Source organism: Rhizobium acidisoli (assembly GCF_002531755.2).
Classification (GTDB): domain Bacteria; phylum Pseudomonadota; class Alphaproteobacteria; order Rhizobiales; family Rhizobiaceae; genus Rhizobium; species Rhizobium acidisoli.
Map to the genome: position 1 here is coordinate 287608 of NZ_CP035000.1, position 228396 is coordinate 516003.

The 228396-nt window shown below is 61.5% G+C and carries 210 protein-coding genes and 13 pseudogenes (2 of these 223 cut by a window edge); 102 read left to right on the plus strand and 121 right to left on the minus strand.

Annotated elements, in window-relative coordinates; genetic code table 11:
• The 3 genes from CO657_RS26950 to CO657_RS26960 form a co-directional block, all read left to right on the plus strand.
• A protein-coding gene (locus CO657_RS26950; RefSeq protein ID WP_054183969.1) for an ABC transporter substrate-binding protein crosses the window boundary here: on the plus strand, positions 1-565 show its 3' portion. Its footprint begins 449 nt before the window's first position; the window shows 565 of its 1014 coding nt (coding positions 450-1014); the start codon falls outside the window, past its left edge; the stop codon is at positions 563-565.
• A gap of 95 nt (positions 566-660) precedes the next feature.
• Positions 661-1479 carry an ABC transporter ATP-binding protein gene (locus tag CO657_RS26955; RefSeq protein WP_054183894.1) on the plus strand — a complete coding sequence of 273 codons (819 nt, stop codon included), beginning with the start codon at positions 661-663 and terminating at the stop codon, positions 1477-1479.
• A gap of 12 nt (positions 1480-1491) precedes the next feature.
• On the plus strand, positions 1492-2373 hold the full coding sequence (locus CO657_RS26960) for an ABC transporter permease (protein WP_054183893.1): 882 nt from the start codon (positions 1492-1494) through the stop codon (positions 2371-2373).
• An 81-nt stretch (positions 2374-2454) separates the two neighbouring features.
• Here the strand turns inward: CO657_RS26960 and CO657_RS26965 are convergent, their stop codons facing one another.
• From CO657_RS26965 to CO657_RS26980, 4 genes are read right to left on the minus strand one after another with little or no spacing between them, the layout of a single operon-like run.
• A complete protein-coding gene (locus CO657_RS26965) occupies positions 2455-3855 on the minus strand; it encodes a sensor histidine kinase (protein ID WP_054183892.1) in 1401 nt (466 codons plus the stop codon).
• On the minus strand, positions 3845-4513 hold the full coding sequence (locus CO657_RS26970) for a response regulator (protein WP_054183891.1): 669 nt from the start codon (positions 4511-4513) through the stop codon (positions 3845-3847). Before CO657_RS26970 ends, CO657_RS26965 begins: the two co-directional genes overlap by 11 nt.
• 53 nt (positions 4514-4566) lie before the next feature.
• On the minus strand, positions 4567-5412 hold the full coding sequence (locus tag CO657_RS26975; RefSeq protein ID WP_054183890.1) for a carbohydrate-binding protein: 846 nt from the start codon (positions 5410-5412) through the stop codon (positions 4567-4569).
• Positions 5413-5429: 17 nt separating this feature from the next.
• Positions 5430-7223, minus strand: coding sequence for a heparinase II/III domain-containing protein (locus CO657_RS26980; protein WP_054183889.1), 1794 nt, complete (start codon positions 7221-7223; stop codon positions 5430-5432).
• Between the two features lie 245 nt (positions 7224-7468).
• On the opposite strand from CO657_RS26980, the gene CO657_RS26985 reads away from it, so the two are divergent.
• From CO657_RS26985 to CO657_RS27015, 7 genes are all read left to right on the plus strand, one after another.
• Positions 7469-8425: a carbohydrate ABC transporter permease gene (locus tag CO657_RS26985; protein ID WP_054183888.1), complete on the plus strand. Its 957-nt coding sequence runs from the start codon at positions 7469-7471 to the stop codon at positions 8423-8425.
• On the plus strand, positions 8422-9258 hold the full coding sequence (locus tag CO657_RS26990; RefSeq protein ID WP_054183887.1) for a carbohydrate ABC transporter permease: 837 nt from the start codon (positions 8422-8424) through the stop codon (positions 9256-9258). Before CO657_RS26985 ends, CO657_RS26990 begins: the two co-directional genes overlap by 4 nt.
• Before the next feature lie 3 nt (positions 9259-9261).
• On the plus strand, positions 9262-10434 hold the full coding sequence (locus CO657_RS26995; protein WP_054183886.1) for a glycoside hydrolase family 88 protein: 1173 nt from the start codon (positions 9262-9264) through the stop codon (positions 10432-10434).
• 15 nt (positions 10435-10449) lie between these two features.
• Positions 10450-11559, plus strand: coding sequence for an ABC transporter ATP-binding protein (locus tag CO657_RS27000; RefSeq protein ID WP_054183885.1), 1110 nt, complete (start codon positions 10450-10452; stop codon positions 11557-11559).
• An 18-nt stretch (positions 11560-11577) separates the two neighbouring features.
• Positions 11578-12303 carry a DUF624 domain-containing protein gene (locus tag CO657_RS27005; RefSeq protein ID WP_054183884.1) on the plus strand — a complete coding sequence of 242 codons (726 nt, stop codon included), beginning with the start codon at positions 11578-11580 and terminating at the stop codon, positions 12301-12303.
• A 39-nt stretch (positions 12304-12342) separates the two neighbouring features.
• A complete protein-coding gene (locus CO657_RS27010; protein ID WP_054183883.1) occupies positions 12343-13617 on the plus strand; it encodes an ABC transporter substrate-binding protein in 1275 nt (424 codons plus the stop codon).
• Positions 13618-13692: 75 nt separating this feature from the next.
• The gene (locus CO657_RS27015; protein WP_054183882.1) at positions 13693-15543 is read left to right on the plus strand and encodes a DUF2264 domain-containing protein; all 1851 of its coding nucleotides are present in this window, start codon (positions 13693-13695) and stop codon (positions 15541-15543) included.
• Positions 15544-15673: 130 nt separating this feature from the next.
• Here CO657_RS27015 and CO657_RS27020 read toward each other — a convergent pair whose 3' ends face one another.
• The 3 genes from CO657_RS27020 to CO657_RS27030 form a co-directional block, all read right to left on the minus strand.
• A complete protein-coding gene (locus CO657_RS27020) occupies positions 15674-16006 on the minus strand; it encodes a plasmid maintenance toxin (PemK-like) (RefSeq protein ID WP_245292987.1) in 333 nt (110 codons plus the stop codon).
• Positions 16007-16091: 85 nt separating this feature from the next.
• The gene (locus CO657_RS27025; protein WP_054183881.1) at positions 16092-16367 is read right to left on the minus strand and encodes a type II toxin-antitoxin system Phd/YefM family antitoxin; all 276 of its coding nucleotides are present in this window, start codon (positions 16365-16367) and stop codon (positions 16092-16094) included.
• A gap of 160 nt (positions 16368-16527) precedes the next feature.
• On the minus strand, positions 16528-17034 hold the full coding sequence (locus CO657_RS27030; RefSeq protein ID WP_054183880.1) for an HIT family protein: 507 nt from the start codon (positions 17032-17034) through the stop codon (positions 16528-16530).
• 275 nt (positions 17035-17309) lie between these two features.
• On the opposite strand from CO657_RS27030, the pseudogene CO657_RS27035 reads away from it, so the two are divergent.
• Positions 17310-17571 (plus strand): annotated as a pseudogene (locus CO657_RS27035) (hypothetical protein).
• Positions 17572-17626: 55 nt separating this feature from the next.
• Positions 17627-17896, plus strand: a complete 270-nt coding sequence (locus CO657_RS27040) for a hypothetical protein (protein ID WP_054183879.1) — start codon at positions 17627-17629, stop codon at positions 17894-17896.
• 73 nt (positions 17897-17969) lie between these two features.
• Here the strand turns inward: CO657_RS27040 and CO657_RS27045 are convergent, their stop codons facing one another.
• From CO657_RS27045 to CO657_RS27060, 4 genes are all read right to left on the minus strand, one after another.
• Positions 17970-18389 carry an HD domain-containing protein gene (locus tag CO657_RS27045; RefSeq protein WP_054183878.1) on the minus strand — a complete coding sequence of 140 codons (420 nt, stop codon included), beginning with the start codon at positions 18387-18389 and terminating at the stop codon, positions 17970-17972.
• A 4-nt stretch (positions 18390-18393) separates the two neighbouring features.
• Positions 18394-18720, minus strand: a complete 327-nt coding sequence (locus CO657_RS27050) for a DUF2934 domain-containing protein (protein ID WP_054183877.1) — start codon at positions 18718-18720, stop codon at positions 18394-18396.
• 30 nt (positions 18721-18750) lie between these two features.
• Complete coding sequence (locus CO657_RS27055; RefSeq protein ID WP_054183876.1) at positions 18751-19104, minus strand: hypothetical protein; 354 nt, start codon at positions 19102-19104, stop codon at positions 18751-18753.
• A gap of 121 nt (positions 19105-19225) precedes the next feature.
• Positions 19226-19516, minus strand: a complete 291-nt coding sequence (locus CO657_RS27060; protein WP_003591154.1) for a hypothetical protein — start codon at positions 19514-19516, stop codon at positions 19226-19228.
• A 441-nt stretch (positions 19517-19957) separates the two neighbouring features.
• On the opposite strand from CO657_RS27060, the gene ydiJ reads away from it, so the two are divergent.
• On the plus strand, positions 19958-22996 hold the full coding sequence (gene ydiJ / locus CO657_RS27065) for a D-2-hydroxyglutarate dehydrogenase YdiJ (RefSeq protein WP_054183875.1): 3039 nt from the start codon (positions 19958-19960) through the stop codon (positions 22994-22996).
• Positions 22997-23091: 95 nt separating this feature from the next.
• Here the strand turns inward: ydiJ and CO657_RS27070 are convergent, their stop codons facing one another.
• The 4 genes from CO657_RS27070 to CO657_RS27085 form a co-directional block, all read right to left on the minus strand.
• Positions 23092-23355: a DUF6522 family protein gene (locus CO657_RS27070; protein ID WP_054183874.1), complete on the minus strand. Its 264-nt coding sequence runs from the start codon at positions 23353-23355 to the stop codon at positions 23092-23094.
• 41 nt (positions 23356-23396) lie between these two features.
• Positions 23397-24527, minus strand: a complete 1131-nt coding sequence (locus CO657_RS27075) for an HPP family protein (protein ID WP_054183873.1) — start codon at positions 24525-24527, stop codon at positions 23397-23399.
• A gap of 55 nt (positions 24528-24582) precedes the next feature.
• Positions 24583-25488, minus strand: coding sequence for a LysR family transcriptional regulator (locus CO657_RS27080; RefSeq protein WP_054183872.1), 906 nt, complete (start codon positions 25486-25488; stop codon positions 24583-24585).
• Positions 25489-25584: 96 nt separating this feature from the next.
• Positions 25585-26040 carry a MarR family transcriptional regulator gene (locus CO657_RS27085; protein WP_063856442.1) on the minus strand — a complete coding sequence of 152 codons (456 nt, stop codon included), beginning with the start codon at positions 26038-26040 and terminating at the stop codon, positions 25585-25587.
• A gap of 213 nt (positions 26041-26253) precedes the next feature.
• On the opposite strand from CO657_RS27085, the gene CO657_RS27090 reads away from it, so the two are divergent.
• The gene (locus tag CO657_RS27090) at positions 26254-26565 is read left to right on the plus strand and encodes a hypothetical protein (protein WP_054183871.1); all 312 of its coding nucleotides are present in this window, start codon (positions 26254-26256) and stop codon (positions 26563-26565) included.
• Between the two features lie 18 nt (positions 26566-26583).
• Here the strand turns inward: CO657_RS27090 and CO657_RS27095 are convergent, their stop codons facing one another.
• Positions 26584-26805: a hypothetical protein gene (locus CO657_RS27095; protein ID WP_054183870.1), complete on the minus strand. Its 222-nt coding sequence runs from the start codon at positions 26803-26805 to the stop codon at positions 26584-26586.
• Positions 26806-27057: 252 nt separating this feature from the next.
• On the opposite strand from CO657_RS27095, the gene CO657_RS27100 reads away from it, so the two are divergent.
• Positions 27058-27264: a hypothetical protein gene (locus CO657_RS27100; protein ID WP_054183869.1), complete on the plus strand. Its 207-nt coding sequence runs from the start codon at positions 27058-27060 to the stop codon at positions 27262-27264.
• Between the two features lie 279 nt (positions 27265-27543).
• Entirely contained in the window at positions 27544-28587 is a 1044-nt protein-coding gene (locus tag CO657_RS27105; protein ID WP_054183868.1) for a tartrate dehydrogenase, read from the plus strand.
• Between the two features lie 67 nt (positions 28588-28654).
• Here CO657_RS27105 and otnC read toward each other — a convergent pair whose 3' ends face one another.
• Both otnC and CO657_RS27115 read right to left on the minus strand, forming a co-directional pair.
• Positions 28655-29323, minus strand: coding sequence for a 3-oxo-tetronate 4-phosphate decarboxylase (gene otnC / locus CO657_RS27110; protein WP_054183867.1), 669 nt, complete (start codon positions 29321-29323; stop codon positions 28655-28657).
• A 16-nt stretch (positions 29324-29339) separates the two neighbouring features.
• Entirely contained in the window at positions 29340-30338 is a 999-nt protein-coding gene (locus CO657_RS27115; RefSeq protein ID WP_054183866.1) for a LacI family DNA-binding transcriptional regulator, read from the minus strand.
• A gap of 244 nt (positions 30339-30582) precedes the next feature.
• On the opposite strand from CO657_RS27115, the gene ltnD reads away from it, so the two are divergent.
• The 9 genes from ltnD (at position 30583) to CO657_RS27160 (ending at position 41451) form a co-directional block, all read left to right on the plus strand.
• Positions 30583-31527, plus strand: a complete 945-nt coding sequence (gene ltnD / locus CO657_RS27120; RefSeq protein ID WP_054183865.1) for an L-threonate dehydrogenase — start codon at positions 30583-30585, stop codon at positions 31525-31527.
• A 15-nt stretch (positions 31528-31542) separates the two neighbouring features.
• Entirely contained in the window at positions 31543-32319 is a 777-nt protein-coding gene (gene otnI, locus CO657_RS27125) for a 2-oxo-tetronate isomerase (RefSeq protein WP_054183864.1), read from the plus strand.
• Positions 32320-32322: 3 nt separating this feature from the next.
• Positions 32323-33603, plus strand: a complete 1281-nt coding sequence (gene otnK / locus CO657_RS27130) for a 3-oxo-tetronate kinase (protein WP_054183863.1) — start codon at positions 32323-32325, stop codon at positions 33601-33603.
• A gap of 454 nt (positions 33604-34057) precedes the next feature.
• Entirely contained in the window at positions 34058-34771 is a 714-nt protein-coding gene (locus CO657_RS27135; RefSeq protein ID WP_054183862.1) for an HAD-IA family hydrolase, read from the plus strand.
• Positions 34772-34834: 63 nt separating this feature from the next.
• Complete coding sequence (locus CO657_RS27140; RefSeq protein WP_054183861.1) at positions 34835-36445, plus strand: ABC transporter substrate-binding protein; 1611 nt, start codon at positions 34835-34837, stop codon at positions 36443-36445.
• An 87-nt stretch (positions 36446-36532) separates the two neighbouring features.
• Positions 36533-37483 (plus strand): ABC transporter permease, encoded by a 951-nt coding sequence (locus CO657_RS27145; protein ID WP_054183860.1) that lies wholly within the window; start codon positions 36533-36535, stop codon positions 37481-37483.
• Positions 37480-38346, plus strand: a complete 867-nt coding sequence (locus CO657_RS27150; protein ID WP_054183859.1) for an ABC transporter permease — start codon at positions 37480-37482, stop codon at positions 38344-38346. Before CO657_RS27145 ends, CO657_RS27150 begins: the two co-directional genes overlap by 4 nt.
• Positions 38343-39998: an ABC transporter ATP-binding protein gene (locus CO657_RS27155; protein ID WP_054183858.1), complete on the plus strand. Its 1656-nt coding sequence runs from the start codon at positions 38343-38345 to the stop codon at positions 39996-39998. The genes CO657_RS27150 and CO657_RS27155 overlap by 4 nt, the downstream gene beginning before the upstream one ends.
• Before the next feature lie 127 nt (positions 39999-40125).
• Entirely contained in the window at positions 40126-41451 is a 1326-nt protein-coding gene (locus CO657_RS27160; protein ID WP_054183857.1) for an NAD(P)/FAD-dependent oxidoreductase, read from the plus strand.
• A 112-nt stretch (positions 41452-41563) separates the two neighbouring features.
• On the opposite strand, the gene CO657_RS27165 is transcribed toward CO657_RS27160, so the two are convergent.
• The 3 genes from CO657_RS27165 to CO657_RS27175 all read right to left on the minus strand — a co-directional run bounded on the left by CO657_RS27165 (position 41564) and on the right by CO657_RS27175 (position 48265).
• The gene (locus CO657_RS27165) at positions 41564-44104 is read right to left on the minus strand and encodes a methyl-accepting chemotaxis protein (protein WP_054183856.1); all 2541 of its coding nucleotides are present in this window, start codon (positions 44102-44104) and stop codon (positions 41564-41566) included.
• Positions 44105-44322: 218 nt separating this feature from the next.
• A complete protein-coding gene (gene putA, locus CO657_RS27170) occupies positions 44323-48030 on the minus strand; it encodes a trifunctional transcriptional regulator/proline dehydrogenase/L-glutamate gamma-semialdehyde dehydrogenase (RefSeq protein WP_054183855.1) in 3708 nt (1235 codons plus the stop codon).
• A gap of 28 nt (positions 48031-48058) precedes the next feature.
• Positions 48059-48265 (minus strand): hypothetical protein, encoded by a 207-nt coding sequence (locus CO657_RS27175; RefSeq protein ID WP_054183854.1) that lies wholly within the window; start codon positions 48263-48265, stop codon positions 48059-48061.
• Between the two features lie 173 nt (positions 48266-48438).
• On the opposite strand from CO657_RS27175, the gene CO657_RS27180 reads away from it, so the two are divergent.
• Together CO657_RS27180 and CO657_RS27185 are read left to right on the plus strand one after the other, a co-directional pair.
• Positions 48439-48933: an Lrp/AsnC family transcriptional regulator gene (locus CO657_RS27180; protein ID WP_054183853.1), complete on the plus strand. Its 495-nt coding sequence runs from the start codon at positions 48439-48441 to the stop codon at positions 48931-48933.
• 66 nt (positions 48934-48999) lie between these two features.
• Positions 49000-50652, plus strand: coding sequence for an acyltransferase (locus CO657_RS27185; RefSeq protein WP_054183967.1), 1653 nt, complete (start codon positions 49000-49002; stop codon positions 50650-50652).
• Here the strand turns inward: CO657_RS27185 and CO657_RS27190 are convergent, their stop codons facing one another.
• On the minus strand, positions 50653-51540 hold the full coding sequence (locus tag CO657_RS27190; protein ID WP_054183852.1) for a LysR substrate-binding domain-containing protein: 888 nt from the start codon (positions 51538-51540) through the stop codon (positions 50653-50655).
• Positions 51541-51650: 110 nt separating this feature from the next.
• Here CO657_RS27190 and CO657_RS27195 point away from each other — a divergent pair, with 110 nt between their 5' ends.
• The 3 genes from CO657_RS27195 to CO657_RS27205 are packed head-to-tail and all read left to right on the plus strand — an operon-like array spanning position 51651 to position 55306.
• Positions 51651-52904: an aromatic ring-hydroxylating oxygenase subunit alpha gene (locus CO657_RS27195; protein WP_054183851.1), complete on the plus strand. Its 1254-nt coding sequence runs from the start codon at positions 51651-51653 to the stop codon at positions 52902-52904.
• Positions 52894-53985, plus strand: coding sequence for an FAD-binding oxidoreductase (locus tag CO657_RS27200; RefSeq protein WP_054183850.1), 1092 nt, complete (start codon positions 52894-52896; stop codon positions 53983-53985). The genes CO657_RS27195 and CO657_RS27200 overlap by 11 nt, the downstream gene beginning before the upstream one ends.
• A 40-nt stretch (positions 53986-54025) precedes the next feature.
• Positions 54026-55306, plus strand: coding sequence for a M24 family metallopeptidase (locus tag CO657_RS27205; protein ID WP_054183849.1), 1281 nt, complete (start codon positions 54026-54028; stop codon positions 55304-55306).
• Between the two features lie 25 nt (positions 55307-55331).
• Here the strand turns inward: CO657_RS27205 and CO657_RS27210 are convergent, their stop codons facing one another.
• The 11 genes and pseudogenes from CO657_RS27210 to CO657_RS27260 form a co-directional block, all read right to left on the minus strand.
• A complete protein-coding gene (locus CO657_RS27210) occupies positions 55332-56345 on the minus strand; it encodes a GlxA family transcriptional regulator (RefSeq protein ID WP_054183848.1) in 1014 nt (337 codons plus the stop codon).
• 40 nt (positions 56346-56385) lie between these two features.
• Positions 56386-57384 carry a 4-hydroxyproline epimerase gene (locus CO657_RS27215; RefSeq protein ID WP_054183847.1) on the minus strand — a complete coding sequence of 333 codons (999 nt, stop codon included), beginning with the start codon at positions 57382-57384 and terminating at the stop codon, positions 56386-56388.
• A 13-nt stretch (positions 57385-57397) separates the two neighbouring features.
• The gene (locus CO657_RS27220) at positions 57398-58249 is read right to left on the minus strand and encodes an ABC transporter permease (protein WP_054183846.1); all 852 of its coding nucleotides are present in this window, start codon (positions 58247-58249) and stop codon (positions 57398-57400) included.
• The gene (locus CO657_RS27225) at positions 58246-59094 is read right to left on the minus strand and encodes an ABC transporter permease (protein WP_054183845.1); all 849 of its coding nucleotides are present in this window, start codon (positions 59092-59094) and stop codon (positions 58246-58248) included. The genes CO657_RS27220 and CO657_RS27225 overlap by 4 nt, the downstream gene beginning before the upstream one ends.
• A gap of 21 nt (positions 59095-59115) precedes the next feature.
• Entirely contained in the window at positions 59116-60207 is a 1092-nt protein-coding gene (locus tag CO657_RS27230) for a quaternary amine ABC transporter ATP-binding protein (RefSeq protein ID WP_054183844.1), read from the minus strand.
• Positions 60208-60291: 84 nt separating this feature from the next.
• The gene (locus tag CO657_RS27235) at positions 60292-61143 is read right to left on the minus strand and encodes a glycine betaine ABC transporter substrate-binding protein (RefSeq protein WP_054183843.1); all 852 of its coding nucleotides are present in this window, start codon (positions 61141-61143) and stop codon (positions 60292-60294) included.
• Between the two features lie 77 nt (positions 61144-61220).
• Positions 61221-62567, minus strand: a complete 1347-nt coding sequence (locus tag CO657_RS27240; RefSeq protein ID WP_054183842.1) for an NAD(P)/FAD-dependent oxidoreductase — start codon at positions 62565-62567, stop codon at positions 61221-61223.
• A complete protein-coding gene (locus CO657_RS27245; protein WP_054183841.1) occupies positions 62564-64081 on the minus strand; it encodes an aldehyde dehydrogenase in 1518 nt (505 codons plus the stop codon). Before CO657_RS27245 ends, CO657_RS27240 begins: the two co-directional genes overlap by 4 nt.
• Positions 64074-64985, minus strand: a complete 912-nt coding sequence (locus CO657_RS27250) for a dihydrodipicolinate synthase family protein (protein WP_054183840.1) — start codon at positions 64983-64985, stop codon at positions 64074-64076. The genes CO657_RS27245 and CO657_RS27250 overlap by 8 nt, the downstream gene beginning before the upstream one ends.
• Positions 64982-65698: a GntR family transcriptional regulator gene (locus CO657_RS27255; RefSeq protein ID WP_054183839.1), complete on the minus strand. Its 717-nt coding sequence runs from the start codon at positions 65696-65698 to the stop codon at positions 64982-64984. The genes CO657_RS27250 and CO657_RS27255 overlap by 4 nt, the downstream gene beginning before the upstream one ends.
• Positions 65699-66149: 451 nt before the next feature.
• Positions 66150-66329 (minus strand): annotated as a pseudogene (locus tag CO657_RS27260) (S-(hydroxymethyl)glutathione synthase); the annotation flags it as partial.
• A 483-nt stretch (positions 66330-66812) separates the two neighbouring features.
• Here CO657_RS27260 and CO657_RS27265 point away from each other — a divergent pair.
• From CO657_RS27265 to CO657_RS27275, 3 genes and pseudogenes are all read left to right on the plus strand, one after another.
• Positions 66813-67193, plus strand: coding sequence for a hypothetical protein (locus CO657_RS27265; protein ID WP_054183966.1), 381 nt, complete (start codon positions 66813-66815; stop codon positions 67191-67193).
• 196 nt (positions 67194-67389) lie between these two features.
• Positions 67390-67551 (plus strand): annotated as a pseudogene (locus tag CO657_RS37610) (aldehyde dehydrogenase (NADP(+))); the annotation flags it as partial.
• A gap of 33 nt (positions 67552-67584) precedes the next feature.
• Positions 67585-67875, plus strand: a pseudogene (locus tag CO657_RS27275) (DDE-type integrase/transposase/recombinase); the annotation flags it as partial.
• Positions 67876-68107: 232 nt separating this feature from the next.
• Here the strand turns inward: CO657_RS27275 and CO657_RS37615 are convergent.
• Complete coding sequence (locus CO657_RS37615; protein ID WP_003591085.1) at positions 68108-68302, minus strand: hypothetical protein; 195 nt, start codon at positions 68300-68302, stop codon at positions 68108-68110.
• A gap of 1543 nt (positions 68303-69845) precedes the next feature.
• Between CO657_RS37615 and CO657_RS27295 the strand changes: the two genes are divergently transcribed.
• From CO657_RS27295 to CO657_RS27340, 8 genes and pseudogenes are all read left to right on the plus strand, one after another.
• Complete coding sequence (locus tag CO657_RS27295; RefSeq protein ID WP_425349941.1) at positions 69846-70172, plus strand: hypothetical protein; 327 nt, start codon at positions 69846-69848, stop codon at positions 70170-70172.
• Positions 70173-71411: 1239 nt separating this feature from the next.
• A complete protein-coding gene (locus tag CO657_RS27310; RefSeq protein WP_245292986.1) occupies positions 71412-71792 on the plus strand; it encodes a response regulator in 381 nt (126 codons plus the stop codon).
• A 114-nt stretch (positions 71793-71906) separates the two neighbouring features.
• Positions 71907-72023: pseudogene (locus tag CO657_RS37620) on the plus strand (cupin domain-containing protein); the annotation flags it as partial.
• Positions 72024-72254: 231 nt separating this feature from the next.
• The gene (locus CO657_RS27320) at positions 72255-72731 is read left to right on the plus strand and encodes an Hsp20 family protein (protein ID WP_054183837.1); all 477 of its coding nucleotides are present in this window, start codon (positions 72255-72257) and stop codon (positions 72729-72731) included.
• 83 nt (positions 72732-72814) lie between these two features.
• Positions 72815-73114 (plus strand): DUF982 domain-containing protein, encoded by a 300-nt coding sequence (locus tag CO657_RS27325; RefSeq protein ID WP_082366299.1) that lies wholly within the window; start codon positions 72815-72817, stop codon positions 73112-73114.
• Positions 73115-73324: 210 nt separating this feature from the next.
• Positions 73325-73486, plus strand: a pseudogene (locus tag CO657_RS27330) (COG4315 family predicted lipoprotein); the annotation flags it as partial.
• A 389-nt stretch (positions 73487-73875) separates the two neighbouring features.
• Complete coding sequence (gene serA / locus CO657_RS27335) at positions 73876-75114, plus strand: phosphoglycerate dehydrogenase (RefSeq protein ID WP_054183835.1); 1239 nt, start codon at positions 73876-73878, stop codon at positions 75112-75114.
• Positions 75115-75431: 317 nt separating this feature from the next.
• Entirely contained in the window at positions 75432-76040 is a 609-nt protein-coding gene (locus tag CO657_RS27340) for a J domain-containing protein (protein WP_054183834.1), read from the plus strand.
• A 412-nt stretch (positions 76041-76452) separates the two neighbouring features.
• Here CO657_RS27340 and CO657_RS37970 read toward each other — a convergent pair whose 3' ends face one another.
• The 12 genes and pseudogenes from CO657_RS37970 to CO657_RS27400 form a co-directional block, all read right to left on the minus strand.
• Entirely contained in the window at positions 76453-76581 is a 129-nt protein-coding gene (locus tag CO657_RS37970) for a hypothetical protein (RefSeq protein WP_280950485.1), read from the minus strand.
• Positions 76582-76675: 94 nt separating this feature from the next.
• Positions 76676-77497 (minus strand): annotated as a pseudogene (locus tag CO657_RS27350) (ParB/RepB/Spo0J family partition protein); the annotation flags it as partial.
• A gap of 251 nt (positions 77498-77748) precedes the next feature.
• Positions 77749-78599 (minus strand): annotated as a pseudogene (locus tag CO657_RS27355) (DDE-type integrase/transposase/recombinase); the annotation flags it as partial.
• A 63-nt stretch (positions 78600-78662) separates the two neighbouring features.
• Entirely contained in the window at positions 78663-78899 is a 237-nt protein-coding gene (locus tag CO657_RS27360) for a BrnA antitoxin family protein (RefSeq protein WP_054183833.1), read from the minus strand.
• A gap of 465 nt (positions 78900-79364) precedes the next feature.
• Positions 79365-79934, minus strand: coding sequence for an S-(hydroxymethyl)glutathione synthase (gfa, locus tag CO657_RS27365; protein ID WP_054183832.1), 570 nt, complete (start codon positions 79932-79934; stop codon positions 79365-79367).
• A gap of 55 nt (positions 79935-79989) precedes the next feature.
• Positions 79990-80826, minus strand: a complete 837-nt coding sequence (gene fghA, locus CO657_RS27370) for an S-formylglutathione hydrolase (RefSeq protein WP_054183831.1) — start codon at positions 80824-80826, stop codon at positions 79990-79992.
• Positions 80827-80829: 3 nt separating this feature from the next.
• On the minus strand, positions 80830-81957 hold the full coding sequence (locus CO657_RS27375; protein ID WP_012555864.1) for an S-(hydroxymethyl)glutathione dehydrogenase/class III alcohol dehydrogenase: 1128 nt from the start codon (positions 81955-81957) through the stop codon (positions 80830-80832).
• A 99-nt stretch (positions 81958-82056) separates the two neighbouring features.
• The gene (locus CO657_RS27380; RefSeq protein ID WP_054183964.1) at positions 82057-82755 is read right to left on the minus strand and encodes a dimethylsulfonioproprionate lyase family protein; all 699 of its coding nucleotides are present in this window, start codon (positions 82753-82755) and stop codon (positions 82057-82059) included.
• Between the two features lie 15 nt (positions 82756-82770).
• On the minus strand, positions 82771-83700 hold the full coding sequence (locus CO657_RS27385) for an electron transfer flavoprotein subunit alpha/FixB family protein (RefSeq protein WP_054183830.1): 930 nt from the start codon (positions 83698-83700) through the stop codon (positions 82771-82773).
• A gap of 25 nt (positions 83701-83725) precedes the next feature.
• Positions 83726-84475 carry an electron transfer flavoprotein subunit beta/FixA family protein gene (locus tag CO657_RS27390; protein WP_054183829.1) on the minus strand — a complete coding sequence of 250 codons (750 nt, stop codon included), beginning with the start codon at positions 84473-84475 and terminating at the stop codon, positions 83726-83728.
• Between the two features lie 34 nt (positions 84476-84509).
• Complete coding sequence (locus tag CO657_RS27395) at positions 84510-85115, minus strand: dimethylsulfoniopropionate lyase (protein WP_054183828.1); 606 nt, start codon at positions 85113-85115, stop codon at positions 84510-84512.
• A 44-nt stretch (positions 85116-85159) separates the two neighbouring features.
• Complete coding sequence (locus tag CO657_RS27400; protein ID WP_054183827.1) at positions 85160-87196, minus strand: NADH:flavin oxidoreductase; 2037 nt, start codon at positions 87194-87196, stop codon at positions 85160-85162.
• Between the two features lie 146 nt (positions 87197-87342).
• On the opposite strand from CO657_RS27400, the gene CO657_RS27405 reads away from it, so the two are divergent.
• The 6 genes from CO657_RS27405 (at position 87343) to CO657_RS27430 (ending at position 94096) form a co-directional block, all read left to right on the plus strand.
• The gene (locus CO657_RS27405) at positions 87343-87972 is read left to right on the plus strand and encodes a TetR/AcrR family transcriptional regulator (protein ID WP_054183826.1); all 630 of its coding nucleotides are present in this window, start codon (positions 87343-87345) and stop codon (positions 87970-87972) included.
• 11 nt (positions 87973-87983) lie between these two features.
• Positions 87984-88778, plus strand: a complete 795-nt coding sequence (locus tag CO657_RS27410) for a pyrroline-5-carboxylate reductase family protein (RefSeq protein ID WP_054183825.1) — start codon at positions 87984-87986, stop codon at positions 88776-88778.
• Between the two features lie 68 nt (positions 88779-88846).
• The gene (locus tag CO657_RS27415; RefSeq protein ID WP_054183824.1) at positions 88847-89848 is read left to right on the plus strand and encodes an ABC transporter substrate-binding protein; all 1002 of its coding nucleotides are present in this window, start codon (positions 88847-88849) and stop codon (positions 89846-89848) included.
• A 95-nt stretch (positions 89849-89943) separates the two neighbouring features.
• Positions 89944-90831 carry an ABC transporter permease gene (locus tag CO657_RS27420; protein WP_054183823.1) on the plus strand — a complete coding sequence of 296 codons (888 nt, stop codon included), beginning with the start codon at positions 89944-89946 and terminating at the stop codon, positions 90829-90831.
• A complete protein-coding gene (locus tag CO657_RS27425) occupies positions 90824-91903 on the plus strand; it encodes a quaternary amine ABC transporter ATP-binding protein (protein ID WP_054183822.1) in 1080 nt (359 codons plus the stop codon). The genes CO657_RS27420 and CO657_RS27425 overlap by 8 nt, the downstream gene beginning before the upstream one ends.
• Positions 91904-93097: 1194 nt before the next feature.
• The gene (locus CO657_RS27430) at positions 93098-94096 is read left to right on the plus strand and encodes a helix-turn-helix transcriptional regulator (protein WP_054183821.1); all 999 of its coding nucleotides are present in this window, start codon (positions 93098-93100) and stop codon (positions 94094-94096) included.
• 140 nt (positions 94097-94236) lie between these two features.
• On the opposite strand, the pseudogene CO657_RS37625 reads toward CO657_RS27430, so the two are convergent.
• From CO657_RS37625 to CO657_RS27465, 7 genes and pseudogenes are all read right to left on the minus strand, one after another.
• Positions 94237-94522: pseudogene (locus CO657_RS37625) on the minus strand (hypothetical protein).
• Positions 94519-96816: an FdhF/YdeP family oxidoreductase gene (locus tag CO657_RS27440; RefSeq protein ID WP_054183820.1), complete on the minus strand. Its 2298-nt coding sequence runs from the start codon at positions 96814-96816 to the stop codon at positions 94519-94521. The pseudogene CO657_RS37625 and the gene CO657_RS27440 overlap by 4 nt, the downstream one beginning before the upstream one ends.
• A gap of 86 nt (positions 96817-96902) precedes the next feature.
• Positions 96903-98831 (minus strand): diguanylate cyclase, encoded by a 1929-nt coding sequence (locus CO657_RS27445; protein WP_054183819.1) that lies wholly within the window; start codon positions 98829-98831, stop codon positions 96903-96905.
• 287 nt (positions 98832-99118) lie between these two features.
• Positions 99119-100558 (minus strand): coniferyl aldehyde dehydrogenase, encoded by a 1440-nt coding sequence (locus CO657_RS27450; protein WP_054183818.1) that lies wholly within the window; start codon positions 100556-100558, stop codon positions 99119-99121.
• A 21-nt stretch (positions 100559-100579) separates the two neighbouring features.
• Positions 100580-101686, minus strand: coding sequence for an NAD(P)-dependent alcohol dehydrogenase (locus tag CO657_RS27455; protein ID WP_054183817.1), 1107 nt, complete (start codon positions 101684-101686; stop codon positions 100580-100582).
• A gap of 57 nt (positions 101687-101743) precedes the next feature.
• Positions 101744-102568 carry a p-hydroxycinnamoyl CoA hydratase/lyase gene (locus CO657_RS27460; RefSeq protein ID WP_054183816.1) on the minus strand — a complete coding sequence of 275 codons (825 nt, stop codon included), beginning with the start codon at positions 102566-102568 and terminating at the stop codon, positions 101744-101746.
• 44 nt (positions 102569-102612) lie between these two features.
• Positions 102613-104190 (minus strand): AMP-binding protein, encoded by a 1578-nt coding sequence (locus tag CO657_RS27465; RefSeq protein WP_054183815.1) that lies wholly within the window; start codon positions 104188-104190, stop codon positions 102613-102615.
• A 198-nt stretch (positions 104191-104388) separates the two neighbouring features.
• Here CO657_RS27465 and CO657_RS27470 point away from each other — a divergent pair, with 198 nt between their 5' ends.
• Together CO657_RS27470 and CO657_RS27475 are read left to right on the plus strand one after the other, a co-directional pair.
• Positions 104389-104874: a MarR family winged helix-turn-helix transcriptional regulator gene (locus CO657_RS27470; protein ID WP_054183814.1), complete on the plus strand. Its 486-nt coding sequence runs from the start codon at positions 104389-104391 to the stop codon at positions 104872-104874.
• Positions 104875-104996: 122 nt separating this feature from the next.
• On the plus strand, positions 104997-106403 hold the full coding sequence (locus CO657_RS27475; protein ID WP_054183813.1) for an adenylate/guanylate cyclase domain-containing protein: 1407 nt from the start codon (positions 104997-104999) through the stop codon (positions 106401-106403).
• A 183-nt stretch (positions 106404-106586) separates the two neighbouring features.
• Here the strand turns inward: CO657_RS27475 and CO657_RS27480 are convergent, their stop codons facing one another.
• The 3 genes from CO657_RS27480 to CO657_RS27490 all read right to left on the minus strand — a co-directional run bounded on the left by CO657_RS27480 (position 106587) and on the right by CO657_RS27490 (position 108067).
• On the minus strand, positions 106587-107081 hold the full coding sequence (locus tag CO657_RS27480; RefSeq protein ID WP_054183812.1) for an SRPBCC family protein: 495 nt from the start codon (positions 107079-107081) through the stop codon (positions 106587-106589).
• Positions 107074-107421 carry an ArsR/SmtB family transcription factor gene (locus CO657_RS27485; RefSeq protein ID WP_054183811.1) on the minus strand — a complete coding sequence of 116 codons (348 nt, stop codon included), beginning with the start codon at positions 107419-107421 and terminating at the stop codon, positions 107074-107076. The genes CO657_RS27480 and CO657_RS27485 overlap by 8 nt, the downstream gene beginning before the upstream one ends.
• 136 nt (positions 107422-107557) lie before the next feature.
• Positions 107558-108067, minus strand: a complete 510-nt coding sequence (locus tag CO657_RS27490) for a P-loop nucleotide/nucleoside kinase family protein (protein ID WP_054183810.1) — start codon at positions 108065-108067, stop codon at positions 107558-107560.
• 156 nt (positions 108068-108223) lie between these two features.
• Here CO657_RS27490 and CO657_RS27495 point away from each other — a divergent pair.
• Positions 108224-108424 (plus strand): annotated as a pseudogene (locus tag CO657_RS27495) (hypothetical protein); the annotation flags it as partial.
• A 19-nt stretch (positions 108425-108443) separates the two neighbouring features.
• Positions 108444-108536 (plus strand): annotated as a pseudogene (locus CO657_RS37630) (integrase); the annotation flags it as partial.
• Between the two features lie 200 nt (positions 108537-108736).
• On the opposite strand, the gene CO657_RS27505 reads toward CO657_RS37630, so the two are convergent.
• A complete protein-coding gene (locus CO657_RS27505; RefSeq protein ID WP_054183963.1) occupies positions 108737-109555 on the minus strand; it encodes an alpha/beta fold hydrolase in 819 nt (272 codons plus the stop codon).
• 178 nt (positions 109556-109733) lie between these two features.
• On the opposite strand from CO657_RS27505, the gene CO657_RS27510 reads away from it, so the two are divergent.
• Positions 109734-110657, plus strand: a complete 924-nt coding sequence (locus tag CO657_RS27510) for a LysR family transcriptional regulator (protein ID WP_054183962.1) — start codon at positions 109734-109736, stop codon at positions 110655-110657.
• A 169-nt stretch (positions 110658-110826) separates the two neighbouring features.
• Here CO657_RS27510 and CO657_RS27515 read toward each other — a convergent pair whose 3' ends face one another.
• Together CO657_RS27515 and CO657_RS27520 are read right to left on the minus strand one after the other, a co-directional pair.
• Complete coding sequence (locus CO657_RS27515) at positions 110827-111936, minus strand: sulfite oxidase (RefSeq protein WP_245487175.1); 1110 nt, start codon at positions 111934-111936, stop codon at positions 110827-110829.
• 341 nt (positions 111937-112277) lie between these two features.
• Positions 112278-113177, minus strand: coding sequence for a helix-turn-helix transcriptional regulator (locus CO657_RS27520; protein WP_054184480.1), 900 nt, complete (start codon positions 113175-113177; stop codon positions 112278-112280).
• A gap of 234 nt (positions 113178-113411) precedes the next feature.
• On the opposite strand from CO657_RS27520, the gene CO657_RS27525 reads away from it, so the two are divergent.
• From CO657_RS27525 to CO657_RS27560, 8 genes are all read left to right on the plus strand, one after another.
• Entirely contained in the window at positions 113412-114845 is a 1434-nt protein-coding gene (locus tag CO657_RS27525) for an aldehyde dehydrogenase (RefSeq protein WP_197283908.1), read from the plus strand.
• 68 nt (positions 114846-114913) lie between these two features.
• Positions 114914-116218 (plus strand): ABC transporter substrate-binding protein, encoded by a 1305-nt coding sequence (locus tag CO657_RS27530; protein WP_054184478.1) that lies wholly within the window; start codon positions 114914-114916, stop codon positions 116216-116218.
• 6 nt (positions 116219-116224) lie between these two features.
• Positions 116225-116977 carry an ABC transporter ATP-binding protein gene (locus CO657_RS27535; protein ID WP_054184477.1) on the plus strand — a complete coding sequence of 251 codons (753 nt, stop codon included), beginning with the start codon at positions 116225-116227 and terminating at the stop codon, positions 116975-116977.
• Positions 116974-117702: an ABC transporter ATP-binding protein gene (locus CO657_RS27540; RefSeq protein WP_054184476.1), complete on the plus strand. Its 729-nt coding sequence runs from the start codon at positions 116974-116976 to the stop codon at positions 117700-117702. Before CO657_RS27535 ends, CO657_RS27540 begins: the two co-directional genes overlap by 4 nt.
• On the plus strand, positions 117699-118613 hold the full coding sequence (locus CO657_RS27545; RefSeq protein WP_054184475.1) for a branched-chain amino acid ABC transporter permease: 915 nt from the start codon (positions 117699-117701) through the stop codon (positions 118611-118613). Before CO657_RS27540 ends, CO657_RS27545 begins: the two co-directional genes overlap by 4 nt.
• Positions 118610-119635, plus strand: coding sequence for a branched-chain amino acid ABC transporter permease (locus CO657_RS27550; protein ID WP_054184474.1), 1026 nt, complete (start codon positions 118610-118612; stop codon positions 119633-119635). Before CO657_RS27545 ends, CO657_RS27550 begins: the two co-directional genes overlap by 4 nt.
• Positions 119636-119674: 39 nt before the next feature.
• A complete protein-coding gene (locus CO657_RS27555; RefSeq protein WP_054184493.1) occupies positions 119675-120460 on the plus strand; it encodes a coniferyl-alcohol dehydrogenase in 786 nt (261 codons plus the stop codon).
• Positions 120461-120482: 22 nt separating this feature from the next.
• Complete coding sequence (locus CO657_RS27560; RefSeq protein WP_054184473.1) at positions 120483-121928, plus strand: aldehyde dehydrogenase; 1446 nt, start codon at positions 120483-120485, stop codon at positions 121926-121928.
• 123 nt (positions 121929-122051) lie between these two features.
• Here the strand turns inward: CO657_RS27560 and CO657_RS27565 are convergent, their stop codons facing one another.
• From CO657_RS27565 to CO657_RS27615, 11 genes and pseudogenes are all read right to left on the minus strand, one after another.
• Complete coding sequence (locus tag CO657_RS27565) at positions 122052-122627, minus strand: chemotaxis protein (protein ID WP_245292994.1); 576 nt, start codon at positions 122625-122627, stop codon at positions 122052-122054.
• A gap of 296 nt (positions 122628-122923) precedes the next feature.
• Positions 122924-123820, minus strand: a complete 897-nt coding sequence (locus CO657_RS27570) for a PA3715 family protein (RefSeq protein WP_245487176.1) — start codon at positions 123818-123820, stop codon at positions 122924-122926.
• Positions 123821-123824: 4 nt separating this feature from the next.
• Complete coding sequence (locus CO657_RS27575) at positions 123825-124250, minus strand: hypothetical protein (protein WP_128715618.1); 426 nt, start codon at positions 124248-124250, stop codon at positions 123825-123827.
• Positions 124251-124520: 270 nt separating this feature from the next.
• A complete protein-coding gene (locus CO657_RS27580) occupies positions 124521-125258 on the minus strand; it encodes a GAD-like domain-containing protein (protein ID WP_054184470.1) in 738 nt (245 codons plus the stop codon).
• A gap of 8 nt (positions 125259-125266) precedes the next feature.
• Positions 125267-126961, minus strand: a complete 1695-nt coding sequence (locus CO657_RS27585) for a PAAR-like domain-containing protein (RefSeq protein ID WP_063856445.1) — start codon at positions 126959-126961, stop codon at positions 125267-125269.
• Positions 126958-128064 (minus strand): DUF2169 family type VI secretion system accessory protein, encoded by a 1107-nt coding sequence (locus CO657_RS27590; RefSeq protein WP_054184469.1) that lies wholly within the window; start codon positions 128062-128064, stop codon positions 126958-126960. The genes CO657_RS27585 and CO657_RS27590 overlap by 4 nt, the downstream gene beginning before the upstream one ends.
• 13 nt (positions 128065-128077) lie before the next feature.
• On the minus strand, positions 128078-130342 hold the full coding sequence (tssI, locus tag CO657_RS27595) for a type VI secretion system tip protein TssI/VgrG (protein WP_054184468.1): 2265 nt from the start codon (positions 130340-130342) through the stop codon (positions 128078-128080).
• A 28-nt stretch (positions 130343-130370) separates the two neighbouring features.
• Positions 130371-131294, minus strand: a complete 924-nt coding sequence (locus CO657_RS27600) for a hypothetical protein (RefSeq protein WP_054184467.1) — start codon at positions 131292-131294, stop codon at positions 130371-130373.
• A gap of 10 nt (positions 131295-131304) precedes the next feature.
• Complete coding sequence (locus CO657_RS27605) at positions 131305-131562, minus strand: hypothetical protein (RefSeq protein WP_054184466.1); 258 nt, start codon at positions 131560-131562, stop codon at positions 131305-131307.
• A 10-nt stretch (positions 131563-131572) separates the two neighbouring features.
• A pseudogene (locus tag CO657_RS27610) lies at positions 131573-132166 on the minus strand (PAS domain-containing protein); the annotation flags it as partial.
• Positions 132167-132359: 193 nt separating this feature from the next.
• On the minus strand, positions 132360-132671 hold the full coding sequence (locus CO657_RS27615) for a hypothetical protein (RefSeq protein WP_128715619.1): 312 nt from the start codon (positions 132669-132671) through the stop codon (positions 132360-132362).
• On the opposite strand from CO657_RS27615, the gene CO657_RS27620 reads away from it, so the two are divergent.
• The 4 genes from CO657_RS27620 (at position 132647) to CO657_RS27635 (ending at position 135800) form a co-directional block, all read left to right on the plus strand.
• On the plus strand, positions 132647-134014 hold the full coding sequence (locus CO657_RS27620; protein WP_054184464.1) for a TadE/TadG family type IV pilus assembly protein: 1368 nt from the start codon (positions 132647-132649) through the stop codon (positions 134012-134014). The two genes, CO657_RS27615 and CO657_RS27620, sit on opposite strands and share 25 nt — an antisense overlap.
• The gene (locus tag CO657_RS27625; RefSeq protein ID WP_054184463.1) at positions 134011-134541 is read left to right on the plus strand and encodes a TadE/TadG family type IV pilus assembly protein; all 531 of its coding nucleotides are present in this window, start codon (positions 134011-134013) and stop codon (positions 134539-134541) included. Before CO657_RS27620 ends, CO657_RS27625 begins: the two co-directional genes overlap by 4 nt.
• Before the next feature lies 1 nt (position 134542).
• Positions 134543-135127 carry a TadE/TadG family type IV pilus assembly protein gene (locus CO657_RS27630; protein ID WP_054184462.1) on the plus strand — a complete coding sequence of 195 codons (585 nt, stop codon included), beginning with the start codon at positions 134543-134545 and terminating at the stop codon, positions 135125-135127.
• Between the two features lie 163 nt (positions 135128-135290).
• Positions 135291-135800, plus strand: coding sequence for a hypothetical protein (locus tag CO657_RS27635; protein WP_054184491.1), 510 nt, complete (start codon positions 135291-135293; stop codon positions 135798-135800).
• A 59-nt stretch (positions 135801-135859) separates the two neighbouring features.
• Here the strand turns inward: CO657_RS27635 and CO657_RS27640 are convergent, their stop codons facing one another.
• Entirely contained in the window at positions 135860-136708 is an 849-nt protein-coding gene (locus CO657_RS27640) for a hypothetical protein (RefSeq protein ID WP_054184461.1), read from the minus strand.
• Positions 136709-136820: 112 nt separating this feature from the next.
• Positions 136821-137872, minus strand: a pseudogene (locus tag CO657_RS27645) (proline racemase family protein).
• 189 nt (positions 137873-138061) lie between these two features.
• On the opposite strand from CO657_RS27645, the gene CO657_RS27650 reads away from it, so the two are divergent.
• Entirely contained in the window at positions 138062-139063 is a 1002-nt protein-coding gene (locus CO657_RS27650) for an Ldh family oxidoreductase (protein WP_054184460.1), read from the plus strand.
• A gap of 4 nt (positions 139064-139067) precedes the next feature.
• Here CO657_RS27650 and CO657_RS27655 read toward each other — a convergent pair whose 3' ends face one another.
• The 7 genes from CO657_RS27655 to CO657_RS27690 form a co-directional block, all read right to left on the minus strand.
• A complete protein-coding gene (locus CO657_RS27655; protein WP_054184459.1) occupies positions 139068-139745 on the minus strand; it encodes a GntR family transcriptional regulator in 678 nt (225 codons plus the stop codon).
• Positions 139746-140106: 361 nt separating this feature from the next.
• Positions 140107-140481 carry a MurR/RpiR family transcriptional regulator gene (locus CO657_RS27665; protein WP_425349952.1) on the minus strand — a complete coding sequence of 125 codons (375 nt, stop codon included), beginning with the start codon at positions 140479-140481 and terminating at the stop codon, positions 140107-140109.
• An 8-nt stretch (positions 140482-140489) separates the two neighbouring features.
• On the minus strand, positions 140490-141509 hold the full coding sequence (locus tag CO657_RS27670; RefSeq protein ID WP_054184458.1) for a Gfo/Idh/MocA family oxidoreductase: 1020 nt from the start codon (positions 141507-141509) through the stop codon (positions 140490-140492).
• A 26-nt stretch (positions 141510-141535) separates the two neighbouring features.
• Entirely contained in the window at positions 141536-142330 is a 795-nt protein-coding gene (locus CO657_RS27675; protein WP_054184457.1) for a TIM barrel protein, read from the minus strand.
• Positions 142331-142413: 83 nt separating this feature from the next.
• Entirely contained in the window at positions 142414-143202 is a 789-nt protein-coding gene (locus CO657_RS27680) for an ATP-binding cassette domain-containing protein (protein WP_012555814.1), read from the minus strand.
• On the minus strand, positions 143202-144323 hold the full coding sequence (locus CO657_RS27685; RefSeq protein WP_054184456.1) for an ABC transporter permease: 1122 nt from the start codon (positions 144321-144323) through the stop codon (positions 143202-143204). The genes CO657_RS27680 and CO657_RS27685 overlap by 1 nt, the downstream gene beginning before the upstream one ends.
• 123 nt (positions 144324-144446) lie before the next feature.
• Positions 144447-145400, minus strand: coding sequence for a sugar ABC transporter substrate-binding protein (locus CO657_RS27690; protein ID WP_054184489.1), 954 nt, complete (start codon positions 145398-145400; stop codon positions 144447-144449).
• Between the two features lie 177 nt (positions 145401-145577).
• On the opposite strand from CO657_RS27690, the gene CO657_RS27695 reads away from it, so the two are divergent.
• The gene (locus tag CO657_RS27695) at positions 145578-146573 is read left to right on the plus strand and encodes a LacI family DNA-binding transcriptional regulator (protein WP_054184455.1); all 996 of its coding nucleotides are present in this window, start codon (positions 145578-145580) and stop codon (positions 146571-146573) included.
• An 11-nt stretch (positions 146574-146584) separates the two neighbouring features.
• Here CO657_RS27695 and CO657_RS27700 read toward each other — a convergent pair whose 3' ends face one another.
• The 11 genes from CO657_RS27700 to CO657_RS27750 form a co-directional block, all read right to left on the minus strand.
• Entirely contained in the window at positions 146585-147340 is a 756-nt protein-coding gene (locus CO657_RS27700) for an SDR family NAD(P)-dependent oxidoreductase (RefSeq protein WP_054184454.1), read from the minus strand.
• Between the two features lie 63 nt (positions 147341-147403).
• The gene (locus tag CO657_RS27705) at positions 147404-148168 is read right to left on the minus strand and encodes an SDR family NAD(P)-dependent oxidoreductase (protein WP_054184453.1); all 765 of its coding nucleotides are present in this window, start codon (positions 148166-148168) and stop codon (positions 147404-147406) included.
• An 8-nt stretch (positions 148169-148176) separates the two neighbouring features.
• A complete protein-coding gene (locus tag CO657_RS27710) occupies positions 148177-149211 on the minus strand; it encodes a proline racemase family protein (RefSeq protein WP_054184452.1) in 1035 nt (344 codons plus the stop codon).
• Entirely contained in the window at positions 149208-150698 is a 1491-nt protein-coding gene (locus tag CO657_RS27715) for an aldehyde dehydrogenase family protein (protein ID WP_054184451.1), read from the minus strand. Before CO657_RS27715 ends, CO657_RS27710 begins: the two co-directional genes overlap by 4 nt.
• 32 nt (positions 150699-150730) lie before the next feature.
• Positions 150731-151981, minus strand: coding sequence for an NAD(P)/FAD-dependent oxidoreductase (locus CO657_RS27720; RefSeq protein ID WP_054184488.1), 1251 nt, complete (start codon positions 151979-151981; stop codon positions 150731-150733).
• 13 nt (positions 151982-151994) lie between these two features.
• Positions 151995-153029 carry a proline racemase family protein gene (locus CO657_RS27725; RefSeq protein ID WP_054184450.1) on the minus strand — a complete coding sequence of 345 codons (1035 nt, stop codon included), beginning with the start codon at positions 153027-153029 and terminating at the stop codon, positions 151995-151997.
• A gap of 90 nt (positions 153030-153119) precedes the next feature.
• Positions 153120-153998, minus strand: coding sequence for a 4-hydroxy-tetrahydrodipicolinate synthase (gene dapA, locus CO657_RS27730; RefSeq protein WP_054184449.1), 879 nt, complete (start codon positions 153996-153998; stop codon positions 153120-153122).
• A 30-nt stretch (positions 153999-154028) separates the two neighbouring features.
• Positions 154029-154694: an amino acid ABC transporter permease gene (locus CO657_RS27735; protein ID WP_054184487.1), complete on the minus strand. Its 666-nt coding sequence runs from the start codon at positions 154692-154694 to the stop codon at positions 154029-154031.
• Positions 154695-154706: 12 nt separating this feature from the next.
• Positions 154707-155369, minus strand: coding sequence for an amino acid ABC transporter permease (locus CO657_RS27740; protein ID WP_054184448.1), 663 nt, complete (start codon positions 155367-155369; stop codon positions 154707-154709).
• A 10-nt stretch (positions 155370-155379) separates the two neighbouring features.
• Positions 155380-156162, minus strand: coding sequence for an amino acid ABC transporter ATP-binding protein (locus CO657_RS27745; protein ID WP_003592251.1), 783 nt, complete (start codon positions 156160-156162; stop codon positions 155380-155382).
• Between the two features lie 62 nt (positions 156163-156224).
• Positions 156225-157055 carry a substrate-binding periplasmic protein gene (locus CO657_RS27750; RefSeq protein WP_054184447.1) on the minus strand — a complete coding sequence of 277 codons (831 nt, stop codon included), beginning with the start codon at positions 157053-157055 and terminating at the stop codon, positions 156225-156227.
• 201 nt (positions 157056-157256) lie between these two features.
• On the opposite strand from CO657_RS27750, the gene CO657_RS27755 reads away from it, so the two are divergent.
• The 3 genes from CO657_RS27755 to CO657_RS27765 are packed head-to-tail and all read left to right on the plus strand — an operon-like array spanning position 157257 to position 159218.
• Positions 157257-157976 (plus strand): GntR family transcriptional regulator, encoded by a 720-nt coding sequence (locus CO657_RS27755; RefSeq protein WP_003592247.1) that lies wholly within the window; start codon positions 157257-157259, stop codon positions 157974-157976.
• A gap of 4 nt (positions 157977-157980) precedes the next feature.
• Entirely contained in the window at positions 157981-158766 is a 786-nt protein-coding gene (locus CO657_RS27760) for a pyrroline-5-carboxylate reductase (protein ID WP_054184446.1), read from the plus strand.
• Positions 158767-158771: 5 nt separating this feature from the next.
• On the plus strand, positions 158772-159218 hold the full coding sequence (locus CO657_RS27765; RefSeq protein WP_054184445.1) for a DUF5086 family protein: 447 nt from the start codon (positions 158772-158774) through the stop codon (positions 159216-159218).
• A gap of 74 nt (positions 159219-159292) precedes the next feature.
• On the opposite strand, the gene CO657_RS27770 is transcribed toward CO657_RS27765, so the two are convergent.
• The gene (locus CO657_RS27770; protein ID WP_054184486.1) at positions 159293-159841 is read right to left on the minus strand and encodes a cupin domain-containing protein; all 549 of its coding nucleotides are present in this window, start codon (positions 159839-159841) and stop codon (positions 159293-159295) included.
• 143 nt (positions 159842-159984) lie between these two features.
• On the opposite strand from CO657_RS27770, the gene aptA reads away from it, so the two are divergent.
• On the plus strand, positions 159985-161319 hold the full coding sequence (aptA, locus tag CO657_RS27775; protein ID WP_054184485.1) for an omega-aminotransferase AptA: 1335 nt from the start codon (positions 159985-159987) through the stop codon (positions 161317-161319).
• A gap of 69 nt (positions 161320-161388) precedes the next feature.
• Here the strand turns inward: aptA and CO657_RS27780 are convergent, their stop codons facing one another.
• The 3 genes from CO657_RS27780 to alr all read right to left on the minus strand — a co-directional run bounded on the left by CO657_RS27780 (position 161389) and on the right by alr (position 164905).
• A complete protein-coding gene (locus tag CO657_RS27780) occupies positions 161389-162408 on the minus strand; it encodes a helix-turn-helix transcriptional regulator (RefSeq protein WP_054184444.1) in 1020 nt (339 codons plus the stop codon).
• 82 nt (positions 162409-162490) lie between these two features.
• Complete coding sequence (locus tag CO657_RS27785) at positions 162491-163741, minus strand: D-amino acid dehydrogenase (protein WP_054184443.1); 1251 nt, start codon at positions 163739-163741, stop codon at positions 162491-162493.
• A gap of 30 nt (positions 163742-163771) precedes the next feature.
• Positions 163772-164905, minus strand: a complete 1134-nt coding sequence (gene alr, locus CO657_RS27790; RefSeq protein ID WP_054184484.1) for an alanine racemase — start codon at positions 164903-164905, stop codon at positions 163772-163774.
• A 127-nt stretch (positions 164906-165032) separates the two neighbouring features.
• Here alr and CO657_RS27795 point away from each other — a divergent pair, with 127 nt between their 5' ends.
• Positions 165033-165497, plus strand: a complete 465-nt coding sequence (locus CO657_RS27795) for an Lrp/AsnC family transcriptional regulator (RefSeq protein WP_054184442.1) — start codon at positions 165033-165035, stop codon at positions 165495-165497.
• 16 nt (positions 165498-165513) lie between these two features.
• Here CO657_RS27795 and CO657_RS27800 read toward each other — a convergent pair whose 3' ends face one another.
• A complete protein-coding gene (locus CO657_RS27800; RefSeq protein ID WP_054184441.1) occupies positions 165514-166236 on the minus strand; it encodes a helix-turn-helix transcriptional regulator in 723 nt (240 codons plus the stop codon).
• A 191-nt stretch (positions 166237-166427) separates the two neighbouring features.
• Positions 166428-167081, minus strand: coding sequence for an acyl-homoserine-lactone synthase (locus CO657_RS27805; RefSeq protein ID WP_054184440.1), 654 nt, complete (start codon positions 167079-167081; stop codon positions 166428-166430).
• A gap of 179 nt (positions 167082-167260) precedes the next feature.
• Between CO657_RS27805 and CO657_RS27810 the strand changes: the two genes are divergently transcribed.
• The 5 genes from CO657_RS27810 (at position 167261) to CO657_RS27830 (ending at position 170638) form a co-directional block, all read left to right on the plus strand.
• Positions 167261-167617 (plus strand): helix-turn-helix domain-containing protein, encoded by a 357-nt coding sequence (locus tag CO657_RS27810; protein ID WP_054184439.1) that lies wholly within the window; start codon positions 167261-167263, stop codon positions 167615-167617.
• Positions 167618-167785: 168 nt separating this feature from the next.
• Positions 167786-168457, plus strand: coding sequence for a hypothetical protein (locus tag CO657_RS27815; RefSeq protein ID WP_003592756.1), 672 nt, complete (start codon positions 167786-167788; stop codon positions 168455-168457).
• Positions 168458-168579: 122 nt separating this feature from the next.
• A complete protein-coding gene (locus CO657_RS27820) occupies positions 168580-169302 on the plus strand; it encodes a hypothetical protein (protein WP_054184438.1) in 723 nt (240 codons plus the stop codon).
• 67 nt (positions 169303-169369) lie between these two features.
• Positions 169370-169771 (plus strand): hypothetical protein, encoded by a 402-nt coding sequence (locus tag CO657_RS27825; RefSeq protein ID WP_054184437.1) that lies wholly within the window; start codon positions 169370-169372, stop codon positions 169769-169771.
• 348 nt (positions 169772-170119) lie between these two features.
• Positions 170120-170638 (plus strand): hypothetical protein, encoded by a 519-nt coding sequence (locus CO657_RS27830; RefSeq protein WP_054184436.1) that lies wholly within the window; start codon positions 170120-170122, stop codon positions 170636-170638.
• 95 nt (positions 170639-170733) lie between these two features.
• On the opposite strand, the gene CO657_RS27835 is transcribed toward CO657_RS27830, so the two are convergent.
• Positions 170734-172395, minus strand: a complete 1662-nt coding sequence (locus CO657_RS27835; protein ID WP_054184435.1) for a sensor histidine kinase — start codon at positions 172393-172395, stop codon at positions 170734-170736.
• 152 nt (positions 172396-172547) lie between these two features.
• On the opposite strand from CO657_RS27835, the gene CO657_RS27840 reads away from it, so the two are divergent.
• Positions 172548-173855, plus strand: a complete 1308-nt coding sequence (locus tag CO657_RS27840; protein WP_054184434.1) for a GGDEF domain-containing protein — start codon at positions 172548-172550, stop codon at positions 173853-173855.
• Between the two features lie 25 nt (positions 173856-173880).
• Here CO657_RS27840 and CO657_RS27845 read toward each other — a convergent pair whose 3' ends face one another.
• The gene (locus tag CO657_RS27845; protein WP_054184433.1) at positions 173881-174078 is read right to left on the minus strand and encodes a hypothetical protein; all 198 of its coding nucleotides are present in this window, start codon (positions 174076-174078) and stop codon (positions 173881-173883) included.
• A 214-nt stretch (positions 174079-174292) separates the two neighbouring features.
• Between CO657_RS27845 and CO657_RS27850 the strand changes: the two genes are divergently transcribed.
• The 3 genes from CO657_RS27850 to CO657_RS27860 all read left to right on the plus strand — a co-directional run bounded on the left by CO657_RS27850 (position 174293) and on the right by CO657_RS27860 (position 177296).
• Entirely contained in the window at positions 174293-174988 is a 696-nt protein-coding gene (locus CO657_RS27850; protein ID WP_054184432.1) for a GntR family transcriptional regulator, read from the plus strand.
• 72 nt (positions 174989-175060) lie between these two features.
• Positions 175061-175948, plus strand: a complete 888-nt coding sequence (locus tag CO657_RS27855) for a dihydrodipicolinate synthase family protein (protein ID WP_054184431.1) — start codon at positions 175061-175063, stop codon at positions 175946-175948.
• Between the two features lies 1 nt (position 175949).
• Positions 175950-177296, plus strand: coding sequence for an NAD(P)/FAD-dependent oxidoreductase (locus CO657_RS27860; protein WP_054184430.1), 1347 nt, complete (start codon positions 175950-175952; stop codon positions 177294-177296).
• A gap of 19 nt (positions 177297-177315) precedes the next feature.
• Here the strand turns inward: CO657_RS27860 and CO657_RS27865 are convergent, their stop codons facing one another.
• From CO657_RS27865 to CO657_RS27900, 8 genes are all read right to left on the minus strand, one after another.
• On the minus strand, positions 177316-178350 hold the full coding sequence (locus tag CO657_RS27865) for an L-idonate 5-dehydrogenase (RefSeq protein WP_054184429.1): 1035 nt from the start codon (positions 178348-178350) through the stop codon (positions 177316-177318).
• 9 nt (positions 178351-178359) lie between these two features.
• Positions 178360-179766, minus strand: a complete 1407-nt coding sequence (locus tag CO657_RS27870) for a TRAP transporter large permease (protein WP_054184428.1) — start codon at positions 179764-179766, stop codon at positions 178360-178362.
• Between the two features lie 4 nt (positions 179767-179770).
• On the minus strand, positions 179771-180343 hold the full coding sequence (locus tag CO657_RS27875; RefSeq protein ID WP_054184427.1) for a TRAP transporter small permease: 573 nt from the start codon (positions 180341-180343) through the stop codon (positions 179771-179773).
• 393 nt (positions 180344-180736) lie between these two features.
• Positions 180737-181711, minus strand: a complete 975-nt coding sequence (locus CO657_RS27880) for a sialic acid TRAP transporter substrate-binding protein SiaP (protein ID WP_054184426.1) — start codon at positions 181709-181711, stop codon at positions 180737-180739.
• Between the two features lie 23 nt (positions 181712-181734).
• On the minus strand, positions 181735-182493 hold the full coding sequence (locus CO657_RS27885) for a FadR/GntR family transcriptional regulator (RefSeq protein ID WP_054184425.1): 759 nt from the start codon (positions 182491-182493) through the stop codon (positions 181735-181737).
• A gap of 203 nt (positions 182494-182696) precedes the next feature.
• Positions 182697-183473 (minus strand): molybdopterin-binding protein, encoded by a 777-nt coding sequence (locus CO657_RS27890; protein ID WP_054184424.1) that lies wholly within the window; start codon positions 183471-183473, stop codon positions 182697-182699.
• Positions 183473-184312 (minus strand): cytochrome b/b6 domain-containing protein, encoded by an 840-nt coding sequence (locus CO657_RS27895; protein ID WP_054184423.1) that lies wholly within the window; start codon positions 184310-184312, stop codon positions 183473-183475. The genes CO657_RS27890 and CO657_RS27895 overlap by 1 nt, the downstream gene beginning before the upstream one ends.
• 87 nt (positions 184313-184399) lie before the next feature.
• Positions 184400-184648, minus strand: a complete 249-nt coding sequence (locus tag CO657_RS27900) for a pentapeptide MXKDX repeat protein (RefSeq protein ID WP_003592215.1) — start codon at positions 184646-184648, stop codon at positions 184400-184402.
• A 187-nt stretch (positions 184649-184835) separates the two neighbouring features.
• Here CO657_RS27900 and CO657_RS27905 point away from each other — a divergent pair, with 187 nt between their 5' ends.
• The gene (locus CO657_RS27905; RefSeq protein ID WP_054184483.1) at positions 184836-185384 is read left to right on the plus strand and encodes a sigma-70 family RNA polymerase sigma factor; all 549 of its coding nucleotides are present in this window, start codon (positions 184836-184838) and stop codon (positions 185382-185384) included.
• Positions 185381-186025 carry an NrsF family protein gene (locus CO657_RS27910; protein WP_054184422.1) on the plus strand — a complete coding sequence of 215 codons (645 nt, stop codon included), beginning with the start codon at positions 185381-185383 and terminating at the stop codon, positions 186023-186025. The genes CO657_RS27905 and CO657_RS27910 overlap by 4 nt, the downstream gene beginning before the upstream one ends.
• Before the next feature lie 141 nt (positions 186026-186166).
• On the opposite strand, the gene CO657_RS27915 is transcribed toward CO657_RS27910, so the two are convergent.
• The 6 genes from CO657_RS27915 to CO657_RS27940 form a co-directional block, all read right to left on the minus strand.
• The gene (locus CO657_RS27915; RefSeq protein ID WP_054184421.1) at positions 186167-186829 is read right to left on the minus strand and encodes a nucleotidyltransferase family protein; all 663 of its coding nucleotides are present in this window, start codon (positions 186827-186829) and stop codon (positions 186167-186169) included.
• Positions 186830-186867: 38 nt separating this feature from the next.
• Positions 186868-187797 (minus strand): XdhC family protein, encoded by a 930-nt coding sequence (locus CO657_RS27920; protein ID WP_054184420.1) that lies wholly within the window; start codon positions 187795-187797, stop codon positions 186868-186870.
• Positions 187798-187851: 54 nt separating this feature from the next.
• Entirely contained in the window at positions 187852-190050 is a 2199-nt protein-coding gene (gene paoC / locus CO657_RS27925) for an aldehyde oxidoreductase molybdenum-binding subunit PaoC (RefSeq protein WP_054184419.1), read from the minus strand.
• Between the two features lie 3 nt (positions 190051-190053).
• Positions 190054-191004: an FAD binding domain-containing protein gene (locus CO657_RS27930; protein WP_054184418.1), complete on the minus strand. Its 951-nt coding sequence runs from the start codon at positions 191002-191004 to the stop codon at positions 190054-190056.
• Entirely contained in the window at positions 191001-191648 is a 648-nt protein-coding gene (paoA, locus tag CO657_RS27935) for an aldehyde dehydrogenase iron-sulfur subunit PaoA (RefSeq protein WP_197283906.1), read from the minus strand. The genes CO657_RS27930 and paoA overlap by 4 nt, the downstream gene beginning before the upstream one ends.
• Before the next feature lie 363 nt (positions 191649-192011).
• Positions 192012-193889 (minus strand): HAMP domain-containing methyl-accepting chemotaxis protein, encoded by a 1878-nt coding sequence (locus CO657_RS27940; protein ID WP_054184416.1) that lies wholly within the window; start codon positions 193887-193889, stop codon positions 192012-192014.
• A 389-nt stretch (positions 193890-194278) separates the two neighbouring features.
• Between CO657_RS27940 and CO657_RS27945 the strand changes: the two genes are divergently transcribed.
• Positions 194279-194992 carry a 4'-phosphopantetheinyl transferase family protein gene (locus tag CO657_RS27945; RefSeq protein ID WP_054184415.1) on the plus strand — a complete coding sequence of 238 codons (714 nt, stop codon included), beginning with the start codon at positions 194279-194281 and terminating at the stop codon, positions 194990-194992.
• Here the strand turns inward: CO657_RS27945 and CO657_RS27950 are convergent.
• The 3 genes from CO657_RS27950 to CO657_RS27960 are packed head-to-tail and all read right to left on the minus strand — an operon-like array spanning position 194965 to position 200545.
• Complete coding sequence (locus tag CO657_RS27950) at positions 194965-196320, minus strand: lysine N(6)-hydroxylase/L-ornithine N(5)-oxygenase family protein (RefSeq protein WP_054184414.1); 1356 nt, start codon at positions 196318-196320, stop codon at positions 194965-194967. The two genes, CO657_RS27945 and CO657_RS27950, sit on opposite strands and share 28 nt — an antisense overlap.
• Complete coding sequence (locus CO657_RS27955; protein WP_054184413.1) at positions 196317-200306, minus strand: non-ribosomal peptide synthetase; 3990 nt, start codon at positions 200304-200306, stop codon at positions 196317-196319. Before CO657_RS27955 ends, CO657_RS27950 begins: the two co-directional genes overlap by 4 nt.
• Before the next feature lie 20 nt (positions 200307-200326).
• Positions 200327-200545 carry an MbtH family protein gene (locus tag CO657_RS27960; RefSeq protein ID WP_054184412.1) on the minus strand — a complete coding sequence of 73 codons (219 nt, stop codon included), beginning with the start codon at positions 200543-200545 and terminating at the stop codon, positions 200327-200329.
• A gap of 193 nt (positions 200546-200738) precedes the next feature.
• Between CO657_RS27960 and CO657_RS27965 the strand changes: the two genes are divergently transcribed.
• Genes CO657_RS27965 through CO657_RS27975 form a run of 3 tightly spaced genes read left to right on the plus strand, consistent with a single transcriptional unit; the run spans position 200739 to position 204341 of the window.
• On the plus strand, positions 200739-201728 hold the full coding sequence (locus CO657_RS27965) for a GNAT family N-acetyltransferase (RefSeq protein WP_197283910.1): 990 nt from the start codon (positions 200739-200741) through the stop codon (positions 201726-201728).
• Positions 201725-203143 carry an MATE family efflux transporter gene (locus tag CO657_RS27970; protein ID WP_054184410.1) on the plus strand — a complete coding sequence of 473 codons (1419 nt, stop codon included), beginning with the start codon at positions 201725-201727 and terminating at the stop codon, positions 203141-203143. The genes CO657_RS27965 and CO657_RS27970 overlap by 4 nt, the downstream gene beginning before the upstream one ends.
• Before the next feature lie 10 nt (positions 203144-203153).
• Entirely contained in the window at positions 203154-204341 is a 1188-nt protein-coding gene (locus tag CO657_RS27975; RefSeq protein ID WP_054184409.1) for a PLP-dependent transferase, read from the plus strand.
• On the opposite strand, the gene CO657_RS27980 is transcribed toward CO657_RS27975, so the two are convergent.
• Entirely contained in the window at positions 204232-204891 is a 660-nt protein-coding gene (locus CO657_RS27980) for a sigma-70 family RNA polymerase sigma factor (RefSeq protein ID WP_082366311.1), read from the minus strand. The genes CO657_RS27975 and CO657_RS27980 overlap by 110 nt on opposite strands.
• 162 nt (positions 204892-205053) lie before the next feature.
• Between CO657_RS27980 and CO657_RS27985 the strand changes: the two genes are divergently transcribed.
• The 3 genes from CO657_RS27985 to fhuB are packed head-to-tail and all read left to right on the plus strand — an operon-like array spanning position 205054 to position 208375.
• Positions 205054-205545 (plus strand): GNAT family N-acetyltransferase, encoded by a 492-nt coding sequence (locus CO657_RS27985; protein ID WP_054184407.1) that lies wholly within the window; start codon positions 205054-205056, stop codon positions 205543-205545.
• Positions 205546-205577: 32 nt separating this feature from the next.
• Positions 205578-206411, plus strand: a complete 834-nt coding sequence (locus CO657_RS27990) for an iron-siderophore ABC transporter substrate-binding protein (RefSeq protein WP_054184406.1) — start codon at positions 205578-205580, stop codon at positions 206409-206411.
• Positions 206408-208375 (plus strand): Fe(3+)-hydroxamate ABC transporter permease FhuB, encoded by a 1968-nt coding sequence (gene fhuB / locus CO657_RS27995; protein WP_054184405.1) that lies wholly within the window; start codon positions 206408-206410, stop codon positions 208373-208375. Before CO657_RS27990 ends, fhuB begins: the two co-directional genes overlap by 4 nt.
• A gap of 66 nt (positions 208376-208441) precedes the next feature.
• Here the strand turns inward: fhuB and CO657_RS28000 are convergent, their stop codons facing one another.
• Positions 208442-209191 (minus strand): SDR family oxidoreductase, encoded by a 750-nt coding sequence (locus CO657_RS28000; RefSeq protein ID WP_054184404.1) that lies wholly within the window; start codon positions 209189-209191, stop codon positions 208442-208444.
• A 96-nt stretch (positions 209192-209287) separates the two neighbouring features.
• On the opposite strand from CO657_RS28000, the gene CO657_RS28005 reads away from it, so the two are divergent.
• Entirely contained in the window at positions 209288-210205 is a 918-nt protein-coding gene (locus CO657_RS28005; protein WP_054184403.1) for a helix-turn-helix transcriptional regulator, read from the plus strand.
• A 182-nt stretch (positions 210206-210387) separates the two neighbouring features.
• On the opposite strand, the gene CO657_RS28010 is transcribed toward CO657_RS28005, so the two are convergent.
• The gene (locus CO657_RS28010) at positions 210388-212562 is read right to left on the minus strand and encodes a TonB-dependent siderophore receptor (RefSeq protein WP_054184402.1); all 2175 of its coding nucleotides are present in this window, start codon (positions 212560-212562) and stop codon (positions 210388-210390) included.
• A gap of 353 nt (positions 212563-212915) precedes the next feature.
• Here CO657_RS28010 and CO657_RS28015 point away from each other — a divergent pair, with 353 nt between their 5' ends.
• The 10 genes from CO657_RS28015 (at position 212916) to CO657_RS28065 (ending at position 222527) form a co-directional block, all read left to right on the plus strand.
• A complete protein-coding gene (locus CO657_RS28015) occupies positions 212916-213659 on the plus strand; it encodes a FadR/GntR family transcriptional regulator (RefSeq protein WP_054184401.1) in 744 nt (247 codons plus the stop codon).
• A complete protein-coding gene (locus CO657_RS28020; protein WP_054184400.1) occupies positions 213643-215241 on the plus strand; it encodes an ABC transporter substrate-binding protein in 1599 nt (532 codons plus the stop codon). The genes CO657_RS28015 and CO657_RS28020 overlap by 17 nt, the downstream gene beginning before the upstream one ends.
• 69 nt (positions 215242-215310) lie before the next feature.
• Positions 215311-216270: an ABC transporter permease gene (locus tag CO657_RS28025; protein WP_054184399.1), complete on the plus strand. Its 960-nt coding sequence runs from the start codon at positions 215311-215313 to the stop codon at positions 216268-216270.
• Positions 216271-216272: 2 nt separating this feature from the next.
• The gene (locus tag CO657_RS28030; RefSeq protein WP_054184398.1) at positions 216273-217151 is read left to right on the plus strand and encodes an ABC transporter permease; all 879 of its coding nucleotides are present in this window, start codon (positions 216273-216275) and stop codon (positions 217149-217151) included.
• 18 nt (positions 217152-217169) lie between these two features.
• Positions 217170-218087 carry a dihydrodipicolinate synthase family protein gene (locus tag CO657_RS28035; protein WP_054184397.1) on the plus strand — a complete coding sequence of 306 codons (918 nt, stop codon included), beginning with the start codon at positions 217170-217172 and terminating at the stop codon, positions 218085-218087.
• A gap of 8 nt (positions 218088-218095) precedes the next feature.
• A complete protein-coding gene (locus CO657_RS28040) occupies positions 218096-219112 on the plus strand; it encodes an ABC transporter ATP-binding protein (RefSeq protein WP_054184396.1) in 1017 nt (338 codons plus the stop codon).
• Positions 219113-220066, plus strand: coding sequence for an ABC transporter ATP-binding protein (locus CO657_RS28045; RefSeq protein ID WP_054184395.1), 954 nt, complete (start codon positions 219113-219115; stop codon positions 220064-220066). It abuts the gene before it with no gap.
• Positions 220067-220199: 133 nt separating this feature from the next.
• A complete protein-coding gene (locus tag CO657_RS28055) occupies positions 220200-221135 on the plus strand; it encodes a dihydrodipicolinate synthase family protein (protein WP_054184394.1) in 936 nt (311 codons plus the stop codon).
• 167 nt (positions 221136-221302) lie between these two features.
• Positions 221303-221977, plus strand: a complete 675-nt coding sequence (locus tag CO657_RS28060) for a L,D-transpeptidase (RefSeq protein WP_054184393.1) — start codon at positions 221303-221305, stop codon at positions 221975-221977.
• 13 nt (positions 221978-221990) lie between these two features.
• A complete protein-coding gene (locus tag CO657_RS28065) occupies positions 221991-222527 on the plus strand; it encodes an OmpA family protein (protein ID WP_054184392.1) in 537 nt (178 codons plus the stop codon).
• A gap of 35 nt (positions 222528-222562) precedes the next feature.
• Here the strand turns inward: CO657_RS28065 and CO657_RS28070 are convergent, their stop codons facing one another.
• The gene (locus CO657_RS28070; RefSeq protein WP_054184391.1) at positions 222563-225025 is read right to left on the minus strand and encodes a beta-glucosidase; all 2463 of its coding nucleotides are present in this window, start codon (positions 225023-225025) and stop codon (positions 222563-222565) included.
• 136 nt (positions 225026-225161) lie between these two features.
• On the opposite strand from CO657_RS28070, the gene CO657_RS28075 reads away from it, so the two are divergent.
• A complete protein-coding gene (locus CO657_RS28075; protein WP_054184390.1) occupies positions 225162-225797 on the plus strand; it encodes a TetR/AcrR family transcriptional regulator in 636 nt (211 codons plus the stop codon).
• Here CO657_RS28075 and CO657_RS28080 read toward each other — a convergent pair.
• Positions 225755-226639, minus strand: a complete 885-nt coding sequence (locus CO657_RS28080) for an alpha/beta hydrolase (protein WP_054184389.1) — start codon at positions 226637-226639, stop codon at positions 225755-225757. The two genes, CO657_RS28075 and CO657_RS28080, sit on opposite strands and share 43 nt — an antisense overlap.
• 121 nt (positions 226640-226760) lie before the next feature.
• Here CO657_RS28080 and CO657_RS28085 point away from each other — a divergent pair, with 121 nt between their 5' ends.
• On the plus strand, positions 226761-227684 hold the full coding sequence (locus CO657_RS28085; RefSeq protein WP_054184388.1) for a LysR family transcriptional regulator: 924 nt from the start codon (positions 226761-226763) through the stop codon (positions 227682-227684).
• Between the two features lie 64 nt (positions 227685-227748).
• On the opposite strand, the gene CO657_RS28090 is transcribed toward CO657_RS28085, so the two are convergent.
• Positions 227749-228396 carry the 3' portion of a LysR family transcriptional regulator gene (locus CO657_RS28090; RefSeq protein ID WP_054184387.1) on the minus strand. It continues 252 nt past the right edge of the window, so the window shows 648 of its 900 coding nt (coding positions 253-900); its start codon lies beyond the right edge, outside the window; the stop codon is at positions 227749-227751.

The following is a 228396-nucleotide window of genomic DNA, read 5'->3' on the forward strand; positions in this document are numbered from 1 at the left end:
GACCCTCTTCATGGCCTCCAAGGCTGGTTTGAAGCCCGGCGACGTCGTCACGGTTCCGGTCGGCGCCGGCGGCACCTTCATCGCCGCCATGCAGCAGGATCAGATCCAGGCCGGCATGACCACCGAGCCGACGATCTCGCGCATGGTCAAAACTGGCGAAGCCAGCGTGCTCGTCGACATGCGCACGGTCGAGTCGACCCGCCAGGCGCTCGGCGGCACCTACCCCGCCGCCTCGCTCTACATGGAAGCCGCCTGGGTCGACGCACACAAGGACGAGGCGCAGAAGCTTGCCAACGCCTTCGTCAAGACGTTGCGCTACATCAATACGCATTCTGCCGCCGAGATCGCGGACAAGATGCCGAAGGATTTCTACGTCGGCGACAAGGACGGTTACATCAAGGCTTTGAACGACGGCAAGGGAATGTTCACGCCCGATGGCGTCATGCCGGAAGACGGTCCGAAGACAGTGCTTGCCGTGCTCTCGGAGTTCTCCAAGAACGTCAAGGGCAAGCAGATCGACCTCTCCAAGACCTACACGACGGAATTCGTCAAGAACGTCAAGTAAGTCAGTCGCGCCGCTCCCGGCTCCCAAGCGGGAGCGGCCTCCGTTCGATCATGGGCATTGCGTGCGCGCCCGCAAAGCACGCCTCAGGTATCACCATGCAACAGGATAAAAAGCAGATCCCGGCGATCGAGCTGATCAATGTCAGCCGGCGCTTCGTTTCGCCGACCGGGAAATCCCTGACCGCCTTGCGCGATTTCAACATGACGGTCGCCCGCGGCGAGTTCGTCGCCGTCGTCGGTCCCACCGGCTGCGGCAAATCGACGACGCTCAACCTGGTCACCGGTCTGGCACGGCCGAGCGCGGGCGAAGTCCGGCTGATGGGCGGGCCGATCACCGGCATCGATCCGCGTGTCGGCTTCGCGTTCCAGACCGATGCACTCTTTCCCTGGAAGAACGTGATCGACAACGTCATGGCCGGGCCGCTGTTTCGCGGCAAGTCACGCGCCGAGGCGGAAAAAATGGCCCGCGACTGGCTGGCCCGCGTCGGCCTGTCGAAGTTTCTGCACCACTATCCCCATCAGCTTTCCGGCGGCATGCGCAAGCGCGTCTCGCTGGCGCAGACCTTCATCAACGAACCTGAGATACTGCTGATGGACGAGCCCTTTTCGGCGCTCGACGTGCAGACCCGCACGGTCATGCATGAGGAGCTCCTGAAGCTGTGGGCGGAGCGCAAGGCCTCGGTGGTGTTCGTCACCCACGACCTCGAAGAGGCCGTGGCGCTTGCCGACAAGGTCTATGTGCTCACAGCCGGCCCCGCGACGGTCAAGTCGGTCTACACCATCGATCTTCCCCGCCCGCGCGTCGTGTCGGAAATCCGCTACGAGCAGAACTTCATCGACTACTGCAAGACGATCTGGGAGGACCTCCGCGAAGAGGTCGAGACCAGCTACCGCCGCGCAAGCGAAGCGGCTTGAGAGGAGGATATCATGGCACATACCACTTTCGAGGCCGGTTCCGCCTCGCTGTTTCGCCCGGGCACATCAGATGCCGAGATTGAAGCCTCCGCACTGAAGGCAATACGCCGGCGCAATACGCTCGTGCGTTTCTGGCAGATCGCCATCCTGGTCTTCGTGATCGGCATGTGGGAGCTCTCCTCCAACATGCAGTGGATCGATCCGTTCTTCTACTCGAGCCCGAGCGGCGTTCTTCAGCGCCTCTATGAATGGGCGACCGAGGGCACCACCGAAGGGTCGCTCTGGTACAATCTCTGGGTAACGATGGAGGAAGCGCTGATCGGCTTCTTCGCCGGCTCGATCACCGGCGTCTTCGTCGGCATCGGTCTCGGCCGCAACCGCTTCCTGTCGGATATCTTCTCTGTCTACATCAAGGCGATCAACTCGATCCCTCGCGTCGTCCTTGCGCCGATCTTTATCATGATCATGGGTCTCGGCCTGCCCTCCAAGGTCGCACTCGCCTTCATCATGGTGTTCTTCGTCGTCTTCGCCAACGCCTTCCAGGGCGTGCGCGAGGCCGACCGCAACATGATCGCCAATGCCCGCATCCTCGGCGCCTCGGACTGGCAGGTAACCCGCACAGTGGTCATTCCCTCGGCGATGAGCTGGATCTTCGCCAGCCTGCATGTCTCCTTCGGCTTTGCGATCATCGGCGCGATCGTCGGCGAATTCGTCGGCGCCCGCTTCGGCATCGGTCAGCTCATCTCGATTGCCAAGGGCACGTTCGACGCGGCCGGCATGTTCGCGGCGATCCTGCTCGTCATGGTCGTCACGCTGTTTGCCGAATTCATCATGACACTGGTCGAGAACCGCCTGGCGAAGTGGCGGCCGCAGCAGCACCTCGACACGCAGTAATCAGATCGTCCTCCTCCCAAGGCAGATCGAAGCGAAGGCCGGGCGCCATGGCCGGCCTTCTGCATTTGATGCACTTCAGGTTCATATGAGCGGAAGCCGCACGGTCACGACGAGACCGCCGCCTTCTGCATCGTCGAGCGAGACTGAACCTCCGGCGCCTTCGACGACCTCCCGGACGATCGCCAGCCCCAGGCCGCTGCCCTCGGCTTCGGTCCCCATGATCCGGTAAAATCGTTCAAAAACCTGTTCGCGCTCCCCGCTCGGAATTCCCGGCCCGTTGTCCTCGACGGTAACGACGGCGTTGCCATCCGCCTGCCCCACCGCAACGGTCACCCGTCCATTCGGGCTGACATAGCGGATCGCGTTGTCGATGAGGTTGACCAACATCTCCCGCAGCATCGTCCCGTCGCCTTCGACGATGACGGGGCCGTCCGCTTCCAGACCGACGTCGATATTGCGCCTCAGCGCCTCTTCGGCATGCGCTTCCAGTATCTCGCGGGCTGCTTTGCTAAGATCGGCCGCGTCGCTGCGCGGGCGCCGGCTTCCGGGCTCGGCTCGTGACAAGGTCAGAAGCTGGCTGGCGAGGCGGGAAATCTGCCGCGTGCTGGTGCGAAGGGCAAGAAGCGCCTCGTCGCGGCGGGCCGCATCGCCTTCGCGGGCCGCCACGCTTGCCTGGGTCGAAATCAGCGCCAGGGGCGTTCTCAGTTGATGGGCGGCATTCGATACGAAGCGTCGCTGCGCGGCCATCTGATTCTGGACACGCTCCATATAGTCGTTGAGCGCATGAACAAGCGGCTGCAATTCGCTCTGCACCATCTCGGGCGGTAAGGGATCAAGACGGTTGCGGCCGCGCTGGCGCACGGCGTCCCGCAGCCTGAGGGCCGGCGCCAGGCCGCGTTGGAGCCCGAGGATGGTCACCAGGCTTGCGACGAAGACGAGCACGAACTGCTTCGAAAAGTCCGAAAGCCACAGCTGCCTTCGCATCGCGTACTGGCTGTGATGGGTCACGGCGACGGTCACCGAGATGGTGCCGTCATCAGGAAGGCCGACGACGGGATGGTCGAGCATCAGGACGCGCACATCGGCGCCATGGAATGTGCGATCCTCGCCTGCCCGCTGGACAGTCGGCAAGGGCAAGTCAGGAAAGCCGCTGACCAGGCTGCCCCAGGCAGTGATCACCTGATAGGAGACCCGGTCACCGAAACCCGTATCGAACATCTCGAGCGCAGCCGGCGGCACGTCCACCTGAACATTGCCACCCTCGTCGACGCGGACGGCCTCTGCAATGACGCGGGCCGAGGCCAGAAGCGTTCGATCCGTCACCAGCTTCGCCGTCGCATCGGCCGTCCAGAAGCTGTCGTAAAGATTGAAGCCGATCGCGCCGAGCAGGGTCAGCAGCACCCAGCAGAGCAACTGTACTCTCAGGCTCCGGCTGAGCCGGGCGATCGTCGCTCCGGCCTTTGTGACGACGCTATTCGACATGTCTGAGGAGATAGCCGAGCCCGCGCAGCGTGGCGATTTGAACCGAGCTGCTTTCGAGCTTTTTTCTGAGCCGGTGAACATAGATTTCGATGGCGCTCGGATCCGCCTCGTCGTCGAAACCGAAGACGCTTTCGGAAAGGGCGGCTTTCGACACCGTGTTGCCCGCCTTCATGACGAGCTGTTCGAGAACGGCATATTCCCGCGGCGTCAGCTGCAGCAGTTCGTCCGCGACGAAAAACTGCCGCGTCCCGCCGGAAAAACGCAGGTTGCCGACGGTGATCTCGGACGATGCGCGATCCTGACCGCGGCGCACCACCGCGCGGATTCTCGCTTCGAGTTCGGCAATTTCGAAGGGCTTGGCAAGATAGTCGTCGGCGCCGCTGTCGAGCCCCGCCACACGGCCGTCCAGGCTTGCATTCGCGGTCAGGATGATCACCGGAAGCTTTTTTCCGGATTGCCTCAGCCGCTTCAAAAGCGTCAGGCCATCAAGCTTGGGCAGCGCAAGGTCAAGGATCATCGCCGAATACTCGGCCACCTTAAGCATATGCTCGGCATCCTCGCCGTCATGGGCGATATCGATAGCATATTGCGCCTGTCGCAGGGCTTTGCCCAGCCAGGCCGCCAGATCCTTGTTGTCCTCCACTACAAGCAGTCTCATCCATCCCCCTTAGCACGGGCAGACGGCCTGGCGGAAGCGCGACACGATTGACTTTAGGCATGCTCAGCCTCGCCTTCGACGGCAACGACTGCGACGTTCCGGTCTCCGGCCATCGGCACCTCCGTTCCCCAGATTTCGATCTGCGTCAGCGCCGGAAAGGGCGAGCCGTCCTCCGCCTTGATCAGGCCGTGCAGCTCCACCCATTCGACGATGCAGGGCTCTATCGAAAAGCCTTGCGCAGCACCGGATTTCACCAGTGGAAAGGAGCAGGTTCTGCCGTTCGAGAAGGTGACGCTGGCTTTCTCCCACCAGGAATCATGCGGGAAGTCCGCCCGGAGGTAGAAGACGATCTCATCGATCCGGACGGGCCGTCCGAACTCCACCGTCAGGGCGGCTTCAGGATCTCGATTGATGCCCCAGCTCGTATAGGGCCAGAAGCCGTGATCGTCGTTGGCCTTTTCGCCGTCGATGGCGTTGCGCGCGGCAAAGACCGCTTCGCCCCGGGTTTCGACATTGGCGCGCGCATGCGGAAACAGCGTTCGATTGGCGTGATCGTCCCAGGGGTTCAGGGCGAGATTGCGCCGCTGGGCAATCTCGTCGGGCCGCGCGCTTCGGACTGAAAGCCGATGCATATCGCCGCTGAAGGCGTTCGGCGAATAGGGTTTACGCTTGTCGCCGAACGGCACGGCGAGGCAATAATCGCATTCCTTCATATAGACCGGGCCGGGTTGGGAAGCGCTGTCCAATGCCAGGAAGATATGCCCGGGTTCGGAAGCCTCCACGACGACGCAGTCGCCCTCGCGATAGCTCTGCCGATAGACCAGAAACGTTTCGTCCTGCCCCGTGGCGCTTGCCAGCACGAAACCATCGGCATCCATGATCTTCAGCGTCAATTCCATGCTCGCCCTCCTCAAGGCTAGACGATCCGCAATCTCAGAAGCTTGCCGGTAAACGGCAGGCGCAGCCGGTAGAGCTTCTCGGGCCAGGCCGCCATCAGCCTGCTGTCATCAACCTCGATCTCGTCGATTTCGATCGACCCGGCGCCGTCGACGGCAATGCTGCCGAAATCGGCGAGATCGATCCGGCCGGGGGCGACGGTCGGCGCCACGCAGGCCATGAGCGACAGGACCGCCGGTTTGTCCCCGTCATAGGTATCGACGATTTCGACATGGCGACCCCGTTGCAGGGAGACCGCGCGCCGATAGTTGCGCACATCCGCTTCCGGTGGATAGGCGCCGGATATATCGAGAGATATACGCGCTTCGCCGTCGCCAAATTCGACCTCGACGTCGCGGGCGCCGAACGCTTCGCCGGCGGCCTGCATGACGCCTTCGAAGGTCGGCACGTTGTGATAGGCCGATTGCATCGTCCATATCTCGTAGCGCCGCGGCGAAAAGGTTTTCGCGGTATAGGTCTCGACGCCGACGTCGATCAGCAAATGACGGCCGTTCTTGTAGAGCGTGACGCTGCCGACATCGTTGTGATTGTGGCCCTCGCCGTTGTTGCCGGCCTTGACCGCGAGGGAAAACTGCCCGTCGCGGGCGATGAACAGGCCAATGCCGGGATAAAAGATATCCCGGCCGGATGCCGGCTGCAGTTCGGCGGCGGGGATCGTATGACCGACCAGCAGCTCCTGCACGCGATACCAGAGGTTCCATTCGCCGGGCAGGTGCGGGCTCTCGGCGGCCGCCCGGTCGGCTGCGGCGAACGTCGCCAGCATCTCGGAACCAACAGACTTGCCGAACAGGTATTCCCGTGCGCTGCAAGGCTCGACCACCGCGGAGGAATCCGCGAAGTTGAAATAATGGCGGCCGGCGACATGCATGTTGGCGATATATTCGGCCATGTTGCGGATCTTCGGCTGCCGCCAGATCCCGTCGAACAGACCGGGCGCGACACTATCGAGCACGGTCAGCGCGCCGTTCAGACAGAGTGCGGCGTGGCGATAATAGACCACGCCCTCCTCGCAGGCCCCGTCTTCGGCATAATCCTTGAGGAAAGCATCCAGACTGCCGAGCGCTTTTTCGACGACGGCGCGGCGTGTCGGCTGATCGGTCTTCAGCGAGAAGGTGGTTAAAAGAACGTTCTGGGTAATCCAGGCCGTCCAGTTGTTCATTCGCTCCTCGCCGCTGCCCATCCACCAGAAATGCCGGCCGAGATAGGGCGTCAGGATGCGGGTCTCGATCTCGCGTTTCACACGCGCCGCAACCTCCGGGCTGATGCCGTCGAGCGCATCGCCGAGCAGGGCGACGATCGTCGCCAGAAGGGCCGCCGTTTCGGCGGCGAAGAGATCGATGACCGGCTGCGAAGTGTCGGGAAGCGGCAGACGCGGGCCACCGCGCCCATAGGCGTTATGCGCAGGAAGCTGCCAGCCGCTCTCCTCGGCAATCAGGAAGATGCCGTCGACGATCTTCGGCAGGAACCGTCCACCCGCTTCCACCAGTTCGCCCAGCACCAGATCGTTGAGCATCCGCCGGCGCGTGAAATAAAGCGCCTCGAAGTGCGAGCGGTTGCCGGTCTGCGTGTACTCCCGGTAATCGGAGGCCGTGATGAGGGGCCAGGCGCGCGCAAATGTGGCTTCGGCATTGTGCACGACCACATCCCGCACCGCCTGCGGCACCGCGTTCCATCGGTCGCGATCGGCGTAGACAGATCCCGGCGTGAAATCGCTGAGGACGTCCGGCAGCTCCCCTGAAATCTCGCTGAACATGTCCCTCCCCGCATTGGAAAAGCCTCGACGGCGCCTAGCCTGATGCTCACCTATCATATGTTTTCGGCGCTCGCCATAAAATTTGTATGACCTATTCAGAACTTGTTTGACCAATACCGGAGATGTGCTATGTCCTTCGCAGGAGGAAGACAGGGGGCCGCCTATCCGCCCAAACGGCCCGGGATTTAAGTTGGAGAATCCCGAAAGCCGCCAGCCGCAGAATGCCCGCCTAGGAGGAAGCATCGGTGTCCATATCGAATTCGGTCATCGCCAGGGATGGCGCCCCGGCCGTGCCCCGCCGGAAGGTCGCCGTGCTGTCCAAGCGCCAGCGCAAGATCCGCAATGCGCTTGTCGCTTATTCGTTCATCGCGCCGAATTTCCTCGGCTTCGCCGTCTTCACGCTCGGCCCGATCCTGTTCGCCTTCGCGCTTGCCTTCATGCATTGGGACGGGTCGAATGCGATCACCTTCGCAGGCCTCGATAATTTCTGGCGGCTCTTCGAGGACAAGGCCTTCATCGCGGCGTTCTGGAACACGATCATCTATACGGTCGCCTCGGTGCCGGCGACGCTCCTTTGTGCGCTCGGCCTCGCCGTTCTTCTCAACCAGAAGATCGCGGGACGGAATTTCTTCCGCACGGCGATGTTCTTCCCCTATGTCGCCTCGCTGGTGGCCGTCGCCGTCGTCTGGAACATGATCTTCAATCCCGAGATGGGACCGGTGAACATGATCCTCTACACGCTCGGTCTCGATCCGAAAAATATGCCGGGATGGGCGGCCGACCGCCACTGGGCGATGGTGACGGTGATCCTTTTCGGCATCTGGAAGAACATGGGCTATTACATGGTCATCTATCTGGCCGGTCTGCAGGGCATCAATGCCGAACTCTATGAGGCGGCCGATCTCGACGGCGCCAATTCCTGGCAGAAGTTCATCCATGTCACGGTGCCGCAGCTCGGACCGACGACTTTCTTCGTCACCGTCATGCTGACGATCCAGTCCTTCAAGGTGTTCGACCAGATCTACATGATCACCCAGGGCGGCCCCGGCACCTCGACGCTCGTGCTCGTCTACCACATCTACAACGAGGCCTTCATCTCCTGGGATCTCGGCTATTCCAGCATGATTTCGCTGGTGCTGTTCTTCCTCGTCCTCGCGGTTACGGTCTTCCAGTTCCGCCGCCAGAGGGAGGACGAGGCATGAGGATCGCCGGACGCAAAGTGACCATCCGGACGATCGCGATCTATGTCATCGTCATCGCCGTCACGCTGATCATGCTGATGCCCTTTGCCTGGATGCTGTCGGCATCGCTGAAGCTCAGCCGCGACGTCTTCGCCTTCCCGATCGAGTGGATACCGTCAGAGCCGCAATGGCAGAACTATGTGGATATCTGGACGAAGATCCCGCTCGCCCTCTTCATCTACAATACGTCGAAGCTGACGATCATCGTCACGCTGCTGCAGCTTCTCACCTCCAGCTTTGCCGCCTACGCCTTCGCGAAGCTGAATTTCCCCTACAAGAACACGCTGTTCCTAGGCTATATCGCCACCATCGCCATGCCCTGGCAGGTCTATATGGTGCCGCAGTTCCTGCTGATGCGCGAATTCGGCCTCAACAACACGCATCTGGCGCTGATCTGCCTGCAGGCCTTCACCGCCTTCGGCGTCTTCCTGATGCGACAGTTCTACATGTCGATCCCGACCGAGCTTTGCGAGGCGGCCCGCATTGACGGCATGAACGAGTACCAGATCTGGGCGCGCATCATGCTGCCGCTGTCGAAGCCCGCGCTCTCGACACTGACGATCTTCACCTTCGTCACCACCTGGAACGACTTCCTCGGGCCGATGATCTATCTGACCAAGACGGAGCTGAAGACCGTCCAGATCGGCCTGCGCATGTTCATCTCGCAATATTCGGCCGAATACGGGCTGATCATGGCGGCTTCCGTCGTCGCGCTCATTCCGGTCCTCGTCGTCTTCCTTGTTCTCCAGCGCTTCTTCGTCGAGGGCATCGCCTCGACTGGATTGAAGGGTTAAGCCATGAACGCCGTTTCCTCCGTCGCCCCTCAGCCGATTACCGATGTGGAAGTAAACGCCGCGCTCGATATCGCCGTCGAGCAGGTCAGGCGCAACCTCCCCGAATTCACCCACGCCGCGCAGAACCATTCCAGTATCAAGAATTTTTACCCCCCGGTGGCGAACGACCAGTGGACCGCGGGCTTCTGGCCCGGCGAACTGTGGCTCGCCTTCGAACACAGCGGCGACGCGGCCTTCCGGGATGCTGCGCAGATCCAGGTTCAATCGTTCCTGCATCGGATCGTCAACCGCATCGAGACCGATCATCACGATATGGGCTTTCTCTATTCGCCCTCGTGCATCGCCGCCTGGAAGCTCGTTGGAGACGCGGATGGCCGCAGGGCCGCGATCCTGGCCGCCGACCAGCTGATCGAGCGCTTCCAGCCGATCGGCCAGTTTATCCAGGCCTGGGGCCGCAAGGGAAAGGCGGAGGAATATCGCTATATCATCGACTGCCTTTTGAACCTGCCGCTGCTCTACTGGGCAAGCCGCGAGACCGGCGATCCGAAATACCGTGAAATCGCGCTCATCCACGCCCGCACCACGCTCGCCAATTCGGTGCGGCCGGATGATTCCACCTATCACACCTTCTACATGGACCCGGTGACCGGCGCGCCGGTGCGCGGCGCCACCAAACAGGGCTACCGGGACGACAGCGCCTGGGCGCGCGGACAGGCCTGGGCAATCGCGGGCATGGCGCTCTCCTACCGCTACGAGCGGATCGAGGAATATCGCAGCACCTTCGACCGGCTGCTCGCCTTCTATCTCAACCGGCTGCCGGCCGACATGGTGCCTTATTGGGACCTCGTCTTTTCCGACGGCGACGGCGAACCGCGCGACAGTTCGTCGGCCTCGATCACCGCCTGCGGCCTGCTTGAAATGGCCGAGCTCGCCGAAGCCGAACAAGCCGAGCGCTACCGCACGCTGGCGCGCCGCATGATCAAGAGCCTGGCCGACCACTATGCGGTCAAGGATCCCACCGTTTCCAACGGCCTGGTGCTGCACGCCACCTATTCGAAGAAATCGCCCTTCAACACCTGCCGCGGCGAGGGCGTCGATGAGTGCGTCTCCTGGGGAGACTATTATTACATGGAAGCTTTGACGCGCCTTTCGCGCCGCTGGTCTTCCTATTGGTGACCTCAGGAGAACCCGATGGCCAGCATTTCGCTTAAAGAGCTGAACAAATCCTACGGCGCGCTCACCGTCGTCCACGATATCGATCTTGAGATCGCCGATAAGGAATTCATCATCCTGGTCGGCCCGTCAGGCTGCGGAAAATCGACGACGCTCAGGATGATCGCCGGCCTCGAGGAGATCTCCGGCGGAGAACTCAAGATCGGCGGCGACGTCATGAACGACGTCCCCTCCAAGGACCGGGATATCGCCATGGTCTTTCAGAACTATGCGCTCTATCCACATATGACCGTCTACAAGAACATGGCCTTCGGCCTGCAGCTCAGAAAGGTGTCGCGCGACTTCATCGATGCCCAAGTGCAGGACGCCGCCAAGATCCTCGACATCACCCATCTCCTGAACCGCAAGCCGAAGGCGCTTTCGGGCGGTCAGCGCCAGCGCGTGGCGCTCGGCCGCGCCATGGTGCGCAATCCGGCCGTCTTCCTCCTCGACGAGCCGCTTTCCAACCTCGACGCCAAGCTGCGCGGCACAATGCGCTCCGAAATCACCAAGCTGCACAAGCGGCTCAACGCCACCTTCATCTACGTCACCCACGACCAAGTGGAAGCCATGACCATGGCCGACCGGATCGTCGTCATGAAGGACGGCCACATCCAGCAGGTCGACACGCCGCAGAACCTCTATGACCGTCCCGTCAACATGTTCGTCGCCGGCTTCATCGGCGCGCCGCAGATGAACATGCTGCCCTCGACCATTCAGCGCCGCAGCGAGCGTTATGTCGCCGTCTTCGACGGTCGGGAACTGCCGCTGCCCGATCATTTCGACAAAGGCAGGATCGCGCCCTATGAGGGCCGAGAACTGGTGCTCGGCATCCGTCCGGAAAATTTCCACGAACTGCCGCCGGCCGACATCCCGGCCGAGAACCTGGCGCCCCTCAAGGCAGTGGTGGAGCTTTCCGAACCGATGGGCTCGGAGGTGCATCTGAACATGGTGGCCGGCGGGCGCAATCTCATCGCCCGTGTGTCGCCGCGTTTCCGGCCCGCGATCGGCGACGAGGCGACGCTCACCGCCGACATGAGCAATGCGCAGCTGTTCGACAAGGAAACGGAACGCTCGATTCTCTACTGAGCGCCTGGGGAGACGGCCATGCAGCGGCTGCGGGAGATGTGGACGAAGGAGGGGCCGGGCATTCCGAAGGATGCTCCGAAAAGGACCGGTCTTGCCCTGTTTGCTGAAATCCTTGCCCGCGAATGGTGGGAGATGGTCAAGCTCAACATCCTGTTCATTCTGGCCTCCCTCTTCGTCGTGACGCTACCGGCAGCGCTCGCCGCCATGGCCCGGGTCTCGGTGGCTTTGGTGGAAGATCGCAACACCTATCTCCTGCGCGACTTTACGGAAGCATTCATCCACTACTTCTGGCGCGCCACCGCCTGGGGTCTCGCACTGGCGGGTGCGTTCGCCATCTGCCTCCAGGCGATCCTGACCTATGCCGCCGGCGCGCGGGACAATTTGATGCTTGCCGCACCGCTGGCGATCGCCCTCGTCGCGACCGCCTTCGTCGCAGTGTTTGCCTGCCATCTCGTCATGCTGATGGTGATGCGCGATCTGCCGGCTCTGCGGCTCCTGCGTCTGGCCGCGCTCGCCTCCGTCGTCCGCCCGCTTCCGGCACTTGGCGCGCTCGCCTTCAACGCCACCCTGTGGCTGGCGCATATCCTCTTCTATCCGGTTTCCGTTTTCATGCCGGCAACCTTCAATTTCTCACTCGGAATGTTCGCCGTCGCATTCGGCGTCCATCGGGCGGTGGTGTTGGTCCTGGACCTGCCAGAGGCAATGCAGCCGCCCTGTAAACCGCATGCAGGAAACGCTTCATAAAATAACTGACCAGAGACGATCCAGGGAAGGAGAACAGGCATGTATTTGGAAAAATTCGGGAGGACGGTGAAACTTGCCGTGGCAGGTTTTACCTTGGCAGCAACGACATCAGGCGCAGCGTTTGCCCAAGACGCAGTGACGCTCAAATGGGCTTTGTGGGACTGGGATAAGACAGCCTATTACAAGCCGCTGATCGAGGCCTATCAGGCCAAGCATCCGAACGTGAAGTTCGAGCCGATGGATCTCGGCTCGCAGGACTACCAGCAGATGATTTCGACGCAGTTGACCGGCGGCTCGAAAGATATCGACATCGTCACCGTCAAGGACGTGCCGGGCTATACCAATCTGGTGCGCGCCGGCAATATCGCCGATCTGAGCGGCTTCGTGAAGGATCAGAAGATCGATCCGGCGGCCTATGGCGGCCTGATCGAGGAGCTGACCATCGACGGCAAGGTCTATTCTCTGCCGTTCCGCTCCGACTTCTGGATCATCTATTACAACAAGGACATCTTCGACAAAGCCGGCGTCCCCTACCCCACCAATGACATGACCTGGGCGCAGTTCGACGCGACCGCCGAGAAGCTGACCGGCGGCATGGGCACCAACAAGACCTATGGCGCGCTGCTGCACACCTGGCGTTCGACCGTTCAGCTGCCTGGTATCCTCGACGGACAACACACGCTGGTCGATGGCGACTACGCCTTCCTGAAGCCGTGGTACGAGCGGGCGCTCACCCTGCAGAAGGATGGCGCCATTCCCTCCTATGCCTTCCTGAAGACGTCGAACACGCATTATTCGGCGCTGTTCTTCAACGGCACGATCGGCATGCTGCCGATGGGAACCTGGTTCGTCGGCACCCAGATCGCCAAGGTGAAATCGGGTGAATCGAAGAGCAAGAACTGGGGCATCGTGAAGTTCCCGCATCCGGACGGCGTGGCAGCCGGCACGACGGCTGCGCAGATCTCGGGCCTCGCCGTCAACGCCAACTCCGAGCACAAGGATGCGGCGCTCGACTTCATCAAGTTCGTCACCGGTCCGGAGGGCGCTGCCGTCATCGCATCGACGGGCACCTTCCCGGCGCTCAAGACCGCAGATGTCAGCGCAAAGATCGCCGCAACGCCCGGCTTCCCGGAAGACGCGGCCAGCAAGGAGGCGCTGATACCGTCGAAGGCCTACCTGGAGATGGCGGTCAATCCGAACGCGGCCAAGATCGAGGTCGTGCTCAACCGCGTCCACGACGCGATCATGACCGACAACACCCCGATCGACGATGGGCTGAAGGAAATGACCGAAGGCGTGAAGGCCATCAAGTAGCCTTCGCGAAATGCCGACGGCCGCGGACCAGCGCATGGCCCGCGGCCGACCCGTTTTAAAGATTTCGAGCTGACGATGATCTACGATCCCACCAGGGCCAATCCGCTTTGCGGCAATCCCCTGAAGACGCGCGACGACCTAACGAAGGCCGCTATCGACCTTTTCGAACCGCTCCTGCCCTATTTCTCGGATGGCGCCGCGCGCGTGCGCCTGGGTGCAACCGGCGCGATCTTCGACCGCGCGGCGGCGGATCTGGAAGGATTTGCACGGCCGCTCTGGGGCATCGTTCCGCTCGCCGCCGGCGGCGGCCATTTCCCGCATTGGGATCTGTATCGGCGCGGACTGGCGAACGGAACCAACCCTGATCATCCCGAATATTGGGGCGATCTCGCCGACCGCAACCAGCGACTGGTCGAACTCGCCGCCGTCGGATTTGCGCTGGCACTGGTGCCCGAACATATCTGGGAGCCGTTGAGCGAGAGCCAGAAGAAGACGATTGCTGCCTATCTTGTCGCGGCGCGGGAACTGGAATTCATCGACAACAACTGGAAATTCTTCCGGGTCCTCATTGATCTCGGGCTGGAGCGTGTCGGTATTCCGTTCGACCACGGCAAAACCGTCGCCTATCTCGACGAAGTCGAGGCTTTCGATCTCGGGGAAGGCTGGTATCGCGACGGGCCGGTGCGGCGGGTCGATCATTACATTCCCTTCGCCATGCATTTCTACGGCCTGATCTACGCCGTGCTGGCGAACGGCGACGAGGCGCGCAAGGAGCGCTTCCGCGGTCGCGCCGAAATCTTCGCCAGCGATATCCGCCACTGGTTCGGCCCCGATGGCGCCGCCCTTGCCTTCGGCCGCAGCCAGACCTATCGCTTCGCGGCCGGCGGCTTCTGGGGCGCGCTTGCTTTTGCCGGCGTCGAAGCGCTGCCCTCGGCTGAGATCAAGGGCTACTACATGCGCCATATCCGCTGGTGGTCGGCGATGCCGATTGCCGAGCGCGACGGCGTTCTCTCGATCGGCTACGGCTATCCGAACCTGCTGATGAGCGAGAGCTACAATTCTCCCGCCTCGCCCTATTGGGCGCTGAAATTCTTCCTGCCGCTCGCGCTTCCAGAGGATCATCCCTTCTGGACTGCCGAAGAGGCGCCGCAGCCGGCATTCCCCGAGCCGGTGTCGTTGAAGCCGGCAGGCATGGTTGCCATGCACACGCAGGGAAATGTCGTCGTGTTTTCCTCCGGCCAGCAGCACGACAAGATGCGCGGCGCCAACGAGAAATATTCGAAATTCGTCTATTCCACCCGATACGCCTTCAATATCGAGGCCGACGACCGGAATTTTGCAGCCGCAGGCTTCGACGGCATGCTCGGCCTCTCCGACGACGGCATTCACTTCCGCATGCGCGAAAGCCTCGAGGAGGCGCTGATAGCAGGCGACCGGCTCTATTCGCGCTGGCGCCCCTGGAACGATGTCGCCATCGAGACCTGGCTCATTCCCGCAAACCCCTGGCACATCCGGATTCACCGCATCGCCACGCCGCGGGCGCTCAGCACCATCGAGGGCGGTTTTGCGATCGAACGCGCCGATTTCAATGCCGATCGATCCGAGCAGGGCGAAGGCCGGGCCGTCTGGTACGGACAGACGGATGTCAGCGCGATCGTCGATCTGTCGTCCAGTCCGAGAACCGGCCATGCGATGAGCCCGATCCCGAACACCAACCTCATTCACGCCAAGACCCTGCTGCCGCAGCTGCGCGGCGAAATCGGCGCGGGGACCACTGTGCTCGTCACCGCGGCAATGGCGCTTCCCAGCGGGCAGGATTGGGCTGCGGCGCTGGGCAATCTCCCGGTCCGTCCGAATCTTGACGAACTGGAGCGTCAGTTCGGTGAGGACGGCGTGCGTGTGCCGGCCTTTGATCTTCAGTCTTAGAGCGGTTCAGCCGAACCGCTCTAAGCTTTTGTTTAAACGCAATTCCGGACGGAAAACCGCTTCGCACTTTTCCTGGAATTGCTCTAGCTCGGGATCGGGGCGCCCTTCGCGGCTCATTGCGGCGGGGCAATCATTCGCTGCGGGGAGTGCCGCGATGGCGCTGGCCGCGCGCCAGCTCGACAAAACGGCGCTTGACCTCGTCGAACAGCGCCGGCGGCAACGGGCCGAAATAGCCGCTCTCATTGTCGATCGGCCGAACGTCCGGCCCTGGCCAAACAAAGCGATTGCTTTCCGTTAGGACGATCCATGATCGCTCGTCATCCAGTCCAAGGCGTCGTTTCGTGGCGGCCGGGATTTCGACCGCATCGCTCGGATCGGACGGTGGCGAATGGGTCACCGGCAGCACTCGCACGGTCGGCATTTCATCATCCAGCGCGGCGACGATCGCAAGCACGAGAGCCAGGCGATCCTTGTCGCCCTCCTCTCGACCTTAAAGATGTTGCCAATACCAGAGATAAGAATAGCGGAAAAGCCAACCAACCTTCGGCTCAGTCGGAAGCATGCTTATTCTTCAGTTCGGAATCCAGATGCTCAAGCCCCGGCTCCATCCGCGACGCTTCGATCGCCGCAAGCTCTTCATCGCCGAGGGTCGTCGTCAGGTCGACACGACGATCGCGTTTCGTAAAACGGAGATAGTCCTCATAGGCTATCAAGACCGTCCGCGGCCGACCGTTCTTTGTGATGATCACCGGTTCGCGTACAGCCGCATCCTGATAGGCGCCAAAATTCTTGGACACGGCAGCAGCCGTTACAGTGGATGTCATTTCGGATCTCCTACTTTCCGTAATATACGGGATTTCCGGAGTTCTACAAGGCATTGCAGATTGGGCTGAGATCGGATCTCGACTGCTTCCCACACAGTGCGGCGACCGGTAGCGCCACCAATTTAAAAGCGGAGGCGTCAGCTCGATGTACACCGTTTAGCTATGATGCCGTCCGTTCTGCATCGTAGCTTTTGGCGATCTGCTGGGCCCATTCCGCCATTTGATCGTCCGGTATCTGCAGAACCCCATGCTCAGCCATCAACGCATGGTATTGCTGCTCCTCTAGCGGCACGCCTGTAGGCAAGGGAACGACGTGAAAATGTAAATGGCTGTTGGCTTGCTGACTGCCGAGTGAAAGCACATAAATTCGCTCGGCGTCGAACACCCTTTTGAGGGCGCGCGACAAGATGTGAACCTTCTCCTGCAATCGAAGATATTCGTCTGTCGATATGTCTCGCGCCAGATCCTCGCGGTGCTCCTTCGGACTGACAAGGCAATAACCCGGAAGAGTCGGATATTTGCTCAGAAAGATGATGGTCTCATCGTCCTCAAAAATGCGATGATGAAAGCAAGCGGGGTCGTTCTTGACCAAGCCGCAGATAAAGCATGGCCTTGTTTCAATGCCGCGCACATAGGCCTTGAGATCAAATGGTAGGCGCTCGATCATTGCTGAACCTCTCGTGCGCGGATTCGATGGTCGATGATACGTCGACCGATATTGCCTCGTATCCTAAAGTGCGTCACGAACTTTCAGATTTTGCCGAGCTTCATGTATTTATTTTCTCACGCGCCATTAATATTTTCGGATTACTGATGATAATTATACTAACCCTCTCAATTTCATGAATTAATTCTCCTTCAATGAAACATTATTGAAGTGAAATCCGGCCGTGCCTGGTGGTATACTCTGCCTTCATTTTGGAGCCATGGGAGGAGGATGCAATGCCTACCGTAATGGTCTGTCATAACGTCAAAGACACAAAATACTGGCTCGCCTCGCCTGTTCGCAAGCAGGTTCTGGAACCTGTCGGCGTGACGAATATTCGCACCTTTACAGATCCTCAAACGCCCAACCGCGTTGGTTTGGTAATGGAGGTAGCAGACATGCAAAAGTTGATGGCCTTCATGCAGACCAAGGCCGCGGCCGATGCGATGGCGAGTCGGCGTCCTGCCGGAGACCATGATGATCCTGGTTCAATCGTAACACCCATCTCCACGGGACTTGGGCAATGCAGCGCGGGACAACGCGGGAGGATGATATGACCACTCTATTCGTGAGGCACGAGGTTTCCGACTACGCCACATGGCGCAAGACATATGACGCGTTTGATCCGGTGCAAAAAGCCAATGGCGTTACGGCGCAAGCCGTCTATCGGGCCACTGACAATCCAAACGACATTACCGTCACGCACGAGTTCGCCACGCTGGAAGCAGCTCAGGCTTTCGGCAAGCTGGAAGAGCTGAAGACGGCAATGCGCAACGGAGGCGTGCTCGGCACGCCGACCGTATGGTTTGCCAATAAAACGTGAAATGGGCGGAACGACTGCGGCCGCTCTCGGCGCATAACAGGAAGCCGGGTCGTGCGCGCTCTGTCGAGCGCCCTTATTGCCCGCTCTTCAAATCGCGCAGGAGATCCAGGCCGCTTTGGTATTTTTCCGTGTTCCTGCCGGCCTGTTCGGCTTGGCGGAGATTGTCTTCGAGATCGGCCTGTTTGACCGGCAAGGCCAGTGGGTTTGAAGCCGCACGTCTGACGAAGTCGTCGTCCGCCTCGTCGGGCCGCCGCGTCAAAGCATCGACCGCGGAGATAATCGCCGGTGGAAAGCCTTCCTCCCTCAGCCTGTCGAGCGTCCAGCCGTTTCCCTTCTCGGCGACGTCATGAAGGTAGGCGACCGTTCGTGTCTCGTCGCCGGAAACGAGAAGTGCCACCCGCTGGCAATGCTCGAAGTACGGCCGGTCGGTCTTGTCAGCCTGCCCTTCATGCGCCTCGAGAGCGATCTGGATGGCGTGATCGAGATGCTGCATCGGATCACGGCCCTTCGGTCTTCCTGATCTTCCGCTGGGACGGCTTTTCGCCGGTTGTCATCTCGATATCGGGCACGGAAGTCTTGGCGACCCGGCGAAGCTTTGGTGGCGGCCGGTCGAGATCGCCGCTTTCACCGGCGCCTTGGAGCAACGCTGCGTCATCCCTGTCGTCTTCATCGAGCAGGTCCTGCAGCGTCTCATGCTCATCGTCGCCAGCCAGTTCATCGCACGCCTGCAGCCAATGGCGCTGGTCCGCACCTTCCGGGCGGCCCTCGGCCTCCCAGATTTCGTAGGCACGGCGGCGTATCTGCTCGTGCTTGTCTACAGCCATGATCTCCTCCAACACATTTCAATGAGCCGTTCAGGGCGTGTTGATGGTTGGAAGAAAATCCTCCACCTGTTTACGCTCATCTTTTGATAGCGTCTCCACCCGTTCCTTCCAGAACCGTTCAGCCTCAGGCGGATCCTCGTCCCATTGGCGGACTTCGGTGATGTTGTCGTCAATTTTGGACCGGCGGCAGCCACCGAGGCTGAGATATTCTTTCGCAAGCTTCAGGCTTGGGGTTTCGGTGTTACTGTCACCATCTATCGCAGCGCTTGCATTGCTGCGGGCCTTCTCCAATGTCCTGCGGCGGTCCTTCTCGGCAGCTCGCGTGTCGGCGGAGCGCGCGTCGTCGGTGCCGCTTTCCGGCGGCACAACGGATTTGGACGTCATAGCTGTCCTCCTTTCATTCATGCAAAGGATGTTGTGATCCGATAACCCTCGCGGTTAGCGAGAGTTCCCGCCTACGGCAATGATTTGAACGGAGCATCAAGCCGGAGCGCCCGGCCGGCCGTCAATGAACGGCCATGCTCACCATGCGATAGGGGTGCACGGCCTCGAACTGCGAGATCATCGCCGTTGCCTGCAGCAGCACACGCTCGGCATTCTCGGGATCGTCACGGGCGAGTTCATCGGCGTTGACGCGGATCGCTTCGGCCATGTTGTTGGAAATTTCCGCAAACTGCATATTGCCCTCGACAAGGGCCTCACGTGCCGTGTCTTCCAGCGTACGGGCGATGTCGACAAAGATTTCCTCGCGCTCCTCGATGCTGAGGTCCTTGATGATCTTGGTCATCTCTTCCATATCGCGCACTCCCAAAAGACGTGAGAACCTTCGTCTTTACTTCGAACGCCGGAGTAGCGCTTCTGTTCCCTGAAGGGCGATGCAGGCACTTCGGCGCCGGCATCGTTTGCACGGCGGAATTGACAACGATCTGATCCTTGGCGCATTCCTGCGCAAAAGGATTTCGTCAGGCTGACGCCGGCCACCTTGGGCGCGGCATAGTAGGCGTTTGGGGACTGGCCGTGAAAGCTTCAACCGAGGCCGAGTTGACGATCTGCGCTGTCATCGCGGGCGCGTACACGTGCAGGCGCATTTGCAGGACGGCGCGATGCGCGGTAACCGACGAACAGAGCAGTTCGTCATTGCGGCCGATAAGTGCGATCTGGTTCTTCAAAGTTCCAACTCGTTGTTTGGCCATATGCCAAGTGTGACAAAGCTCAAGGGCATTCTGAAAGTTTCGAAATGATTCCACGCCTCCAGCCGAAGGTTTCAATCTCCCTTCCCCCCGCAGGTTTCTTCGAGCGGCTTATCGAGGCGGGGTTTACCGGCGATATCGAGACCGGCGCGGCAAGCCGAACCGTATTTTCGACCGACAATTCCATCTATCAGGTGGAGCCGGCCGGCATCCTTTTTCCGCGCGGCGTCGAAGACCTGCAGGTCGTGGCGGCCATGCTGTCGGAGCCGGCCTTCCGAGAAATCTGCATCGCGCCGCGCGGCGGTGGCACCGGCACGAACGGTCAATCCCTGACATCGGGCGTCGTGGTGGACTGTTCGCGGCACATGACATCCATTCTCGAGATCGACCCGGTTCGAAGGGTTGCGCGCGTCCAGGCGGGTGTGGTCAAGGATCATCTGAATCGAGCGCTAAAGCCTTACGGCCTCTTTTTCGCCCCCGAACTCTCCACCTCCAACCGCGCCACCATCGGCGGCATGATCTCCACCGACGCTTGCGGCCAGGGTTCCTGCCTCTACGGCAAGACCAGCAACCACGTCCTTGGATTGCGCATCGTGCTGACCGACGGGTCCGACTTTTGGTCGCGCCCGCTCGACGCGGAGGCGTTCTCGGAGATCGCCGCGCACAAGGGCCGCGTCGGCGAGATCCACAGGACGGTTGATCGGATCGCCCGGGAAAAACACGAGCGCATCGCCGAGATCTTCCCGAAACTCAACCGCTACATGACCGGCTACGACCTCGCCCATATCAGGCGCGGCGACGGACGCTTCGACCTCAACGCCGTTCTCTGCGGTTCGGAGGGGACTCTGGCGATGATCGCCGAAGCCGAGGTCAACCTCCTGCCGATCCCCGCCCATGCGGCGCTGATCAACATCCGCTACGGCGACTTCAATACTGCCCTGGAGGATGCCCGCAGCCTGGTGGCGCTGAACGTCGCCTCGGTGGAAACGGTCGATGAGAAAGTTCTCGGCCTGGCGAAGGGCGACATCGTCTGGACGGGCATTGCCCGCTTTTTTCCGGATGATGCGGGCAGCGCGACCAACGGCATCAATATCGCCGAAGTGCTCGCCGATGATGAAGAGGAACTCGAACGCAAGCTTGCGGACGTGACCACCGCCCTCGACACGGGCGCGAACGCCCGCCATGCCGGCTATACGATCGCCCGGGGCCATGCCGATGTCGAAGCGATCTGGTCGATGCGCAAGCGGGCGGTCGGCCTGCTCGGAAATGTGGATGGGCCGGTCAGGCCCGTCGCTTTCGTCGAGGATACGGCCGTGCCGCCGGAAAACCTGGCGGCCTATATCCGCGAATTCCGCGCGCTTCTCGATGGCGCGGGCCTTTCCTACGGCATGTTCGGTCATGTCGATGCCGGCGTCCTGCACGTGCGGCCGGCGCTCGACCTGACCCGCGACGACCATGTCAGGCTGGTGCGCGACATCAGCGACGCTGTCGTGGCGCTCACCCGCAAATATGGCGGCGTGCTCTGGGGAGAGCACGGCAAGGGCGTGCGTTCGGAATATGTGCCGGAATTCTTCGGTGATCTTTATCCGAGCCTGCAGGAAATCAAGCGGGCTTTCGATCCGGACAACCGGCTCAACCCCGGCAAGATCGCAACCCCTACCGTGGAAGTGCTGACGAAGATCGACGATCTTCCACTGAGGGGCGATATCGACTACATCATCGGCAACGAGATCCGCTCCGCCTTCGACAATGCTGCCTATTGCAACGGCAACGGCGCCTGTTTCGATTTCGACGAAACGAGCCCGATGTGCCCCTCCTACAAGGCGACGCACGACCGGCGGTTTTCGCCCAAGGGCCGCGCAGCACTGATGCGGGAATGGCTGCGGCTGCTTGCCGAGAAAGGCATCGATCCCCGCCAGGAGGCGACGCTCCTGCGGCGGAGCATGCCGCTGGCAGGCCTCGCGCGGCGCGCCTTCAACTCGCTCAATCCGGCAAACCGGGACGACTTTTCTCATGAAGTGCGCGCGGCGATGGACACGTGCCTGGCCTGCAAGGCCTGCGCGGGGCAGTGTCCGGTGAAGGTGAGCGTGCCTGCCTTCCGCTCGAAATTCCTCGAACTCTATTACGGACGCTACCTTCGCCCGCTGAAGGATCCACTGGTGGCGGCGATCGAAACCACTCTGCCCCTCGTCCGGCGCATCCGGCCGGCCTATAATCTGGTCGTGGGCACGCGCGCCGGCAGGACGATGATGCGTGTTGCCGGGCTGACCTCTCTGCCGCATCTGCCGCGGACCTCGCTCGCAAAGGAAGCCGCTCGCCTCGGTGTGCCGCTTGCGACCGCTGAAGTGATCGGCGCGCTGTCCCCGCAAGAACGGCAGCGCAGTGTCGTCTTCGTCGCCGACGCCTTCACCGCCTATTTCGATCCCGACGTTGCGCTTGCGGCAATCGGGCTTGCCAGAAAAATCGGGCTCACGCCCTTCCTTGTCGCCTCCCATGTCAATGGCAAAGCCCTGCATGTTCACGGCTATCTCGGACGCTTCGAGGCTTCGGCCAAACGGACGGCCCGCTATCTCGAGCGTTTGGATGAGACAGGCGTGGCGCTCGTCGGGCTCGATCCGTCGATGACGCTGGCCTTTCGCAGCGAATATAAGGGCATATCGAAAGCGAATGTCCTGCTGCCGCAGGAATGGCTGACCACCCATCTCGACCGGCTCGCCGCCTCGCCTTCTGCGGCCGCAGGCAAAAGCTTCCGTTTGATGGCCCATTGCACCGAACGCACCAATGCGCCGGCCTCCGTGGCACAATGGCAAAAAATATTCGAAGGCCTCGGCATCGACCTTCAGGCAGTACAAACCGGCTGTTGCGGCATGGCCGGCACCTTCGGCCACGAGGCCCGCAACCGGCCGATCTCCGAACGTCTCTACGCGATGAGCTGGAAGCCCGAGCTTGATGCGGCCGGCAAAGCCGATATCCTGATGGCAACGGGATATTCCTGCCGCTCCCAGGTGATGGAAATCGACAATAAGCGCATCCCACATCCGTTTCAGGTCATCGACCGGATGATCCTTCACAAGCGACATATCTGACCATAGGGGCGTTTGCCGTGCCTCGGAGAAATGGAGAACTTGCGGCAGCCGACCGGTCGCGAGGCATCAATGATGATAACGTCAGCCAGGTGGCATCAAGCCGATTTCCCCCGAAGCACGGTCATCTCCTCGTGCTGCACCTCGTTCGCATCATTCAGCACCGCGCGCCAAAGCCTGTTGCCGAGCCGAAGCGACACCCGCTTGGTGCCCGCGTGTTCAGGCGTGCCGATTTCCACGGTGCTCACGAGGGAGCCGTGCCGCATGTGACGGCGGAGAGCGGCCAGCGATAGTCCGAACCGTTCCGCGAGTTCGGATGAGTCCAGGATAAAATCCCCATTCGGATCGCGTTCGATTAACACCGGCCCATTCTTCCCACTGCTTGACACTTTGCGATCATCGCTCAGGCCACGGCCGAGATCGGGGCGCTGTCGTTCGGCAGCAGCCGCGCCACTGCGCTGAGGAGATCGGTCTGCGATATCAGCCCCAGGATCCGGTAATCGTCATCGACAATGATGACGGCATGCGTGCGCCCGTCCGTCAGAACGGGAAGCAGCGACAGGGCCGGATCCGAAGGCCTTGCCACCGCCGGCTTTGAAATTGCGCCTGCGATTGTACCGATGCTGGTCGACAATTCCCGCAAGCCGACGCTGCCAATCAGGCGGCCCTCCCGGTCCTTTACCGGCAGCGTGCGGATATTGTGCTTCAAGAGCAGGTGCCGTGCGGCATCCGGTTCTGCCGCTTCACTGACGCCGATCACGTCGCGCGACATGATATCGGCGCAGCTGATCTTGCCGTTCGAGCGGATCGCCGCCTGCAGCTCGACCTGCTGCAGCAGCCGGCCGAGATCGGCGCGATCGATATCGAAGGTTTCGTCGAGCGCCGCAAGGGCGGCATCGACATCCTCCTCACGAAAACCCACCCGCACGGCGGACGGCAGGTCAATCGTGCGATGGGTGTTCTCCGCGGGTTTTGGAACGACATGCGGATAGTTCCGCCGGGAAAGCTTGTGGAACAACAGGCCGAGGCCGACGAGAAGGCAGGAATTCAGGGCGACCGGCACGAAGGGAAAGAGGAAACCCCAGCCGGCGACGACAGGGCCGCCGAGCACCGCGGTGAGTGCCGCAGCACCTCCCGGCGGATGAAGGCAGCGCGTGAAAGACATGGCGCCGATGGCAAGCGACACGCCAACGCCGGTCGCGATGATCGGATCGCGGATGAAATAAGCGGCGATGATTCCCATCAGGGCGGAAATGGTATTGCCGCCGATGATCGACCACGGCTGCGCCAGCGGGCTGGCCGGCACCGCGAAAAGAAGCACCGCCGACGCCCCCATCGGCGCGACGATCAGCGGAAGATGCGGCCCCTGCCCGAACAGATAGCCGCTGATGACGCCGGTGAGGCCGATGGCCAGCAAAGCGCCGACGCATGCGATCAGCCGCTCGCGCAGGGTCGCACCGGCCAAAATCGGTGAAAACAGACGGAAGCGACGGAAGCGGCTCGGTCCCACCTTCGGGGAAACGGGATACTGCATGACAAGACCAATGTTGAGCGAGGATTATATGGCGGACTGAAGGAAGAGCTGACGGCTAGTTTGTGGCAAGCCTGATGTCCCTGCCTTTTGTCGCGCTGAGGACTTCGTGGAAGGCGTTGAAAGCGCTGGGGCGATCGTTCCTGCGGTAGACCAGCAGCGTCTCGACAGGCCCCAGTTGATGGGTCTGGACGGACGTCGGCCAGGGCATGAGGTCGAGAACGGATCTCGGCATGACGCCGGCGGTATTGCCGGTCGCGACGCTCGCCAGGATCGCATGGTAGGAGCCATGCTCGCTCGTCGGCAGGACGCTCGATTTACGCGCCCAGTTTTCGGCGATCCTGCGATAGGTGCAGCCGGGCTCCAAAGCGGCAATCGACCCGACACGAAGGTCGGCAGCGGATTTGATCGCGGGATGCCCGGATGGCAGCACGATCAGCAGGTCTTCGACAAAGACCGGCTCCATCTCTAGCGCCTTGAGCTCGGCTTCGAAACCCACGTCATCCCCGCGCATCGTCTTCGGCGGGCGGGCAATCAGCGCACAGTCCAGCGCATCGGTTACGACGGCGCGGGCGAGATCGCGGGATGCGCCCATGGTCAGATGAAGCGACACATCAGGCCACATCCGGTTGAATTGCGTCAGCGCCGCCGGCAGCCTGCTGGCGGCCGTGCTTTCCATCGTGCCGACGCGCAATGTTCCCGACGGGGCGAGAGGCCGCACGGCCTGGCGCGCTTCGAGCGCAAGCGCCGTCAACCGGTTGGCATAAGTTAGGAACGTCTCGCCTTCCCGCGTCAACGTCATCTTCTTGCCGTCACGGCTGAAGAGGGAAACTCCGAGATCCTCCTCCAACTGCTGGATGCGTGTCGTCACGTTCGACGGCACCCGCCCGACGGCCTTGGCAGCCTTGGTAACGCTGCGGTCGCTGGCGACAGCGAGGAATATTTCGATCGACGAAAGGTCCAATGAAAAGATCTCGTTTCCGGAATTATGGAGAAAGATAATTCTCTATATAAAAATCATCGCCGCAGCTCAAGCCGGTTTCGGCATCGAAATCGAGTGTCATTGCATCCAGGCGATCCGCTGGATGTTCTGGCGATCCTGCAGGACGCGAAGCGCCTGCATCAGTTCAGGCGCCATTTTGCGGATCTCGAATAGATGGGCGCTTGCCAGCCGGTCGAGCACAGCCTCAGCCTTATCAGTCAAACGCATGAACTGTTTGCCAGGTCCTGCTGCCGCCGGGCCCACGTCGATATAGGCTTTGTCGATGAGTTCTTGAACGAGGCCATCCGCCGCCTTCCTGTCCATCAGCAGGCGCTCGGCCAGCATCCGCGCGCTCATCTTCTTGCCGGCCGGCTGGCCTTTTATTGCGAGCAGCGCCTGATGCTGTGGCGGCGTCAGGCCAAGCCTGTGTGCCTCCTTCGCGCTGAATTGCCGGAACCGGCGGATGCGATAACGCAAGTTGGCCAATGCTTCGTAATCTCCGTCATGGAGACGCTCCTGCTGCTTCATCGCCATGTCACCTCCACCTTTGCCGTGTTTTACGTCGCATCGCCATGCGTTTCGGTTGCTCGAGCGAACCGCAGTGGTTGCCGAAAAAAGGATCGCGACGCCGAGGAAATAGCCAGACAGGCCGTGGCAACGCCTCCATCGCATGGCGATTCAAGCGTTTGAGGCTGGCATGGGGTTTGCATCTGCAATTCCATCTGCAGATCAATCGGCGCCGACCCCATGTTGCATCTTGTCTTGACCTGTCTCCTTCTCAGCATCGCTTCCGGCCTGAGCATGCGGCGCTTTCTGCTGCCCTATTTAGCGGGCGGCGACCTCGCCGAGAAATCTGCGCCCGTGACGATCGTCGCAAGCGCCGTCTTCCTGGCGACGCTCGCCTTCACCGTCTCCGATCAGGACCTTTGGGCGAAATCCGCCATCCTGATGCTCGGCCTGTTGCTGGCGGCCATGTTCGACGATGCCAGACCCAAGCTGATGATCGCCCTTTCCGCCATCAGCCTGGCGGCCTATCTCGGCTTGCGTTCGATCACCTGAGCCCTTTCGAACGCCAGCCTATTTGGCGGTATCGAAGCCTCTGTCGAGGTGTTGCATCCAAAGCCGAAAATCGTTGGTCAGCAAAGCCACATCATACCGCCACTCCGCCCGCAAAAGCTCCCAACGGCTTGTCTCTCCGCTATCAAGCAAGGCATGAACCCTCTGCCTGAGATTTTCAAACGCCTCATCAGCGGGATAAGGCGCGGGGCGGTGCAATGCGGGATGCAATCGGCTTTCCATGAAGCTCACTCCTCAACAATCGGCATTCTGTAAATATATCGTACTACGATATAATTTCAAGAGATGCTGACGGGCACTTTCAGGGGCCGACACAAGGATTCCTACTTTGCTCCGAAGGCCAAAAGGCCCAGCGATATAGCAAGGAAATTTTCACGCGAAGCGGGAAAACGATCCCTATTAAAGAATGATGTTTCATTGTTATTCTCTATTATGGAACACAACGAACAATGCTTCCAAGCATGGGGAATAGCGATGGCCTTGGAGAGCAAACAGGCAGAAAAGATCTGGTCTGAATGGTATGCTTGGCATCCGGTCTTGCCGATCGACGACAGCGTTTTCTGGCTGGAGACCGTATACCGGCGGGTATCCCCGGACGGCTTCTGGCAATACCGCTCGTTCCGGCCCGAATCCGAACGCCGACAGGCTCTGGTCTCCACGCCCATCTATCCCGGCGCGTGACCCCGCAGCAATGCCGAGGATCCCGCTCAGTCGATCCCGCCAGGTCGCGATGATCCCAGGCCACTACAGATCGTTCGACAGAATTCGCTGGTGATGCCGGCGCGCACAATACAATCGACCAAATCCCGGCCGCTTTCGGCAAATAAAGCCTGACCCACGCTCTAAAGTCATGGCCACGCGGCGCACACGCAGTGCGGATTCGGCAAGGATCACGCCTGCGAAGCCTATCCCGCCAACCGCAGAGCAAGAGTGTGCTGATCAGCCTTGAGAGGACCTGCCATGAAGACCTACAGGATTGCCCTTCTGCCGGGAGACGGTATCGGCCGCGATGTCACTGAGGCAGCCAAGGCCGTGCTCGAAAAGGCGGCTGCGCGAAACGGATTTTCGCTTGCGACAACAAGCTATCCCTGGTCCTGCGACTACTATCTGGAGAATGGCAGCATGATGCCCGACAATGGCATCGAAACGCTGCGCTCCTTCGACGCCATTCTGCTCGGCGCCGTCGGATGGCCCCGTAAAGTGCCGGATTCCGTGTCGCTGCACGGACTTCTGCTGCCGATCCGCAAGGCTTTCGTCCAATATGCCAATATCCGCCCGCACCGGCTGCTGCCGGGTGTGCAGGGACCGTTGCGGTCGGAGAACTTCGATATCCTCTGCATTCGTGAAAATACCGAGGGCGAATATTCCGGCGCCGGCGGCCGCGTTCACCAGGGGACCGACAGCGAGGTGGCCGTGGAGACCTCGATCTTCACCCGCCAGGGAGTCGAGCGCATCCTGCGTTTCGGCTTCGAACAGGCGCGTGCGCGCCGCGGCAAGCTTGCCTCGGTGACCAAGTCCAACGCGCAAAGATACTCGATGGTTTTCTGGGACGAGATCACCCAGAGACTTTCCCAAGACTATCCCGATGTCGAGGTGACAAGCTACCATATCGACGCCATGGCCGCCCGCATGGTGATGGCGCCGGATAGCCTCGATGTGGTCGTCGCCTCCAACCTGTTCGGCGACATCCTGACGGACCTTGGCGCCGCCATTCAGGGCGGGCTCGGCTTTGCAGCCTCCGCCAATATCAATCCCGATCGCTCGGCGCCGTCGATGTTCGAGCCCGTCCACGGTTCCGCGCCGGATATCGCCCATCTCGGCATCGCCAACCCGATCGCTGCGATCTGGTCGGGCGCTATGATGCTGGAGCACCTGGGAGAAACGGGCGCCGCCGGCAAGGTGATGGCCGCAATCGAGGCAACGACGGCACGCGGCATCGGTGCAAATCCCGGCAGGGACAAGACCGACGCGATCACGGCATCGGTGCTTTCGGCGCTCGATTAGACCATGATGCCGGCAAGAGGTGGTCGGGTTTGGCCGCCCCGACCTGAACCTCAATCTGTTTTGGCCGTTAATGGTCGTCGTGATCGTGATGCGATGGAAGGTCCAGGCCGAACGTATTGACCAGATCGGCCACCTGTCCCGGGCTGAGGTAACGGGGATTGAGGTTGCGCAGAAGCAGATAGAGCTTTGCCGTTTCCTCCAACTCCTCGGTGGCAAAGACCGCCGCCTCCAGGCTGTCGCCGGCAACGACAGGTCCGTGGTTGGCCAGAAGCACCGACGAATACTTGCCCGCCAGCCCGCGGATGGCGTCGGCCACCGCCGGATCGCCGGGACGATAATACGGCACCAGTGCGGTTTCGCCGGCGCGCATGAGATAATAGGGCGTCATCGGCGGCAGGGCGGCGCGCGGATCGATCTCCGGCAGCATGGTCAACGCCACCGCGTGCGTGGAGTGAAGGTGGACGATGGCGCGGGCGCTGCCGCGTGTGTCGTAGAGGGCGGTATGCAGCGGAATTTCCTTGGTCGGCTTGTCGCCGGACAGCAGCCGGCCTTCGGCATCGAGCCTTGAGATCCGCGCCGGATCGAGAAACCCGAGCGATGCGTTGGTGGGAGTCACCAGCCAGCCGCCATCATCGAGCCGCAACGATATGTTGCCCGACGAACCGGGCGTCAGCCCGCGCTCGAACAGCGAGCGGCCGTATCGGCAGATATCTTCACGCTGGCGCGCGTCGGACATGACATTTCCTCCAATATTACGCAGTTGCGCCTTCGATCAGCTCAAAACCGAGATCGACGGCCTGGGGCGGCGCGTTGGCGACGACCAGCTGCGCGGCGATCTGTCCGGTTGCCACACGCGGCGTTCGGATGGTCGACAAGGGCTGCGGCATCGCCCGGCCGATATCGAGACCGTTATAGCCGAAAATGGCAAGCTTCGACGGGATAGCGATCCCCTCGGCCAGACAGTGAAAATAGCCGCCCAACGCCATATCGTCGTTGGAGAAATAAACCGCATCGAGACCCCTTGCCCGGGCAAGCAGCCGCTCCAGCCCCAGCCTGCCGTTTTCCACGGACGAAGCGCCGGCGAGAATTTCACGCGCGACGAGGGGGGCGCCACCTGTCTCCAGCGTTTCGCAAAAGCTTGAGAACCGCTTGCCGGCGCGGGTATCGCGGTTGAGATCGTGACCGACATAGCCGATCCGGCGATAGCCTCGTTTTAGCAGGAAGGCGGCGCTTTCCCGTCCGGCCGCGCGGTTCGAAAATCCGACCGCGATATCGAGCGCATCTCCATCGAGATCGAGCAGTTCCACAATCCGGCATCCGCTGGCGCGCAGCATCTTCACTGACCCGTCGGTATGCTCGTATCCCGCCAGCATGACCGCCGCCGGCCGCCAGGCGAGCATCGCGGCGGCAAGCGCTTCCTCCTTGCCTGGATCATAGTCGGTGACGGAGAACACCGCCTGGTACCGATTTTCCTCCAGGACGGCACTGGCGCCGCGCAGCACATCGGGGAAGACGATGTTGGACAGCGAGGGGATGACGAAGGCGACGAGACGAGAGCCGGTGGAGGCCAGCGTCCCGGCGATCCGGTTCGGCACATAGCCCAGCCGCTCGACGGCAGCCATCACCCGCTCCCGCGTCTTGCCGGAAAACGAGCCGTGATTGCGGAGCACGCGCGACACCGTGCTCTCGCCAACACCGGCTGCTTCCGCGACCTCGGCAAGCGTTACGGTCGCCGGCTGTTTCAATTCCATCGTCAAGTCTGAAATCCAGCTGTTCAGGTGGTTGGACGTTCTGCTCGCTTTCCGACCATTGCCTCACCATTTTCACGGCTCTCGCCAAGAAGCAAAGGTTTTTTGGCAGCGCTACCAATTTGTCGTTGGCAGCGCTGCCAAAATGCACTACTAAAATGGCAGCGCTGCCACACCGCTGCGCTGCTCTGTCGCCATAGCACCCGGAACGGCACGACCTTTCCTTACGAGACCGGAGAACCTCCTGATGTCACCACTTGCTGAAAATCCAGGCTCTGCCATCGTCGCGGCCGTCATCGGTCTCGGCTCCATGGGGCTCGGGATGGCCCGGTCGATGAAGCGCGCCGGACTCGATGTCGTTGGATATGACATCACGCCGGCCGCGGTTGACCGCTTCATGGCCGATGGCGGACGAGGCGCGGCGACCCCGGCAGGCGCCGCGAAGGACGCTAACATCGTCGTCTCCGTCGTCGTCAACGGCGCCCAGACCGAGGCCGTGTTGTTCGGGCCGGAAGGCGTCGCGAACACGATGAAACCCGGGGCCGTCTTCATCTCCTCGGCAACCATGGATCCTGCCGTTGCCCGCGATCTGGCACGAAGGGTGGAGGCTCTCGGCCTGCACTATCTCGACGCGCCGATTTCAGGCGGCGCGGCCAAGGCTGCGCTGGGCCAGCTGACGATCATGGCGTCCGGCTCCGGGCAGGCTTTCGACACCGCTCGTCCGGGTCTCGACGCCATGGCCGGCAAGGTCTATGAGCTCGGCGACGCCGCCGGAGCAGGTGCCGCCTTCAAGATGATCAACCAGCTTCTCGCCGGCGTGCACATCGCGGCCGCCTGCGAGGCCATAACATTTGCCGCCAAACAAGGTCTCGACCTCGACAAGGTCTATGAGGTGATCACCGCCTCGGCAGGCAATTCGTGGATGTTCGAAAACCGTGTGCCGCATGTGCTGGTCGGAGACTATACACCGCTCAGCAGCATCGAGATTTTCGTCAAGGATCTCGGCATCGTCCAGGACATGGCCCGCTCCGAGCGTTATCCGGTGCCGCTGGCGGCCGCGGCGCTACAGATGTATCTCGCCGCCGCCGGCGCCGGCATGGGCCGTGATGATGATTCCTCGCTCGCGCGGCTCTACGCCAAGCTTTCCGGCGCGGAACTGCCCGGCCCCGGCAAAGAGCCGCAGACGCTTTAAAAAGGAAACGCCACCATGCCGGTTTTCGCCGCCAACCTGACGATGATGTTCAACGAATGGACATTCCTCGACCGCTTCGACGCGGCAGCCGATGCCGGCTTTGCCGCCGTCGAATATCTCTTTCCCTATGAAGCTGCGCCAGAGGCAATCGCCGAAAGGCTTGCCCGCAACAATCTGCAGCAGGCCTTGTTCAACCTGCCGCCGGGCGACTGGGCGGCCGGCGAGCGCGGCATCGCGGCGCTTCCCGGACGGTTCGATGCGCTGAAAGCCGATGTCGAGCGCGCACTCGACTATGCAACGGCGACCGGCGTCAGGCGGTTGCACCTGATGGCAGGCATTGCCGACCCTCGTGACGAAGACGCCTCCTCATCGTACCGGCGCTCCGTCGCTTATGCTGCCGGGCGGCTTGCGGAAAAAGGCATCGATCTCGTGCTCGAGCCGATCAACGGGCGAAACATGCCGGGCTATTTCCTCAACGACTTCGGCGCCGCCGAAACGCTGATTGCCGAATCCGGCCTGGCCAACCTGAAACTCCAGTTCGACATCTATCATCGTCAGATCATCCACGGCGACGTGACGATGGCGTTGCGGCGCCTGCTGCCGATCACCGGCCATATCCAGATCGCCAGCGTGCCGTCCCGCAACGAGCCGGACGGGGAAGAGCTGAACTATTCCTATCTGTTCGGCGAAATCGACCGCCTGGGTTACGACGGTTTCATCGGCTGCGAATACATCCCGCGCGGCCACACACTGGACGGCCTCGGCTGGTTCAGACCTTTTGCACGGAGCTAGACAATGGCTATTTTGCTCGGATCAATCGCTGACGACTATACGGGCGCGTCCGACCTCGCCAACACGCTGACGAAGAACGGTCTGCGCACGGTGCAGACGGTCGGCATCCCCGATCCGTCGCTGGCGTTGCCGGATGTCGACGCCGTCGTCGTTTCCCTGAAAATCCGCTCTGTCCCGGCGGCGGAGGCCGTAACGGCTGCAGCCAGCGCCGAGCAATGGCTGCGCCGGCGAGGCGCCGGCCATGTGCTCTACAAGATCTGCTCGACCTTCGATTCCACCGATGCCGGCAATATCGGACCCGTCACCGAGGCATTGAGCCACGCTGCGGGCGGCGGCATCGTGCTGGTGACCCCCGCTTTCCCGGAAACGGGTCGCACCGTCTATCTCGGTCATCTCTTCGTCGGCGGACAGCCCTTGAACGAAAGCCCGCTCAAGGACCACCCCCTCAATCCGATGCACGATGCCAATCTCGTGCGGGTCCTCACCCGGCAATCGCATGGCGCCGTTGGGCTGATCGATCTCACGGCCATCGCCGCCGGACCCGCCGTCGTCAAAGCGAGGCTCGAGGCCCTGCGTGCGGGAGGCGTCACTGCTGCCATCGCCGATGCGATTTTCGAGCGGGATCTGGAAACGCTCGGCGAGATCGCATTGGAAACACCGGTGTCCACAGGCGCCTCCGGGCTCGGCCTCGGCCTTGCCCGCGCGCTCGTCCGCTCCGGCCGGATATCGTCCGGCGGCGCCGCGCCGGCGGATGCCATTCGCCCGGTCGGCGGACTTTCAGCGATCGTTGCCGGCAGTTGTTCCAAGGCAACGCTGCGCCAGCTCGAGGTCGCCGAACGGTCGATGCCCGTGCTGCGGCTCGACCCGGAACGACTGCTTGCCGGTTCGGATGAGATCGCCGCGGCGATTTCCTGGGCAGGAGACCGCATCGCCGCCGGCCCCGTCGTGATCGCCGCAAGCGCTGCACCCGAAACCGTGGCCCGGCTGCAATCCCTTTATGGACGGGAGGCCTCCGGCCACGCGATCGAGACCGCAACCTCGATCATCACAGCCGAACTGGTGGCAAGAGGCGTGCGGCGGCTCGTGGTCGCAGGCGGCGAAACATCGGGCGCAGCGGTCGACAGGCTCGCCATTCCGGCATTTCTGATCGGACCGGAGATTGCCGCCGGCGTGCCGGTGCTACGCACGGTCGGCAATGCCCCGGGCGACATGCTCCTGGCTTTGAAATCAGGCAACTTCGGAGGCGAGGATTTCTTTGCGGCAGCGCTGGCGATGATGCACTGACCTATCGCCAGCTTGTGCCGGCGAAACGGACCCGCCGGCACCGCCGATCTCCCGTCAGCACCGCGCCAGAACGCGCGGGAGTCGACCTCGTCATCTACCGCCTTCGGCAATGGCGTCCTTGCCATGCGCTGCCGCGTGCCGCCTGGAAACGGCAGACATAATCATCGAGCCCGCCGGCCTCCGCCCCGAACAAAACATGAACAATACTGGCCAGCGCGCGGGCGATGCAAGCCTCAGAATATCGCGAAACGGTCAGATTCGGTATTTTGTGCCGCCATATGACGCCTTTCAGGAGAATCCGGCGCGGTGCAGGTGACACACTACGGTCACTGAAGGGCTCGGATCCCGGCAAATGCGAGGCCTTCCATAGAAGAGCGGGACAAAGATCTCGCCTGCGGGAACAGAATATTCTTCTTCACCGTGCTCCCATGGGGCCGAACACTGGGGAATTCACGTGAGCAAGAGCCTTCCGGAATTCAAATATATGACATTCGATGTCGTCGGCACGCTCATCGACTTCGAGAGTGGCCTCAAGGCCTGCCTCGCCGAGATCGCCGCTGAGGCAGGTACGACCGTCGACGGCGAGCAGGCGCTGACCCTCTACCGCACAGCCCGCTATGCCGAGGATGCCGATCTCTTTCCCGACGACCTCGTGCGCGTCTACCTCGCGATCGCGCCGAAGCTCGGCCTACCCGCCGATCAAAAATATGGCGAGCGGTTGCGGGACTCGGCGAAGAACTGGAAGGGTTTTGCAGACAGCGCCGCAGCGCTGGCCAGACTTGCGAAGGATTACCGCCTTGTCGCGATGACCAATGCCCGCCGTTGGGCATTCGATTTGTTCGAGAAGGAACTCGGCAATCCCTTTTATGCCACCTTCACGGCCGACGATACCGGCACCGAAAAACCCGACCCCGAATTCTTCGAGGCGGTCTTTGCCTATGTTGCCGCGCAAGGCCATTCGAAGGACGACATCCTGCATGTCGCCCAGAGCCAGTACCACGATATCGGGATTTCCAGGGAACTCGGGCTGGCCAATTGCTGGATCGAGCGGCGACATGCCCAGAAGGGTTACGGCGGCACGATCGAGCCGGCCGAGTTCACCAAACCCGATTACCATTTCACGTCCATGGCAGGCCTTACGGATGCCGTGGCTGCTGCACGCGCCTGATTTTAAAACCGGGTCGGGCCTGCCCGAAACGGGCAGCCCGCCACAGAAGAAAAGGGGAATGAGATGAACAGCAAGATTACCAACTGGACCAGCTCCGACGACGCCATGATCGAAACCGCCATCCGTCGTGGCGCGACCCGTCGCGAGCTGCTGCATATGATGCTGGCGGGCGGTGTGGCCATGTCCGCCGGCGGCCTTGTGCTCGGCCGCGCCGGCAAGGCGCTTGCGGCGACGCCGGTTTCCGGCGGTTCGCTCAAGGCAGCCGGCTGGTCGTCCTCGACGGCCGATACGCTCGACCCCGCCAAGGCTTCGCTCTCCACCGATTATGTCCGGTGCTGCTCCTTCTATAACCGCCTCACCATCCTCGACCAGAGCGGCAAGCCGCAGATGGAGCTTGCCGACGCGATCGAGTCCAAGGATGCGAAGACCTGGATGGTAAAGCTGAAGAGCGGCGTCACATTTCATGACGGCAAGCCGCTGACATCAGACGACGTGGTCTTCTCACTGAAGCGCCATCTCGACCCCGCGGTCGGCTCGAAGGTCGCCAAGATCGCCGCCCAGATGACGGGCTTCAAGGCAGTCGACAAACAGACCGTCGAGATCACGCTCGCCAGCGCAAACGCCGACTTGCCGACCATCCTGGCGATACACCACTTCATGATCGTTGCCGACGGGACGACCGATTTTTCGAAGGCGAACGGCACCGGTGCTTTCGTCAAGGAAGTCTTCGAACCCGGCGTGCGCTCGGTCGGCATCAAGAACAAGAACTACTGGAAATCAGGCCCGAACGTCGATTCCTTCGAATATTTCGCGATCAGCGACGACAATGCCCGCGTCAACGCGCTGCTTGCCGGCGACATCCATCTCGCAGCCTCGATCAATCCGCGCTCGATGCGCCTGATCGAAGCTCAGGGCGACGGGTTTACCTTGTCGAAGACGACCTCCGGCAACTATACCAACCTCAATATGCGGATGGATATGGAGCCCGGCAACAAGCGGGACTTCATCGAAGGCATGAAATACCTCGTCAACCGGGAACAGATCGTCAAGTCGGCGCTGCGCGGTCTCGGCGAGGTTGGCAATGACCAACCCATTTCACCGGCGAACTTCTATCATGATGCGGACTTGAAAGCGCGGAGCTTCGATCCCGAAAAGGCAAAGTTCCACTTCGAAAAGGCAGGCGTCCTCGGCCAATCGATTCCGATCATCGCTTCGGATGCGGCGAACTCGTCGATCGACATGGCCATGATCATCCAGGCCGCCGGCGCGGAAATCGGCATGAAACTCGATGTCCAGCGGGTACCGTCCGACGGCTACTGGGACAACTACTGGCTCAAAGCGCCGATCCACTTCGGTAATATCAACCCGCGGCCAACCCCTGACATCCTGTTTTCCCTGCTCTACTCCTCGGATGCTCCGTGGAACGAAAGCCAATACAAATCAGAGAAGTTCGACAAGATGCTGATCGAGGCGCGCGGTATGCTCGACCAGGAGAAGCGCAAGGCGATCTACAACGAGATGCAGGTTATGGTCGCTCAGGAAGCCGGCACCATCATTCCGGCCTATCTGTCGAATGTCGATGCCACAACGGCCAAGCTCAAGGGCTTGCTACCCAGCACGCTTGGCGGCCAGATGGGATACGCGTTCGCTGAATATGTCTGGCTCGAAGCCTGACAGGCATAGGGGCCGGGGCTGCAGTTGCGCCCCCGGCCCCTCCATCGGATTGGTCAAACTCAACTCGAACGCCAAAGGGAGCCGCGCGTGAACAACCAGGTCTTATCCCTTGTGCTGGGCAGATTGCTCATCGCCCTGATCACCCTGGTGATCGTCTCCTTCGCCGTGTTCTTCGCGACAACGCTGCTGCCGGGAGACACGGCGGCGATCCTGCTTGGCCAGGCGGCGACGCCGGAAGCCGTCGCAGGTCTTCGCCAGGCCATGCATCTCGACGAGCCGGCGCTCTTTCGTTTCCTGCGCTGGTCCGTCGGGCTGCTGCAGGGCGACCTTGGCACGTCCTATGCCAACCAGATGCCGATCGCCGAGCTTATTGCCGGCCGCTTCGTCAACACGCTGAAACTCGCCGGCGTTACCGCGCTCTTCTCGGTGCCGATTGCGCTGACGCTCGGTATCACCGCGGCGATGCTGCGCGGCACTCTTTACGACCGGATCGTCACCGTGATCACCATCGGCGTCATCTCCGTGCCGGAGTTCATGGTCGCCACCTCCGCCGCGCTGATCTTCGCCGTCTATCTGAAATGGCTGCCGGCGCTGTCTTTCGCCAATGAAATCCACAGCCTGGCCGACATGTTGCGCGTCTATGCGATGCCGGTGATCACCCTCACCTTCGTCGTCTCGGCGCAGATGATCCGCATGACGCGCGCGGCCGTCATCGAGACGCTCAACACACCCTATGTCGAAATGGCGTTGCTCAAGGGAGCCTCCTGGCCGCGCATCGTCTTTCGCCATGCGCTGCCCAATGCGCTCGGCCCGATCGTCAACGCCGTTGCACTTTCCCTGTCTTATCTGCTCGGAGGCGTCATCATCGTCGAGACCATTTTCAATTATCCCGGTATCGCCAAGCTGATGCTGGATGCCGTAGCCACCCGCGACCTGCCGCTGATCCAGAGCTGCGCGATGATCTTCTGCCTAGGCTATCTGCTCCTGATCACCATCGCCGATATCATCGCCATCCTTTCCAATCCGAGGCTCCGATGACTATGAGCACATCCGAAACCACGTCCCGCCGGCTGTCCGGAACCTCGTTTGGCTATCGCTTCAACATCGTCGGAGCAATCGGGCTTGCCGTCATCCTCGCCTGGGCGCTCGTCGCGATCTTCGCGCCGTTGATCATCCCCTACCCCGTCGGCGAGATCGTCGATCTCGACTATTTCGGCCCGATGAGCCGGCAACTCTGGCTCGGCTCCGACTATCTCGGTCGCGACATGCTCTCGCGGATTCTGATGGGCGCGCGCTACACGGTCGGCATCTCGCTGGCGGCGGTGACGATCGCCTGTTTCAGCGGCGTCGTGCTCGGCATGATCGCCGCGGTCGCCGGCGGTTGGCCGGACACGATCCTCAGCCGCTTCCTCGACGCCCTCAATTCCATCCCGAGCAAGCTGTTCGGCCTGGTCGTGGTCGCCGCCATCGGTTCCTCGGTCCCGGTTCTGGTCCTGACGCTGTCGGTGATCTACATCCCCGGCGCCTACCGCTTCGCCCGGGCGCTCGCCGTCAACATCAATGCGATGGATTTCATCACGGTGGCGCGCATCCGCGGCGAAAGCACGCTCTATCTCATTCGCTCGGAAATCCTGCCCAACATTGTCGGGCCGGTGCTTGCCGATCTCGGAATCCGCTTCGTCTTCATCGTTCTGCTCCTTTCCGGGCTTTCCTTCCTGGGCCTTGGCGTTCAGCCGCCCTATGCCGACTGGGGTGCGCTCGTGCGCGAGAATATCGGCGGGCTGCCGTTCGGCGCGCCGGCGGTGATGTTTCCCTCACTTGCGATCGCCAGCCTGACGATCAGCGTCAATCTGCTGATAGACAACCTGCCGCAGAAGATTCGCGACCGGAGCGTGTCATGAGCAATTTCATTGAAATCCGCGACCTGAAGATCGAGGCCACCACCGATTCCGGCCGGCGCGTCGAAATCATCAAGGGTGTCAGCCTCGACGTTGCCGAGGGCGAGATCGTCGCGCTGATCGGCGAGAGCGGCTCGGGCAAGACAACCATCGCCCTGACCCTGATGGGCCATACCCGTGCGGGCTGCCGCATCACCGGCGGCAGCGTTTCGGTCGGCGGCAAGGACATGGTCACCCTCCGCGAGAAGCAGCGCGCCAAGGTGCGCGGCACCGAAGTCGCCTATGTCCCGCAATCAGCCGCAGCCGCGTTCAACCCGGCCATATCAATCATGGACCAGGTGATCGAAGTCACCCGTATTCATCAGCTGATGTCGCCGGAGGAGGCGCGCGCCCGGGCGGTCGAACTCTTCCGGGCGCTGTCGCTGCCGGAACCCGAGACGATCGGCAGCCGTTACCCGCATCAGGTTTCCGGCGGCCAGCTGCAGCGCCTGGCAGCCGCCATGGCGCTGATCGGCGATCCGACCCTAGTTATCTTCGACGAGCCGACGACGGCGCTCGATGTGACGACCCAGATCGAAGTGCTGCGCGCTTTCAAGTCGGTCATGAAGAAGGGCGGCATATCAGGCGTCTATGTCTCGCACGATCTCGCCGTCGTCGCGCAGATCGCCGACCGCATCGTCGTGCTGAAAGGCGGGGAAACCCAGGAAATCGGCACCACCAATGAAATCCTCAACAATGCGAAGCATCCCTATACCAGAGAGTTGCTCGCAGCCTTTGAGCCGAAATCGCGCGGTGCGGCAGGACTGGCCACAAGTGCGACGGCGCCGCTTCTGAAGATCGAAGATCTCGTCGCGGGTTACGGACAGCGCCAGGCCGACGGCTTGCCCCTCATTCGCGCGGTCGAGCACGTCAGCCTGAAGGTGGAGAAAGGGCGAAATCTCGGCATTATCGGCGAATCCGGTTGCGGCAAGTCCACACTTGCCCGCACCATCGCCGGCATCCTGCCGGCGGCAATCGGCAAGATCGTCTTCGACGGCACGGAACTGCGCCGCAACGCCCGCGAGCGTTCGCGCGACCAGTTGCGCGAGATGCAGATCGTCTTTCAATATGCCGATACCGCTCTCAACCCGGCAAAATCAGTCGAGGACATTCTCGCCAGGCCCCTGGTTTTCTACCATCGCATGGATCGGCAGGCGCGAAATGCCCGGATCGATCAACTGCTCGACATGGTGCGCCTGCCCCGCAGCCTGCGCCATCGCCGGCCCGGAGAACTCTCCGGCGGGCAGAAGCAGCGCGTCAATTTCGCCCGGGCGCTCGCCGCCGATCCGAAGCTGATCCTCTGCGACGAGATTACCTCGGCGCTCGACACGGTGGTTGCCGCCGCGGTCATCGACCTGCTCAAGGAATTGCAGCGCGAACTCGGCCTCTCCTACATCTTCATCAGCCACGACCTCTCGGTGGTGGAGGCGATCTGCGACGAGATCGTCGTGATGTATGGCGGCCGGAAAGTCGAGGAAATCACACCCTCGACGGTGAAGGCGCCGACGCACCCCTATTCGCAATTGCTCTTCTCCTCGGTGCCGACGCTTGATCCGGCCTGGCTCGACGGTCTCCAGCAGGATCCTGAACTGGTGCGGGCCTATTGTCGGCAATAAGGGTCGCCATCGCGACCGTTTGTCCGGCAACGTTCCGCCCGGGAATCACGTAAAAACAAAATGTTAGAGAGGTTCTGCGCTTCGGCGAAAGCTGAACCGCTCTGGAGTATGAAACGGAGACAACGCCATGCCTGCACCGCTCGATCGCGTCGATACCACGCCGGAGCTGCCCGCTGCCGCCGATGCGGTGGTTATCGGCGGCGGCATCGTCGGCATTTTCGCGGCCTACTATCTTGCCCGGCGCGGATTGAAGGTTGTCCTCGTCGAGAAAGGCCTTGTCGGGGCTGAACAATCGAGCCGCAACTGGGGCTGGTGCCGGCAGCAGAACCGCGACGCCCGTGAACTGCCGATGTCGACGAAGAGCCTCGATCTGTGGGAGCGCTTCTTTGCCGAGACTGGGGAGGATACCGGTTTTCGCCGCTGCGGCCTCTTCTATCTCAGCAATAGCGACGAGGAACTGGCCGGCTGGGCACGCTGGCGGGATTTTGCGCGTTCGGTCGGGGTCACGACGCATATGCTGAGCGGCGCAGAGGCAACCGAACGCGGGCGCGCCACTGGCGCTTCGTGGAAAGGCGGAGTGTTTTCGCCGACCGACGGCACTGCCGATCCGGCACGCGCCGCGCCCGCCGTCGCGCGGGCGATCCTGAAGCTCGGCGGCACGGTGCATCAATCCTGTGCCGCCCGCGGCATCGCCATCGAAGGCGGCAGGGTCGCCGGCGTCGTCACCGAGCACGGTACGATCCGGACAAAAATTGCGATCCTGGCCGGCGGCGCCTGGGCCTCCTCCTTCTGCCGCCAGCTCGGCATTCGATTTCCGCAGGCATCGATCCGTTCGTCGATCCTTTCCGTTTCTCCTGGAGCAAGCGGCCTGCCGGATGCGCTCCATACATCCGCGGTCTCCGTTACGCGGCGCAGCGATGGCGGCTACACGCTAGCGATCAGCGGCCGCGGCCGCGTCGATCCGACCGCGCAGCAGTTCCGCTTCGCCCGAGAGTTTCTGCCGATGTTCGCCCGGCGATGGCGCAGTCTCGCGCCCGGCGGCTTGGAGGGATTTCGCTCCGGTCACGAGTCTCTTGCACGCTGGCGGCTCGACAGGCCGACGCCGATGGAGCGCATGCGCATCCTCGACCCGGCGATCAATCAGGCCACCATCCGCCTCACGCATGCGCGCGCGCTCGAGCTTCTACCCGCCTTGAAGAAAACCGGCATCAGCGCGGCCTGGGCGGGCTATATCGACAGCACGCCCGACGGCGTGCCGGGGATCGGCGAGATCGCCTCCCTTCCCGGCTTCATCCTTGCTGCGGGCTTCAGCGGCCACGGCTTCGGCATCGGCCCGGGCGCCGGTCATCTGATTGCCGATATCGCCACAGGCGATGAGCCGATCGTCGATCCCCGGCCCTATCATCCGGACCGCTTCGGGAAATCCGCCTGGGGCAAGGTGGCCGATTTTTAAATACGGCTCGGACGAGAATTTCATGGAAGCACAGGACTGCTCTAACCCGTGTTTTTACACTATTCCCGGCAAAACCGTTTCGGTTTGCCTGGGGAAAGCGGGACAACACTTGTCAGGAGGCGACGGATATGAGCGGACGGGCTGCGAGCGCGCCCCTGCGGCCGTCGGCAGTTTGAAAATGGGAAATTCTTTCGTTCAATAGTTCCACCTGCTGGCGAAGCCTGTGAATCTCGGCGGTGTTTTCCTCGACCATTGCTGCGTTATGCTGGGTGATATGCTCGACGTCGCGAACGGCGTTGTTCACCTCGTCGATGCCCTTGTATTGCGTGGTCGTCGAAGCAGAGATGACCTGCACCAGTCCATTGATCGAAGTGAAGTGCTCCATGATGGCAGAAAGCGCATGGCCGGTTTCCTCGACGAGCGTGACGCCCGCGCCGACCTGCGATGCGCTGTTGGAGATGAGGTCCTTGATCTCGCGGGCAGCCTTGGCGCAGCGCTGGGCAAGCTCACGCACCTCCTGAGCAACCACGGCAAAACCTCTGCCGGCCTCCCCGGCGCGCGCCGCTTCCACACCAGCATTGAGAGCAAGAAGATTGGTCTGGAAGGCGATCTCGTCGATCACGCCGATGATGCTGGTGACCTTCTCGGATGAACGGTTGATTGCGCCCATAGCATCGACGGCCTTCGCCACGACGGCTGCGGAATGCTCCGCCTGGCGGTGTGCTTCCGCGACCGAAACCGACGTCTGACGCGCGTTTTCAGCGGTCGTTCGCACGCTGTCTGTGAGTTCACCGAGCACCCGCGAACTCTCCTCAAGCGCTGCTGCCTGCTGTTCGGTGCGCCGCGCCAGATCGTCGGCGGCTCCTGAAAGATTGGTGCTGCCCTCGGCGATCTCGTAGGTCGTGTTGCGAACCTCGGCGAGCGTCAGGCGCAGCGCATCAATGGCGTGATTGTAGGTTTGCGCCATGGCGACATAGTCTGCGGCCAGATCCTCGCTCATCTCGGCAGCGAGATTGCCATTGGCAAGCTTGCCCAACATTTCCGACAGCGCCGTCAGAGCCTCGCTCTGTTCCGCTTCGATGCGCGCCTGCTCGGCGGCGCGGCGGGCCTGCTCCCGTTCGTCCCGCGCCCTGTTTACCTCGGCCACCTCTTCGAGCCTGGTCTTCTCAAGCGCCTGATCGCGGAAGACGGTCACCGATCGGATCATGTCGCCGATCTCGTCGCCGCGCTTGCCGTCGCCGATTGCAACGTTCAGATCGCCGTCGGCAAGCCGCATCATTGTCTGGGTGATCCGCTTCAGCGGCCCGCGCAGAGTTTCGATCAGCATGAGGCCGCCGATAAACGCAAGCACGGTGCCCGCGATCATTGCCGCGAGCGACATCGTCGCCGAGCGCTGGCTGATTTCCTTGCCGCTCTCCTGCGCCGTGCTGACAAACTGTTCGAGCGTGTGGCTTGCGTCGGCCACAAGTGCGGTCGCCGTCTCCTTGTCCGCGCGCCACCGGTCGGCGATCGAGATCAGAAGCGACGTGTCTTTCTCGATCGCCGCAAGGGATGGCTCGATCTTCTTGGCAAGATCTTGCAGCGCGGCATTTTTACCGCTCAAGGGAACAAGCTTTGCAGCGCTTTCGCGCAATGCCTTAAGATCCGCGAGAACCGCATCCCGCGACTCTGCATCGACCCGTCTGTTCAGTTCACTCAGATGCAGGCGCAGATCGTCGATCGATTTGAACGCGGCATTGACGATCGCCACCATCGAACGAAGCGTTGAAATGCTCGCATCCATGCCGGTAAAGCGCTCGATTGCCGTGTCCGCATTGCCGGAGGCGAGTTTTGCAAATTGCTCCTGCAGGCCCTGGAGATCCTGATCGATGGGAGCGTAACCTTCGAGCGTCAGGCTGCTGCTGTCCTTGGCCATGGGGGCGAGCTTATCCAGGACCGGCTTCAGCGCAGCGATCTGGCTCTGGGCCTTGTCGGAGGCAAGCGCCCCGCTGTCGCCGACCTCTTTGACGAGCGGCGGCAGAAGGCTGCCGATGGCCTGGCCGAGCTTTTGAGGGTCGGCCGCCGCTGCGGTCGCCTTGCGCAGTTTAGCAATGCGTCCCGAGAGATTCTTGTAGGCCGAGGCATCGAGAAGCAGCGCCCGGACGAAGGCCTCCTTGCCATTCGCCTGATCCTGGAGAACGTCGAGCTGTTTGCGCGCCGTCTGGCTTTCCTTAAACAGCCCGGTTACCGCGTCGTCGATCGCCTGTTCGGTATTGACGCGCTCCTGCGACACGGCCCAAAGCGCGTCGGCGCCGCCCTGCATCTTAGCCCCGAGTTCTCGCACCGCAGCGATCTGCTGCTTTTGCGCAGGATCGATCAACATGGCATCGAGCGTCGCCGCACCCTTCTGCTGATCGGAGATGCTGGCGATCAATCGATCGCGCGTGGCCGCTGTCGGAAGATCGGTAAAGGCGGTCAGCGACGATCGCAGTTGCTGAAAACTGGAAAGCGTATCGATCGTCTGCCGCGTCAGTGTCATCTGGCCATTGAGCGTGCCGGCGGTGAAATAACCGAAAAGACCGATGCCGGCGATGAGAACGATCAGCGGCACGACGAAGAAGAGTACCTTCGTCACGATCCGCATCCGCTGCAACAGTCGGTCAATCAACGCCATACGGAAGCCCCACCCCAGGAAATTGCCTGCTTCTCCTGCGCAACCAATCACATCGACACACAGCCTCAGCGGTCATGTCGAGGCGACCGCCATCGGCAGTCGTCGCACCAGCTTGTCACGATAGCCAGAACTCTTAAAAAAATGGTCAATGGTGTCGAGTTTTTCGAAGCATGCGAAACGGCGATCGAGGGCGCATGTGTGCGCCTCGTCTCGTTTTCTCAGCCGATCGCCATAAGGCTGGCATTGCCGCCGGCTGCCGCGGTGTTGATCGATGTCGACACCTCCTCCAGCAGCCAGTTGAGGCAATAGGCCTCGGGATCGTTCGTCAATTCTTCGCTCGTCGCCGCCTGGACCAGCAGAAGCGGACCGGGCAGAGCAGCAATTTTCCGATTGACGATCAGGACGCTGTCGCGATCGCCTTCGACGAGTGCGCCCGAGAATGGCCCGTCCTTTTCCCAATCCGACGTCCAGGAAACCCGGCTGGCGACAGCCGCCGGGAGATCCGCCAGGGCCGATTTCGGCAGGGAGCCGGCGTCGACGACGACGTGATTGCCTGTCGACAGTGCTGCGGCGATCTGGCGATAGAGCCCGCTTTCGGTCTGCGGCACGGCAAGAATGCGGCCGCGTGGATGGAGCGCGTAGAGATTGAGTTCTCCGACCGGGCCCACCAGTTCCCGCTCGAGTCCGAGCGCCGAACGGCTCGCATATCCGCGCGCCGCCTCCCCTTCGGCCGGCAAGCCCTTCCTGTCGAGCCAGACGATATAATCGCGAAGGGCGAGGTCCGTATGGACGGAATCCTGCTGTGGCGGCACCGGTGCACGCTGCACCAGCCGGCCGATATAGAGCGGACCGCCGGCCTTCGGACCGGTGCCCGACAGGCCGCGGCCGCCGAAAGGTTGCACGCCGACGACGGCGCCGATGATGTTGCGGTTGACGTAGAGGTTGCCGGCCTTGATGCGGCTGGTCACATGCGCGATCGTTTCGTCAAGCCGGGTGTGAAGCCCGAATGTCAGGCCGTAGCCCGATGCGTTGATGTCGTCGATCAGGCGATCGAGGCCGTTTCGCTTGAAGCGGACGACATGCAGGACCGGCCCGAAGATCTCCCGCGTCAGGTCCGACAGGGCCTTGATTTCGATGATCGTCGGCGGAACGAAGGTCCCCGCCGCGGCACTTTCGGGCAGCGGCAGTTGATCGACCTTGCGGCCGGCGCCGCGCATCTGCTCGATATGCTGGTCGATCTCGGCCTTTGCGCCATCGTTGATGACAGGACCGACATCGATGCTCAGCCGGTCGGTACGGCCGATCGTCAGCTCGCGGAAGGCGCCTTTCAGCATGTTGAGGGTCCGGTCGGCCACATCATCCTGCAGGCAGAGGACGCGGAGCGCCGAGCAGCGCTGGCCGGCGCTATCGAAAGCCGAGGCGATGACGTCGGCCACCACCTGCTCGGCAAGTGCCGAGGAATCGACGATCATGCCGTTCTGGCCGCCGGTTTCGGCAATCAGCGGGATCGGCTTGCCTGATGAAGACAGCCGTTCGGCCAGCTGCGCCTGGATCATCCGGGCGACTTCGGTCGAGCCGGTGAACATGACGCCGGCTGTTTCCGGGGCACCCACCATGCCGGCGCCGAGGCGGCCGCTGCCGGGTACGAACTGCAATGCGCCAACAGGCACGCCCGCCTCATGGAGGATCTTGACGCTTTCCGAAGCGATGATTGGCGTGACGCCGGCAGGCTTGGCGAGCACGGGATTGCCGGCCACCAGTGCGGCGGCCACCTGCCCGGTGAAAATCGCCAGCGGGAAATTCCAAGGGCTGATGCAGACGATGGGGCCGAGGGGCGCATGCGACGGCCCGAGGGTCTTGCGCGCCTGTTCGGCGTAATAGCGCAGGAAGTCGATCGCCTCGCGCACTTCGCCGACCGCGTTGGCCGCGGATTTGCCGGCTTCGCGCATGATGATGCCCATCAGCGTCTTGATGCGGGCCTGCATGATGTCGGCCGCCCGCTCCAGGCAAGCCGCCCGCTCGGCCGGCGGCACCGCCGCCCATTGCGGCGCATAGTCGGCCGCCATCGCCACGATACGAGCGGCCTCTTCGACCTTCAGTTCGGTGACCGTGCCGACGACGTCGCGGTGATCGGCAGGATTGAGGACGTCACGCGTCACCCCGTCCGTGGAGCCGTCGGCGAGGATCGGAAGCGCATGCCAGGGGCTTGCAGCCGAAGAGGCGAGTGTCTGAGCCAGATCAGAAAGGGTCGTCTCGTTCGAGAGATCGAGACCGTCGGAATTGGCGCGGGCACTGCCGTAAAGCGCCTTCGGCAAGGCGATCTGCGCGTGGGCGGCGCCGATGACGGGCATGGCGGCAACGGTTTCGGCGGGATCGGCGATCAGCGCCTCGACCGAGACGTTCGGATCGGAGATGCGGTGCACGAAGGAGGAGTTGGCGCCGTTTTCCAGGAGACGCCGCACCAGATAGGCGAGCAGCGTCTCATGCGTTCCCACAGGCGCGTAGATGCGGCAGGGCCGGTCGAGCTTTTCCTTGCCGACGACTTCGTCGTAAAGAGGTTCGCCCATGCCGTGCAGGCACTGGAACTCGTATTTGCCGACAGCGAAATCGGGACCGGCGAGATGATAGATCGTCGCCAGCGTCTGCGCATTGTGGCTGGCAAACTGCGGGAAGACGGCATCGGGCGCGTTCAGCAGCTTGCGCGCGCAGGCGATGTAGGCGACGTCGGTGTAGATCTTGCGGGTATAGACCGGATAATCGTCGAGACCGTCGAGCTGGGCGCGCTTGATTTCCGCATCCCAATAGGCGCCCTTGACCAGACGCACCATGACCCGGCGGCCGGAGCGGCGGGCGAGATCGATGACATAGTCGAGCACGAAGGGGCAGCGCTTGCCATAGGCCTGCACCACGAAGCCCAGGCCGTTCCAGCCGACAAGATCAGGGGCAAAGCAGAGCTCTTCGAGCAGATCGAGCGAAAGCTCCAGCCGGTCGGCTTCCTCGGCGTCGATGTTGAGGCCGATATCGTAGCCCTTGGCGAGAAGGGCGAGCGCCTTGACCTTCGGCAGCAGCTCTCCCATCACCCGGCCGGCCTGCGCCCTCACATAGCGGGGATGCAGGGCGGAAAGCTTGATCGAAATACCAGGGCCGTCATAGATGCCGCGTCCGTTCGAGGCCTTGCCGATGGCATGGATCGCCTTTTCATAGTCCTTGAAATAACGTTCGGCGTCGGCAGCCGTCGTCGCGGCCTCGCCCAGCATGTCGTAGGAATAACGGAAGCCGCGCGCTTCGAGCGGCCGGGCGCGCTTCAACGCCTCCTCGATCGTTTCGCCGGTGACGAACTGCTCGCCCATCATGCGCATCGCCATATCGACGCCGCGGCGGATGACCGGCTCGCCGGCGCGCGCGATCAGCCGCGTCAGCGCCGCCGACAGGCTGCGGTCGTTGACCGTCGAGGTCAGCTTGCCGGTGACGACGAGGCCCCAGGTGGCGGCGTTGACGAACATGGATTTGCCGCCGCCGATATGCGAGGTCCAGTTGCCCTCGGCGATCTTGTCGCGGATCAGCGCATCGCGGGTGTCGGTATCGGGAATGCGCAGCAGTGCTTCGGCAAGGCACATCAGCGCCACGCCTTCCTGGCTGGAGAGCGAATATTCCTGCACCAGCCCCTCGACGCCAGTGCCCTTATGCTTGGCGCGCAGCGCCTCGATCAGCGTGCGGGCGGTGCTGCGAATGTCGTAGCGTTTCGCCTCGGAGACGCGCGCCGCGGCAACGAGCGGCGGCAGGCATTCGGTTTCCGGGCGGCGATAGGCCGCGGTGATGGCCTGGCGAAGCTCGGATTGCGGCCGGATCGGCGGGGCAAAGCCGGAGAACGGCGCCCCGTTGGCGGGATCATTGGAGGATACGGTGTCGATCGCTGCGTTCAACATGGGAGTCCCTATCAAATCTTTGTTCGGTCTAACGGATAAATGGGACACCGGGCTCGTCGTCCCAGGTGGCGTCATCCGTAAAAGCTGGGCCGGAATATTCCGTCTCGCGAAGCGGGCGCGCATCCGGCTTGCCACGCTTGAGGGTGAATGCCGCAGCCACGGCCCTTATCGCCACCGGCCTGTAGTGAGCGAGCAGGTCCGGCTTCTGATCGTCATCCGGTTCACTCCTGTGCATGCATGATCCCCTTTTTGAGCGCGGCGCCAATGCCGATCCGACAATATGCCGGGCGGCTTTGCCCTTCCCCCGATTGCCGCTGTGTAAGGTATCACAGTCGCCAATCGTGATCTCACTTGATTTTTTCGGTTTATAGGCTGTATGAACTTATTTACTCATTCGCGAAAGTTCAAATGGCTAGCGAAACTGAAATCCTTAGTGAATTAGACCAGTTCGACAAGAAGATCCTCGCCGCGCTCGCCGAGGACGGCAGACTGTCGATCACCGATCTCGCAGCAAAAGTCGGACTGTCGAAGACGCCGTGCCAGATCCGCTTCAAACGGCTGATCAGCGACGGCTATATCGAAGGCTTCAAGGCCGTCCTCAACCCCGCGAAAATGCAGCTCGACCACATCGCCTTCGTCGAGGTGAAACTCTCCGACACCCGCGAGGATGCGCTGAAAAGCTTCAACGACGCCATCAAGAAAATCCGGGAAGTCGAGGAGTGCCATATGATCGCCGGTCGGTTCGACTATCTCCTGAAGATCCGCACCCGCGACATCGGCCGTTACCGCCGCGTCCTCGGCGAACGCATCTCGACGTTGCCCCACGTTGCCAGCACTTCGACGAATGTCGCGATGGAGACGGTCAAGGAAGCCTGGGACAAGTTGGGTTCGAGCTTGTCCTGAAGGGCGCGATTGCCGACAATCTCGCCAAGTCAATATTCGGCCACTGAGGCGGAGATGAGGATCAAGATGGATCAGGCCAATAATCCGCAAACATCGGCGAACGACCATGAGGAAGCGCGCCGGCTGCAATATCTTCCGTGGGAGCGCATTGCATCCGACCTCGATCATCCCGCTCACCTCGCCCGCAAGGCGGAGCTTAGGCGGACCTGCGGTGCGGAGCTGGCCGAGACATCCTATATCGCCGAAAATGCCGCGATTTTCACCGAGAACCTGACGATGGGCGAGCGCTCCTGGATTGCGGGGCACGCGCTCGTTCGGGGCGATGTGATCCTTGGTGACGACTGCAGCATCAATCCCTATGCCTGCGTGTCGGGCAAGGTGACGTGCGGCAACGGAGTGCGGATCGCTTCTCATGCCTCGGTCGTCGGCTTCAATCATGGATTCGACGATCCCGATCGACCCATCCACCGCCAGGGCGTCGTCAGCATTGGCATCGTCATCGGCGACGATGTCTGGATTGGCGCCAATTGCGTGATCTTCGATGGCGTCACCATTGGAAACGGCGCGGTGATCGCCGCCGGAGCTGTGGTCACGCAGGACATTCCCGCCTTGTCGATTGCCGGTGGCGTACCGGCGAAGGTGCTGCGGAGCCGAGGCGCGGCAACCAGAAAATCCGGCACGGCAGATATCGAAGACCGATTGCTGAAGCTCGGTGAGAAGGCGAAAGAGCAATGGCCTGACATTCTTGCACACTGGAAAAAGCCTGAGACCTATGAATCGCTGGAGGGGGACGGCGTCAGGCGGCCGGCGATCCGGCATCTGTGCGATGCAATCGAGATCGCCGCCGGTTTCGGCCACCTGCCGCCGGGCCTCGTTTCGTCGGAAACCGTCGAGCTTCTCCAAGGCCTTCAGGATCGGGAGACGGGGCTTTTCCCGGAAGAGCATTCGCGCGTAGATGGCCGGGCGTTGCGGGAGGATCCGAAGGCACTCTACAATGTGCTTTCAGTCGGCTATGCGCTTGAACTGCTTGGCTCCAGACCACGTCACCCCATCCAGGCGGTACAGCTCGGGGCTGAAGAGCTGGAGCAATGGCTGAGCGGCCTGCCCTGGTCGAGCCGGGCGTGGCACGCCGGCAGCGTCGTCGATGCCATCGGAACTGCGATGTATTTCGACGCGCGGTATTTCGGCATCAGAGGCCCACGCCAGGCGCTTTTCGAGTGGCTGAGCCGTAATGCCAACGCCGTCTCGGGCCTATGGGGCGAGCCGACGGCACTGGAAGGATGGCTGCAGCCGGTGAACGGTTTTTATCGGCTGACGCGTGGCGCCTACGCGCAGTTCGGCGTTCCGCTTCCCCATCCGGACGCTTCGCTCGAAACGGTTCACCTCAACTACCGAAATCACAAGGGTTTCGTCGGCGCGCGATACAATGCTTGCAATCTACTCGATACGATCCATCCGCTGCTGCTGATTGCCCGGCAAACCGATTACCGGCGGGCCGATGGCGAGGCGATCGCCCGCAATCTCATATCGAGAGCGCTCGATCGATGGCGGGATGGCGAGGGTTTTGCCTTCGCCGATGGCGGCGAACCGAGCTTGCAGGGAACGGAAATGTGGCTTTCCGTCATTCACCTGGCGGCAGATTTCCTGGATCTGTCGGATCGGTTCGCGTTCGTCCCGAAAGGCGTGCACCGGACGGCAACGCCTGGGCTCGGCTTGTGATCAACCGTGCAGCGATGCCGTCAGCCAGGCGGCGGCGAGGTCGCGGGCATTGCTTCGCTTGGCTTTGACCGGCACGATCACGTTGTAACGATCTTCCGCGGCAAGTTCGCTTTGTTCGGCGGGCACCAGGGTTCCGTCTTCGAGAAAAGTGCCGATCAGCATGCGCCAACCCAAGGCAATTCCCTGCCCGGCGCGCGCGGCGGCGATTGTCTCGGTATAATGGCTGAACCGAAGCGACGGCTTGACCGCGATATTGGCGCCGGTGAACGAAACCCATTGCGACCAGCTGTACCAGGAACGATCGACAACATCCGTTTCGATGAATTCGTCAGCCGAGCCGAGCGGCCCATCTCCCCGACGCCGGAGATAGTCTGGAGAGCAGACGGGGGAAATGACATCGCCGCGCGAGGCGATGACCGTTCCGTCGCTGAAGGGAGGCAGGCCGTAGCGGATCGCCACGTCGACCTCTCCGCCGTCGAGCGCAATCGGGCTGTCCTGGGATATCACCCGCACCAGAATGCCTGGGTTGGCTCGGCGGAACTCAGCCAGCCGCGGCAGCAGCCAGAAGGACGAGAATGCGACGGTTGCGCCGATCGTTACCACGTCCTGACTGCGTGACTGGAGCGCTTCCACACTCTCGGCGATATCGGCAAAACTCTTCGCCAGTGTTGCGCCAAGGCTGATGCACGCCGCCGTCGGTTCGATCGCTCGATGCTTGCGCACGAAGAGGGACTGGCCGAACTCCTCCTCCAGCAACGCGATCTGCCTGCTGACCGCTGCCTGGGTGACGCCGAGTTCGGTCGCAGCCAGGGTGAAGCTATTCCTACGCAGCACCGCCTCCAGGGTCACCAGTGCGGTCAGCGATGGAAGCCGTCTTCGAAATTGCATCTTGGAGGCCTTTTCACATGAGAAAAGATTATGCAAACGTGATTTTTTATGCCGTTGAAAGCCCCGCACTGCAAGAGCAATCTAGGGAAACTCTCACATAAGAGGTTCTCATGCTAAACAGGCTGCCATCTACCATTTCGGCGCTGCTCGACTCCCGCTCTGAAGGCCATTCACTGCCGGCCGGCCTCTATGTCAGAGAAGACGTGTTCGAAGCAGACATCGACGTCTTCTTCCACAAGCACTGGATCTGTGTCGGCCTCGACTGTGACGTTCCCGAAGCCGGCGACGCCACCGTCGTCGATATCGGCAAGACGAGCCTGATCCTTCTGCGCGACGACGACGGTGAAATCCGCGTCCTGCACAATGTCTGCCGCCATCGCGGCTCCCGCCTTCTCAATCCGGGCAAGACGATTGTTTCGAAGCTCGTCTGTCCCTATCACACCTGGACCTATGAGCTGACGGGCGAGCTCAGCTACGCCCCCCATATGGGCAAGGAATTCGACAAGGATTGTCACAGTCTCAAACCCGTTACCTTCAAATCGATCGGCGGCCTGATTTACGTCTGCCTGTCCGACAATCCGCCCGAGGATATTGCCGGCCTCGAACAGGCGATGGTCGACCGCCTTGCTCCCTACGATATCCGCAATGCCAAGATCGCGCACCAGACCGACGTCATCGAGGACGGCAACTGGAAGCTGACGATGGAGAACAATCGCGAGTGCTATCACTGCTCCGCCAACCACCCGGAACTCTGCGTCTCCTTCGTCGATCTCGACTTCGGCTTCGATCCGGAAACGCTGAGCCCCGAGGATCGTGAGCAGGCCGAGGAGCACTTCCGGATGTACGAGGAGCGCACGCAGGCATGGGAGGCCGACGGCTTCCCCTCGGCTGCCGTCGAGCAGCTTTCCGACTGCGCTACGAACTTCCGCACGCAGCGGCTGATCATATCAGGTGCCGGCGAATCCCAGACCCACGACGCCACCGCCGCATCCTCCAAGCTCCTCGGGCAGATGACCCGCAAGGATCTCGGCGACATGCATCTCTGGGGTCATAACAGTTGGAACCACTTCATGGGCGACCATGCCGTCGTGGCAACCGTCATCCCGCTCTCGGCCGGCAAGACCCTGGTCAGGACCAAGTGGCTGGTGCACAAGGACGCCGTCGAAGGGGTCGATTACGACCTCGACAAGCTGACGGATGTCTGGGTCGCAACGACGGATCAGGACGCCGATCTCGTCGCCCGTTCCCATGCCGGCGCTCTCGATCCCGCCTATCAGCCGGGCCCCTATTCCCGCTTTTCCGAGACGAACCTCGACAAGTTCGCCAGCTGGTACATCGACCGGATGCGCGCTCATGGATACTAGGACCCCGCAAGTGCTGCTCGCAAAGGCCGCCCGTCACGACGTCTGGAACCCCGAGGAAGACGATGTGCTCGTCTGTCTCGACGTCCAGCAGGAGACACATGACGTCAAGACCTTCACTTTCGCATCCCCTGACGGGAAGCGGTTCGCCTTCAAGGCCGGACAGTATTTTCTGTTCGACCTGGAGCACAACGGAGAGCCGGAAAGCCGGTGCTACAGCATCTCCTCTTCGCCGCATCGCACGAACGCCTTCTCCGTCACGGTGAAGCGCGTTCCGGGCGGCAAGATCTCCAACTGGCTTCACGACACCCTGGTTCCGGGAGCATCGGTCAAGGCGAACGGCCCGCTTGGCCATTTCGTCCGGTCCGAGACGTCGAAGCCGAAACTTCTGCTGCTCTCCGGCGGGTCCGGCATTACCCCGGTCATGTCGATTCTGCGTGAACTCGCCGACAGCTGCGAACCCGCCGATGTTGTCTTCATGCATGCGGCGCGCACGCCGCAGGATCTGATCTTCCGCGACGAGCTCGCCTGCATCGCCCGCAGGCTGAAGGGCCTTCGGTTGCACTTCCTGCCGGAGACCGTTGCGGGCGAGGCGTCCTGGCCGGGCCTTACCGGCCGCATTTCGGCGGACTATGTCAGGCTCGCGGTTCCCGATATTGCGGAGCGAACGGTGATGTGCTGCGGCCCCGCCCCGTTCATGGCGGCAGCACGCAGCATTTCCGCCGAGCTCGGCGTCCCCGGCTCGCATTACCTCGAGGAAAGCTTCGACGCCGCGGTCATCGACGAACCCGAGATCCCCGCGATCCAGGAAGCGGCCGCCAAGGTCTTTCAGGTCACCTTCTCGAAGCAGGCCCGCAGCATCGAGGTAACCGGTGACCAGAGCGTGCTCTCCTGCGCGAAGAAGACGGGCGTCAGGATTCCGTCTTCCTGCGCCAACGGCGTTTGCGGCACCTGCAAGTCGAAGCTGACATCAGGCACGGTCGACATGAACCACAATGGCGGCATCCGCCAGAGGGAAATCGACGCCGGCTTTTTCCTGCCCTGCTGCTCGAAGCCCCTTAGCGATCTCGTCATCGAACGCTGAGCGACACCGCATTACTTATCGACAATAGGGAATTACCCGGATGCTGCGAGACGAAAACGAATCCGTCGAGCTGGCCGGCTCGACCGTCTTCAAGGACGAGCGGAAGCAGGCTTACCTCAATCCCGATGGTGCGGACCGGCCTCTCATCAGTCCTGTGCCGGCCGCGACACTCGACCGGGCGCGCCGTTACCGCCTGGAGCGGCTGCGCATGAAGATGCGCGAATGGGATTGCGGCGCCCTGCTGCTCTACGATCCCGTCAACATCCGCTACGCCTTCGACTCGTCGAATATGAGCATCTGGACGATGCATAATCCGTCGCGCTACGCGCTGATCCTGGCCGACGGCCCGGCGATTATTTTCGAATACGAAGGCGCCGAACACGTCAATGACGGACTGCCCGGCATCGACGAGATCCGGCCGTCGAAATCCTGGATCTTCTTCACCGCAGGCAACCTCGTGGAACCCCGCCTGAAGGCCTGGGCGGACGAGATCGCCGACATCGTCAAGGGGAATGGCGCCAACAGGCGCATCGCCGTCGACAGGCTCGAACCATCAGGCGCGTTCGAACTCACGGAATGCGGATTTACCCTTCTCGACGGCCAGGAGCTGGCCGAACGGGCGCGGTCGATCAAAAGCGCCGATGAAATCGAGCTGATGCGCTGGACGATCCGCGTCTGCGAAGCGGGAATGGCGCGGATGTACGAAGTATCAGAGCCGGGCCGCACCGAGCGGGAAATCTGGGCCGAGCTCCACTTCGAAAATGCGCGCAGCGGCGGCGAATGGCTGGAAACCAAGCTGCTGACCGCAGGCCCCCGAACCAATCCCTGGTATCAGGAATGCTCGGACTACGTCATCAAGCGCGGCGAGATGATCTCCTTCGACACCGATATGATCGGCCCCTACGGCTATTGCGCCGACCTCTCGCGCTCATGGACCTGCGGTCAAGTAGCCATGAACGCCAAGCAGAAGGAGCTTTACGCGGCAGCCAGGGACCACATCGAACACAATCTGTCGGTCATCCGGCCGGGCATGACGTTCCGGGAGTTCAACGAACTGTCCTGGCAAATCCCGGAGAAATACCAGCCTTATCGCTATACGCTCGCCCTGCACGGCACCGGCATGGCCGACGAATGGCCGGGGGTGCTGCTGCACCCGGATTTCGATCCCGATTTCAGCGGCATCATCGAGGAGAACATGGTGCTCAACGTCGAAAGCCTGATCGCCGAAGCCGGTTCCGAGAGCATCAAACTGGAAACCCAGGCCCTGATCACATCAAAGGGCGCGGAGCGGCTGGACAGCTTTCCGTGGGAGGATATCTGAAACCTCTTCGCGCGAGGCGTCTCGGTCAGTGTGCTCTTAAAGCTGCCGCGCGATGCTGTGACGGGGTCTGCCCGAAGGTCCGCTTGAAGGTTCGCGTGAATTGCGAGGCATTTTCGAAGCCGACATCGAGCGCGATCTCGATAAGCGGCGCCTTCGACTGGACCAGGATCGATTTCGCCCGCTCCATGCGGACCCGATTATAGGCCTTAGCGGGAGACATTCCCGTCTTGTCGATGAAAATTCTCTCCAGCTGCCGCCGTGACAGCCCAACCATGCCGGCAAGCTTCTGGATCGATATGCTGCCGTCGACGAACTGTTCCATCGTAATCATCGCCGCCTTGACGCGAGCGTCGTCATAATCGTCATACAGCGGACGGCGAGGCTGGATGTCCGCCGGCGCCCGGGCCTTCTCGATCTGAAGCACCTCAAGCGCATTTCGCTCGGCATCCCGGCTGATATATTTCCTGACGAGCAACGCGGCCATGTCGGCCGAACTGCTGCCGCCGGCGCAGGATCCGCGCTGGCGATCGAGATTGAAGAGCCGGTCGGACCGAACGCCGAGGTCGGGAAACCGCTCGCGAAATTCCTTGTAATGCAGCCAGCTCACGCAGGACTCGTGCCGCTTCATCAGATCCGCGGCCGCAAGAATGAACGACCCGGTGCAGACGCCGATCAGCGGCACCTTCTTGGCATCCGCCTGCCTGAGAAAATTGATGGTCTGCTGGTCGACAGGGTTTTCCACCGTCAGAAGCCCGCCGACGACGACGATATAGTCGAATTTCAGCGGATCGACGAAATCGGAGGTCGGAGCAACCTGGACGCCGCAGCTCGAGGTGATCAGATGGCGCGTGCTGCCGATCACCTGCCAGTCGGCAAGCACCCTTCCGGACCGATCCTGCTCGTCACTGGCAAGCCGCAGCGTGTCGACGAAGAGCGCGAAGGCCGACAGCGTAAACGACCGCGACAGCACGAACCCCACCTTGAGCCGGGCACCTGATTTCGCGGCGCCGTCCCCCTGCCGATGCTGCTCCGGTCGCATTGTCATCTCCTTGCCGCCTCGCAAAACTCAGAAAACGCGCTCATCGAATTTGAAAACCGTGCGCCAGCGGATCGCGGTCGTCAACGAAAATGGTATTGTGGCCGATGACCCGCGCCCAGCCTCCGATGCTGGGAAGAATCCCGCGATAGGGTCCGATCCTTGCCTCGGCTTCGACCCGGCCCTCGAAAATGGTTCCGATCAGGCTTTCATGGAGATATCTCGACCCGACGGCGAGCCGCCCCTTCCCGTGGAGCTGGGCCATGCGCGCCGAGGTGCCGGTGCCGCCCGGGGACCGGTCGATCGCCTTGTCGCCATAAAAGACCGCGCAGCGTCCGTCTGAGACGTCGTTCACCGGACGGTCGCACCAGATCGCATGATGTACACCGCGGATCCTGGCATCGTCGGGATGAACGGGATCGCAGACCTCGGCCAACGCTGATCTGAGCTTCTGGCTGCAACCGACGATGTCGGAGGCGCTCATGCCGTCGAGCCCGCTCCAATTCTCTTGCGGCTCGACGACCGCATAATAATTGCCGCCATAGGAGATATCAACGCGCAGACGGCCCTTGCCGGGCACATCGACCTCGACATCCGCCTCATGCAGATAGCTCGCCACATTGTGGAGACGAACGGAATCAACATATCCGCCCTTCTCCTCATAGGTGACATCAACTCTGCCGGCCGGCGTTTCGATGGCGACCCGACCAGGCTCGCGCGGCTTGACCAGTCCCTCTTCGATCGCTGCGGTTACGGTGCCGATCGTGCCGGCGCCGCACATCGGCAGGCAGCCGCTGACCTCAATGAAAAGAACGGCGAAATCGCAGTCCTCCCGATACGGGGGATAGATGATCGAACCCGACATGATGTCATGCCCCCTCGGCTCGAACATCAGCGCCTTGCGGACCCAGTCGTGGTCACGCACGAAGATCTCCCGGCGCTCGCCCATCGGCAGGTGCGGAAGCAGCGGGCCGCCGCCGGCAACGAGGCGGACGGGATTGCCGCAGGTATGTGCATCGATGCAGAAGAAACTGTTTCTCATCCTCGGATCCTCCTCATCTCGCCTTCGGCAGCCTGTCACGGTCGAGCAGGCCGCGCGACAGCCGGTCCAGCAGAAGGGCGACCGCGACGATCGCCAGGCCGGCCCTGAGACCAAGCCCCATCTCCATGCGCGTCAGCCCGCGTGTCACCTCGGCGCCGAGGCCGCCTGCGCCGACGAGGCCGGCCAGCACGACCATGGCCAGCGACAGAAGAATGCACTGGTTGAGCCCGACCAGCAGCGTCTGCTTGGCCAGCGGGATTTCGATCTTCCAGAGGATCGAGCGCGGCGGCGCGCCGATGGCGCTGCCGAGTTCGAGGAAGACTTTCGGCACCTGGTTGAAGGCCAACGTCGTCAGGCGCAGCATCGGGGGAATGCCGTAGACGATGGTGGCGATAATCGCCGGCACGCGCCCAAGGCTGAAGATCATCACCGCCGGAATGAGGTAGACCCAGGGCGGCACTGTCTGCATCACGTCGAGAATTGGCCGAACCACCGCTTCCAGCGTCTTGTGTCGCGAGCACAGGACACCGATCGGGAAGGCGATGAGCACCGAGATCACGACGGCGACGCTGACCAGCGCCAGGGTCTGCATCGATGCCGTCCACAGCCCGACAAGCAGGCAGAAGCCGAGGCAGAGGCCGGCAAGGATCGCGGCGCGCAGGCTGACGGCAAAAAATGCCACGACGACGACGATCGCGATCAGCGCATAGGGCGGCACGAAGAGAAGTGCTGCCTCGATTGCCGAAAGCACCGTTTCCACCAGATAGCTGATGGCCGCAAACAGCGGGTGAAGATTGGTGTTGAGCCAATCGACCGATGGCGCCAGGAAGGCGCCGGGCGAAAACTGCAAGGTCGAGAGATTCATGCTTTCCTCCCTGTTCCCAAGCGAGCGGCACTCTGGGTTATCCGGTCAATCACCATGGTCAATACCACGATGGCGATCGCTCCATTGATAGAGGTGGCGATGTCGAGTGTCCTGATCGCGCCGTAGATCGTCTCTCCGAGCCCGCCGGAGCCGACGATGCCGGCGATGACCACCATGCCGAAGGCCATCATCAGGCTCTGGTTGATACCCGCCATGATGCTCGGCAGGGCAAAGGGAAGACGGATCTTGAAGAACATCTTTGCCGGCGTCATCCCGAGCGCCTCCCCAAGTTCGATGAATTCCTTGGGGGTCATGCGGATGCCGAGCGAGGTCAGGCGGATTGCCGGCGGCACCGCGACGATCACGGTCGCGATCAGCGCCTTCGCCGGCCCGTAGCCGAGCAGGGCAATCGCCGGCAGCAGATAGATATAGGGCGGAAGCGTCTGGATCAGATCGAGGCCCGGCTCCATGAAGCGATCGAGGGCGGTGAAAAAGCCGGCGGCGATGCCGATCGGGATGCCGATCGCCAAGGCGATCACAGTCGCGGTCAGAACCAGAGCCAGCGTGCTCATCGTCTCCGGCCAGAGCCCCATCCAAAAACAAAGCGCCAGCGCGAAGCCGCTCAGGAGAGCGAACCAGACATTGACCAGCCGCCAGCCGATCAGCGCCACGACCAGCGCGATCACATAGAAGGGCGGAAGCTGCAGGAGCCAGAGGATACCGTCATAAAGCCCTTCGAGAACCTGTCTAATATAGTCGAAGAGGGTCTCCCCGTTGTCGCTCACCCATTCGAGCGCCGAGTCCGTCCATTCGTCGAAAACATCGGTGAAGGCTGAACTATCCATGTCAATCACCTCCAGTTGGGGTCACGCCGCCGTGAGATCGGTGGCAGACGTTCCCTTGACGCCCATCAGCAGGCTGCGCGGCGTGACCACGCCGACGACCTGATCATTGTCGACGACGGCGATGGCGTCGCGCTCCGACTGCATCGTCAAAGAGATGAGCTCGTCGATATCGGCGTCCGGCGTCGTGCGCGCCAGCGACGCAATGTCGAAGTTCGGCGCGCTTTGCTGGAATTCGGCGACGCTGCGCATGACGGAATGTGCCTTGATCAGGTGAAGGCGGGAGATGCCCGCGACGAATTCGGCGACGTAGGCGTCCGCCGGGTTAAGGATGATTTCCTCGGCCGTGCCGGTCTGGATTATGACGCCGTCCTTCATGATCGCGATGCGGTCGCCGATGCGGATCGCCTCGTCGAGATCATGGGTGATGAAGACGGCCGATTTGCCGAGTGCTTTGGTCAACTGACGGAACTCATCCTGAAGCTGGCGCCGGATCAGCGGGTCGAGCGCGCTGAAAGGCTCGTCCATTAGAATGATCTCGGGGTCGGAGGCGAGAGCGCGGGCAAGCCCGACGCGTTGCTGCATGCCGCCGGAAAGCTCGTTGGGATAGCGGCTCAGCCAGTCGGCGAGGCCGACCTTCTCGAGGGCGGCAGAAGCGGTCTCGTTTCGCTCCGCCTTCGCAATGCCCTGGACTTCGAGGCCGAAGGCGGCATTTTCGAGCACCGTCCGGTGCGGCAGCAGCGCAACGCTCTGGAACACCATGCCGATGTTCTTGGCGCGCATCTGCCTGAGATCGACCGGCGACAGGCTGGCGAGGTCGCGTCCCTTGACAAGGACCTTGCCGGCGCTCGGCGTGATCAGCTTGTTGAGAAGGCGGATGAGTGTCGATTTTCCGCTTCCCGACAGTCCCATGATGCAGAAGATCTCGCCGCGCCGGACCTGGATGCTCGCATCGGAGACGCCGACGACGCAGTTGAATTCCTTGAGGACCTCGTTCTTGCCGAGGCCGCGCTCCTTGATCGATTTCATCGCGGCAGCCCACTTGCCTCCGAAGACCTTCCAGAGGGACTGGCAGTCGATCAGGACATCCTTGGCATCGATATTGACAGCTTTCATAGCGATCCCCTTTGAGCCAATAGCGCTGGCTTCTTCATTCGATTTCAAGATGGCCGCCCGACGTGTCGGGCGGCCACGAGATGCTTACTTCTTCTTGATGTTTTCCCAGCGCTTGATCAGGTCGGCATGGGCGCCGATCCAATTCTCTACGGCCTGGTTCATGGTCTTGCCGTCCTTGACTTCGCCGTTGATGGTGGTGATGTCGGCGATCGGCACGTAAACGCTGGCCATGACTTCGCGGGCATGCGGATATTCTTCGGAGAAGCCCTTGTGGCCGATCCAGTAGTAGCTCTGCGGCGGCGGGAAGACGCCCTTCGGATCCTTCAGGTACTTGACCTCGTACTTCTGGACCATCCATGACGGCTCCCAGATCGTGACTGCGATCCACTCCTTGCGATCGTAGGCGGATTTCAGCGCCGCCGTCATCGCAGCCGTGCTGCCTTCGATGAGCTGGAGCTTGAGGCCGTAATCCTTGACCGCATTCGACGTATCGCGCATCAGGCCGGCGCCCGGTTCGATGCCGATAATCTTGCCGCCGAACTTGTCGGCGTTTTCATTGAGCTGTTCCAGCGAGTCGATCGGAACATATTTCGGAACGGCGACGCCCTGATAGAGGCCGTGCGAAACCGGTGAAATCTTTTCGAGACGGTTCTTGTTCTTGTCCCAATAATCCTGGGCGACGTAGTCGGTCTGCGAGGTCAGGGCCTGGATGTCACCCTTGGCGAGAGCGGCATAGGCGATGCCCCATTCGGAAAACTCGGTGACTTTGACGGTGTAACCGGCGTCTTCGAGAACCTTCTTGGTGATGCCGGTGATGGGCGTCAGGTCTTCCCATGCCATCGTGCCCAGATTGATCGTCTTTTCCTCAGCGCGGGCGGGAAGGATACTGATCCCGATCACCGCAGCGGCGCGAAGCGCCTTCCACAAAGTCTTCATTTTTCTTACTCCTGGTTTTCGTTCCCATTCTCATTGAAGTCTGCGGGCGGCAGTCTTCATATTGCGCGGCCGAGGGATCATCCCTCGCGGCCTGCACGCAATTCCTGCAAACGGATCACCGCATTGATGCCGAGCCATGCGAACGGCTCGGGGGGAATCTTCGACGGTCCGGGGTGATCCATAAATTCTTCGAGATGCCGGGAGGTGGTCCCGGTCGCCAATTCGGCCGCCATCATACCGGCGAGCGTGCTCTTGACGGTTCCCAGTCCGTTCTCGCAGCACGCGGAGTAAAGTCCTTCTTCGACTTCGCCGAAGGCGGGCACATGGTTCAGGCTGAGGCATATGCGCCCGGCCCAGCTATGCTCGAACGGGATGCCCTTGAGGCCGGGGAAACGTGCATCCAGCGAGCGCCGATGTTCCTCGGCCATTGCCCGTAGCCGGCGCTCGGTCAATGCTATGGTCGTGTCATAGGTCCATCGCGTTCTGAGCACGATGCGCGACTGACCGCCTGATGTGATCTTGCGAACGGTCGCCCCCATGGCGTCCGCAGGAAGCAGCGCCCATCTGTCGCGGCCACTGGCCTTGCGTCCGAGGTCTTCCGCCGCGAAAGGAGCCGTCATCGAGGCATAGCCATAGAAGTGCATCAGACGGCGGCGGTAGTACCCGAAGTCGTTGATATGACCGTTGACGCCCACGATCACCTTGGATGCTGTGACCGTGCCCTGCGCAGAAGCCGCCGTCCAGGTTCCGTTCTCGCGCTTCAGTGAAGTAACCGGCGAGTGTTCGAAAATGTCGACTTTGCCCGAGAGCCCGGCAGCAATCGCGCGGATATAATCGGCAGGCTGGATCAGAACGGCACCCGGCGTAAAGACGCCGCCGAAGTAATAATCCGATCCCGTGATCTCGCGCATCTCCGCCGCATCGAGGAAGCTATGCTTCTCGCCGGCGCCCTCCAGTGACTCGCCGAAGCTCCGGTTCAGCTTCATGCCCCGTTCTGTGGCCGCCGCATTGATCTTCCCCACGGGATCGAATGTCTCCCGCGACATGCCGTATTCCTGCGCGGCTTGTGCGGCAAAAGCGATCGCGGAGCGGTTTTGCGCCATCTCTAAGCGGGTCGAATCCACCTCTCCGCTCGAATATTCGCCGCCCGTCAGATTATGCGGCACGTCGATCATGAAGCCGGAGTTCCGGCCGGACGTGCCTTTGCCGACCTCGCTCGCATCGAGGACGACAATCTTGTCGTCCGGTCGAAGCTGGAGGAGACGGCGGGCCGCAGAGAGGCCGGCAAAGCCGGCGCCGATAATCAGCCAGTCTGCATTAACGTTGCCTTCCAGGCGTCGGACCGGGAACGAACGCTTGCTGATCGCCTCCCAGCCCGAGATGCCATTCTCAACCGGCAGACGTTTGACCGGTCTCGTGATCATCGGATTGTCTCGTCCACCGACCGCTCCGAGATATCGATCCAGATGGTCTTGAGCTCGCAGTAATTGTCGTGGGCGAAGACCGACTTGTCGCGGCCGCCGAAACCGGACTCCTTGTAGCCGCCGAAGGGGGTCGAGGCATCGCCCTCGCCGAAGCAATTGACGGTGACGAGGCCGGCGCGGATGTCGCGGGAGAGCCGGATCGCGTTGCGCAGACTGCCGGTATAGATCGACGCGGTCAGGCCGTAATTGGTATCGTTGGCAAGTGCGGTGGCCTCGGCCAGGTTTTCGAAGGTGGTGACCGAAAGGATGGGGCCAAAAATTTCCTCCTTGAACAGCCGGCTCTTCGGCGTGACGCCGTCGACCACCGTCGGTTCGATGAAGGCCCCTTCAAAAGTTTCGCCGCCATGGGCAAGCGAGAGTTTTTCGGTCTTCACATCATCGAGGAAAGATTGCACCTTCTCGAAATGGCTCTTGCTGACCAGTGCACCGATGCGGTTTTCCGGGTTCAGCGGGTCACCCGTCTTCCATTCGCCCATATAGGCGCCGATACGCTGCAGCAATTCGTCCTTGATGCTGGCATGGACGATCAGGCGCGACGTGGCCGAGCAGTTCTCGCCCATGTTCCAGAAGGCGCCGTTGACCACCTGCTCGGCGACGAGATCGAGGTCTTCGGCATCCGCCAGCACTACCGCCGGGTTCTTGCCGCCGCATTCGAGCACGACCTTCTTGAGGTTCGAGTCTGCGGCGTAACGCAGGAAGCGGCGGCCGGTCGGCGTCGACCCAGTGAAGGCCACCATATCGACGTCCATGTGCAGGCCGATCGGTTCGCCCACCTCCCGGCCGGAACCGGTGACGACGTTGAACACACCAGCAGGAATACCTGCCTCATGGGCAAGCTCGGCGACGCGCAGCGTCGTGAGAGTCGTTTCCTGCGCCGGCTTGACGATGACCGAGCAGCCGGCGGCGAGCGCCGGGCCGATCTTCCAGGCCAGCATCAGCAGCGGGAAGTTCCACGGCAAAACACAGCCAACGACGCCGATCGGCTCGCGCACCACCATGGCCAACGCATTGGCGCCGACATTGTTGGTGTTGTCGTAGATCTTATCGATGAGCTCGGCATGCCAGCGGATCGTATGAATGGTATCGGGAACATCGACCGTCTGGCATTCGCGCACCGGCTTGCCGCTGTCGAGGCTTTCCAGGACGGCGAGGTCGTGCCTGTTCTGCTCCATCAGCTTGGCGAGCTTCAGCAGCACTTCCTTGCGCTCGCCCGGCGAGCGCAGCCGCCAGCGTCCGTCGTCGAACGCGTCCTTCGCCTTCTGCACCGCGAAGTCGACGTCACTGGAATCGCAGGCTGCGATTTCGGCAAGGACCTCACCTGTCGCAGGGTTCGTGGTGATGAAAGTCTTGCCGGAATTTGCCGGACGAAATGCGCCGTCGATGAAGGCGTTCGTCGGAAACTGCAGTTCGGCGGCAATCGCCTTGTATTCGGCTGCGGTCAAGGGTTCATGCATGATTGGCTCCCGACGTGATCTGGGCGACCGTGCGCTTCAAGGTGGCGACGACGGTCTCAAGGGTTCTTTTCTCTTCGGAGTTCAGTCCGCGCAGCGGCGCCCGCACCGGGCCGGCTTTGAGGCCGATGATCTCGCAGCCGTGCTTGATCGATTGGACGAATTTGCCGCATTCGAGGAAATCCATCAGCGGCAGCATCGCGCTCATGATCGCGCGGCCCTTGTCGAAGTTCTTCTCGATGACGCAGGCCTCGTAGAGGGCGACATGCTCGCGCGGCAGGAAGTTGGAGCCGGCGCAGACCCAGCTCTTCGCGCCCCAGGCGAAGAATTCGAGCGCCTGGTCGTCCCAGCCGCAGGACAGAGCAATGTGCGGAAACTTGCGGGCGAGCCGGTGAAGATTGCCCATGTCGCCGGAGCTTTCCTTGATGGCGATCACGTTCTTCGACTTGCCGACCCGGGAGAAATACTCCTCGCCCATCACCACGCCCATGCGGGCGGGATAGTTGTAGAGCATGATCGGCAGGTTGGCGGCGCGATCGACCGTCAGGGCGTGAACCGCATTCTCGCGTTCGGTCGGCAAAGCGTAGGGCGGCGACGACACCAGGATCGCATCCGCGCCGATTTCCTTCGCCGCCTTGGCGTATTCGACCGAATCTTCGGTGCGCGTGGCGCCGGTGCCGATGATCAGGGGCAGCCGTGTGCCGATGACGTCCTTCGCATAGGCCGCGAGTTCGTGACGTTCCTGGCCGCTCTGGGCGTAGTATTCGCCCGTCGAGCCGCCGACGATGATGCCGTGGACGCCCGCCTCGATCAGCGACTCGAGCACGGCGGCAAATCCGGCCCGGTCGATCTGACCATTCTTGTCAAGCGGCGTCACCGCCGGCGTATAGATCCCCTCAAACTTCACGACGACTTCTCCAATACTTGCGTGGCCGGACCGCCGAGGAAGGCGTCCGCTTTCAGGCCTTGCGGGGCGATGAACATCTCCATGTTCTCGCGGGACAATTCCCAGTGTTCGAAAACGAGATCGACGACGGCATCCTCGTCGTGAGCGCCGAGTGCTGCGATGAAGCTGTCATGGTGGTCGACCGCCACCTGCAGCCGCCGCCGCATGTCCTCGTTCCTCGGCCGGAAGAACGTGTGACCGATGCGCGCGTGATCGATGAGCAGCCGGCCGAGGCTCGGCTGCAGATAGACGTTGCCCGACATCTCGCCGAAGATTTCGTGAAAGCGATTGTTCTCAAGAACCATCGCCAATGCGTCCATGCTCTTGCTGGCAGCACGGAACCGCTCCTGCGTCTGCTTCAGGTCCGACAGCTGAGCGGGCTTGAAGTTCTGCACAGCGAGACGGCCGATCGCCGCATAGATCATCGGGGCGACGAGAAAGAAATTGCGAAGCGTGGAGTGGTTCATCGGGATGACCCGCGCACCCTTGTTCTCGCGGATGTCGACATAACCCTCGCCGGCGAGGCGGCGGAATATGTCGCGCACCGGCGTCCGGGAAAGCCCGTATTTCTCGCTCAAACTGGCCTCGTCCAGATCGGCGTCCGGGTCCAGTTCCATCGTCAAAATCTGGCGCTTCAGGTCTTCGTAGAGATTGCTCTTCGGTGTCTTCGCCATCGTCGATCTCCGGCCAATTGTTGCTCTACGTCCTGAAGATGGCATGCCTTCTGGGAGGAGTCAATAATTGTGTACTTTGCGTACACAGTAATTATTCTCAGGATACACAATAATCCGCAACTGCGAGGGGCGAGCGGCTCTCCTGAAGGCAGGAGACTTGATGCGGCTGATGGTGAGAACAGACATCCACAGCGGAAAGCTCCGCGGCGGCATCTCCGGTTTCTTTCCGGGCGGGTAATCGTGGCAGGTCGGGAGAATTCTCTTCAACCGACATCGATGCGCTCTTTGCATTCATCGATCATTAGGCGTCCGAGTGTGGCCGCCGGCAAGCCGGCGGTGCGCGGCCATCGCGGGGATATATCGATATCCGGACAGCGGCGGGGGTCGGGGAGCGCCGAGGTCGGCGCTCCCCTATGGATTACGAGGCGAGAACGCCGCTCTTCTTGGCCGTTCAGGTGGCGATATAGTCCATCAGGCCAGGGTTGAGGCAATCGTACGGCTCGATCCCGGATGCCTTCAACTGCGCTCTGACGGCGTCCATTTTCGCAGGATCAAAGCCGCTTTCGATGATCGATGACACGAAGGCGGCAAAACCGGGCTTCACCCAGCCGCTTTCCTGGAAGCGCTCCGGAGGTGTCCAGCAGGTGGTTTTCGTGGACATGGGGAACCAGTTCCTCGCGCTAAGCCGCGGTAGAAAGCAAGAGCGTGACACTTACTACTTCGGCCTCGCTGTGAACGACATATCGATTGTCATGGGCCTTGCCACCGCGGGGCCCCGAACCCGGAAGGCCGACCGTTCAACTTTCTGAACCCTTGGAGAAACCATGTCGAACCGTCGAGTGCCGCAACGTCAATGGCCGCCTTACTGAAGGCGCTGGGCGTCGCCGCCGACAAGACCGAGATCGCGAAGGAAGAAATGCGGCAGAAAGGCGTTTGTATGCCGAAATATATCACGATCGGCTATGGCGATCAGATCGGTTATGACCGTACCGCGCCAGCCATCCGCGATGCAGCAGCGGACATGGCTGGTTTGGATTTCACCGCAGTCAGACCACTATTTGCTTTTGGTCTCACCGCTCTACCTCAATCGACAGAGACAGCGGAGGAAGTAGCAGTGCGGAAGCCGATCATACTATTCGCCATAGGCGCGTTCGCCTTGCCCGCAAATGCGATGGCGCAGTCGCCTGAGCTCGAGGATACCTGCAAATCCGTCGCAAAGAGCTTCTTCATGACGGATCAGCTCACTATCGGCACCGTGCAATCCTTTCCCGAGTTGAAGCCGCCGGGCGTCCGCATGTCGTATTCAACGCGGCAGGGAACGCCGCCGGCCGAAATGACCGACATATTCGAATGCGAGTTCGACAAGGCGGACAAGCCGCACAACCTGGCGCGCTTCTGCGTATCGAGCACGTGCTATTCACCGAACGGCGATGACGGTGACCGCAAGCGGCGCTTCGATGAAATGCGAATTCTTCTCAACCGCGCTGAAAAATAGGATCGCGCCGTGCTCGGGCCGAATGCCGATCACACTGGCTGAACATTGGCCTTCGCTTCGGAGCGACGCCGGTAGGATGCGGTCGGCGGCAGCCTGGTCGAAACGGGTTCGCTCTCGCGTCCGGAACAAGGCCGTCTTCAGCCGTTCGAAATGCACGGCGTCGCTCAGGCCCCTGTAACCTTCGGCGATGCGGTCGTCGGGGGGCGAAGTGTCCCTTGCTATGGTGCACGGCGGCCCCTACCCGGTGACCGCTGACGGCAGGTCGACATCAGTTGGAACGTTGGCAATCTATGGATTTCTTCGGCCGGTCTCCTCTCAGGATTTTCCGAGCGAAATCCTGCCGAAGCCACTCCGGTAGCAGGTCGCTGCAGTCGCAAAATGCACTACACTGTGCTTGCAGCGTCACGGCATCGGCCGCTTGCTGGATGTCGACGGCGACAGGCCGGCGAAGAAGAAGTTCAAGAGCTACCCGATCGGCTACTCCACATCGACATTGCCGAGGTGCGCACCGAACAAGGCAAGCTGCATATGTTCGTTGCCATCGATCGCACCAAAGTTTGCCTTCGTCGAACTGCACGAGAAGGCCACCACCGCCATCTCGCGCGAGTTCCACCTGCGCTTAATTGCAGCCGTCCCCTACAAGATCCACACCGTGCTCACCGACAACGGGATCCAGTTCACTACGCCCGGCGCTGGAGGGTCCGCTGTGCCGCTGATCAAGAAGCGATCGCCAATGGCGAACGTATCTGGGCCCATGCCTTCGAATACACCTGCGCCACCAATGATATCGAACACCGAGGGGCAGTTGGGCGAAACACCAGAGTTGCAGCGCATCATGCGGCAGGAACTGCGATCGCTCTGGGCCGATCGATCCAACCGGTTTAGGTCCCGCGCGTTCCGCACCATTCTAGATTTCATATAAAGAGCCGCACCAAGGATTCCTCGTCCTTCACCCCATGTCGAAATGACTGGATAATCCGGCTCGCCAATTCCTCACGCTCGGCGTCTCTCGTAACACGTTTCAGGGAGCTAACACGGTCAAATACGCGCTGACAGAGAGCTAATTCGACTTCATCAAATACGTGTTGCGCGGTCTGAAATGGAGCCACCGTCGCCCTCTTTCCGCGAGGTAATTATTAAAGATCAGCGGCCACCCAACGCACAGGAGAAGTAAATGCTTCGGGTTTAGCAGATCGCTGAGCGGCCGATACAGTAATATCAGAAATTGAATGACCACCGTCTGGTTGGTACGAAACCGCATCCTTTCTGCATAAGCACTTGGGCAGATATATATTTTAGCCATCACTAATTATTGCAAAATGAGGAAAGATCGGTCAAAATGGAGGTTGCGTCGCCACAGGCGCAGCTAAGAAACCACCCCCCTCACTATCCCCGCTCAGGCGGGGTCTTCCTCTGGCGAGCATGGAGCGGTCGTTGCTCCAAAACCGCAGCCCGCGCCATTTCACGCCGCCCGGCGTAAGCCCCCGGGTTCGCCGACAGCTACTTGCTAGTCGCGACGTCAAGGGCCCACCAACGCTCGCGCGACCGAGCGAGTGCAGTCTGGCGCGCCTGATCCCAAGGTTCTGCCGAACTTCATCCAGCCTCCGATCCTGCCCGAAGTGAGTCCCAAGATCGCCAGTCGGACCTAAGTCCATCTTTCCCCCCGCGCGATCCCGCTTAGATTTTCCTAATCCTTGTTCAAAGGACACCAGGGAGGTTTTAGCAATGTTGCTGTCTCCAGTCAGAACCTCCCTGGTGAAGCTTTATCAATCGATGTCGGGCGTCGCTTTTTGAGAGTAAATGGCGGCTATTCATGCAACGAGCCGGGATAGAAGCGAAGATTTCGCTCATCTTAAGCTTGTGATGAGCGGCCAGACTAAACATCGGCTGATCCGATCTCTTGGGGAGGTCGCGGAGGCCCTTATCGCAGCATGTCCGACTGACGATGGCAAGGAATACATCGGGGCCGTGAAAACATGCCTAGCCATTCAAAGGCAATATCCAAGACAGCGCGTGCCGCACTTATTCGCGATGCGGAGAAAGCCGGTATTCCGGTAATGCCGTCGTTCATTGACGAAGTCCGCAAAAGGCTGCGAAGTGTCGGCGTCGCAAGACAATCCTGAATTTCGTTCGAGCCAACCCCCCTACGAAAGTAGAGGGCCTACGTCGGACCAAAGTCCGTTTGCCATCGCAGAACAAAGTTGGAGTGTAGGCGTATTGAAGGCGACCTCTAACATTGTCGACGGCAGGGATTTGCACCCTCCGACTTGAATGTGGGAGAGATCTCGCTCAGTGGTTAAGGCCGCAGACGTCGGGCCCCATCCGGCGGAAGCTCCGGAGTATATACGTTATTGTTCGGGTCTCGCCCCCTCGGCTCATTGATTGTGACTACTCGGGAAAGGAAATCGGGGGCTACGTTCGAAGAGTCGCGGAGAAGGACAAAGACGATACGATATTTCCCGGCGAGAGATGGAGCTAGAAGCGGCGTTCAAGCTGGCGGAGTCCCACAATGGCAACAGCACTCATCTCGTGTTCGTGGAATTGGCCGAAGGAGTGGAATGGAATCCGGCCTGGGGACGACTCCTTTGTCAGCCGAGCTGAACGGGAATGTATCGGCAGTGTGATTTTGCCGTTCAGCGTGCGAAAGGTGACGTGATCACGCCCCTCATGAAAGCGGGTAAGATGGCCTTTTTGATTGAGATCTTGCTGCCAGTGTCCCCCGGTGACGCCCATGGACGGTTCGATGCCGTGCGCAGTGAGCTGGCCGAAAAGTTTGGGGGCGTAACCATATATGCAAATGTTCCGGCGGAGGGGATATGGACCGAGGGTGGTTCCGTAGAAATAGACCATATCATCGTGGTCGAAGTGATGGCGAGCAATCTCGACCGGCAGTGGTGGGCATCTTATCGGAAGACCTTGGAGATCCGTTTCGAGCAAAACGAGATCGTCATCAGGTCAACGGCAATCGACCGGCTTTGACAGCTCGCGCTGCGCCTGGATGCCGATAATCCTCCCGCCGATCATTGAAGCGCGCGGGCGAACGATCCTTTCAATGCAGGATTGGCCCGATCGCTCTTGTTCGGCGCCGAGCACAGAGGGGCTTGTCGCGCAGGCACCAGGGCTCGACGTTCCCTCGCAACTGCTCGCATGCCTGCCCTACGTGTGACAATCATCGTGCTCGACATCATCTCGGCGGATCGCCGCCTGCGAAACTCAATGGCGTCGCCTCGCTGAGCGAGAGTTTCGAGCGATAAGAATGCCGCGCCAGAAGCGCAGTATCGCTAGTAACAGTCTTAAACTTTAAGCGTGGCGTGTTTGGGGTTCGAATGTCGGCGTTAAACTCATAACTCCTGACATGCCCGGCCTTTACTCCGGCGACGCGCAGCACGCCAGTACATTGCATCGTAACATATCTGCGGTTTTTGGAGCGGCTCAGTCGCTATCAAACCAGGGCGGCCGGCGCTGATCCAACGCTGACAGGAGACGAAACCGCGGGATGCACAGTGTCTAAACTCCCCGCGGTGTCTGATGCCGAACCGAAAATGAAAAAGCCTGCCGCGGGAGGAGGTGCGGCAGGCTCTTATACGAAACCGAACAGCGACTGGGAGGAGATGCCGCTGTTCCCTCAGGCGTCCCTTGGGAGGAGGAGTGAGGCGCCTGATTCGAAGCCCTGCGGGAGGAGGTGCATGGCTTCGATCTGCTCATCATACGCCCGGCATTATCGTTCACCAGCGCTTATGCTGCAGCGCAGCTATGATGCAGAAGCATTGCTACCTGTCGGGTCTGCATAAATTATAACCAGGTTTTTAACGAGCCCTCCGAGCCACCCGCCAGGGCTAAATATATGTCATTGAGCCTTTCGACTGGCATCGCCGACGGGAGGAACAAACGGGCGCATTCCCGTTGCAGCGTATTGATCCCCATGCGGCGATCTCGGATATTGCGTGCGCCGTCGGCATCCATGTCAACCAGCTCTTCCGGGAGGAGCTTTCCCGATGATACGTCAAAGCAGTATCCTGTGGCCTGGGGAGAACCATTCTGTTGGATGAAGCCGACTTTCGCGAAGTCGCGCGGCAGGGGACACCCACTCCTGCTACCATTTAATTGCATGGCATGCCAATAGCCGGTTGCTGCGGCGCAACATTGATGATTTGATACTTTCGTCGCTAAACTCTTTGCTGGATAATCATCTTGTTAGACGGCCATGATCAAAAACACGTGATCCTGATTGTAGAAGAGAACCGGGGCATCCGCGCAGAGGCGGTAACCGCGTGTAAAGAGTCCGGCTATGGGACAATCGAGGCTTCTAATGGCGCAGATGCGCTGGAGATCCTGGAAAGACGGGACGACGTCAGTCTGGTGTTCACATCCGTTAATATGAAAGGCCCGATAGATGGTGTCCAACTCGCGGTGCGCGTTCATGCAAGATGGCCAAAGCTAGCGATTGTTATGACGTCCGGGGTCGTAAGTCTGCGACAGTCGCTGCTACCGCAACGCTTTAGATTTCTCAGCAAACCATACGCGACCGAGCACTTAATGACATGCTTCAAGCTCCTAATCGAATTCGAACATCGACAAGAAGTCTCGTCCCCACAATGAGGTCTGCAAGGCAGAAACGCGAGCGCCGTTTCGCTGGCCTATCTCTGTGACAGACTGAAAAATCGGGCCGATGGAGGACGCTCGAATTCGACCCCTTTCGCCATGACGCGACGCGGCAGCTTTATCGTCAATGCGCCTTGCAGCGAGCATTCCGTCTGGCGCGATATCGGCAGCGTCGTGCTGATCCAATGGGATCGGCCCGTGAAAATACTTCAAGAGGAAATAGCGTGAAGTCGTAAGTCTAAGTTGTTGAACACGCTCTCAAATCCGGGGCCTTGAACAGATACACCATGCCCCTGTTAAAGGACCAAGAAAATTCCCGAAAATTTTTCCTCATCGATGCCTTGAAACCAAAACTCCGACAACCAGATAATTTTCGCTGGATGCCACAAGGGCCAGCGACAGCAAAGGCGTCGGTTGTCCGGCGTCTTCGTACCATGTTGCTTCAAGGAGGATATGGCTATGGCAACATCTTACGACTATGCACCGCTTTTCCGCTCGAGCGTTGGCTTCGATAGGGTCTTTAACCTTCTGGAAAACGCGCAGCGGGCCCGCTCGATCAGCGATTGGCCGCCTTACGATATCATCAAGTCGGGTGAGGACACCTATCGCATCACTGTCGCCGTCGCCGGCTTCTCGCAGGATGATCTTAACCTCACATTCCAGTCAAACCTGTTGACGATCATCGGAAACAAAGGCGAAACGCAAAGCGAAAGCTATCTGCATCGCGGGATTGCCGGCCGGCCATTCGAACACCGTTTCGAATTGGCCGATCACGTCCGGGTCTCCGGTGCTGATTTAACCAACGGTCTCTTGTCCATCGATCTGGTTCGAGAAATTCCCGAGGCGATGAAGCCACGGAAGATCGATATTCAGACGAATGCGCAACTTGCAAAATCAGCGAGTGCACCGCAGATCGAAACTCAGAAAGCCGCCTGAGGGCTTGATCATCGCAGTGGCGCTGGGAACCAGCGCCCTGCCTACCCTCTCTTTAACAATCGGGCTTTTGAAAGGAGTGCGCCATGAAACCCGATATGTTTAGAACACCTGTAACGGTTCTGGTCGGTCTCGGTATTCCGACGCGGGTCTCCACAGTCATGCATGCCTATCGGCTTCTGCTGGAATGGTCAAATCTGAATGATGATCCAGCTCATGCCGTTGCCGTAAAAACCTGCAAGGCAGCGCTTGCGGGCGAAATAGAGGCGGAGACTGCCCGTAGCGTGTTTGTCGTTTTTGCTGAGAAACACGATCTGCTCGCTCCCGAGATCAGTGCCGTGGTGACATCACGCAACCGGCACAGCAGCGACCCGCACCTGCGATGATCTCATTGCGCCATCGTCTGTGATCCGGCAGACAAGCATAAACCATGGTTGCAATCTATCGCATGCGCCCGGCGAGCAACGCCCCAACGGTTCCGAGGACACCGGGACCCAGGCGCAAAGACCACCTCCATGGGCAGCCTCGACGCCGCGCTCGGCGAGCGCCTCGATCAGTGCCGCACGGCGTTTGGCGTAGAGGTCGCGCGCCCGGTGGCCAAGGCCAAGGCCGAAGGCGAATGGTCACTCGTCAAGGCGGCCGACGGCAAGGAGATGTGGGCTTACGAAGGGAAGCCGCTTTACACCTTCGCCGGGGATAAGAAGCCTGGCGATATGACCGGCGATGGCGTCGGCGGCGTTTGGCATGTCGCCAAGTAGCCCTTCGCACCAGAGCCTTTCGCGCTGATTTCAAAGGCTCGAAACCGGGGATGAGGGCGACGATCTATCCGCGACGCGCCTCATCCCAATCCGACATCGAGACAATCACCCCATCGCCGGCGTTTTCGGAACCGGCATCTGCATCACAACCTCTTCAAGCGTCTCATCCTGATCGTCGCGCTATCGTGGTCTCTTTTGCTTCACCATCCGGCCCCGAATGGTCGCGCGAATACAACTGAATCGCGACAACAGAACCTCATGTCTGTCGACGGAACTGAGTTTGTTCTTGCGCTGTCCATTGGATGGTCGCTAAGGCATGTTGCGTGGTGGTGAGCTTTGTGTGGGACAAGCGACCTCGGCAATAGAATTCGAGAATCGAAGGCAATTCAATGACCGGACAACTTTCTCTTCCTCGTGATCGGATCTCGGTCCTTCTATTGGAAGGGATCAGTCAGAGCGCGGTGGACTACTTTGCGTCTTCCGGCTATGTCAATCTCACTCACTTGCCGAAGGCCCTGGATGACAAGGATCTCAAAAGTCATATAGCCGAAGCGCATATCATCGGAATTCGTTCACGCACGCAGCTCACAGAGGAAATTTTCAGCTCCGCCAAGAAGCTCATTGCCGTCGGCTGCTTTTCTGTAGGAACAAATCAGGTCGACCTGGACGCGGCCCGCCGACGCGGGATTCCCGTGTTCAACGCGCCCTATTCGAATACGCGCTCAGTCGCAGAGCTTGTAATCGGTGAAATCATCATGCTGACCAGGCGGATTTTCCCACGTTCGGCTTCCGCCCATGAAGGCGGATGGGACAAATCCGCGGTTGGTAGTCGTGAGATGCGCGGAAAAACGCTTGGCATCGTGGGCTACGGCAACATTGGTTCGCAGCTTAGCGTTCTTGCGGAAAGCATGGGCATGAACGTGCGCTATTTTGATCCTTCAGACAAGCTTCGCCACGGCAATTCAGAATCGATGGCCACGCTCGGCGAGCTTCTCGAAATCTCGGATTTCGTGACTATGCATGTTCCCGAAACCAGTTCGACGCAAAACATGATAGCCGAGGCCGAGCTGCGCAAAATGAAAAAGGGAGCGCTTTTCATCAATAACTCCCGCGGGACCGTGGTGGATCTCGAAGCGCTTGCGAAGGTTTTGAAGGAAGGACACCTGGCAGGCGCAGCCGTGGACGTGTTCCCGAAGGAGCCGGCATCAAACAACGAGCGTTTCGAAACGCCCCTCCAAGGTTTGGATAATGTCATTCTGACGCCGCATATTGGCGGCTCGACCGAAGAAGCCCAGGAGCGCATCGGCGGGGAAGTCTCCAGGAAGCTTGTGGAGTATTCCGACGTCGGCTCTACTCTAGGCGCGGTCAATTTTCCCCAGGTGCAGCTGCCGCCACGCCCAAACGGCACGCGATTCATCCATGTTCATGAGAATCGTCCTGGCATCCTAAACAGTCTGAACACGATTTTTTCGTCGCGTGGACTTAATATCGTCGGAGAGTTCCTGCAGACACACGGCGTAATGGGTTACGTGGTCATTGAAGTCGAGGGCGTCGGCCAGACGGCCGATGATATCCTTAATGCGCTTCGCCAGATTCCAGGAACGATACGGGCCCGATTGGTTTATTGACGCCGGTGGGAGCTATCACTCGCCCAAGTGTTCTGGCATAGCTGTTATAGCTGAACTCGCAGAAACCTTTATTGGAACTAGCGCCTGCACCAAATGTGCGGGAATGCGGGAATTCGCGTCACACGAGGGCGCGAGGGACGGCAGCCGCAGGAGTTGGCGTGTTAGCGCAGGCTGGACCGACTGCCCCGCGCCATCGCGTTCCGTTTTGAGGCGGAGGCCGCCATCCGCAGCCATCCTCTCAGCAGACGGCCCGTCCTGCATTCGCCTTGCCTTGCCTTTGCCTTGTTAGCGTCACGGAAGCAGTCATATAAGGCGCGATGAATTCAGATTCCAAGATATTCGTTGGCTTGCGACCTCTCCGCAAGAAGACAGATTCGAACCGGGAGCCGGATGGTCCCAAATGCCAATGGGACGGGTGCCAAAAGGGCGGTATTCACCGCGCTCCCGTTGGACGGGATGCAGAGGGATTGTATCTGCTCTTCTGTGCCGAGCATATGAAGGACTATGGCAGAGGCTACAATTTTGCGAGCAATCTGTCCGATCCTGTCGTCGCTCGCTATCAGAGAGAAGCGGCAAGCGGCGCCCGTCCGACATGGGGAAGCAGGATCCGTCAGCCGGCGGAGGCAGCGCTCCCCTTCACGGTCCGATCTGGTTCTGCAAAGGCGATGAATGCCCGCAGAAACGCTGCAGAACGTCAGGCGGCAAGAGCGGATCTCCAACGACGCAAGCTGAAAGTGCTGGAGGCCAAAGCGTTCGAAACACTCGGCCTTCTGGCGGAGGCAAGCCCCGAGCAAATCAGAAGCCGCTATCAGCAGGAGCTAAAGATGCACCATCCTGACGCCAACAGCGGAGATCGGAATTCGGAGGACGAGCTTCGGGCTGCGATCGACGCCTATAAGATCCTAAAATTGAACGGCTTTTGCTGAACAAAAAGAGCGCTGGCGAGCAGCGGCTCAGCCTCGACTACCTGCCCGGCCGCACGAGCGGGCCCCGATCTTGAAACCGACACCCCATTGTGTTGAAACCTTGGTCCAACCGCCGATCGATCGACCTTAAATCTGCAAGCGGGGCTTGCACGATCTCTGTCTAGTACGGCGGGCTTTGGCAGCCAAGCCCCCTGATCTTCTTTTCGGATTTGGGCATTTGTCGCTTGGGGCTTAACCGCAAGAGTTTCAGCTTAACGAGTGAAGTCGGTCCGCCTGCTCGTACTCTGCTTGCATCAGGGATTCTTGCGCTGTGATCCCGCGATCATCGCGTTCAAACGACGGTGCAGCGCAGGCGGCTCAACCTCCATCCGTACATTGCCAAGGGCGTAGCACATTGCGGGAGAGAACGGCATCAAGGCCCCAGGATATCGAGCAGAGTGTCGGACATCATATTCTCCAACGGATCGACGCCCAACTGGCCCAGTGCCTTTTCATGCTCGGGCAGCTTCGCTTTCGCAACAATGGCGAGAACGCGTTTCAATATGACGCCTCGCAGATCATGATGCAAACTCGTCGACCACCACCACCCATCGACATCTGCAAGATAAGCCGACACATAGGTTTCTGCTGTCAACTGCGGCGGCCTTGAGTTTTTCGAGCGCGAGCTGCTCAAGCAGCGCCGGATCCTGCAGCCATCCACCCTGATCTTGCTCGAATAGATCACGCATGAGCACGCCGCCGGCAGCTTCATACATATTGACGCCGACATAGACGGCGCGGCGGTCACTGGCGCGGATCGCGGTTTCGGTCAGCAGCCGGCGGATATAATATGGCTCGCGGCTGTGCGACCGCGAGATCGTATCCCAGACCTGCTCCTGGCGGACATGATCGTTGGTGATCGAGAACGCCATGATCTGCTCGAGCTTCATTACGTCTTCGGTGTAGAGATCGAGAAGCCGCGGCGAGACGGTCGCAAGCCGCAGGCGCTGCCTCACCGTGGCGACCGAGACGAAGAACCGCGCGGCGATCTCTTCCTCATCGAGTCCCTGTTCCCGCAGCGTCTGGAAGACTCGGAACTGATCGAGCGGATGCAGGCCGACGCGCTGAACGTTTTCGGCAAGGGAGTCTTCTTCGGCCGATGTCTCGTCGCCTCGCTTGACGACGCACGGGATCGGCTCATCCTTCGCCATGCGCTTCTGCTTCACGAGCAGTTCGAGTGCCCGATAGCGCCGGCCGCCGGCGGGAACTTCGTAGGTGCCGGTCTCCTCTCCGGCCTCAGCGAGAACCGGGCGGACGCTCAGGCTCTGGAGGAGTTTGCGACGGGCGATATCCTCAGCAAGATCCTCAATCGACACTCCCGTCTTGATGTTGCGGACGTTTTTCTGCGAGAGCACGAGCTTGTCGAAAGCGATGTCTTCCGATCGGTTGAGGGTGATTTTCTGAATGGCTTTGGCCATGTCATTTCTCCATGACGGACCGGCTGGAGCCTCTCTCCAATCCTGTCAATCCGTCACAGCTTTCCCTTCCCTCCTCTTCCTCTCTCCTCCTCGCTAACTGGCCAGCACTAGTCTCGCCGGTCGCGCCGCTCCCTGAGCCGCCCTCGCCACTCTCGCAGGGAGCCGAGCCGAGTATGCTCTTTCGCTCTTTCGCTGTTTCACTGAAAGACAGTTCCTCGCATGCTCATGCTCAGTGCCAAAGAATCCTATCCGTATTTGATCGAACGCCAGAGCCGCTCGACGAAGACGTTGTCGCGCCGTGCACCCTGGCCATCCATCGAGATTTCAATCCCGGCCTTCTTCAGCACCGCCGTGAAGTCGATTGAGGTAAACTGCGACCCCCGGTCAGTATTGAAGATGTCTGGCTTGTCATATCGGCAAAGAGCTTCCTCATCCGCCTCGAAGGCCGTCTTCATCGTGATCGATAGCCGCCACGACAGAACCGATCAACGATAACGAAGAGAAAGACGAAGCCCCCCGCCATGGGGATGTACGTCAGGTCCAATGCCCACACCTGGGTGGGTCTGGTGACCGCCAGCTTCCCGAGCAATAGACTGACCAGGCGCAGGTTTAGACGCGTTGGGACGACAGTAAATCGCCTCAATGCCCATCTTCTTCATCAGCGTCGCAACATGGAGCCGCCGTGACTGAAGCCGAGAAGCTTCGCCTGGCGGACAACGGACAGTTTGTGCTCGCGGTTGATCATTCCTTTCCGCTCAGCAGCCCGGCTTTGCCGAGCGCACCGGATAAAAACATTCGCTAACGTCAGCTCCCAATCTTGGCGTGCAGGATTTTAATTATCGACGGTCGGAGCCGCCGGTTCGGCTTTGGCGTCATCGCCGAAAACGCCTGTCGCTCCCTCAAGGAGCTGGTCTTTCCACTGTTTAGTCTGATTGGCTTGTCCGTCGAACTGCAGGGATAATTCCACAAGCGCTGTTAACCTCTGACGGCGGCAAGCGCCACCTTTGCCTTGAGAGCCGGGGCGATGGTTCCGCCGCGATCGTCTCGAAACCTCCGCAGTCGTCTCAGCGTATTTCCAATAAGGACGTCGCGCCGCCGCAATCGTACTGCGGCCGGAACTGGAAATCCTTAAAACAAACGATGCAAGCAGCGGCCGTATGACCGCTTAGCGATCGTTCCTCATGGCGGCTCGGAGCACATCATTGATGCGGTCTTGCCAGCCCGGGCCATCCTCCTGAAAATAGACGAGCACGTCGCTGTCGAGCTTCAGGGTGACCTGCTCCTTGACGTTCGGCAGCGCCGGCCGCGCGACGGGTGGTGCGGCGGCGACCTTTTTGGCGGGCTTGAACAAGGCTTCCGCGGCATGAAGCGCATTGACTGGGCGGCGTGGGGTTTTGGTCACGTTTCTCTCCAATGGTTCGCTCATTCCGCGGTCAGGCAGTCTTTCAAAGGGTTGATCGTCCGCCGGGACGCTTCCGGGTCGTTGACCTGCTCCGGTCATGGCAACGACCCCTGTTTTAGAAAGCGACCGCTCCTGCAGCAGTGCGTTGTATCGACCACGAATCTCACTTGACCATTAGAGGATACCAAATCCAGCCGGCTTGGTAAGGCGTTGGAAAGCTGGGCCTCGTTCCGGAGCCGCACGATGTGTAGCCGATTCTCATGTTGTGAATGTTCTACGTTTCAGCAGACCGAAAAACAGTCGTGTTAGCGCTGATGTTGGCTTGTTGAACACGGACAAGACTTCCAGCCCGCCCATAAGATCAAACAGATCGCAGCCATGGCTGGAGGGCAAGCCGTCCGGTATCGTGGGTGCAGGGCGAAAGAGCTCCGCGCCATCGCAGGCGCGGTGCCTTTGTCGATCTCATCAAGAGGCGAGAACGCCGCTCTTCTTGGCGGTCCAGGTGGCGATATAATCCATCAGGCCGGGATTGAGGCAATCGTACGGTTCGATACCGGATGCTTTCAGCTGCGCTCTGACGGCGTCCATCTTGGCAGGATCGAAGCCGCTTTCGATGATCGACGACACGAAGGCCGCAAAGCCGGGCTTTGCCCAGCCGGTTTCCTGGAAGCGCTCCGGATGGACGAAGGACAATCCCTGGAACGGGTGTTCGCGCTCGACCGGCCCGTACATATGCACGCCGCATTCCTTGCAGGCATGCCGCTGGATCAAGGCCGCGGCATCGACGACGGCGAGCTTGTTGCCGTTCTCGAGCACTTCGACGTTCTCGGTCGGCGCAACCGCCACCACCGAAAAGGCCGCACCCTCGGGCTTCCAGCATTTGGTGCAGCCGCAGGCGTGATTGTGGGCGATATCGCCCTTGATCCTGACCTTGACCGGATTGCTCGCGCATTTGCACACCAGCGTCCCACCGGCAAAGGCAGCGTCAGTCGCTCGAAAGCCTGAATCCACGGCCGGATGAATGGCTATGCTCATTGATGTTCTCCTTCCCTCCTTGGCCGTTTGCGTTATGCCCGGCCGAGCTCTGCAATCAATTCCCCAACCTCTGCGCATGCCAGCGCAGATGGTCCTCCATGAATGTCGAAATGAAAAAGTAGGAGTGGCCGTAGCCTTCCTGCATGCGCAGCGTCAGCGGAATGCCCGCTGCCTCGCAGGCCTGCCTGAGCTCGTCGGGACGCAGGCCGTCCTCCAGGAAACTGTCGGCCGTCCCCTGGTCGACGAAGAGTTCCGGGCACCGGCGACCGTCTTCGATCAACGAGCAGGCATCATAGGCCCGCCAGGTCTTCTCATCGGGCCCAAGATATTTCCGCAAAGCCGGTTTCGACCAGCCGGAGACCGAGGGATGGCTGATCGGCGCGAAGGCCGAGCAGCTCTTGAAGCGGTCCGGGTTCTTGAGCGCGATGGTGATCGCGCCATGTCCGCCCATCGAATGGCCGAAGATTGCCTGGCGGTCCATGTCGACGGGAAATTCCGCGGCAAGGAGGCGCGGCAGCTCGTCGGCGATGTAGCTGTACATGCGATAATTCGTTGAAAACGGCGGCTCGGTGGCATCGACATAAAAGCCGGCCCCCTTGCCGAACTGCCAATTGTCCGGCTCATCCGGAACGTGGTCGCCGCGGGGACTGGTATCCGGGCAGACGACGATCAGTCCGAGCTCGGCGGCAAGCCGCCGATATTCGCCCTTGTCCATGACATTGGCATGCGTGCAGGTCAGGCCGGACAGGTACCACAGCACCGGGCAATTGCCCTTGGCTGCCTGCGGCGGCACGTATACCGCAAATGTCATGTCGCAGTCGCAGGCCTCGGAGCGACTGACATAGACCCCTTGAGTGCCGCCATGAGACTTCTCGGTCGAGATGGTTTTCATGGCTTAGTAGACCACCACGCCGCGGATGCTTTCGCCCTTGTGCATCATGTCGAAGCCCTTGTTGATGTCTTGGAGTGGCATGGTGTGGGTGATCATCGGGTCGATCTGGATCTTGCCCTGCATGTACCAGTCGACGATCTTCGGCACGTCGGTACGCCCGCGCGCGCCGCCGAAGGCGGTGCCCATCCAGTTGCGGCCGGTGACCAGCTGGAACGGACGGGTGGAGATCTCCTGGCCGGCGCCGGCAACGCCGATGATGATCGACTTGCCCCAGCCGCGGTGGGAGGCCTCGAGCGCCTGGCGCATCACCTTGGTGTTGCCGGTGCAGTCGAAGGTATAGTCGGCGCCGCCGATCAGGTCGCCATTACGCTTGGTCATATTGACAAGATGGGGCACGATGTCGTCGCCAACCTCCTTCGGATTGACGAAATGCGTCATGCCGAACTTTTCGCCCCAGGCCTTGCGGTCATTGTTGATGTCGACGCCGATGATCATGTCGGCGCCGGCAAGCCTGAGGCCCTGCAGCACGTTGAGGCCGATGCCGCCGAGACCGAAGACGATCGCCGTCGAACCGATCTCGACCTTGGCGGTGTTGATCACCGCGCCGATGCCGGTGGTCACGCCGCAGCCGATATAGCAGATCTTGTCGAAGGGCGCGTCGGGATTGACCTTGGCAAGGGCGATCTCCGGCAGCACGGTAAAATTGGCGAAGGTCGAGCAGCCCATGTAATGATGGATCTTGTCCTTGCCGATCGAGAAGCGCGAGGTGCCATCCGGCATCACACCCTGGCCCTGGGTCGATCGGATCGCGGTGCAGAGATTGGTCTTGCGGGAAAGGCAGGAATAACATTCGCGGCATTCCGGCGTGTAGAGCGGGATGACGTGGTCGCCCTTCTTGACCGAGGTCACACCTGGACCGACATCGACGACGATACCGGCACCCTCATGGCCGAGGATCGCCGGAAACAGACCTTCCGGATCGGCGCCCGACAGGGTGAAATCGTCGGTGTGGCAGATGCCGGTCGCCTTGACCTCGACCAGCACTTCGCCGGCCCGCGGGCCTTCCAGCTGCACGGTCATCACTTCGAGCGGTTTTCCTGCCTGAACGGCAACAGCGGCGCGAACGTCCATCTTGATATCCTTCCTCGTAAATTGAATTCTGACTGCTAGATATTCGGATAGGCTGGCCTCGCCGCCGGCTTTCGCCGATCGCTGCCAAAACCAACCCGATCACGTCTCCGGCTCAACCTGGCACCAGACCGCGAGAAGCGGCCTTGCCGTGCATCTTATCGCGAATGATTGCCCGGCATCGTTTGCGAAAACAGTGCCGGTCGCGGCAGAGAACCACTGCGAATTGCCAAGGCAGATTTCTCCAGGCGAAAACAGGATGAAGGCCCGCGGCTGCGTCTGAACATGATCGGGAAACCGGGTGTAGCGGTCCATATAGATCACGCCGACCCTCAGATCGGCGCGCTCCTCCATGCCGCCGGGGCCGACCACGACAGCATGAGAATGCGTATTGCCGAAATTCAGGCTTGCAAACGGGCCCGAGCGGCCGCGCCGCCAGAGCAGGCTGTCGGCAAGACTTCTGAATTGGCCGGCGATCGCCTCGTATTTCCGTCCTGATTTCGCAAGATGGTCGATGGCGTCGTCAAGCCCTTCCGGCGCGCCGGCACGAGGCCCGCTCTCCAAAGGACGCACCTTGCCGGTTTTGAGCAGTTTCTGCAGAACCTTGCCCGCGACGAAACTGGCGACGGCTGGGGCGTCGGCCGACAACATTAGGCCGCCGACGTCGTTCAGGAATTCCTGCAACGGCCGAGGACGCCTTTCCCTGCCGATGTCGTGCAGCCGTATATAGGCCGGCTTTTCCTCATCGTTCAGAAGAAGATCGGCCCCACGTTTGATTGGACGTCCCACCGCGCGCGCCACGTTCAATCCCCTCGCTTAGAGCGCCTTTTCCAATTCCGGCAGAGCCTCGAACAGATCGGCGACGAGGCCATAGTCGGCGACCTGGAAGATCGGCGCCTCCTCGTCCTTGTTGATGGCGACGATCACCTTACTGTCCTTCATGCCGGCCAGATGCTGGATCGCCCCGGAGATGCCGGCGGCGATATAAAGCTGCGGGGCGACGACCTTGCCGGTCTGGCCGACCTGCCAGTCATTCGGCGCATAACCGGCATCGACGGCCGCACGCGATGCGCCGACGGCAGCCCCGAGCTTGTCGGCAAGCGGTAGGATGACTTCCTTGAACTTTTCCGCAGAGCCGAGTGCCCGGCCGCCGGAAAGGATGATCTTCGCCGAGGTCAGCTCCGGCCGGTCGGAGGCCGACAGCGCATCCTTCACGAAACGTGACAGACCCGGATCGGAGACCGCCGGGATGGTCTCCACTGTTGCGGAACCGCCTTCAGCTGCTGAGGCAAACGAGGCGGTGCGGACGGTGATGACCTTCTTGGCATCGCTTGATTGTACCGTCTGGATGGCATTGCCGGCATAGATCGGCCGCTTGAAGGTATCGGGGCTGACGACCTCGATGATCTCCGAGACCTGGGCGACATCAAGCAGGGCAGCGACGCGCGGCAGCACGTTCTTGCCGACCGAGGTGGCGGCCGAGAGGATGGTGTCGTAGGAGCCGGCCAGCGAGACGATCAGGTCGGCAAGCGGTTCGGCGAGATTGTTGGCAAGCGCGTCGCTTTCGGCCAGCAGCACCTTGGAGACGCCGGCGAGTTTGGCAGCCGCATCGGCCGCAGCCTTGGCGCCCTTGCCGGCAACGAGGATGTGGATATCGGAGCCGATCTGGCTTGCTGCCGTCAGCGCCTTGGCGGTCTGGTCGGAAAGGCTGACATTGTCGTGGTCGGCCAGAAGAAGAATGGTCATGATGGTTGCTCCTGTTCCTGCCCGATTACAGCACGCCGGCTTCGTTCTTCAATTTGTCGATCAGTTCGGCGACCGACTTGACCTTGACGCCGGCCTTGCGGCCGCTGGGCTCTTCGGTCTTCAGCACCTTCAGCCGCGGCGCGGTGGAGACGCCGAAATCATCAGGCGACTTCTTGTCGAGCGGCTTCTTCTTCGCCTTCATGATATTCGGCAGCGAGGCATAACGTGGTTCGTTCAGCCTGAGGTCCGAGGTGACCACCGCCGGCAGCTTGATCTCGATCGTCTGCAGGCCGCCGTCGACCTCGCGGGTGACCTCAGCCTTGCCATCGCCGATCTCGATCTTCGAGGCGAAGGTCGCCTGGGCCGAACCCAGAAGTGCGGCCAGCATCTGGCCGGTCTGGTTGGAATCATCGTCGATCGCCTGCTTGCCGACAATAATCAGCCCCGGCTGTTCGGCATCGGCGACGCCTTTGAGGATCTTGGCGACCGCCAGCGGCTCGACTTGATCGTCGGTCTCGACCAGGATCGCCCGGTCGGCGCCCATGGCAAGAGCCGTGCGCAGCGTCTCCTCGGCCTTGGCCGGGCCGATCGACACCACCACCACTTCCTCAGCCTTGCCGGCTTCCTTCAGACGCAGCGCCTCTTCCACCGAGATCTCGTCGAACGGGTTCATCGACATCTTCACATTGGCAAGCTCGACACCGGAACCATCCGGCTTCACCCGGATCTTCACGTTGTAGTCGACGACGCGCTTGACGGGCACGAGAATCTTCATTTGCAAAACCCCTTTATGTCTAGACTGCCGGCCATCAATGCGGCCGTTCGGCAAGCAGCGCCCAGAAGGCGAAGAGCGGTGTGTCCACCGACCTCATGGCATGTTTGATCCCGGGGATATTGTAGAACGATCCGCCGATACCAGGCGAAAACCAGTCCCCCTCCCCTTGCTGAAATTCCCCCTCGGAAAGCACAAGATAAACTTCCTCCGGCGGGTGGTCGTGATCGGGATAGCGCACGTGCGGCGCCAGCAATGTCACACCCAGCCACAGGTCGCTCCGCTCCTCCAATCCTCCCGGGCCGACGATCATGGCATTGGCATGCCCATCGACGAAATTGTCGCCGGCGGTGTGGTCATACTTGGTGCGCCGGCGCCATTCAAGCATCGGCTCGATGCCTTTGAACGCCTCAATCAATCGCGCCAGTGAGGGATCATAGGAGGGATCAACCGCAAGCGCCACATCAAGCTGAGCGCAGACGGGCAACCGGCTTCCCTGCCCCGCACGTGCGATCCCCGGCCGCTCCAGCGCCGCGAAAAATTGACGGATCGAGCGCCGGGACTCCGGGGCTTTCGCGAACTGATCAAAAGCCAGAGACGCAGCATCCACGAAACGCTGGAGGCTTTCTTCACGCAAACTCATATCATCCCCCGAAATGAGCGACCGACGAGCGGCCGCTCCTGCGATCATATATCCTTGGCGATGCGCAGGCCGTCATAAATGGCGGCATGCGTATTGCGCGCAGCGACAGCATCGCCGATCCGAAACAGCTGGAACTTGCCCTCAGGATTGCGCATGACGGACTGCGGCTCCCCAGAAAGAAGCTGGTCGTGCGACACCTCGCCGAGATTGCTGGAGCTGGGCTTCAGCTCGAAATAGAGTTCGTCGAGCGGGATGGTCCCGTGATTGACGACGATCTGGTCGAAGCTGCTCTGCTTGGCAATCCCGCCGTAATCGCTGCCGACATGGGCGACGAGCTGGTTGCCGCTCTTTTCGACGGCCTCCAGGCGATAGGTGACGGTGAAGGTGACGTCATGCTTCTGCAGGGAGCGCATATAGGGCACCAGGTTCATCGCCATGACTTCGGGCGCGAAGGACCGGTCCGGCGTCATGATCTCGACCTTGGCGCCCGCCTTCGCAAGAAACTCCGCCGCCTGAAGGCCGGCATGGTCGCCGGCATCGTCGAAGATTAGTACATTGGTGCCGGGCTTCACATCGCCGGAGATGATGTCCCAGGAAGAGACCACCAGCTCGTTGCCGCGCGAGAGAACCTCGGTATGCGGCAAGCCGCCGGTCGCGATGATGACGACGTCGGGGTTCTCGGCTGCGATCGTGTCGGCTTCCGCCCAGCTATTGAAGTGGAAGGTGACGTCGTATTTCTCGCACTGGCTCATGCGCCAGTCGATGATGCTGATCATTTCCCTGCGGCGCTCGCTCTGCGCGGTGAGCCGGATCTGGCCGCCGGCATTGTTCGCCGCTTCGAAGACGACGACCTGGTGGCCGCGCTCTCCGGCGACGCGCGCCGCTTCCAGACCGGCCGGGCCGGCGCCGACGATGACGACCTTTTTCCTGGCGTCGGCCTTCGCTACGATATGCGGCATGGTCAGTTCGCGGCCGGTCGCGGCATTGTGGATACAGTAGGCGGCTCCGCCCTGGTAGATACGATCGAGACAGTAATTGGCGCCGACGCAGGGACGGATATCGTCTTCCCGCTTTTCGATGATCTTGCGGACGATGTGCGGGTCGGTCATGTGGGCGCGGGTCATGCCGACCATGTCGACCTTGCCGGCCGCGATTGCGTGGCGGGCGGTGGCGACGTCGGGAATCTTCGCCGCATGGAAGGTCGGGAAGTCGGTCGCGGCGCGAATTTCACCGGCGAAGTCGAGATGCGGCGAATTCGCCATGCCCTGGATCGGGATCACGTCGGTGAGACCCGCGTCGGTATCGATGTGGCCGCGGATCACGTTCAGGTAATCGATGAGGCCGCTTTCCTTCAGGCGCTTGGAGATTTCGATGCCTTCGGCCTTGCCGGTGCCGCCGGGAAGACATTCGTCGGCGGTGTAGCGCAGGCCGAGAATGAAATCGTCGCCCACCCTTTTCCGGATCGCCTTGAATACGTCGAAACAGAAACGCAGACGATTGTCGAGCGAGCCGCCATAGGGGCCATCGAGCTCGTTGGTGAGCGGAGACACGAACTGGTCGATCAGGTGACCGTAGGCCTCGAGTTCAACGCCGTCCATGCCGCCCGCCTTCATGCGTTCGGCCGCGTCGGCGAAATCCTTGATGATGCGCTCGATATCCCAATCTTCCATCTTCTTCGGGAAGGCGCGGTGCGAAGCCTCGCGATGATGCGAGGGGGCGAGGACCGGCAGCCAGTCACCCTTGTCCCAGCGCGTGCGCCGACCGAGATGGGTCAACTGGATCATGATCGCCGCACCCTCTTCGTGCACGGCGTCGGTCATCTCCCTGATCCAGGGAACGATCTCGTCCTTATAGGCAAGCAGGTTGTTGAAGACCGGCGGGCTATCTTTGGAGACGGCCGCCGAGCCCGCCGTCATCGTCAAAGCCACCCCGCCCTTTGCCCGCTCCACCGTATAGGCGCGATACTTCTCCTTCGGCATCCCGTCTTCCGGATAGGCCGGCTCGTGAGACGTCACGATGATACGGTTGCGCAACTTCAAATGCTTGAGCTGATAGGGCTGCAGAAGGGGATCATTCGACATGGGCCGTGGTTCCGGATTAAAACATCGAGGGAGACGCTAAGCGTAATGTACATAGGTGTCAACGATGAAAACAGTTAAGTCTCTAATTTCGACACTGGTGTACATTTTCCTTGTGCACGGCTCCATAATTTGATAGGAGATAAGGCATGGATCAGGCTTTGAACGATACTGGCTGGCGCGGATCGCAGGAGGGATGGCTGGAAGCAGCTTATCACTCCCTGTTGGAATCCGGCGTGGATTCGGTGAAGATTCTGCCGCTGGCAAAGAAGCTCAATCTCTCGCGCACGAGCTTCTACTGGTTCTTCAAGGACCGGGAGGAACTGCTGAGCGCGCTCGTGGCGCTATGGCGCGAAAAAAACACCGGCAACATCGTCAAGCGGTCCGAAGCCTATGCGGAATCGCTGGCCGAGGCGATGCTCAACGTCTTCGATTGCTGGCTCGACAACGATCTGTTCGACGCGAAGTTCGAGTTTGCCGTGCGCAGCTGGGCGCTGCAATCCGACGAGCTTCTCGCAGAGGTCCAGCAGGCTGATCAGCTCCGGCTGGAGGCGCTGAAGCGCATGTTCATGCGGTTCGGGTTACCAGAAACGACATCGGATGTCAGAGCGCGCACAACGTACCTTGTGCAGATCGGATATATCTCCATGCAATCAAGGGAGGAACTCGCCGTCCGCATGAAACGGATTCCGGAATATATTGCGATCTACACGGGCGAAGTGCCGCAGCAGAGGGAGCTTGATCGCTTCTTCTCCCGGCATGGCTACAGGCCCGGTTAAAGGAGACCCGGATGAGCGTTTCCTTGAGGATCGGCATCATTGGCGGCGGCGGCTGGCTGGGCGGAGCAATCGCCGGCTCGATTGTCGATGCCGGCCTGGTCGAGTCTGGAAATCTCTCGCTCTCCTATCGCAGTCAGCAGCCGGATCGCTTCCCGAATTCTTTCTGGACCTCCGACAATCAGGCGCTTGCCGACCGCTCGGACGTGATCCTTCTGTCCGTTCGGCCCGATGACTGGCGCACCCTTGATGTCGATGCTGGCGGCAAGCTCGTCATTTCGGTCATGGCGGGCATCGGTCTCGCCGCCCTTTCGCAACGGCATAAGACCGGTCGTGTTGTCCGCGCCCTGCCGAATGCCGGCGCCGAAGTGGCCAAGTCCTATACGCCCTGGATCGCTGCGGGCGACATTACCGAAGGCGACCGCGCCATCGTCCGCGCCATTTTCGAGGCCTGCGGCTCACAAGACGAGGTCGAAAGGGAAAGCGACATCGACTACCTCACCGGCCTTTCCGGTTCCGGACCGGCGTTCCCGGCGCTGCTTGCGGCTGCCATGATGAGCGATGCCGTCGCCCACGGCCTGCCGGCCGAGATTGCGCGCCGCGCTGTCAATACGGTGATATCGGGCGCTGGCCGCCTTCTAGAGCGCCGAGACGAGTGCCCGGATGATGTCGTTCAAACCTTTCTTGACTATCGCGGCACGACTGCGGCGGCCATCGACAGCATGCGCGCTGCGGGATTCGACGCTTCGGTTGCCAAGGGATTGTCGGCAGCATTTCAGAAATCGGTGAGTATGGGAAAGGTTTCCTGACGACCGTTGGGGCGGGCACTGCGGCACCCCCGCTCGACAAGACAAGCCGCTAAACAGAGGGAACGAGAATGAAAAAATTACTTGCATCGACGTGTTTGACGTTCGGCCTGATCGGCGGCGCGTCATTCGCCAGCGCCGCCGAATGCGGCAGCGTCACCATCGCCAGCATGAACTGGCAGAGCGCCGAAGTTCTCTCCAACCTGGACAAGTTCATCCTGAACGAAGGCTACGGCTGCAGTGCTGACATCACCGTCGGCGACACCGTCCCGACGATCACCTCCATGGCCGAAAAGGGCCAGCCGGATATCGCGCCAGAAGCCTGGATCGATCTGCTGCCCGACGTCGTCAAGAAGGGCACGGAAGAAGGCCGCATCGTCCAGGTCGGCTCGCCGCTGCCGGATGGCGGCGTGCAGGGCTGGTGGATCCCCAAATATGTCGCCGATGCCCATCCCGATATCAAGACGATCGGCGACGTGCTGAAGCATCCGGAACTCTTCCCCGATCCGGAAGATCCGAAGAAGGGCGCCATCTTCAACGGTCCGCAGGGCTGGGGCGGCACGGTCGTCACCTCGCAGCTCTACAAGGGCTTTGAGGCCGAGAAGGCGGGCTTCACCCTCGTCGACACCGGCTCTGCCGCCGGCCTCGACGGTTCGATCGCCAAGGCCTACGAACGCAAGGAAGGCTGGGCCGGCTACTACTGGGCGCCGACCGCGCTGCTCGGCAAGTATCAGATGGTCAAGCTCGAAGCCGGCGTGCCGGAGGATTCTGCCGAATGGAAGCGCTGCATCACCGTCGCCGACTGCCCCGACCCCAAGCCCGCTTCGTGGCCGGTCGATCACGTCGTCACCCTGGTTGCCAAGCCCTTCTCGGAAAAGGTCGGGCCTGAAGTCATGGACTACCTGGCGAAGCGCTCCTGGAGCAACGACACGGTCAACAAGCTGATGTCGTGGATGACCGACAATCAGGCGACCGGCGAAGACGGCGCCAAGCACTTCCTGAAAGAAAACAAGGACATCTGGTCCAAGTGGGTTTCGCCTGAGGCAGCCACAAAGATCGAAGCTGCCCTTTAACACTGACTATCGCGGTGCGCCAAAAGCGCACCGCTTCTCACTCGCCGATAAAAACAAAAAGACTGCCGCGGCTCTTTGAAGAAAAGGGGAACCGAATGGAATGGTTTTATAAGTTTCCACATATGGACGACGACGCGCTTCGCAATCTGAAGAAGGCGATCGATGACGGTTTTCGCGGCTTCACCCGCGCCTATGGCGACGGCATCGAAACCCTGTTCGTGCCGCTGCAGCATTTCCTCATCGCCGCCGAGCGTTTCATGACCCAGACGCCGTGGCCGATCATCACCGCGATCATCCTGGCCATCGCCTGGTTTGCCAGCCGCAGCCTGAAGATCGTCGTCGGCTGTCTGGTGACGCTGATGCTAATCGGCTATTTCGACATGTGGGACGATACGATGCGGACGGTCTCGATGATCTTCGTCTGCACGATCCTGTCCATCGCCATCGGCATTCCGATGGGCATCCTGATGGCCCGCTCCGACCGGCTGCAGCGCGTCGTCAATCCGATCCTCGACGTCATGCAGACGATGCCGAGCTTCGTCTACCTCATTCCCGTCGTCATGCTGCTCGGCATCGGCAAGGTGCCCGGCCTGATCGCCGTCGTCATCTACGCCATCCCGCCGATGATCCGCCTGACCGATCTCGGCATCAGGCTCGTCGACAAGGACGTGCTCGAAGCCGCCGACGCCTTCGGCACCTCGCGATCGCAGAAGCTGTTCAAGGTGCAGTTGCCGCTGGCGCTGCCCACCATCATGGCCGGCATCAACCAGACGATCATGATGGCGCTCGCCATGGTGGTCATCGCCTCGATGATCGGCGTCCAGGGCCTCGGCCAGCCGGTGCTCAAGGCGATCGCCAACCAGTATTTCACGCTGGGTATCTTCAATGGTCTTGCCATCGTCGGCATCGCCATCATCTTCGACCGAGTCAGCCAGGCATATGGCAAAAGGCTCCAGAAGCATCGGGAGACCGTCCATGGCTGAGCATCGTTTCGGCGGCATCAAGATCCGCCACCTCTACAAGATCTTCGGTCCCAACCCCGCCGCGCATGTCGATGCGGTTCAGAAGGGATTGTCGAAGACCGAGCTCAACGAAAAGCACGGCCATGTGCTCGGCCTCAGGGATATCAATGTCGAAATTCCCTCCGGCCGCATCCAGGTCGTCATGGGCCTTTCGGGTTCGGGCAAATCGACGCTGATCCGCCACATCAACCGGCTGATCGACCCGACCGCCGGCGAAGTGCTGGTCGACGGCGTCGATGTCGTCAAGATGAACGAGACCGAATTGCGGGCGTTCCGCCGGCACCAGACGGCGATGGTGTTTCAAAAATTCGCGCTTCTGCCGCACCGCAACGTGCTCGACAACACCATCTTCGGCCTCGAAGTGCAGGGCATGGAGCGGGCGAAAGCCGTCGACGTCGCCATGCGCTGGCTGGAACGGGTCGGGCTGAAGGGCTTCGAGCAGCGCTATCCCAACCAGCTCTCCGGCGGCATGCAGCAGCGCGTCGGCCTGGCAAGAGCGCTCTCCAACGACGCCCCGGTGCTTCTGATGGACGAAGCCTATTCGGCGCTCGATCCGTTGATCCGCACCGACATGCAGACAGTGCTTCTCGATATCCAGAAGGAGATCAAGAAGACCATCGTCTTCATCACCCACGATCTCGACGAGGCACTGCGTCTCGGCGACCAGATCGCCATCCTGCGCGACGGCGAAGTGATCCAGCAGGGAACCAGCCAGGACATCGTCCTGCGCCCGGCCGACGACTACATCGCCAACTTCGTCAAGGAGGTCAATCGCGGCAGGGTCATCCATGTCGAAGCCGTCATGACGCCGCTGCACTCTGGTGCGGCGCCGGTTGGACTGGCGATTGTGGCGGGAACGACCGTCGAAGAAGCCGTCCGTATGCTGTCATCGGCGCCAGAGGGCGATGCCAGGGTGGTTTCGCCTTCCGGAGAAACCTTAGGGCTCGTCACCTTCCGCCAGCTCGCGAGCGCGATGGTGAACTCACAAGAGATGGCCCCCCAGCGCGACAGCGCCCTGTCGGTCGCCCTCTGAAGCTGCCAATGCGGCCGTCTTTCCGTTTCGCTGGCGACACCAAGCACGTCGCCATCTCCGGGAAGCCGGCCGCCGCAGGACCTTGAAGAAGCTTGAAATGGCTTCTTGAGGCCTGCCCGATCACAACACCGGCTGGGCGAGGAATTGCGCTCGCAGGGTATCGATGTCATCGAGATCCGAGACTGCGCCGCCCCGCGCCAAGCGCCCCATGCCTTCTATGAGTGTAGGCGGGCCGCCTTGGAGCTGTGACGCCGGAGTGTTCCCGCTGCTTCTTAAGCAAGCTCTTCCTGCGTGCCAAACGAGACCTTCAAGATCTCTATCCACCTTGCGCAAGCCGCGGCGCGAACATGCCTCCAGCCAGCGCTTTCCTATACATTTTGCGCAAAACCAGTCCAGACTGCGTCGCGAAAAGCCGCTTGGCCGACTTTATCGGCGGCTGACAATTGCTCGATGGCCACGGAGCAATAAGATGATTTTCGACCAAGGCCATGATGGTTTGCGGTCCTCAAGCCAAGCCCGTTCATCCATCACCCCCAAAAAGGATGGAAGGGATCGTACATACGCACCCCATCCTGTGCGTATGCCAGCATGCCTGTCTGCCTGCCGAAGGCTATTAAGCGGTCCACTATAGAACCTTCGGCAGGCGACTGCGCAGATCGGATCGGGATATTCTCCACAGCTTCAGATGATGATGCGTGTCTCGGCAAGATTACCGCGTTGAGCCTTTCGTGGCCTCACGGATACACCCCATAAAATTGCCTTTCTGCGTAATCGTTTCATCACCGATAGCCGGTGGCGCGACGACTTGCCTATTGTTCCCATGTCTGCCAGTTCCTGCCCGCAGGCTGCGAGAGACCGCTCGAATGGGAGCTATCGATAATGCATTCAACGGGTTGGTTTTTGACGCCTGCCATATCCGAATTCGGCCTGTATCGGCTTGCGCAAGACGCTGCTCCCGCAGTCGATACCACGCGGAAATCCACCTGCTCCGCCGAGGCCTGTTGCGCTCCAGGGGCCCGATCGACCGGGATATGGCCAAGTCTCGCCCATCGATCCGGCGACGATCGATGACGCCCGGCATGGCTGATAGAGGTAGGCACATCAATCCGTCAGCACGGATCGCGCATCGCGCCGGGATCTGCAGGCAGTTGAGAGGGGTAGGTCAGCGCAGCCACACTGAACAATGGGAGCAGCATGTCCGAAAATAGCCCTGCGCCATTCTCGTTCCGGTTTCGCGGTTCGTCCTTCGACAACATGGTCGAAACGCTCGGCGGCGCCTTCGGCGCCTTCGATGCCGAGCCTGTCGGCCGCGCCCAGGACTTCCACTGGGGGCTGGATTTCTCCGCCAATGACAGCGCTGTCCTTCTCACCGGCTATCACGAGGCGGAGTTTCAGTTCAACATCGAGCCGACCGTCGATACGGCGGAATACCTGTCGATTGTCGTGCCGCGCAGCGGCGGCATGGGAGTGGCTTACGGATCCCGCGTCGCCGAGGCGGGGGAAGGAAAACTGCTTCTCTATAACAATTTCGAACCAGACAGCGTCCTCATGTACGGCCAGTCGAATGTCATCGACGAATTGCTGATCAACTGGTCGGTGATCCTGCAGACGATCGGCCAGACGTTCGAAATGCCGTTCAGCGGCTCTCTCGATCTGCTACCCGAACTGGATCTGTCGACGCCGGTCGGCCGGACGATCGGCAACCTGACGGAGACGATCGCCATCGGCATGCGCGACAACGGCCCCTTGCTGCAGTCGCCGATCGCCATGGCGCATATGACGCAGGCGCTGGCCGATCTTGTCGTGCGCATGGTGCCGAACCGGCTGTCGCATCTCCTCGACAGGGGGCCTGCGCTCATCGCCCCCCGGCATGTGCGCAAGGCGATCGAATTCATGCAGGCCAATATCGATCAGCCGATCACCATGCCGAAGGTCGCCGAAGCAGCCGGCGTCTCCAGCCGGGCGCTCGAAACCGGCTTTCGCGCCTTCAGAGGCACCTCTCCCGCCGCCTATCTGCTGACGCTTCGCCTGCGCGCGGCGCGGCAGGAGCTGCTCGATCCCGAAAGCACGGAGAGCATGAAAGAGATCTGTCTCAAATGGGGCTTCTTTCATTTCGGCCGGTTTTCCGCAGTCTACAAATCGACCTATGGGGAATACCCTTCCGACACCCGGAAGCGCGTCTGCCGTTTGTAGCCGCCGGGGGTTAAAGCATGTCTCGCAAAGGTGTGCTGCGGTTTTGCCAGGCAAAGCGCGAAGCGCTTTTGCCGCAAAGACATGCGGAAAAACAAAGACCGAAAGCGTGACAAGCGAATCTGAAAGATCGCGACAACGCTTTAGGACGAAGAGGATGGCGGCAATTTGTAGTGCACTCTCATCGTCCTCGGATCCCGCTTGACGATCTTCAAGCAGGCCTTCCCTCTCCACCATAGCGTTGAGCTCCCGCAGAACGAGGGAATGCGCGATCCCGAGTTTGCGCGCAAAGGCGCGGCTGTCGCGCGCGATCCCAAGTTCGGCGGCGACGAGGAGGCCCGCTTGTATGGATGTCAGGCGGATGTCCCCGGCTTGCGCCGCAGCGACAAGGGCGAAAAATTGATCGGCGTCGGACGGCTCTTCGCTCACGCGGCGTTTCGCCCGCGCAAGGACACCATGATCGATTTCGAGGTGGGCGTATCGCTTTCCTTACCAGCGCTGCCGAGCGGCACCAGCACGTTCAGTTCGGGATAATAACCAGCGATGCTGCCCCTCGGAATATCATAGGGCACCAGGCGAAAATTCTCCGCGATGCGCTCGATGCCGTCATCATGCTCGCCAACCACGTCGATGCGGTCACCGGCCTCGGCTTTCATCGCCTTCAGGTCGGCGGGATGAATGAAAATGACCTGCCGCTCTCCGTAGACGCCGCGATATCGGTCATCCAGACCATAGACCGTCGTATTGTATTGATCGTGCGACCGGAATGTCTGCAGGGCGAAACGACGTCCATCGCCCTTTCGCGCCCTCTGATGCACCGTCTCCTCGGGAAGCGCCTCGGACGAGAACGACGCCTTGCCTGCCGGTGTGTCCCACTCCCGATGGCTTGCTGCGTTGCGCAGGTGGAAACCGCGCGGCTTGCGCAGGCGCGCATTGTAGTTTTCGAAACCCGGAATGGTCGCCTCGATATGATCGCGGATAAGGTCGTAATCGTCGGCGAGCGCCGCCCAGTCGACCACGGCGGAGCCGACCGTCGCTTCCGCAATGCCGGCAATGATGGCGACTTCCGAGAGCAGGTGCGGCGAGGCCGGCCGGTTGATGCCCGCCGAGCCATGCACCATGCTCATCGAATCCTCGACGCTGACGAGCTGGGAATTGCCGGCTTCGTTGAGGTCCATCTCGGTGCGTCCGAGGCAGGGCAGGATGAAGGCCGTCTCGCCCGGCATGAGATGCGAATGATTGGGTTTGGTCGCGATATTGACCGTCAATTTCAGCTGCCGCAGCGCCTTTTCGACGAGGGCGCTGTCGGGCGTGGCGCGGGCGAAATTGCCGCCGAGCCCGATGAAGGCCTCGGCCGAGCCGTCGAGCATCGCGCCGATCGCGGCAAGAACATTGTGGCCATGTTCGCGGGGGACGCTGAAGCGGAAGTGCCTCTCCAGCGCATCGAGGAAATCGTCGGCCGGCTTTTCGTTGATGCCGACGGTGCGGTCGCCCTGCACGTTGGAATGGCCGCGCACCGGGCAAAGGCCGGCGCCCGGCTTGCCGATATTGCCGCGCAGGAACATGAAATTGGCGATCTCGCGGATCGTCGCGACCGAATGCAGATGCTGGGTGACACCCATCGCCCAGGTGCAGATGACGCGTTCGGCATTGATATAGACATCGGCCGCCCGTTCGATCTCCTCCCGGTTCAGTCCCGACTGGTCCTCGATCTCAGCCCAGCCTGCGGCCTCGACCGCGGCCCTATACGCCTGAAAATCCGCGCAGTGTTCGGTGAGAAATGCATGGTCGAGCACGGAGGGCAGACCGTCGGCGACTGCTCTGTCTTCCGCGGCCAGTACGGCCTTGGCCATGCCCCGCACCGCGGCCATGTCGCCGCCGAGCTGCGGCTGCAAATATTGGCTGGCGATCTCGGTCGAACCGCCGCGCAGCATCTCGATCTTGTCCTGCGGATCGGAGAAGCGCTCGAGGCCGCGCTCACGGATCGGGTTGAAGACGACAACGCGCGCGCCGCGGATCGCCGCGCGGCGCAGGTCGCCGAGCATTCTCGGATGGTTGGTGCCCGGGTTTTGCCCGATCACGAAGATCGCGTCGGCCTCTTCGAAATCCTCTAGCAGCACGGTGCCCTTGCCGACGCCGACGGCCTGGCGCATGGCGATGCCGCTTGCTTCATGGCACATATTGGAGCAATCGGGAAAATTGTTGGTGCCGTAGACGCGCACGAACAGCTGGTAGAGGAAGGCGGCTTCGTTGCTCGCCCGGCCCGAAGTGTAGAATTCCGCCCGGTTGGGGGTATCGAGAGCCTTCAGGATGCCGCCGATCTCGGCAAAGGCATCCTGCCACGAAACCGGCAGATAGTGATCGCTCGCCGCATCATAGCGCATCGGATGCGTGAGGCGGCCGTTGAGTTCCAGTTCATAATCCGTCAGTCGGCGCAGCTCGGATACCGTATTTTCAGCAAAGAAGGCGGGCGTCGCCCGCTTCTCCGTCGCCTCCCAGGCAACCGCCTTCACGCCGTTTTCGCAGAATTCGAACGACGATCCGTGTTCCGGATCGCCCCAGGCGCAGCCCGGGCAGTCGAAGCCGTCCGGCTGGTTCGCCTTCAGCATGGTGCGCGCGCCCGAGATGGGCATGCCGCTTTGCAACAACTGCTTGCCGCAGCTCTTCAAAGCACCCCAGCCGCCGGCGGCCGCCGATTTCTTACCGATGAATTTTGTGTCCATGCGCCCTTATTGTCGAAGCGCAGAAAACATCAAGGCCGCAGGCGCGATGGTTTGATAGAAAAAATCTATCGAAGAAGGGTTCCGATCTAGCCGGCTTCCTTCATGGCATGCCGTTCCCCGTTGGGCGAATGAGCCAGAATGCGATTGCGGCCTTGGGTCTTGGCGTCATAGAGCGCCGCGTCGGCCTCGGTCAGCAGGCGGTTCGGGTTGGTGCGCAGAACGGCTCCGGTCGCGCAGGAGATGCCGATGCTTGCCGTCACCCGGGCGAATTCGCTGCCGGAATGCGCGATATTCTCCTGGGCGAGGCGCCTGGCGAATTGCTCAGCGACGATCATTGCGCCTTTGGCGCTGGTGTCGGGCAGGAACACCACGAATTCCTCGCCGCCGTAACGAGCGACGATGTCGGCCGGCCGGCTGACGGATTGGCGCAGACACTTGCTGACGACCCGCAGGCATTGGTCTCCGGCAGGATGCCCATAGGTGTCGTTATAGGCCTTGAAGCGGTCGATATCGACCATCAGCAGGCTGAACGGCGTGTTTCTCCTGGCGCTGCCCGCGGTCTCGCGGGCGAAAGCCTCGTCGAAGGCACGGCGGTTGACCATGCCGGTGAGGCCATCGGTTTCGGCAAGGCTCTTCAACTGCTCCGCCGACAGCCTGAGCGCGATTTCCGCCTGCTTCGTCGCCGTGATGTCGGAGACGACGGCCATCGCCGTGCCGTCTTCCGCAAGCCTTGTGCGGATGCTGCGCCAGTCGCCGTTGTGAAGCTGAACCTCTTCGTCCTTGTTGCTGTGCAGCGAGGCGGTGGCGGCCTTGATCCACCCCTCCACATCATCAGGGATACCGGGCCGCTCGCCGGTTTCGGCGACGCGGCGCAGGATGTCACTGATATGGGCGCCGACCACGCGGGCCTCTCCGGAGAGCGGGAAGGCATCACGATACTGCTCATTGCAAAACAGGATAAACCCTTTGCTGTCGTACATGGCGATGCCATCGGACATACCCGCCATCGCATGCGAGAGCAGGTTCTTGCTTTCGCGCAATTCGCGCTCCAGGGCGGTGCGCTCGGTAACATCGCGCGTGACGCCGGCAAGGCCGATCACCCGCCCCTGCTTGTCCCGCAGCGGCACTTTGGACGCGAGCAGGAATCTGCCTTCGATATGCTCGGCGGAATCGATCAGCGGCACCCCGGTGTCTATCACCTGCTGCTCGAGATAATATAATTTCTCGGCGAGCGGCCGCGACATCAGATTGAAATCCGACAATCCGGTCATCTCCGCCGTCGTCCGGAAACGGAAGAGGCGGGTCATGTTTTCATTGACGGTGATGAACCGGCTGTTTCGGTCCTTCACATAGAGATAGTCGGGCGACTGCGAAAATGCGGTCACCAATATGCTTCGCTCCAGCTGCCATTGCTGGGTCTTCAGGAGAACGAAACCACCTAGAACGGTCGCGAGACAATTCAACGCGGTCAGGGGAAATCCGACGCCGGCCAGCACATGGGCATTCACCAAGGTGGGAAGCAAAGCCATCGCGAGGACCAATGCAACGCCAAGGGCAAGGCCCAGCAGCGCAACGTCCTTCAGCCCCGGCGATCTCTTGCGGGTCCAGAAATGTCCGGCCAGACCAATGCCGGTCGCGAGGGCCATGGTGATGATCCCATCGACCATCGCCGCGCCGCCGACGGCAAACCGAAAGGTGATCGCCAGCAATGCGGCAAAGGCAGCCGCGATCGGCCCGCCGAACATGCCGGCCAATGCGAGCGGCGAAAAACGCAGGTCGATATAGATGCCGGGGTGAAATTCAATGGCCAGCAATATGGACCCGATGGAGGCGCCGCCGGCTATGACCCCGAAGGCGATTTTTTCCTGCCTGAAGGACCGGCGCTGAAACTGAATAGAAAAAAGTGCCCAGAGCGAAATTGCCAGGCACACGAAGGAAAGGTTGCCACCGAATTGCGTCCAATTGCCATTCACCGCGATGTATCCACCTTCCAATACATGTAACGAACTCATCATAGACGAAACTGGTTTGAGCTTGGTTAAACCGATCTCATGGGGCGGCATGGAGTATCGACCAGGCAAGGCTGGCACGCGTCTTATAAGGCATGTTTAACAAACGCCGTCCGCTTCGGCTGGACATGCCCGGCGATGGCACAATACTGCGCAATTCGGATAAGACTGCGCAATCGGACCATTATTGCGCGATCAAAAGGCTCACAGTTGCCGAGAGTTGCAATGGAAATTCACGGTCGGTTGCGTGCCAACGAGGAAGCCCGGCGTGGCCCGCCGGGCATTGTCGTCCGTTACTTGCAGATCGCCCCGGCCAGAAAGCCGCGCATCGCCTCGCCAAAGGGCGGCCGCATCATATATTCCGCTTCCACCATCTTGCTCTGGTGATAGACAGCGCGCGGATGCGAGAAGGCGAGAAAGCCGAACTTGCCGTGATAGGTGCCCATGCCGGAATGGCCGACACCGCCGAACGGCAGGCCTTCGGCCGTGACGTGGCTCATGCAGTCGTTGACCGTCACGCCGCCGGACGTCGTATTGTCGAGAACGCGGGCCTCCTCTTCGCCATCCCGGCTGAAGTAATAGAGAGCAAGCGGCCGCGGTCGGGCGTTGATGCGATCGATGACGTCGGCAATATCGCGATAGGGAAGAACCGGCAGCACTGGCCCGAAGATTTCCTCCTGCAGCACGCGCATATCGTCGGTGGGATCGAGGATCAAGGTCGGCGGCATGCGGTGGGCCGGCTGCTGCGAGAAATTCTCCCCCGCCGGATTGATCTCGACGATGCGGGCGCCCTTGGCCCTGGCGTCTTCGACCAGGCCCTGGACGCGGGCATGATGGCGGCCGTTGACGATCGACGTGTAATCAGGATTTTCCTTCAGCGTCGGATACATCGCGACGACCGCCGCCACCGCATATTCGGCAAAGGCTTCGACGCTTTCCTCGGGCACGTAGACATGATCAGGCGCCAGGCAGATCTGCCCGGCATTCAGCGTCTTGACGGTCATGACGCGGCGCGCCGCGTCCGCGAGATCCGCCGAGCGGCCGACGATGACGGGCGACTTGCCGCCGAGTTCGAGCGTCAGAGGCGTCAGGTTTTCGGCCGCCGCCCGCATGACATGATGGGCGATCGCCGTGCCGCCGGTGAAGATCAGATGGTCGAAGGCAAGTGATGTAAAAGCGGTGCCGGTCGCCGGTCCACCCTGAACGACGGCGATTTCCGTGTCGTCGAAGGCGCGGGCGATCAGTTCAGCCATCAGCGCCGCCGAAGCCGGCGTCACCTCCGATGGTTTGATCATGGCGCGATTGCCGGCAGCGAGAATGCCGGCAAGCGGCGCAAGGGCGAGCTGATAGGGAAAATTCCAGGGGCTGAGAATCCCGACCACGCCCTTCGGCTGATAGACCACTTTGGCGACCGCATCCGGGAACAATGCCTCGTGTTCTTCCGGCTTCAGCCATTCGGCCAGATGGGCCTTGGCATATTTGAGCGAACCGACGCAGGTGAAAACGTCGAGCAGCAGGCTTGCCTCGACACTGCGGCTGCCGAAATCCTCCGACAGCGCTGCGGCAATCGCATCTTTATAATCGACGAGAAGGCCGATGACGCGGTCGATGCGATCGACGCGGACCGCAATATCAGGTGGCCCGTCCTTCAGGAAGGACGCCCGTTGCCGGGCAAGCAGCGCCTTCATGGCATCGGGACTGGTATCGGCGGCGAGTGGGGTGACGGTGTTCATTGTTTCCTCCCTTGAACGGTGTCAGGCGGCCGGCTGGCGCACGATCGGTTTCAACACGATGCCCTTTTCCGAATCCTCCACCGCCCGGTTGATGTCGGCGAAATCATAGAAGGTGACGAGCCTGTCGAAGGGGAAGCGGCCCTGCCTGTGAAGGTCGATCAGCAGAGGGATCAGCACATCAGGATTGGAATCGCCTTCGACGATGCCGCGCACCCGGCGTCCGCCGGAGAGAATATGGGTGAGGTCGAGCGTCAGCGTCGCGCCGTGGGGCGAGGCGCCGACGATGCCGCAGGTGCCGCGCGGCGCCAGCACACGGACGCATTGATCGATGACGGCAGGCACGCCGGAGGCATCGATCGCATAATCGACGCCGGCGCCGGTCAGCGCCATGATCGCGGCAACCGCATCACCCGTCTTGCCGTTGACGATGTCGGTCGCGCCGAGTTCGGCGGCAAGCGCCAGTCGCGCCTCGTTCACATCGACCGCAATGATCCGGGAAGCGCCGACGATCCTTGCCGCCATCACGGCGGCAAGACCGACCGAACCCATGCCGAAGACCGCGAGCACCCTTCCCGGTTCGACCTTGAGCGCATTCATGACCGCGCCGGCGCCGGTCTGGATGCCGCAGGCAAGCGGCCCGAGCAGCGCCAGATCGGCATCTTCAGGCACTTTGACGATATTGCGCTCATGGCAGAGCGCGTGACTGGCAAAGGAAGATTGCCCGAAAATATTGCCGTTCACCCGCTCCCCTCTGTAGGAGAGCCCGCTCGAACCATCGGCGCGCGCACCGAAGAAATTGCGCGGGAAAAATTCGTGGCAATAGGTCTCTTCGTGATCGTTGCAGCTCGGGCAATGACCGCAGGAATTGAAGGTCATGACCACGTGATCTCCCGGGACCACCTTGGCAACGCCCGGCCCGACACGCTCGACGATTCCAGCACCTTCATGACCGAGCACGACCGGCTGCGGCACCGGCAGATGCTGGTCGCGCATGACGATATCGGTGTGGCAAACCCCGGTGGCGACGACGCGAACCAGGATCTCTCCCTCGCGCGGCTCCTCCAGATCGAGACTTTCCAGCGAAAACGGCATATGCGGAGCACGCGCCACCGCGGCATGGATTTTCATTCTATCCTCCTCCCGATGATCAGCCCGCACGCGACCCGGCGGGCCGGGTTCGCTTCCTCAACGGCTGCGCTTGTAGGCGCCGAGCCCCGGCTGATAGGTCTTGTCGTCGAGGAACTGCTTCAACCCCTCGTCCCGCCCCTTGGTCTTATCGAGAAACAGCATCTGCTCCAGCTTGGCGTAGATGTAATCGTCGGCGAGATCCCATGGCAGGTCGCGCACGCGCTTATAGGTGTCCTTGGCGGCCTTCAGCGTCACCGGGTTCTTTTCGAGCAGGCCGGCGCAGATCTTGCGGACCCGGGTTTCCAGCTCGGCGAGCGGCACGGCCTCGTTGACGAGACCCATTTCAGCCGCCTTGCGCCCGCCGAACAGTTCGCCGGTCATGATGTAATAGAGGGCGTCGCGATGGCGCATTACTTCGGCAACGGCGCGGGTGACGTTGCCGCCCGGCAGAATGCCCCAGTTGATTTCGGAAAGGCCGAAATTCGCTTCCTCGGCGGCGATGGCGAGATCGCAGGAAACGAGCGGCGTGAAAGCGCCGCCGAAGCACCAGCCGTTGACCATGGCGATCGTCGGCTTTTCGAAATACATCAGCCGGCTCCACCAGCCGCCGGATTGGCGGCGCGCCTTCAGCGTGGCATTGCGCGGCTTGTCGTCGTTGTCGCGGAAATATTCCTTCAGATCCATGCCGGCCGACCAGGATTGGCCGGCGCCGCGCAGGACGAGGACACCGCAGCGTTCGTCGCCCTCGAGTTCGTCGAGCACCTCGAGCATTCGGGCATTGAGAGCCGGATTCATCGCATTGCGCTTTTCAGGGCGGTTGAGGGTCACGAAAGCGATGCCATTGTCGAATTCGACCAGAACCGGCGATTGGTTTTCAGTCATCAGATCACTCCATTGGTTTCGGCATGAATGCCGGGGCCGCTTGATCAGGCCTGTCGTTGAAGGGTTTCGGAATGCAGCTGGCGCAGAACATGTTTCTGCACCTTGCCGGAGGCAGTGCGGGGAATGGCCTCGACGAAGAGGATGCGCGTCGGGCGCTTGAAGGCGGCGAGCCTTGCCGCGCAATGGACGGCGATCGCCTCGGCCGTCGCCGCAGCACCCGGCCGCAGCACGACATAAGCGATGCCGCATTCGCCCCATCTGACGTCGGAAATGCCGACCACCGCGACGTCGAGAATATCGGGATGGCTTGCGAGCGCGGCTTCGACCTCGGCGGGATAAACATTCTCGCCGCCGCTGATATACATGTCCTTCAGGCGGTCGACGATGCGATAGAAACCGTTGGCTTCGCGCCGGCCGAGATCACCGGTGCGGTACCAGCCGTCAGTGAAGGCGCCCTCGCTTTCCAGCGGCTTGTTCCAGTAGCCCGGCGTCACCGCCGGCCCGCGCAGCCAGAATTCGCCGATCTCCCCTTCCCCGACATCGCGGCCATCCTCGCCGACGATGCGAATGTCGAGCAAGGGCGCCGGCAGACCGACGCTGCCGGGATTATCCTGCACCGCGCGCCGGTCGAGCGGCACATGCAGCACCGTTCCCGCCTCGCTCATGCCGTAGCCGTTGACCAGCGCCACGCCGTCGGCGAGGTAGCTTTCGATCAGCGCCTGCGTCAGCGGCGCGCCGCCGACGAAAAGCGCGTGCAGGCCGGAGAGAGCCGCGGCGCTGTAGGCGGGATCGTTACGCAAGGCGAGGGCGATCTGCGGCACAGCGAAATAATGGGTGATGGCGCGCTGCCGGTCGGCAAGGGCTGCCAGTGTGCGCGCCGGGGTGAAGCGGTCGGAGATGACAAGCGTGCCGCCCAGCATCAATGTGGTGCGCGCCACCGCGATCAGCCCGATCGTGTGGAAGAACGGCAGGTCGCACAACGCAACGGTTTGAGGCCCGATTTCGCCGACGAAAGAAAAATTGATGCCGGCAAAAAAAGCATTGCGGCGGGTGATGACGACGCCTTTCGGCTGTCCGGTCGTGCCCGACGTATAGAGAAGGACGCAGGCTCCATCGGCATCGGCAGGCACGGGCTTCATCGGAAGGCTCGCCTCGATCCGCGCCGCAAGGCTAGTTGGGCCATCCGTCGAGATCACCGTCATCTCGGCATCGGCATCCGCAAGGCTCGCCACGACAACCGAAAACTCCTCGTCGTGGATCAGGAGCGCCGGCGTGCAATCGGCAAGGATCGGCCAAAGCTCGGCGGCGTTGAGGCGCCAGTTGAGCGGCACGTAGATGGCGCCGGCACGCTGGCAGGCAAAGGCGAGCACGATCGAGTCCATCGAGTTGCGTGCCAGCATGGCGACGCGCGCTCCGTCCCGCCGCGCCCCGAGCATAGCGCTCAGAAGGCCGGCGCAACGGGCGATCCGCAGATCGAGTTGGGCATAGGTCAGTTGCCGGTCGGTGGCGATCTCGAACAGAGCCTGACCACCCCCCGCGACGCGGGCGCGGTAGAGGATAGGGTCATCCGTCACCAGTCCGCAATCCGCCTGCGAAGCCATCCCGGAAAAGGAATGCGCCATGATTTCCTCCCATGCCCACCGCTCCCACAGCAGGCACCAAATTTGTATGCAACACATACTAATATCTTTTCCCGGAGATGCAAGAGCCGTCTGCAGCAATCTGCTCATTCGGGCGGGCATCGGAGAAATTGCGGCCGCCGATATTGACTAACCCGCTGATTTTGATGGTTATGGCGCCTGAACGAAGCGAGACGAATGATGGCCACAAAACCACCGCAGGACGAAATCGAAGCCGAGGAGGCCTCCGTTATGCCGCCGCTCGACGTCGGCCGGCTCGGCAATCTCCTGGGCTTTCACCTGCGCATGGCGCATGTGGCGATCTATCGCGATTTCGCCGAAACCATGGAGGAGCTTGGACTGACTCAGAAGCAGCTCGCGGTGATGGAACTCGTCGCCGGCAATCCGGGCGCTTCGCAAATCGACCTTGCCAATACGCTCGGCACCGACCGCGCGACGATGATGGCCCTCGTCAACCGGCTGGCAGCCCGCGACTTCATCGAGCGCCATCCTTCCGCGGCCGACCGCCGGCGCCAGGAACTGCGTCTGACGAAGGCCGGACAGGCAATGCTTACGCGGGCGCGTAAACTGATCGATACGCATGAACGGCGTTTCATCGACCTGTTTTCATCAGACGAAATGGAGGCGCTGCTGGCGGCGCTGAAGCGGATCTATAAGGGGCACTGACCCCGCTTCCGCTTCGGAAGCACGCTGCATCCAAGCCTGTAGATTTCTATTGGGAAAGTCCCGTGTTATGATCCCGGTCCAGGCGTCGTCCGCCGTGGGTTCTGCACACGGAGACTTGTCTCATGAGTGAAATGGACGTGCTTTTTGCCACCCTGCGGCAGGCGGCTGACCCGCAGACGGTCGAGTGCATCGAAAACGTCGTCAAGCATGGCTCGGATCGCGATCTCAATCGCATCAATGCGCTGGCCTTCGCCGAAAAACATCATCTCGATGAAGAGAAAACCATCGCAGCGCTTCTCCATGCCGCCCGCATAGGCGCTTTCGAGATGACCTGGAATGTGCTTTGCCCGGGATGCGGCGGCGTCCTCGACAGCGGAGCAACCCTGAAAGGCGTCGTCCAGGACACCTATCATTGCGCGCTGTGCGCCGCCGGATACGAACCGACCCTCGACGAGATGGTCGAGGTCACCTTCACCGTCAGTCCGCGTGTGCGCAGGATCGCTGCCCATGATCCTGACCGGCTGCCTCCGCTCGAATATTACCGCCAGATCTTCTTCAGCTCCGGCGTCGACCTGCCGGAGGATCTGGAAGCGAAGTTTCAACGCATCCTGCTGGAGATGATCGAGCTGGCGCCGGGCGAGAAGGCTTTCGTCTCGCTGCAGCTGCCTTCGCAATTCGTCATCATCTTCGATGCGGTCACGCACTCGGCGCAGTTCATCGATGTGCAGGGCGAGCCCACCGGTGAGCGCCAAAACCTCTCCATGGTCATCAGCCGGGGGCATGCGCTGAACGATACCGTGACGCTGCGCCCGGGCTTGCTGCGGCTCGCCCTCGAGAACCACACCGATCGCCGCGTGGTGCCGAATGTCTGTATAGCGGGAGATGAGCTGCATGATCTCTTGGGCCGTCGGCGGCCTTTTTTGACGGCCAAGCGCCTGCTGACCAACCAGAGCTTCCGCGACATCTATCGTACCGACACGCTCGACGTCGACCAGCGCCTCAAGATCACCAGCCTGACTTTCCTCTTCACCGACTTGCGGGGCTCGACCGCGCTCTACGAGCGCGTCGGGGATCTTGCCGCTTTCGATCTGGTGCGGGCGCATTTCAGGGTTCTGCACGAGATCGTCGCCACGGAGGCCGGCGCGGTGGTCAAAACCATCGGCGATGCCGTGATGGCGACCTTTCCGAGCCCGGACCGCGCGGTGGCGGCAGCACTCCGCATGCGGGAAGCAATGCTTCGGTTGAATGCCGAACACGGCAGCGACGATCTTCTCCTGAAGATCGGCATCCATGAGGGACCATGCCTCGCGGTCAACCTGAACGACCGGCAGGACTATTTCGGCCAGACCGTCAATATCGCCTCCCGCGTCCAGGGCCTTGCCGACCCCAATGTCATCATGACGACGGAGGCGATTGTCGGCGATATCAAGGTTTCAGAGATCCTGCACGACAGCGGCATCAGCTCCGCCTCCCGGATGGCGGAGCTTCAAGGCATCGGGCGGGAGGTGAGGATCTTCGCGCTGTCGTGACGTTGATCTTCTCGTCGAGGTCAAGTGAACTTCAGCAGTTTCCGCTACGGTCCATTGTGGACTTTCATTGAGCAATCAGTGTTCGACAGCTTCGCGCCTTCGCTCCGGTCAGAAGGCCGGTCGGGTCACCTCGCAAGAGCACACTTTCCCTTGAGGGGGCGTTTCCCGATCCGCGCTACTCGCCTATGCTGAGAGCAATTCGTCGAGCTGCTCCAACTGCTCCGGCAATGCGGCTGCCGAGCCCTGCAGGGCTTCCTCAAGCGCCTCGTTGGACGGATAGACTTCGTGGAATTTCAATAGTGTCCTCCCGCCTTGGTCCTCGAACGTCACGGTCGTGATCGCACCTTCTTCGCCCTCGTCGTTGGTCCAGACGATGCGTTCGTTCGGCACGACCTCGAGATACTTGCCGTAGAAGGCCATGGTGTCCGAACCGTCGGCGCCGAATTCCAGCCGATATTTGCCGCCGGTACGGACGTCCATATCACACGATACGAGCGAAACGCCGGATACCGATTTTGGCACCCACCAGCGTTGGAACAGCTCGGGCCGGCTCCACGCCTTGTAAACCGTGCTCGGCGGCGCATTGAATATCCGCGTTACCAAGAGTTCGCGATCTCCTCTGCGCTCGACTGACGTGCGGTTCTGCGCACCATCTGCACTGTTGACTTGCTCAGTCATCGCTTCCCTCCTGTTTCATTTCGCTGATGATTTCGTCCAATGCTTCGAAGCGGCCCTCGAAGAGCTTGCGGTGCGCCTCGATCCACTCGGCCTCCACCTTGAGGCCGCGTTTCCCAAGCTTGCAGGTTCTCACCCGCCCGACCTTCTGCGTGACGACGAGCCCCGCTCGCTCGAGAACCTGGATGTGCTTCTTCATGCCGGTCAGCGTCATCTGGAACTTATCCGCGAGACTGGTGATCGACGCGTCGCCCCGCCCAAGCTGATCGATGATCCCGCGGCGGGTCGCATCGGACAGCGCCGCGAACGATAGATCGAGGGGAAGGCCTGGATACTGAACCATTTAGTTCAGTATTAGCCTGCTCGCACAGGAAACGCAAGCATTCCGAACGTTCCATGCCGTAGACCGCACCGCGGCGGCGGCGGCAGAAAATCATCTGGCGCGCGACCGACAGCTGCAGATGTGCTCCTGCCGGGCTTCAGGTAAGTTGAGCGAGGATATCGTCGACGACACTTGTGATGGTATTCGCCGTGTCGATATTATTGCCGGCCGGAAGATGCTCCCGGCTACGATGGTAGCGGAGCACCAGCGCCCGCTCGGCCGGCTCGAAGCCCGGCTCGTTCGGGCGTCCATCCAGTCGTCGGTTCAACGTCTCAACGTCGATGTCGAGCACGAAAACCTTATCGAACAGGTCGAGGAATTTGTGGAAATTGCGCGAACCGCCACAAAAGAACGTGGCAGGACGGGTGGTGTCGGCAGCGATCGCTCGGACCTTGTCGACAGGCCAGATCCAGTGAGCGTATCCCCAGGCGATGCGGTCTGCGCCTTCGGGTGGTCCTGCGAGCGCCTGGCCTGTCTCGGGGTCGCCGACATAGGCCAAAACGCGGTCACCATGGACAACATGGTAGCCCCGCCGCTCCAGTTCGGTAGCGACAGACGTCTTTCCAGTCCCCGAGCCGCCTTCGATCAGATAGTTCTTGATGCCCATGAGCCCTCTTTATCACGGCCTTCAATACGGTGAGAAGACACTCTACCTGGGTGTGTTCCGCCAACGAGCTCACCTGATCAAGGTTGGCATTCGGTACAGTTGGATTAAGGGTGAATGTCCGGCGGGATCGCGCCCCATGTCGGCCGTAGAAGTCGATCTGGTACCGTTCGCCATATTCGCCGCGCCCGAGATGTGACGGGGGTCTACGGTGCGGCGGGCGGTGGCGGCACGCTCGGCAAAGGGGCGCAGATGATCGTCATGACCAATGAGAAGGGCGCTCAACTCGAACTCTCAGGCAAGCAGGTAGGCCTGCAAATCAACGCTGATCTCAGCGGTATTGCCATCACGGTAAAGTAAAGTTGGCGTCAAGAAGCCCCTGAAGCAGCGCCAGATTTGGGCGATCCGCTTCTTCCTAGACCGGGAAGGGCGGATGAGAGATGCTGCGCTGTTACGCCGAGCCATTTCGGCCGGTGGAGTAATCGGCCACCGGAACGAAAAATTTAAGGGCGACAAGTTGCATCTTTCACTACGCACCAAGCAAATTGCCACTGTCGGAAGCACCCTCCGGGGAAGCTCCACATACCAGCACCAACAGGTGTCACCCGGCACTACCGGGGTGACAGATCGTCCTGATGACGTTGGATGAAGGCCGCGGTCCGGTCGATATCGTCAAGACCTGATGAACGAGAGCAGGTCGGGGTTAAGCACATCTGCATGTGTGGTCAGCATGCCATGGGGGTAGCCCGGATAGGTCTTCAGCGACCCGTTCTTGAGCAGGTCGACCGCACGCGGAACGGAACTTGCAAATGGGACGACTTGATCGGCCTCGCCATGCATCACGAGCACCGGCACGGTGATCTTTTTGAGGTCTTCGGTATAATCTTCCAGCCAAGAGTCGACAGTCGCGTAGTGAGCCAGGGCACCACCGGCCATGCCCTGGCGCCACCAGTTCGCAATGATCGCCTCCGAAGGCTCGGCCCCGTCGAGGTTGTAACCGTAGAACGGGTTCTCAGGGACGAACCGGAAGAACTGCGACCGGTTGCCCAGCACGCCCTCGCGGATCGCTTCGAACCACTCCGGCGGCTGACCGGACGGGTTTTCCTCGCTCCGGTACATGTTCGGCGTCAGGGAAGCGACCAGTACCGCCTTCGCGACGCGCTCCGGGTGGCGGGCGACATAGCGAGCCACCTCACCGCCACCTGTGGAGTGGCCGATGTGGATCGCGTCGCGCAGGTTGAGGTGCTCGGCCAGGGCCGCGAGGTCGGCAACCCAGTGGTCCATGTCGTTGCCGGTGCCGGGCTGGTCGGACCGGCCGTGGCCGCGCCGGTCGTGGGCGATCACCCGGTAGCCGTGGCGAAGGAAGAAGGTCATCTGGGCGTCCCAGTCGTCCGCCGATAGCGGCCAGCCGTGGCTGAATACGATCGGCTGGCCTGAGCCCCAGTCCTTGTAGAAGATGTTTACGCCGTCCGTCGTAGTAATTGTAGGCATCGTGTCGCTCCATCTGCCCTGTTGAACATTCGTTTTTGGATACAGCTGATTGCGAAATACCTCCGGTGAGGCGTGTTCGATCATATCCCAAAACTGCGACGTTGACTAAATCCCCTCTTTATCAAGGACAAATACCTTGTACGTTGGAGCTATGCCTTGAATGTATAGCGAGGACCCGATGGAACTCAGGCATTTGCGCTATTTTGTTGCTGTTGCGGAAGAGGGAAGCTTACTGACCGCAGCCGAGCGGCGGCTACACACTTCCCAGCCCTCACTCAGCAGGCAAATTCGCGATCTGGAAGCCGAAGTCGGTGTAAAGCTGCTGGAACGGCAGCCGCGCGGCGTGACGCTCACCGCCGCAGGCAAAGTGTTTCTTGATCACGCGCGGCTGGCGTTATTGCAAGTCGAAGCGGCTGCGGAAGGGGCCCGGCGGGCAGAGCGGCCGGAAAAGCAGTCGTTCACTATCGGTTTTCTCGCAGGGCAAGAGGTCGTGTGGCTACCCCATGCATTGCGGATCATTCGTGAGGAAGCGCCGGAGGTTGAAATCGTATTGTCCAGTCAGTCTTCCCCGGACCTCGCTCTGGCACTGATGCGAGGCAAGCTGGACGTCGCTTTCCTTCGCCCCGAGACGCAGAGTGTTGGTGTGTCCTTCAAATTTTTAGCCAAGGAGCCACTGATCGCCGTACTGTCCGCGGACCATCGCTTGACGTCGCGCAAAAAGATCGGGCCGCAGGACCTTGCCCGCGAAACTTACGTCAGTTCGGCTAGAATTTCTCCCGTATTGCAATCCGTGATCCAGGATTACGCGTCGGAAGTCGGGATCACACTCAAGGCAGAATACGAAGGTGACGGCCTGCCATCAGCAATGTCGCTCGTCGTGTCTACAGGTGGAATAACGCTTATTCCGCTTTATGCGCAAAATATGCTGACGCCAAATGTCGTTGCCAGAGCACTTGAGGGTGTGCCTCCGACAATCGATCTCACCTTAGGATACAACGATTCAAATTCCTCGCCTTTGCTCCGCCGATTTTTGTCTCGTTCTGATGAATTAGTCGCCAACGTACAAAATCAGAGCATCATCCGCTATGCTGAAGTTCCATAGTAGAGATCAAGCTCATGCGATTTCTGCTTGTTGGCGTGCTCCCGAATTTTGTCGCGCCCCCATAATGGTCATCGAGCCACAGGTAGCTGTTGCTGCTAAGCGGACATGACGCGGTGACAACGCGGGTCGCAGTTGCGCCAAAAGCCGCCATTCCGCCCCATGCGGGTGATTAGATCACGAATTCCTCCTCGTAGGTCTGTGGCTCGGGAACGACCGTAACCTCCACCGGAACGATCCAATTGGCCGCGTAGCTCTCGCAGTCGGAACGCGGGAGGTCGGGCTGCACGCACCCGGCCCCATCGATCGCGCGGCATCGCAGTATATGTCGCCCCACGTCTTCAGGGGTCCAGATGTACTCCCACAAGCGCCATGCAAAAGGACGGTCTGTTTCGAGGAGCCTTCCCTCGCGCCAGCCCCTGCCATCACCGGTGCAGACCTGCACCTGCCGGATAGCGGCCTCTCCGCTCCAGGCGGCTCCGAAAATCCGATACGGTTGGCCGGCGACGAGACGCGCCCCCTGCACGGGACGCGCGATCTGCGCTTTGACTTCCATCTCCGCAAGGGGGACCAGCCTGGGTTCCCCGAGGCTGCGCTCCCAACGGAAATAGTCGCGCGCCTGCCAGTAGCCAAGGAACGGTTGCTCCACAACCGTGATATGCGTGATCCACTTGACCCAAGCCATGCCGAACCAGCCACCCACGACCGCGCGTAGCGGGTAGCCGTGATCAGGTGTCAACGGCTCCTCGTTCATCGAATAGGCAAGGATCGTGCTGTCAGCGATGGCCTTCTCAAGCGGTAAACTGCGCGCAAAAGCGATCGGGCCGGGAGAAGCCGTTTTCTTGTTCGTGTCGACGACGCCGCTGTCGGCGCCTGCGAGCAGAACTTCACATGCGGTTGGCTTAACGCCGGCCATTTCCAAAATCTCGCTCAGAGGAACACCTGTCCACGCAGCATTGCCGACGGCTCCGTTCTGCCACTGCAACCCCTCCTTCGGCGGCACATAGTGGACGCGCCCGTTCCCTGCGCACTCGACGACGGCGGTGAAAGTCGTGCTCCGCATCGCCTTGATGCTGTCGAGGTCAAGTTCGATCGGCCGCTCCACCGCCCCGCCAACGCGCAATCTCCAGTCTCGCGCATCGAGGTCCGGCGACGGGAAATGGTTTCGCACGAAGAACAGCTCGGTTGGGATCAGCCAATCGGAGAGTGACGCAAACGGAAACTCAATGTTTGGTGGGGACTTCTGTCGAATTATCAGACTGGGTTTCTCTGGTGTCGGCATCGTCCTCGTCTCCCCTTCCAAGAGCACAACGTCGGCTCTCGATCGCACGAATTCCGGTTCGATCACACCGCCCCTCGCAGTGCGCCTGTCGCGTTCCGCCTTAGACCCTAGCACATACCGCACGTTCCTCGGATCGACCTCGAACGGCAGCAAAGGGCCGTCAACAGACTTTGGCGGCAAAAACTCTGATGCCCGCTTTTGGTGTTGGGCGATCGTTCACCGATCCGTTGCGACGGTTACTATTGGCGCATTGCAGTCCTACGTCTATTGGCGGCTTCCCTATCAATGCGATTTGCGATCCAAGACCGGCAAATTCCAGCATTGACCAATGAGCCCCGAGCCTAAGGCCAGTCGGCATAGCCTGAGGAGAGCATGCTGTTTTCCGAGCCGGCTGACGCGCGGGCGATGTCGCGGTAGCCGGCGGGGGAAAGGCCGGTCTTGCGTTTGAAGAAATGGCTGAAATAGGTCGGGTCGCGAAAGCCGAGGCTGTCGGAGATTTCCTGGATATTGCGGGCCGAGCGCTCCAATCTCAGCCTTGCCTCCTGCACCACGCGCTCATGCAGAAGCTGGATCGGCGAGCGGCCGAGCGCCCTCTGGCAGATCGAATGAAGCCGGTCGGCGGTGACGCCCAATTCCGCCGCATAGTCGCTGATCGGCCGGTGCTGGCGGAAACCGGCCTCGACCAGTTGCCGATATCGCTGCAGGATCGATCCGGTTTCGCCCTGCCCGCGCGGCTCGCTTCTTTCGCCGTCGGAGCCGCGCCACAGCGTCATCAGGATCAGCCGCATATAGGCGGAGGCGACCATCCAGGAGGAACGGGAGGGATCGGCGAGTTCCCGCACGAAGCCCGAAATCAACGGACTGATTTCAGCCACCAGCAAAGGGTCCCGCGCCTCGACCGGCTTGCGCTGCTCGGTGAAGATGCGCAGCGAATAGGATTCCACCTTGTCGCCGATCGCATCGACCATGACCTGCGCCGAGGCTCCGACGAGATGGGCCGCGGTTCCGGCGGAAATCGACAGATCGCACCGTGCCTGCGGCGGCAGGAAGGCAAGCAGCGGCCCTTGCAACGACCGATCTTCGCCGCTGTCGAAATGAAGCTCGGCCCGCCCCTCTCCGAGCAGCAAGAAATGGTAGAAATCGGCGTAGAGTCCCTTTTGCAGACGGATGCGCCGATGCGACAGCGACGGCGCATGCCACTCGCCCCTGGCATAATGATGAATGCCGCCGTCCGTCGCCAACGCCTCTCCTCCGCTTCCACCCGACATTGGGACAATCGCCGGATAATTACAATATTAACCCAATAAATCGCATTCCATCTATAATTGATCGGCGTAACCTTATCGTCATCAGCCTTTGGGAGGAGGCATTCCGACAGACGCAGCAACGCTTGGACAGCCTTCCGGGCTGTTGCGTTCGCTCGTCTTCTCCCCAGGGCAACATGGCGGGGTGAAACGGTGTTTTCGGCAAAGCTGATGATCAACAACGAAGCGCTGGATGCTTCCGAAGGGGCGACCTTCGAACGCATCGATCCGGTGACCGGCGATGTCGCAACGACCGCTTCGGCGGGATCCATCGCCGACATGACGCGGGCAGCCAATGCCGCCGCCGCCGCCTTTCCCGACTGGTCGCAGGCCGGCCCAGGCGAACGGCGCAGGCTGCTGAACGCTGCCGCCGATCTCCTGGAGGCCCGCACGCCGGAACTCATTGCCGCGATGACCGGCGAAACCGGCGCCACCGCGCAATGGGCGGCGATCAATTGCGGGCTCGGCGCCGATATTCTTCGCGAGGCGGCGGCGATGACCACGCAAATCTCAGGCGAGCTCATCCCGTCAGGCATTCCTGGAAGCCTCGCCATGGCGGTGCGCCAGCCGGCCGGCGTCTGCGTCGGCATCGCCCCCTGGAATGCGCCGGTCATTCTCGGCACCCGCGCCGTCGCCATGCCGCTTGCCTGCGGCAACACCGTCATCCTCAAGGCCTCCGAACTCTGCCCGAAGACCCACGGCCTGATCGGCGACATCCTGCGCGACGCCGGCTTCCCGCGCGGCGTCGTCAATGTCGTTTCCAATGCGCCGAGCGATGCCGCCGCCGTCGTCGATGCCCTGATCGCCCACCCGGCCGTGCGCCGCATCAACTTCACCGGCTCCACCCGTGTCGGCAGGATCATCGCGGAAACCTCGGCAAGGCATCTGAAACGCTGCCTGCTCGAACTCGGCGGCAAGGCGCCCTTCATTGTCCTTGCCGACGCCGATATCGACGAGGCGGTCAGTGCTGCCGCCTTCGGCGCCTTCATGAACCAGGGCCAGATCTGCATGTCCACCGAGCGGATCATCCTGATGGACGAGATCGCCGACGGCTTCGTCGGCAAGTTCCGGGCGAAAGCCGCAACCCTCGTTGCAGGCCACCCGGAGGAAGGGAACACGCCGCTCGGCACGCTGATCAACGCGGAGGCCGTGCGCCGCGTCAGGTCGCTCATCGATGATGCCTTGCAGAAGGGCGCGGTCCTCCTCTGTGGCGGCGAGGCCCACGGCACGCTGATGGATGCGACCGTCATCGATCACGTCACACCCGCCATGCGCATCTACCGCGAGGAGAGCTTCGGGCCGGTCGCGGCAATCATCCGAGTCGGCAGCGTCGACGAAGCCGTGACGGTGGCCAACGACAATGAATATGGGCTTTCGGCGGCGGTTTTCAGCGCCGATGTCAATGCGGCCTTGGCCGTCGCCATGCGGCTTGAATCCGGCATCTGCCACATCAACGAGGCGACGGTTTCCGACGAGCCGCAGATGCCGTTCGGCGGCGTCAAATCGAGCGGCTACGGCCGCTTCGGCGGCAAGGCGGCGATCGACGAATTCACCGAGCTCCGATGGGTGACCATGGCATCGGGAAAACGGCAATATCCGATCTGAATTCAGATCGGCGGAGATGAACAATGGAAACGGGCGGGAGGCCCGTCTCGAGAGGGAGGAATGATTTCATGAACGGAAAACTCAACGCGGCATCGCTCACCCGCCGCTCTTTCATCGCATCCGCCGCGGCGGGCAGCGCAGCCCTGGCGCTTTCCGGCCGCGCGGCCTTTGCCGAGAGCGGCGACACTTTGAAGGTCGGCTTCATCAGCCCGCGCACCGGCCCTCTCGGCGGCTTCGGCGAGACGGACGGCTATGTGCTCGATCTGGCGCGCAAGGCGCTGGCAAACGGCCTGCAGGCCGGCGGCAAGACCTGGAAGGTTGATATTCTCGACCAGGACACCCAGTCCGACCCGTCGCGCGCCGGCCAGCTGGCGAAGGACCTGATCAACAATCAGGCGATCGACCTGATGCTCGCCGTCTCGACGCCGGAAACCATCAATCCGGTCGCCGACGCCTGCGAGGCGGCCGGCATTCCGTGCCTGTCGACGGTCATGCCCTGGGAAGCCTGGTATTTCGGCCGCGGCGCCAAGCCCGGCGCGCCGTCACCCTTCAAGTGGACCTATCATTTCGGCTTTGGCGTCGAAGAATTCCACAAGGCCTATGTCTCACAGTGGAGCCTGATCGAGACCAACAAGAAGGTCGGCGTCATGTATCCGAACGACGCCGACGGCAATGCGATCCGCGCCCATCTGGCGCCGGCACTTGCCAAGGCCGGCTTCACCATCGTCGATCCCGGCGCCTATGAAACCGGAACCACCGATTTCACGGCGCAGATCGCCCTCTTCCGCCAGGAAGGCGTGGAGATCTTCAACTCCTTCCCGATACCGCCCGACTTCGCCGCCTTCTGGCGTCAGGCCGCGCAGCAGGGCCTGACCCAGCAGATCAAGATTTGCCAGGTGGCCAAAACAGGTCTGTTTCCCTCCGACATCGAGGCGCTCGGCGATCTCGGGATGAACATCGGCAGCGCCGCCTACTGGCACAAGGCCTTCCCCTATAAATCGACGCTGACCGGCGTCTCGGGAACCGAACTTGCCGATGGCTATGAAACGGCAAGCGGCAAACAGTGGACACAGCAGCTCGGCGCCAGCCTTGCGCTTCTCGATGCCGGATTCGATGCGCTGAAGGCGAGCACCGACGTCAAGAGCAAGGAGGCGGTCGCCAAGGCGCTCGCCACGCTGAAGACCACGACGATCGCCGGCAAAGTCGATTTCACCAGCGGCCCGGTCGCCAACGTTTCGCCCGGGCCGATCATCGGCACACAATGGGTGAAAGCGGCCGAGGGCTCGAAATTCGCGCTCGACTATGTCGTCACCGAAAACGCCACCGACCCCAATGTCCCGGTCGGCGCCAAGCTGATCGCTTATAACGGGTAACGCACGGTGCAGCAGATAGCTCAAAATCGGCCGGGAGGAGCCTTTCTCTCGGCCAAAGGGATCCACAAGCAGTTCGGCGCGCTCGTCGTCCTGGAGAACCTGGATTTTTCCATGGGCGATGGCGATGCCGTCGGCATTGTCGGGCCGAACGGCGCGGGCAAGACGACGCTGCTCTCCGTGCTCGCCGGCGCCTTCCCGCCGAGTGCTGGAACCATCACTTTCGACGGCGCCGATGTCACGGGCCGGACGGCGGCGGAACGCTGCCGTTCCGGGCTGGTGCGGACCCATCAGGTGCCCAAACCCTTCAGCGGCATGACGACCTTCGAAAATGTCTTCGTCGCCGCATCGTACGGCCATGCCGCAAGCCGCGACGAAGCCTATGAGCGTGTGGTGGATTCGCTTTCGCTCTGCGGCATGCTTGGAGTGGCCAACCGCCCGGCCGACACGCTCGGCCTTCTCGATCGCAAACGCCTGGAGCTTGCCCGCGCACTCGCCACGCAGCCGCGGCTGCTGCTGCTCGATGAGATCGGCGGCGGCCTGACGGATGGCGAAGCGAGCGAACTCGTGGAAACCATTCTCGAACTGCGCCGCCGCGGCATCGGCATCGTTTGGATCGAGCATATCGTCCATATCCTGCTGCAGGTGGCGGAACGGCTGATCTGCATGGATGCCGGCCGGATCATCGCCGACGGCGAGCCGAAAGCGGTCATGAGCAACGCCGAAGTCGTCAAAGCCTATCTCGGAGGGACGCCGGCATGAGCCTACTTTCCATCCGCAATCTCGACGTCCGCCATGGCCTGCTGCAGGCGGTGCGCGGGGTGAGCTTCGATATCGCCAAGGGCGAGGTGCTGGCGCTGGTCGGGGCCAACGGCGCGGGCAAGACGACGCTGCTCAGATCGATCGCCGGCGCCCACCTCCCATCCTCCGGGCAGATCCTTCTCAACGATGAAGACCTGGCCGCCATCCCCTCCCACAAGCGGATCGCCAAGGGCATCGCTTTGGTGCCGGAAGGCCGGCGGCTGTTTTCGCAGATGACGGTCGAAGAGAACCTGCTTCTCGGAAAGAGCTGCGGCCGCAAGGGCGAGTGGAGCATCGATCGCGTCCTCGACGCCTTTCCCAACCTGAAACCCCGCCGCCACGCCAAGACAGGCCACCTCTCCGGCGGCGAACAGCAGGCGACCGCGATCGGCCGGGCGCTGATGAGCAACCCGGATATTCTTCTGCTGGATGAAGTCTCGCTCGGCCTTTCGCCTTTGGTCGTCGATCGCGTCTATGCCCAGCTGCAGGCATTGCTGACCTCGGGAAAGACGATCGTGCTGGTCGAGCAGGACCTTGCCCGCGCCATGAGCGTCGCAAGCCGGGTCATCTGCATGCTGGAGGGACGCATCGTCCTCGACAGGCCGGCCACCGCCGTCACCCGCGAGCACGTCACCCAGGCCTATTTCGGATTGCACCGGGCAGCCGGCGAAAGGAGCGCATCATGATCAACACGCTGATCCAGGGCATCCTGCTCGGCGGCTATTACGCCGTCATCGCCTGCGGCCTGTCCTTCATGTTTTCAGTCATGCGGATCATCAATCTCGCGCATGGCAGCCTGGCGGTCGCAGCCGCCTACGGGCTGTGGCTGCTTGCCGCCAAAGCCGGCATCCCGCCTTTCGCCGGCCTGCTGATCGTGCTGCCGGTCATGGCGGTTCTCGGCTGGCTGCTGCAGCGATTCATCCTCGAACGCAGCGCCCGCGGCGGCACGTTGCTGCCGATTCTCACGACCTTCGGCCTGTCGATCGTCATCGACAATCAGCTGTTCGAGCAGTTCGGGGCCGACACCAGATCGCTCGCGCCCTTCATCGGCAACCTGTCCTATGCATCCTGGCAGCTGCCGGGCCACATCTTCGTCGGCAAGCTTGCGGTGATGATGATGGTGACGGCAGTCTTCATTCTCGGGGGACTGCAATTCTTCCTCCGCCGATTTGCGCTCGGCCGCGCCATCCGCGCCACGGCCGAAGATCCCGATACGGCGGGGCTCGTCGGCATCGATGCGCGCAGGGTGAATGCCGTCGCCACCGCCATCACCATGGTCACGATCGGGATTGCCGGCGCCTTTCTCGGGATGCGGGCAACGTTCAGCCCCTATGCCGGCGGCCCGCAGCTTCTCTTTGCCTTCGAGACGGCCGTCATCGGCGGAGCGGGATCGCTGTGGGGCACGCTTGCCGGCGGCATCGTGCTCGGCCTTGCTCAATCGCTTGGTGCGCAGCTGCATCCGCAAGGCTTCCTGATCGGCGGCCATGCCGTCTTCCTGCTCGTTCTCTTCGTCAGGCTGTCCCGGCTTGGCATGCCTCAACTCGACAAGCTCGGCGCGTTCCTCAATTTTCGCGCCCGTCTTCGGAGCCCGACATGACATTCGTCTCCAATGGAATTTCGATCGAGCGCTGGACGAAATCGTCGCGAGTGGCGCTCGGCTCCATGGCCGCGGTTCTCATCCTGCTGATCTTCGCTCCCGCCGTGCTCGGTGCCGGCGCGATCGACAGGATGACCGCCCTGTTCATCTATGTGATCCTGGCCGCCATGTGGAATGCGCTCGCCGGCTTCGGCGGGCTCGTCTCGGTCGGCCAGCAGGTGTTCTTCGGCCTCGGCGCCTATTTCACCATTCGCCTCGCCGATGCCGGGCTCGATCCCTTCGTCTCGATCTTCGCCGCCGCGATCGTGACCGGCGCATTGTCGATCCCGCTTTCGCTGTTCATGCTGCGCCTGAAGGGCGGCGAGTTCGCGATCGGCATGTGGGTCGTAGCCGAACTCGCCCATCTGCTCGTCAACCTCGACCGGCTCATCCAGGGGGAAACGGGGACGTCGCTGATCTCACTCAACGTCTATGACAGCGGCACGCGGCGGGCCACGATCTACTGGCTTGCGCTGGCGTCCATGGCGGCCCTGCTCGGCGCGCTCTTCATGCTGATGCGCAGCCGCGCGGGCGCGGCGATGCAGGCGATCCGCGACAATGAAGAGGCGGCGACCTCGGTCGGCGTGCGGGTGATCGCCACAAAGAGGCTGCTCTTCGTGCTCGCCGCCTTCGGTATCGCCATCGCCGGCGGCCTGTGGCTGGCGACCGCCACGACTTTCCAGCCGAAGACCTATTTCAGCGTCCAGTGGACGGCCTACATGATCTTCATGGTGCTCGTCGGCGGGATCGGCAAGTTCGAGGGCGCGATTCTCGGCGCCATCCTGTTCTTCGTCATCGAAACCTTCTTCGGGGCAGCCGGCGTCTGGTACCTGATCGGCCTCGGCGCCACCGCCCTGATCTTCTCGCTCTATCTGCCGCGTGGCCTCTGGGGCGAAATCGAGCGCCGCTTCGACTTCCAGCTTCTGCCCGTCGGCTACCGGCTGAAACTGCCCGGCCCCACCAAGATCAAATGGAAAGAATGAGCCGGTTTGCTTTCCGGTCTCCAGCGAAAGGTGACATTCATGCTTTTTGGTAAAACAATCCTGGTGACCGGCGTGGCCTCGGGCATCGGCGCCCGGACGGCTGAGTTGGCCGGCCAGATGGGCGCTGAGGTGATCGGCGTCGATGTGCGCGAACCGGCCAATGGAAGTGCCGCCTTCATCAAGGGCGATCTGTCCACGCCATCGGGCGTCGCTGAGATCGTTGCACGGCTCCCGGCGCGCCTCGATGCGCTCGCCAATGTCGCCGGCCTTTCCGGCAATACCGGCGTCGTCTCGACGCTCGCGGTCAATTTCTACGGCCTGCGTGCCTTGTCGGAAGCGGTGGCACCTCGCTTGCGCGAAGGCGGCGCCATCGTCAACGTCGCCTCGATCGCCGGTTACGGCTGGCGCGCCAATCTCGAGCGGGCGAAGTCGCTGACATCGATCGAGGGCTTTCCCGATGTGGCGGCAATCGTTGCCGAACATGGCCTCACGGATGAGCAAGCCTATCCGCTCTCCAAGGAACTGCTGCTGCTCTGGACCATGCGCGCGGCCCACCAGCCTTTGTTCAAAGCGCGCGGCATCCGCGTCAATGCGGTGAGCCCCGGGCCGGTGGAAACGCCGATCCTCAAACAGTTTCGCACCGTGCTCGGCGACGCCAGGGTCGATAGCGACATCACCCGGGTCGGCCGCGCCGGCACATCAGCCGATATCGCACCCGCCGTGCTTTTCCTCTGCTCGGATGGCGGGCGCTGGATCAACGGCGCCAATCTTGCCGCCGACGGCGGCCTCGAAGCATCGATCAACGCCGACGTCCTCGGCTTCTAGTCATTATCAAAGGAGACCCACGATGAATATTTCCCTCCTGATCAACGGCGCGGACCGCCCGGCCTCCGACGGCCGAACCTATGACCGCATCGATCCCTTCACCGAAAAGCTCGCCAGCCGCGCCGCCGCCGCGAGCCTGGAGGATGCCGCAGCCGCCGTCGACGCCGCTTCAGCCGCCTTCGGCGCTTGGTCGAAGACCGGCCCCGGCCAGCGCCGCGCGATCCTGATGAAGGCCGCAGACATCATGGATTCCAAGGTGGACGAGTTTACCCGGCTGATGATCGAGGAAACCGGCGCCACCGCGCCCTGGGCCGGCTTCAATGTCATGTTCGCCGCCAACATCCTGCGCGAAGCCGGCGCCATGACGACGCAGATCTCAGGCGAAATCATCCCTTCCAACAAACCCGGCACGCTCGCCATGGGCGTTCGCCAGGCGGCAGGCGTCTGTCTGGCAATTGCCCCCTGGAACGCGCCCGTCATCCTCGCCACCCGCGCCATCGCCATGCCGATTGCCTGCGGCAACACCGCCATCCTCAAAGCCTCCGAGCAATGTCCTGGCACGCACCGGCTGATCGCAACGGTGCTGACCGAAGCCGGCCTGCCGGCCGGCGTCCTCAACGTCATCACCAATGCGCCGGAAGATGCACCTCAGATCGTCGCTGCGCTGATCGCCCATCCCGCCGTCAAACGCGTCAACTTCACCGGATCGACCAAAGTCGGCAAGATCATCGCCGAGATTTGCGGCAAGCACCTCAAGCCTGCCCTTCTCGAGCTCGGCGGCAAGGCCCCGCTGGTTATTCTCGACGACGCCGATATCGACGGCGCGGTCAATGCCGCCACTTTCGGCGCCTTCATGCATCAGGGACAGATCTGCATGTCGACGGAGCGGATCATCGTCGATAGCTCGATCGCCGATGCGTTCGTCGCCAAACTCGCCGCCCGCGCCAGCCAGCTCCCGGCCGGCGACCCGCGCGGCCATGTCGTGCTCGGCTCGCTGATCAGCCTCGATGCCGCCAAGAAAATGGAAGAGCTGATCGCCGATGCGACGGCCAAAGGCGCAAAACTCGTGGCCGGCGGCAAGCGCTCCGGCACCGTGGTCGAGGCGACGCTGCTCGATCACGTGACATCGGACATGCGCGTCTATGCGGAAGAATCTTTCGGCCCGGTCAAGCCGATCATTCGCGTCTCGGGCGAGGAAGAAGCGATCCGCATCGCCAACGACACCGAATACGGCCTGTCATCCGCCGTCTTCAGCCGCAATATCCAGCGGGCAATGGCGGTTGCGGCGCGGATCGAATCCGGCATCTGCCACATCAATGGCCCGACCGTGCACGACGAGGCGCAAATGCCCTTCGGCGGCGTCAAGGGCAGCGGCTACGGCCGCTTCGGCGGCAAGGCGGCGATCGCAGAGTTCACCGATCTGCGCTGGATCACGGTCGAAGATTCCGCCCAGCATTATCCCTTCTGAGGGGCAGCAAGGTTTCCGCTGCGGACGGCAATCGTCCCGAAGGTTGAGCGCGCCACGGCCATCCCGGTTGTGGCGCGATCAGAATTTGGGCCGGTGACATTCGCCGCTGCCCGCCGCGACCCTTCAGACCGAGGAACCGCGCAGAGCCTCGGCAAGCTTCAGCCAGAGATCGTGGGGCGGCGAGGGAACCGACCGCGAATCTTCGTCGGAGGCCCGAATATCGGCGACAACCGCGTTTACTCTCACCGCCGCCATCATCCGCCGAAATTTTGTGGCCTTGTCCGTGAACCGCTCCGAGCCGCGCTCGCCCAGCACCGTGCGGATCGTTGCGACGGCCAGATTGAAATTTTTCTGCAACGGCCTGAACGCCCCACGGTGTTTGTCCCGCATGCCGACGCGGAGATCCCCGTGGGCGAAGGCCGCCATCGCATCGTTGAAGTCGTAGAGATTGTCGTCGATCGACGAAATCAGTTCATTGAGTAGCGCCGCCGAGCGGCGAAGATCCGGATCGGTGTAGTCGGCATTCATTCGCCGCGTCAGGTTTCCATCCATGGCGGCATTGGCGAATGCTGCGATTTCAGCGCAGAATTTGGCTTTTTGATCTGCCGGATCGAGATCGCCGATATCCCGGCCCTGATAGGTCGTATTCGGTCCGGAGCCGTTCATTGTTTCGACCACAGACGCCGAGCCTCTGCGCATGCATCGCCGCCGGACTTGCGGTGGATCATAAAAGCATAGATGCCTTGCACCATATCGTATTTCCTGCTGACCAATTGCATCGCTGCTATGTGTGAGCGAAACCGGCCCCCTGCCAAAACAGGACCATCCAAGGCAGCAACGCTTTAAAAAAGTCCTTCCTTGCCTCTAAAGTCGGATATTTGCCGCGCAGAACGGACAGCGTCAGCGTGTTTTGACCATGATCCAGCAGCCTGTAGGCTCCGATCGCCGCAGCCGGTTCGATGCGCAGCCTCGACCACCATTCCGATCAACTCCTCCTATTCGACCCGCTTCAAGTCTTTCAGAACGCCATATCCCGATCCGTCGTATTGCAGCCGGTGTTTGTCGATCGTCGTCTTGTCTTCGCTGTTGCAACTATTATCCGTTCCGACCGTATTGACGGATGTCGTCGTCTTCTCGGTGACGACGATGTCGGCAACCGCAGCTTTCGCTGACGGAACCATCGAAAGCGTGCGCGTCGTTTCACTAAACTCACCGGCACACACGGTATCCCATTCTCCATGACTCTCGCCGACGACAATGTTGTCGAGAACCGGCTTCAGCCCATCACCTTCGATCGAAAAGAGCCATAAGGTGGTTTCACCAAATGGATTGGCGCGCGAGCTGCCTTCCAGCGAAACACGCAGACCGAAAGCTGTTCTCCCCGGAGCGAATCGATAGCGTGCGGTATCGAAGGCGACGCTTCGTACACGAACGGCGTCGTCGGACATAAGGCCGTCAAGACGCAGCCGCTTTATCTGCAGGTTGGTGCTGTCGACGACCAGCAGTTCGATGTCCCCTTCGTTTTCCGAATCCGACTGCTCTATCATCAACGGGACCGCAATCAGCATCAGCTGGGGCTGAGCCGGCCAAACCCGGCAGATCACCGCATGCGGAACGCCATCAACATTGTCGTCCTTGGGTAGCGTGATGGTTGCCCCCTCGAACAGAAGAGTACCATCGTCGGCATCTGTCGCGCTCGGATAGGCTCGCCGAATGATGTCTGCCGCACGGCCGGCGCATTCATTCTGCCCCGCCAATGCCGCCGGACCGCCGAGCCCGATCAGAACGATCGGTGCGAAGAACAGGGTCCGGACGTTCGAAAACCGCTTCATATTCATCCTCTGCAAAACCAGCCATGCAACGCGTTGACCTGCGCCACCAGTAAGCCGCATTAAATTACCGGACGTTACCAGTAAGAATCGTCCGAGATATAATTTGCTGCTGTCCTCCGACTTCGACTGCGAATGAATAATAGATTTCGTCAGGCATGCGCGAGACGGCTTCGGATATTTTCAGTTTTTGATAATGGTCAGCCGTATTTCCCCCGGTAGCCCTATCTCGAAAATAGATCTCATCGTGCGAAGGCTCCCCGAGGCTTCGGCGAAGCTGCGGCGTGAGGGCTTTACCGCTATCGTCATAAATCGCCTTGTATGAATCCGTGCTGGTTGCCGCCAACAATATGGTCCAGATGTCCTCGGGCGCGGACCTGGCTTCCAGAAACAACTCGACTGCATTTTGAGGCATGTCCACACCAGCCGCGCGATAAATCTCGTCCAGATCATGGGGCGGAGGATCGGTTCGGCTTCGACTCGTCAAATCCATCAGCAGTGCGACATCGAGCGAAAATGTGAAGTGCCGTCCTGTCCTATGCCAGAGATTGACGGTTCCCAGGCTCGAATATCCGAAGGCGGCAAGGTCATCGGCACCCTTCTTGCCTCGTGGGGTTTGCCTCGCGTCTCAAGAAACTCTGCTGCGCTCATTCGTATTTCAAACCGCGATTAGAAAATGAACCAATATTCTCCAGCCGCGACCTCCGCGCTTCCTCGAAGACGTACCTTAATCAATGGAGTTGCACCTAATGCAAAGCGCACATCAATTATCGATCAGGCGGTCATGTCCGATCGTACGAACAGCTTCGAGATGCCCAAAGGCACCCCGACCACCCTCCTTTGGATCGACGTAGCGTTCAAATGTAAAGGATCCCATCTGTGTTAGAACGCCCAGATATTCGATAAATCCGCCGATTGAGAAATCCTTTGCGGCACCGTCACCGCCGAGGCGGAAATGCGGGACCATAGTATAAACCTGATTGGCACTGATCGGCCCGAGCCGACGACGCACGGTCTCGAAAACAGGCTTGCCGCTCCTAGAATCCACCCAGCCGTGAACATCGAAAACATTGGCGTCCACGGCGGCGGCTACCGCCATATCGTCATCGAAGGGAGGAATGCCCTCGATGACTTTGGTAGTAATGTCCGTGGTGGTGACCGTGCCGGAATTCACATTGAGTGTGATCACCTTAAATTTGGGATGCCAGATGCTGACTTCACCGAATGCATCACGCATGAAGGGCACCATTCTTGCGGCGTCGAATTCCGGATCGCCAGCAAACAACGCATGCAGAACAGGCATTATTGGCTCAGGATCGCAGATCCAGTAGAGACCATCGCGCCACTGCCCGCGACCATGTTCAATCCAGAAATCAACCATGGCGTCAGGGAGCCTCCCACGATAGCCCTCAGCCTGCGAAGCAGAAACCGTTGTACTATCTTTGAGCGGCCCGAATTCATCCAGGACTTCCTGCAGGGGACGCCGAGGTGTAACAGACATATTGGCTCCTATTTGACAACGAGGTTAACACGCATCATCGGGCAACCGTTGCGTGCGAGTTCTTGCGCATGCCGGTCGAGCGCGCCGCTGCGGCTGTCGGCTCGCCATTGAGGTCCTATGGAGCTGTTTTCTACAGTACCACCCATGCCAGATATCTCATTTTCATACCCGCCTGCAATCAGGTCCAACTCGTGGGTTGCTGCCAGAGAGGAGAGGTGATCCTGCCACGCTTTACGTCCATACTGAGCAACATAGGCCAGTTGATTATCTCGGATGTAAGCGTTCCGCACATTGTTTTGATAAGGGAGGGATGCGGCTCGGCGAGACGCTAGGGTTTGTTGACGTCCAGGCACGCCCGGTAGGATCGGCGCGCGCCTCTGCATATACTCGGATACAGGCATCCTATTGAGACGCCCCTCCTGTTCCTCAATCTGCCGTTCGAATTCATCCCGCTTTCCGTGGCTCTCGAAGGAAATCGTCTTGATTGGGCAGCGCCGGTTATAATCTTCATCAATACGAACGCTACTATCCGGCAAGATGGGAACCGGCGTTGGCTCCTCCGGCTTTGGTTTCTGCTCCTCTTCTTCCTTTTTCCGAGCCTCGGTTATCTCCTTGAGCTTCTGCTCGATCTGGTCTTCCGACAACCCCTGGAAGGGAGAGAGGACGCTTTGAACTTCGGCATCCGACATTGTGCGGACGTCCATCGGCTTTCCGGCCAATGTCGACAAAATATCATTGGCGAGCGGAACGCGTTCGTTGTCATTGATAATGAGGCCGTATTTCCCTTCCCAGGTCGAAGATTTGAACATATCCAAAGGATTGCTGACATGTTCGCGACCGCCAAGGAGGCGATTTTGAGTCATGACGTAATCGCCGGGGCCAGAAAGGATCGCTTGGAAAGCGCGCGCTTCCGCAGCTTTCTCAGCCTGCGTTTTGCCGAGATCGTCTAGGACCAGCGACCCGACGCGCCCCCAGATTCCAAATCTTTTGAGTACCGCCGAACCAATTTTAGGCCAACTGGCGGTCGGCGTCTGCGTCGTGGACGGAGCGGTTGTGGTCGCGCCCCTCGTCGTTCCACCTACCAGTCCGCCGCCTGGATTCGTCATTGTGCCGACATTCGCTTGCGCATATTGCGCACCCATGATCAGCGGCTCGGGCGAGGCATCGCTTATCACACGGCCTTCGTCTGAACTGGCACCATTCGAGCGCAGCGATCCCCGAACCGGATCATCGTCTTCCGGCGGAGCGTATGTCTGTGTCCCGCGCACGAAGATCGCTTCACCCTGCGTATTCCGATTGTTCATCCAAAAGCGGTCGAGATGACGGATAACGTGGGAACCTTCGGCGCGTACCTGCTCGGCATGATCAATCGGCTCGCAAATATTTTCAACGGTACCGGATTTGAAACCCTTTTTCGTTCCCGGAGCATCACCGTGGACATGCGTCGTGCACGAGCGCATGACCATCGCCTTTTTGCCGGTGAAGCGGACGGATGGCGTATAATCTTTGTCGTGCCCGCAATAGTCGACGATCGGGTACGGGATGGGGACGGCGGACGAGCCGACCGGCGTCAGGCAGACATCCGGCGACAGCGAAACGACCCGCGCCTCGTCCAAGTCGCGCAATCCCTCTCGGGGTAGTTTCGTCGTCCAGGGGCTTGGGTAATCGGGCTCGCCGACATAGTTGTCGCGCGGGATGCTCATGCCGCTACCCCGCCAGGAGCATCGGCCTCGACGTTAAGCCGTACCCGCGTCAGCGTCAGCTCGGTTCCGAGAGCCTCCGCAAGCGAAAAGCGGGCTCGCCAGGTCAGCATCACTCGCTCGTCGTCTCGCCAGTCGAAATGTACGCCGTCGAGTGACAGCACGTGCCATTCGTCGCGATCATGGCCGACACACCGTACCCCCAGCGTTATTCCCGGCAGCCGCCCTAAGGCGCGCGCAAAGCGCGTGTGCAGATAATCCAACTGATAATCCTCGTCACCGGCCAGATGCGGAACGGCAACGAGATCTGGATGAGCAGATTGCCAGAAACGCGCATCGAAATCCCTGGGCAGAAGCGGGTGGCGCTCGTTGAGCCAGACATCGTCATAAGTGCCCGCGTGTTGCTGGCGGGACCGCCACCACGGCGACACGAGGCCCAATCCCTGCGGCGCGGCCGGCTCGCGCCAATTCAGCGTCTCACCAGGTAAGGTAATCTGTGGTGCGGCGACAGGGGCGTGATCCGACGGCATCTCGAGATTGACGATGCCGCAGCCGAGCGGATTGCGTGCTTCGACATCGGCTGGTGTTTCGGTCTCCGGATCGCCGGTGCCGGGAACCTGACCGCCATAGGATTTGCTCCAGCACATTGGCACCTGGGATGCCGGCTCGGCTTCGGTAAGTTGCCAGTCCGTCAAGACGTGTTTGGCTTCCTTGGCCGAAAAGCCGGCCCATTTTTCCTTGATAACAGGGCGCCAAAAACGCGGGCCATGGACCTCAAGCTTTTTGGACAACTCTCCGACGCGCAGACCGACTTGCCATGAACGCGCCGGTGCGCCGTTCGGCGCATAAGCATTACCGAGGAAGGTGATATCGGTCCCGGCCTTCTCGGGCGTGAGATCGGTTTGGCGCAACAAAGGGCCGGCATGGGGATCACCGTCATAGGCGTCTTCCCACTGGAAGTCCTCCTGCTTTGCGGCGATGGCGAGCGCCTGGCCCTGGCGGTGAACGAACGTCCCGCGAACCGACACGACACAATCCAAATCGCCGTTGGCGTCGAATTGCCGAAAGGCCATGGCTGGAAAGGGAAGCCGGTTGATCAGTTCCAAGCGAACGTCCTCCTCAGTTCAGGTCGATCGGCTTGCCGCGCATCTGGAAGTGCTCGGTGGCGACGAAGTTGAATGTCTTGCCGAGGATGATCACTTCGCCATTGGCTTTCATGATGAATTTGGAATCGCCGCATTCGATGACGAATTCTTCGCCGACGGCGATCTTCTTGAATTTGCCGACGCTCTCGAGCGAAGTCTGGCCGACATTGGTCACCTTGCTCATGCCGATCTGCTCGGCGCGGGCAATGCCGATCGTGTCGGATTTGAAGGCGCCGACGATCGTGTTCATGATGCCGGGGAGCGGAAAGAGGCCGGAGGCTGCATCCCCAACGCCCGTGCCGGAGCCGGCAAGTGCGGTACCCGCATCCGCTCTCGGCGACGGCCCTGACACCACGCCGTCGCGGCTGCCAAGCCCGCCGGCGCCGAGGAAACCGAGCGCCGAAGACGCAACCGTGCCGGCAAAGGCCGCAAGCCCGGCCCCTCCGCCGCCTGCAATTTGGCCGGCCTGTGCCAATAGCCCCGCCGTGTGCCCTGAAAGACCGCTCACCGCCCCCATCAACGCCATCGCCATCGGCCCGGTGCCGCCGACGACCGTGTTCATCGAGCCGCCGACCTCGTGTTTCTGGTTGCCGCCGACTTCGACGGTGCGGTTCGCGCCGATGGCCGAGACCTCGTGGCGGTCGATACGTTTGGTGCGGTCGTTCAAGACCCGTGTCGTCTGGTCCTTCTGGGCGTGGAAGAACATGTTCTCCTGGCCGGCTTCGTCCTCGAAGGTCATTTCATTGAAGCCGGTTCCCTTATGGGTGTTCGAGCGCATGACCATGCGCGTCTTGTTGGCCGGCAGGTCGTAGGGGACCGTATTGGCGGGGTTCGGCACCACACCTGTCACCAGCGGCCGATCGGGGTCGCCGTCGACGAAGGCGACCATCACTTCCATGCCGATGCGCGGAATGACCTGGGCGCCCCAGGTTCCGCCGCCCCAGACCTGGCTGACGCGCACCCAGCAGGTGTCGGAGCCATCCTTCTTGGCCTTGCGGTCCCAGGGGAACCACAGCTTGATGCGGCCGTATTGGTCGGGGTGGATCTCCTCGCCGGAAGGACCGGCGACGATCACCACCTGCGTGCCTTCGATGCGCGGCCGCTTCGTCTCGCGATGTGGCGTCATCGACACCCGCGACGGAACCGCCTCGAAGGTGTTGGTGTATTCGGGCTCGTTGCTGTTGGTCTCGTAGGACCGGTCGACGACGGTATGCGTCGCCTTGACCACCACGTGCTCTTCATAGGCATGGTCGGGGTGGGCGACCTCATAAGGCGTGAAGCGGCGTCCTGCCTCCAGAATACGGGATGTCGAGCCGCCGAAGACGCGGTCGTGGTCGGCCTCGGAGGCCTGCATCCTGAGTTTTTCCGCCCGCTCGGCTTCAGCGACGGAAGAAATGCGCGCCGGATATTCGTAGAGCTCGCGTTTGGTCGCCTCCGGCATCTGCACCAGCGACGGCGTCATCGTGCCGGGCACCATGCGCGGTGTCTCGAAATTCCAGTCCGCGCCGGCCCGCTGCCCCGGCACATAGGAATAACGACGGCTCCATTCGGTGATGTGGTTGCGGTCGGCCGAGCCCTGCGCCAGGCGGACCTGCCCCTCGCCCTGCGCCGAGGGCGACGGGCCGAGCCAGGAGCGCGCACTGTCGGCCACATGCAGCTTGTGTTTGCCATCTTCGTGCGAAAACCAGTAGAACAGCCCGTCCTCTTCGAAGCGGCGGGTGAGGAAGGCAAGGTCGGTTTCGTTCCACTGCACCGAATAATGCTGCGGCGGCGGTGGCGTAATGACGCCCGACGTATCCGGCGCCGGGATTCCGTGCTCTGAGAACAGGGTTTCGACGATATCGACCGAGGTCTTGTCCATCCAGATGCGGCAGTCGGAACGGCGCGACAGCAGCCACATCTGCGGCCTGAGCACCATGGAATAGGAGCGCAAGCCGCGGGTGATCGGCGGCCCCTCGTTGAGTTCGGTCACCAGGCCGTTGAACGGTCGGCGCACGCCACCCTCGCGATCGCCCTGCTGCACCTCGACGGAAACATCCATCAGCCGGCCGATCAGTTCCTCCGGCTTGACGGATGGTTTCTTGGCGCGTGCCGAAATCCTGATTTCGAAGAGTGAGGAAATACCCTCCTCGATCGTCACACGCTCCGGCAGAAGCTGGTCTTCACCGAGCGGCGAGACGATCTTCAGAATACGGTTCGCCTGGATGAAATCGGCGGCGAGGGATTGCAAATCGTCCATAACATCACGTTCCGTCTTGAAAAGCCGATTACTGCTGCTGTTGCGGCCGAGGATGGGTTTTGAGATAATCCGCCAGTGCCTGGAAATACTGCTCCAGCATTTCGCTGTTGGCCCGATCGGAGGCCTGCCTGTAACTTTCGACAAGCGCGTCGCGCTTGGCCTTCCCGCCCGAGCTTCGATAGAAATCCGTCAGCACCGACAGGTCTTCCGGAGACAGGGTGGCGAGCACGAAGCTAAGCCGCGTCTTTTCGTTCGTCCTTGCTATGTCCTTGGGAACCGGCTTCTCGTTCTCGCTTTTCGAACGCAGCGATGAGATCACGCTCTTCATCTCGGATTTGAGCTGGTCCTGCGGAGCGGACGCCAATGTCCCTGTATCGGAATTGGAAAGGGCTTCGAGGGAGAGATACATGAGCTGCGCGGTGAACGCGGTTTCCACGGCAAGATCCGGGCCAGCCATGAGATCGGCAAGCTCTCTGATCCGCGGGCCGTCAGCCGGATCGGCAAGACGCGTTTCGATATCCTTGCCCGCTGCCTGATCCTGCGCCTGGTACATGCGGGCAATCTTTGCCTGCCCCTCTTCCACTGCCGCTGCCGCCCTGGCGAAAGCCTCAGGGTCAGCGGCATCACCGCCGGCCTTCCCGGTGGCTTTCGATATTTCGGCAAGCATGCTGTCGCCGTTGAACGAAGACCGTACAGCCGTTTCAAGCACGGACTGGGCCTGCGGCGCCTCGGAAATGCCCCGCTCGGTGGCGGCTTTCGCGACATTTTCGACAGCGGCGGGCGTGTCGGAAAGGCGCGACGACACCGCTTCGATCTGAAGCAGGGATTGATCGGTGGAGCCGGAGGCGCCAACCATGCCGGCCGCACTCGCGGCCATGACACAGGCGAGAGCGGCCGCGGCCAACGGCCACCGCATGTATCCGCGCGGTTTCAGAAGACCAGTCAACAGCATCGGCACCGCCTTAGATCATCCTGACGTCGGTAAGCTGCTTCGGCCGCGCATCGGTGGAAAGACGGTTGATGATCTGTTCCGCCTTCACCATCTGCGCGCCGCCTGTGGGGTCGATCAGCAGCTTTTCGGCAAAGTTCTGCTCGGGATAGAAGGATGAATTGCCGGTAAGACGGCTGAGCGTGTTGATGCGATCGCGGACGACCGATCCGACATTGTCATATTCGACACGCTGACCGGGCTCGAAAGGCTGGAACGGTCGGCCGGTCAAACGGGGCGAACCCGGTCAGCCGCTCGAAGGTGTGGTTACACAGCATATAGACGCCATTCATGTCCTTGACCCAGATCATGTCGGGCATTGTCTGGAGCACACTCAGCAACTGCGTCCGCACGGAGTTGATGGCGTCCTCGGCTTGTTTTCGCTCGGTGATATCTCGCGATAATGCCAGGAGCGTGGTGGCCGCCGCCAGATCGGCACTCGGCCGCTTGGCGACGGACAGCTCGAACCACCGCGTTTCACCGTTCGGCAGGGAGATGCAAATGCATCGGCCGTCGGCAACTCCCTCTCTGCCGGCCACCCGCAGAGCCTCCATCGCGATGGCCGCCTGATCGGGCGCAAGAACGTCGTTGACCGTCTTGCCGAGCAGCATCTCCTTCTGCTGGGCCAGCAACTCGGGGTTTCTTGTCCAGACCTGAAGATAACGGCCGTCCTCGTCCACCTCGAAGAGAACATCCGGAATGGCGGCGATGATCCCCTCTGTGAATTCAAGGGCCTTCTTGAGCTCCCGCTCCGCCTGCTTGTGCTCGTTGTTGTCGACGGTAAGGGCCGGCTGCAGAAGCGATTGGGACAATGTCACGACGGATCTCCTCACCATGGGCATCAACCGAATGCATCATCCATCCAATCGAGAATTTTCTCGGAAAGCCCGCCCAAGTCATTTGAAACCAGCACTCCGAGATGTGGCCATAATGGCACCGGTCCGCGAGAATCGGGCACTTCGGCTTGACCCTCAATATGCGGAGAGAAAATTTAAGAGATTGCTGCCGTCTCCAGTGCCGGCGTCACTTTCAGCGCGCGATACGGATTGGACTGCGCAAAATGGATATCCAGGGTTTTCGCGCAGTTCCAGACAGCCCGCTCCTGGCTGCCATCGGCTCACCAAAGTCATTCCAGTGAAAGACGATGACGTGGCGTTGCGCGAATATCCATAATTCGCAGACATGTCCGATACACGCAGCAAACGACGGGCGAGCAATCCATTTCCCGCCGGAACTTACAAGTTTTAACAAAGGCTTAAGCTTCCTGGATACATCTCGCATTAGTATTTTTTCATGTTCAGCGCGACGGTGGTTTTTTGAAATCAGCTTTTTCACTTTCATTAGGTCGATGCTTCCACACACTTCGCGGTCTTAGAAGGGATCGAACCGGCAATGTTGCGATCGTCGTTGCCCTCAGCCTGGTGCCGATGCTCGTCGGGGTCGGCGCGAGCTTTGACTATATTCGCAGCTACAATGTCCGGCAGAAGATGCAAAGCGACCTTGATGCCGCTCTGATCGCCGCGGTCAAGCAGATCAACAATACCGCGGACGCCGACGCCCTCAAGGCGAAGGTCTCCGACTGGTTCCATGCACAGGTGGACAACAGCTACACGCTGGGTGAAATCGACATCGATACCGCCAATCACAACATTACGGCGACGGCAAGCGGCACCGTGCCGACGACGTTCATGAAGATCGCCAATATCGATACCGTCCCCGTCAGCGTGGGAAGCGCCGTCAAGGGGCCGGCGACGTCCTATCTCAACGTCTATATCGTCATCGACACGTCTCCGTCGATGCTTCTGGCGGCAACGACTTCAGGTCAGTCGACCATGTATTCCGGCATCAAATGTCAGTTCGCCTGCCACACGGGCGACGCACACACCGTCAGCAATAAGACATACGCCAACAACTATGAATACAGCACGGCGAAGAACATAAAGCTGCGCGCCGATGTCGCCGGCGACGCCGTCAAGGACGTGCTCTCCCTGATCGACACGTCCGACAGCAATCATGAGCGCATCAAGGTCGGATTGTATAGCCTCGGCGATACGCTGACGGAGGTTCTCGCCCCGACATTGAGCACGGACACGGCACGCACCCGTCTCGCGGACAAAAGTTATGGCCTCACCAGCGCTACCTCGAAGGCAGCGACCTATTTCGATGTCTCGCTGGCGACGCTCAAGCAGAAAGTCGGCGCCGGCGGAGATGGAACCACCTCGGGCACGCCGCTCAAGCTGGTGCTACTGCTGACCGACGGCGTGCAGTCGCAGCGCGAATGGGTGACCGACAGCGTCGTATGGAATAAGAGCGGGCAGGCGGTGTCCGGGGCATACTGGAATAAAGTGGCGCCGCTCAACCCTGATTGGTGCGCCTATCTGAAGAATCAATCCAACACAATGGCGGTGCTTTACACCGAATACCTGCCGATCACCTCGGACTGGGGTTACAACGCAACCGTCGGCTCGACCATGGCGAGCGCCAACTGGAAGAACACCTGGGGCGGCACCATGGACAGCGGCGTGTCGACCAGCATCACAAGGCGGGACTACATCCCCTATGCGCTTGCCGACTGCGCATCCTCCAAGAGCCTGTTCCTGTCAGCCTCGTCTTCGACCGAGATCACGGCAGGCCTGTCGACGCTCTTCACGCAATATCTCTCTTCCGTACGGCTGACCCAATGAGGCGCGGGAAACGGTTCGCACCGCTGCGCCGCCTGATCGGCGACCGGAAGGGGGCTGCTGCGATCGAATTTGCGATCCTGGCCCTGCCGCTCTTCATCATCCTGTTCGGCATTATCGAAGTGTCGCTGATGTTTTTCGTCAATTCCGCGCTGGATGCTTCGGTGCACAAGATCTCCCGGATGATCCGCACCGGCGAGGTGGCGTCCTCGAAGATCACACTGGCCGGTTTCAAGGCCAAGATATGCGCCGACATGCTTCTGTCGTTCGACTGCTCGAGCGGTCTCGTCGTCAAGGTGAACGTGCTTTCCGACATGTCGTCCGCAGCCCACACCGATCCGATCGACAGCAGCGGCAAACTCGCCGTTACCGAGACTTATGATGTCGGCAAGGGCAGCGACTACATCCTGGTTCAAGCGTTCATGCCATGGACGGCCGTCGTCAGTTTCTTCAACCTGTCGAGCGCCAAGCTTTCCGACGGCCGCTACCTGCTCGGATCTTCCGCGCTGTTCCGCAACGAGCCTTTCTGACATGAGCATGAAACGGAGCCTGTCCCTTTTCCGCTTCGCGCGATCCCGCATCCGTCATCTCGCACGAGACCGGTCGGCAGCTTCGGGCGTTGAATTTGCGCTCGTGCTGCCGATGCTGCTGATGCTGCTGTTCGGCACCGCCGATCTCGGCCATGCGCTGACGGTCAGCCGCAAGATCGACGAGATCGCCTCGTCCACGGGCGACATGATTGCCCAGCAGAGCTCCTGGACGAAGTCCGACGTCGCCAAACTTCTTTCCGGCGCGAGCTTCATCCTGCAGCCCTATGACACCACCGAGCTGACGATCACGGTCGCGGTCAACGATGTCAGCACGAGCGGCAGCGCGACCGTCAACTGGTCTGCCGCGCTAAACACCTCGGCGGTGAATTCCGGCACGGCGAGCGCGGTCGCAATCCCCTCCAAAATCCAGGAAACCGGCGTGCAAGTGGTGCTGACTCGGGTGCAATATACCTTGACGACACCGGTCTCGGCGTTTTTCTCAAACTTCACCGGGCAGAACGGCTATAGCTTCGATCGCTATTTCTTCAATCGCCCCAGGGTCAGCGACAAGATTACTTATAAGTAAGGCCAAGCATCTGTCGCAATCGGCGATCGATGCCCCACACACTCGGATCGGTTGTCACCGGGCCGACAATAGTGCATGGCTTCGGCCGATTGATTGATGGCTTTCTCCGAGTATCGCGATGAATGATTGCGGAGAGCTCTTCAGCGACAAGAGGCATGAAAAAATGACAGCAGCAAGAGTTTTCCGCGGCATGGGACAGCTGCCGGCCGTGGCGGCGATCGCTCTGGCGGCCGCGCTTTGTTCCCACGTCCCTGCCGACGCGGCGCAATGGTCGCAAGATCCGAGCAGCCATTGCAAATTCGTAGCGCCGGTCTCCCTGACCAGCGGCCCCACCTTCTGGATCGGCGCCTGCATCAACGGCAAGGCGTCGGGGGAAGGAATGCTGCGCCGCCGCGACGGCGAGCAGGCCGGTCCAGCCTTCTTCGGCCGGATGAAAGAAGGGGTCCCCGATATCGGTGTCGTAGATCTGCCTGAGGGATTTCGAGTCGGCAGCTTCAGCGGCGATGATATCGGCGGGCAAGCCGAGTCCGATCCGCAGGACAGGATCAATGCCTTCCGTATCGCGGCCGAGGCGGCGCGGCAGGTCAGCGCACAATATGCCACCGAGAAGAATGCCGGATCCGCCCGCCACTACGAAGAGCTTGCCAAGACATTGGAGCAGCAGACTGATTGAAGCGGCGTCAATGATCAGGAGAGAAGGTAAGCAAAAACCCCGGCGCGAGATTGCGCCACTCAGCCGCCGAGCCTGACGATGCCGTATGGATTGAATTTGAACTCGTCCACTTCGTAAGTGGAATTGAAGGAGAGGCTTGCCCGGCGCGCGCTCAGCGTCGGCTCGAGTCCCCGCTCGGCGATCTCGTCGGCGACCGCATCCATGATGGCGACGATCTGCCGTTCGCTGCCGGCTGCGTCAGGCACATAGACATCCGGCAGTCCGACGAGATGGAAGCCGACGCTTTCGAGATACCCCCGCCCAGAGAGCGGCCGCTTCGCAAAGGCCAGCCGGCCGATCCGCTGCTCTGCAAGCCTGTCGGCGGCCTTCTGCGCTTCGGCTCCCTGCCGGATCAGCTCTCGCCACCGATCGAGCCCATGGGCGATGCCGGCGCTTTCGCCTTTCACGGCTACCGCTCCCGCACCGATCAGGCGTTCGACGAGGCGGAGCGCCAGCATCGAAACCGTCACCGTTTCCGCCTGCGCCATGCTTGGCCCAAGGATGTAGAGCACCGACTGATGATCGGCGACGGCTTTCTCGTCCGCCGAACCCCAGGCTTCGGGTTCGACCCGATCCCAGCAGACGTCGAACGACCGGCTCATGCGGTCATCCGGCTCGGCCTGCGAATAATCCTCGTCGATGCTGAAACCGCTGGCGAAGTCACGGATCGCCTGCGATGCCGCATCGGACAAATGGCCGAGGTCGCGATCCTTCCCGAGAAAACACAGAACATGCCGAGGCGTCACCGACGATGCCTCAGCCTGTATCGTTTCCTCGCCGGAATCCGGGCCGGATTCCTTGGCGGATGCCGGCCTCCAGCCGAGCATGGCCCAGAGTGTTCCCAACAGCGCGCGACGCATGAGATTCACGATCGATGCCTTTCCGGTCGAATGTTTTAAGCTGCCTCAGCCTTGTAAACATCCGAAATCCGAAACGAAAGACATCACCATCACCTAAGGCGATGCCGTCGCGCGCCGATGCTCAGGCCCAGATGTCGCCGGGGGTGAACCCTTCGGTAAAGGGATCGTCATTGTCGAGAACAAGGGTATTCAGGCCGGAGATCCAGCTGGTGCCGGTCAGCGTCGGGACAACGGCGGATTTGTCGCCGATCCTGGCTTCTTCGACCAGCCTGCCGGTGTAGATATTGCCCAGGATACCCTGGTGCCGGAAATCCTGGTTTAGCGGCAATTCGCCCTTCGCATGCAGAACCGCCATCTTCGCGCAGGTGCCGGTGCCGCAGGGGCAGCGATCGAGCGCTCCCGTCCAGGTGGAGGGATCGTCCCAGGAAAGATCGCCCGTGGCCATCGTCACCGTGTTCTTCCAGTCGGCGTTCGGATCGTCCGTCGGTCCCGACAGCTGTGAGATCGTAATCCCGACGCCGGGATAATGCGGATGAGCGACCTGCAACTGTTCGATAGCCGCCTGCCGGATCATCGCCGAAACTCGCGCGATCTCCCGCCCATGCGCCGGGATCAGTTCGAGACCTTTGAACTGCCTGACATCGGCGATGACATAGAACATGCCGCCCCAGCCGACATCGACGGTGACCTTTCCGAGATGCGGCACGTCGATGACCGCATCGAGATGGGCGGCAAATGCCGGCACGTTCTTGAAGGTCACGCTCTTGACCTTGCCGTTGCTGCATTCCGCCTTGATGCGGATCAGTCCGGCGGGCGCCTCGAGAACCAGTTCGGTGACCGGTTCCTTCATCGGAAGCATGCCCATTTCCAAAAGGACCGTGACCACCGAGATGGTATTGCCGCCCGACATCATCGGATATTCGAACTGCTCCATGATGACATAGCCGGCATCGGCCTCCGGATGAGAGGGGGCACGATGATGTTGCAGCAATGGGCGGGATAACCGCGCGGCTCACGCAGCATCAGCTTGCGCAGCTGGTCGTCATTGCTCTCCAGCCATTTCATCTTTTCGTAGACGGAATTGCCGGGAATATGCGGAACGCCGCCCGTGATCACGCGCATCGGCGTGCCTGCATGAGTATCGACCGCGTGGATCGTTCTTTTGAATCCCATATCCATTCTCCTCTGAAGTCCGGCTACGCCGTTGCTTTGTAATATCGTATACGATATCATTTGTACGAAGCTGCAGACTTGTCAATCACCAAAGTCATGTTTGTAGACACAATTGTACATTTTTCTGTCGCCATTTCCTCGCTTCTGCTAGGAACGGCGGCCAAGGAAACAGAGAATCGGAGATTTGCGATGTTGGATGAGATCCTACTCGATCAGACAGAAGCCGAAGCCTTGGCGATGCGGGCCTGCCTGGCAGCAGGCGCTGGGCAAGCCACCGCCCGCTCCCTCGTGGACGCCACCTTATCAGCCGCGATCTATGGGCCTGCCATGCTCGGTTTTCCCCACATGGTCGATTATCTCGACAGCTTCCGCGAAGGCCGTATCAACTGCAATCCCGCGCCGAGATATGAGCGTCCCTATCCCGCCTTCTTCGTCGCAGATGCCGATCGGGGTATCGCGCAGCTCAGTTTCGATCTGGCATTCGATGATCTCGTGACAGCGGTGCGCAATTTCGGGCTCGCAGTCTTCACGCAAACCAACAGCTATACGGCGGGAGAACTGGGCTATTATGTTCGCAGGCTTGCCGGCCAAGGGATCGTCGGCATCGCCGCCACCAACGCCAATGCCATGGTGGTGGCCAAAGCCGGCGGCCCGGCCGTCTACAGCACCAACCCGATGGCCTTCGGCTTTCCACTCGGAGAAGGGTCGCTGCCTCTCATCATCGACCAGGCGTCGAGCGCGACCGCCTATGTCAATATCGTCGCGGCCGCAGCCGAGGGGCGCGCCATCCCGGAGGGATGGGCCGTCAATGAAGCCGGCAAGGATACCCAGGATGCGGCAAGAGCGCTCGGCGGAGCGCTTCTTCCTTTCGGCGGGCGCAAGGGCGCCAATGTGGCGCTGATGGTGGAAATGCTGTCGGCCGGCCTCTCCGGCGGCCCCTGGTCATTGGATACGCCGTCTTTCAGAGAGGGAAGCGCCAGCCCTGCCGTCGGATTGACCGTCGTCGCGATGATGCCGGGGCGCACCGACGATGGGCTTGTCGAACGTGCCCGCCGCCAGGCCGACCGCCTTCAAGAGAAGGGCGTCTTTGTGCCGGGGGTGAGCGGCATCGAATATCCAAGGCCGGCGTCGGAAAAGCTGAAAGTGCCGCGCGCCGTCTTCGAGGCCGTCAGCAGGATAGCGGGCGCCTGACGGCTCAGCCGGGTTTCTTCGCGGGAAGATGTTCGAGAAGTGACTGGCAGGCGCTCATGATGTGGGCATAGAGCAGACCTGCCGCCTTTTCCTCATCGCGCTCGCGGCACGCTTCGAGGATCTGCCGATGTTCGCGATCCGCCGTCTGCTTGCCATGCGATAGGGTCAACTGCACCCGGAGATATCGTTCCAGCCGGTCGTTGACGGAACGGATGGTGGTGACGAGAAATGGCCGCTGCGCATCCTCGTAGAGGCAGCTGTGGAATCGCCAGTTCAATTCCGACCACCGGGCGACATCGGTTTCCCGCGCGAAGGCCTCGCAATAGCCAAGCGCCTTTTCAAAGGTTTCTTCCGTCATGTGAGGGATCGAGAGCTTGATGGCATTCGATTCCAGGATCGCGCGCACCTCGAAGATCTGCGCGATCTCGGGCTCCGAAACGCTGGTGACGATCGCGCCCTTGTTGCGGTGGAATTCCACGAGACCTTCGGCCTCCAGCCGTTTCAGCGCCTCCCGCACCGGAATCTTGCTGACGTTGAACAGCCGGGCGACATCGTCCTGACGGATTGGTTCCCCTTCGTCCAGAGAACCGTCGGCGATGGAATCTCGGATGAATTTCAAAATGACATCCGAGGCCGTCGGCGCCTTCCCGAGATTTGTCACCTGAGCGGTGTTGAAAGGCATTCCCCAAGCTCCTTCTTTCCGAGACGAAATTCCTGCTTGGGATATCGTAGACGATCTCATTCCTCAAGATCGATCAGCTTTTTCACGCCGCGGCTTGCGCTCCCGTAATCTTCGGATCCAGCCGCCGGTTTTGCGTTCACCGACAAATTGCCGTGCGGGCCGAAGGGGGCGGCCCTTTCGGGCGCTATCTCTGCTGACCGAAAAGCCCGGCAAGATGGGCGAATGCCCTGCCGACCGCCGGTCTCGGTGGCGCAACCGACGGGTCCTGCTCGGCCTCCGCGACGAGCCACCCTTGATAGGCGCTCTCGCGGACAAAGCGGACAACCGGGGCGAATCGATCGCGCCGTACTCCTGTGGCGTCTCAATGCGTTGCAGCAGAGGGCGGTGTCTTGGAAATGGCTGGACGGGCGGCGCCAGAGATCGATCTCAAATGCTGTTGAAAGAAACACTTCAGCTCCCTGAAGGTGTCGAAGCCCAGCGCATTGGCCACGCGGACCACGGTGGAAGGCGACACCACGCATTCGCCCGCCACGGAACTTATCGTTCCGAAGGCGACGATGTCGGGTTGTGCGAGCATCTTGCGCGCCACGCGCTCCTGCTGCTCAGGAAGCCGCAACCCGGCTGCTGTGATCATGCCCTTCAGTTCGGCGACGCTGTTCGGCTTGTGCAATGTCTGCTGGGCGCTCATCGGTGTCGGCTCCTTGTTGATGCGGGATGCGCCGACCAGGCGGCGCATCCGAGCTTTCATGACAAAAGAACGGGCTGCTTCTTCGAAACGGACTCGATGCTGGCGAGCGCGATCATCAAAGCGTTGCGCGCGTCCACGCCTGTCGGCGCATCCTTCAGTTCGCCATTGCGCACGGCGTCGACGAACGCGGCGAGTTGGGCGGTGTACCCCTGGACGAAGTGATCAGTGTCCCGTCGCCACGTGTCGTTCGAGACGCCATCCTTGTCGAAGAGGGTCATGCTTGACCGCCGGACGTCGCCCATGGCGACCATGCCCCCGGATCCGAACACCTCGCCACGGATGTCATAACCGTAAAGCGCCGAGAAGTTCGCCTCCGCAACAGCAACCGAGCCGTTGTCGAAGCGGATGTTGACCACGGCGGTGTCGAGGAAGCCCTTCTCCTTTGCCTCAGGACGAAGGAGCGCGTCGGCCATCGCGAAAACCTCGACCGGCTTGGCGCCGGGATTGAGCCAAAGCAGCGTGTCGAAGTCGTGAATGAGCGTCTCGTAGAAAATGGTCCACTGTGGGATGCGGTCGGGATCGGCGCCGAACGGACCCGGGTCGCGCGTCAGAGAGCGGATGAGCTGCGGGGCGCCGATCTTTCCGGCGTCAATGGCGACACGGCCTTCGGCAAAAGCCTGGTCCCAGCGCCGGTTGAAGCCGACCTGGAGCGGCACCCCGGCCGAACGAGCCGCGGCGATCGCCCGGTCCGCATCTTCGAGGGTCAGGGCCATCGGCTTCTCGCAAAAGATCGCCTTGCCGGCTTCGGCGGCCTGCACCAGCACGTTTGTATGGAACCGCGCCGGGGTGGCGATAACCACCGCATCGAGACCCGGATGAGCAAGGAGTTCTGAAACCTCACTATATGCGGCGTCCACGCCGAGCGTTTCCGCAAGCTTCGCCGCCGCGCCCGGCGCCGGATCTGCGATGGCGACGAGTTCTGCGTCGACCAGCCGGCGAGCGATGGATTGGCCATGGAAGGAGCCGATGCGGCCGGCGCCGATAAGGCCGACGTTGACGGATTTGATCTTGGGCATGGGTCGGGTCCTGTAGGGTTGAAACGTCAGAGGGTGAATGCGGAGCGGAAGGCTTCCAGCGCGGCGTCGGAATCGCCGGCAGCCCAGGCTTCTAAGCCGACGGGACCGGCGTAGCCCATCGCCTTGAGCGCTTTGGCGACTCCCTTCCAGTTGACCTCGCCGGTGCCGGGTTCGCAGCGTCCCGGCACGTCGGCGACCTGGATCTCGCCAATCCATGGCAAGCACTTTCGGCAAAGCTCGATCAGGTTCCCCTCGCCGATCTGGGCGTGATAGAGATCAAGGTTCAGGCGAAGACGGGGATGGTCAATACTGGAAACGAGCGCCATCGTGTCCTCCGCGCGCCCGAACGGCACGCCCGGGTGATCGACCGGTAGGTTCAAATTCTCGAGCGTGAAGACGACATTCTCATCCTCCGCCAGGTCGACGACCCGGCGAAGTGTGTCGCGCGCCTTCATCCACATCGCCCCTGTGACGACCTCGATCGGCTGAACCGGAAGGCCGCGGTCGCCAAGACCGGTGCCGTGAAGGTTCAGCCGCTGAACGCCGAGGCGCTTGCCGACCTCAGCGGTCTGGCGCGCCGTCCTCAGAAGTTCGTCCGCGCCCTCGTCGTCGGTGAGCCGACCGGTGAGATAGCCGTTCATGATGGTGAAGGTGGCGCCGGTCGCCTCCAGCTTGTGAATGTCGTGTTCCGGCCAGTTCCAGAGACCGACGCCGAAGCCCAGTTCCTTGAGGCGCGAGGCGCGCCATTCGATGGGCCGGTCGCGCCACAGCATTTCGGCGCAGGCCGCTAATGGAAAGGGGGATGATATGGAATTGCTCATTGCGGGTTCTTCCCTGATCATGGGTATGAGTGTCCGTGGTCCGGCACGAGGTCCCGGACCGAATTCGCTTTTTCACGGGAGCGTCAGATCGTTCCGCCAAGCTCCTCGGAGATCGACTGAAGTTCCTTGCCGCCGGCCATCAGGTTCTGCAGGCTGTCGAGATTGATCTCGCTCTTTGCAAAGGTTCCCAGCGTCTTGCCGCGGTTCAGCGCCGTGAACCGATCGCCGACCGCATAGGCATGGCGGACGTTGTGGGTGATGAAGATCACGCCGAGCCCCTTGTTTCGGACAAGGCCGATATACTTCAGGACCATCGAGGTCTGGGCGACGCCGAGCGCCGAGGTCGGCTCGTCCAGGATGAGCACCTTCGCCCCGAAATAGACAGCGCGGGCGATGGCCACGCACTGACGCTCGCCTCCGGAAAGGGTCCCGACCGCCTGATCGGGCTCGCGCACGTCGATGCCGATCTTGCGCATCTCGTCGCGGGTAACATTGTTGGCGAAGTCCATGTCCATGCTCTTGAAGGGTCCGAAGCCTTTCAGGGGCTCGCGTCCCATGAAGAAGTTCCGGGTCACCGACATCAACGGGATCATCGCAAGGTCCTGATAGACGGTCGCGATCCCGGCATCGAGCGCGTCGCGAGGTCCGCTGAAGGATCGCGGCTGCCCGTCGATGAGAAACTCTCCGGACGTCGGTTTGAACACGCCCGACAGCGTGTTGATGAGAGTGGATTTTCCCGCACCGTTATCGCCGAGAAGGCAGAGGACTTCCCCTGCGTTTACGCTCAGCGAGACGCCGTTCAGGGCGATGATGGAGCCGAAGTGCTTTACGAGGTTCTTGACCTCGACGAGTGGCGCCTGGGACGTGCTCATCAGCGTTCTCCCGTCACGCGTTTGCGGATGACATTGTTGAAGATGACGGCGGTCAGAAGCATGCCGCCCAGGAAGACCAGGTACCAGTCCTGATCGATCGAGGTGTAGGTCAGTCCGATCAGCACCATGCCGAAGACGATGGAGCCGAAGAAGGCGCCGATCGCCGAGCCATAGCCGCCGGTCAGGAGGCATCCGCCGATGACGGCTGCGATGATCGCCTCGAACTCCTTCTGAAAGCCGCGGCGAGCGTCGGTCGAACCCGCATCGAGCACGGTCAGGATGGCGACCAGCGTGGCGCACATCGCCGTGACGATGAAGAGTGTGGTCTTGACGCGCGCAACGGGAACGCCGGATTTGCGGGCGGCGCGCGGATCGCCGCCGGAGGCGAAGATCCAGTTGCCGAAGCGCGTGCGTAGCAGCACCCAGGTCGCCAGCAAAGCGATGAAAACGAACCACAGGATCTCGATGGGAATTCCCGGAACCTTGGGCGCGCCGCTCGGGAAGGTCTCGATGAAGCCATGGGCGCCAAGCCACGAGAACAGGCCACCGAAAGCATCGCCGGAGAAGAGCGGCGCGAGCGGGCTGTTGGCGGCGGCCTCCTTCATGCCGCGAAGCTGCGTCGCGCCGCCGCTAGCCCATTTGAGGCCGACGAGCGTCAGGCCGCGCAGAATGAAGAGAAATGCCAGCGTCACGATGAAGGACGGCAGGCCGGTGCGCATCGTCAGCTGCGCGTTGGTCACGCCGATGACGGCGGCGAAGGCCAGGGCGATCAGGATCGCAACGCTCAGCGGCAGGTGCAGAACGACGAGCGCCGTGCCGAACACCAGGCCCGCGAAGGCGACCATGGAGCCGATCGACAGATCGAACTCACCGCCGATCATCAGCAGGGCCGCGCCGATTGCAAGAATGCCGAGCTGTGCGGCAGGCGCCATGAAGTTGATCACGCCGGCAAGCGTGAACATGGCCGGATTTGCAGTGAAGAAAAAGAAGATGGAGACGAGCACCAGTCCCGCGACAGCGCCAAGTTCCGGACGGCGCAGCAGCGCGGTTATGGTCGAAACCTTCTTCAGCCGCTCGTCGGACCGGGCCGCAGTCCCGTTCTGTTCGTTGGCCAGCGTCATGGTCGTTCCTTAGAATAGATCGTTATCGTGCGCCGCGCCCGCTGTCCGGATGAATCACGGATCGGGAGCCATACGGCGATGAAAGCAGCCCCCGCCCGCGGGCGGGAGCTGCCGCGGGTCCGCTTAGCGGATACCTTGGGAGGATTTCTCGATAACCGAAGCGGCCGCGTCCTTCTCGACGAAGCTCGGGCCGGAGGCGACGTTGCCTGCCGGGATGGTGCCGTAGCGGGCGTTGAGAGCGAGGAAGGTCACAGGCAGATAGCCCTGCAGGTAAGGCTGCTGATCGACGGCGAAGAGGGCCTTGCCGTCCGCAACAGCCTGCAGGAAGCCGGCGGATAGATCATAGGATGCCACCTTGACCTTGTTGCCGTTGCCAATCTTTTCGACGACCGCGACGGCGCGCTCGCCGACGAGCGGAGCCGAGAGGCCGAGCACGACGTCGATCGACGGATCGGAGGTCAGCGCCGCCTGGATCTTCGCTTCGATTTCCGCCGGGTCCGCCGTGGTCGGCAGCACGGTGACCTTGCCCCCTTCGAAGCCCTTCTCGGTGCCGGCACAACGCTGGTCGAGCGCGGCGTTGCCGACTTCCTGATTGACGCAGAGGACATGCTTCAGGCCCAGCGACTTGAGCTTCGCGCCGACCTTGATGCCGGCCGGCATCTCGTCCTGGCCGACATGCAGCTTGATGCCGAGCTTCTCGGCGGCTGAGATGCCCGAGTTCATCGAGATAACCGGGATGCCGGCAGCGACAGCCTTTTCGATAGCCGGGCCCAGCGCGTCGGGATCAGGATTGGAGATGACGATGCCGGCCGGGTTCTGATTGACCGCGGCTTCGATGAGCTGAGCCATTGCGACCATGTCGAAGGTTTCCGGCGCGCGGTAGTCGACCTTCACGTTGCTGTCCTTGGCGGCCTGCATCATGCCGTTCTTGACGATCGACCAGAACGGATCCGACGCCTGCCCGTGCGTGACGGCGATGATGCTCGGCTGCTCCTGCGCCTTCACGCCGACCGACCACGACGCTGCGATTCCGACGGCGACGACACCGTATGCAAGCTTCTTCAGAATGGATTTCATCTTTTCCTCCTCCAAGCCGTCCCCTCCACAGGGCGGATTAACGAATGCTACCGGGTGCAAAACCTTTGCTACCGGGTGCAAGCGGGTGCATCATATGCAGGAATAAGCTAAAAGCAAGCATTCATTTCACCGGAATCGGAAAATGGAATGTTTATTCTATTTTCTTCGGGAGGCGTAATGCGCAAGCGGGCAACGGCAAAACAGGTGGCGGAGGCCGCAGGAGTATCGAAGTGGACGGTCATCAGGGCCTTCACACCCGGCGCGTCCATCACCGAGGAGAGCAAACGCAAGGTGCTGGAGATGGCTGCCGCGCTGAACTACACGCCGAACCTCTTGGCGCGCAGTCTCGCGACGAACTCGACGCGGCAGGTGGCGGTATTCGTCGACGATTTTGCCAACCCGCAAAAACTCCCTTTCCTCGAAGCGCTGACGGAGCAGCTACAGGCGGCCGGACTGGTTGCGATGCTCATCAACATCAACAATCACTTCGACCATGTGAACGCGCTGCTCCATGCCGACCAGCGTCAGGTCGACGCCATCGTTCTCTTCGGCACCGCGTTCCGCGACGAAACGCTGACCGACCTGCAGCTCGGCCATGGAATGCCTCCCATGTTCGTTCTGGCCCGAGACAGCCAGATCGACGGCGTCCCGGCTGTCGTATGCGACGCCGAACTGGCGCTTCGGGACATCGTCCGTCACCTTCATGAACGAGGCTATCGGCGCCCCGGTTTCATGAGTGGGGCTGCTGCTCTCTCGACGGCGCTGAGGCGACGCCAGCATTATGTCGAGTTCTGGGCCGAGCACGGCATCCAAAACATCTCACTTCTTTCCGCAGACAGGTACAGTGCGGACGCGGGCGCGGCGTCCGTCCGGGCATATCTCGCGAGCACGCCTGCGGACGAGCGGGTGGATGTCCTGATGTGCGAAAACGACATTCTCGCACTGGGAGCGATGGACGAGATTCGCGGAAACTTCGGACTGAAGATTCCCGAGGACATCGCTATCGTCGGCTTCGACAATTACGAACTCGGCGGATCATACGGATACGGTCTGACAACCTACGAACAACCCAGGGAAGAGATGGTGCGGGCTGTCGTCGGCATGATCAAGGGCGCCGTCGAACCGGAAACCGTGACGCTGCCGGGCCGGCTCGTCGTCCGAAGTTCGACATAGTCGCCCGAACGCTATGATACGGCCTGCGCGCCGGTGATCTCCACCAAAGAGCCGCACATGAATGCGGCCTCATCCGATGCGAGAAACGCAACGAGGGCCGCCACCTCTTCCGGCTTGCCGATACGACCATAGGGAACGAGCTTGTCGAGATCGGCGATCGTCCGGCCGGAGCGCTTGACGCCGGCTTCGAGCATCGGCGTATGGATCTCGCCGGGACAGACGGCGTTGACCCGGATCTTGTCCGGCGCATAGTCCCTGGCAAGGTTCTGGGTGAAGGCGGCAACCGCCGCCTTTGTCGTGTTATAGGCGATATGGTTCGGCGCGGGGTAGAGACCCCATTGCGAGGCCGTATTGACGATCGCGCCGCCGCCGGCGGCGATCATATGCGGCAGGGCCGCGCGGCAGAGATGGAACATCGAATCCAGATTGACCGTGAAACTCAGCTGCCAGTCTTCATCCGAGAGCGCCAGCAGATTGCCGCGCCGGTTGATGCCGGCATTGTTGACCAGCACATCCAGCCGCCCCTTGATCGCATAGGCTTTCCCGATCAGCTCCACACATTCCGGCTTACGGGAGATGTCGGCGGCAATGGCGGTCGCCGATCCGCCGGCGGTCTCGATCAGCGAAGCAACTTCGCCTGCGGCCTGGGCGTTGGCATCGGTCACCACCACCAGCGCGCCGTCCTCGGCCAACCTCTTCGATATGGCCGAGCCGATGCCACCGCCGCCACCGGTCACGACCGCGACCTTGCCATGAAATCTCTTCATCCCGAACCTCCTTTTGGCGCAATTCCGAACGCAAAAGCGCTGCACACTTTTGCTGGAATTGCTCTATCTGATGTAGCTGCCGCCATTGACGTCGAACGTCGCCCCATTGACCGACACTTGCGAAGGACGAAGAAGGAAGGCCACAAGCTCGGCGATCTCGGCCGGCTCGGCCATCTCGCCGATCGGGATGTCGCCGACCGCTGCATCCTTTCCGTGCCTCGCCACGAACTCCTCGGCCATATCGGTCCGCACCCAGCCCGGCGCGATGGAGACGGCGACGACCCCGTCGCGACCGAAGCTCCTCGCGATCGACTTTGTGAGATTGATGAGCGCCGCCTTCGTCGCCCCGTAGGGCATGGCGTCAGCGGCATAGCCGCGCTGTCCGGCGCGACTGGCCATATTGATGATCCGCCCACCGCCCTCTTGCTTGAAATGCACGAGGGCCTCTTTGCAGAGATCGGCGGCTGCGAAGAAGTTCACCTGAAACTCTTTCTGCCAGACGGCCCGCCAATCGGCGGGATCGGCATCGATCGAAATCTCGCTGCGGATGCCGGCATTGTTGACGACGGCATGAATGCGTCCCGCCGCCGCGAGTGCGTCGCGCCACAGCGCAAAGGCGCCGTCCGGGCGGGAGAGGTCGGCCTGGACGATCAGGCCGTTCCCACCGAGTTTGCCAAGCAAGGCTTGTGCCCTCTCCCTGTCGCGCCCGTAATGGATGACGGGTCGCGCGCCTTCGGCTGACAGGCGTTCGACGATGGCAGCACCGATCCCGCCCGATGCTCCGGTGACGAGGACTGTATGGCCGGTCAGGGATTGAAGGTGAGACATGGTGGCTCCTAACCGAGAAGGTCGACCTGGGGTCCCCAGGTGTCGGAGAGCGCGAAGCCGGCGACGAAGGGATCATCGTCGGACAGGCGCAACTGTTCACGGCCATAGATGAAGGCGCGGCCGGTTATTCGCGGCAGCACGGCGCGACGGCCGCCGACCTCGCTCTCGCCGATCGCTTCCGCGAGGAATTCCCCGCCGATGATCGACCGCGATGTCCGCCGATCGCCGACGGAGACCTCACCGCGAGCATAAAGCGTCGCCAGGTTCGCCGAGCTGCCGGTTCCGCAGGGCGAGCGGTCGACGCGGCCGGGTTGCAGCGTCGTGCAGGTTCTGACCGCGCCGTCGGCTTCCCGGCCGCGGAACATCACATAAGCGATCTCATCAACGCCGGCGAGAACCGGATGAGCAACCGAAACCTGGCCAGCCAGAAGCGCCTTGAGCTCGATGCCGGCTTCCGCCAGCAGCCGGGCATTGGCCGGGGAGATATCGAGGCCGAGTTGATCGACGTCGACAAGCGCGTAGTAAACACCGCCGAAGGCGACATCGATCTTGATGCGCCCCCATTTCGGCGTCTCCACCTCCCTGTCCAGCGCTTCGGCGAAGCTCGGCACGTTGTCGAGGCTGACGGACAGGCAGCGGCCATCGCGGCAGGCGGCGCGGGCGACGATAAGGCCGGCCGGCGTATCCAAGCGGACGATCGTCTCCGGCTCCGACATCGGCACCCGGCCGCTTTCGAGAAGTGCGGTGACGACGCAGATGCAGTTGCTGCCGGACATCGGATGGGCGCGGTCGGCTTGCAGCACGATGAAGCCGGCATCGGCATCGGCGCGCGTCGGTTCGACCAGCAGGTTCACCGACATGGCGACGCTGGCGCGCGGCTCGAAGGTGACGAAGCGGCGCAGGCTGTCGTCGACCGTGTTAATGTGGCTCATCTTGTCGAGCATCGTCGCGCCCGGTATTTCGGGCGCGCCGGAGACGATGATCTTGCCGATCTCGCCCTGGCAGTGGACCTGCAGCAGATCGAGGCTGCGGTTCCAGTTCATTCGGCCGCCTCCGGCTTGATGTACCAGCCCCAGGGCTCCTCGCTGGCGAAGCAGGTGATCTGTTTGGTCTCGAGATAATTTTCGAGGCCCCAGCGGCCGAGTTCGCGGCCGATGCCGGATTCCTTGTAACCGCCCCAGGGCGCTTCGGTGAAGGTCGGCTGCGAGCAGTTGATCCAGACGATGCCGGCACGGAAGGCGGCCGCGACGCGCTCGGCCCTGATGTCGTCCTTCGACATGACGGCGGCGGCTAGGCCGAAGCGGGAATCATTGGCGAGCTCGATCGCCTCCTCCTCAGTCTTGAACGGCCGGATGCAGACGACGGGTCCGAAGATCTCCTCCACCCAGGCGGCGCTGTCGAGCGGGACATCCGTCAAAATGGTCGGCTGGAGGTAGTAGCCCTTGTCGAAACCCTCTGGGCGCGCTCCGCCGCAGGCGACCGTTGCGCCAGCTTGCCGGGCCGCTTCGATCGCGGCAACGACCTGCTCGTGCTGGCGCTTGGAAACCAGCGGCCCGAGGAGGACGCCCTCGTCCATACCGTTGCCGATCTTGATCTTATTGGTTTCCTCGATGAGACGCGCGAGCAGCCGCTCGTAGATGGTGTCCTGCACGAGGACTCTCGACGTCGCCGAGCAGACCTGGCCCTGATTCCAGAAGATGCCGAACATGATCCATTCGACGGCTTTGTCGATATCGGCGTCTTCGAAGACGACGAAGGGCGACTTGCCGCCGAGTTCGAGACTGACACGCTTGATGTCGCGGGCGGCCGCCGCCATGATTTTCGAGCCGACCGGTCCCGAGCCGGTAAAAGCCAACTTGTCCACTTGCTTGTGATCGATTATCGCCTGCCCGGCGACCGAACCTGCTCCCGTGACGATATTGAGCACGCCCGCCGGCAGCCCGGCTTCGTCGGCAACCGCCGCCAGTTCCAGCGCCGTCAGCGACGTCAATTCGGCGGGCTTCAGCACTACGGTGCAGCCGGCGGCAAGGGCCGGAGCGACCTTCCAGGCTGCCATCAGCAATGGATAATTCCAGGGAATGATCGCGCCGGCCACGCCGAGCGGCTCGCGCACCGCCTTGGAGGTGAAGCGCTGATCGGGAAGCGTGATCGCCTCCTCGGGATTGTTGTCGAGCTGTTCGGCGAGCCCCGCATAGAAATCGAAGCAGCCCGCCGCGTCGGCAACGTCCCAATCGGCCTCGGGGAACGGCTTGCCGTTGTCGAGAACTTCGAGGCGGGCGATCTCGGCCTGCCGGGCGCGGATGCCGTCGGCGATCGCACGGAGATACCGCGCGCGCTGGGCTCCCGTCAGCTTCGGCCAGCCGTCCTTGTCGAAGGCGCGGCGCGCCGCCTTGACGGCAAGATCGACATCCTCGCCCGTTGCGGCGCCGATCGTCTGGATCACCTCTTCCGTCGCGGGATTGGTCACCGCGCAGGTGCCGCCCTTGACCGGCTTCACCCACTGTCCGTCGATATAGAGTTCGCTTCGCATGTTTTACTCCCTTTCTCCTGGCGTCGCCGCTCTCAGAAGCGGTCGACACGATAGGGTTTCATGTCCACGGGCGGTTCAACGCCCGTGATGAGATCGGCCATCAACCGGCCGGTCGTCGCCGCATAGGTGAGGCCGAGATGTCCGTGCCCGGTCGCGTACCAGACGTTGCGGCGCTTGGCGGATGGACCCATGACCGGCACGGTGTCAGGCAGCGCCGGGCGATGCCCCATCCACTCCGTCGCGCTCCGGGGCACCAGATCAGGCAAGGCTTCCCGAGCCCTCTTCACCAGGATTTTCGCGCGGCGATAGTCCGGCGGAGCATCGAGTCCGGCCATCTCGACCGTGCCGCCGACGCGGATGCCGCCCGCCGTCGGCGTGACCATGAAGGCGCGCGCCGGCCAGATGATCGAATGGCGCATCGAAATGCCGGGCTCCATGATCTGCGTGTGGTAGCCGCGCTCGGTTTCGAGCGGGATATGTTCGCGCAGCAGCGCGGAAAGCCGGGCGGTGAAGGCGCCGGCCGCAAGCACCACCTTGTCGGCCGCAAGGATGCGCCCGTCCGCCAGGCGCAGAGCCGAGACGCCGGCCTCGCTCTGCTCGAAACCGACGACATCGCCCTCAACGATCCGGCCGCCGAGTGCCTGGAACTTTTCGGCAAGGGCGGCGACGAGCTTGTGCGGATCGGTGATCGACCGGTTGTCGGGAAAGAGCACCGCCTTGCCGATCCTGGTGGTCAAGGCCGGCTCGAGATCGCGGATGGCGTTGCCGCCGAGGATTTCGTGCCGGAAGCCGAAGCGCTCCAGGATGTCGATATGCGCGCGATCCGCCCTGAACTCGGCCTCGTCGGTATAGAGGCTCAAGCACCCCTCGGCCGTCAGCATCTGCGTGAGGCCGGTCTCGTTCAACAGCGCGTCCAGATCTTCATAGACCCGGCCGCAGAGCACGGCGCCGGCCGCTTCCAGCTCCCTCAATTTTGAGGGGCGGCTGGCGGCGAGGAATCTCAGGAACCACGGCACCAGTTTCGGCAGGTAACTGGGCCGAATGCGCACCGGCCCTTCCGGATCGAGCAGCCATTTCGGCATCTGCGCCCAGATGCCGGGGCGAGAGGCCGGCATGAATTCGGTGACGGCGATGCTCGCCATATTGCCGTAGGAGGCACCCATGCCGGGGGTCGTCTTGTCCACCAGCACGACCGCCTGCCCGCGACGCTGGAGTTCATAGGCTATGACGACGCCGATGATACCGGCGCCGACGACCACCAAAGGAGCTTTGTTTCCACTCATATCCATTCCCAAGTCAGACCGTCGTCATCCAGGTATCCGCCACGGTGAACCCCTGTTGGTAGGGATCGGTCGGATCCATGCCCATCTGGTAGAAGCCGGTGATCCATGCCTGTCCTGCGATCGCCGGGATGACGGCATCATATTTTCCGACCTTCGCTAGCCCGTCGATGGCGCAGGTGAAGCGGCTTCCGGTGATGGATTCATGGATGAGCGTTTCGCCGGGCGCGATCAGTCCCTTGGCATGCAGCAGGGCAAGGCGGGCCGAAGAGCCGGTGCCGCAGGGCGAGCGATCGCAGCGGCCGGGAGAGACGACCACGCAATTCTTCGAGATCAGCTGGCCGTTTTCGCGGCGAAGCGGCCCCATGAACTCAGTGTTGGTTATGCCTGGGATATCGGGGGTTTCAGGATGTTCCACCGCAAGCTGCTCGGCGGCGGCGAATTTCAGCTTCTGCCCGACCGCGCAAAGGTCGCGGGCTTCGGAGGGATCGATCGAAAAGTCGAGAGCCGCGGCATCGACCATCGTATAGGTCATTCCGCCATAGACGATGTCGACCTGAACGGTGCCGAGACCTTCGACTTCGATATGCCTGCCGAGGTGGTAGCAGAAGGCCGGCTGGTTCACGAGCCGGACGCTCGTCACCTTGTCGTCCGAACATTCGCAGCGGACCCGGATCAGACCGGCCGGCGATTCCAGCGTCAGGTTTGTCACCGGTTCCTGCATCGGCAGAATGCCGGTTTCGAGCAGGACGGTCGCCACGCAGATGGTGTTGGAACCCGACATAGCCGGATATTCCGTGGTCTCCAGGATCACATAGCCGAAATCCGCCTCGGGGTGATTGGAAGGCAGAACGATATTGGCATTGTGCCAGACGGCGCCGCGCGGTTCGAAGAGAACCATCTTGCGGATATCGTCCATATGGGTTTCGAGGTAGGTCCGCTTGTCGAACATGGTCTCGCCCCTGACCTGGCCGACACCGCCGACGATCACCTTGCCGCTTTCGCCTTCCGCGTGACAATCGACGATGGACAGGACCTTCTTGAATCGCATCGCTTGAGCCTTCCAGGTCTTCGTGGGGAAGCAGGTGCATTTTCGGGACCGGTCGCCCGCGTGGCCGATCCCGCTCTCTGCAGGAAAACCCTACCAGTTGAGGATCGGCTCCATCGCCGCCCGGAACTCGGCCTTTTCTTCCGAGGTCAGCTCGCCGAGCGGCGCGCGGCACGTCCCCACGGGCAAGCCCTGAAGCTCGCAGCCATATTTGATCTTCTGCACGAACTTGCCGCTCTCGAGGATGTTCATCGCCCGGTAGAGGGTTTTCATCATCTCGCGGGCCTTGCCGAGATCTCCCGACTTGTAGGTTCGGTCGAGATCGCAGCAGGCCTTGGCCATGCAGTTGGACGGACCGCAGATCCAGCTTTCCGCGCCCCAGAACATGAAATCCAGCGCGATATCGTCGGAGCCGCTGACGAGCTGGATCTTGCCCTCATAGCGGCTGACGATGTCGATCGCGCGCTGCAACACGCCCGAGCTTTCCTTGATGCCGATCACCCGCGAATTATCGGCGAAATGATCCATCAGCTCGAAGCTGATGTCCGAACCATCCTTTGCCGGATAGGAATAGAGCACGAGGCTGACATCGACGGCGCTGAGTACGGCTTCATAGTGCTTGACGAGTTCCGCCTGGGTCGGACGGGTATAAAATGGCGGCGCCAGCAGGACTGTCTCATAGCCGATATCTCTGGCCAGCGCCGTCTGCTCGATCACCTCGCGGGTGGCCGGCGCGTTGGTGCCGGCGATCAGAATTTCGCCCGGCCTGGCAAACTCCTTGACGAACTGCAGCACGTCACGGCGCTCTTCCCTGGATTGGCTGAAATACTCGCCGGTCGAGCCGTTTGGAACCCAGCCGGTGACGCCGGCCTCACGCAGATGCGTCAGAAGCTTTTCGAACGCCTTGAAGTCGATCCTGTTGTTCGCGTCGAAGGGGGTGATGAGGGCGGGCATGACGCCGGAAAGTTTCATGGGATTTCTCCTGTCCTGGGAATGACGGTTTCAGATTGCGAGCTTCTTGAGGATGCGTCCCTCGATGAGGGAGACCGCCCGCGTCAGTGGGAAGGCAATGGCGAAGTAGATCAGGGCGACGACCGTCAGCACTTCGACCGGACGGGCCGTGTTGTTCGAGATGTTCTGGCCGACGAACATCAGGTCCGCCATGCCGACCGCGGAGACGAGCGCGCTCTCCTTGAACAGGCTGACGCAGTTCGACAACAATGTCGGGATGGCCCGCAGCACCGCCTGCGGCAGCACGACGTTGATGACCTGGGCGCTGCGCGGCAGGCCGAGCGCGACGCAGGCATCCAGCTGCTCGCGGCCGATGGATTTGAGGCTCGCCCGGAAGGTCTCGCTGGTGATCGCGCCCATATAAAGCGTCAGCGCGATGACGCCGGACGCCAGGTTCGAAAGCTCGACGCCGAGGATGAGCGGCAGGCAGAAGAATATCCAGAAGAGCTGGATCAGCACCGGCGTGCCGCGGAAGAATTCGACATAGGCGCCGGAGACCGCGCGAAGCGCCAGATTGCCGGAAGCCCGGGCGAGGCCGACAAGGAAGCCGAGAGAGCATCCGAGCACGATGCAGATGACCGTCAGTTTGATCGTCATCCACAGGCCGAGCAGCAGTGCGTGCTCGAAGTGCGGCAGGATCGAGAAGTCGAGCGTCATCATGCTGGCCTCCTAGCTGACGAGGATCTGGCGGCGGCGCTCAAGCAGGCCGACGATCTGGGTTATCGGGAAGGACACGGCGAAATAGATGAGCGCCACGACGGTGAAGGTCTCGATCGGCCGGTAGGTCTCCGTCGCCAGCGTCTTGCCCTGGTACATCAGGTCCTGGATCGCCACGATCGCAACCAGCGCGCTCTGCTGGAAGATGACGATGCCGTTGGTCAGAAGCACCGGGATCGAGGCGCGGAACGCTGTCGGAAAGACGATATAGAGCACCCGCTGCAGCGGATTGAGGCCGAGCGCGATGCCGGCATCGAGCTGCTCACGCGGAACCGCCTGGATCGACGCCCGGTAGGCTTCGGCGTTGAATGCCATCAGATTGAGCCCGAGCGCCATGATGCCCATTGTCATCGGATCGAGAAAGACGTCGAACAGCATCGGCACGCAGTAGAAGATCCAGACGATCTGGACGATGGCCGGCGTGCAGCGGAAGAATTCGACGAACAGCATGAACGGCAGCCGCACGATCTTGATCGGGCTCATGATGAGGAGGGCCAGTCCGAAGCCCAGCACGATGCCGAGGACGTTCGCAGCCGCCGTCAGCTGCAGCGAAACCCACAGCCCCTGCAGAAGCGGAGCGACGGAGACGGCATTGAAATCGAACGTATAATTCATCTGTGCCTCCCTACTGTTTGATATGGAAGACGCGGTCGATGAATTCCTTGGTACGCTCCTCGCGCGGGGCGCCGAGCACCTGCTCTGGCGGACCGTCCTCGACGACCACGCCGCCGGCACAGAAGATGACGCGCGATGCGATGTTCTTGGCGAACCACATGTCGTGAGTGACGATCATCATCGGCATGTTCTGGGCGGCGAGCTGCAGGATGACCTGCTCGACCTCGCTGACGAGTTCCGGGTCGAGCGCCGAGGTGACCTCGTCGAACAGCATCAGCTTCGGGTCGAGCATCAGAGCGCGAGCGATGGCGACGCGCTGCTTCTGACCGCCGGAAAGCTGGGCCGGATAGGCATTGGCCTTGGCGCCGAGCCCGAAGCGCTCGAGCAGCGCCTGGGCGCGGGCCGTGGCCTTCGCCTTGCTTTCTCCGCGCACCTTGCAGGGCGCGAGAACCAGGTTCTGAATGACGCTCAGATGCGGAAACAGCGTGTAGTGCTGAAAGACCATGCCGATCGAGCGGCGGACATTGGTGTCGATCTGGGTCTTCCTGGCAGCGCCATCGGAAGAAATATAGGCCTTGCCGTCGAAACTGACCGAGCCGCTGTCGATCTGTTCCAGGCCCATCATCACCCTGAGCAGCGTGCTTTTGCCGCCGCCGCTCGGACCGATGACGACGACGCGTTCGCCGGGCTTCATTTCGATGTCGATGCCTTTCAGCACCTGGATTGCTCCGTTGCCATAGCTTTTGTGGAGCGCCTGCATTTTCACGAGGGGAAGGCTGAAAGACGTGGTCATGGCCAATCTCCGATGATCGAAGCTGGAAGGGCCGGCGCGATCCCCGCACCGGCCCGGCGAGGTTACTTCGCGCCCTTGAGCACGTCGTCGACCGCCTTGCGGATCAGCTCATCGACGTGACCGGTCGCGACCTTCTCTTCGAGGAAAATATCGACCACTTCGACGTCGGCGGCCGAAAGCTGATGCGGCAGGCCGAAAGCGACACCCTGCTTGGCAAGGGCCGGCGTCGGGTTGAGCGCGACTGCCCAATCCGGGTTCGACTGGGTGAAGAGCTGGTTGGTATCGGAGGCGTCGACCAGGATGTCGGCGCGCTTCGAGGTGACCGCCAGGCGGGTCTCGTCATTGCCGGGAAGGCGCATGATCGTGGCGTTCTTCACCGCAGCGGAAATGGCCTTATCCTGCGCCGTGCCCGACATGACGGCGAGCGTCACGCCAGATTTGTCGATATCGGCGACCGAAGCGGCACCGGCGGTAATCTTCGGGTTGTTTTTATTGTAGGCGAGCGAGATCTGGTACTCCATCGCCGGGATCGAGAACTGCACGGCCATGGCGCGCGTCGGCGTGCGGTTCAGCGCCAGCGACAGATCCCATTTGCCTGCCTGCAGGCCGGCAACGATATTGTCCCAGGTGGTATCGACGAATTCAGGCTTTACCTTCAGCACATCGGCGAATTCCTTGCAGAGATCGGCAAAGAAGCCGGAATATTCGCCCGTCGCCGGATCGCGCATGACATATGGCGGCGCGACAGCCGCGCCGCAGCGCAACGTGCCTGCCTTCTGCACGCCCTGCCAATATCCCTCGGCGGTCTGTGCGTGTGCGGCGGTTGCGGAAAGACCGCCCATCAGGGCGAGCACGGGCAGCGCCCGCAAGGCGGACGTTATCAAAGAAAGCATTGGGCATTCCTCTTTTGCTGTGCGCGAAAGCGCGCGGTTCCACTCGTCGGCTCTGGCCGTTTCTATTGTTTTCTTGTCGGCTGCGTGTCGACTTATGGAAATAAGTCAACAGCGTGTCGACAAAGTCAAGCGGAAAAATTACATTGCCGACACGCTGTTTTTCTGGCCCAATGGGATCCGCGCCTGGAGAAAGGGACTTAAGTGTCTGATGAATCGGAAGTGAAACGCATCCGCGGGACCGGCTGGAAGAGCGTTTATGAAACGCTCCGCAACGAGATTTTGTCGCTTGCTCTGCCGCCCGGTCAGCTTCTCGACGAGATGACGCTTGCCGAACGCTTCGACATGTCGCGCTCGCCGGTGCGCGAAGCGCTGATCCGGCTCGGCGCCGACGAGCTGGTGGTGACGCTTTCCAACCGCAGCACGATCGTCGCGCCGATCGAAGTCGCGACCTTTCCCAAATATGTCGAGGCGCTCGACATCGCGCAGCGCATGAATACGCGGCTTGCCGCAGCGCTCCGGACCGAGGCCGACCTGAAGACCATCGCCAAGCGGCTGAAGATCTTCGAAGCGGCGGTTAAAACCGGCAATCACCTCGCCATGTCCGAGGCCAACAAGGAATTCCACATGGCGATCGCCCATGCCGGAAAGAACCAGTACCTCGCCTCCTTCTATGAGAAGCTGCTGTCGCAGGGACAGCGCATGCTTCACCTGCATTTCGAATATCTGGAGCGAACCCATGAGGGCTATCTCTTGACCGACGAGCACACGCTGATGCTCGATGCCATCCGGGACAAGAACGTCGAGCTCGCCGACGAGCTCGCCCACGCCCATACGCGCCAGTTCCAGGATAATTTCATCAACTTCATGCGCGAGAACTACACGACGGACGTCGCGCTGGGGCCATTGCGGGCTGCGGAGTAATCACATGAAAATCAACAGCATCGGATTCGTCGGCACCGGCGCCATCACCGAAGCGATGGTTCGCGGCCTTCTGGCCGAACCGGCCTATGTCTCGGAGATTCACGTGTCTCCGCGAAGCGCCCACATTGCCGCGACATTGGCGGAGGAGTTCGCCTCGGTCAGGATTGCCGGGGACAACCAGACCGTCGTCGATCGCAGCGACATGGTGTTCCTGGCGATAAGGCCGCAGATCGCCGAGGAGGTCGTGCGGGCGCTGTCGTTGAGGACCGGCCAGACGGTCGTCAGCCTCGTTGCGGCGACGGAGCGCCAGGCCCTGCTCGAATGGATCGGCGCCGATATCGATCTCGTCCAGGCCATCCCCCTGCCCTGCGTCGCACAGCGGCAAGGCGTCACCGCCCTCTATCCCGCCAATGCCGCCATCGCGGCGCTGTTCGACACGCTCGGAACGGCGGTGCAATGTCAGTCGCGGAAAGAGTACGATCTCCTCGCGGCCGCAAGCGCCGTCATGTCGACCTATTTCGGCGTCATGGAGTCGATCATCGGCTGGCTGGAAAAAAGCGGCCTCGAAAGAGCTAAGGGCCAAGCCTACATCGCCCCGCTCTTTGCAAGCCTGGCGCAGAAAGCCAACAACCCCGGTAACGAGCCGTTCAGCGCGCTGAGCCGCGAATTCGCCACCAAAGGCGGCCTGAACGAGCAGGTTCTTTCAGACTTCGACAGGCAGGGCGGTCTTGCGGCACTCAACGGCGCCCTCGATGGCGTGCTTGCCCGCATCGAAGGCCGCCGGAGCTGAGGCGCATGACATCGGCATGGATGCGAACGGGCCTGGCAGGCGTTACAGCCGTCGCGGCCCTTCTCGGCGGAACCGTCCTGGCGCATGCCGAGGCGGCAAAACCACCGGCCGTTTCCACCGTCATTCTCTCCCTCTCACCACGGACCGTTCGCTGGGCCACCATCTACAAGGTTCCCGACCCCGCCGATCACGATCCCTATTACCATCTTGAGATGATCGAGAAGGAGCGGCATACCCCGCCCTGGCAATTCAAACGGCTTGCCGCATATCTCGTCGTGACGGCGGAGGCTTTGGACAGGAGCCGCCTCAGACGGAAGGCAAAGACCTATTTTTACAAGGACATCGAGTTCCGGCTCGCCGACAAGGCCTGGCGTGAACAATCTCCGGGGCAAAGGGAGGCCGTAGTGTGCCGTACGGCAATTGTCGAATGCATCAAATCCGCTTCAGAATAGATGCTGACCTGCTAAATTAAAGAGTTAGAGCATGATGTCGCCCGAAAACCGCTCACACTTTTCGGCATCATTCTCTAGAACGTCGGCGGCGTGCAGGCGCTGATGACTTCGCAGGGCACCGGCCCGACGCAACGGAACCGATGCGGCCGCCGGCTTTCGAAATAATAGGCATCCCCCGGCCCGAGGATACGCCGCTCGTCGTCGACGGTCACCTCAAGCCTTCCCGAGAGGACGATCCCGCCCTCCTCCCCCTCGTGAACAAGCGGAATCTTTCCGGTGTCGGCGCCCGGCTGGTAACATTCCTTGAGCATTTGCAGGCTGCGCCCGAACAGATTTTCTCCGACCTGCCTGTAGGAGATGGCGCCCTTGCCGATCTCCACCAGTTCTTCCGCCGCATAGAAAGCCTTCTTCGGACGCTCGGGCTCAAAGGCGAAGAACTCCGCCAGACCGATCGGGATACCGTCCAAAATCCGCTTCAATGCCCCGACCGAAGGGTTGGAGGCATTCGATTCGATCAGCGAAATCGTTGAATTGGGCACGCCGGTGCGCTTGGCGAGTTCACGCTGGGAAAGCTTATGGGCGATGCGCAGATGGCGAAGGCGGCTGCCGATGTCGACTGACATGATGCGGTCCGTTTGTGTTGTCCAGAATATCGAAAAACATATCCGGTCATTCATTCAGTTTCAATGACTTGCACCACCGAAGAAAAGGACTTGTTTGAAAGGGAGAAATTGCCATTCTGCACGCCATCCCAATGGAGGCCAGCATGGACCAGATCAGCAAAACGAACGCGCCCGTCCTCGACAATTTCTGGATGCCGTTCACCGCGAACCGGCAGTTCAAGGCTACGCCGCGCCTCCTGGCCGCAGCGGAGGGCATGTATTACACCGACGTCGACGGGAACAAGGTGCTGGACGGCACTGCCGGCCTCTGGTGCTGCAATGCCGGCCATGGCCGCAAGAAGATCGCCCAGGCAGTCGAGCGGCAGCTTTCGACCATGGACTATGCTCCGACCTTCCAGATGGGCCATCCGATCGCCTTCGACTTCGCCGCCAAGCTGGCCGCGAACGCGCCCGGCGGCCCGGACGGCAAGCTCGACCGGGTGTTTTTCACCGGCTCAGGTTCAGAATCAGTCGACACAGCGCTGAAGATCGCCATCGCCTATCAGCGTGCCATCGGCCAGGGCACGCGCACGCGCATCATCGGGCGCGAGAAAGGTTATCACGGCGTCGGCTTCGGCGGCATATCCGTCGGCGGCCTCGTCAACAACCGTCGGGTCTTTCCGCAGATACCCGCCGACCATATGCGCCATACGCTCGACGTCGAGCGCAATGCCTTTTCGAAGGGCCTTCCCACCCACGGCGTGGAACTGGCCGACGATCTGGAGCGCTTGGTGCAGTTGCACGGCGCCGAAACCATTGCCGCCGTCATCGTCGAACCGATGTCGGGATCGGCGGGCGTCGTCCTGCCGCCGAAGGGTTATCTGGAAAAGCTGCGAGCAACCGCCGACAAACACGGCATCCTACTGATCTTCGACGAGGTCATCACCGGCTTCGGCCGCCTCGGCACGCCTTTCGCGGTCGATTATTTCGGCGTCGTGCCCGATCTCGTCACCACGGCAAAGGGGCTCACCAACGGGGCGATCCCGATGGGCGCAGTCTTTGCCAGCCGCAAGATCTATGACGGCCTGATGGTCGGCCCGGAAAATGCGATCGAACTCTTCCATGGCTATACTTATTCCGGCCATCCGGTCGCCTGCGCCGCCGGGCTTGCAACCCTCGAAATCTACGAGGAAGAAGGACTGCTGATGCGCGCGACCGATCTGGCCGAGCACTGGCAGGAGGCCCTGCATTCGCTGAAAGGGCTGCCGAATGTCGTCGACATCCGCAATCTCGGCCTGGTCGGCGCGATCGAATTGGCGCCCCGCAACGGCGCGCCGGGAACCCGCGCCTACGACGTCTTCGTCGACTGCTTCAACAAGGGCCTGCTGATCCGCGTGACCGGCGACATCATCGCACTCTCGCCGCCGCTCATCATCGAGAAGAGCCAGATCGACACGATCGTCTCGACGATCGGCGATGCGCTGAAGCGCGCGGCATAATTCTGCATGCTGCGTCCCTCGTCGGCGATTTCAATCGCCGACGGAACCGCCCGGCTGCAAGCATGGCGATCAGCGCTTCAGGGCCTGTGACGGAAGTTGACCGAAACGCTTCCGGTATTCGGCTGAAAATCGCCCGAGATGGGTAAATCCCCATCTGAGCGCGATGTCGGCGACGGCCTGTCGCGTGCCGGATTCGAGCAGATCGCGATGGGCGGCAAGCATCCGGAGTTCATGCAGGTAGGCCATCGGCGTGGTATCTCTGAACTGCCGGAAACCCTGTTGCAAAGTGCGGACGCTGACCTTGGCTGCGGTCGCGATGTCGTTGAGCGAGATCGGCTCGGCGATATATTCCTGCATGAATTCGATCGCCCATTTCACATGGCGAGGAGCCGGGGCCGGAGCGGGTAGCGCAAGCGCCTCCGAATAGCGATGGGGACAGGTCTCCAGAAGCAGATAGATCATCGCGTCGCAAAGCGCACTCCGAGCCAGCGGCGACTGCTGCAGCGGCCCATCGCCGCTGAGCCCGTAATAGAGGTTCGCGACAAGTTGCTGCAACACAAGCCCCGAACCGGTCGTCAGATCGATCGTCGGATGGAAATCGGCGTCACCGCTGATCGTCCGCTCGAACATATGCGTGAGCTGCCTGTTGATCTTCGCCTGATCGACGAACAGACCGAGATGACGGCGCGGGCCGATCAGGCGGGAACCCGAGGCGCGGCCTGCCCCGATAATGGCGCCACGGCCGGGAACCGAATGGATCGGCTCCTTCCCGGCATCGAAGACGGCGTTCCCCTCCATCGGCAAGAATATGATCAGCTTGCCGTTGGGTGCTTCCCGCCTGATTGAGATCGTGCCGTCGTAGGCACAGTCGGCGATGGCCAGCTCTTCCGTCGAGATAAAATTGCAGCGGTAGGCGATGGGTGCCGCGGCTTGCGCCGCAGCCTTGATCGGGGAGTTCGGCGTCGACAATATTTCCGACAGTGCGTCCGGATCCGTGCCGCTGAACGCCGTCTCCCAAAACGACGGGCTCTGCCTCGCCGGATCGTGGAGGGAGCTGCCATTGGCGGGCATATGAGAACGACCGGACATTCATGACCTCGAAGACAATGCCCATCGGTAATAAGCGATGGGCGCAATCATTTCTTTTCATTTTGCGCCGTCTGATGAGGTTTCAGCCGTATCGGTTAATTGCGAGATCCCGCGCATCGATTTCAGGCGTGCGACCGCCGACCAGATCGCTGATCAACCGCGCCGAACCGGTGCTCATCGTCCAGCCGAGCGTGCCGTGGCCGGTGTTGAGGAAGAGGCCGCTGATCTTCGTCGGGCCGATGACCGGCGTGCCATCCGGCGTCATCGGGCGCAGGCCGGACCAGAAGGACGCCTTGGAAACGTCGCCGCCGGGGAAGAGATCGGTGACCGAATGTTCCAGCGTGCTGCGGCGGGCGAACCCGAGATCGTTGGTATAGCCGGAGATTTCAGCCATGCCGCCGACGCGGATGCGGTCACCGAGCCGGGTGATTGCGATCTTGAAGGTTTCGTCCATGACGGTCGATTCCGGGGCGCGCGACGCATCGGTGATCGGGATGGTGAGCGAATAGCCCTTCACCGGATAGACCGACAATTTGATGCCGAAGGGCTTGAGCAGCAGCGGCGAATAGCTGCCGAGCGCCACCACCACCGCATCCGCACTCATCCGTTCGCGCTCGGTGATGACGCCGCGCACGCGGCCGGCCTCGACATCCAGCGCCTTGATCGTCGTGTCATAGGCAAAGCGGACGCCGCGCGCCTCGGCTTTGGCGGCCAGCGCATTGGTGAATTTGAAGCAGTCGCCGGTTTCGTCCTTCGGGGTCAGCAGGCCGCCGACGATCTTGTCGCGCACATGCTTCAATGCCGGCTCGAAGCGGATGCAGCCGTCGCGGTCCAGCACCTCATAGGGAATGCCGTCCGCCGCCAGCGCCTTGACGTCCTTGGCCGAGGCCTCGAGCTGCTGCTGGGTGCGGAACAACTGCAGCGTTCCCTGCATGCGTTCGTCATAGGCGATGCCGGTCTCGGCGCGAAGCTCGGCCAGCGCGATGCGGCTGTAATCGGCAAGACGCAGCATGCGGCTCTTGTTGATCGCATAACGCTCGGAGGTGCAGTTCGACAGCATCCTCGCCATCCAGGAGAGCATGGCCAAGTCGAGCTTCGGGCGCAGGATGAGCGGCGCATGTTTCATGAACAGCCACTTCATCGCTTTCGCCGGAATGCCGGGCGCTGCCCATGGCGAGCAATAGCCGAAGGAGACTTCGCCGGCATTGGCAAAGCTCGTTTCCAGCGCCGGGCCTTTCTGCCGGTCGACGACCGTGACCTCGTGACCTGCCTTGGCCAGCTGATAAGCGGATGTGACGCCGACGATACCGGCACCCAGAACAATGACTTTCATGATCTTCCCAATGATGGAGCCGCAGTGCTCTCAGCGATATTGCCTGTCGTAACGATCGCCCAGACCGGTTAGGATTTCGTAAGATATTGTGCCGGCGTCGCGGGCAATGTGCTCGAGCGTCTGGTTCGAGCCGAGCACTTCGACCAGACTGCCCAGCGTCAGGGCGCCTTCGGGTAGCGCCGACACATCGACGGTCGCGCTGTCCATCGAAACGCGGCCGACGATCGGCAGGCGGATGCCGTTGTAATAGATGGCGCCGCGGTCGCCGAGCGACCTCGGCAGGCCGTCGGCATAACCGGCGGCGATGGTGGCGAGGCGCATTTGCCGCTGCGTGACATGCGCGCCGCCATAGCCGACCTTGGCGCCGGCCGGCACGGTGCGGGTCTGCACGACGGCGACGTCGAGGCTGACGACGGGCTCCATCGGGTTGTTGCCGCCGGCGTTGGGCGCGCCGCCGTAAAGCGCGATGCCGGGGCGAGCGAGCACGCCGTGATAGGCGTCGCCGAGGAAGACCCCGCCGGAATTGGCGAAGGACATGTCGAAGCCAAGAAATTGGTCAGCGATACGGGCCATCTCAGCCAACTGTTCGCCGTTCTGGTCGCTCTCCATGTCATCGGCCGAAGCGAGATGGCTCATGATGAACAGGATTTCGACATTGCTGCCGTCGCCAAGCGCTGCCGCCAGTTCGGTTCTTTCCTCCTCGGGAAAGCCGAGCCGCGACATGCCGGTGTCGAATTGCAGCACGGCAGGCAGGCAGCGCTTCAGCATGCGCGCCGTCGCCGACCATTGCCGCCACTGGGCCAGCGAGTTGAGAACCGGGACGATGCCCGTCTCGGCGCAGGCGATCTCGTTGCCCGGCTGCAAGCCGTTCAGCACAAAAATCTGGGCGTCATGCGCAAGGGTCGGCCGCAGTCTGACCGCCTCGACGAACTGGGCGACGAAGAAATGCCGGCAGCCTTCGCCGTAGAGCGTTCTCGCGACACGCTCGGCACCGAGGCCGTAGGCGTCGGCCTTGACGACCGCCCCCGCCCGGACCGGCGCCAGCATCGATACGAGTTTGCGGTAGTTGCGGCCGAGTGCGGCAAGATCGATCGTCAGATAGCCTGTGGCGCCCTGCGCGGTCGTGGTGGTGCGTGTGCGGGAAACCAAAATATCGCTATCCATGTCCATCCCTTCTCGATCTCAATGAAGTTTATGAAACAATGCGCGAAATTGCCTATCATTCAGCAACAGGTTATTGCACGATTTGCCTATTATCCGCATAATCGATGAAAATTTGGAATAATCCATCATGGCCGCTCTCGACTCGATCGATCGCAATATACTGAGGCTGCTGCGCCTCGACGCGCGCATGAGCAATACCAAGCTCGCCGCCGAGATCGGCCTGTCGCCGTCCGCCTGCCTCAGGCGCATCAAGATCATGGAAAAGTCAGGGGTGATCCGCGGCTATACGGCGCTGGTGGACACCGGCAATGCGGACGAGATGATCGCCGTGATCATCAACATTACGCTCGAGCGACAGACGGAGGACCATCTCGACCGCTTCGAGGCGGCGGTCCGCCGGCATCCCGAGATCCGCGAATGTTTTCTGATGACGGGCGATTCCGACTATCTGCTGCGCGTGGAGGTCGCCAGTCCGGGCGAATTCGAGCGGATCCACAAGGAAATCCTGTCGACCCTGCCGGGCGTTCTCAGGATTCATTCCAGCTTCTCGATCCGCAATGTTCTGGCGACGCGCACCAGAGGCAGACGTTAAAACGCGATCCCCACGCTCATATCAATTCAAGCGCCGTGGCCCTGGCGACCGCTTCACTCGTCGTCGCGACAGTCAGCTTGCGGCGCGCCGAGGCAAGATAGAGCTGCACCGCGCTCACCGAAATGCACAAGCGGGCGCAAATCTGCTTTGCCAGCAGGCCATTGGCGGTCATCTGCAAACATTGCAGCTCGCGGCGCGACAATTGCGGAAAATCCGCGGTTTTTCTCATCCCCGACAGAACCATGGCACGGTCATGAAGATGGTGGGCGAGAAACTGCAGGTCGCGCATGCTGTCCATGCGGAACTGTCGCCAATAAGAATCCGGGTGAGTGGAGGTGACCGTAAACAGCGAGCGCTCGCCTTGAGGTCCTCGTACCGGCAGCGTAACGCCCTGCCGGCCGATACCGAAGGCCATCGCCTCCTTGAAGAAGCCGCATGCCCGGCCTGAATCCCATTTTGATGCGGACCATTCCACCGGCAGAAAACCGCGCCGGCCGAGCCGCACGACGGGGTCGATGCTGAAGTAATCCCGGGCAATATATTGTTTCACCCACTCGGGCGGGTAGGTCAGCATCAGCAACGGATTGTTGGCTGCCGTCGCCGAACGGGTCACATGCAGAACCATATGCGATATCGCATAAATATGGCGCACTTCATCCAGCGTTGTTTCCAGATCCTGCAATGTCGGCGATGCGGAGATCCGGTCCAGACAATCGAAAAAACGAGAACTGCTCAGCATGAGATGGACTCGTGGTTGTGCGATTCATTTTCCACTCGCATCGGTATCATTTAGCGACTGCTGATAATAGCCTGTTCACGGCATGACGTGAAAAATACGTTAAGGCTCGGCGCGGCACAGGCCGCGGCCGAGGCGTAGCCGCATCCGCCCGCAGACTGCCTGGATGGCGATTAGGCTGGCCACTGCGGCATTCACCGCATGCCGCCATGTCCTTCGCCGATGACCGTTGCCGCAGGAGTGGAGGGCACCTTATCGAGAAGACGGGACAGGTTGGCTTGAAGTGTCCTGCTATGGTCTGCCGTCACGTCCCATAAACCGACATACAGGTTGCCGATCTCGGGCCTCGATCGGGCAAGCGGCGTCGGTCTCCAGCCGATCCGGCGATAGACGCCGATCATCGCGGCGTCATAAACGCCGGCGATGCTTTCGATACCGGTGTCGAGCGCCAGATCGCAAAGCCCCGAGAGCAGCTCGGTCGCGACGGTGCGCGACGAATTTTGAGCGGCGTCAATAGCAAGCGGATGAACGCAAAAGCGGGTGCATTCCCAGCATGTCGGGCTATCGACGTCGATGGGCTGATCAAAGAAATCCCGGAACTCGCTTTTGAGCATCGTCGCGCCGGTGGTCGGCAGCAGGCGCAGCGAACCCGTCAGTGTACCGGAAGGCTGTTGCGTGACGAGATAGACGGGGTCTTCCGTCTCGTCGTATCGGTCCCTTTCGCACTGGTCCCTGACATCGACCTGCCATCCCAGCCGATCGCGGAAAACGGCGGCGCGCGCCCGAAACATGTCGTCGAAAGCACGCCGGTCGGTATCGAGCATATCTCTGGTGAGTATCCGCAACATATCCGTCCCTCCTGATCGTCGATGTTTCACAACAGGAGGCCGATCCGAAGCAATCTGGATATTTCACCAGATTGACCGGCACTTCGCCTTGTCTTTCATTTTCACCAGAATTTCGAAGCTCGACCGATCGAAAGCTCTTCGTGATTGCCAATGCGAATGTACCAAGGGGAGGATTGTTGATGACTCACGACCTGGCGCGCGGCAGGCGCATTCGGGAGGCGATATCCCGCGGCAAGTTCCGGAAAGTTCACGCCCTGGCGGCCGAACTGGACGTGTCCGTCGCGGCCGTCTCGCGCTGGCAGAATGGTGGTCATACCTCGCTGGAAAGTGCCTGCGCGCTCGCCCATCTGCTGGATGTCTCCCTCGACTGGCTGCTCCTTGGGCGAGGCACGATGGACTGGCATAGGAACAGCGCCATCTCCGCCACGGAATTGCAATTGGTCCTGGCGCTGCGCAACCGGTCCGCCGCAACGCAGTCCAATCTCGTCGGGCTGGTTGAATCCATTCCTCCGGAGCACCCAAAACGCCAGGCATGATTTCGCCTGGCTTTTCAACCTGCGATCAACACCTTAAGGTTGAGAAAAAGAAAATAATCGGGCAATCTTCTAGTCAGGGTTTCAATCACGGCAGAACGGCCAGCCATCCGTGTCCTCGCCGCCGCAGAGACCCTTGTTTTCACTCTCAACGCAGAAGGGGTGCCGACCATGTCTACATTGCTGACCATCAACGTCAAAAACTACGAGTCGCAGACGCAAAACTTCTACTTTTTCCAGCAGCCGGCGATTTATACCGGCGGCGGACAGGTCTATTCGAACAGCCTTTTCTCGCAATCGCTCGGCAACTACGATGCCACGGGTGCGATCCTGACCTTCCAGGTCAACCTGCAATATTATGCCGGCATCCAGCAGGCGAACACACCGCCGCAAATTGGCGCTTCTTCCGGCTATGCATCGGCCAGCCGCGCCATCGATCTCGCGCCAAGTTCGGGGGGCAGCGGCAGACCGAACGACTGGACGACCGCGACGGTCAATCCGCTTGGTCTTTCCGCGCCGATCTACGGTGAAGGTGTGCAGCCTGGCGCCTTCCGCATCACCACGCCGGTCTTCAACTCACCCCCCTACTACAATGTCGGCTCGGCGGTTGCCGTCAATGGCGGCATCGTTCTCTCCAACTTCGTGCAGGCAAACCCGGCCAGCAACACCGATTGCCAGCCGATCCTGAAATATTACGTCCAAACCGGTTCCTACACGCCAGGTGTCGTGATGAATTTCACGCAGTCGAGCGTGAACGCGGCGCTGTCCGATTTCACCGGCGGTTATTCCATCTGCAACGTCAGCCTGAAATCTGACGGCACCTGGACGACACAACTCCAGTAAGTCTCCGCAGGCATGCGGGTGAAGAACCGTCCCCTCTTCAACCGCATGCGCACCATCCGCGCGATTGCCGCCGCCGGCCAAGGCGGCGGACAGGCTGAATCTCAGAGGGGATTTCGCACGCCATGACCAGTTCGTCCTATCAGATCATCGTTCGGAACCTGTCGCAGACGACGCAATATTTCTATGTCTTTCAGAAGCAAGCCGCATTTCCGTCGTCGTTGCCGAGCCCGGCTTCCATCCTCAGCGGCAGTCTCGGCTGCCAAAGCGTCGGCAATTACGCCAGTTCGGGAGCTCAGATCAATTTCGGCCTGGACAGCCAGGTCTATGCAGGCGCCCTCAGCACCAAACAGTCAGCGTCGTCCTCTCAGCTTATCGCGCTTATTTCGCTCAATGCCGCCACCCGATCCATAGTCACCAGCACCACGGCCGCCCGACCGGTTGCGCTCACGACTGCTGACGGTTCGCCGGACAACTCCACGACCTTGACGCTCGATCCTCTCGGGCTTTCCGCGCCTGCCAATCAAACCGGGATCGCGATCGGCGGCTTTGGCATGAACGTGCCGTCCTATACGCCGTTGCCAAACCCCGAACTTTATTGCGGCGTCGCCGCCCTGAATAGCAGTGAGGCGATCATCCTCTCGAGCTTCATCGCTCCCACCCCCAACGCCGTCATGAACTGCGTACCGAAGCAGATCTTCTTCGTGAAGATGGGCTACCAGCCGATGGGAAGCATGGTGGCCTATGACGAGAGCAACGCGGCCTGCTGCGATTTCACCACCGGCTATGCGACCTACACCGTGACCTACAACGCCAACGGAACGTTTTCGGCGACTGGAGGTCCATAGACCCAGAAATCCTTCCCCATCGACGCTTCAGCAAACCATCAACCCTGCAAACGAAAGGAACATAGCAATGTTGCGCACCACGTTTAAATTCGCTGGCCGAACAGCACGCGGTAGGATCGCCGGCGGGCTTGTCGTTGCCGTCCTCTCTCTCCTCGCAACCGCGCTGCCCGCCGCCGCGCAGCTCGCCTTTTCGCCCGATTGCCGGAACCACCAGCCGATCGCCGTCGCACCGCCGCAGGATGCGATCCTGTTCACCAAGCAGCCGGCGCCCCATCCGAATGGAACGGCCTCCATCTTCGCCATCAACGGACTGGATACCTACGTCATACCGCAAGGGGCCAACTCCTGCGTCGTCGCAGCACCTCACGCGAATGACAATTACTGCTTCATTGCCCGCAACGACAACACGATTGACGGCGTCGGTTTTGCCGCCATTCGAAATCCGGGCGGTCTGACTGCCTGCCAATGAGAGCCGAACTCCGGCTCAAAACGATCCCCCTCTCCGTCTTGCGCGAAGGTTCAAGACGGGGAGTTGCTGATTTGCGCAACCGGGCGGCGCCGGCAGGGCCTCGATCAATTCTCAACGCCGCAGCCTTGCGGGTCGCTCATAAGCGGCGGATTATTGGCTGCGGTGCCGACTAATGCATGTCGCCCGGAAGTGTGCAGCCGTTCCGGGATAACGGCATGCATAAAAACAAAGAGCTAAAGCGCGTCGCATGAATCAAGTTTGATGCGACGCGCTTTAGAACCTGAACCTCTGCGGAACAATCGGCAGCGTTCAGCGGTTTGGTAGAGCCGCTTAAACGGGGAGGCTATCATGCGTGCTGTTCTGATCGCTGCTATATTCTCGCTGTCCTGCCTGCCTCACACAGCAAAGGCGTCGGAGTCAGGATTCTTGCGATCCCTGGCGGGCGATTGGCGCGGGACCGGTATGGTTCTCACCAAGATCGGCGGAACAAACTTCAATGTTTCCTGCACGCTCAAATCAGACGCGAGCGAATCCGCAGTTTCGATGAACGGGAAATGCCGCGGCCTTGCGGTTTTCACAAGAGCGTTCTCGGCCAATGTCAAAGCCTTGGGACAACGATACACCGGCAACTACATCGGGCCATCGGGACAGCCGTCCAAACTGGTCGGCAGCAGGCAGGGCGACGCGCTCAATCTTCGCGTGACCTGGGCTCGCGTGGTCAATGGCGACCGAAACGCCATGTTGATGATCGAGAAAGTCGGACAGGACAGGCTTCGGCTTCAGACGGTCGATCAGGATCCGACGTCAGGCAAATCCGTGGTGACGAGCCGCATCGATTTGCAACGTCCCGCTGCAGCGGGAAGGTAGGAATCTCTGGCCGGAATGCCGGTGGGCGCATGGACGTCCTGACCGGCTTCAAGCCGCCCTGCTTCCGGACACATCTGCTCGAAGGCACTATGTCCCTACGGGACGTCGCCTTCCGTCTTCGCAGCAGGTTCCCCGGTTAAGAAGACAACTTCGAAGACGAGCCCTTCGGGCCTGTAGTCCGATCTAGATTGCGCCTGCGCCTTGGAGGAAAATGCCCGCTCTATCAGGACGGAGCCGAAGCCTCTTTTTGTCGGCGTCGAAACCGCCGGTCCGCCGGCTTCCGTCCATACGAGGAGGACGCGGCCGTCATCGTGCTTCCACGCGATGGCGACGGTTCCCTGCTCGCTTCCGAGGCTTCCGTACTTCGTCGCATTGGTCGCCAGCTCGTGGAGCACGAGGGAAAGCGGCAGGGCGATGTCGGCCGGAAGAACCACGTCGGGGCCATCGAGACGAATACGGTCCTGCGAGGCGATGTGCGCCCGCAAGGCGGCGGAAATGATCTCCCGGATGGGGGCGGCCGACCCCTCCCGCGACAGGATGAGATCATATGTGCCAGCAAGTGCGGCGAGCCTTTCGGCAAAGGCGTTGTAACTTTCCGGATTGGAGCGCGAGAAGGTCTGCCGGGCGATCGCCTGAACGAGGGCGAAGCCATTCTTGACCCGGTGCGCCATTTCGCGGACGAGCAGGGTTCGCTCCTCCTCCGCCTGCTCGTTCCGGCGCCTCCGCTCGTCGAGTTCGTCAAGCAGCCGATCGAAGGTCGCGCCGACGACATCCAGTTCGTCCGGGCCCGTCATGCCGGTGCGCGCCGTCGTCTGGCCGTTGCGCCACTTCTCCATCACCTCTGCGATCCTGGAGATTGGCGCGAGGATGAAGCGGTTGCCGATGACGATCGCGGCAAGAAAGGCGAAAAGCGCCCCGCCGATAATGGCAAGCGTATTCATCAGCGTCGCCCGGTTGATCGGCGCGAAAGCCTCCGGTTTCGAGAAGCCGGCGCTGACATAGAGGGGGCTGGACGGCAGCGCTATCGGGCGATAGCCGAGGATCCGCACGGTTCCGTCCTGGCTCGTCACCTCGATCACATCGGGCTGTTCGGCGTGGATCAGGTGCTGGTATTCGTCGGGTATGACCGTGCCGACGAACTGTTCCGGAAGCGGAACGCGCGCGACGATGGTTCCCTTGCCATCGGCGATCGTCACCGCATTACCAGGGGCGACGCCGCGCTCGGTGATGCGGTTCTGCAGCCAGTCCAGCCTGATGCCGCTGACGATGAGGGCCTTGACGCTCTCGCCTTCCATCAAAGGCATGGCGAGCGGCAGGACGGGGCGGTCGGAAAGGCGGCTCTGCGTATAGGTGCCGACGGAAAAGTCTTTGGTCTCGAGCGTCTGCTTGAAGTAATCGCGATCGGAGAACACCACGCCGTCCGGAAAAGCCATGCTGCCGCAGACCGGCCGCCCGTCGAGCCCGACGACGAAGATAGTGCGGATGTTGGGAATGCTTTCGGCAACCGATTTCAGAGCCTCATTGCACGCCTGGACGTCGAGATGCCGGACGGAAGGCATGGCGGACACCGACACCAGAAGGGCGTGCAGGCCCTCCACAATCCGTTCGACTTCCGACGATGCCTGCCTTGCGGCCTGTGCCGCGGATGCGCGCACCTCTTCGTTGCGCTGATGGCGGAGCGCGACTTCGTTGTATGCGAGCATCGCGACCACCGGCGCCAGCGCCGCGACCGCAACTGCAACCAGCTTGAGTCTCATCCTGTTCCCTCTCGGACGAGGGTTCGTAGCATGATCGGGACGATCTGGCCCAGATCACGCAGGGAATCTTGTTTACAAAATATCAACATACGAATCAGGACGTCCGGGCATGCGCCTTGCCGGGCCTTCGATCGCGGCTACATAATCCAAGGATGAATGATGCCAAAAGCACATCCTCCGAAGGTTCTGCCGCCGGGTCCTTCTCGCTGCGGCCGCTGAATGGTGCGATGGCCGACGAGGTCGAACGTCTTTTGTCGGGCCGAACTCGCGATATCCGCCTGACGGGGGATCTGCGCCGCCGCTATGACGAAAAGTCATGGCGGCAGACCGCGAAGGTCATCCGTTCCTGGATGATATGGGTGGCATTCGTCGATATCCTGACGCTGGCGCTGAACGCCATCCTGCTTCCCCCACAGGTCGTGCTGACGATGGTCGCTCCCGCCTGCCTTTTGCCGCCGGCAGCGATTTTGACAGCGCTCGTCTGGAGCAAGCCGCGCGCGGCGGCGGTTCAGCGCGCATCGCTGCTTGTGGGAATGTGCCTTATTCTTCTATCGGTGGCACTAGTCGGCGTCTTTGCCGGCGGCGAATTTTACGAGCGGCATTTGAGCATCATGCTGTTCGTCGCAACGAGCGCCATCACCATCTTCAGCGTGCCCTTAGCGTGGACGGTTGCCATCGCCTGTTACGCCCTTTGTCTCTATTTCATCCTTCAATGGCACAACCCGATCCTGGACGCCGGTAGCGTCGTCGCCGCGACCTTGTTCTTTTCCTGCGGGATCATCGCCACCGTGGTTGCCCGGCGCACAATGAACATCCTGGCGCAGAAGACATTTCTCCTGGACTGCAGGGACCAGCGCCGGGTTGCGGAACTGGCCGATGCGAACGCCCGGCTGGAGCGGCTGGCCAGAACCGATCCGCTGACGGGGATTGCCAACCGCCGCTGGATGATGGAAACCCTCGAGGGTCTGTGGCGCAACGACCGTGAAACCGGCGTCGTCGCAGCCATGCTCATGTGCGACATCGATCACTTCAAGGCGCTGAACGACAAGCTCGGCCATGGAGAAGGCGACCGCTGCCTCGTCAAGGTTGCCGGCATCATTCAGAGCTGCGTGCGCGCCGATCGCGACCTGGTCTCGCGCCATGGCGGCGAGGAATTCTTGATCGTGCTTCCGGATGTCGACGAAGACGAAGCCATCGCGGTGGCAAAGCGTATACGCGAGAGCGTGGAAGCCGCCGCCCTTCCCAATCCTTCCTCCGGCGTTGGCCCTTCGGTGACGCTGAGCGTCGGGGTCGCCTTGAAATCGGCGCTCGACACCGACATTTCACTGGCCAATCTCCAGCACGAGGCCGACATGGCTCTCTACCGCGCCAAGGAAGCCGGCCGCAACCAGGTCTGCGTCTTTCGCCGACCGCACCAGGCTGCACCTTCCGCCACCGAGCAGATCGCCGCCCGGCGCTAAAACGGAGCCCCCCGGCTGATCGACGTCATCGGATCACCAGGATCGCAGCCATGGCGACCGCAGAGACGAGGCCGGCCGCGTTGAACCCGAAGATCAGATATCCGGCTGCCTTTTGCCGATGACCGGGCTCGACGATTCCGAAGACGGCCGTCAGCCCGCCCGCGATCCAGCTCGCCAGCGTCAAAGCGCCGAGAAGAAGGGCCCACTGCGTTCCTGTATCCATGTCCTGCTCCAATGCGGGTGCGCGCCCGACCAGAATGCCTGCGCGGGTTTAGCGGTAACAAGCCGAGACCGCTTTTGTTTCCGTGCGTGTCGCACTTTGACGTGAGCAAGCCTCGATTTGCCGGCCTCCGAGGACCCGACGGAGCAATGAAGGCTTGACGGCAACCGTATGTCTACATAATGTCTTCTAAAGAAATTATGAGGCAAGCTGAAAAATGAATGCCGAAGTCGCCATTCCGGACCGCAAGTCCAGCCTCGAACTCGCACTGCGCACGCGCATCCTGACGATGCAGCTGCCTCCGGGGGCGGTGCTTGACGAGGTGGCCTTGAGCGAGGAATTCGGGCTTTCACGTCCGCCGGTGCGCGAGCTGATGCGGCAGATGGCCGGCGAGGGCTATATCGAGCTTGAGACGAACCGCGCCGCCCGCGTCAGCTCCATGAGCTACAACTCGCTACGCGATTTCTTCCTGCTCGCGCCGATGATCTACATTACCGCCAACAAGCTCGCGGCCGAGAACCGGACGAAAGCGGAGCTGGAAGTTCTCAAAGAGATCCAGCGCGCCTTCCGGAAGGCGGTCGATGATTGCGACGTCGAGGGCCGGGTATTCCACAACGATCAGTTCCACCGCCAGATCGGCGAGATGGCGCATAATGTCTACGTGGTTCCAAGCCTGCGCCGCCTGCAGATCGACCACGCAAGGATCGGCAAGATCTTCTACCAGCACCCGAACACACCGCGCATGCAGGAAGAACTCGAGTTGGCGTCGGATCAGCACGATGAGATGATCGAGGTCATCGAGCGGCGTGACGCCGATGCCTCCGGCGAGCTGGCGCGGCTCCATATCGAACTCTCCAGGCGGAACATGGCGATGTACGCCGCCCCTGAGGGACTGCAGACGCCGACCCTCTAGGCCAGGCAATCAGACACGCAGCTCAAGACAATCCAGATCGACCTTCGGCCTAACGCAACGGGATTTCCATCAATGACGACCTTTCCCTTTCCAGGACTCAATCTCGCAATCACCACCCCGTTCGACGATGCCGGCCGCATCGATTACGGACGGCTTGAAGTCAATGTCGAACACTATCTCGCCGCAGGCATCCGCAGCTTCCTGTTCAGCTCGGGAACCGGCATGCACGTCTATCTCTCCAAGCAAGAATCCGAGGAACTGGTCCGCCGTGGCGCAAAGATCGTCAATGGCCGCGCCAAGGTGATCGCCCAAACTTCGGCGCTGCTGGTGGAAGACGTCGTGGAGCGGACGGCGCGCGCCCGCGACGCCGGCGCCGAAGGCGTCATGGTGCTTCCGCCCTTCTTCGAAGGACCGACCGACGACCAGGGCATTCTCGATTTCTACGCCGAGGTCGCCAAGGCTGGCCTTCCGGTCATCGGCTATAACGTGCCCCAGGCGGTCGGCGTCGCGATCACGCCGGAGCTTCTGGATAAGCTGAACGATATTCCGGGCTTTTCAGCCGTCAAGGACAGCAGCGGGGATCTGGGAAGACAGGCAGCCCTCATCCGCACCGGCCGCTTCGTCATGAACGGCGCCGACCCGCTCGTTCCCTATGCGCTCTATGCCGGATGCGACGGACTGATCTGGGGCGGGGTGAACTTCGCGCCGAAAACCTGCGTTGCCCTCGTTGCGGCGGCCGCTCAGCGCAAATGGGACGAGGTCCGCGAGCTCTGGAAAATCCTGGAGCCGGCCATGGGCCTGATCTGGGAGGGCGATTACGTGCAGTCCGTCTACGCAGCCGCCGAGCTGGTCGGCTATGGCGCGGGTGCCCCGAGAAAGCCGCTGCGCGCCCTTGCCCCGGAAAAGCTTCCCGCCCTCCGGCACTCCCTCGAAACGCTCATGGAGCGGGAAGCGATCTGACGTGAGAGAGGCCGCAAAGAATGTCTTCGTCGCATCGAGGCTTCCCAAACGTGCCGGCGTATCGGGCTGGGTGGCGACGCTTCCACCGCGCACGCCGCGCCCGGCACTGGGCGAAGCGGTCAGCGTCGATGTCGCGATCATCGGCGGCGGCTTTGCCGGCCTCTCGGCGGCCCACCGCCTTTCGCGTCTCGATCCCACCGTCCGGGTCGCCGTTCTCGAAGCGGGCATTATCAGTGAAGGTCCGGCCGGCGCCAATTCCGGGTTCATTATCGACCTGCCCCACGAGGTTTCCTCGGACGATTTCAGCGGCGAGTCGGAAGGCAAGTTCCGCGACTCCGTGCTCCTGCAGCGCTCGGCCATTGCGCTCGCGACCGAACTCGCCGCAGAGAACGGCTGGGGAAAAGAACTGTTCGATCCCTGCGGCCGCTACAGCATCGCGATGAGCGCTGAAGGCGACAAGCATCTGGAAGCCTATTCCCAGCAGCTTGCGAAGATGGGCGAAGCGCATCGCCTGCTCAAGGGGCAAGAGATCGAGGCAGTAACCGGATCGAAGGCCTTTACCTCCGGCCTGTTCTCGCCGGGCACAGTCATCATCCAGCCTGCCGCCTATGTCAGAGGGGTGGCCGACTGTCTGAAGGAGCCGGTGCGGCTGTTCGAGCAGACGCCGGCCCTCTCCTTCGAGCGCTCCGGCGATAGCTGGTTGGTGAAGACGCCGAAGGGTTCGGTGCGGGCAGGCAAGATCATCATGGCCAATAACGGCCATGCGGAAAGCTTCGGCTTCTTCCGCAGGCGCCTCCTTCATGTCTTCACTTACGCATCGATGACGGAGGAGTTCGATCCGGCAAGGCTCGGCGGTGAGAGAAAATGGGCGGCAACCCCGGCGCTGCCGATGGGGACGACGGTGCGGCGCATCAATACTGCCGGCGGCGACCGCATCCTGGTGCGCTCGCGCTACAGCTACAATCCGAACATCGAGATCGGCGATTCCGCTATCCGCAGCGCCGGCCGCCTGCATGATGGCAAATTCGCCCATCGTTTCCCCGGTCTTGCCGGCGTCGGCATGCAGTACCGCTGGGGCGGCGCGATGGCGCTGACGCACAACCATGTGCCGGCCTTTGGGGAAATCGAACGCGGTGTCTTCGCCGCCTGCGGCTGCAACGGTTTGGGCGCGTCGAATTCGACTGCCGCCGGCATCGCCGCGGCCGAACGCCTGCTGGGGCACGACTCCGAACTCGGCCGTGTCTATAGCCGCCTGGCGGCGCCGGTTTTGCTGCCGCCGCAGCCGCTGACGACGATCGGCGCGAAGATCCATCTCGCCTATCGCGAATGGCAGGCCGGGACGGAGTGAGGCGAAGCCGAGCTCTACGCTAAAACGTAAGCTGCACCTTACAGGCGGCGGTGCGGTCGCCGGCAAGCGCGAAGGCGGCGTTGGCGTCTTCCAGCGGCAGGCTATGGCTGATGATCGGGCGCACATCGATCTTGCGGCTTGAGATCAGCGCGACGGCGGTGGCGAACTCCTCGTGGAAGCGCTGCGTGCCGTGGATATGCAGCTCCTTGCCGACAATGGCGTTGAGTGGGATCGGGATCTCTCCCGTGACCCCGACCTGAACGATCGTGCCGCGCGGCCGGATGGCGGCGATGGCGCTGCGGATGGCCGGAGCGGCGGCCGAGCATTCGAAAACGAGATCGAAATAGCCCTTGCCCGTCTCGAATTCCGCAAGCGCTGCGGCATCACGAGAAACATTGATCGCGCGGCTGGCCCCCATCGCCTTCGCCCTCTCCAGCGCCGCGTCCGCAAGATCGGTCACCACGATCTCGGCGGCACCGTGATAGGCAGCGGCGGCAACCATCAGCGCGCCGATCGGGCCGGCGCCGGTGATCAGAACGCGTTTGCCCGATATCTCTCCGGCACGTGATGCGGCGTGCAGGCAGACGGACAATGGTTCGCTGCAGGCGGCTTCCGCGGCCGTCGTCGCGGCACCCACTTCGAAGCACTGTTTGGCCGGCACCACCAGCCATTCCCGGAACATGCCCTGCTCATGCGGCAGGCGCATCGCGCTGCCCATGAAACGCATCTTCAAGCAGTGGATCGGCATGCCTTTCTCACAATATTCGCAATGTCCGCAGGGCTGGCTGGGATTGACCGCCACCAGCACGCCGTCCTTGAGGTCGACGCCCTCGCCTGCCTGGCTTACCGTTCCCGAGGCCTCGTGGCCCGGGATGATCGGCTCACGCACCCTGACCGGCCCGAAGCCGCCGTCCTGGTAATAATGCAGGTCGGAGCCGCAAATGCCTGCGGCTGCCATTTTGAGCAACACCTCGCCTGGACCGGGGGCCGGAACGGTGTCGGTCTCGATCCTGAGGTCGCCCTTCTGGTAAAGCCGTGCCAGACGAGTCTGCATCGTATCCTCCTATCGCAGCAGCCCAAGCTGCTGTGGCAGCCAGAGCGATACGGCGGGGATGAAGGTGATCAGGATCAGCGCCAGGAAGAGCGGCACCAGCCAGGGCAGGATCGCCATGGTGGTGCGCTCGACCGACAGTTTCGCGACCCTCGACAGCACGAAAAGCACCATGCCGAGCGGCGGATGCAACAGCCCGATCATCAGGTTCAGCGTCATGATCAGGCCGAACTGAACCGGATCGATGCCGAATTTGGCGACGATCGGCAGCAGGATCGGCACGAGAATGGTGATCGCCGCGATCGTGTCCAGGAAGCAGCCGACGAAGAGCATCAGCAGGTTCACCAGGATCAGAAACACCCATTTATTGTCGGTGATCGACAGGATTGCATCCGATAGGAGCTGCGCCGCCTGGCTGACCGTCAGCAGCCAGGCGAAGACCGAGGCTGCAGTGACGATGAAGAGAACCGATGCCGTCGTCTCGATCGTATCGAAGCTTGCCTTGGCAAGCGTCGAGAAGGTCATGGTGCGGTAGCGCACCAGACCGAGGAACAGCGACCAGAGCACGGCGGCGACGGCAGCCTCCGTTGGCGTGAACCAGCCCATCGTCATGCCGCCGATCAGGATGACCGGGGTCATCAGCGCCATGACGGCGGAAAAGCCGAAATACCAGTCGAGCGCCAGAAGCAGGAGAAGGGCGATGCCGGCCGCGGCGTTCATCGATAGGCCGGCCTGCATCATCAGATAGATCGCCACAGGCACCATCAGGACAACGACGATTTCCATGCCGGCCGACAGCAGCTGCCTGATATCGAAGGGCGCATCGGAGCCCCAGCGCTTCTTGTAAGCGAAGGCGGCGACGGTGATCATCATCAACAGCGTCATGACGACGCCGGGCAGGATGCCGGCCATGAAAAGCGCGCCGATCGAAACATTCGCCATCATGCCGTAGATCACGAAGGGTAGCGACGGCGGGAAGATCGGGCCGAGCGTGGCAGACGCCGCCGTCACGCCGACGGCAGCCTCAACCGGATAGCCGTGATCCTTCATCGCCTTGATCTCGATCGTGCCGATGCCGGCCGCATCGGCAAGTGCGGTGCCGGACATGCCGGAGAAGATGACGGAGCCGATGATATTGACCTGCGCCAGCCCACCCTTCATCCAGCCGACGAGGGCGACCGCAAAGGAATAGATCCGGCCGGTGACGCCGGCCGAGTTCATCAGATTGCCCGCCAGGATGAAGAAGGGCACGGCGAGCAGCGGGAAGCTTTCGACCCCGGCGATCATGCGCTGGGCTACGATAATGTCGGGCGCGATGCCGTAAAGCACGATATAAAGCACGGATGCGACGGCCATCGAGATGGCGACAGGCACGCCGATCAGCATCAGCACCAGAAACGAACCAAGCAGCAGCAGCATCGGATCAACCCTCGACAGTCTGGAATTCTTCGGGGCGCTCCAGAACGGAGTAGCCGCGGCGCATATTGGCGATGAAGACGATGACCGCGCGGATCAGCATCAGCACGAAGGCGATGAGCACGGAGTAGAAGACGATGTTGCGCGGCAGCTCGACAGTGACCATCTGCTCGTCGGCGACGATATCGACATAGCGCCACATCAGGTGGCAGCCATAGGCGAAGAAGCCGATGCGGACGATGTCGACGAAAGTGGCGAGCACACGCGCCAGCCCTGCCGGCATATAGTGATAGAACACATCCACCTGAATATGCCGTGACATGCGCTCGCACATGGCGGAACCGAGAAAGACGACACCGATCAGGCAGTTGATGGCGATCTCCTCGGTCCATGCATAGCTGTCGTTCAGCACATAGCGTGTAAAAAACTGCAGGAAGACGCAGCCCGCCATCAGCCAGAAGACGATCAGCGTGATCCAGTCCTCGATGGCGTAGTCCGACATGTTCGCTGTCGGCGCATGGCCCTCGAACTCGTGACCGATCTCCTCGGCCGTGATTGGCGTATGAATTTCTTGCGACATGATCGGCCTTGTTCCGGTTGGGGATGGAGGGCGACGCTTATTCTTGCTCGCCGTCATCCTCGGCCTTGTGCCGAGGATCTGCTGCCCTATGGACGGGTGCAGATGCTTGGGGCGCAAGCCCGAGCATGACGAAGAGTAAAGGGTAGTTGGCGCCCTTTCAGTTCGTCGACAAACCTCGTTCGTTGCTGGGTGGCGCCTGCCCCTCATCCGGCTGCCGCCACCTTCTCCCCGCATGCTGGGAGAAGGGATATGCCGCACCGGCTTCGCTGAACCTCAACGCTGCATTTTTGGCACGTCCCCTCTCTCCGCGCGCGGAGGTCCGAAGGACGGGTCGAGACCCGCGGCTCGACCCCGGCAAGGGTTAGGGTGAGGGACAGTCTTCCCTGTAGGCCCTTACTGGATCGCCCGGATGGCTTCCCAATCGGCCTTCTCGTAGCCGAAGTCCTCGAATTTGACCTTTTCCATCACGTTCTTTTCGAAGTCCGATTTGTCGACCTCGGCAACGTTCAGGCCCTTCTCCTTGAAGGTCGCAACCAGGCTGGCCTCCTTGCCGGCGATCGCCTTGCTCGTGCGCTCGGCGGCCTCCTGCATGACCTCACCGAAGATCTTCTTGTCTTCGTCGGACAGGCTCGCCCACCGGGTCTTCGAGACCACGGTGTTGAGGTGATCGACGATGTGGCCGGTCAGGATGATGTTCTTCTGGACTTCGTAGAACTTCTTCGCCTCGATCGTCGTCAGCGGATTTTCCTGCGCCTCGACCGTGCCGTTCTGCAGAGCGAGATAGACTTCCGCAAAGGCGATCGGGGTGGTGTTGGCGCCGCAGGCGCGCGGCATGGCGAGATAGGCCGGAACGTCGGGCACGCGGATCTTCAGGCCCTGCAGGTCGGCGCATTTGGCGATCGGCTTGTTCGATGTCGTATGACGCGTGCCGTAATAGCTGACGGCGGCGATGTGATTGCCGGTCTTGTCTTCATAGCCTTTGGCGAGGCGCTTGAAGACATCGCTCTTGGTGTAGGCGATCAGGTGATCGGGGCCGCGGAAGATATAGGGGAAGTAAGTGACGCCGATGGGCTTGTAGTCGCGTGCGGCAAAGCTCGATCCCGAGATGATAATGTCGACCGTGCCGAGCTTGAGACCCTGATTGATGTCGGCTTCCTTGCCGAGCTGCGAGGCCGGATAGACCTCGATCTTGTAACGCCCTTCGGTGCGCTTGGCGATCTCTTCCGCAGCCCAGACGGAATCCATGTGGAAGGGCTCGGAGGTTTCATAGACATGTGCCCATTTCAATACCGTTTGGGCATGTGCGACCGCCGTCGTCGCCATGATCGCGGCTGCGGTGCAAAGTATCGTTGCCAGTCTGCTCTTCATCGCTCTCTCCTCCCGAGCTTGGGTTAGATCTTGTCGGTTCCTTTCGCGGGCCCCGTTTTGCGGCCGCGCGCCTCCTCTCCCGAAAGCTCCTCCCCGAAGCTCTCGGAAAACCTCTTCTGTGATAGGGTGAGATGGGCGCGCATGGCCGCCTTGGCGCCTGCCCCATCGCCGGCGGCGATCGCATCGCGAATGGCCCGATGCTCGTCGACGGCGCTGCGCCATGTGCCCGGCCCCTCGAAGTGGCTCGCGAGCTTGGCGAAATAGGGGGTCATGCGCATGTCGAACATCTCGCCCGTCACCCGGATCAGCGTCGCATTGCCGACGATGGCGGCAATGCCGGTGTGAAAAGCGCGATCGGCGGCAAGCACCGCGCTCGCATCGTTGACGCCGCCGCTCATGCGCGTCAGCGCTTCATCGAGCAGCGCGATGCCTTCCGGCTTGGCGCAGCCCGCCGCTTCCTCGGCAATGGCGCATTCGATGATGGCGCGCGCCTGCAACAGCTCGAAAGGCCCCTCCACCGGCTCGCGCTCGGCTCCCGCCGCAGTCGCGGCGTGCTGGCGCACCACGTAGATGCCGGATCCCATGCGGATATTGACGAGGCCTTCGACCTCCAGGACGATGAGCGCTTCGCGCACAGTCGGGCGAGACACCGACAGTTGCTCCGCGAGATCACGCTCGGCCGGCAACCGCCGGCCGACGGCGAGCTCGCCACTCGCAATCATCAAACGGATCTGGTCCGCCACCTGCCTGTAGAGGCGGCGTGATTCAACAGGCGAAAACATCGTGGCCTCCCCGGCGGGCTTCTCCTCAAGCGCGCATCTGGTCAACTGGCCTGACCAATTGGCACATAGGTATCATCGCCGGGGTTGTGCGTCAATCCGCCGCATGAAACTTAAACAGGAGAGGCCACGCCATCGGTCCAGACGTGACGATCGATGGGTCAAACATAGATTCCGCGGCGTGCGCACCACGGCCTGACCGCGGCTTATATCCCGGCGTACCATTCATAGCCGCGATCTTCCCAGAAGCCGCCGCTGCCGCCATAAAGCCGGCCGAGATCGGCGACCGCTTCGATGCGGGTCAGATATTTCGCCTGTTTGTAACCGAGCTGCCGCTCGACTCTGAGCCTCAGCGGCGCTCCATGCGCCACTTCCAGGTCGCGGCCATTCATCGAATAGGCAAGGATCGTCTGCGGATGAAGCGCATCGACCAGATCGATACTCTCATAGTACCAGCCGCTGCCATCCAGCGTCTTTTCGTATTCGTCGGCGCAGTGGAACACGATGTAACGCGCCTCGGGCTTCAGCCCGACCGATTGCAGCAAGGCGCCGAGCGGCAGCCCCGTCCATTTGCCGATTGCGCTCCAGCCTTCGACGCAGTCGTGGCGGGTGATCTGGGTACGCGACGGCATCGCCTTCAGCTGCGCCAGCGAGAACTGCGACGGCTTTTCGACGAGACCGCCGACATCAAGTCTCCAGGTCGAGAACTGCCGGCTCATCCAGTCGAGATATTGCGGGTTATCGGGCATGCTGGTGCCGTTGGAGCGAAAGACCGGCGACAGGTCCGCCTCACTGAATTCACGGGCCAGCGCCTTGTCGCCGAGCAGGAAGCGCTGCGTCTTCATGCTGAAGCCCTCGGCGATCTTCAGAACCGACTTCGGCCGGTCGCTTTCGACCAATGCGTCGCAGCCGCTCAATCCCAATGCGGAGGCGGTCAAAGTCGAGCCGATCAGGAAGCGGCGGCGGGTGATCACGCGGCTCATCATTCGTCTCCCTGTTCGATGGAGTAATAGCCGGTGATCATCGAGCGCAGATTGTTGAAAACACCCGACAGGATCACCATGGCGACATGCACCACAACGAAGGCGACGAGCGAGAAGGCGGTGAGGAAATGCAGGGTGCGGGCCGATTGCCTGCCGCCGAAGACATCGAGCAGCCAGGGCGCCACCGCATTGAAGCCCGGCGACATGGTGAGACCCGTCGCAACCATCAGCGGCAGCAGCAAAAAGATCACCGCGAGATAGGTCAGCTTCTGCAAAGTGTTGTAGTGGCGTGCCTCGGCTCCTTTGGGAAAGCGCAACCGGGCATGGTTGGCGACCTCTTGGCCGAGATGGGCGAGCGTTAGTTCCTTGCCTTCAGGGGCGAGATCCCGGCGGAAATGCCGGCTGATCAGCCCATGGAGGAGATAGACGGAGCCATTGAGAACGAAGAGCCAGGCGAAGAAGAAATGCCAGCGCCGGCCGGTCGACAGATCCTGATAGCTGGGAAGCGTGAGCCAGCTTGGAAACCCCCTTGCTGTCGCCTCGCCATCGACATTCGAAAGACCGAGGAAACCTGTCGTATTGAAGGTGAAGGAACCGACATGCGTCAATCCTTTCGCCCGGTCGCCGTCCTCGACGGCTTCCATGGCGATGAAGGAAGGGTCGTTGTCGGCACCGTACTGGCCCCAATAGAGCGCCGGATGCGCATTGAATATCTGCAGACCGCTGAACAGCAGCACGGTAAGGCACAATACGTTAACCCAATGCGACAGCCGGACTGCAAGGCTGTGGCGGTAGATGAGCATGCGCCCGGTTTTCGCACGGGCATCGATCGTCGCCATGATCATTCTCCGAATGGATGGACGTTTCGAGAGCAGAAGACGCGACCGCTGTTGAGAAAGTTTCAGCGGCCGCGACAACGCGAATGCCTACTTCATCGCGTCGCAGGCCTTCATCATGTCGGTCTTTTTCATCGCATCCTTTTCCATGCCGGCCTTGTGCATGCAGTCCGTCTTGGTGCCCGACATCTTCATGGCATCCTTCGACATCGTGCTCGTCTTCATATTGTCCTTCTTCATCGTATCGGACTTCATCGCATCCTCAGCCGACGCGGCGCCGGCGAGAGAAAGGCCGACGATGAAGGTGCAAGCGGCAAGGCTGGAAAAAAGCTTGGTCATGGGAACTCTCCTGAAAATGGATTTCGTGTCCGCCGGCGGATTGCCGATGGCTCACATTTGGCTATTCGGGGGAGCGTCGGGATGCGTTACAGCCTCACGCGCTTGTGATAGAGCTGTGATACCAACGTTGTTTTTCATCTTCCCTGTAACCGATCGGCAGCTTCCAGCGAATGAACTCTCCGACAGCATGACAACCGCCCATTCGGAAGAAGCCCTGAAAGCATTGATGCTTCTGTCCCTTGACGGGGACGAGGCGGCCTATCGGCGTTTGCTGGCGGCTTTGCGCCTGCTGCTTGTCGGTTACTACAGCCGCAGAATGGCGGCGGCGGCGAAAGCGGATATGGAAGACCTGGTTCAGGAGACATTGCTGGCACTGCATTCGCGCCGATCCACCTATGACCGGGAAAGGCCATTCACGGCCTGGTTCTTCTCGATCGCCCGCTACAAGCTGATCGACCATCATCGCGGCCGCGGCGGACGTAGGCTCGCCGAGACCGAGCTTGGCGAGGAGATCGAAAGCGACTTCAGCGAGGATGCGCTGACGGCCAGCGTGGATGTCGAGCGGTTGCTCCACGGGCTGTCACCGAGACAACGTGAGCTGATCCGGCAGGTGAAATTGGAGGGCCAGTCGGTCGCCGACACCGCAAGCCGTACGGGCCAGTCCGAATCGGCGGTGAAGGTCGGCATCCACCGGGCGCTGAAGGCGCTGGCAGAGAAAATGCGAGGCACATCGTGACAAAAACGGACGACCTCATCGAACGCCTGGCAGGTGACTTGAAGCCGGTGCCGAGCGATGCGCTGCGCCGCCGCTTCGCGCTCGGCATCGTGCCGGCGCTCGGGCTCTCCCTGCTGCTGATGCTGACCATTCTCGGTCCGCGGGTCGATATATCAGATGTGCTGATGCTGCCGGTCTTCTGGATCAAATCGGCCTATAATGCGCTGATTGCAGTCGTGGCGCTCCTCGCCGTCTATCGGCTTTCCCGCCCCGACGGTTCCGAGGGCCGCTTTTTCGATGTGCTTGCCTTAATCTTCGCCGCCATGGCGGCCGTCGCAGCCATCCAGTTGATCATGGCTCCAACCGAGACTTACCCGGTGCTGATCCTCGGCTCCTCGGCGCTCCATTGCCCGCTGCTCATCCTCGGCTTTGCCCTACCCGTCTATGCCGGCGCCGTCTGGGCACTGCGCCAGGCGGCGCCAACGGATCTGCGGCTGACCGGTTTCGTCGCCGGCATTGCCGCAGGCGCCGCAGGTGCCTGGGTCTATTCGTGGTTTTGCACCGAGAACGGCATGCCCTTCGTGCTGATCTGGTATTCCCTCGGCATCCTGCTCACCGGCGCGCTCGGCGCCGTCACCGGCCCTCGCCTGCTACGCTGGTAGATTCCTCTGGGGGAGATTATCTTTGGCCTGCCCCCAACTTCAAGCGCGCCAACACGGCCGACCGAACCATTTCAACACGCTTTCTCGCCATTCCAGGCTAGGTCAAATCTGGCATGCTGAGCGGCGGGGCATTATCGCGCATCAGCTCTTCATTGCGCCGCCGGCCGCCAATAGATCATCCGGCGTATCAACGTCGAGATGGGCTGCATCGCCAATGTCGACATCGAGTACCGACAGACCCGACGTCGTGATGATATCACGGGCGCCGACATCGCCTTTAAGTCGCAGGACCGCGTGATCGAGAGAGTGTGGCAGAACAACCGGATTACCGGGCTTGCCGCCCGAGACGGCGCGGACGACGGCCTCACCGCCTGCGTTGCGAAAAGTGGAAATCAAGGCATTGATATGGACGGTGGAAATACCGGGCATATCGGCCAGCATGACGAGAATGCCGTCGGCGCCGTCTGCACGCTTTGACAAAACGCCCGCTATGAGCGAACTCGCCATGCCATCTGCATAGTCAGGATTGTCGACGAGCGTGACCGGAAGCTCGCTGAGCGCGGCCTCGATCTCCCGTCGGCGATGGCCCGTCACAACAATTACAGAGGCTGCGTCCGACCCGAGCGCGGTCAATGCAGACCGTCGGACGAGCGGGATGCCGTCGAACTCGGCCAGCAGCTTGTGCTTCCCGCCCCTGCCCATCCGGCTTGATTTGCCGGCAGCAAGAATGACGATCGCGACCGACGCCTTTGTGCTCGGCAATTCGCTCAGGTCGCGTTGCTGCGGGTCATTCTCAATCGGCATCGAAGCCTCCGACACGGCGGACACCGGAAAGGACCGTTTTAGGCATGGGCGACCAGTCTTGCTGCGGCTATATCCGCCAGGACCGACAAAGCGAGCGACGTTGCATCCCGCGTCGGGCCGAACATCCCGATGGGCGCCTTAATCCGATCGATCTCATCCTGTCCGAAAGCGAGCGCCGCCAGCCGCTCGACACGTCGACGATGCGTCCGGGTGCTCCCAAGCGCGCCGATGTAGAAAGCGGGCGACCGAAGCGCGGTCTTGAGAATGGCGATTTCAGCGTCGAGGTCGTGATGCAGGAGCACGACGGCCGTGAAGGGATCGATGCTGTCGGCCGCCGCCCTGTGTTCCTCATCGCGTCCGCGGATCACCACGTCGTAGCCAGCAACCGCCGCCAGTCGTGCGACGGTCTGCGCTTCGATCGTCTGGCCGGAAAGGACGACGCGGGTGCCGGGACGGTAGACGCCGACGAAATCTTCCTCCAGCCAGCAGGCCCGTGGCCGTGGATCCGTCACTTCGAGCGTCTGCCGCTCTGGTGAATATGCAAGGCCGGCTGCCCGCCTCCGTCCGAGCCGATCCAGAACATGCTGCACAGCGCCGACATCTCTCAGAACATGGATTGCGACGGAGATACCGCCGCCGCAGGGAAGGACGATGTCAAAGAAGGGCGATCCGTCGCCGAACTTGACCGTGCGGTCGCGTCCTTCCGTCATTGCCAGAAGCGCTTCTGAAGCGACTGCGGCTTCTACGCATCCGCCCGAGACATAGCCGCAAAAACGGCCATCAGCTGCGACAACCACGTGCGAGCCAAGCGTGCGGGCAGCCCCGCCTCGTATGTCGACAAGAGTGGCGAGCGCCGCCGCTCCACGGCCATGGGCGTCAATCGCGAAGCGAAGCAGTTCGGCGGGATCGTCGCTATCCGAAACCCTGACGGGAATGGGCGCCGTAATGGTCGCGGGTGTCTGATCCATAGGAAATCCTTAGGGAAAGCGACGGCGGTGTGGTTTCCAGATCGCCGTCGATAATCAGGCCACATCAGGCAAGCCGCCGATGAGTTTGTCGAGTGTGAGCGGATAATGCCGAACCCTCACCCCGGTCGCATTGTAGACGGCGTTGGCGATCGCTGCTGCGACGCCGCAAAGGCCAAGCTCGCCGACACCCTTCGCTTTCATCGGCGACGACATCGGATCGGTCTCATCCAGGAAGATTACCTCCTGGTGTGGAATGTCGGCGTGCACCGGCACTTCGTAGCTGGCGAGATCGTGGTTGGCGAAAAAGCCGCGGCGGGTATCGACCGCCAACTCCTCAGACAGCGCGCCGCCGGCCCCCATGGTCATGGCGCCGATCACCTGGCTGCGGGCAGTGATCGGGTTGAGGATCCGGCCTGCCGCACAGACCGCGAGCATCCTGCGGATGCGGCTTTCCCCAGTGGCAACGTCGACGCCAACCTCCACGAAGTGCGCACCGAACGTCGACTGCTGATGCGTCTCGGTGATCTCGCCCCATTTGATCGTGTCTTCGCCGACAAGACCGTCCGGACCGACGGCCTCGGCAAGAGGAACCGAACGATTGCCCGAGCGCACCTCGCCGTTTTCGAAGACACTGTCTTCGGAGTTGAAGCCGAGCTTCTTTGCGATGGCCCCACGCAGCTTGACGCAGGCCGCGTAAACACCTGATGTCGAAGAGTTGGCGCCGAACTGTCCGCCGGAACCCGCCGAAACGGGAAAACGCGAGTCGCCGAGTTGGACGGCAACCTTTTCGATCGGCACTCCCATCATTTCAGCGGCTGTCTGCGCGATGATCGTGTAGCTGCCCGTGCCGATGTCGGTCATGTCGGTTTCAACCGTCACGACGCCTTCCCGGTCGAGCTTTACCCGCGCTCCCGAGGGAAGCACCAGATTGTTGCGGAAAGCAGCGGCAACGCCCATGCCGACGAGCCAGTTGCCGTCCCGTTTGGAACCCGGCCTTCCGCGTTCACTCCAGCCAAACCGCTCGGCGCCGAGCTTGAGGCAGCCGATGAGATTGCGCTGAGAAAAGGGCCGCTGCGGCTTCTCCGGATCGACCTGCGTGTCGTTGATGATGCGAAACTGCACGGGATCGATACCGACTTTCTCGGCAACCTCGTCGATGGCGATCTCAAGCGCCATCAGTCCCGGCGCCTCGCCGGGAGCGCGCATGGCATTACCCTCTGGAAGATGAAGCGTCGCCAGCCGCATCGCGGTCATGCGGTTCGCTCCGGCATAGAGAAGACGGGTCTGGTTAACGGCGGTCTCGAGCTGGCCGCCGGGTTGGTCGCCGGACCAGCTCTCGTGGGCAATGGCGGTTATCTTGCCGTCACGCTCGCTTCCAATGCGAATTCGCTGGATCGTCGCCGGCCGGTGGGTGGTGTTGTTCATGAGGAAGGGCCGGGGCAAGGCAACCTTGACGGGCCGCTTTGCCGCACGCGCACCGACAACGGCGAGCACTGCATCCGCCCGCAGGAAGAGCTTACCGCCGAAGCCACCGCCGATGAAGGGCGACATGAGGTGGATCTTCTCCTTGTCGATGCCGAGCGTCGTCGCAAGGTCTGAACGCCACCAGTCGATCATCTGGCTGGAGGTCCAGACAGTCAGCTCATCGCCGGTCCAGGCTGCGATGGAGGCGTGCGGCTCCATCATCGCATGCGACTGATCGGGCGTCGTGTAAGTCGCGTCCAGAGTGATGGGAGCGGAGCTGAAGGCAGAATCGAAGTCGCCGGCCGCGGTATCAGGCTGCTGCGTTTCATCCGGCTTGACGGCCGAATCCTTTGCCTGGCCGAGGTCGAACGCACCCTTTTCCTCGCTATAGTCGACCTTGACCAGAGCGGCTGCGGCGCGAGCCTGCTCGAAGGTCTCGGCGACAACGACCGCGATTGCCTGGTGATAATGCTGAATCTCGTCGCCGCCGAAAAGCTTGGCGGTGTTGAACTTGCCCTTTTCCAACTCGCCGACGTCGAGCGTCGTAACGACGGCAAGCACGCCAGGAGCCGTCTTGGCGGCGGAGACGTCCATGGATTTGATGCGACCCTTGGCGATGGCCGCGCCGACCGGATAGCCGTAGGCATAACGCATGTTGGGGTCGTGCCACTCATAGGCATACATCGCCGTGCCGGTCGTCTTGAGCTGGCCGTCGATGCGGTGGATCGGCTGACCGACGACCTTCAGATTGTCGATCGGGTTGGCTGTCGCGGGTCTATCGAACTGCATGGCTCACCCCCTTGCTTCGGCAATGACCGCGCCGAGCGTGCGCTCGACCAGATCGACTTTGAAACGGTTCTGTTCGGTAGGACGGGCGCTGGAGAGAAGGACGCCTGCCGCCGCCCGGGCGCCTTTCGGCAGCTCGGCTTCGGCTGCCTCAATGCGCCACGGCTTATGGGCGACGCCACCGACGGCGACATGTCCTGTACCGTCCGGCTGGATAACAGCTCCGATCGAGACGAGTGCGAAGGCGTAGGAGGCACGGTCTCGCACCTTGCGATAGATGTGCTTGCCGCCGATCGGGGGCGGCAGCAGCACCGCCGTGACGAACTCGCCGCTCTCAAGAACGGTCTCGACTTCAGGCGTATCACCGGGCAATCGATGAAAGTCGCCGATCGGAATCGATCGCCGGCTGCCATCTGCCCTTACCGTCTCGACAACGGCATCTAGCGCCCGCATGGCGATGGCCATGTCACTCGGATGGGTCGCGATGCAGCTCTCGCTCACCCCGACCACCGCATGCTGGCGGCTGAAGCCGCCGATGGCCGAACAGCCGCTGCCCGGCTGCCGCTTGTTGCATGGCTGGTTCGTGTCATAAAAATAAGGACAGCGCGTACGCTGAAGGAGGTTGCCGGCCGTCGTCGCCTTGTTGCGCAGTTGACCGGACGCACCCGCGACCAAGGCACGGGACAACAGACCGTAGTCGCGGCGAACAGTTTCGTCGGCTGCGAGATCCGTGTTGCGGACCAAGGCGCCGATACGCAACCCGCCCGCCTCAGTGGCTTCGATCTTGTCGAGGCCGAGGCCGTTGATGTCGATCAGATGCGCCGGCGTCTCGATTTCAAGCTTCATCAGGTCGAGAAGGTTGGTGCCGCCGGCGATGAATTTGCTTTCAGGATTGGAGGCAACCGCCTTAGCCGCGGCCTCGACCGACGAGGCACGTTCATAGGTGAAGGCTCTCATGCTTTAATCCCCCCGACTTCCGAAATGGCATCGATAATGTTGGAGTAGGCGCCACACCGACAGATGTTGCCGCTCATGCGCTCGCGGATCTCGACGGGAGTGACGGCCGCCACAGCCGTAAGATCGCTGGTGACGTGGCTCGGTATATTCGCCTTGATCTCCTCGAGCACCGCGACGGAGGAACAGATCTGCCCCGGCGTGCAGTAGCCGCACTGGAAACCGTCATGTTTGACGAAGGCTGCCTGCATCGGATGAAGATTTCCAGGCTGACCGAGACCTTCGATCGTGGTGATCCGGTCGCCTTCGTGCATGACCGCCAGCGTCAGACAGGCGTTGATGCGGTGGCCGTCGACCAAGACCGTGCATGCGCCGCATTGGCCGTGGTCGCATCCCTTTTTCGTGCCGGTCAGATGCAGATGCTCACGCAGCGCGTCGAGCAGCGAAGTTCTGTTGTCGACCTCGAGATCGCATTTCTCACCGTTGACCGTGAAGGAAACTTTCGATGTATACGCCATTTCATTTCCTGGGGACTGTGCCGCCGCGGGAGTGACGGCTGCGGTTACCGCAATCGTTGCGGCCGACGAGATAAGTAAATCTCGACGGGAAAGTTCCAGTCGTGTCTGGCTTGGCATGGACTGCTCCACCTTGCTCGTTGGACATAGGCGCGCCTCGACGCCGTGAGCATAGCTAGTGCACCTCCGCCCTTTGATTAGGCCCCCTTCTTTGCATAGGGTTATCGATCAGGCTCATAAATTCCCTGACCTGCACATGCTGATGGAGACACGTTCGCCCAAAGGCGAGGCCGCGCCGTTAGACGCGCCGCGCTATATCGAATAGCTCGGCGCCTACCGCGCCGATGTGGGGAGAAGTGAGCAAGACGACCGTCTTGGCGGGCGAGCGGGACAACGCGTCGGAACTTGCCGTTTGTGCAGGTTGCTTATGCTCGGCAATCGCCAGGACAGCTGGGTCGAGTTATCTCGTATCTATGATCCGACGTCAGGCGCGCTTCATCGTTGCGTCACGCGCCGCGGAGCGACCAATCGGATCGGCATGTTGTCTTCGAAGGGCCGCCCGCTGCGCTCTGCGCCCACCGTACCTTTGTCGCCGTCCAATTGAAATTGATTGACAAGATCCCTCAGGCGGCCTGCCTCGGAGGACAATGAAGCGGCAGCAGCCGTCGACTGCTCGACCATCGCGGCATTTTGCTGGGTCGCCTGGTCCATATGGTTGACGGCGGTATTGATCTCGGCAAGTCCAGTCGACTGCTCGCGCGCCGATGTGGCGATCGCGTCCATCAGTTGGTTGATCTGCGCAACGTATTCGCCGATCGACTTGAGCGACGTACCGGTTTCGAGAACCAGTTTCACGCCGTTTTTCACGTCGGCTGACGATTTTTGAATAAAACCTTTGATCTCCTTGGCTGCTTGTGCGGCGCGCTGTGCAAGCTCGCGGACTTCTTGTGCGACCACTGCAAAACCTTTGCCGGCCTCACCCGCACGGGCAGCTTCGACGCCGGCGTTCAGCGCCAGTAGGTTCGTCTGGAAAGCGATTTCATCGATTGCACCGATGATGTTCGAAATTTGCTCCGAACTATCCTCGATCCGTCGCATGGCCTGCTCCGCCTCCGACACGACTGTTGCCGACCGCTGCGCGCTGACATCGGCCTCCAGAGCCACTTTGCGCGCCTCGTCGGTGCGTTGGGTCGCCATCGTCACATTCGAGGTAATCTCGTCCAATGCTGCAGCCGTCTCCTCGAGAGAGGCAGCTTGCTGTTCGGTACGCTTGGAGAGGTCCTGCGCGGCAGAGGCAATCTCACCCGTGCCATTATCGATGCTGTGTACCGTCTGTAGCACTGCCCCGATCGTCGCCCCCAATTGCCGGAGTGAAGCGTTGAAGTCTTGGCGCAAGGTTTCGTATTCGGCTGCAAATTGCTCCGAAAGCTGAAAGGATATGTCGCCGGATGCAAGCCTCCGGAGGCCTCCGCCCAACGTCGTGGTTGCGAAGCGCAACTGTTCCGCCTCGCGTTCGGCGCGCTGCTGGGCTGCCGCGCGCACTGCTTCGCTCTCGCTGCGGGAGGCAGCCGCTTCCTTCTCAAGCCTCACGACATTGAGAGCATTCTGGCGGAAGACTTCGACAGCACCGGCCATTTCCCCAACTTCGTCGGCGCGGCCGGCACCGGGTATGGCGCTATCCAGGTCACCGTCCGACAAACGCCTCATGGCCGATGCGATGCTTCGGATCGGATTGGCGATCCCGAATACTGCAAATGCGATGCCAGCCATGGCGATGAGCACGGCCAGCGCTGCGATTGCGGCCGTCAACATGAAAGCAGACGTCGCGGAACTGTCGCTCGCGGCGACGAAGCCTTCGGCCTGGCTGAGAATGAACGCAACCAGATCACCGACGCCCTTATCCACCAGCGCGGATTGCGGTTCCATATCCTCTTTGAAGAAGCGAGCCGCGTCGGATGCCTTGTCACTATTTTGCAGCGCAATCATCTGCTCTGCCAGCCCGCGATACTTGTCCAGTTCAGGCTTGATCTGATTGATCAGTTCGCGCCCGCGCTCGGTGCGGACACCCTTTTCGTATTCTGCGACAACTTTATCAACCGCGGTCCGCGCGGTATCGATTTTCTGTTGTCCGGCCTTCCGTTCCTCCGCCGTATCCTCCATGAGATACTGAGCGTAGACCAGTTTCAGATCGAGGAAGTTATCCTTAATCTCGCGCGCGGTCACAAGCCGGTGCATCCAGAAGGTCCCGATCTGCTCGGTATTGGCACGAAGCGTAGAAATCGTGCTCAGCGAGATATAGGATAGACAAAACATGAAAAGGCTGATGATCGACAGCTTGACGATCAGGGCTTGCTTGATGCTCGGGCGCTTCATGCGGGTCTCCTCGAAGATAGCTGGGACGACCGGCTTGCCGGTTGATGCAAAATCTCGCACCAGATTTAATAATTTAGTATTAACTAAACGGTGGCGCCGGTGTCGTTTTTAGAAAACTTTGCTCTGACCGACACTTCTGCGATTAGTTAGAGCTGAAGCACGACCATAAGTTCATGGAAACCTTGGAAAAAACAGCCACCGCGAGTGAAAATATCTCTTGGCCGAGATCGGCACGGCGCCGATCGTCGGCCGTGGAGCAGAGCCAAAAGAGGTCCTGAAATTAACTTGTGTGCCACCTGTCAGGGAATGGGACGCCGCTGCCTGCCCTCCGCAACGTCGGCAAGCAGCTGCGTCCTTGCCAATCGGCCCCGGGAACACATACTGGATCCATGCAGCTATCAGAAAGCCAACCTGCCGGTATCGAAATCTCTCTCTGGCAGTATTCCAGGAACGAACGTGACCGAAACCGCTGGATGCAGTCGCTCTCACCGGATGAACGGGATCGGGCGGCGACCTATCGGTTTGAACGAGATCGAGCCTCGTTCATAGCCGGCCGCTATCTCTTGCGGCGGCTGTTGAGCGCCCATACCGGGACGCTGCCGGGTGAGGTTGTGTTGGCGACGGACGAGCACGGCAAGCTGAGCCTTGAGGGTCGCGATAGACTGCAATTCAGCCTGTCCAATGCCGAGGGGCTGGTGGCGGTCGCGATTGCGTCGGGCTGCGGGCGTATCGGAATAGATTGCGAGCGCGCCGACACCGAGATCGAAGAGGCGGCTTTGGACGCCTATTGCAGCTTGGACGAGCGACGCTGGCTCGATGAATTGCCCGCGCATCAACGTGCGCGAGCCGCCGTTGAACTTTGGACGCTCAAGGAGAGCCATCTCAAGGCGCTTGGCGTGGGCTTGCGGGAAGATCCTCGCAATGTCGCTTTTTCCCGGAAGGTCGGCATCCCCGTCATGATCGGCGAACCCGACCGGCAATGGCTTCATCGTCTGATCGAAAGCGGCAGCCAGCACGTCGTTGCGCTGGCTGTTTCCTCCCGATCAGGGCTCCCCGAGATTCATACACGCCTGTTTCAGGACGACAGCATGCCGTCCGAATAGCCGGCGCGCAACTGATGCGGCATCGCCGAAACCTCCGTCGCCCAGACCAGTTGCGCGTTGTCGGGTTCGGCATCGAAATGCTGCCGGCCGAGAAGCGAGTTGACGATGGCGGCGCTGCGCCAGGCCATGAGGCTGAGCTGCGAGTCGGCGATGCCGTGTGAGTACCGGCCGGCATTCTGAGCGAACAGCCGGTTGGTTCTGGGCCCCGTCCACTGCATGGTGTAATCGTCGTTCAGGGTGGGATAGCCGTTTCTGTCGAGGCTTATCCTTTCGCTGAGCGAGCCGAGCGCATCGGGCAGCCGGAACCTGTAGCCGGTGGCCAGAACCACGGCATCGGCATGCAGCACTTCTATGCCGCCGTCGAAATGGTTCCGGACGATCAGCCGATAGGCATTGCCGTTCCGCTCCATCTGGATCACATCGCGGTTCGGCGACAGCGATGCGGCGAGCGTGCCCGGTTCGAGATAACGCAGCGCATAGAGGCGGCGATAGATCGAGTGGATCGTCGAAATCGACAGGCCGTCGCTCGTCAGGATCGAGTTCTTCAGGGCTGCCTGCTTCTGCTCGCCGCTGAGCTTCAGATAGGCCTGCACATATTCCGGTGAAAAGACCTGGTTTGAAAACGGCGTGTCGTTGATCGGCTCGAAATTGTGCCGCCGGCTGATCCATGTCAGCTCTTTCATCGAGCCGGGATCGGCAAGCAAGGCTTCGACGACCTCGCCGCCGCTTTGACCGCCGCCGACCACGACGATGCGGCCGGCGCCGAGATCGCGCAGGCGCGATTTGGCTTCGCTGTTATGATAGCAATCGACGCCCAGAAACGGTTTTGCCCAGTCGGGTACGAAGGGCGAGGAACCCGTGCCGATCACCAGGTTTCGCGCTTCCTCCTGGCCGTTGTCGAAGCGCAGGACGAAGCGGTCGTCGCGGTGCTCGACGTCGCGGATTTCCGTCCCGAAGCCCAACCCCGCCACACCCTTGGCGACCCAGGCGAGATAACGCGCGAATTCCTGCCTGGGAACGGCATCGTAATTGGCGTTGAGGAAGGCGTAGAGCCTCTTATGCGCCACCAGATAGGAAACGAACGACCAGCGGCTGGTCGGCAGGACCGGAGTGACGAGGTCCTTCAGGAAGGACGACTGCAGCTCGACGCCGGGCATCATCATGCCGGGATGCCAATCGAATGCGTCTCGCCGCTCGAAGAAGCGGCTGCGGACGTCGGGCACCGATTCCAGCAGGCAGGCGAGGCTCAGATTGGAGGGGCCGATGCCGATGCCGGCAAGATCGAGCGGCTCGTTGAGGGCGTCCCTGCGGGTAAAAGCGACGGTCATGCGAAATCCTTCTCTGTTTCCTTGAGACGCAGGGCAAGCCTTGAATGGAAGGCGGGAGACCCGATCATGTGCAGATGGTTGGTGCCGGTGATGATTTCGGCCGCATGCGCCCGCGGCGACAGCCGGCGCCAATCGATCAGGTTGAGGCCGCGGTTGAGGCTGTCGTCGGCTGCCCAGGGATAGATCGGCACATCATGGGGAACCAGCCGGTGCTTGCGGAAGATCACGGCGTTGTCGATCAGCACCCAGAACGTATGCTCGCGGCTGCTGATATCCGGCCCGTCGGTCGGAAGCGGGTCCTTTTCGTCGCCGACGAAGCGCAGGAACTGATCGTAGGTATCGGCATCCATCGTCGACAGCAGCCGATCCCATTCGGGACGCATTGCCGTCTTTTGCAGCCATGCCTCGACATCCCGGTGAAGCATGTCGCGCTCGCCCGGCCGGAACCTCGGCTTGGCGCCGATCGCGAATTCCGAGCCGAGATCGCAAACGTCGACCATCGCCATCATCCTGACGTCGACCTCGTTGCCGAGCGTGCGGGCCGCCTCATAGGCCAGAAGCCCGCCCCAGGACCAGCCGAGAAAAGTGCAGGGCGCGCCGCTGCTGTGCTTCCTGATATAGTCGACATAGCTCTCGATGATCTCTTCAACAGGCGCGCCGACTTCCTTCTTTTCGGACAGCGAATGGCAAATGAAGCCGGTCGCCGGCTGATCGGCGCCGAGATAATCGACGAGCTTCACATATTCGCGGGTGCTGACGAGAAGCCCCGGGAAGCAATAGAGCCGCGGCTTGGCGCCTGAGGCGCGCAGCACGATCACCTCCGACAGATCCCGTTCTGCGCCCTGCTCCATCACGCCGGCAAAGGCGCGGATGGTCGGGTTGTTGAAGATATCGGCGACGGTGAGCGGCGTTTTCGGCCGGCGCTGCCTGAGTTGCGAAAGAATACGGATCGCGCCCAGCGAATTGCCGCCGATGGTAAAGAAATTATCCTCGACGCTGATCGCTTCCAGTTTGAGAACCTGGCGCCAGACATCCAGAACCTCCTCTTCGAGCGTGGTCGCCGGCTCGACGATTTCGCGCCGGACCGGCTGGGGTGCGGGCAGCGCGAAGCGGTCGAGCTTGCTGTTCGGATTGGTCGGCATCTTTTCCAGTTCGACCACCGCCGCCGGCACCATGTAGGAGGGCAGGCTGCGTTCGAGGCCGGCGCGGACGGTCTCGACGTTTAACGTCTCTTCCTTCTTCGGAACGACATAGGCGACCAGCGCCTTATCGCCGGCATCGTCATCGCGCAGCACGACCAGCGCTTCACCGACACCGGGCTGCTGGAGGAGGGCTGCTTCGATCTCGCCGAGCTCGATGCGGTATCCCCGCAGCTTGACCTGGTGGTCGACGCGGCCGACGAATTCGACGGTTCCGTCCTCACGCCAACGCGTCAGGTCGCCGGAGCGATAAAGCCGGCCGCCCGCTTTGGAGAATGGATCGGGGATGAAGCGATCCGCCGTCGTATCCGGCTTGCCGAGATAGCCGCGCGCGATGCCCTCGCCGCCGATATAAAGTTCGCCGGTGACGCCGATCGGGCAAAGATTGAGATCGGGATCGAGCACATAGACGCGCCGCAGCCCGACGGCACGGCCGAGCGGCGCATAGACGCCCTGGAACTTCGTGCCGGCCCTCACCTTCCAGACCATCGGCGTCATGATGGTTTCTGTGGGACCGTAACCGTTGATCAGCCATTCCGATTTCAGCGCCCGCGACAGCAGATCGAAGGTCGGTTGTGCAAGCCCCTCGCCGCCGAAGGAGTAAAGCCGCATCGGCGGCGCACCGTCGGTAATGTCAGCCCATTCCGCCAGTTGCTGCAGATAGGTTGTGGGAATGCTGGCATTGTTGGCGCCATGCTTGCGCATCGCCGTCAATGTCTCCTCAGGCGTCCACAGCGGCTGATTGGGCAGGATGATGCTGCCGCCTTCCATCAGCGGGTTCATCCATCGCTCATGGCCGCCATCCGAGCTGAAGGGCAGGAACGGCAGCTCGCGGGATTCCGAGCTCATGCCGTAAACACGCGAGGTGTTTTGCAGATGGTGCGTCAGCGGGCCGTGTTCGACGGCGACACCCTTCGGCAATCCTGTGGAGCCCGACGTGTACATGACATAGGCGAGCTGATCCTTGTGGGTGGGAATATAGAGCGGCGTATCCGGCTCGCCGTCGAGGTCGATCTTGTCGAGTTCGAGGATAATGGCGTCGAGCTCTTCCGGCAGCCGATGGCGCAGCCAGCTATGGGTCAGGACGATCTTGACGCCGCCATCGCGCAGGATGTGATGGTTGCGCACCGGCGGATGATCGGGCTCGACTGGAATATAGGCGCCGCCGGCCTTCAGCGTCGCGAGAATGCCGACGATCGCCTCCGGCGAGCGCTTGATGAAGATGGCGACCGTCACTTCGGCGCGGACGCCGAGCTGCCGCAGCCGATGTCCGAGGCGGTTGGTGTTCGTCTCCAGCCAGCCATGGCTCCATTCCTCGTCACCGTAGACGATCGCGGTCTTCTCAGGCGTGCGGCGCGAATGGGCTGCGATCAGCTCATGCACCGGCCTGTCGTCGTTGACGGCATCGTCCTCGTAGGGCGCCGACAGCCAGTCGAGCTCTTCGCTGCCCACCAGCTCGATATCCTTGATCCTCACATTCGGCTGCGCGGCCATCTGTTCGAGCACGAGGCCGAAATGCCTGGCGATGCGCGCAACCAGCGCGCCGTCATAGAGATCCTGCGCGTAGTCGATCAGCGCGGATGCGCCATCCGAATGCGCCTCGACCACCAGCGAAAGCTCGCTGTCGGCGCGGGCACCAGGCGGCTCCAGATTTGTGGCCTGGCCGGGAAGCGCATAGGGTTCGCGGAATTCGAACAGCGCCTTGACCACAGCTTCCTGGGCGGCGGCTTCGTCGACGACCAGTTCCTGGGTGATGCGTTCCAGCGGCAGGAGCCGACGTTGCCCCTCCTCGCTCGCCGACGAGATCGCCGCGATGACATCGTCGAGGGAATGTCTCGACGTCAGCGACAGGATGAGCGGGAGCACCTGCTCGGCACGGCCGCGGCCGGCGAAATGCTCCTTATCAGGCCGCGCGACGAGAAGGCCGGTCAGCAAAGCGTAGTTGCCGCTGTAGCGGGCCAGCAGCGCGCAGAAGCCGGCGTGAAGCACGCGCTCGACCGGAACGCCCTTCTCCCCTGCGTGCCGTTCGAGTTTGCTCCAGAGGTCGGGGTCGATCGAAAATCGATGCTGCGCGCGCGCCACGCCTGCCAGCCCGCCGCTGTTGAAGCGGGTGGGAAAGGTCGAGGCGGCATAGTCGGGACCGATAGCATCGCGCCAATAGGCGAGCGCTTCCCGCGCCTCGTCCGTCTCCAGCCAATCGGCCTCCCGCGTTCCGGCCGAGATTTCTACCGGATGCACCTCGCCAACGGGCTCGCCATCGAGAATTCGCCCCAGCGACCCGACAAGAGCGGATTTTTCGTGGTCGTCGCAGACGATCGGATGCAGCACGATCGTCAGCAGCGACTGTCCGTCGGCAAGCAGGATGATCTGGATGCGCGCGCCAGGCCCCTCCAGCAGATCGAAGCGCTTGTCGCGGAAGGCTTTCCTTGCGGCCAGGGCATCCGGCTCTGAAAGGGCCGCGCCGCCTTTGCCGAGGATCTCGATCGGCACTGCGCTCGATGCGCCACGATATTGCTCGATGCGGCCGCCGGCCAGCCGGCGGAAGCGGCTGGCAAGTGACGGATTTTGCGCCACGAGCGCCCGGCAGGCCGCAGCAAGCGTCTCGACGTCGACCGCCGGGGCCAATTGCAGCCCGATGATCTGGTCGGGAAAGACGGTGTAATTGCCGATCTGCTCCAGCGACCAGATGCGCTTCTGCGCGATCGTCAGCGGAAAGCTCTCGAAGACCGCATCCATTGCGGCATCGGTCGGGGAAGCATCGGCGAAATTGGTGATTTGCTTGTTCATCTTGGGGATCCGGAGATTATTCAGAGACGCGCATCGCCTGATATTGCCGAGCGCAGCGAGAGGGGGCGTGGATCCGTCCAGACGCCGCGGATATGGGCTAGGCATTCCTGGCGCGAACCGGCAAAGCCGGCCGGCTCCCAGCCGGTGGGAATCTGCTTGTCCTTCGGCCAGACCGAGTAGTGACGCTCGGTGTCGATGACGGCGATCCAGAGATCGTCGCGAGGCTCAAAACTGTCCATCGAAAGCTCCTGCGGTGATTGATGTTATGCGCAAATGACGGATCCCGATGGCTGCGGTTTAGAAAATTGCTGAGAATTTTTTTCTTCCCCAACCCTAAATCGGGCCGGAGATGGATCGTCATTCTACCAAATCGGCACAAGAGCGGGCTTCATGCTCGCCATATCAAAAGCCCTGTCGGTCAAGGAGAACATCATGGATTTCGACGCCGCCAAACAAAGGCGCGTTCTGCAGTCGCGCAGCTACATCAGCCTCGCACCCAATCTCATCCATCTGAAGACCGCCCACGGGCACCACGAGGCCGCATTCGAGGTCGAGGCCGGCACCGCGACGCTGACCTTCTACCACGGCGATGCCGCGCGGTCGGCCGAGCTTCTGATGGCGGCCGCCGAAGCCGTGACGGCGGAAGATCGCTCGATCAGATCGATCGTCTTCGAGGGGCATCAGGCGAGCCTCCCGCCGCATATTTCGGGCGTCGGCGGCAGGCTGGATGCAGAGATCCTCTGGCAATGGCCGTCGCTCTGGCTGCCGCAGCTCACCTATCCGCTGCCGCCCGTACAGGAGATGACGGCGGGCCGCTATCATCCGCGCCGGCCGGCAAAGCCGAAGGGCGCCGTCTACCGGCGCTTCATTCCCTGGCTGGAGCGGGACATCAGCTTCAGGGTGGCCGATCCCGAGACCGATCTTGCCGCCTTTCACCGCTGGATGAACGACGAACAGGTCAACACGATCTGGGAGGATGCGGGCTCGCTCGACAAACATCGCGAGATCCTGGAGGAACGGATCGCCGATCCGCATGTCCTGCCGCTGATCGGCAGTTTCGCGGATATCCCCTTCGGTTATTTCGAAATCTACTGGGCCAAGGAAAACCGGCTCGGTGCCTTCTACGATGCCGATGACTACGACCGCGGCTGGCATGTGGCGATCGGCGAGCCCGATTATCGCGGCAAGAAATGGATCAGCGCATGGCTTCCCTCGCTGATGCATTTCATTTTCCTCGACGATCCGCGCACGAAGCGCATCGTCGGCGAGCCGCGCGCCAGCCACGAGCAGCAGATCCGCAACCTCGATCGCTCCGGCTTTGCCAAGGTCAAGCATTTCAATTTTCCGCACAAGCGGGCGCTGCTCGTCATGCTGACCCGCGAGCGCTTCTTCGGCGACCATCTCTGGGTGCCCGCATCATGAACGACATGAGCGAGATGAGTGGCAGCCTGCGGAAACGGCGGCTTGCGCCTGAGGATCTTGCCAGTCCTCAGCTGTTCAGGCTGCTGCTGCGGCTCGGGCTGCCGGCCATGTTCGGCCTGTCGATCAACGCCGCGCATCACACCATCAACATGGTCTTCGTCGGCATGATCGGCGAAGACCAGATCGCCGCGATCATGATCGTCCTGCCGATCCTGATGCTGATCGCCGCTTTCGGCGAAGGCATCGGCGTCGGCGTCGCAACCGAGGTCGGGCGGCTGCTCGGAGCCGGCAACCGGTCACGGGCCGGCGCTATTGCTTCGATCAGCCTTGCTGCCGGTATCGCCTTCGGAGCGTTAAGCACTATCGCACTCCTCGCGTTTCCGGATCTGCTGCTGTTCGGCGCCACGCCCGCTCTTCAGCCGCTCGCACAGCATTATCTGATGATCATCGCGGTCTCGGTGCCGCTGACGATGGCGCAGATCATTCTCGATTTCCTGGCGATCGCGGAGGGTAACGCCCGCTTCAGCATGTGGACGCTGGTCGCCTGCTTTGCCCTGAACATGATCCTCGACCCGATCATGATCTTCGGCTTCGGTCTTGGCCTGCAGGGCGTGGCGATCGCCACCATCCTGTCCCAGCTCGTCGCGCTCTCCATCTATGGCGCTTACCACGCCAGGCGGCTTGGAATAGTTCGGTTGACGCTTGATTGGCGGCTGGCGGATATCCGCTATCTCAGGCCCGTCCTTGCAATTGGCGCGCCGACGACGCTGACCAGCCTTACCACGGCAGGCGCGATTGCGATCCTGGTATCGCTTGCCGGCGCCTATCACGGAGAAGCGGGTATTGCCGGCATCGGGATTGCCTTGCGGCTGCTTGCCGTCGGAACACTTCCCGTTATCGGTCTCTCGCTTGGCGCCCAGTCCATCTTAAGTTTTGCCTGGGGCGGCGGCGATATGGCGAGGGTGCTGTCGGCAACCCGCATCCTGACGGTGGTCACGAGTGCGGTGAGCGGCGCCTACGGGCTGATCGCGCTGGCCTTCTCCGAACAGCTTGCCTCGTTCTTCACCGACGATGCGGCAGTGATCGGGATCGCGGGGCAGGCGATCATCGCCACCCATCTTCCCCTCCTGCTGTTCGGCCTGCGGCAAACCGTGCTGATCCTCTTCCAGGCGCAGGGCAGACCGAAAGCGGCGATTACCATCGGCCTGGCGCAAAACGGCTATCTGCTGTTTCCGCTGCTTGCGCTCCTGCCGCCCTTCTTCGGCTTTCCGGGCCTGCTGGCGGCGATGTTCCTGGCCTCTGCCCTGACCGGCCTGCTGTCGGCCGTCTGCCTGATGAGGACGCTCAACGCACTCCGGCAGCGGACCACCGGCCATCCGACCTCCATCCGTCCCCATCCCAGCTTTTGTCCATGAGAGGATGACCATGAACCAGTCGATCAACCCGCACGATCTCGGCGCCCATACCGTCGCCGACGATCTCTTCACTCCCGTCGACCCGGCGGCATTCAACGCCGTGTCTCCGCCGATCTTCCAGACCTCGCTCTTCACCTATGACAGTTATGAGGCGATGGAGGATGTTTTCGCCGGCCGCACCCGCAACTACATCTATTCGCGCGGCGACAATCCGACCGTCCGCGAATTCGAACTGCTGGTCGCCCGCCTTGAGGGCGCCGAGGATGGGCGCGCCTTCTCGAGCGGAACGGCGGCCATCACCTCGACAATTCTGAGCCTCGTAGAGGCCGGTGACCGGGTCGTTGCGGTCCGCCATCTCTATAATGATGTCTACCGCCTTCTGGTCAAACTGCTTGACCGGCTCGGCGTCGGCGTGGATTTCGTCGACCCGGCCGACCACGACGAGGTCCGCAAGGCGCTGTCGGGCGCCAAGCTGCTCTACCTTGAAAACCCGACATCTTTCGTCTTCGAGCTGCAGGACATTGCGGCGCTGTCGGCCATGGCGAAGGACGCGGGCGTTACCACCATCATCGACAATTCCTGGGCAACGCCGCTCTTTCAGAAGCCGATCCAGCACGGCGTCGATATCGTCATTCACGCCGCCTCGAAATATCTCGGCGGCCACAGCGATACGGTCGCCGGCGTCGTCGTCGGCTCGAAGGAGGCGATCGCCAGGATCAATGCAACTTCCTACCCCTATGTCGGTGCCAAACTCTCGCCGTTCGAGGCCTGGCTGCTGTTGCGCGGCATGCGCACGCTGCGTGTCCGGCTCAAGGAACATGAGCGCAGCGGGCTTCTGCTGGCGGATCGGCTGAAACAGCATTCGGCGATCGCGCGCGTCCGTCACCCGGCCTTTCAGGATCATCCCGGGCGGGCGACGCTGTCGGGTTATGCCGGGCTGTTCGCCTTCGATCTCAATCCCGATATCGATGTCGCACGTTTTGTGAATAGCCTTCGCGAGATCCGCCTCGGCGTCAGCTGGGGGGGACCCGAAACGCTGGTGGTCCCCGCCAAGGTGGCGCTGCAGATCCCCGACCGGATGACATCCTTCATCCGGTTCGGCGTGAGCGAGCAGACGGTTCGTTTCGCCGTTGGCCTGGAAGAGCCGGAACTGCTGTGGAACGATTTGCAGCAGGCGCTGCACGCGGCGAAACGCTGAGAGCTTGCCGGTGCGCATGATCGGGGCGCAGGAGGGGTTCGGCCATCGCCAGATGGCAATGCTCCTCCGCCGCCTTGATCATGAAGTTGACGAGGGTCCTTGAGACGCCGAGTTCGGCGGCAATATCCTTCTGCGGCACGCCGTTGAGGCGATGGCGAATGAAGGCATCGTTGGTGCGCTTCGGCAGCGCCTCGAGCGAGGCAAGCACATCGCGCAGGGTCTCGGCGGCGACAAGCTGGTCGAGCACGGTGGGGATGGGAGCGGTAATCTCCTGCACCTGGTCAATCGACCTACAGTTGTTCATCTGCTGTCGATGGCGGCGGCTTTCGTCGAGTGCGAGATTATAGACCATCCGAAAGGCGTAACCGATCGGGCAACGAATACCATCGGTTTTGACCCCGTAAGCTTTAATAACACCATCCTGAAAGATATCCTCGGAATATGACCTTGATTTGACAACACTTTCAATCGTCTTAAGGAGCTTATCCTTGTTTTCGATCATGGCGTTGACAACGGCATTTCCATTCACATCGCGATGCAATGCTTGCATTGTCCCGTACCCTTTTTACAAATGGAAAATCAGGCTTGTCGTTACTGGTCGACGCAGTCGTGGCGCTCCTTTTTACAGGAAAAGTACACGATCTGATTGCAGTGTCTATTTTAAGGTGATAACAGGAGTCAAGTTTAAATCGACGGAGTGAAAGCGAGAAAAATGGGAAGGACAGTTGAGATCCTGACGGGCAAGGCGGAGCTTTGCCGATCGATCATGGGGGCTTTGCCCGACTGGTTTTCAGAACCCGAGGTCATCGAGGCGAGCGCCCAGGCGATCGAAGAGCTGCCGGTCTTCGGCTATATCGAAGCGGATGTCGTCACCGCGCTGATGGCCTTGAAGCCGCACCTGCCTGATGCCGTCGAAATCGCACTGATTGCGACACGCCCCGAACATCACGGCCGCGGCGCCGGACGTCATCTCATCGACGAAGCCGAGCGCTTCAGCCATGAAGCGGGTGCCCGGCTGCTGACGGTCAAGACGCTCGCCCCGCGCGACCGCGAGCAACCGCAATTCGAGGCGACGCGGCGCTTCTATGACCGCAACGGCTTTGCGCGGGCGGAGGTCTTTGCAAAGCTATGGCACGAGGATCATCCATGCCTGTTCATGGTCAAGCCGCTCGTCGGCGTCCAGGCAGGTGAGACGACGCTTTGAGACGACGAGACTTTCTGCTCGGTGCGCTGGCGATGACCGGCGCTCCCGCAACCGTGCGCGCCGGGGACGGCGGGGTCGTTTCGCTCGACTACGGGCTGGCGTCGACGATGCTTGCGCTCGGAGAGACGCCGCGCGCCGTCGTTTCCTTGAGAAACTGGGGAGAATGGGTGGTCGCGCCGACGATGCCGGCCGGCGTCGTCGATCTCGGCACCACGTCGGAGATCAATCTCGAGGTCCTCACCAGCATCCGGCCGTCGCTCATTCTGAGCACGCCTTTCGTTGCGGCACTGGACGATAAACTATCGCGGATCGCGCCGGTGGAGAGGTTCACCGTTTACGCCGAGCACAAGGACGCGCTGACCTGTTCCTACGCCGAAACGCTGCGGCTCGGCACGATGATCGGACGGGCACAGGAAGCAAAAGCATTTCTGTCCCATGCCGACGCCACTTTCGATCGATTGCGAGAGCGGACGAAAAACCTGTCTGCGCCTCCGGTTGCCGTCATCAACTTCATCGACAGCAGGCATGCGCGCATCTATGGCGGCCCCGGGCTTTTCAGCGGCGCCATGAAGCGCGTCGGCCTTGAGAATGCCTGGAGGGGCGAGGCCAGTTACTGGGGATTTCAAACGGTCGGTCTGGAACAGCTCGCCGAACTCGACCAGGAAACGCATCTGATTGTCGTTTCGCCGCTGCTTCCACCCGACGTGCTGACACAGCTTTCCGATAGCCCGCTCTGGACCAGCCTTCCCTTCGTCAGGCGGCAGCGGATCTCGGTCATTCCAGGCGTTCTGATGTTCGGAATGGTGCAGGAGGCGCTGCGGTTTTCGACCCTGGTCGTCGATACGCTGGAGACCTCAGCCCGATGAAAGCCAGATTTTCTCACTTCGGGGCGCCCGCACTTGCGGGCCTCCTGCTCTTTTCCGGATTGGCCCTTGCCGTGCTGGAGGTTTGGGCGGTATTGCCCCATATCAAGGCGGCGACCGGCGGTTATGATGCCGAGCGTCTTCTGCTCCTCTATTCGACACTGCCGCGCATAGCGACAGCCCTGATCGCCGGCGCAGCACTCGCGCTCTCCGGCACGATCCTGCAACAGGTGCTGCGCAATCCGCTGGCCTCGCCGACGACGCTCGGCATTTCCACCGGCGCCAATCTGGCGCTGGTGTCGATCATGCTCGCTGTTCCCTCATTGACGGGATGGGGCCGGGACGCGTTCGCGCTTTTCGGAAGTGCCGCAGCCGCCCTCGCCATCTTTTCGATCAGCGCCCGCCACGGTTTTTCGCCCTTTTCTCTCATCCTGTCAGGAATGATCATCGGCCTCTGGTGCGGGGCGGCGGCGGCCATCCTGGTGCTGATGAACGATCAATATCTCTCGGGGATCTTCATCTGGGGCGCCGGATCGCTGTCCCAGCAAAGCTGGGCGATCCCGATATCGCTGCTGCCCAAGGTGGCGCTGCTCACCGCTCTTGCCCTTCTCGCCACAAGACCGCTGGCACTGAGCCAGATCGGCGATGCCGGCGCGACAAGCCTTGGCCTGCCGATCAAATGGGCGCGCGGTTTCATCCTGGCGATCGCGATTGCGCTCAGCGCCCTCGTCACCAGCGCTGTCGGCGTCATCGGCTTCATCGGGCTGGTCGCCCCGCAGATCGTGCGGCTTGCCGGCGCCAGGCGCATCCTCAGCCAGCTGATCTGGTCGCCCATTGCCGGCGCCGGCCTTCTGCTTCTGACGGATGAGGTGATCAAACTCCTTGCTCCCGGCGATTTCATACCGACCGGAGCGGTGACCGCATTGCTCGGCGGACCGATCCTGATTGCGCTTCTTCCGCGCCTTGCCACGGCCTCGCGCGCGCTGCCCGGCGTTGCGTCACCACAACAGGCAATCAACAACAGAACGGCATCCTTTGCTGCTCTGTTCGTCCTGGTTATCGCAATGGCAATTGCCGCGATCTTCTTCGGCCGTACACCCGACGGCGCCTGGGCATGGCTGCCGGCCGCCTCGTGGGACGAAATCCTTCCCCTTCGGCTGCCGCGGGTCGCCGCCGCGTTCGGCGCCGGCACCGTGCTCGGCGTGACGGGCCTCATCCTGCAGCGGCTGACCGGAAACGAAATGGCAAGCCCCGAGGTGCTCGGGGTATCGGCGGGGGCAACGCTCGGCGTTGCGGCCGCCATGTTCGCCTTTGCGGCACCCGGCATGACGGTCCAGCTTGCCTTTGCCGGCGGCGGCGCCCTTGTTGTGCTGACCCTGATTTTCCTGCTGAGTGCGCGTTCCGGCTTCGGCCCGAACCGTGTGCTGCTGGCAGGAATCGCCCTCGGCGCGATACTCGACGCCGGGATCGGCGTCCTTGCCGCAAGCGGCGATCCGCGCGGCCTGGCGCTCATTCGCTGGATGGCCGGCTCGACCTATTTCGTCGACAATGCGGTGGCGGCAAGCGCCCTTCTGATTGCGCTCGGCTGTCTGGCCGCAGCCTTTCTCGCCAGCCGCTGGCTTGCCCTGCTGCAGCTTGGAACAGAGACGGCAAGCGAACTCGGCCTCAGGATCGCTCCCGCACGCGCGGTGCTGTTCGGTCTCTCGGCGATCATGACGGCGGCGGCGACGCTCGTCGTCGGCCCCCTGAGCTTCGTCGGCTTGATGGCGCCGCACCTCGCCCACGGGCTCGGCCTTCGCCGGCCCGCCGCCCAGCTCCTGGCCGCCGCCCTCATTGGGGCGGCCCTTCTCGTCATCGCCGACTGGACGGGGCGCATGATCGCCTTTCCCTATCAGATCCCCGCGGGATTGATCTCGGCTCTTGTGGGCGCCCCGATGCTGCTGATCGTTCTGGGCCGGCGATCGTGAGAAACTGACCGCCGTCCGCAGCACCGTTCCGCATCGCTATAGACTGCCGCAGTATCGCCGGATGTCTTAGCCCGACAATGCCTCGGCATCGGCGCCTGCGGGAATGCGCAACGGAGAGGAAGGATCGGTCGCAGCACGCCATACCGCCTCGGCAACGTCACCGGGCTGTGTCAGGGCCGATTCAGACTGGTTGTCCCACGACGCGAATACGCCCGCAACGACCGATGAATAGGCCTCAGGGAAACCGCCCTGTTTCTGAAGCCGCGAGCGCGCCGTCTCGCTGAACCGCGTCTGCGGCGCGCGTCCGGGAAGGACGATCCTCACACGCACGTTGAAGGGCTCGAGCTCGAGCGCGGCAGACTCAGTAAAAGCATTCACCGCGGCTTTGCTGGCCGAATAGACCGAGAGGAGCGGAAGCGGCTTGAGCGTTACGCTTGAGGTGACGTTGACGATGACCCCTTCCTGCCGCTCCCGCATCTGCGGCAAAACCGCGTGCGTCATCGCAATGGTTCCGAGCGTATTCGTCTCGAAAAGATCGCGGGCGGTCTCCATCGACGTTCCTTCAACCGCGTTGAGCCAGCCGATGCCGGCGTTGTTTACCAGCACGTCCACTGGACCGGCGGCGTCAAGCGCAGCATGGATGCTTTCAGAGCTCGTAACATCCAGCGCGAGGATCTTGAGATCTTGCGACGGCGGCAAAAGGTCTTGGTGCGGCGTTCGCATGGTGGCAACCACTTTCCAGCCCTGCGCGAGAAAGAACCTGGCAATTTCCAGCCCGAAACCTGATGAGCAGCCGGTGATGATAACGGTCTTCATTTGTGTCTCCTATCTTATGCTGACGGCCGTAGATGTAGACGGCCGTATCGATACTGTATATCATGCATAATCCATATTTGATTATCAGGAGTATCGATGAGCGACCCTTTGGCGGACATCGTCACGCTTCTGCAGCCAGCAGCGCGGTATTCAAAGGTGGTCAGCGGCGCAGGGATGTGGCGCGTGGATCGCCAGGAGACTGGCCAGCCATTCTATTGCGTAGTCCTGGAGGGTGCCTCACAGCTCAGCGCAGAGGACGATCGGATTATTCTGCGCGAAGGCGACTTCGTACTGATCCCGGCGGCTCATTCCTTCACGATGTCGAGTCTGGGCGCTGAGTTGTCGCCCGGGATCGATCCCCTCACCGTGACAATGCTCCCGGACGAAACCCGCCACGGTGACCCCGAGGGCGCAGCGAATGCACGATTGCTCGTCGGCCATTTCTCTTTCGGCTCGCCTGATGCGGCGTTGCTGGTCTCCCTGCTGCCGCAAATCATCCATATCAGCGGCGATAACAGGCTGTCGGCGATCGTTCATCTCGTTACCGACGAAGCCCGTGCTGAGCGCCCGGGAAAGAACATGATCCTTGCCCGGCTGTTGGAAGTCCTGCTTGTCGAGGCGCTGCGGTCGGATGTCGTGGAGGAGACGCCGCGTGGAATTCTGCGAGGCCTCAAAGATGCACGTCTGGCCCTGGCCATCCGTCGACTGCATGAAGACCCAGCCAGGGAATGGACGGTGGAACAGCTTGCCGATGAGGCGGCCCTGTCGCGGTCGGCGTTTTTCAATCGCTTTCGGCACGCTATGGGCCTGGCGCCAATGGAATATCTCATATCGTGGCGCATGGCGCTGGCCAAAAATCTGCTGAGGCAGGACGGGATCGGAATTCAGGAGATAGCGCTGCGCATCGGCTATGGCTCCGCAAGTGCGTTCAGCACGGCCTTTACCCGCTTCGTCGGATTGCCGCCCTCGAGATATGCCGAGCAGGCAAGGCCCCCCGCGAACGCCGCCGCATAGCTCAGTTGACCGCCGATTGTTTGTCGATTTTTGCAGTGCTCAGGCCGGTCAAATCGCTGCTTGGCTCTTTCGAGAGCTTGATCACCCACCGGGCCGTCGAGGTCAACGGCCTGGTGGGTGACGGGATGATCGGCAATCTAAGTCGGGCGCCGAGACGCCCTATTCGGCTCTGCAGCCATGCCTTACCATCGATACTTCAGCGTCCCCGTCATGTTGCGGCCCTGGCCGAGATAGCAGAAGCCCTCGTTGCAGACGGTATCGCGTTCATCGGCGATGTTGCGGATATTGAATGCCGCCGTCAGGCCTTCGTATTTCTTGTCGACCGCGCCGAAATCATACGAGGCGGATGCGTCGACGTAGAAGCTCGAGGGGTTCTTCGACGTATTGGCCGTATCCGTCCAGTTTTCGCTGACATAACGAACGCCCGCACCGACGGACAGGCCATGGAAGGGGTTGGTTTCCTGGAACGTGTAGTTGGCCCAGAGGCTGGCGACATGCGAGGGCGTCAAGGCTGGCGTATTGCCCTCGTTTTCGCCGCCTCCCGTCACTTCCGACTGGTTGTAAGTGTATGCCGCAATAAGATCCCAGCCATCGGCTACCGCCGCGCGGGCTTCGAGTTCGATGCCCTTCCCGGTCACTTCACCGATCGATCCGTAGGCAAACAACAGCGGATCGACCAGCACCGGCTTGTTCTTTTCGACGATGTGATAGGCAACGGCCGACAGGAGGATGTCGGAGCCCGGCGGCTGGTATTTCACGCCGACCTCGTACTGTTCACCCTCTGTCGGCGCCAGGATCTTGCCTGAGGTCGAACGGTTGGTCACCGGATCGAACGAGGTAGCGTAGGAGACGAAGGGAGCAATGCCATTATCGAAGAGGTAGAGGGCACCGGCTTGCCAGGAGAAGGCGTTCTTGTCGACCTCCTCCGAGCTGACCGCGGGCAAGGTCGCATCGCGCGTCTGGTTCACCCAGGTCTGCCGGCCGCCGAGGTTGAACCGCCAGTTTCCGACCTCGATCTGGTCCATCGCATAAATGCCGGCCTGCCGCATGTCGGCATCGGAAGCCAAGATGCTATAGTCCGGCGTGGCGCCCGAGACACCATAGGTCGGATTGGCGATATCGAAGTCGAACGCCGGATCAGCAGCACCGGCCCCGTAGCCAAAGCTCGACTGGAGATTGGTGTAGTCGAGCCCGAACAGCATCGTATGGGCCAACGGACCCGTGTCGAACTTCGCTTCGAGCTGGTTGTCGACCTGGAAAACGTTCATTTCGTCCCGGATCGCATTTGTGCCACGATGTGCGACGGTCCCGGTCCAGCCGGTAATGCCGAGATAGCGGGCCTCCAGATCGAGATGCGAATAACGCAGGTTCTGCCGGAAGGTCAGGCCGTTGTCGAATTCATGTTCGAACTGATAGCCGACCTGCTGCTGCTTGACCTTCTGGTAATCGTAGTCGGGATCGCTCTCCCTGAGTTCGTGGAACTTGCCGTCCAAGGTCGTGATCGCGCCGACATTGGAATCGGTCTCATCGGACTGCGCCAGACCGTACACAGTTAGGGACGTGCCCTCGTCAGGCTTCCAGGTGAAAGACGGCGCCAGGAAATAGCGGTCGTCGGCAATATCGAAATTCGTGTCGCCGCGGCGGGCGAGACCGACGATGCGATAGAGGAAATCGTCGTTGCCCTCACTGATCGGTCCGCCGAAATCGAACATCCCCTGCAGCCGGTCCTTGGTGCCGTAGGTAATGCCGACTTCGCGGATCGGCTCCTCGGTCGGAAGCTTCGATATCTTGTTGACGAGGCCGCCCGGCGATCCCGCACCGTAGAGAACGGAAACCGGTCCCTTGATCACCTCGACGCGCTGCAGCTGATAGGGATCGGTGCGGAACATGCCGTAATTCATGTAGGGCTGGCGCAGGCTGTCACGAAAGTCACCGACCGTCGTGATGTTGAAGCCGCGAATGTAGATCTGGTCGAAGCGCGGATCGAAGCCGTTCGGTCCGGTCGTCACGCCTGAGGTATAACGCACCGCCTCGATGACGCTTTGGGCGCCGCGCTGCTCGATCTCCTTCTCGGTGGTGACCGAGACGGAACGCGGTGTCTCGACGAGTGGCGTGCTGATCTTGGTCGCGCCCGCGCTGTTCTTGGCCGCAACGGACGTCCGGTCCGTCTTGCTATCAGAGGCTGTACCTTGAATGACGATCGGTTTCAGCGCCGTCGCGGTGTCACCTGTTGACGCGCTCTGTGCGGCAGCTGGCGAGGCTGCAATGCCGATCGCGATCAAAGCTGTCGTGGCAAACAGGCTATTTCGGTAAACTTGCGGTACAATATTAGAAACGTTCAAAAAAACACGCGCCATTCTTGGTCCCTACCTCACGGATGCGGGCGGAACCTATGGAGCGAAGGGGGCGTTGTCAACATAAGATGATTGTTTTAGTCACCTTTTAATCGATGAAATTCGCAGCCTAGGACACTCTCGAAGAGGTTGTACGCATCACCGAGTTTCGGCATGGCGCCCTAGCTTGTGTTTTCAACCGCATAATCCAGACATCGAAGCGGAAGCTGCTCTCGCCGGCACACTATTTTCGCAAGCCTCGCGACTTCAAAGCCGGTGCATCGACTCGCCACGGCCAAGCTGACCATTTGACAGATATCCTACAAGTATATATGTAACAGGCACCCTAATCGCCGATGCGAGAAAGCGACCCCGGCATGACATTGAAATCGATGAAGCCGCTGACGCGCGCACCGCTGCTGCATGTCTCCGTGCAGGAAAGTCTGCGCGCCTATATCGACGACAATGGCCTTGCGCCCGGAACCCTGCTTCCGGCGGAAGGAGAGCTTGCCACCCAGCTCGGCGTCAGCCGCAATTCGCTGCGGGAGGGCATCAAGGCGCTGGAATCGCTCGGCGTGCTGGAGACACGACGCGGCGTCGGCATCTTCGTGAAGGCCTTTTCCTTCGAGCCGCTTCTCGACAACCTCGCTTACGGCCTCGGCGGCGCCCTGCGCCAGATCGAGGAGGTGCTCGAAATCCGGCGGACGCTGGAAGTGGGATTGATCGGCAAGACGATCGATGTGATCGGCGAGGAGGATATCGCCGAACTGCGCGCCACCGTCGATCGAATGCGCGCCCATGCCGAGCGGGGGGAAACCTTCGCGGCAGACGACCAGTTGTTCCACCGGCTGCTGTTTCGCTGCCAGGACAATGAGACGCTCGTACGGCTGATCGATGTCTTCTGGCTCGCCTTCTACAAGGCGTCGGATTTCGTCAACCTCGAAAATCTCGATCCGATGGCGACGTGGCGCGATCATGCCGCGATCGTCGATGCGATCGAGGCAAAGGATCTGGAAGAGGCGCGCAGACGCCTGGATCGTCACTACGAGGGTATTGCCCGGGTGATTGCCAACAACAAGACAAGTTCAAACATGGGAGGAACACATGAAAAGACTGTCTAGATTATCCGCTATCGCGCTTGGCGCCCTGCTGTCGACGGCTGCGGTTCCGGCTCTTGTCGTTTCGGGCGCGGCAATCCAGGCTCAGGCAGCCACGCTCTCCGGCGGCTTCGATGTCGGCCCCGGAGGCTTCCAGGGCAACTTCAATCCGCTCGCGGCGACCGCCGGCTTCACCTGGCTCAGCATCTATTACGAACCGCTGATCACCTATGACGAGAATCTGCAGAAGGTCGTCGGCGCACTGGCGAACGCCTACGAAGTCAGCCCGGATCAGATGACCTACACGTTCAAGCTCGCCGACGCCAAATGGCATGATGGCAAGCCCTTCACCGCCAAGGATGCGAAATTCACCGTCGGCCTTGCGATGGATGCCAAAACCGGCTCGGTGCTCGCTGCCCGGCTGAAGGGCATATCGTCCGTCGAGACGCCGGACGATCACACCGTCGTCATCAAGCTCAGCGCCCCCAGCAGCAGTTTTCTCGACACGATGACCAAGGTGATGATGCTGCCCGAGCATGCGCTCGCCTCGATACCGGCCGACCAGCTGGCAAAGAACACGTGGTGGTCCACCGCGCCGATCGGCACCGGCCCGTTCAAATTCACCAAATACGTCTCCGATCAATATGTCGAGCTTGCCGCATACACCGATTATCGCGGTGGAAAACCGGCCCTGGAGCGCGTCATCAATCGTTATTTCGCCAACCCGGCCGCAGCGATCGCGGCGCTCCGATCCGGCGAAATCCAGTTCACCTATGTCGATTCCAACGACGTGCCGACCTTCAAGGACAACAAGGACTTCAAGGTCATCGAAGGCAACTCTTTCGTCGTCAACTATCTGGGCTTCAACCATGATTCCCCGATCTGGAAGGATGTGCGCGTCCGCCAGGCGGTGATGTATGCGATCAATCGCGATGCCATCATCCAGAGCCTCTACGGCGGCGCGGCCAAGCCGGCCAACTGCGCTTATGTCGCCGAACAGCTGATACCCCAGGGGATCGACGCCTACGCCTACGACCCCGAGAAGGCCAAGCAACTGCTCAAGGAAGCCGGCTGGGATCAGATCAACGGCGGCAAGCCGATCACGCTTCTGACCTATTACACCACGCCGCTTGCCACCAACGTCCTTGCCGCCGTTCAGGCGATGCTTGCCCAGGTCGGCATCAACATCGTGCCGCGCGCCGTCGATGCGCCGACCTATAACAGCATCGTGCTGAATGCGACGCCGGATATCGCCCAGTTCCAGATGGTTTACGCCGGGCTGCAGAACGGGCCGGATGCGGGAAGCATCAATGTCGGCCTCAACGAGAAGCAGATCCCTCCGGCCGGGCCGAACGTCGCCAGAGTTCGCATGCCCGATCTCACCAAGGCGCTCGATAGCGCGCTTGCCGAGCCCGACAGCGCCAAGCGGGATGCGGCCTACCAGAATGTCTGCAAGGTGATGAACACGAACCTGCCCTGGGCGACGCTTTGGGTGGCAAATCGTTACGGCATCGTCTCGACCAAGGCGAAGGATTTCGTCTGGACCCCGGCGCCGGGCGGCGGCCCCTACCAGGCCGACCCGCAGAAATGGTCGATCGCCGAATAGCGTTTTCCGCAAAGGCTCGAGGGTGGCTTCGGCCACCCTGACACGACGGCCTGACAGGACGGATGAACGATGCTTCGATACAGTCTTAGACGCCTGATCATAGGAACAGGCATGCTCATCGCCCTGAGCATGCTGATCTTCCTGCTGCTGCGCCTGACGCCCGGCGATCCGATCGATGCCTATATCGATCCGAACCTGCCGATGTCGCCGTCGGATCTTGCCGATCTGCGTGGAAGACTCGGGCTCGACCAGCCCCTGCCCGTTCAGTATCTGGGCTGGCTGCAGCAGGCGCTGACGGGCAATCTCGGCTATTCGATCAAGCGTCTCGACCAGCCGGTTCTCGGTCTGGTGCTGTCGCGGATCGGGCCGACGGTGCTGTTGATGGGCACCGCACTTGCGTTCGCCATCGTTACCGGCATCGCCTGCGGGGTGATCGGCGCCGTCCGCCGCAACTCGCTTGCCGACCTCTCTCTGTCGGTGGTTGCCCTTGCCGGCATTTCCAGCCCAGCATTCCTCAGCGCGCTGATCGGCCTTTATATTTTCTCCGTCCGGCTGCACTGGATGCCGTCGGGTGGCATGCTGACGCCGGGCGAGGATTTCTCGATCGGCGATCTCCTCCACCATCTGATCCTGCCGGCGGCACTTCTGTCCGTCGCTCAAGCCGCATTGATCATGCGCTACATGCGCGCTTCGCTGCTCGAAGTCCTGAACCAGGATTACGTCCGCACGGCCCGTGCCAAAGGCGTCATCGAGTTCTGGGTCGTCACCAAACATGCGTTGCGCAATGCGCTTCTTCCGATCGTCACGCTGATCGGCTCCACCATCGGGCTTGCGATCGGCGGCGCCATCTTCATCGAGAGCGTCTTCAACTGGCCGGGCATGGGTCTCTTGCTCGTCGATGCCGTGCAGACCCGCGATTACCCCGTGATCATGGGCGCGACGCTCGTCATCGGCACCTGCGTTATCACAGTCAATCTTCTGACCGACATCACCTATGCGGTCGTCGACCCGCGCATCAAGGTGGGCTGATCATGCTGGCACGCTCCCCCCAAACCCGCAGCCCGGGGCCGCTTGCCCGCGCCTTCAGCCGTTTCCTGCTCAACCGCGCAGCGGTGGCCGGCGTCTGCATCGCCGTGCCGATGCTGCTGCTGATCCTCTCCTATCCGCTATGGTGGGCTTTCCAGCCGAACGACATCGATCTTCTGGCGATGAATAGCGGCCCGACGGTAACGCACTGGTTCGGAACCGACGGCGTCGGTCGCGATGTCTTCGCGCGGGTGCTCGAAGGCGGCCGGATTTCGCTGCTGGTCGCCATCGCATCGACCGCGCTTTCGGCGGTCATCGGTTTTCTGTTCGGGGCGATCTCGGCACTTGCGGGTCGGTGGGCGGACGCCGTCTCGATGCGCTTCGTCGATTTGGTGATGACCCTGCCGCCCGTCATCTTCCTGCTTGTGCTCGCCTCGATCGCTGGCACCGGCATCTGGCCGACGGTGCTGGTCATCTCACTGCTCTCCTGGCCGCTGCTGGCGCGGATGATCCGCTCCCGGCTGCTGGAATTGCGCGAGCGTGATTTCGTCATGGCCGCCCGCGGCATGGGCGCCGGCATCGGGCATCTGCTCTTCCGCCACGGCCTGCCGAATTCGATCGATATCCTCGTGGTCTATGCGACGCTGCAGATCGCCAACGCCATCCTGCTCGAGGCCGGCTTGTCCTTCCTCGGTCTCGGCATCGCCCCACCGGCGGCAAGCTGGGGCAACATGCTGAACGCGGCCCGCTCCACCGCCGTGCTCGAACAATATCCGTGGCAATGGCTCTTCCCCGGCGGCGCGCTGATCCTTGCCGTGCTTGCAATCAACTTCATCGGCGATGGCCTCAGAGATGCCTTCGACCCGCGTGCCGAACTGAACTGACAATCGAAAGAAGCGAAAATGGCCAAATTCAAGGGTGTCGTCCCCCCCGTCGTAACGCCGCTCAATCCGGATCTCACCGTCGACTACCCCTCCTATACCAAGGTGCTCGAACATCTGATCGACGCCGGCTGCCACGGCGTATTCGTGCTGGGGTCGACGAGCGAAGTCATCTTCCATGACGAAAAGACCCGCCGCGAAATCATCGAGCATTCCGCCAAGGTGGTGAACGGCCGGGTGCCGCTGATCGTCGGCGTCATCGATCCGACCACCGATCGGGTCATCGCCCATTCGAAGGTCGCAAAGGCTGCCGGCGCCGACGCCGTGGTCGTGACCGCCCCGTTCTATACGGTCACCAGCCAGTCCGAGATCCTCGATCATTTCCGTTATGTCAGAGATGCGGTGGACGTTCCGCTGATCGCCTACGACATTCCCGTTTGCGTTAACGTCAAGCTGCAGCGCCAGACCGTCGTCACACTTGCCAGGGAAGGCGCCATCATCGGCCTCAAGGATTCCAGCGGCGATGACGGCAACTTTCGTTATGCGCTTCTCGACCTCGCCGAGCACAAGGACGTCTTCCTGATGACCGGCTCCGAGATCGTCGTCGACACCGCCCTGCTGATGGGCGCCCACGGCGTCGTTCCCGGCATCGCCAATGTCGATCCGCACGGCTATGTCAGACTCTGGGATGCCGCGCAGCGGGGCGATTGGGCCGCCGCAAAGAAGGAGCAGGAGCGGCTCTGCCGCCTGTTCGAAATCGTTTGGGTCGCCCAGGGCCGTGTCAGCGGCGGCGCATCGGGCATCGGCGCGTTCAAGACCGCCATGCAGCGCCTCGGCATTATCGACAGCGCCGTCATGCCGCGGCCGCGCGCCTCGCTCAACGATGCGGAAATCGCACGGATCGACGAGATACTGCGTGCAACCGGCCTGCTGAGCTGAGCCGGCCGATGGAACAGACGGCCGAACCGGTACTCGACATCAGGGGATTGCGAACGATCTTCCGCATCCGCGGCGGCGAGATCGCGGCGGTCAACGATATCGACCTGACGGTCGCCGCCGGCGAGACGCTGGCGCTCGTCGGCGAATCCGGCTCCGGCAAGTCGGTCACCAGCCTGTCGGTCATGCGGCTGCTCACCCGCAACATCGGTGTGATCGCCGCCGGCAGCATCCGCCTGACGACCAGAAGCGGCGCGGTCCGGGATCTTGTTTCCCTTGATGAAGAGAGCATGCGCAGGATCAGGGGCGACGACATCGGCATGGTGTTCCAGGAGCCGATGTCGAGCCTCAATCCCGTTTTCACGATCGGTGACCAGATCGCCGAGCCGATCTGCATCCATCGCGGCGCGAACCGGAAGGCCGCAATGAACGCAGCCGTCGCCTTGCTGGAAAGCGTCGGCATACCGGATGCCCGGCACCGCGCCGGCCAATATCCGCACGAATTGTCGGGCGGCATGCGTCAGCGCGCCACCATCGCCATGGCGCTCGCCTGCGATCCGGCCCTGCTGATCGCCGATGAGCCGACCACGGCGCTCGACGTGACGATCCAGGCGCAGATCCTCGATCTGCTGCTCAAGCTGCAGCGCGAGCGCGGCATGGCCATGCTCTTCGTCACCCACAATCTCGGCGTGGTCGCCGAAATCGCCCATCGCGTCGCGGTGATGTATGCCGGAAGGATTGTCGAGCAAGGGCCGGTCGGCGAGGTTTTCCGCAATCCGAAACATCCCTACACGATGGGTCTTCTTGCCTCCATGCCGCGCCTCGGCGACGCATCGCGGATGAAACAGGCCGGCGAAAAACTCTCTGCCATTCCCGGCATGGTCCCGAGCCTGATGAACATGCCGAGCGGCTGCGCCTTTTCCCCGCGCTGCCAATTCGCGATCGATGCCTGTCGCGCCGCGATCCCCGTGCTCGAACAGGTCAATGCGCAGCACGCCAGCCGCTGTATCAGATGGCAGGAGATCTAGATGAACGCACCGCTGCTCTCTGTCCGCGATCTCTCGAAACATTATACGTCCCGCGGCACGCGGCTGAACATTCTCGAGGGTATATCCTTCGATATCGGCAAGGGGGAAGTCGTCGGGCTTGTCGGCGAATCCGGCAGCGGAAAGACCATCATCGGGCGCTCCGTCCTCCGGCTCATCGAACCTTCCGCAGGCAGTGTCCGTTTCGACGGACAGGAACTCACCGGACTTTCCGCCTCGGCGCTCCGACGGCAACGGCCGCGCATGCAGTATATTTTCCAGGACCCTTTCGCCAGTCTGTCGCCACGCATGACGATCGGAGAAATCCTGACGGAGGGTCTGAAGATCCAGGGGATCGGATCGCCACGCAATAGGCTCGAACGGGCGCAAACCGCCTTGGCCCAGGTCGATCTGCCTGAAGATGCGATCAATCGATATGCGCATGAATTTTCCGGTGGCCAGCGCCAGCGCATCGGGATCGCCCGGGCATTGACCTTGTCGCCCGAATTCATTGTTGCCGACGAGCCGGTCTCGGCACTCGACGTGTCGATCCAGGCGCAGGTGATCAACCTGCTGCGCGAGTTGCAGCAGCGGCTTGGCCTTACAATGCTGTTCATTTCGCATGACCTCGCCGTCGTCGAATATATCTGCGACCGGGTGATCGTGCTTTATCTCGGCCGCATCATGGAGATCGCTGCGAGTGCCGATCTCTATGCGCGGCCGCAGCATCCCTATACGCGCGCCCTTCTCTCGGCGATTCCGTCGCCCGATCCGGATGCCCGCCGCGACCGGCAGATCCTCAAAGGCGATATTCCAAGCCCTGCCAATCCGCCGAGCGGATGCGTCTTTCGCACGCGCTGTCCGAGTGCGCTCGATGCCTGCGCCGGCGCCGTTCCGCCGTTGCGGGAAATCGCGCCCGGCCATTTCAAGGCCTGCAGCCGCGACGACCTCAACTGATCCGTCACCCAGAGCATGATGCCGAAAAGTGTGAGCGGTTTTCGGGCGACATCATGCTCCAACTCTTTAATTTAGAACAGGATGATTTTAGGCCAAACGGGCCTAAAATCATCCTGTTCTAGGGGAAAAACAAATGAATGCGAAGACGCCGCATCCGGCCATCGGCGGAAACTGGGCGAGCCTGCTTCTGCCGATCGCAGCCGACGACAGCATCGAATTCGATAAGCTCGGCGAAGAGATCGACATCCTCATCGATGTCGGCGTCGACGGCATCTATTCGAACGGCACCGCCGGCGAATTCCACAATCAGACGGAGGCGGAATTCGACAGGATCCAGGTGATGCTGGCCGAACGCTGCCAGGCTTCCTCCATGCCGTTCGTGATCGGCGCCTGCCAGCCCGACCCGCTGATCATGCTCAATCGCGTCCGCCGCGCCGCCGCGTTCGCGCCCCGCGCCATTCAGGTCATATTGCCGGACTGGTGGCCGCTCAGCGATGCCGAAGCGGCCGACTTCCTCAAACGGGCGGCCGACGTTGCCTGCGGAATTCCGCTGATCCTCTACAATCCGCCGCATGCAAAACGGGTGCTGTCGCCGAAGGCGCTGGGCATGCTCTGCGCGGCAGTGCCCGAGGTGATCGGCATCAAGCTCGCCGACGGCGACGCCGCCTGGTATGCCGAAACACGCCGGCATCTGTCGGGGCTTTCGCTCTTCGTCCCCGGCCATCATCTGGCAACCGGCATCAAGGAGGGCGTCGCAGCAGGCTCCTTTTCCAATGTAGCCTGCCTTAGTCCACGCGGTGCTCAAGCCTGGACGGTGTCGATGCGAGACGAACTCGACGCCGCTCTCGATCTGGAACGACGCATCTGCACCTTCATGGACGCGCATATCGTCCCATTTCGCCAGGAATTCGGCTATTCGAACGCGGCTCTCGATAAGCTTTTGAGCGCCATCGGCAATTGGGGACCCGTGGGCACGCGTTTACGGTTTCCGTATCGGTCGATTGACATGGCTGAGGCGGTCAGGTTGCGGGGCATCGCCCGCTCCGAACTTCCCGATCTTTTCCCCTGAGGTTGCCCTGGGCGAACGGTCACTCTGGAGTAATGAGCGGAGCAATACAGATCATGAGACCGCAGACGCGATGTCGGCCTTGAAGGAAGAGAAGAATTTTCTGTTGTCGCAAATGAAAAATCTGATTTACTGATATTCGCTGCTTTGGCTTTAGGGGGATATTGCCGATGGTAGGGACCCGCAGGGATATTTTGCTTGGTGGTTTGGCGTTACTTGGCGCCGGCGCAGTCGGCAAACGGGCATTCGCCGCGGCGTCTTCCTATTTTGACGGCACCACCGTCGACAATGGCGTGACATTCCGTAGGACCAACTTCGCCAAGATCGACAAACGGTGGCAACGCCAGGTCGTCAAATACTTCAGCAGCGAGCCGATCGGCACCGTCGTCGTCGATACGAGGCACCATTTCCTTTACGTGATCATGGAGAACAAGACCGCCATTCGCTACGGCGTCGGCGTCGGCCGCGAAGGGTTCAAATGGTTCGGCCGCGCCACGATCGACGCAAAATCGCTTTGGCCGCGCTGGACGCCGCCGCCGGAGATGCGAAAGCGCCATCCCGAACTGCCTGAATTCGTGGCGGGAGGCTCTCCGAAGAACCCGCTCGGCCCCCGCGCCATGTATCTGCATCGCGACGGCGTCGACACCGGCTACCGCTTCCACGGCACGCTTGAGCCATGGAGCATCGGCAAGGATGCCTCCAGCGGCTGTATCCGCATGTTCAACGAAGACGCCATCGACCTTTACCAGCGTTGCCCCATCGGCACCGCGGTACAGGTTCTGCCACATATCGCCGACCAGGCCGAAAGTACCACGCAGGTCAGCCAAACAACCCCGGTCGAATAAGGAATATCACCTGATGTCTGCTACGACCGGATACACGAGCCGCCTTCTCGCCGCGGCCATGCTCCTGGCGCTTGCCGCCTGCTCCACCACGGAGGTCGCCTCCCTGGAAGAACCGACTGCTGCGCCGATGACCGGCCAGACCAACGATCCCGCGCCCGGCTTCGAAAACGTCGCGGCGGGCAGCGAAGAGGATTTTATCCTCAATGTCGGCAGGCGGATCTACTTCAAGCAGGACTCGGCCGCGCTCGATTCCGTTGCCATGGCAACCTTGGACAACCAGGCCAACTGGCTCAACAGGAACCCGACCTGGCTGCTCAAGCTGCAGGGATTTGCCGACGATTCCGGTTCCGCGTCGAAGATGGAGACGCTGTCGCAGAAGCGCGCCGATGCGGCGATGGCCTATCTCGCCTCGAAGGGCGTGGACGCCAAGCGCATGTGGGCCAAGGGCTACGGCAACGATCGCGAAGTCCGCGACTGCACCGAGCGCTCCTGCAAGGTGCAGAACCGGCGCGTCGTCACCAATCTCCGCACTCAGCCCGACGCGGTCTGACCGCAGATCGAGCGGCGGGGCCTTGCCAGTCTGCGTTAATATGAAGGCGGCAGCACGTGGGTGAGTGGTGAGGACAGATCAATGACGAACCTGATATCCGCCGCATTCGCCGCCACGACCAGCTGGTAGTTGCCGGGTTCGGCGCGGAAGGCGCCGGTCTCGACATCGAAATAAGCGAGATCCCGCGGCAGGACCTTCAGCACCGCCGTGCCGGTCTCGCCGGGCTGCAGCGAAAGCTTTGCGAAGGCGCGCAGTTCCTTGTCGGGCCGCTCCACCTTGGTCTTTGGCGACTGCACATAGAGCTGCACCAGTTCGGATCCCGCCCGGTCGCCGATATTGGTCAGGTCGACGCTCACGGTAATCCCTTCAGCTCCCATTGCGCCGGCCGACAACCGCGGCTCGGCCCAGCTGAAGCGGGTATAACCAAGGCCGAAGCCGAAGGGAAAGAGCGGCTCGACGGCGCGTGTATCGTGATGACGGTAGCCGACGAAGATGCCTTCGGCGTAGCGTACATGCCCGTCCTTGCCGGGATAGACGGCGGGATCGCCTGTGATGGCGGAATTGTCGGAGAGCGCCTTCGGGAAGGTCTGCGGCAGGCGCCCGCCGGGCTCGGCATCGCCGAACAGCACGTCGGCGACGGCATTGCCCAGCTCCTGCCCCGGATACCAGATCTGCAGCACGGCGCGGACCTTGCCGAGCCAGGGCATTTCCACCGGACCGCCGGTTTGCAGCACGACGACGGTATTGGCATTGGCGGCCACCACCCGCTCGATCAATTCCTCCTGGCGGCCCGGAAGCCGCATGTCGGGCAGATCCAGACCTTCCGTATCCCATTCGCCGTCACGGCCGACGAAGAGAAGCGCCAGATCGGCATTGCGGGCCGTCTCGACGGCCGCCTCGATATCGGCCTCGCCGAGCGGCTTTTCCACGCCGAAACGAACGGCGATAAGGTTGATGCCCTCCCCGCTCGCGATGGACGGCTCATATTCGACGGTGACTGCATAGGCCCCGCCGGCTTCGAGCGCCATGGTGCCGCGCTGCTCGTCATTGGCCGTGCCGAAATAGTTTTCGCCGCGCGTCCAGCCATCATGGCCATCCACCGTCAGCGCACCGTCGACGAAGAGCCGCGCCAGGCCGGCATTGGTCATGCCGAAAACATGATCGCCACTCTCCTCGGGCACGAATTGCATCTTCATCCGGGCGGAGAAATCGGCGGGATCGAGTTCGCCCGACGGCAGCTCGAACCAGAAGAATTCGCCCTTGTCGACGGTCTCGACATGCAGCGGATTGCCCCTGCAGCCGCGACCCTTGAAATATTCGACCGTGATCTTGCCCTTGAACACGTCGATCAGACGGTTATGGCGGCAGCCGACCGCATGGCTGATGCTGTTGGCATTGGCAAGGGCGGCGCGAATGCCTTCGAGCGGGCTCACCGTATAATGCGCCGCAATCTGGGCGCTGCCGCCGCCCATGACGCGCGCGCTTGCCGCATTGGGGCCGATGACGGCAATCCGGTCGAGCGAGGTTTTCGCCAGCGGCAGGATGCCGTCATTCTTGAGGAGCACCGCACCCTCTGCGCCCAAGCGCCGGATCAGCGCCCGATCCTCAGGCAGGTCGATCGCCCGCTCGCTGAGGTCGGGTTTGCTCTCGAAGGCGCCGACCCGCTCGAGCAGAAGCAGCATCCGCCGCGCCGCCGCCCGTACCGTCGCCGCCTCGACCTTGCCCTCGCGCACGGCGGCAACCAGCTTCTCGCCGCGATCGCGCGCCGGACCCGGCATTTCAAGATCGAGACCGGCGTTGATCGTCTCTTCAGTCGAATGCGATCCGAACCAATCGGACATGACGATACCGTCAAATCCCCATTCCTCACGCAGCACCTTGGTCAGCAGCCAGTGATGCTCGCTGGTATAGGTGCCGTTGAGGCGGTTATAGGAAGACATGACCGCCATCACACCGGCGCGGCGCACGGCCTGTTCGAAGGGCGGCAGGTAGATTTCGCGCAGCGACCGCTCGTCGATATCGGACGACATGGTCTGCCGCTCGATCTCGGATTCGTTGCCGGCAAAGTGCTTGATCGTCGCCGCGACCCCCTCGCCCTGCACGCCGTCGATATAGGCGACGGCGAGTTCGGCAGTCAGCATCGGATCTTCGGAATAACATTCGAAATTGCGGCCGTTTAGGCCGGAACGATGGATATTCACCGTGGGCGCGAGCAGCACCGCGGCACCCTTGCTCTTTGCCTGACGCGCAAGGGCTGCGCCCATCTGCGAGACGAGTTCGGGATTCCAGGTGGCGCCGAGCGCGATGCCGACGGGAAAGCAGGTCGCCTTGACGCCGGCGACCAGGGAACCGGCGCCGCGCGCGCCATTCGGGCCGTCCGTCACCTTGATCTTCGGCACGCCGAGACGCTCGACCGGGACGGTCGTCCAGAAATCGGCGCCGGATAGCAGCGAGACCTGCTCCTCGAGCGTCATCTGGTCGAGAATGGAATCAATCATGCAAGCCTCCCACCAAAATCCTTAAACCTACCGATTACTCGGTATTTTTAAGATGTCAATCGGGCCGGCCTGATGTATGAATGGAGAGCATGGGAGAAATCGGCCGATCGCCGCTCCAGGAGGCAGACAAGAGACGATGGCAGAATTGTCGGAACAGCAGACCGGAGAGGAAAAACGACGGCGCCGATCCCGCAAGGGAGAGACACGCCGCGCGGAAATCCTTACGGCGGCGATGCGGCGCTTTGCCGAGGACGGCTACCAGAATGCCGCGATCGGCGATATCGCCCGGGATGTCGGCCTGTCGTTGCCCGGCTTGCTGCACCACTTTCCCACAAAGGTCGATTTGCTGCTGGCGATCCTCGCACAACGCGATCTCGAAAGTGCTGATTTCATCGAGCATTATCGCTCCGATCTCAGCGGCCTGCTCAAGGGCATGGTCGCCATCTTCCGCCGCAATGCCGACATGATCGAGGTTGTCAGGGCCTTCGCCATCCTGAATGCCGAGAGCCTGATGAAGGGCCATCCCGCCAAAGCATGGTTTCTCGCGCGTGCCACCCAGATGCAGAAGGATGTCGCCGCGACCTTCGAACGGGCGATTGCCGACGGCACGATCGACGCCAAGACCGACGGCAGGGCAATGGCCGCCGAACTGATCGCGGTAATGGACGGCCTGCAGATGCTCTGGCTGCGCGATCCCGACCGCTTCGACATGGTCGGCGGCTTGGAAGCCTATGTCGGCCGGCTGCTGGCGAGCCTCGGCTTGGAAGGCTGACTGGAGTTCTCTGCAAAGCGCGCCAGCCAAACCATCATGCGGCTTACGGCTTCACAATACCTTTGCCCGACGAGCAGACCCGTATGTGTCGTTCCCTCCAGTCCCAAATATTCGCCGCCAAGATGCCGCGCCATTGCCCGGCCTCGGCGATCATCCTCTTCATCATTGGCGGCTGAGATGACCAGGCTGGGACAGGTGATTTTCCCGCCATCGACGGAAATCCCCTCCGCCCCGAAATGAAAGGAAAACGCGGCGAATGCCTTCGCCGATTCCATCGACAGGTACTTCCGCTGGAACGCGATATCGTCGAGCGTTTCATCGGCGCTGCTTTGCTCGTCGCGCGCCGGCGCCGGCACGATGAGACCCGGCATTCGTGGTGCAAGATCACGATAGGGCACCTCGTCATGCACTTGCCTGCAAATGCTGGAATCGATCAGCACCAGCCCGGCAATCCTGACGCCTTCCGCCAGTTTCTGGCTGAGGATCCCTCCCATGCTGAAGCCGATCACAACAGGTGGGACTGCGTATTCCTCAGCGATTTCGGAGATCGCCTGGCGGATATCATCAAGGTAGTTCTCAAATTCGACCTTGGTCAAATCGACCGATCTGCTTTTGTAGTGGCCGCGCAAATTGATGCAGTAAGAATTCCATCCGGCTGATGTGAAGTGAGGAATGTACTTGCTCCACATCCAGCTGCCGGTGAAGGCGCCGTGAACGAAAAGCAGAGGTGGCCGGGCGCATTGCGGCGAACTGTTGTTCCCCTGAAATATCTCCAGAAAAAGCTCATTCTCTCCAATGTATTTGCTCACGTGCTCAGGCAATTCTTTTGCGTAGTCCCGCATGCCTGCACTCCCCTGATAGGGCTGATAACGCTTGGCGACAGAGGATTTTTCCTACGTAATATTGATCAATATGGGTTTGTTGACGTACATAAAGGACAAAATATCTCTAATCGGGTGCCAAATGGAAAGCCTCGCGAGCGTTTTCGCCCTTGTCTATGCTGCCGAACACCAGAGCTATGTCGGAGCCGCTCGCGTCGCCGGCGTATCACCCTCCGCGATTGGAAAAGCGGTCGCGCGGCTCGAAAGCCGATTGGGCGTGCGGTTGTTCAACCGCACCACGCGCAGCATCAGCCTGACCGAGGAAGGAACTCTGCTCTACGAGCGCTATAAACGCATCATCGACGATATGGATGACGCCGAAGCGATCATCCTGCGAAGCCGGGAACGCCCAAGGGGGCGCCTGCGGGTCAGCGTGCCCCATATTGTCGGGCATCACCTGTTAATGCCGATCCTGCCGATGTTTGCCGAGCGGTTTCCGGAGATCGAACTGGACATGGATTTCGAAGACAGGGTTGTCGATCTGGTCACGCAAGGCCTGGATGTCGTTGTGCGCAGCGGCGAGCTTGCCGATGCGCGATTGATCGCCCGCCATCTCGGCGAGCAGCATTTCGTCGTTTGCGGCAGTCCCGATTATCTCAAGCGTCTCGACCGACCGGAGACGCCGGATGACCTCACCCAACACGCCTGCATTCACTTCAAATATCCTTCCAGCGGCCGTATCGCGCCATGGGCATTCCACCCGCCCTATGAGCGGCTGCTTTTGCCGCGAAGCCTGAGCTTCAACAATAGCGATGCGGGGTTGCGCGCAGCTCTGGACGGCCTGGGGCTCGCGCATCTGCCCGTCTATGTCGCAGCGCCGCACATGCGAGCCGGCACTTTGACCCCCGTCCTTACCGCCTTCATGGCACCCTTCGGTTCGCTCTCCCTCGTCTGGCCATCCAACCGCCAGCTTTCGCCGAAAGTCCGCGCTTTCGTCGATTTCGTGGTCGAGAACTTCGCCGCCCGACCCGATGCGTTTCGACCGGCCGCCGACTTATCGCCATGATCCAAATCCGCGCTCTCCGAGAGCTTCAGGCAGCTTGCGAACGTCAGCTCGGAGGCGACACGCATCAGCGCTCTCGCTGATCCCTGCCGAATTTCTTCACAGTAAAATCTATAAAGCTCCGTAATTTCGGCGTCATCCGCCTGTCGGGAGCATACAGCATATGCAACGGACGAGTGGGCGGCTCGTATTCGGGCAAGAGCCTCACCAGCCGTCCGACGTCGATTTCTCCGGCCACGAGTTCGTGCGGCTGTAGGAGCACGCCCATGCCTGCCACGGCGGCTGAACGAAGCGCCTCGCCGCTGTCGGTCGACAGTCGGCCGCTAATCGGCACGCTCACAAGACCATCTGGCCCCTCGAATGACCACTGCGTGCGAAGCGAGGTGTGCGAGAATACTAGGCATTCGTGCCTTTGCAGATCCTCCGGCTTGCTCAGTTTTCCCGCCGACTTGAGATAGGCCGGCGCTGCACACAAAACCAGGCGAAGAGGGGCAAGACTTCTCGCCAGCAGACCGCTATCCGGGAGCTCTCCCGTCCGGAAGACAACATCGAAACCCTCGTCCACAAGATCGACCGTCCGATTGGTGAGGCTGAGATCCAATAACACTTCCGGGTGCAGCTTTAGATATTCCGGTATTTCAGGTGCGAGCGCGTGGCTCCCGAACGTGATCGGCGCGCTGATGCGAAGTCGCCCTCTCGGAACCGAGCGGGTTTC

Excerpts from the sequence above, each read along its gene's own strand:
- CO657_RS26955 (WP_054183894.1), top strand. The coding sequence starts at position 661 with ATGCAACAGGATAAAAAGCAGATCCCGGCGATCGAGCTGATCAATGTC.
- CO657_RS26960 (WP_054183893.1), top strand. The coding sequence starts at position 1,492 with ATGGCACATACCACTTTCGAGGCCGGTTCCGCCTCGCTGTTTCGCCCG.
- CO657_RS26965 (WP_054183892.1), bottom strand. The coding sequence starts at position 3,855 with ATGTCGAATAGCGTCGTCACAAAGGCCGGAGCGACGATCGCCCGGCTC.
- CO657_RS26970 (WP_054183891.1), bottom strand. The coding sequence starts at position 4,513 with ATGAGACTGCTTGTAGTGGAGGACAACAAGGATCTGGCGGCCTGGCTG.
- CO657_RS26975 (WP_054183890.1), bottom strand. The coding sequence starts at position 5,412 with ATGGAATTGACGCTGAAGATCATGGATGCCGATGGTTTCGTGCTGGCA.
- CO657_RS26980 (WP_054183889.1), bottom strand. The coding sequence starts at position 7,223 with ATGTTCAGCGAGATTTCAGGGGAGCTGCCGGACGTCCTCAGCGATTTC.
- CO657_RS26990 (WP_054183887.1), top strand. The coding sequence starts at position 8,422 with ATGAGGATCGCCGGACGCAAAGTGACCATCCGGACGATCGCGATCTAT.
- CO657_RS26995 (WP_054183886.1), top strand. The coding sequence starts at position 9,262 with ATGAACGCCGTTTCCTCCGTCGCCCCTCAGCCGATTACCGATGTGGAA.
- CO657_RS27000 (WP_054183885.1), top strand. The coding sequence starts at position 10,450 with ATGGCCAGCATTTCGCTTAAAGAGCTGAACAAATCCTACGGCGCGCTC.
- CO657_RS27005 (WP_054183884.1), top strand. The coding sequence starts at position 11,578 with ATGCAGCGGCTGCGGGAGATGTGGACGAAGGAGGGGCCGGGCATTCCG.
- CO657_RS27010 (WP_054183883.1), top strand. The coding sequence starts at position 12,343 with ATGTATTTGGAAAAATTCGGGAGGACGGTGAAACTTGCCGTGGCAGGT.
- CO657_RS27015 (WP_054183882.1), top strand. The coding sequence starts at position 13,693 with ATGATCTACGATCCCACCAGGGCCAATCCGCTTTGCGGCAATCCCCTG.
- CO657_RS27025 (WP_054183881.1), bottom strand. The coding sequence starts at position 16,367 with ATGACATCCACTGTAACGGCTGCTGCCGTGTCCAAGAATTTTGGCGCC.
- CO657_RS27030 (WP_054183880.1), bottom strand. The coding sequence starts at position 17,034 with ATGATCGAGCGCCTACCATTTGATCTCAAGGCCTATGTGCGCGGCATT.
- CO657_RS27040 (WP_054183879.1), top strand. The coding sequence starts at position 17,627 with ATGACCACTCTATTCGTGAGGCACGAGGTTTCCGACTACGCCACATGG.
- CO657_RS27045 (WP_054183878.1), bottom strand. The coding sequence starts at position 18,389 with ATGCAGCATCTCGATCACGCCATCCAGATCGCTCTCGAGGCGCATGAA.
- CO657_RS27050 (WP_054183877.1), bottom strand. The coding sequence starts at position 18,720 with ATGGCTGTAGACAAGCACGAGCAGATACGCCGCCGTGCCTACGAAATC.
- CO657_RS27055 (WP_054183876.1), bottom strand. The coding sequence starts at position 19,104 with ATGACGTCCAAATCCGTTGTGCCGCCGGAAAGCGGCACCGACGACGCG.
- CO657_RS27060 (WP_003591154.1), bottom strand. The coding sequence starts at position 19,516 with ATGGAAGAGATGACCAAGATCATCAAGGACCTCAGCATCGAGGAGCGC.
- ydiJ (WP_054183875.1), top strand. The coding sequence starts at position 19,958 with ATGATTCCACGCCTCCAGCCGAAGGTTTCAATCTCCCTTCCCCCCGCA.
- CO657_RS27075 (WP_054183873.1), bottom strand. The coding sequence starts at position 24,527 with ATGCAGTATCCCGTTTCCCCGAAGGTGGGACCGAGCCGCTTCCGTCGC.
- CO657_RS27085 (WP_063856442.1), bottom strand. The coding sequence starts at position 26,040 with ATGGCGATGAAGCAGCAGGAGCGTCTCCATGACGGAGATTACGAAGCA.
- CO657_RS27090 (WP_054183871.1), top strand. The coding sequence starts at position 26,254 with ATGTTGCATCTTGTCTTGACCTGTCTCCTTCTCAGCATCGCTTCCGGC.
- CO657_RS27095 (WP_054183870.1), bottom strand. The coding sequence starts at position 26,805 with ATGGAAAGCCGATTGCATCCCGCATTGCACCGCCCCGCGCCTTATCCC.
- CO657_RS27100 (WP_054183869.1), top strand. The coding sequence starts at position 27,058 with ATGGCCTTGGAGAGCAAACAGGCAGAAAAGATCTGGTCTGAATGGTAT.
- CO657_RS27105 (WP_054183868.1), top strand. The coding sequence starts at position 27,544 with ATGAAGACCTACAGGATTGCCCTTCTGCCGGGAGACGGTATCGGCCGC.
- otnC (WP_054183867.1), bottom strand. The coding sequence starts at position 29,323 with ATGTCCGACGCGCGCCAGCGTGAAGATATCTGCCGATACGGCCGCTCG.
- CO657_RS27115 (WP_054183866.1), bottom strand. The coding sequence starts at position 30,338 with ATGGAATTGAAACAGCCGGCGACCGTAACGCTTGCCGAGGTCGCGGAA.
- ltnD (WP_054183865.1), top strand. The coding sequence starts at position 30,583 with ATGTCACCACTTGCTGAAAATCCAGGCTCTGCCATCGTCGCGGCCGTC.
- otnI (WP_054183864.1), top strand. The coding sequence starts at position 31,543 with ATGCCGGTTTTCGCCGCCAACCTGACGATGATGTTCAACGAATGGACA.
- otnK (WP_054183863.1), top strand. The coding sequence starts at position 32,323 with ATGGCTATTTTGCTCGGATCAATCGCTGACGACTATACGGGCGCGTCC.
- CO657_RS27140 (WP_054183861.1), top strand. The coding sequence starts at position 34,835 with ATGAACAGCAAGATTACCAACTGGACCAGCTCCGACGACGCCATGATC.
- CO657_RS27150 (WP_054183859.1), top strand. The coding sequence starts at position 37,480 with ATGACTATGAGCACATCCGAAACCACGTCCCGCCGGCTGTCCGGAACC.
- CO657_RS27155 (WP_054183858.1), top strand. The coding sequence starts at position 38,343 with ATGAGCAATTTCATTGAAATCCGCGACCTGAAGATCGAGGCCACCACC.
- CO657_RS27160 (WP_054183857.1), top strand. The coding sequence starts at position 40,126 with ATGCCTGCACCGCTCGATCGCGTCGATACCACGCCGGAGCTGCCCGCT.
- CO657_RS27165 (WP_054183856.1), bottom strand. The coding sequence starts at position 44,104 with ATGGCGTTGATTGACCGACTGTTGCAGCGGATGCGGATCGTGACGAAG.
- putA (WP_054183855.1), bottom strand. The coding sequence starts at position 48,030 with ATGTTGAACGCAGCGATCGACACCGTATCCTCCAATGATCCCGCCAAC.
- CO657_RS27175 (WP_054183854.1), bottom strand. The coding sequence starts at position 48,265 with ATGCACAGGAGTGAACCGGATGACGATCAGAAGCCGGACCTGCTCGCT.
- CO657_RS27180 (WP_054183853.1), top strand. The coding sequence starts at position 48,439 with ATGGCTAGCGAAACTGAAATCCTTAGTGAATTAGACCAGTTCGACAAG.
- CO657_RS27185 (WP_054183967.1), top strand. The coding sequence starts at position 49,000 with ATGGATCAGGCCAATAATCCGCAAACATCGGCGAACGACCATGAGGAA.
- CO657_RS27190 (WP_054183852.1), bottom strand. The coding sequence starts at position 51,540 with ATGCAATTTCGAAGACGGCTTCCATCGCTGACCGCACTGGTGACCCTG.
- CO657_RS27195 (WP_054183851.1), top strand. The coding sequence starts at position 51,651 with ATGCTAAACAGGCTGCCATCTACCATTTCGGCGCTGCTCGACTCCCGC.
- CO657_RS27200 (WP_054183850.1), top strand. The coding sequence starts at position 52,894 with ATGGATACTAGGACCCCGCAAGTGCTGCTCGCAAAGGCCGCCCGTCAC.
- CO657_RS27205 (WP_054183849.1), top strand. The coding sequence starts at position 54,026 with ATGCTGCGAGACGAAAACGAATCCGTCGAGCTGGCCGGCTCGACCGTC.
- CO657_RS27210 (WP_054183848.1), bottom strand. The coding sequence starts at position 56,345 with ATGCGACCGGAGCAGCATCGGCAGGGGGACGGCGCCGCGAAATCAGGT.
- CO657_RS27215 (WP_054183847.1), bottom strand. The coding sequence starts at position 57,384 with ATGAGAAACAGTTTCTTCTGCATCGATGCACATACCTGCGGCAATCCC.
- CO657_RS27220 (WP_054183846.1), bottom strand. The coding sequence starts at position 58,249 with ATGAATCTCTCGACCTTGCAGTTTTCGCCCGGCGCCTTCCTGGCGCCA.
- CO657_RS27225 (WP_054183845.1), bottom strand. The coding sequence starts at position 59,094 with ATGGATAGTTCAGCCTTCACCGATGTTTTCGACGAATGGACGGACTCG.
- CO657_RS27230 (WP_054183844.1), bottom strand. The coding sequence starts at position 60,207 with ATGAAAGCTGTCAATATCGATGCCAAGGATGTCCTGATCGACTGCCAG.
- CO657_RS27235 (WP_054183843.1), bottom strand. The coding sequence starts at position 61,143 with ATGAAGACTTTGTGGAAGGCGCTTCGCGCCGCTGCGGTGATCGGGATC.
- CO657_RS27240 (WP_054183842.1), bottom strand. The coding sequence starts at position 62,567 with ATGATCACGAGACCGGTCAAACGTCTGCCGGTTGAGAATGGCATCTCG.
- CO657_RS27245 (WP_054183841.1), bottom strand. The coding sequence starts at position 64,081 with ATGCATGAACCCTTGACCGCAGCCGAATACAAGGCGATTGCCGCCGAA.
- CO657_RS27255 (WP_054183839.1), bottom strand. The coding sequence starts at position 65,698 with ATGGCGAAGACACCGAAGAGCAATCTCTACGAAGACCTGAAGCGCCAG.
- CO657_RS27320 (WP_054183837.1), top strand. The coding sequence starts at position 72,255 with ATGGCAACATCTTACGACTATGCACCGCTTTTCCGCTCGAGCGTTGGC.
- CO657_RS27325 (WP_082366299.1), top strand. The coding sequence starts at position 72,815 with ATGAAACCCGATATGTTTAGAACACCTGTAACGGTTCTGGTCGGTCTC.
- serA (WP_054183835.1), top strand. The coding sequence starts at position 73,876 with ATGACCGGACAACTTTCTCTTCCTCGTGATCGGATCTCGGTCCTTCTA.
- CO657_RS27340 (WP_054183834.1), top strand. The coding sequence starts at position 75,432 with ATGAATTCAGATTCCAAGATATTCGTTGGCTTGCGACCTCTCCGCAAG.
- gfa (WP_054183832.1), bottom strand. The coding sequence starts at position 79,934 with ATGAGCATAGCCATTCATCCGGCCGTGGATTCAGGCTTTCGAGCGACT.
- fghA (WP_054183831.1), bottom strand. The coding sequence starts at position 80,826 with ATGAAAACCATCTCGACCGAGAAGTCTCATGGCGGCACTCAAGGGGTC.
- CO657_RS27375 (WP_012555864.1), bottom strand. The coding sequence starts at position 81,957 with ATGGACGTTCGCGCCGCTGTTGCCGTTCAGGCAGGAAAACCGCTCGAA.
- CO657_RS27385 (WP_054183830.1), bottom strand. The coding sequence starts at position 83,700 with ATGACCATTCTTCTTCTGGCCGACCACGACAATGTCAGCCTTTCCGAC.
- CO657_RS27390 (WP_054183829.1), bottom strand. The coding sequence starts at position 84,475 with ATGAAGATTCTCGTGCCCGTCAAGCGCGTCGTCGACTACAACGTGAAG.
- CO657_RS27395 (WP_054183828.1), bottom strand. The coding sequence starts at position 85,115 with ATGAGTTTGCGTGAAGAAAGCCTCCAGCGTTTCGTGGATGCTGCGTCT.
- CO657_RS27400 (WP_054183827.1), bottom strand. The coding sequence starts at position 87,196 with ATGTCGAATGATCCCCTTCTGCAGCCCTATCAGCTCAAGCATTTGAAG.
- CO657_RS27405 (WP_054183826.1), top strand. The coding sequence starts at position 87,343 with ATGGATCAGGCTTTGAACGATACTGGCTGGCGCGGATCGCAGGAGGGA.
- CO657_RS27410 (WP_054183825.1), top strand. The coding sequence starts at position 87,984 with ATGAGCGTTTCCTTGAGGATCGGCATCATTGGCGGCGGCGGCTGGCTG.
- CO657_RS27415 (WP_054183824.1), top strand. The coding sequence starts at position 88,847 with ATGAAAAAATTACTTGCATCGACGTGTTTGACGTTCGGCCTGATCGGC.
- CO657_RS27420 (WP_054183823.1), top strand. The coding sequence starts at position 89,944 with ATGGAATGGTTTTATAAGTTTCCACATATGGACGACGACGCGCTTCGC.
- CO657_RS27425 (WP_054183822.1), top strand. The coding sequence starts at position 90,824 with ATGGCTGAGCATCGTTTCGGCGGCATCAAGATCCGCCACCTCTACAAG.
- CO657_RS27430 (WP_054183821.1), top strand. The coding sequence starts at position 93,098 with ATGTCCGAAAATAGCCCTGCGCCATTCTCGTTCCGGTTTCGCGGTTCG.
- CO657_RS27440 (WP_054183820.1), bottom strand. The coding sequence starts at position 96,816 with ATGGACACAAAATTCATCGGTAAGAAATCGGCGGCCGCCGGCGGCTGG.
- CO657_RS27445 (WP_054183819.1), bottom strand. The coding sequence starts at position 98,831 with ATGATGAGTTCGTTACATGTATTGGAAGGTGGATACATCGCGGTGAAT.
- CO657_RS27450 (WP_054183818.1), bottom strand. The coding sequence starts at position 100,558 with ATGAACACCGTCACCCCACTCGCCGCCGATACCAGTCCCGATGCCATG.
- CO657_RS27455 (WP_054183817.1), bottom strand. The coding sequence starts at position 101,686 with ATGAAAATCCATGCCGCGGTGGCGCGTGCTCCGCATATGCCGTTTTCG.
- CO657_RS27460 (WP_054183816.1), bottom strand. The coding sequence starts at position 102,568 with ATGACTGAAAACCAATCGCCGGTTCTGGTCGAATTCGACAATGGCATC.
- CO657_RS27465 (WP_054183815.1), bottom strand. The coding sequence starts at position 104,190 with ATGGCGCATTCCTTTTCCGGGATGGCTTCGCAGGCGGATTGCGGACTG.
- CO657_RS27470 (WP_054183814.1), top strand. The coding sequence starts at position 104,389 with ATGGCCACAAAACCACCGCAGGACGAAATCGAAGCCGAGGAGGCCTCC.
- CO657_RS27475 (WP_054183813.1), top strand. The coding sequence starts at position 104,997 with ATGAGTGAAATGGACGTGCTTTTTGCCACCCTGCGGCAGGCGGCTGAC.
- CO657_RS27480 (WP_054183812.1), bottom strand. The coding sequence starts at position 107,081 with ATGACTGAGCAAGTCAACAGTGCAGATGGTGCGCAGAACCGCACGTCA.
- CO657_RS27485 (WP_054183811.1), bottom strand. The coding sequence starts at position 107,421 with ATGGTTCAGTATCCAGGCCTTCCCCTCGATCTATCGTTCGCGGCGCTG.
- CO657_RS27490 (WP_054183810.1), bottom strand. The coding sequence starts at position 108,067 with ATGGGCATCAAGAACTATCTGATCGAAGGCGGCTCGGGGACTGGAAAG.
- CO657_RS27505 (WP_054183963.1), bottom strand. The coding sequence starts at position 109,555 with ATGCCTACAATTACTACGACGGACGGCGTAAACATCTTCTACAAGGAC.
- CO657_RS27510 (WP_054183962.1), top strand. The coding sequence starts at position 109,734 with ATGGAACTCAGGCATTTGCGCTATTTTGTTGCTGTTGCGGAAGAGGGA.
- CO657_RS27515 (WP_245487175.1), bottom strand. The coding sequence starts at position 111,936 with ATGCCGACACCAGAGAAACCCAGTCTGATAATTCGACAGAAGTCCCCA.
- CO657_RS27525 (WP_197283908.1), top strand. The coding sequence starts at position 113,412 with ATGATCAACAACGAAGCGCTGGATGCTTCCGAAGGGGCGACCTTCGAA.
- CO657_RS27530 (WP_054184478.1), top strand. The coding sequence starts at position 114,914 with ATGAACGGAAAACTCAACGCGGCATCGCTCACCCGCCGCTCTTTCATC.
- CO657_RS27540 (WP_054184476.1), top strand. The coding sequence starts at position 116,974 with ATGAGCCTACTTTCCATCCGCAATCTCGACGTCCGCCATGGCCTGCTG.
- CO657_RS27545 (WP_054184475.1), top strand. The coding sequence starts at position 117,699 with ATGATCAACACGCTGATCCAGGGCATCCTGCTCGGCGGCTATTACGCC.
- CO657_RS27550 (WP_054184474.1), top strand. The coding sequence starts at position 118,610 with ATGACATTCGTCTCCAATGGAATTTCGATCGAGCGCTGGACGAAATCG.
- CO657_RS27555 (WP_054184493.1), top strand. The coding sequence starts at position 119,675 with ATGCTTTTTGGTAAAACAATCCTGGTGACCGGCGTGGCCTCGGGCATC.
- CO657_RS27560 (WP_054184473.1), top strand. The coding sequence starts at position 120,483 with ATGAATATTTCCCTCCTGATCAACGGCGCGGACCGCCCGGCCTCCGAC.
- CO657_RS27565 (WP_245292994.1), bottom strand. The coding sequence starts at position 122,627 with ATGCGCAGAGGCTCGGCGTCTGTGGTCGAAACAATGAACGGCTCCGGA.
- CO657_RS27570 (WP_245487176.1), bottom strand. The coding sequence starts at position 123,820 with ATGCGGCTTACTGGTGGCGCAGGTCAACGCGTTGCATGGCTGGTTTTG.
- CO657_RS27575 (WP_128715618.1), bottom strand. The coding sequence starts at position 124,250 with ATGGATTTGACGAGTCGAAGCCGAACCGATCCTCCGCCCCATGATCTG.
- CO657_RS27580 (WP_054184470.1), bottom strand. The coding sequence starts at position 125,258 with ATGTCTGTTACACCTCGGCGTCCCCTGCAGGAAGTCCTGGATGAATTC.
- CO657_RS27585 (WP_063856445.1), bottom strand. The coding sequence starts at position 126,961 with ATGAGCATCCCGCGCGACAACTATGTCGGCGAGCCCGATTACCCAAGC.
- tssI (WP_054184468.1), bottom strand. The coding sequence starts at position 130,342 with ATGGACGATTTGCAATCCCTCGCCGCCGATTTCATCCAGGCGAACCGT.
- CO657_RS27600 (WP_054184467.1), bottom strand. The coding sequence starts at position 131,294 with ATGCTGTTGACTGGTCTTCTGAAACCGCGCGGATACATGCGGTGGCCG.
- CO657_RS27615 (WP_128715619.1), bottom strand. The coding sequence starts at position 132,671 with ATGAAAGTGAAAAAGCTGATTTCAAAAAACCACCGTCGCGCTGAACAT.
- CO657_RS27625 (WP_054184463.1), top strand. The coding sequence starts at position 134,011 with ATGAGGCGCGGGAAACGGTTCGCACCGCTGCGCCGCCTGATCGGCGAC.
- CO657_RS27630 (WP_054184462.1), top strand. The coding sequence starts at position 134,543 with ATGAGCATGAAACGGAGCCTGTCCCTTTTCCGCTTCGCGCGATCCCGC.
- CO657_RS27635 (WP_054184491.1), top strand. The coding sequence starts at position 135,291 with ATGACAGCAGCAAGAGTTTTCCGCGGCATGGGACAGCTGCCGGCCGTG.
- CO657_RS27650 (WP_054184460.1), top strand. The coding sequence starts at position 138,062 with ATGTTGGATGAGATCCTACTCGATCAGACAGAAGCCGAAGCCTTGGCG.
- CO657_RS27655 (WP_054184459.1), bottom strand. The coding sequence starts at position 139,745 with ATGCCTTTCAACACCGCTCAGGTGACAAATCTCGGGAAGGCGCCGACG.
- CO657_RS27665 (WP_425349952.1), bottom strand. The coding sequence starts at position 140,481 with ATGCGCCGCCTGGTCGGCGCATCCCGCATCAACAAGGAGCCGACACCG.
- CO657_RS27670 (WP_054184458.1), bottom strand. The coding sequence starts at position 141,509 with ATGCCCAAGATCAAATCCGTCAACGTCGGCCTTATCGGCGCCGGCCGC.
- CO657_RS27675 (WP_054184457.1), bottom strand. The coding sequence starts at position 142,330 with ATGAGCAATTCCATATCATCCCCCTTTCCATTAGCGGCCTGCGCCGAA.
- CO657_RS27680 (WP_012555814.1), bottom strand. The coding sequence starts at position 143,202 with ATGAGCACGTCCCAGGCGCCACTCGTCGAGGTCAAGAACCTCGTAAAG.
- CO657_RS27685 (WP_054184456.1), bottom strand. The coding sequence starts at position 144,323 with ATGACGCTGGCCAACGAACAGAACGGGACTGCGGCCCGGTCCGACGAG.
- CO657_RS27690 (WP_054184489.1), bottom strand. The coding sequence starts at position 145,400 with ATGAAATCCATTCTGAAGAAGCTTGCATACGGTGTCGTCGCCGTCGGA.
- CO657_RS27695 (WP_054184455.1), top strand. The coding sequence starts at position 145,578 with ATGCGCAAGCGGGCAACGGCAAAACAGGTGGCGGAGGCCGCAGGAGTA.
- CO657_RS27700 (WP_054184454.1), bottom strand. The coding sequence starts at position 147,340 with ATGAAGAGATTTCATGGCAAGGTCGCGGTCGTGACCGGTGGCGGCGGT.
- CO657_RS27705 (WP_054184453.1), bottom strand. The coding sequence starts at position 148,168 with ATGTCTCACCTTCAATCCCTGACCGGCCATACAGTCCTCGTCACCGGA.
- CO657_RS27710 (WP_054184452.1), bottom strand. The coding sequence starts at position 149,211 with ATGAACTGGAACCGCAGCCTCGATCTGCTGCAGGTCCACTGCCAGGGC.
- CO657_RS27715 (WP_054184451.1), bottom strand. The coding sequence starts at position 150,698 with ATGCGAAGCGAACTCTATATCGACGGACAGTGGGTGAAGCCGGTCAAG.
- CO657_RS27720 (WP_054184488.1), bottom strand. The coding sequence starts at position 151,981 with ATGAGTGGAAACAAAGCTCCTTTGGTGGTCGTCGGCGCCGGTATCATC.
- CO657_RS27725 (WP_054184450.1), bottom strand. The coding sequence starts at position 153,029 with ATGCGATTCAAGAAGGTCCTGTCCATCGTCGATTGTCACGCGGAAGGC.
- dapA (WP_054184449.1), bottom strand. The coding sequence starts at position 153,998 with ATGAAACTTTCCGGCGTCATGCCCGCCCTCATCACCCCCTTCGACGCG.
- CO657_RS27735 (WP_054184487.1), bottom strand. The coding sequence starts at position 154,694 with ATGACGCTCGACTTCTCGATCCTGCCGCACTTCGAGCACGCACTGCTG.
- CO657_RS27740 (WP_054184448.1), bottom strand. The coding sequence starts at position 155,369 with ATGAATTATACGTTCGATTTCAATGCCGTCTCCGTCGCTCCGCTTCTG.
- CO657_RS27745 (WP_003592251.1), bottom strand. The coding sequence starts at position 156,162 with ATGACCACGTCTTTCAGCCTTCCCCTCGTGAAAATGCAGGCGCTCCAC.
- CO657_RS27750 (WP_054184447.1), bottom strand. The coding sequence starts at position 157,055 with ATGCTTTCTTTGATAACGTCCGCCTTGCGGGCGCTGCCCGTGCTCGCC.
- CO657_RS27760 (WP_054184446.1), top strand. The coding sequence starts at position 157,981 with ATGAAAATCAACAGCATCGGATTCGTCGGCACCGGCGCCATCACCGAA.
- CO657_RS27765 (WP_054184445.1), top strand. The coding sequence starts at position 158,772 with ATGACATCGGCATGGATGCGAACGGGCCTGGCAGGCGTTACAGCCGTC.
- CO657_RS27770 (WP_054184486.1), bottom strand. The coding sequence starts at position 159,841 with ATGTCAGTCGACATCGGCAGCCGCCTTCGCCATCTGCGCATCGCCCAT.
- aptA (WP_054184485.1), top strand. The coding sequence starts at position 159,985 with ATGGACCAGATCAGCAAAACGAACGCGCCCGTCCTCGACAATTTCTGG.
- CO657_RS27780 (WP_054184444.1), bottom strand. The coding sequence starts at position 162,408 with ATGTCCGGTCGTTCTCATATGCCCGCCAATGGCAGCTCCCTCCACGAT.
- CO657_RS27785 (WP_054184443.1), bottom strand. The coding sequence starts at position 163,741 with ATGAAAGTCATTGTTCTGGGTGCCGGTATCGTCGGCGTCACATCCGCT.
- alr (WP_054184484.1), bottom strand. The coding sequence starts at position 164,905 with ATGGATAGCGATATTTTGGTTTCCCGCACACGCACCACCACGACCGCG.
- CO657_RS27795 (WP_054184442.1), top strand. The coding sequence starts at position 165,033 with ATGGCCGCTCTCGACTCGATCGATCGCAATATACTGAGGCTGCTGCGC.
- CO657_RS27800 (WP_054184441.1), bottom strand. The coding sequence starts at position 166,236 with ATGCTGAGCAGTTCTCGTTTTTTCGATTGTCTGGACCGGATCTCCGCA.
- CO657_RS27805 (WP_054184440.1), bottom strand. The coding sequence starts at position 167,081 with ATGTTGCGGATACTCACCAGAGATATGCTCGATACCGACCGGCGTGCT.
- CO657_RS27810 (WP_054184439.1), top strand. The coding sequence starts at position 167,261 with ATGACTCACGACCTGGCGCGCGGCAGGCGCATTCGGGAGGCGATATCC.
- CO657_RS27815 (WP_003592756.1), top strand. The coding sequence starts at position 167,786 with ATGTCTACATTGCTGACCATCAACGTCAAAAACTACGAGTCGCAGACG.
- CO657_RS27820 (WP_054184438.1), top strand. The coding sequence starts at position 168,580 with ATGACCAGTTCGTCCTATCAGATCATCGTTCGGAACCTGTCGCAGACG.
- CO657_RS27825 (WP_054184437.1), top strand. The coding sequence starts at position 169,370 with ATGTTGCGCACCACGTTTAAATTCGCTGGCCGAACAGCACGCGGTAGG.
- CO657_RS27830 (WP_054184436.1), top strand. The coding sequence starts at position 170,120 with ATGCGTGCTGTTCTGATCGCTGCTATATTCTCGCTGTCCTGCCTGCCT.
- CO657_RS27835 (WP_054184435.1), bottom strand. The coding sequence starts at position 172,395 with ATGAGACTCAAGCTGGTTGCAGTTGCGGTCGCGGCGCTGGCGCCGGTG.
- CO657_RS27840 (WP_054184434.1), top strand. The coding sequence starts at position 172,548 with ATGAATGATGCCAAAAGCACATCCTCCGAAGGTTCTGCCGCCGGGTCC.
- CO657_RS27845 (WP_054184433.1), bottom strand. The coding sequence starts at position 174,078 with ATGGATACAGGAACGCAGTGGGCCCTTCTTCTCGGCGCTTTGACGCTG.
- CO657_RS27850 (WP_054184432.1), top strand. The coding sequence starts at position 174,293 with ATGAATGCCGAAGTCGCCATTCCGGACCGCAAGTCCAGCCTCGAACTC.
- CO657_RS27855 (WP_054184431.1), top strand. The coding sequence starts at position 175,061 with ATGACGACCTTTCCCTTTCCAGGACTCAATCTCGCAATCACCACCCCG.
- CO657_RS27865 (WP_054184429.1), bottom strand. The coding sequence starts at position 178,350 with ATGCAGACTCGTCTGGCACGGCTTTACCAGAAGGGCGACCTCAGGATC.
- CO657_RS27870 (WP_054184428.1), bottom strand. The coding sequence starts at position 179,766 with ATGCTGCTGCTGCTTGGTTCGTTTCTGGTGCTGATGCTGATCGGCGTG.
- CO657_RS27875 (WP_054184427.1), bottom strand. The coding sequence starts at position 180,343 with ATGTCGCAAGAAATTCATACGCCAATCACGGCCGAGGAGATCGGTCAC.
- CO657_RS27880 (WP_054184426.1), bottom strand. The coding sequence starts at position 181,711 with ATGAAGAGCAGACTGGCAACGATACTTTGCACCGCAGCCGCGATCATG.
- CO657_RS27885 (WP_054184425.1), bottom strand. The coding sequence starts at position 182,493 with ATGTTTTCGCCTGTTGAATCACGCCGCCTCTACAGGCAGGTGGCGGAC.
- CO657_RS27890 (WP_054184424.1), bottom strand. The coding sequence starts at position 183,473 with ATGAGCCGCGTGATCACCCGCCGCCGCTTCCTGATCGGCTCGACTTTG.
- CO657_RS27895 (WP_054184423.1), bottom strand. The coding sequence starts at position 184,312 with ATGGCGACGATCGATGCCCGTGCGAAAACCGGGCGCATGCTCATCTAC.
- CO657_RS27900 (WP_003592215.1), bottom strand. The coding sequence starts at position 184,648 with ATGACCAAGCTTTTTTCCAGCCTTGCCGCTTGCACCTTCATCGTCGGC.
- CO657_RS27905 (WP_054184483.1), top strand. The coding sequence starts at position 184,836 with ATGACAACCGCCCATTCGGAAGAAGCCCTGAAAGCATTGATGCTTCTG.
- CO657_RS27915 (WP_054184421.1), bottom strand. The coding sequence starts at position 186,829 with ATGCCGATTGAGAATGACCCGCAGCAACGCGACCTGAGCGAATTGCCG.
- CO657_RS27920 (WP_054184420.1), bottom strand. The coding sequence starts at position 187,797 with ATGGATCAGACACCCGCGACCATTACGGCGCCCATTCCCGTCAGGGTT.
- paoC (WP_054184419.1), bottom strand. The coding sequence starts at position 190,050 with ATGCAGTTCGATAGACCCGCGACAGCCAACCCGATCGACAATCTGAAG.
- CO657_RS27930 (WP_054184418.1), bottom strand. The coding sequence starts at position 191,004 with ATGAGAGCCTTCACCTATGAACGTGCCTCGTCGGTCGAGGCCGCGGCT.
- CO657_RS27940 (WP_054184416.1), bottom strand. The coding sequence starts at position 193,889 with ATGAAGCGCCCGAGCATCAAGCAAGCCCTGATCGTCAAGCTGTCGATC.
- CO657_RS27945 (WP_054184415.1), top strand. The coding sequence starts at position 194,279 with ATGCAGCTATCAGAAAGCCAACCTGCCGGTATCGAAATCTCTCTCTGG.
- CO657_RS27950 (WP_054184414.1), bottom strand. The coding sequence starts at position 196,320 with ATGACCGTCGCTTTTACCCGCAGGGACGCCCTCAACGAGCCGCTCGAT.
- CO657_RS27955 (WP_054184413.1), bottom strand. The coding sequence starts at position 200,306 with ATGAACAAGCAAATCACCAATTTCGCCGATGCTTCCCCGACCGATGCC.
- CO657_RS27960 (WP_054184412.1), bottom strand. The coding sequence starts at position 200,545 with ATGGACAGTTTTGAGCCTCGCGACGATCTCTGGATCGCCGTCATCGAC.
- CO657_RS27965 (WP_197283910.1), top strand. The coding sequence starts at position 200,739 with ATGGATTTCGACGCCGCCAAACAAAGGCGCGTTCTGCAGTCGCGCAGC.
- CO657_RS27970 (WP_054184410.1), top strand. The coding sequence starts at position 201,725 with ATGAACGACATGAGCGAGATGAGTGGCAGCCTGCGGAAACGGCGGCTT.
- CO657_RS27975 (WP_054184409.1), top strand. The coding sequence starts at position 203,154 with ATGAACCAGTCGATCAACCCGCACGATCTCGGCGCCCATACCGTCGCC.
- CO657_RS27980 (WP_082366311.1), bottom strand. The coding sequence starts at position 204,891 with ATGCAAGCATTGCATCGCGATGTGAATGGAAATGCCGTTGTCAACGCC.
- CO657_RS27985 (WP_054184407.1), top strand. The coding sequence starts at position 205,054 with ATGGGAAGGACAGTTGAGATCCTGACGGGCAAGGCGGAGCTTTGCCGA.
- CO657_RS27990 (WP_054184406.1), top strand. The coding sequence starts at position 205,578 with ATGACCGGCGCTCCCGCAACCGTGCGCGCCGGGGACGGCGGGGTCGTT.
- fhuB (WP_054184405.1), top strand. The coding sequence starts at position 206,408 with ATGAAAGCCAGATTTTCTCACTTCGGGGCGCCCGCACTTGCGGGCCTC.
- CO657_RS28000 (WP_054184404.1), bottom strand. The coding sequence starts at position 209,191 with ATGAAGACCGTTATCATCACCGGCTGCTCATCAGGTTTCGGGCTGGAA.
- CO657_RS28005 (WP_054184403.1), top strand. The coding sequence starts at position 209,288 with ATGAGCGACCCTTTGGCGGACATCGTCACGCTTCTGCAGCCAGCAGCG.
- CO657_RS28010 (WP_054184402.1), bottom strand. The coding sequence starts at position 212,562 with ATGGCGCGTGTTTTTTTGAACGTTTCTAATATTGTACCGCAAGTTTAC.
- CO657_RS28015 (WP_054184401.1), top strand. The coding sequence starts at position 212,916 with ATGACATTGAAATCGATGAAGCCGCTGACGCGCGCACCGCTGCTGCAT.
- CO657_RS28020 (WP_054184400.1), top strand. The coding sequence starts at position 213,643 with ATGAAAAGACTGTCTAGATTATCCGCTATCGCGCTTGGCGCCCTGCTG.
- CO657_RS28025 (WP_054184399.1), top strand. The coding sequence starts at position 215,311 with ATGCTTCGATACAGTCTTAGACGCCTGATCATAGGAACAGGCATGCTC.
- CO657_RS28030 (WP_054184398.1), top strand. The coding sequence starts at position 216,273 with ATGCTGGCACGCTCCCCCCAAACCCGCAGCCCGGGGCCGCTTGCCCGC.
- CO657_RS28035 (WP_054184397.1), top strand. The coding sequence starts at position 217,170 with ATGGCCAAATTCAAGGGTGTCGTCCCCCCCGTCGTAACGCCGCTCAAT.
- CO657_RS28040 (WP_054184396.1), top strand. The coding sequence starts at position 218,096 with ATGGAACAGACGGCCGAACCGGTACTCGACATCAGGGGATTGCGAACG.
- CO657_RS28045 (WP_054184395.1), top strand. The coding sequence starts at position 219,113 with ATGAACGCACCGCTGCTCTCTGTCCGCGATCTCTCGAAACATTATACG.
- CO657_RS28055 (WP_054184394.1), top strand. The coding sequence starts at position 220,200 with ATGAATGCGAAGACGCCGCATCCGGCCATCGGCGGAAACTGGGCGAGC.
- CO657_RS28060 (WP_054184393.1), top strand. The coding sequence starts at position 221,303 with ATGGTAGGGACCCGCAGGGATATTTTGCTTGGTGGTTTGGCGTTACTT.
- CO657_RS28065 (WP_054184392.1), top strand. The coding sequence starts at position 221,991 with ATGTCTGCTACGACCGGATACACGAGCCGCCTTCTCGCCGCGGCCATG.
- CO657_RS28070 (WP_054184391.1), bottom strand. The coding sequence starts at position 225,025 with ATGATTGATTCCATTCTCGACCAGATGACGCTCGAGGAGCAGGTCTCG.
- CO657_RS28075 (WP_054184390.1), top strand. The coding sequence starts at position 225,162 with ATGGCAGAATTGTCGGAACAGCAGACCGGAGAGGAAAAACGACGGCGC.
- CO657_RS28080 (WP_054184389.1), bottom strand. The coding sequence starts at position 226,639 with ATGCGGGACTACGCAAAAGAATTGCCTGAGCACGTGAGCAAATACATT.
- CO657_RS28085 (WP_054184388.1), top strand. The coding sequence starts at position 226,761 with ATGGAAAGCCTCGCGAGCGTTTTCGCCCTTGTCTATGCTGCCGAACAC.